201 protein-coding genes, 3 tRNA genes and 2 pseudogenes (1 of these 206 only partly in view) are annotated in these 215,543 nt (G+C 64.5%); 121 read left to right on the plus strand and 85 right to left on the minus strand.

The window, feature by feature from the left end; genetic code table 11:
• The 3 genes from XH84_RS02780 to lptF form a co-directional block, all read right to left on the minus strand.
• A protein-coding gene (locus XH84_RS02780) for an LPS-assembly protein LptD (protein WP_245471588.1) crosses the window boundary here: on the minus strand, positions 1–1,064 show its start. Its footprint begins 1,330 nt before the window's first position; 1,064 of the gene's 2,394 nt are visible here — the first part of the coding sequence; it begins with the start codon at positions 1,062–1,064; the stop codon falls past the left edge of the window.
• A gap of 92 nt (positions 1,065–1,156) precedes the next feature.
• Positions 1,157–2,254 carry an LPS export ABC transporter permease LptG gene (lptG, locus tag XH84_RS02785; RefSeq protein WP_128917537.1) on the minus strand — a complete coding sequence of 366 codons (1,098 nt, stop codon included), beginning with the start codon at positions 2,252–2,254 and terminating at the stop codon, positions 1,157–1,159.
• Complete coding sequence (lptF, locus tag XH84_RS02790; RefSeq protein ID WP_128917536.1) at positions 2,251–3,420, minus strand: LPS export ABC transporter permease LptF; 1,170 nt, start codon at positions 3,418–3,420, stop codon at positions 2,251–2,253. The genes lptG and lptF overlap by 4 nt, the downstream gene beginning before the upstream one ends.
• 340 nt (positions 3,421–3,760) lie before the next feature.
• Between lptF and XH84_RS02795 the strand changes: the two genes are divergently transcribed.
• From XH84_RS02795 to XH84_RS02805, 3 genes are all read left to right on the plus strand, one after another.
• On the plus strand, positions 3,761–5,260 hold the full coding sequence (locus XH84_RS02795; RefSeq protein ID WP_128917535.1) for a leucyl aminopeptidase: 1,500 nt from the start codon (positions 3,761–3,763) through the stop codon (positions 5,258–5,260).
• A 6-nt stretch (positions 5,261–5,266) separates the two neighbouring features.
• Positions 5,267–5,719 (plus strand): DNA polymerase III subunit chi, encoded by a 453-nt coding sequence (locus XH84_RS02800; protein ID WP_128917534.1) that lies wholly within the window; start codon positions 5,267–5,269, stop codon positions 5,717–5,719.
• Between the two features lie 165 nt (positions 5,720–5,884).
• Positions 5,885–6,376, plus strand: a complete 492-nt coding sequence (locus tag XH84_RS02805) for a hypothetical protein (protein WP_181769673.1) — start codon at positions 5,885–5,887, stop codon at positions 6,374–6,376.
• 167 nt (positions 6,377–6,543) lie between these two features.
• On the opposite strand, the gene XH84_RS02810 is transcribed toward XH84_RS02805, so the two are convergent.
• The 3 genes from XH84_RS02810 to XH84_RS02815 all read right to left on the minus strand — a co-directional run bounded on the left by XH84_RS02810 (position 6,544) and on the right by XH84_RS02815 (position 9,118).
• Positions 6,544–8,406 (minus strand): ABC-F family ATP-binding cassette domain-containing protein, encoded by a 1,863-nt coding sequence (locus XH84_RS02810; protein ID WP_128917532.1) that lies wholly within the window; start codon positions 8,404–8,406, stop codon positions 6,544–6,546.
• Between the two features lie 63 nt (positions 8,407–8,469).
• Positions 8,470–8,643: a hypothetical protein gene (locus XH84_RS39515; protein WP_164935992.1), complete on the minus strand. Its 174-nt coding sequence runs from the start codon at positions 8,641–8,643 to the stop codon at positions 8,470–8,472.
• Between the two features lie 223 nt (positions 8,644–8,866).
• On the minus strand, positions 8,867–9,118 hold the full coding sequence (locus XH84_RS02815) for a hypothetical protein (RefSeq protein ID WP_027576269.1): 252 nt from the start codon (positions 9,116–9,118) through the stop codon (positions 8,867–8,869).
• Between the two features lie 310 nt (positions 9,119–9,428).
• On the opposite strand from XH84_RS02815, the gene ndk reads away from it, so the two are divergent.
• Both ndk and XH84_RS02825 read left to right on the plus strand, forming a co-directional pair.
• The gene (gene ndk, locus XH84_RS02820) at positions 9,429–9,851 is read left to right on the plus strand and encodes a nucleoside-diphosphate kinase (RefSeq protein ID WP_128917531.1); all 423 of its coding nucleotides are present in this window, start codon (positions 9,429–9,431) and stop codon (positions 9,849–9,851) included.
• Positions 9,852–9,894: 43 nt separating this feature from the next.
• The gene (locus XH84_RS02825; protein WP_128917530.1) at positions 9,895–10,755 is read left to right on the plus strand and encodes a TerC family protein; all 861 of its coding nucleotides are present in this window, start codon (positions 9,895–9,897) and stop codon (positions 10,753–10,755) included.
• A 6-nt stretch (positions 10,756–10,761) separates the two neighbouring features.
• Here XH84_RS02825 and XH84_RS02830 read toward each other — a convergent pair whose 3' ends face one another.
• From XH84_RS02830 to XH84_RS02850, 5 genes are all read right to left on the minus strand, one after another.
• Positions 10,762–11,073, minus strand: a complete 312-nt coding sequence (locus XH84_RS02830; protein ID WP_128917529.1) for a DUF3240 family protein — start codon at positions 11,071–11,073, stop codon at positions 10,762–10,764.
• Positions 11,070–14,144, minus strand: a complete 3,075-nt coding sequence (locus XH84_RS02835; protein WP_128917528.1) for an efflux RND transporter permease subunit — start codon at positions 14,142–14,144, stop codon at positions 11,070–11,072. The genes XH84_RS02830 and XH84_RS02835 overlap by 4 nt, the downstream gene beginning before the upstream one ends.
• Positions 14,145–15,179, minus strand: coding sequence for an efflux RND transporter periplasmic adaptor subunit (locus tag XH84_RS02840; protein ID WP_245471589.1), 1,035 nt, complete (start codon positions 15,177–15,179; stop codon positions 14,145–14,147).
• Between the two features lie 281 nt (positions 15,180–15,460).
• Complete coding sequence (locus tag XH84_RS02845) at positions 15,461–16,024, minus strand: cytochrome b/b6 domain-containing protein (RefSeq protein WP_128917526.1); 564 nt, start codon at positions 16,022–16,024, stop codon at positions 15,461–15,463.
• 12 nt (positions 16,025–16,036) lie between these two features.
• Positions 16,037–16,312: a PepSY domain-containing protein gene (locus XH84_RS02850; RefSeq protein WP_128917525.1), complete on the minus strand. Its 276-nt coding sequence runs from the start codon at positions 16,310–16,312 to the stop codon at positions 16,037–16,039.
• Between the two features lie 172 nt (positions 16,313–16,484).
• Here XH84_RS02850 and XH84_RS02855 point away from each other — a divergent pair, with 172 nt between their 5' ends.
• The 3 genes from XH84_RS02855 to XH84_RS02865 are packed head-to-tail and all read left to right on the plus strand — an operon-like array spanning position 16,485 to position 18,801.
• Positions 16,485–16,772, plus strand: a complete 288-nt coding sequence (locus tag XH84_RS02855; protein ID WP_430641868.1) for a PepSY domain-containing protein — start codon at positions 16,485–16,487, stop codon at positions 16,770–16,772.
• Positions 16,772–17,437 carry a response regulator transcription factor gene (locus tag XH84_RS02860; protein ID WP_128917523.1) on the plus strand — a complete coding sequence of 222 codons (666 nt, stop codon included), beginning with the start codon at positions 16,772–16,774 and terminating at the stop codon, positions 17,435–17,437. Before XH84_RS02855 ends, XH84_RS02860 begins: the two co-directional genes overlap by 1 nt.
• Positions 17,434–18,801 carry a sensor histidine kinase gene (locus XH84_RS02865; RefSeq protein ID WP_128917522.1) on the plus strand — a complete coding sequence of 456 codons (1,368 nt, stop codon included), beginning with the start codon at positions 17,434–17,436 and terminating at the stop codon, positions 18,799–18,801. Before XH84_RS02860 ends, XH84_RS02865 begins: the two co-directional genes overlap by 4 nt.
• A gap of 16 nt (positions 18,802–18,817) precedes the next feature.
• Here the strand turns inward: XH84_RS02865 and ppx are convergent, their stop codons facing one another.
• The 4 genes from ppx to XH84_RS02885 all read right to left on the minus strand — a co-directional run bounded on the left by ppx (position 18,818) and on the right by XH84_RS02885 (position 24,010).
• A complete protein-coding gene (ppx, locus tag XH84_RS02870) occupies positions 18,818–20,320 on the minus strand; it encodes an exopolyphosphatase (protein ID WP_128917744.1) in 1,503 nt (500 codons plus the stop codon).
• Positions 20,321–20,335: 15 nt separating this feature from the next.
• Positions 20,336–22,528, minus strand: a complete 2,193-nt coding sequence (locus XH84_RS02875) for an RNA degradosome polyphosphate kinase (RefSeq protein WP_164936018.1) — start codon at positions 22,526–22,528, stop codon at positions 20,336–20,338.
• 155 nt (positions 22,529–22,683) lie between these two features.
• Positions 22,684–23,361 carry a P-loop NTPase family protein gene (locus XH84_RS02880; protein WP_128917521.1) on the minus strand — a complete coding sequence of 226 codons (678 nt, stop codon included), beginning with the start codon at positions 23,359–23,361 and terminating at the stop codon, positions 22,684–22,686.
• Between the two features lie 106 nt (positions 23,362–23,467).
• Positions 23,468–24,010, minus strand: coding sequence for a CDP-alcohol phosphatidyltransferase family protein (locus XH84_RS02885; RefSeq protein ID WP_128917520.1), 543 nt, complete (start codon positions 24,008–24,010; stop codon positions 23,468–23,470).
• A gap of 157 nt (positions 24,011–24,167) precedes the next feature.
• Here XH84_RS02885 and purM point away from each other — a divergent pair, with 157 nt between their 5' ends.
• Both purM and purN read left to right on the plus strand, forming a co-directional pair.
• Positions 24,168–25,241, plus strand: a complete 1,074-nt coding sequence (gene purM / locus XH84_RS02890) for a phosphoribosylformylglycinamidine cyclo-ligase (protein ID WP_128917519.1) — start codon at positions 24,168–24,170, stop codon at positions 25,239–25,241.
• Positions 25,241–25,894: a phosphoribosylglycinamide formyltransferase gene (gene purN, locus XH84_RS02895; RefSeq protein ID WP_164935990.1), complete on the plus strand. Its 654-nt coding sequence runs from the start codon at positions 25,241–25,243 to the stop codon at positions 25,892–25,894. Before purM ends, purN begins: the two co-directional genes overlap by 1 nt.
• Before the next feature lie 92 nt (positions 25,895–25,986).
• Here the strand turns inward: purN and XH84_RS02900 are convergent, their stop codons facing one another.
• Positions 25,987–26,193, minus strand: coding sequence for a cold-shock protein (locus XH84_RS02900; protein WP_007591938.1), 207 nt, complete (start codon positions 26,191–26,193; stop codon positions 25,987–25,989).
• A gap of 370 nt (positions 26,194–26,563) precedes the next feature.
• Here XH84_RS02900 and XH84_RS02910 point away from each other — a divergent pair, with 370 nt between their 5' ends.
• Complete coding sequence (locus tag XH84_RS02910) at positions 26,564–27,727, plus strand: autotransporter outer membrane beta-barrel domain-containing protein (RefSeq protein ID WP_128917517.1); 1,164 nt, start codon at positions 26,564–26,566, stop codon at positions 27,725–27,727.
• A 21-nt stretch (positions 27,728–27,748) separates the two neighbouring features.
• Here the strand turns inward: XH84_RS02910 and XH84_RS02915 are convergent, their stop codons facing one another.
• Positions 27,749–28,789: a LysR family transcriptional regulator gene (locus tag XH84_RS02915; protein ID WP_128917516.1), complete on the minus strand. Its 1,041-nt coding sequence runs from the start codon at positions 28,787–28,789 to the stop codon at positions 27,749–27,751.
• 71 nt (positions 28,790–28,860) lie between these two features.
• Between XH84_RS02915 and XH84_RS02920 the strand changes: the two genes are divergently transcribed.
• The 5 genes from XH84_RS02920 to XH84_RS02935 all read left to right on the plus strand — a co-directional run bounded on the left by XH84_RS02920 (position 28,861) and on the right by XH84_RS02935 (position 32,460).
• Positions 28,861–29,478, plus strand: coding sequence for a hypothetical protein (locus XH84_RS02920; protein ID WP_164935989.1), 618 nt, complete (start codon positions 28,861–28,863; stop codon positions 29,476–29,478).
• Positions 29,465–30,085 (plus strand): GNAT family N-acetyltransferase, encoded by a 621-nt coding sequence (locus XH84_RS02925; protein WP_024338084.1) that lies wholly within the window; start codon positions 29,465–29,467, stop codon positions 30,083–30,085. Before XH84_RS02920 ends, XH84_RS02925 begins: the two co-directional genes overlap by 14 nt.
• 24 nt (positions 30,086–30,109) lie before the next feature.
• Positions 30,110–30,673 carry an isochorismatase family protein gene (locus tag XH84_RS02930; RefSeq protein WP_128917515.1) on the plus strand — a complete coding sequence of 188 codons (564 nt, stop codon included), beginning with the start codon at positions 30,110–30,112 and terminating at the stop codon, positions 30,671–30,673.
• 30 nt (positions 30,674–30,703) lie between these two features.
• Entirely contained in the window at positions 30,704–30,874 is a 171-nt protein-coding gene (locus tag XH84_RS39520) for a hypothetical protein (RefSeq protein ID WP_164718707.1), read from the plus strand.
• Between the two features lie 203 nt (positions 30,875–31,077).
• A complete protein-coding gene (locus XH84_RS02935) occupies positions 31,078–32,460 on the plus strand; it encodes an aspartate aminotransferase family protein (protein WP_128917514.1) in 1,383 nt (460 codons plus the stop codon).
• A gap of 285 nt (positions 32,461–32,745) precedes the next feature.
• On the opposite strand, the gene rnd is transcribed toward XH84_RS02935, so the two are convergent.
• The 5 genes from rnd to XH84_RS02960 form a co-directional block, all read right to left on the minus strand.
• Positions 32,746–33,909, minus strand: coding sequence for a ribonuclease D (gene rnd, locus XH84_RS02940; RefSeq protein ID WP_128917513.1), 1,164 nt, complete (start codon positions 33,907–33,909; stop codon positions 32,746–32,748).
• Between the two features lie 453 nt (positions 33,910–34,362).
• Entirely contained in the window at positions 34,363–35,697 is a 1,335-nt protein-coding gene (locus tag XH84_RS02945) for an ABC transporter substrate-binding protein (protein WP_128917512.1), read from the minus strand.
• 11 nt (positions 35,698–35,708) lie between these two features.
• On the minus strand, positions 35,709–36,578 hold the full coding sequence (locus tag XH84_RS02950) for a carbohydrate ABC transporter permease (RefSeq protein WP_128917511.1): 870 nt from the start codon (positions 36,576–36,578) through the stop codon (positions 35,709–35,711).
• A complete protein-coding gene (locus XH84_RS02955; protein ID WP_128917510.1) occupies positions 36,575–37,525 on the minus strand; it encodes a carbohydrate ABC transporter permease in 951 nt (316 codons plus the stop codon). The genes XH84_RS02950 and XH84_RS02955 overlap by 4 nt, the downstream gene beginning before the upstream one ends.
• Positions 37,522–38,373, minus strand: coding sequence for a phosphodiesterase (locus XH84_RS02960; RefSeq protein WP_128917509.1), 852 nt, complete (start codon positions 38,371–38,373; stop codon positions 37,522–37,524). The genes XH84_RS02955 and XH84_RS02960 overlap by 4 nt, the downstream gene beginning before the upstream one ends.
• A 185-nt stretch (positions 38,374–38,558) precedes the next feature.
• Here XH84_RS02960 and XH84_RS02965 point away from each other — a divergent pair.
• Positions 38,559–39,092, plus strand: a pseudogene (locus XH84_RS02965) (REP-associated tyrosine transposase).
• Between the two features lie 129 nt (positions 39,093–39,221).
• On the opposite strand, the gene XH84_RS02970 reads toward XH84_RS02965, so the two are convergent.
• On the minus strand, positions 39,222–40,694 hold the full coding sequence (locus XH84_RS02970) for a protein adenylyltransferase SelO (RefSeq protein WP_128917508.1): 1,473 nt from the start codon (positions 40,692–40,694) through the stop codon (positions 39,222–39,224).
• 198 nt (positions 40,695–40,892) lie between these two features.
• Here XH84_RS02970 and aspS point away from each other — a divergent pair, with 198 nt between their 5' ends.
• On the plus strand, positions 40,893–42,665 hold the full coding sequence (gene aspS / locus XH84_RS02975; protein ID WP_128917507.1) for an aspartate--tRNA ligase: 1,773 nt from the start codon (positions 40,893–40,895) through the stop codon (positions 42,663–42,665).
• 144 nt (positions 42,666–42,809) lie between these two features.
• Here aspS and XH84_RS02980 read toward each other — a convergent pair whose 3' ends face one another.
• The gene (locus tag XH84_RS02980) at positions 42,810–44,783 is read right to left on the minus strand and encodes a hypothetical protein (RefSeq protein WP_128917506.1); all 1,974 of its coding nucleotides are present in this window, start codon (positions 44,781–44,783) and stop codon (positions 42,810–42,812) included.
• 247 nt (positions 44,784–45,030) lie between these two features.
• Here XH84_RS02980 and XH84_RS02985 point away from each other — a divergent pair, with 247 nt between their 5' ends.
• The 3 genes from XH84_RS02985 (at position 45,031) to XH84_RS02995 (ending at position 51,366) form a co-directional block, all read left to right on the plus strand.
• Positions 45,031–47,340 carry an NADP-dependent malic enzyme gene (locus XH84_RS02985; protein ID WP_128917505.1) on the plus strand — a complete coding sequence of 770 codons (2,310 nt, stop codon included), beginning with the start codon at positions 45,031–45,033 and terminating at the stop codon, positions 47,338–47,340.
• 636 nt (positions 47,341–47,976) lie between these two features.
• Positions 47,977–50,571: an autotransporter family protein gene (locus XH84_RS02990; RefSeq protein ID WP_245471590.1), complete on the plus strand. Its 2,595-nt coding sequence runs from the start codon at positions 47,977–47,979 to the stop codon at positions 50,569–50,571.
• Between the two features lie 342 nt (positions 50,572–50,913).
• Entirely contained in the window at positions 50,914–51,366 is a 453-nt protein-coding gene (locus XH84_RS02995) for a DoxX family protein (RefSeq protein ID WP_128917504.1), read from the plus strand.
• Positions 51,367–51,369: 3 nt separating this feature from the next.
• Here the strand turns inward: XH84_RS02995 and XH84_RS03000 are convergent, their stop codons facing one another.
• The 5 genes from XH84_RS03000 to XH84_RS03020 all read right to left on the minus strand — a co-directional run bounded on the left by XH84_RS03000 (position 51,370) and on the right by XH84_RS03020 (position 56,900).
• Positions 51,370–52,485, minus strand: coding sequence for a helix-turn-helix domain-containing protein (locus XH84_RS03000; RefSeq protein WP_128917503.1), 1,116 nt, complete (start codon positions 52,483–52,485; stop codon positions 51,370–51,372).
• Between the two features lie 409 nt (positions 52,486–52,894).
• Complete coding sequence (locus tag XH84_RS03005; protein ID WP_164935988.1) at positions 52,895–53,446, minus strand: dihydrofolate reductase family protein; 552 nt, start codon at positions 53,444–53,446, stop codon at positions 52,895–52,897.
• Positions 53,447–53,453: 7 nt separating this feature from the next.
• Entirely contained in the window at positions 53,454–54,476 is a 1,023-nt protein-coding gene (locus tag XH84_RS03010) for a polysaccharide deacetylase family protein (protein WP_128917740.1), read from the minus strand.
• Between the two features lie 165 nt (positions 54,477–54,641).
• Positions 54,642–55,211 carry a glutathione peroxidase gene (locus XH84_RS03015; RefSeq protein ID WP_128917502.1) on the minus strand — a complete coding sequence of 190 codons (570 nt, stop codon included), beginning with the start codon at positions 55,209–55,211 and terminating at the stop codon, positions 54,642–54,644.
• A 90-nt stretch (positions 55,212–55,301) separates the two neighbouring features.
• Positions 55,302–56,900: a L,D-transpeptidase gene (locus XH84_RS03020; protein WP_164935987.1), complete on the minus strand. Its 1,599-nt coding sequence runs from the start codon at positions 56,898–56,900 to the stop codon at positions 55,302–55,304.
• A gap of 208 nt (positions 56,901–57,108) precedes the next feature.
• Between XH84_RS03020 and XH84_RS03025 the strand changes: the two genes are divergently transcribed.
• Positions 57,109–57,657: a CreA family protein gene (locus XH84_RS03025; RefSeq protein WP_128917500.1), complete on the plus strand. Its 549-nt coding sequence runs from the start codon at positions 57,109–57,111 to the stop codon at positions 57,655–57,657.
• Here the strand turns inward: XH84_RS03025 and XH84_RS03030 are convergent.
• Together XH84_RS03030 and XH84_RS03035 are read right to left on the minus strand one after the other, a co-directional pair.
• A complete protein-coding gene (locus XH84_RS03030; RefSeq protein WP_164935986.1) occupies positions 57,647–57,832 on the minus strand; it encodes a hypothetical protein in 186 nt (61 codons plus the stop codon). The two genes, XH84_RS03025 and XH84_RS03030, sit on opposite strands and share 11 nt — an antisense overlap.
• Complete coding sequence (locus XH84_RS03035; RefSeq protein WP_128917498.1) at positions 57,829–58,272, minus strand: hypothetical protein; 444 nt, start codon at positions 58,270–58,272, stop codon at positions 57,829–57,831. Before XH84_RS03035 ends, XH84_RS03030 begins: the two co-directional genes overlap by 4 nt.
• On the opposite strand from XH84_RS03035, the gene XH84_RS39525 reads away from it, so the two are divergent.
• The gene (locus tag XH84_RS39525; RefSeq protein ID WP_164935985.1) at positions 58,253–58,417 is read left to right on the plus strand and encodes a hypothetical protein; all 165 of its coding nucleotides are present in this window, start codon (positions 58,253–58,255) and stop codon (positions 58,415–58,417) included. The genes XH84_RS03035 and XH84_RS39525 overlap by 20 nt on opposite strands.
• A gap of 34 nt (positions 58,418–58,451) precedes the next feature.
• Positions 58,452–58,817 (plus strand): hypothetical protein, encoded by a 366-nt coding sequence (locus XH84_RS03040; RefSeq protein WP_128917739.1) that lies wholly within the window; start codon positions 58,452–58,454, stop codon positions 58,815–58,817.
• Here XH84_RS03040 and XH84_RS03045 read toward each other — a convergent pair whose 3' ends face one another.
• Both XH84_RS03045 and pdxR read right to left on the minus strand, forming a co-directional pair.
• Complete coding sequence (locus XH84_RS03045; RefSeq protein WP_128917497.1) at positions 58,818–59,063, minus strand: DUF6719 family protein; 246 nt, start codon at positions 59,061–59,063, stop codon at positions 58,818–58,820.
• Positions 59,064–59,130: 67 nt separating this feature from the next.
• The gene (pdxR, locus tag XH84_RS03050) at positions 59,131–60,603 is read right to left on the minus strand and encodes a MocR-like pyridoxine biosynthesis transcription factor PdxR (RefSeq protein ID WP_128917496.1); all 1,473 of its coding nucleotides are present in this window, start codon (positions 60,601–60,603) and stop codon (positions 59,131–59,133) included.
• 74 nt (positions 60,604–60,677) lie between these two features.
• On the opposite strand from pdxR, the gene XH84_RS03055 reads away from it, so the two are divergent.
• The 7 genes from XH84_RS03055 to XH84_RS03085 all read left to right on the plus strand — a co-directional run bounded on the left by XH84_RS03055 (position 60,678) and on the right by XH84_RS03085 (position 67,310).
• Positions 60,678–61,403 (plus strand): pyridoxamine 5'-phosphate oxidase family protein, encoded by a 726-nt coding sequence (locus XH84_RS03055; protein ID WP_128917495.1) that lies wholly within the window; start codon positions 60,678–60,680, stop codon positions 61,401–61,403.
• A gap of 53 nt (positions 61,404–61,456) precedes the next feature.
• The gene (locus XH84_RS03060; protein ID WP_128917494.1) at positions 61,457–62,734 is read left to right on the plus strand and encodes an ArgE/DapE family deacylase; all 1,278 of its coding nucleotides are present in this window, start codon (positions 61,457–61,459) and stop codon (positions 62,732–62,734) included.
• Positions 62,735–63,008: 274 nt separating this feature from the next.
• Positions 63,009–63,818, plus strand: coding sequence for an alpha/beta hydrolase (locus tag XH84_RS03065; protein ID WP_128917738.1), 810 nt, complete (start codon positions 63,009–63,011; stop codon positions 63,816–63,818).
• A 37-nt stretch (positions 63,819–63,855) separates the two neighbouring features.
• Positions 63,856–64,695: a tryptophan 2,3-dioxygenase gene (gene kynA, locus XH84_RS03070; RefSeq protein WP_128917493.1), complete on the plus strand. Its 840-nt coding sequence runs from the start codon at positions 63,856–63,858 to the stop codon at positions 64,693–64,695.
• Positions 64,696–64,703: 8 nt separating this feature from the next.
• On the plus strand, positions 64,704–65,906 hold the full coding sequence (kynU, locus tag XH84_RS03075) for a kynureninase (protein ID WP_128917492.1): 1,203 nt from the start codon (positions 64,704–64,706) through the stop codon (positions 65,904–65,906).
• A gap of 247 nt (positions 65,907–66,153) precedes the next feature.
• The gene (locus tag XH84_RS03080) at positions 66,154–66,552 is read left to right on the plus strand and encodes a PaaI family thioesterase (protein ID WP_128917491.1); all 399 of its coding nucleotides are present in this window, start codon (positions 66,154–66,156) and stop codon (positions 66,550–66,552) included.
• A gap of 152 nt (positions 66,553–66,704) precedes the next feature.
• Complete coding sequence (locus XH84_RS03085) at positions 66,705–67,310, plus strand: GNAT family N-acetyltransferase (protein ID WP_128917490.1); 606 nt, start codon at positions 66,705–66,707, stop codon at positions 67,308–67,310.
• Positions 67,311–67,389: 79 nt separating this feature from the next.
• Here XH84_RS03085 and XH84_RS03090 read toward each other — a convergent pair whose 3' ends face one another.
• Both XH84_RS03090 and XH84_RS03095 read right to left on the minus strand, forming a co-directional pair.
• Positions 67,390–67,695: a hypothetical protein gene (locus XH84_RS03090; RefSeq protein ID WP_128917489.1), complete on the minus strand. Its 306-nt coding sequence runs from the start codon at positions 67,693–67,695 to the stop codon at positions 67,390–67,392.
• Between the two features lie 95 nt (positions 67,696–67,790).
• Positions 67,791–68,477 (minus strand): DUF2161 domain-containing phosphodiesterase, encoded by a 687-nt coding sequence (locus XH84_RS03095; protein WP_128917488.1) that lies wholly within the window; start codon positions 68,475–68,477, stop codon positions 67,791–67,793.
• Positions 68,478–68,604: 127 nt separating this feature from the next.
• Here XH84_RS03095 and XH84_RS03100 point away from each other — a divergent pair, with 127 nt between their 5' ends.
• On the plus strand, positions 68,605–68,952 hold the full coding sequence (locus XH84_RS03100) for a GrlR family regulatory protein (protein WP_128917487.1): 348 nt from the start codon (positions 68,605–68,607) through the stop codon (positions 68,950–68,952).
• Here the strand turns inward: XH84_RS03100 and XH84_RS03105 are convergent, their stop codons facing one another.
• Both XH84_RS03105 and XH84_RS03110 read right to left on the minus strand, forming a co-directional pair.
• Positions 68,953–69,633 (minus strand): SDR family oxidoreductase, encoded by a 681-nt coding sequence (locus XH84_RS03105; RefSeq protein ID WP_128917486.1) that lies wholly within the window; start codon positions 69,631–69,633, stop codon positions 68,953–68,955.
• A 24-nt stretch (positions 69,634–69,657) separates the two neighbouring features.
• Entirely contained in the window at positions 69,658–70,416 is a 759-nt protein-coding gene (locus tag XH84_RS03110; protein WP_430641866.1) for a tyrosine-protein phosphatase, read from the minus strand.
• 72 nt (positions 70,417–70,488) lie between these two features.
• Between XH84_RS03110 and XH84_RS03115 the strand changes: the two genes are divergently transcribed.
• On the plus strand, positions 70,489–70,800 hold the full coding sequence (locus XH84_RS03115; RefSeq protein WP_128917485.1) for an MliC family protein: 312 nt from the start codon (positions 70,489–70,491) through the stop codon (positions 70,798–70,800).
• 114 nt (positions 70,801–70,914) lie between these two features.
• Here XH84_RS03115 and XH84_RS03120 read toward each other — a convergent pair whose 3' ends face one another.
• A complete protein-coding gene (locus XH84_RS03120) occupies positions 70,915–71,118 on the minus strand; it encodes a DUF2735 domain-containing protein (protein WP_128917484.1) in 204 nt (67 codons plus the stop codon).
• A 540-nt stretch (positions 71,119–71,658) separates the two neighbouring features.
• Here XH84_RS03120 and XH84_RS03130 point away from each other — a divergent pair.
• From XH84_RS03130 to XH84_RS03155, 6 genes and pseudogenes are all read left to right on the plus strand, one after another.
• Positions 71,659–72,693: a glutamine synthetase beta-grasp domain-containing protein gene (locus XH84_RS03130; protein ID WP_128917483.1), complete on the plus strand. Its 1,035-nt coding sequence runs from the start codon at positions 71,659–71,661 to the stop codon at positions 72,691–72,693.
• Positions 72,694–72,889: 196 nt separating this feature from the next.
• Positions 72,890–73,591, plus strand: a complete 702-nt coding sequence (locus tag XH84_RS03135; RefSeq protein ID WP_128917482.1) for a GrlR family regulatory protein — start codon at positions 72,890–72,892, stop codon at positions 73,589–73,591.
• An 18-nt stretch (positions 73,592–73,609) separates the two neighbouring features.
• Positions 73,610–74,293, plus strand: a complete 684-nt coding sequence (locus tag XH84_RS03140) for a substrate-binding domain-containing protein (protein WP_128917481.1) — start codon at positions 73,610–73,612, stop codon at positions 74,291–74,293.
• Positions 74,294–74,325: 32 nt separating this feature from the next.
• Positions 74,326–75,146: pseudogene (locus tag XH84_RS03145) on the plus strand (tetratricopeptide repeat protein).
• Positions 75,147–75,219: 73 nt separating this feature from the next.
• A complete protein-coding gene (locus XH84_RS03150; RefSeq protein WP_007609497.1) occupies positions 75,220–75,369 on the plus strand; it encodes a hypothetical protein in 150 nt (49 codons plus the stop codon).
• Between the two features lie 279 nt (positions 75,370–75,648).
• On the plus strand, positions 75,649–76,353 hold the full coding sequence (locus XH84_RS03155) for a hypothetical protein (RefSeq protein WP_128917480.1): 705 nt from the start codon (positions 75,649–75,651) through the stop codon (positions 76,351–76,353).
• An 87-nt stretch (positions 76,354–76,440) separates the two neighbouring features.
• On the opposite strand, the gene XH84_RS03160 is transcribed toward XH84_RS03155, so the two are convergent.
• From XH84_RS03160 to XH84_RS03170, 3 genes are read right to left on the minus strand one after another with little or no spacing between them, the layout of a single operon-like run.
• Positions 76,441–77,058 (minus strand): Isoquinoline 1-oxidoreductase subunit, encoded by a 618-nt coding sequence (locus tag XH84_RS03160; protein ID WP_128917479.1) that lies wholly within the window; start codon positions 77,056–77,058, stop codon positions 76,441–76,443.
• A 6-nt stretch (positions 77,059–77,064) separates the two neighbouring features.
• The gene (locus XH84_RS03165; RefSeq protein ID WP_128917478.1) at positions 77,065–77,589 is read right to left on the minus strand and encodes a (2Fe-2S)-binding protein; all 525 of its coding nucleotides are present in this window, start codon (positions 77,587–77,589) and stop codon (positions 77,065–77,067) included.
• Entirely contained in the window at positions 77,586–80,357 is a 2,772-nt protein-coding gene (locus tag XH84_RS03170; protein ID WP_128917477.1) for a xanthine dehydrogenase family protein molybdopterin-binding subunit, read from the minus strand. The genes XH84_RS03165 and XH84_RS03170 overlap by 4 nt, the downstream gene beginning before the upstream one ends.
• 277 nt (positions 80,358–80,634) lie before the next feature.
• On the opposite strand from XH84_RS03170, the gene XH84_RS03175 reads away from it, so the two are divergent.
• Together XH84_RS03175 and XH84_RS03180 are read left to right on the plus strand one after the other, a co-directional pair.
• On the plus strand, positions 80,635–82,194 hold the full coding sequence (locus XH84_RS03175; RefSeq protein WP_206734082.1) for a multicopper oxidase family protein: 1,560 nt from the start codon (positions 80,635–80,637) through the stop codon (positions 82,192–82,194).
• A 121-nt stretch (positions 82,195–82,315) separates the two neighbouring features.
• A complete protein-coding gene (locus XH84_RS03180) occupies positions 82,316–83,938 on the plus strand; it encodes an ABC-F family ATP-binding cassette domain-containing protein (RefSeq protein WP_128917475.1) in 1,623 nt (540 codons plus the stop codon).
• Between the two features lie 517 nt (positions 83,939–84,455).
• Here the strand turns inward: XH84_RS03180 and XH84_RS03185 are convergent.
• On the minus strand, positions 84,456–85,439 hold the full coding sequence (locus XH84_RS03185; protein ID WP_164935984.1) for a glycerophosphodiester phosphodiesterase family protein: 984 nt from the start codon (positions 85,437–85,439) through the stop codon (positions 84,456–84,458).
• A 147-nt stretch (positions 85,440–85,586) separates the two neighbouring features.
• Here XH84_RS03185 and XH84_RS03190 point away from each other — a divergent pair, with 147 nt between their 5' ends.
• On the plus strand, positions 85,587–86,462 hold the full coding sequence (locus XH84_RS03190) for an MBL fold metallo-hydrolase (protein ID WP_128917473.1): 876 nt from the start codon (positions 85,587–85,589) through the stop codon (positions 86,460–86,462).
• A gap of 143 nt (positions 86,463–86,605) precedes the next feature.
• Here the strand turns inward: XH84_RS03190 and XH84_RS03195 are convergent, their stop codons facing one another.
• Entirely contained in the window at positions 86,606–86,854 is a 249-nt protein-coding gene (locus tag XH84_RS03195) for a hypothetical protein (protein ID WP_128917472.1), read from the minus strand.
• Positions 86,855–87,056: 202 nt separating this feature from the next.
• Here XH84_RS03195 and XH84_RS03200 point away from each other — a divergent pair, with 202 nt between their 5' ends.
• Positions 87,057–87,524, plus strand: a complete 468-nt coding sequence (locus tag XH84_RS03200) for a cupin domain-containing protein (protein WP_164935983.1) — start codon at positions 87,057–87,059, stop codon at positions 87,522–87,524.
• A 126-nt stretch (positions 87,525–87,650) separates the two neighbouring features.
• On the opposite strand, the gene XH84_RS03205 is transcribed toward XH84_RS03200, so the two are convergent.
• On the minus strand, positions 87,651–88,613 hold the full coding sequence (locus XH84_RS03205) for an alpha/beta hydrolase (RefSeq protein ID WP_128917471.1): 963 nt from the start codon (positions 88,611–88,613) through the stop codon (positions 87,651–87,653).
• A 119-nt stretch (positions 88,614–88,732) separates the two neighbouring features.
• Between XH84_RS03205 and XH84_RS03210 the strand changes: the two genes are divergently transcribed.
• From XH84_RS03210 to XH84_RS03220, 3 genes are all read left to right on the plus strand, one after another.
• On the plus strand, positions 88,733–89,410 hold the full coding sequence (locus XH84_RS03210; RefSeq protein ID WP_128917470.1) for a nitroreductase: 678 nt from the start codon (positions 88,733–88,735) through the stop codon (positions 89,408–89,410).
• Positions 89,411–89,681: 271 nt separating this feature from the next.
• The gene (locus XH84_RS03215) at positions 89,682–91,697 is read left to right on the plus strand and encodes an FIST N-terminal domain-containing protein (RefSeq protein WP_128917469.1); all 2,016 of its coding nucleotides are present in this window, start codon (positions 89,682–89,684) and stop codon (positions 91,695–91,697) included.
• A gap of 123 nt (positions 91,698–91,820) precedes the next feature.
• Positions 91,821–92,024 (plus strand): hypothetical protein, encoded by a 204-nt coding sequence (locus XH84_RS03220; RefSeq protein ID WP_128917468.1) that lies wholly within the window; start codon positions 91,821–91,823, stop codon positions 92,022–92,024.
• A 27-nt stretch (positions 92,025–92,051) separates the two neighbouring features.
• Here the strand turns inward: XH84_RS03220 and XH84_RS03225 are convergent, their stop codons facing one another.
• Genes XH84_RS03225 through XH84_RS03235 form a run of 3 tightly spaced genes read right to left on the minus strand, consistent with a single transcriptional unit; the run spans position 92,052 to position 94,662 of the window.
• A complete protein-coding gene (locus XH84_RS03225) occupies positions 92,052–93,173 on the minus strand; it encodes an HD-GYP domain-containing protein (RefSeq protein WP_128917467.1) in 1,122 nt (373 codons plus the stop codon).
• A 50-nt stretch (positions 93,174–93,223) separates the two neighbouring features.
• Positions 93,224–93,553 (minus strand): PilZ domain-containing protein, encoded by a 330-nt coding sequence (locus XH84_RS03230; protein WP_128917466.1) that lies wholly within the window; start codon positions 93,551–93,553, stop codon positions 93,224–93,226.
• On the minus strand, positions 93,550–94,662 hold the full coding sequence (locus tag XH84_RS03235; RefSeq protein WP_128917465.1) for a DUF2336 domain-containing protein: 1,113 nt from the start codon (positions 94,660–94,662) through the stop codon (positions 93,550–93,552). The genes XH84_RS03230 and XH84_RS03235 overlap by 4 nt, the downstream gene beginning before the upstream one ends.
• 302 nt (positions 94,663–94,964) lie before the next feature.
• Here XH84_RS03235 and XH84_RS03240 point away from each other — a divergent pair, with 302 nt between their 5' ends.
• Both XH84_RS03240 and XH84_RS03245 read left to right on the plus strand, forming a co-directional pair.
• Positions 94,965–95,912 carry an AraC family transcriptional regulator gene (locus tag XH84_RS03240; RefSeq protein WP_128917464.1) on the plus strand — a complete coding sequence of 316 codons (948 nt, stop codon included), beginning with the start codon at positions 94,965–94,967 and terminating at the stop codon, positions 95,910–95,912.
• A 50-nt stretch (positions 95,913–95,962) separates the two neighbouring features.
• Complete coding sequence (locus XH84_RS03245) at positions 95,963–96,553, plus strand: NADPH-dependent FMN reductase (RefSeq protein WP_128917463.1); 591 nt, start codon at positions 95,963–95,965, stop codon at positions 96,551–96,553.
• Positions 96,554–96,595: 42 nt separating this feature from the next.
• On the opposite strand, the gene XH84_RS03250 is transcribed toward XH84_RS03245, so the two are convergent.
• Positions 96,596–98,677 (minus strand): methyl-accepting chemotaxis protein, encoded by a 2,082-nt coding sequence (locus XH84_RS03250; protein ID WP_128917462.1) that lies wholly within the window; start codon positions 98,675–98,677, stop codon positions 96,596–96,598.
• 89 nt (positions 98,678–98,766) lie between these two features.
• Positions 98,767–99,210, minus strand: a complete 444-nt coding sequence (locus XH84_RS03255; RefSeq protein ID WP_128917461.1) for a DUF1810 domain-containing protein — start codon at positions 99,208–99,210, stop codon at positions 98,767–98,769.
• 200 nt (positions 99,211–99,410) lie between these two features.
• On the opposite strand from XH84_RS03255, the gene XH84_RS03260 reads away from it, so the two are divergent.
• The 3 genes from XH84_RS03260 (at position 99,411) to XH84_RS03270 (ending at position 101,909) form a co-directional block, all read left to right on the plus strand.
• Positions 99,411–100,379, plus strand: coding sequence for a DUF2778 domain-containing protein (locus XH84_RS03260; RefSeq protein ID WP_128917735.1), 969 nt, complete (start codon positions 99,411–99,413; stop codon positions 100,377–100,379).
• Positions 100,380–100,446: 67 nt separating this feature from the next.
• A complete protein-coding gene (locus XH84_RS03265; RefSeq protein WP_024338019.1) occupies positions 100,447–100,704 on the plus strand; it encodes a hypothetical protein in 258 nt (85 codons plus the stop codon).
• A 113-nt stretch (positions 100,705–100,817) separates the two neighbouring features.
• On the plus strand, positions 100,818–101,909 hold the full coding sequence (locus tag XH84_RS03270; RefSeq protein ID WP_128917460.1) for a TRAP transporter substrate-binding protein: 1,092 nt from the start codon (positions 100,818–100,820) through the stop codon (positions 101,907–101,909).
• Between the two features lie 236 nt (positions 101,910–102,145).
• Here XH84_RS03270 and XH84_RS03275 read toward each other — a convergent pair whose 3' ends face one another.
• A complete protein-coding gene (locus tag XH84_RS03275) occupies positions 102,146–103,327 on the minus strand; it encodes a GNAT family N-acetyltransferase (RefSeq protein WP_128917459.1) in 1,182 nt (393 codons plus the stop codon).
• A 132-nt stretch (positions 103,328–103,459) separates the two neighbouring features.
• Between XH84_RS03275 and XH84_RS03280 the strand changes: the two genes are divergently transcribed.
• Positions 103,460–104,503, plus strand: coding sequence for a polysaccharide deacetylase family protein (locus tag XH84_RS03280; RefSeq protein WP_128917458.1), 1,044 nt, complete (start codon positions 103,460–103,462; stop codon positions 104,501–104,503).
• Positions 104,504–104,508: 5 nt separating this feature from the next.
• Here XH84_RS03280 and XH84_RS03285 read toward each other — a convergent pair whose 3' ends face one another.
• Positions 104,509–104,730 carry a DUF2842 domain-containing protein gene (locus tag XH84_RS03285; protein WP_128917457.1) on the minus strand — a complete coding sequence of 74 codons (222 nt, stop codon included), beginning with the start codon at positions 104,728–104,730 and terminating at the stop codon, positions 104,509–104,511.
• Between the two features lie 112 nt (positions 104,731–104,842).
• Here XH84_RS03285 and XH84_RS03290 point away from each other — a divergent pair, with 112 nt between their 5' ends.
• Positions 104,843–105,925: a COX15/CtaA family protein gene (locus XH84_RS03290; protein WP_128917456.1), complete on the plus strand. Its 1,083-nt coding sequence runs from the start codon at positions 104,843–104,845 to the stop codon at positions 105,923–105,925.
• Between the two features lie 24 nt (positions 105,926–105,949).
• Here XH84_RS03290 and XH84_RS03295 read toward each other — a convergent pair whose 3' ends face one another.
• The 4 genes from XH84_RS03295 to XH84_RS03315 all read right to left on the minus strand — a co-directional run bounded on the left by XH84_RS03295 (position 105,950) and on the right by XH84_RS03315 (position 109,403).
• Complete coding sequence (locus XH84_RS03295) at positions 105,950–106,294, minus strand: hypothetical protein (protein ID WP_128917455.1); 345 nt, start codon at positions 106,292–106,294, stop codon at positions 105,950–105,952.
• A 179-nt stretch (positions 106,295–106,473) separates the two neighbouring features.
• Positions 106,474–107,754: an O-acetylhomoserine aminocarboxypropyltransferase gene (locus XH84_RS03305; protein WP_128917454.1), complete on the minus strand. Its 1,281-nt coding sequence runs from the start codon at positions 107,752–107,754 to the stop codon at positions 106,474–106,476.
• A gap of 138 nt (positions 107,755–107,892) precedes the next feature.
• Positions 107,893–108,477 (minus strand): CoA-binding protein, encoded by a 585-nt coding sequence (locus XH84_RS03310; RefSeq protein ID WP_128917453.1) that lies wholly within the window; start codon positions 108,475–108,477, stop codon positions 107,893–107,895.
• A gap of 101 nt (positions 108,478–108,578) precedes the next feature.
• Positions 108,579–109,403, minus strand: coding sequence for an enoyl-CoA hydratase (locus tag XH84_RS03315; RefSeq protein ID WP_128917452.1), 825 nt, complete (start codon positions 109,401–109,403; stop codon positions 108,579–108,581).
• A gap of 86 nt (positions 109,404–109,489) precedes the next feature.
• Here XH84_RS03315 and XH84_RS03320 point away from each other — a divergent pair, with 86 nt between their 5' ends.
• The 6 genes from XH84_RS03320 (at position 109,490) to XH84_RS03345 (ending at position 113,169) form a co-directional block, all read left to right on the plus strand.
• Entirely contained in the window at positions 109,490–109,918 is a 429-nt protein-coding gene (locus XH84_RS03320; RefSeq protein ID WP_128917451.1) for a PaaI family thioesterase, read from the plus strand.
• 157 nt (positions 109,919–110,075) lie between these two features.
• Entirely contained in the window at positions 110,076–110,540 is a 465-nt protein-coding gene (gene rplM, locus XH84_RS03325; protein ID WP_011087726.1) for a 50S ribosomal protein L13, read from the plus strand.
• Between the two features lies 1 nt (position 110,541).
• A complete protein-coding gene (gene rpsI / locus XH84_RS03330) occupies positions 110,542–111,021 on the plus strand; it encodes a 30S ribosomal protein S9 (protein WP_011087725.1) in 480 nt (159 codons plus the stop codon).
• Between the two features lie 229 nt (positions 111,022–111,250).
• Positions 111,251–112,471: a GGDEF domain-containing protein gene (locus tag XH84_RS03335; RefSeq protein WP_128917450.1), complete on the plus strand. Its 1,221-nt coding sequence runs from the start codon at positions 111,251–111,253 to the stop codon at positions 112,469–112,471.
• A gap of 59 nt (positions 112,472–112,530) precedes the next feature.
• Positions 112,531–112,770 carry a hypothetical protein gene (locus tag XH84_RS03340; protein WP_128917449.1) on the plus strand — a complete coding sequence of 80 codons (240 nt, stop codon included), beginning with the start codon at positions 112,531–112,533 and terminating at the stop codon, positions 112,768–112,770.
• Positions 112,771–112,872: 102 nt separating this feature from the next.
• Positions 112,873–113,169, plus strand: coding sequence for an antibiotic biosynthesis monooxygenase family protein (locus XH84_RS03345; protein ID WP_035673823.1), 297 nt, complete (start codon positions 112,873–112,875; stop codon positions 113,167–113,169).
• A 3-nt stretch (positions 113,170–113,172) separates the two neighbouring features.
• Here the strand turns inward: XH84_RS03345 and XH84_RS03350 are convergent, their stop codons facing one another.
• On the minus strand, positions 113,173–114,306 hold the full coding sequence (locus XH84_RS03350; protein ID WP_128917448.1) for an AI-2E family transporter: 1,134 nt from the start codon (positions 114,304–114,306) through the stop codon (positions 113,173–113,175).
• 131 nt (positions 114,307–114,437) lie between these two features.
• On the opposite strand from XH84_RS03350, the gene XH84_RS03355 reads away from it, so the two are divergent.
• Both XH84_RS03355 and XH84_RS03360 read left to right on the plus strand, forming a co-directional pair.
• Positions 114,438–115,148: a hypothetical protein gene (locus XH84_RS03355; RefSeq protein WP_128917447.1), complete on the plus strand. Its 711-nt coding sequence runs from the start codon at positions 114,438–114,440 to the stop codon at positions 115,146–115,148.
• Positions 115,149–115,239: 91 nt separating this feature from the next.
• The gene (locus XH84_RS03360; RefSeq protein ID WP_164935981.1) at positions 115,240–116,013 is read left to right on the plus strand and encodes a gamma-glutamyl-gamma-aminobutyrate hydrolase family protein; all 774 of its coding nucleotides are present in this window, start codon (positions 115,240–115,242) and stop codon (positions 116,011–116,013) included.
• Positions 116,014–118,022: 2,009 nt separating this feature from the next.
• Here XH84_RS03360 and XH84_RS03375 read toward each other — a convergent pair.
• Positions 118,023–118,214, minus strand: a complete 192-nt coding sequence (locus XH84_RS03375; RefSeq protein WP_128917445.1) for a hypothetical protein — start codon at positions 118,212–118,214, stop codon at positions 118,023–118,025.
• 416 nt (positions 118,215–118,630) lie between these two features.
• A complete protein-coding gene (locus XH84_RS03380; protein WP_128917444.1) occupies positions 118,631–118,849 on the minus strand; it encodes a hypothetical protein in 219 nt (72 codons plus the stop codon).
• A gap of 504 nt (positions 118,850–119,353) precedes the next feature.
• Here XH84_RS03380 and XH84_RS03385 point away from each other — a divergent pair.
• The gene (locus XH84_RS03385) at positions 119,354–120,736 is read left to right on the plus strand and encodes an NfeD family protein (RefSeq protein WP_128917443.1); all 1,383 of its coding nucleotides are present in this window, start codon (positions 119,354–119,356) and stop codon (positions 120,734–120,736) included.
• On the plus strand, positions 120,733–121,494 hold the full coding sequence (locus XH84_RS03390) for a slipin family protein (protein WP_128917734.1): 762 nt from the start codon (positions 120,733–120,735) through the stop codon (positions 121,492–121,494). The genes XH84_RS03385 and XH84_RS03390 overlap by 4 nt, the downstream gene beginning before the upstream one ends.
• A gap of 119 nt (positions 121,495–121,613) precedes the next feature.
• Here XH84_RS03390 and XH84_RS03395 read toward each other — a convergent pair whose 3' ends face one another.
• Positions 121,614–123,128, minus strand: a complete 1,515-nt coding sequence (locus XH84_RS03395) for an outer membrane protein (RefSeq protein ID WP_128948009.1) — start codon at positions 123,126–123,128, stop codon at positions 121,614–121,616.
• 307 nt (positions 123,129–123,435) lie between these two features.
• On the opposite strand from XH84_RS03395, the gene XH84_RS03400 reads away from it, so the two are divergent.
• A complete protein-coding gene (locus XH84_RS03400; RefSeq protein WP_128917441.1) occupies positions 123,436–124,398 on the plus strand; it encodes an AraC family transcriptional regulator in 963 nt (320 codons plus the stop codon).
• A 76-nt stretch (positions 124,399–124,474) separates the two neighbouring features.
• Here XH84_RS03400 and XH84_RS03405 read toward each other — a convergent pair whose 3' ends face one another.
• Positions 124,475–125,452 (minus strand): GlxA family transcriptional regulator, encoded by a 978-nt coding sequence (locus XH84_RS03405; protein ID WP_128917440.1) that lies wholly within the window; start codon positions 125,450–125,452, stop codon positions 124,475–124,477.
• Between the two features lie 151 nt (positions 125,453–125,603).
• On the opposite strand from XH84_RS03405, the gene XH84_RS03410 reads away from it, so the two are divergent.
• Both XH84_RS03410 and XH84_RS03415 read left to right on the plus strand, forming a co-directional pair.
• Positions 125,604–125,867, plus strand: a complete 264-nt coding sequence (locus XH84_RS03410) for a tautomerase family protein (protein WP_128917439.1) — start codon at positions 125,604–125,606, stop codon at positions 125,865–125,867.
• Positions 125,868–126,018: 151 nt separating this feature from the next.
• The gene (locus XH84_RS03415) at positions 126,019–127,158 is read left to right on the plus strand and encodes an asparaginase (protein ID WP_128917438.1); all 1,140 of its coding nucleotides are present in this window, start codon (positions 126,019–126,021) and stop codon (positions 127,156–127,158) included.
• An 80-nt stretch (positions 127,159–127,238) separates the two neighbouring features.
• On the opposite strand, the gene glnA is transcribed toward XH84_RS03415, so the two are convergent.
• Both glnA and XH84_RS03425 read right to left on the minus strand, forming a co-directional pair.
• Positions 127,239–128,648, minus strand: a complete 1,410-nt coding sequence (glnA, locus tag XH84_RS03420; RefSeq protein ID WP_128917437.1) for a type I glutamate--ammonia ligase — start codon at positions 128,646–128,648, stop codon at positions 127,239–127,241.
• A 151-nt stretch (positions 128,649–128,799) separates the two neighbouring features.
• Positions 128,800–129,138 carry a P-II family nitrogen regulator gene (locus XH84_RS03425; protein WP_007603495.1) on the minus strand — a complete coding sequence of 113 codons (339 nt, stop codon included), beginning with the start codon at positions 129,136–129,138 and terminating at the stop codon, positions 128,800–128,802.
• 377 nt (positions 129,139–129,515) lie between these two features.
• Between XH84_RS03425 and XH84_RS03430 the strand changes: the two genes are divergently transcribed.
• The gene (locus tag XH84_RS03430; protein ID WP_128917436.1) at positions 129,516–131,015 is read left to right on the plus strand and encodes an NAD(P)H-hydrate dehydratase; all 1,500 of its coding nucleotides are present in this window, start codon (positions 129,516–129,518) and stop codon (positions 131,013–131,015) included.
• 183 nt (positions 131,016–131,198) lie between these two features.
• On the opposite strand, the gene XH84_RS03440 is transcribed toward XH84_RS03430, so the two are convergent.
• Positions 131,199–132,500, minus strand: a complete 1,302-nt coding sequence (locus XH84_RS03440) for a multicopper oxidase domain-containing protein (RefSeq protein ID WP_128917435.1) — start codon at positions 132,498–132,500, stop codon at positions 131,199–131,201.
• Positions 132,501–132,653: 153 nt separating this feature from the next.
• Here XH84_RS03440 and XH84_RS03445 point away from each other — a divergent pair.
• The 6 genes from XH84_RS03445 (at position 132,654) to XH84_RS03470 (ending at position 140,128) form a co-directional block, all read left to right on the plus strand.
• Positions 132,654–132,738, plus strand: a tRNA-Leu gene (locus XH84_RS03445).
• A gap of 174 nt (positions 132,739–132,912) precedes the next feature.
• Complete coding sequence (gene tig, locus XH84_RS03450) at positions 132,913–134,274, plus strand: trigger factor (RefSeq protein ID WP_128917434.1); 1,362 nt, start codon at positions 132,913–132,915, stop codon at positions 134,272–134,274.
• 280 nt (positions 134,275–134,554) lie between these two features.
• Positions 134,555–135,190: an ATP-dependent Clp protease proteolytic subunit gene (locus XH84_RS03455; RefSeq protein ID WP_128917433.1), complete on the plus strand. Its 636-nt coding sequence runs from the start codon at positions 134,555–134,557 to the stop codon at positions 135,188–135,190.
• A gap of 456 nt (positions 135,191–135,646) precedes the next feature.
• Positions 135,647–136,918, plus strand: a complete 1,272-nt coding sequence (clpX, locus tag XH84_RS03460) for an ATP-dependent Clp protease ATP-binding subunit ClpX (protein ID WP_018320118.1) — start codon at positions 135,647–135,649, stop codon at positions 136,916–136,918.
• Between the two features lie 323 nt (positions 136,919–137,241).
• On the plus strand, positions 137,242–139,665 hold the full coding sequence (lon, locus tag XH84_RS03465; RefSeq protein ID WP_128917432.1) for an endopeptidase La: 2,424 nt from the start codon (positions 137,242–137,244) through the stop codon (positions 139,663–139,665).
• Positions 139,666–139,723: 58 nt separating this feature from the next.
• Positions 139,724–140,128 (plus strand): GFA family protein, encoded by a 405-nt coding sequence (locus XH84_RS03470; protein ID WP_128917431.1) that lies wholly within the window; start codon positions 139,724–139,726, stop codon positions 140,126–140,128.
• 142 nt (positions 140,129–140,270) lie between these two features.
• Here XH84_RS03470 and XH84_RS03475 read toward each other — a convergent pair.
• The 3 genes from XH84_RS03475 to XH84_RS03490 form a co-directional block, all read right to left on the minus strand.
• Positions 140,271–140,347 (minus strand) — tRNA-Val (locus tag XH84_RS03475).
• Positions 140,348–140,514: 167 nt separating this feature from the next.
• A complete protein-coding gene (locus XH84_RS03480; protein WP_092257364.1) occupies positions 140,515–140,877 on the minus strand; it encodes a hypothetical protein in 363 nt (120 codons plus the stop codon).
• A gap of 248 nt (positions 140,878–141,125) precedes the next feature.
• Positions 141,126–142,220 carry an acyltransferase family protein gene (locus XH84_RS03490; RefSeq protein ID WP_164935980.1) on the minus strand — a complete coding sequence of 365 codons (1,095 nt, stop codon included), beginning with the start codon at positions 142,218–142,220 and terminating at the stop codon, positions 141,126–141,128.
• 209 nt (positions 142,221–142,429) lie between these two features.
• Here XH84_RS03490 and XH84_RS03495 point away from each other — a divergent pair, with 209 nt between their 5' ends.
• A complete protein-coding gene (locus tag XH84_RS03495; RefSeq protein ID WP_128917429.1) occupies positions 142,430–143,287 on the plus strand; it encodes a class I SAM-dependent methyltransferase in 858 nt (285 codons plus the stop codon).
• 216 nt (positions 143,288–143,503) lie between these two features.
• On the opposite strand, the gene XH84_RS03500 is transcribed toward XH84_RS03495, so the two are convergent.
• The 6 genes from XH84_RS03500 to XH84_RS03525 all read right to left on the minus strand — a co-directional run bounded on the left by XH84_RS03500 (position 143,504) and on the right by XH84_RS03525 (position 150,706).
• Entirely contained in the window at positions 143,504–144,478 is a 975-nt protein-coding gene (locus XH84_RS03500) for a cation diffusion facilitator family transporter (RefSeq protein WP_128917428.1), read from the minus strand.
• Positions 144,479–144,480: 2 nt separating this feature from the next.
• On the minus strand, positions 144,481–147,690 hold the full coding sequence (locus XH84_RS03505) for an efflux RND transporter permease subunit (protein ID WP_128917427.1): 3,210 nt from the start codon (positions 147,688–147,690) through the stop codon (positions 144,481–144,483).
• Entirely contained in the window at positions 147,683–148,660 is a 978-nt protein-coding gene (gene ihpB / locus XH84_RS03510) for a divalent metal ion exporter adaptor subunit IhpB (protein ID WP_128917426.1), read from the minus strand. Before ihpB ends, XH84_RS03505 begins: the two co-directional genes overlap by 8 nt.
• Positions 148,657–149,931 (minus strand): divalent metal ion exporter subunit IhpA, encoded by a 1,275-nt coding sequence (gene ihpA, locus XH84_RS03515; RefSeq protein ID WP_128917425.1) that lies wholly within the window; start codon positions 149,929–149,931, stop codon positions 148,657–148,659. Before ihpA ends, ihpB begins: the two co-directional genes overlap by 4 nt.
• A gap of 55 nt (positions 149,932–149,986) precedes the next feature.
• Positions 149,987–150,349, minus strand: coding sequence for a hypothetical protein (locus XH84_RS03520; RefSeq protein ID WP_128917424.1), 363 nt, complete (start codon positions 150,347–150,349; stop codon positions 149,987–149,989).
• A 117-nt stretch (positions 150,350–150,466) separates the two neighbouring features.
• The gene (locus tag XH84_RS03525) at positions 150,467–150,706 is read right to left on the minus strand and encodes a hypothetical protein (RefSeq protein WP_128917423.1); all 240 of its coding nucleotides are present in this window, start codon (positions 150,704–150,706) and stop codon (positions 150,467–150,469) included.
• 370 nt (positions 150,707–151,076) lie between these two features.
• On the opposite strand from XH84_RS03525, the gene XH84_RS03530 reads away from it, so the two are divergent.
• A complete protein-coding gene (locus XH84_RS03530; RefSeq protein ID WP_128917422.1) occupies positions 151,077–151,964 on the plus strand; it encodes a hypothetical protein in 888 nt (295 codons plus the stop codon).
• 59 nt (positions 151,965–152,023) lie between these two features.
• Here the strand turns inward: XH84_RS03530 and pepT are convergent, their stop codons facing one another.
• The 4 genes from pepT to XH84_RS03550 all read right to left on the minus strand — a co-directional run bounded on the left by pepT (position 152,024) and on the right by XH84_RS03550 (position 154,328).
• A complete protein-coding gene (gene pepT / locus XH84_RS03535; RefSeq protein WP_128917421.1) occupies positions 152,024–153,274 on the minus strand; it encodes a peptidase T in 1,251 nt (416 codons plus the stop codon).
• A 102-nt stretch (positions 153,275–153,376) separates the two neighbouring features.
• The gene (locus XH84_RS03540) at positions 153,377–153,691 is read right to left on the minus strand and encodes an HU family DNA-binding protein (protein ID WP_128917420.1); all 315 of its coding nucleotides are present in this window, start codon (positions 153,689–153,691) and stop codon (positions 153,377–153,379) included.
• Positions 153,692–153,887: 196 nt separating this feature from the next.
• Positions 153,888–153,964, minus strand: a tRNA-Asp gene (locus tag XH84_RS03545).
• 160 nt (positions 153,965–154,124) lie between these two features.
• Positions 154,125–154,328 carry a hypothetical protein gene (locus XH84_RS03550; protein ID WP_063194782.1) on the minus strand — a complete coding sequence of 68 codons (204 nt, stop codon included), beginning with the start codon at positions 154,326–154,328 and terminating at the stop codon, positions 154,125–154,127.
• Between the two features lie 407 nt (positions 154,329–154,735).
• Here XH84_RS03550 and XH84_RS03555 point away from each other — a divergent pair, with 407 nt between their 5' ends.
• The 23 genes from XH84_RS03555 to mtnK all read left to right on the plus strand — a co-directional run bounded on the left by XH84_RS03555 (position 154,736) and on the right by mtnK (position 178,376).
• Positions 154,736–156,997: a TonB-dependent siderophore receptor gene (locus tag XH84_RS03555; protein WP_164935979.1), complete on the plus strand. Its 2,262-nt coding sequence runs from the start codon at positions 154,736–154,738 to the stop codon at positions 156,995–156,997.
• A gap of 743 nt (positions 156,998–157,740) precedes the next feature.
• Entirely contained in the window at positions 157,741–158,106 is a 366-nt protein-coding gene (locus XH84_RS03560) for an NADH-quinone oxidoreductase subunit A (RefSeq protein ID WP_008136158.1), read from the plus strand.
• Positions 158,097–158,684, plus strand: a complete 588-nt coding sequence (locus XH84_RS03565) for a NuoB/complex I 20 kDa subunit family protein (protein WP_164935978.1) — start codon at positions 158,097–158,099, stop codon at positions 158,682–158,684. Before XH84_RS03560 ends, XH84_RS03565 begins: the two co-directional genes overlap by 10 nt.
• 11 nt (positions 158,685–158,695) lie before the next feature.
• Entirely contained in the window at positions 158,696–159,310 is a 615-nt protein-coding gene (locus XH84_RS03570) for an NADH-quinone oxidoreductase subunit C (RefSeq protein WP_128917417.1), read from the plus strand.
• Positions 159,311–159,312: 2 nt separating this feature from the next.
• A complete protein-coding gene (locus XH84_RS03575; RefSeq protein ID WP_128917416.1) occupies positions 159,313–160,509 on the plus strand; it encodes an NADH-quinone oxidoreductase subunit D in 1,197 nt (398 codons plus the stop codon).
• The gene (locus tag XH84_RS03580; protein WP_164935977.1) at positions 160,509–161,471 is read left to right on the plus strand and encodes an FkbM family methyltransferase; all 963 of its coding nucleotides are present in this window, start codon (positions 160,509–160,511) and stop codon (positions 161,469–161,471) included. Before XH84_RS03575 ends, XH84_RS03580 begins: the two co-directional genes overlap by 1 nt.
• Before the next feature lie 12 nt (positions 161,472–161,483).
• The gene (gene nuoE / locus XH84_RS03585; protein ID WP_128917414.1) at positions 161,484–162,095 is read left to right on the plus strand and encodes an NADH-quinone oxidoreductase subunit NuoE; all 612 of its coding nucleotides are present in this window, start codon (positions 161,484–161,486) and stop codon (positions 162,093–162,095) included.
• A gap of 30 nt (positions 162,096–162,125) precedes the next feature.
• Positions 162,126–162,290: a hypothetical protein gene (locus XH84_RS03590; RefSeq protein ID WP_128917733.1), complete on the plus strand. Its 165-nt coding sequence runs from the start codon at positions 162,126–162,128 to the stop codon at positions 162,288–162,290.
• A 15-nt stretch (positions 162,291–162,305) separates the two neighbouring features.
• A complete protein-coding gene (gene nuoF / locus XH84_RS03595; protein WP_128917413.1) occupies positions 162,306–163,631 on the plus strand; it encodes an NADH-quinone oxidoreductase subunit NuoF in 1,326 nt (441 codons plus the stop codon).
• Between the two features lie 5 nt (positions 163,632–163,636).
• Complete coding sequence (nuoG, locus tag XH84_RS03600) at positions 163,637–165,712, plus strand: NADH-quinone oxidoreductase subunit NuoG (RefSeq protein ID WP_128917412.1); 2,076 nt, start codon at positions 163,637–163,639, stop codon at positions 165,710–165,712.
• Positions 165,713–165,722: 10 nt separating this feature from the next.
• Entirely contained in the window at positions 165,723–166,790 is a 1,068-nt protein-coding gene (gene nuoH, locus XH84_RS03605; protein ID WP_128917411.1) for an NADH-quinone oxidoreductase subunit NuoH, read from the plus strand.
• Positions 166,791–166,798: 8 nt separating this feature from the next.
• Entirely contained in the window at positions 166,799–167,293 is a 495-nt protein-coding gene (gene nuoI / locus XH84_RS03610) for an NADH-quinone oxidoreductase subunit NuoI (RefSeq protein ID WP_014494864.1), read from the plus strand.
• A 9-nt stretch (positions 167,294–167,302) separates the two neighbouring features.
• Positions 167,303–167,941: an NADH-quinone oxidoreductase subunit J gene (locus XH84_RS03615; RefSeq protein ID WP_128917410.1), complete on the plus strand. Its 639-nt coding sequence runs from the start codon at positions 167,303–167,305 to the stop codon at positions 167,939–167,941.
• Positions 167,938–168,246: an NADH-quinone oxidoreductase subunit NuoK gene (nuoK, locus tag XH84_RS03620; protein ID WP_008547737.1), complete on the plus strand. Its 309-nt coding sequence runs from the start codon at positions 167,938–167,940 to the stop codon at positions 168,244–168,246. The genes XH84_RS03615 and nuoK overlap by 4 nt, the downstream gene beginning before the upstream one ends.
• An 8-nt stretch (positions 168,247–168,254) precedes the next feature.
• Positions 168,255–170,354 (plus strand): NADH-quinone oxidoreductase subunit L, encoded by a 2,100-nt coding sequence (gene nuoL / locus XH84_RS03625; RefSeq protein ID WP_128917409.1) that lies wholly within the window; start codon positions 168,255–168,257, stop codon positions 170,352–170,354.
• A complete protein-coding gene (locus XH84_RS03630; protein WP_128917408.1) occupies positions 170,355–171,863 on the plus strand; it encodes an NADH-quinone oxidoreductase subunit M in 1,509 nt (502 codons plus the stop codon).
• Between the two features lie 22 nt (positions 171,864–171,885).
• Complete coding sequence (nuoN, locus tag XH84_RS03635) at positions 171,886–173,322, plus strand: NADH-quinone oxidoreductase subunit NuoN (RefSeq protein ID WP_128917407.1); 1,437 nt, start codon at positions 171,886–171,888, stop codon at positions 173,320–173,322.
• A 1-nt stretch (position 173,323) separates the two neighbouring features.
• The gene (locus XH84_RS03640; protein ID WP_128917406.1) at positions 173,324–174,130 is read left to right on the plus strand and encodes a biotin--[acetyl-CoA-carboxylase] ligase; all 807 of its coding nucleotides are present in this window, start codon (positions 173,324–173,326) and stop codon (positions 174,128–174,130) included.
• On the plus strand, positions 174,130–175,800 hold the full coding sequence (locus XH84_RS03645; RefSeq protein ID WP_164936016.1) for a ribonuclease J: 1,671 nt from the start codon (positions 174,130–174,132) through the stop codon (positions 175,798–175,800). Before XH84_RS03640 ends, XH84_RS03645 begins: the two co-directional genes overlap by 1 nt.
• A gap of 12 nt (positions 175,801–175,812) precedes the next feature.
• Positions 175,813–176,217: a methylmalonyl-CoA epimerase gene (gene mce, locus XH84_RS03650; protein WP_128917404.1), complete on the plus strand. Its 405-nt coding sequence runs from the start codon at positions 175,813–175,815 to the stop codon at positions 176,215–176,217.
• 9 nt (positions 176,218–176,226) lie between these two features.
• Complete coding sequence (locus XH84_RS03655) at positions 176,227–176,502, plus strand: DUF1467 family protein (protein WP_027559474.1); 276 nt, start codon at positions 176,227–176,229, stop codon at positions 176,500–176,502.
• A gap of 210 nt (positions 176,503–176,712) precedes the next feature.
• The gene (locus tag XH84_RS03660; protein WP_128917403.1) at positions 176,713–177,060 is read left to right on the plus strand and encodes a hypothetical protein; all 348 of its coding nucleotides are present in this window, start codon (positions 176,713–176,715) and stop codon (positions 177,058–177,060) included.
• Positions 177,061–177,092: 32 nt separating this feature from the next.
• Positions 177,093–178,376 (plus strand): S-methyl-5-thioribose kinase, encoded by a 1,284-nt coding sequence (gene mtnK / locus XH84_RS03665; RefSeq protein WP_128917402.1) that lies wholly within the window; start codon positions 177,093–177,095, stop codon positions 178,374–178,376.
• Positions 178,377–178,571: 195 nt separating this feature from the next.
• Here mtnK and XH84_RS03670 read toward each other — a convergent pair whose 3' ends face one another.
• A complete protein-coding gene (locus XH84_RS03670; protein ID WP_128917401.1) occupies positions 178,572–179,456 on the minus strand; it encodes a hypothetical protein in 885 nt (294 codons plus the stop codon).
• 268 nt (positions 179,457–179,724) lie between these two features.
• Between XH84_RS03670 and XH84_RS03675 the strand changes: the two genes are divergently transcribed.
• The 5 genes from XH84_RS03675 to XH84_RS03695 are packed head-to-tail and all read left to right on the plus strand — an operon-like array spanning position 179,725 to position 185,129.
• Complete coding sequence (locus XH84_RS03675; RefSeq protein ID WP_128917400.1) at positions 179,725–181,314, plus strand: ABC transporter substrate-binding protein; 1,590 nt, start codon at positions 179,725–179,727, stop codon at positions 181,312–181,314.
• Positions 181,315–181,374: 60 nt separating this feature from the next.
• Positions 181,375–182,298: an ABC transporter permease gene (locus XH84_RS03680; protein WP_128917732.1), complete on the plus strand. Its 924-nt coding sequence runs from the start codon at positions 181,375–181,377 to the stop codon at positions 182,296–182,298.
• Positions 182,295–183,116 carry an ABC transporter permease gene (locus XH84_RS03685; RefSeq protein WP_128917399.1) on the plus strand — a complete coding sequence of 274 codons (822 nt, stop codon included), beginning with the start codon at positions 182,295–182,297 and terminating at the stop codon, positions 183,114–183,116. The genes XH84_RS03680 and XH84_RS03685 overlap by 4 nt, the downstream gene beginning before the upstream one ends.
• The gene (locus XH84_RS03690) at positions 183,113–184,093 is read left to right on the plus strand and encodes an ABC transporter ATP-binding protein (protein WP_128917398.1); all 981 of its coding nucleotides are present in this window, start codon (positions 183,113–183,115) and stop codon (positions 184,091–184,093) included. The genes XH84_RS03685 and XH84_RS03690 overlap by 4 nt, the downstream gene beginning before the upstream one ends.
• Positions 184,086–185,129, plus strand: a complete 1,044-nt coding sequence (locus XH84_RS03695) for an ABC transporter ATP-binding protein (protein WP_128917397.1) — start codon at positions 184,086–184,088, stop codon at positions 185,127–185,129. Before XH84_RS03690 ends, XH84_RS03695 begins: the two co-directional genes overlap by 8 nt.
• A 182-nt stretch (positions 185,130–185,311) precedes the next feature.
• Here the strand turns inward: XH84_RS03695 and XH84_RS03700 are convergent, their stop codons facing one another.
• The 4 genes from XH84_RS03700 to XH84_RS03715 form a co-directional block, all read right to left on the minus strand.
• The gene (locus XH84_RS03700) at positions 185,312–186,337 is read right to left on the minus strand and encodes an ABC transporter permease (protein ID WP_128917396.1); all 1,026 of its coding nucleotides are present in this window, start codon (positions 186,335–186,337) and stop codon (positions 185,312–185,314) included.
• 11 nt (positions 186,338–186,348) lie between these two features.
• A complete protein-coding gene (locus XH84_RS03705) occupies positions 186,349–187,851 on the minus strand; it encodes a sugar ABC transporter ATP-binding protein (RefSeq protein WP_128917395.1) in 1,503 nt (500 codons plus the stop codon).
• A 21-nt stretch (positions 187,852–187,872) separates the two neighbouring features.
• Positions 187,873–188,895 carry a sugar ABC transporter substrate-binding protein gene (locus XH84_RS03710; RefSeq protein ID WP_128917394.1) on the minus strand — a complete coding sequence of 341 codons (1,023 nt, stop codon included), beginning with the start codon at positions 188,893–188,895 and terminating at the stop codon, positions 187,873–187,875.
• A gap of 141 nt (positions 188,896–189,036) precedes the next feature.
• Positions 189,037–189,441, minus strand: coding sequence for a globin (locus XH84_RS03715; RefSeq protein WP_128917731.1), 405 nt, complete (start codon positions 189,439–189,441; stop codon positions 189,037–189,039).
• Positions 189,442–189,920: 479 nt separating this feature from the next.
• Here XH84_RS03715 and XH84_RS03720 point away from each other — a divergent pair, with 479 nt between their 5' ends.
• From XH84_RS03720 to XH84_RS03765, 10 genes are all read left to right on the plus strand, one after another.
• Positions 189,921–190,295, plus strand: coding sequence for a DUF2946 domain-containing protein (locus XH84_RS03720; protein WP_128917393.1), 375 nt, complete (start codon positions 189,921–189,923; stop codon positions 190,293–190,295).
• Positions 190,296–190,390: 95 nt separating this feature from the next.
• Positions 190,391–192,790 carry a TonB-dependent receptor family protein gene (locus tag XH84_RS03725; RefSeq protein ID WP_128917392.1) on the plus strand — a complete coding sequence of 800 codons (2,400 nt, stop codon included), beginning with the start codon at positions 190,391–190,393 and terminating at the stop codon, positions 192,788–192,790.
• A 26-nt stretch (positions 192,791–192,816) separates the two neighbouring features.
• Positions 192,817–194,028: a sialidase family protein gene (locus XH84_RS03730; protein WP_128917391.1), complete on the plus strand. Its 1,212-nt coding sequence runs from the start codon at positions 192,817–192,819 to the stop codon at positions 194,026–194,028.
• Positions 194,025–194,522, plus strand: coding sequence for a TlpA family protein disulfide reductase (locus tag XH84_RS03735; RefSeq protein WP_128917390.1), 498 nt, complete (start codon positions 194,025–194,027; stop codon positions 194,520–194,522). The genes XH84_RS03730 and XH84_RS03735 overlap by 4 nt, the downstream gene beginning before the upstream one ends.
• 27 nt (positions 194,523–194,549) lie before the next feature.
• Positions 194,550–195,086 carry a copper chaperone PCu(A)C gene (locus XH84_RS03740; RefSeq protein WP_128917389.1) on the plus strand — a complete coding sequence of 179 codons (537 nt, stop codon included), beginning with the start codon at positions 194,550–194,552 and terminating at the stop codon, positions 195,084–195,086.
• A gap of 29 nt (positions 195,087–195,115) precedes the next feature.
• On the plus strand, positions 195,116–195,646 hold the full coding sequence (locus tag XH84_RS03745) for a YcnI family copper-binding membrane protein (RefSeq protein WP_128917388.1): 531 nt from the start codon (positions 195,116–195,118) through the stop codon (positions 195,644–195,646).
• On the plus strand, positions 195,646–197,208 hold the full coding sequence (locus XH84_RS03750) for a copper resistance CopC/CopD family protein (protein WP_128917387.1): 1,563 nt from the start codon (positions 195,646–195,648) through the stop codon (positions 197,206–197,208). Before XH84_RS03745 ends, XH84_RS03750 begins: the two co-directional genes overlap by 1 nt.
• A 143-nt stretch (positions 197,209–197,351) precedes the next feature.
• Positions 197,352–198,671 carry a proline--tRNA ligase gene (gene proS, locus XH84_RS03755; RefSeq protein ID WP_128917386.1) on the plus strand — a complete coding sequence of 440 codons (1,320 nt, stop codon included), beginning with the start codon at positions 197,352–197,354 and terminating at the stop codon, positions 198,669–198,671.
• Positions 198,672–198,761: 90 nt separating this feature from the next.
• Positions 198,762–200,042 (plus strand): lipoprotein-releasing ABC transporter permease subunit, encoded by a 1,281-nt coding sequence (locus XH84_RS03760; RefSeq protein ID WP_128917385.1) that lies wholly within the window; start codon positions 198,762–198,764, stop codon positions 200,040–200,042.
• A gap of 7 nt (positions 200,043–200,049) precedes the next feature.
• Positions 200,050–200,751, plus strand: coding sequence for an ABC transporter ATP-binding protein (locus tag XH84_RS03765; protein WP_164935976.1), 702 nt, complete (start codon positions 200,050–200,052; stop codon positions 200,749–200,751).
• A gap of 92 nt (positions 200,752–200,843) precedes the next feature.
• On the opposite strand, the gene XH84_RS03770 is transcribed toward XH84_RS03765, so the two are convergent.
• Positions 200,844–201,923 carry a quinone oxidoreductase family protein gene (locus tag XH84_RS03770; protein ID WP_128917383.1) on the minus strand — a complete coding sequence of 360 codons (1,080 nt, stop codon included), beginning with the start codon at positions 201,921–201,923 and terminating at the stop codon, positions 200,844–200,846.
• Between the two features lie 111 nt (positions 201,924–202,034).
• Between XH84_RS03770 and XH84_RS03775 the strand changes: the two genes are divergently transcribed.
• Entirely contained in the window at positions 202,035–202,808 is a 774-nt protein-coding gene (locus XH84_RS03775) for a helix-turn-helix transcriptional regulator (protein ID WP_128917382.1), read from the plus strand.
• 119 nt (positions 202,809–202,927) lie between these two features.
• Here the strand turns inward: XH84_RS03775 and XH84_RS03780 are convergent, their stop codons facing one another.
• Complete coding sequence (locus XH84_RS03780; RefSeq protein WP_128917381.1) at positions 202,928–203,836, minus strand: LysR substrate-binding domain-containing protein; 909 nt, start codon at positions 203,834–203,836, stop codon at positions 202,928–202,930.
• 107 nt (positions 203,837–203,943) lie between these two features.
• Here XH84_RS03780 and XH84_RS03785 point away from each other — a divergent pair, with 107 nt between their 5' ends.
• The 3 genes from XH84_RS03785 to map all read left to right on the plus strand — a co-directional run bounded on the left by XH84_RS03785 (position 203,944) and on the right by map (position 207,247).
• Complete coding sequence (locus XH84_RS03785; RefSeq protein ID WP_128917380.1) at positions 203,944–205,320, plus strand: FAD-binding oxidoreductase; 1,377 nt, start codon at positions 203,944–203,946, stop codon at positions 205,318–205,320.
• Between the two features lie 115 nt (positions 205,321–205,435).
• Positions 205,436–206,335 (plus strand): GNAT family N-acetyltransferase, encoded by a 900-nt coding sequence (locus XH84_RS03790; protein ID WP_164935975.1) that lies wholly within the window; start codon positions 205,436–205,438, stop codon positions 206,333–206,335.
• 162 nt (positions 206,336–206,497) lie between these two features.
• Positions 206,498–207,247, plus strand: coding sequence for a type I methionyl aminopeptidase (map, locus tag XH84_RS03795; protein WP_128917379.1), 750 nt, complete (start codon positions 206,498–206,500; stop codon positions 207,245–207,247).
• Between the two features lie 61 nt (positions 207,248–207,308).
• Here map and XH84_RS03800 read toward each other — a convergent pair whose 3' ends face one another.
• Together XH84_RS03800 and XH84_RS03805 are read right to left on the minus strand one after the other, a co-directional pair.
• Complete coding sequence (locus XH84_RS03800; protein ID WP_128917378.1) at positions 207,309–207,581, minus strand: DUF3551 domain-containing protein; 273 nt, start codon at positions 207,579–207,581, stop codon at positions 207,309–207,311.
• A gap of 1 nt (position 207,582) precedes the next feature.
• Complete coding sequence (locus XH84_RS03805) at positions 207,583–207,891, minus strand: DUF3551 domain-containing protein (protein ID WP_128917729.1); 309 nt, start codon at positions 207,889–207,891, stop codon at positions 207,583–207,585.
• A 253-nt stretch (positions 207,892–208,144) separates the two neighbouring features.
• On the opposite strand from XH84_RS03805, the gene XH84_RS03810 reads away from it, so the two are divergent.
• The 4 genes from XH84_RS03810 to XH84_RS03825 form a co-directional block, all read left to right on the plus strand.
• Entirely contained in the window at positions 208,145–208,867 is a 723-nt protein-coding gene (locus XH84_RS03810; protein ID WP_128917377.1) for an outer membrane protein, read from the plus strand.
• A gap of 484 nt (positions 208,868–209,351) precedes the next feature.
• Positions 209,352–212,855 carry a DNA polymerase III subunit alpha gene (gene dnaE / locus XH84_RS03815; protein WP_128917376.1) on the plus strand — a complete coding sequence of 1,168 codons (3,504 nt, stop codon included), beginning with the start codon at positions 209,352–209,354 and terminating at the stop codon, positions 212,853–212,855.
• A 111-nt stretch (positions 212,856–212,966) separates the two neighbouring features.
• Positions 212,967–213,710, plus strand: a complete 744-nt coding sequence (locus XH84_RS03820) for a carbonic anhydrase (RefSeq protein WP_128917375.1) — start codon at positions 212,967–212,969, stop codon at positions 213,708–213,710.
• A 313-nt stretch (positions 213,711–214,023) separates the two neighbouring features.
• On the plus strand, positions 214,024–215,543 hold a 1,520-nt coding region (locus XH84_RS03825; RefSeq protein ID WP_208757035.1), incomplete at its 3' end, for a caspase family protein.

Genomic DNA, 215,543 nt, shown 5'->3' on the forward strand with positions numbered 1-215,543 from the left:
AGCGCCTCCGTCGGCAGCAGCAGGAACGAGCCGAGCGGATCGCGGTACTGATAGAGGCGGTAGTCCGAGAAGAAATAATAGTCGGACATCAGGACGCCGTCCCAGCCCCAGACCCATTTGTCGTTCAGCGCGAACTGACCCTTGGTGTCGATGGCGCCGCGGAACTGGCGGTCGCCGGGCTGCCCGGCAAACGCGCCGGGATCGAGCTGGTCGATGCCATAGGCGCGGATCTGGTAGGCGCCGTCGATCAGGCGCTGGCGGAACTCGCCCTGCAGCAGCACGCCTTGCCGCGACAAGAAGCGGGGCGTGATGGTCGCGTCCATGTCGGGCGCGATCGCCCAATAATAGGGAACCTCGACGCCATAGCCCGTGTTGGTCGTGCCGGAAATGTAGCCCGGCATCAGGAAGCCGCTCTTGCGCTTCACGGTCGGGTCGGGCGTCGAGAAATAGGGCATGTAGGCGAGCGGCACGCCGAAGAATTCGAGCTGGGCCGTCTCGAAATACAGCATCTTCTCCTGCTGGTCGTGGATGATGCGCGCACCCTTGACCTGCCACAGCGGCGGCTTCTTCGGATCGTCCCGACAGGGCGCGCAGGCCGTGTAGACGCCGTTCTCGAACACCGTGTAATTGCCGCTGGAGCGGTCGGCGCGGCTCGCGGCCATGCGGGTCTGGTCGGCGGTGTCCACGCGCAGCGAATCGACGAAACCGTCGCGGTAATCGTCGGAGAGATCCATGATCTCGGCATAGGTGATCTTGCCGTCGGCATCCGTCATGCGGATGTTGCCTTCGGCATGCAGCCGCTTGGTCTTCTGGTCGTAGATGACCCTGTCGGCCTCGACGCTGGTGCCGTTGTAGAACAGCTGGACATTACCGACCGCGGAGACGCGCGAATTGTTGTAGTCGTAATCGACCTCGGTCGCCTGAACCAGCATCTGGTTGTCGTTGGCGGCCTTCGCCGGCTTCGGACGCGGCGGCAGCGGATTGTAGGTGTATTGGGCGGAGGCCGGCGCCACGGCGGCAACATCGATCAGCGCGCCGAGCGATGCCACGGCAGCGACAGCCATCACGAGCCTGCGAATGGACCAGCCACACCCGTTCGCGCGCATCACAATGCGGCGCGTCAAACGAGACACGGGTCCTCGACGGACGGCAGTCACTAACCGTCCTCCTGGTACAACAAGGCCAAAAAGCCGGTCAGGCCGCCCACCACCACGGGCAACCACGCCGCAGCGATCGGATGCATCAACTCAGCCTTGCTCAAGTCTTCAGTCACTTTCGACAGAACGTAGAGCAGAAAGCCTGCGCCCACGCCACTCAAAACCATCTTTTGCACGCCGCCCATCCGGAAGAAGCGCAACGACACGGAGGCCGCGAGCATCACCATGGCTGCAAGCAAAAACGGCTGTGCCAGAAGCTTCTGATACTGGAGTCGGTATCCGGCTGTCGCGAAGCCCGAGCTTTCGGACGAGCGGATGTAGCTCGGTAGTTGCCAAAAGGACACAGTCTCGGGGGTGGAAAAGCTGTTGCGGACCTGGGCCTCGGTCAGCGTCGTCGGAATCTCCAAGGTGGCCTGGTCGATCGGCGGGGCATCAAGCGAGAAGCGGCGGACGCCCTTGAACAGCCAGCGGCCGGACTCGAGCGTCGCCTCGCGCGCCTCGACCCGTTCCTTGAAGTGCTGGTCAGGGTCGAACCGGAATAGCGTGAGCCCGGTGAGCCGGACGCCCTGCTGCTCGCTGCGCGCCGCATTGATGATCGTCTGGCCGTCGTTGGTCACCTGATTGAGCCAGAAGCCGGAGGCGTCCTGGATGCCGCCGCCGGGCGCCGAGCCGAACAGCTCGGCCTCCATGCGCTTGGAGGCTTCGCGTAAGTTGGCGGACATCGGATTGTAGGCGGCGGTGGCGATCACCCCGATCAGCAGCGCGCTGCCGAGCGCCGGCGAGATGAACTGCCATGCGGAGACGCCGGCGGCGCGCGCAACCACGAGCTCGAGCCGGCGCGAGAGCGCGAGATAGCAGGTCATGGCGCCGATCAGCATGCAGAACGGCGTCAGCTTCTCCAGAAGCTGCGGCACCCGGAACAGCGAGGTCTCGGCCACCATGAGCGCCGAGGCGGAGGCCAACCCCGAGGTCTTGCGCACCATCTCGATGTAGTCGACCAGCACCAGCAGCAGGAAAATGCCCGCGAACACGCCGAGCGCCGCGATCACGAAGCGGCCGGCGAAATAGCGCCCGAGTGTGTTGGTGAGCATGCTCATGCGGTGGCCGGACGTCCGAACAGCCGCGCGATGCGCGCGTTCGACCTGTTGATGGCTTCCATCAGGCCGGGGGGCGGTTCGACCACGACGCCGCCGACGATCATCCACAGCCCGATGCCGATGGAGCCGAGAACCATCGCGTATTGCACCAGCACCGGGGCCGGCGATTTCACCGCCATCACCGAGCACGCGAAGCCGGCCATGCGCAGGCCGAACACCGCGAGCACCGAGCCGCCGATCGAGAAGTTGCGGCTCTGACGGGTGGTGCGCGGCGCGCCGAGGAAGGCAAAGGTCAGCACGGCAAAGGCGAAGGGATAGATCGGCGCGAGCAGGCTGTCATGCAGGGCCGAGCGGAACTGCCCGGGGATCTGCTTGTAGACGGGGTCGTCCTCGGACGGCGAGAACAGCTCCCAGAGATAACGTTCGCGGATGCCCAGGGTGACGTCGCGGCCCTGGTTGGAGAATTTCGACATGTCGAAGCCGTAGCGGCCGAAGGCCACCAGCGCCGGATCGCGCTTGCCCGCCTCGAAGCGCTGGAGATTGCCTGTCTCCAGCACCAGGAACGAGCCGGTGTCGTTCTTCACGACCTCGCCGTGTTCGGCGACGATCGAGACGCGCTCGTTCGGATCGCGGCGGTCGTCGATGAAGATGCCGGCAAGAATGCCGCCGGGCTGGCGTTCGCGAATCCGGATCGTGAGGTTCTTGTCGAGCTGGGCGAAGCGGCCGGGCTGCAGGATGTTGGTGAGCACGTCCGCGGTGATCTCCGCGTCCCATTGCTTGATCCGCCGCATGCCGTCAGGGGCGAGATAGGCCGCGATGAAGGCAACCAGCAGCGCCACCACGCAGGTGGCGTAGAAGAACGGATAGAACAGCCGGAACGGCGAGAAGCCGGCGGCATTCATCACGATGATCTCGGAATCGGTCGCGAGCTTGTTCAGTGTGTGCGAGATCGCGATCATCAGCGCGATCGGCGAGATGATCAGGACCAGGGCGGGGATGACGAGGCTGGTGATGCCGAGGAAGGTGAGGATGGTCTGACCCTGGCTCGTCATCAGGTCGATGCCGCGCAACGCCTGCGTAATCCAGATCACGCCGGTGAGGCTGACCAGGACCAGCGCAAACGACGCCAGCGTCGTGCGGAAGATATACCTATCGATCGACCCCATGCGCTACCGCACGAATCCCACCAAGTCCCCAATGTCGGCCGGAATTCCGCTTGTCCAACCAATCCCCGATCAGGGGATCCCCAAGGTTGGCCAGCAGGCTCTTCCGCCAGCGTACTCTCTCACTACCATCCCTTTGATCCGTCAACAAAATGGCTGCCCCGTGGCACCCTCAATATATGGTTAATATTTCGCTGGTTGTGGCCGTGAGGCCACGGGGGTGCTTGGCATCTGCCGGGCCGCTGGCCCATAGTGCACAACGTTCAGTGAATCGTCGTTCAGCCCGGCCCGTGGCCGGGGTCGTCCCACCGGAAAGAAGCCCCACGTTTTGAAGGAGTTACCCATGTCCGATGCCATCAAGGTCGGCTTCGTCCCCCTGTCTGCCGCCGCCCGTGGTATCTTGGTCGTGTTCTGTGACGACAGCCTGAAAGTCGGTCCCGCAACGGCCAAGGCGCTGGGCGGCGCCATCGACCTCGTGAAGCGCGCGGCCGCCGCTGCCGCCTTCAAAGGTAAGAGCGGGGCCGCGCTGGACATCCTGGCGCCGGAAGGGGTGAAGGCCACCCGCCTGCTCGTGATCGGCGCCGGCAAGGCAACCGGCCTGAAGGCGAACGATTTCCTCAAATTCGGCGGTGTGGCGGCGAGCAAGCTTCCCGCCGGGACTGCCGCCATGACCATCATGGCGGAGCTGCCCGATGGCGCGATGGGAAGCGAGCAGGCGGTTGCGATCGCCTCCGGCCTGCGCCTGCGCGCCTACAAGTTCGACCGTTACAAGACGAAGAAGAAGGACGGCGAGGAGGGCGGCTCGCGGGCCGACATCTCGCTTGCGGTCGGCGATGCCGCTGCCGCGAAGAAGGCGTTTGTCGCGGCCGACCATGTCGTCGACGGCGTGATCATCGCGCGCGACCTCGTCAACGAGCCGCCGAACGTGCTCTTCCCGGAGGAGTTCGCGCGCCGAGCCAGTCAGCTCCGCAAGCTCGGCGTCAAGGTCGAGGTGCTCGACGTCAAGGCGATGCAGAAGCTCGGCATGGGCGCGCTGCTCGGTGTCGGTCAGGGCTCGGCGCGGCCGAGCCGCATGGTGGTCATGCGCTGGGACGGCGGCAAGAAGGGCGAGGCGCCGGTCGGCTTCATCGGCAAGGGCGTCTGCTTCGACACCGGCGGCATCTCGATCAAGCCGGCCGGCAGCATGGAGGACATGAAGGGCGACATGGGCGGCGCGGCCTGCGTCGTCGGCCTGATGCACGCGCTGGCGGCGCGGAAAGCCAAGGCCAATGTGGTCGGCGCCATCGGCCTCGTCGAGAACATGCCCGACGGCAATGCGCAGCGGCCGGGCGACATCGTCACCTCGATGTCGGGCCAGACCATCGAGATCATCAACACCGACGCGGAAGGCCGCCTCGTGCTGGCCGACGTGCTCTGGTATGTCGCCAAGAAGGTGAAGCCGAAATTCATGGTGGATCTGGCGACGCTGACCGGCGCGATCGTGGTCGCGCTCGGTACCGAGCATGCCGGCATGTTCTCCAACAATGACGAGCTGGCCGAACGCCTGCTGACGGCCGGCATCGAGTGCGGGGAAAAGGTCTGGCGCATGCCGCTCGGTCCCGAATACGACAAGCTGATCGATTCCCAGTTCGCCGACATGAAGAACACCGGCGGCCGTCATGGCGGCTCGATCACCGCCGCGCAGTTCCTGCAGCGCTTCATCGACGGGGTGCCCTGGGCCCATCTCGACATCGCCGGCACCGCCATGGGCGCGCCGAAGACCGACGTCAACCAGAGCTGGGGCAGCGGCTATGGTGTCCGTCTGCTCGACCGTCTGGTCGCCGATCATTACGAGCGCAAATGACCCGAAATGACTGAAGTCCTGTTCTATCATCTGCAAAACATGACGGTGGAGAACGTGTTGCCGCCGCTTCTCGAGAAATCGCTCGAGCGCGGCTGGCGCGTCGTGGTGCAGTCAACCTCGGAAGAGCGCGCCGATGCGCTCGACGCGCATTTGTGGACCTATCGCGACGATTCCTTCCTGCCGCACGCGACATGGCACGTGAACGACGCCGCCGATCAGCCGATCGTACTGGCGATCGAGGAGGGCAATCCCAACGGCGCCCATGTCCGCTTCCTGGTCGACAATGCCGCCCTCCCAGAGGACGCGCAGGGCTATGCGCGCATGGTGCTGCTGTTCAACGGCGACGATCCGGATGCGCTCGCGCTCGCCCGCAGCGCCTGGACCGATTGCAAGGCGCGGGGATTTGATGTCACCTATTGGCAGGCCGACGAGCGGGGCCGGTGGCAGCGTCGGAACTAGCGTCCTTCGCAATTAATGATAATTTGCACTTTTCGGGCGATGCTGGCTTTGGTCACCTTCGTGCCGCAAAGTGATGTTGGGACAATCGCTTAGGGCTGGTCCTTCACGCGGGGAATTTGGTTTATCGTGCGACATCAAAAGCTTCCCAGGTCGCTCATCGTTGCGTTGGCTGCAATAGCACCGCTGGTCGCGGGCTGTTCGAGCGGGGCCGATCTGTTGTCGAAGGACGCGGAATGGTTCCAGAAGCCGGGCCGTCTCTTCATCAAGAACATCTCGATCGAGTCGCCGCCGCTGACCCCCGACAAGCCGGTGGGAGCTGAGGATCTCGTCAGCGCCGATGGCGCCTGTCCCGGCATGGCGCCGCCGCCCGGTCCGGCCGATGCCAACGCCTCGACGACGGCGCCGGCCCCGGTGGGCGGCACGGTCGCGCTCGGCCATACCGAATGCGATGTGGTGCGCGGCATCGGCGCGCCGTCGAATGTCAATCTCTCCAACGATGCCGCCGGCCGCCGCGTCGCTGTCGTGACCTGGACGACCGGCCCGCGCGCGGGCATCTATACGTTCACGTCGGGCCGCCTGTCTTCGATCGAAGGCAATCCGGAGCCGCAACCGGTGCCGAAGGCGGTGAAGCCGAAGCCGAAGAAGAAGCAGGCGTAAGGCATACCCGCCGCTATCGGCGTAGACGTGCCCCGGACGCTGCGCCGCGCGTGAGCGATGCGCAGTCGAGCTGGGTCCCAGGAGGCGCGTGCACGCTGAAGCGTGGGTCCCGGCTCAGCGTCGCGTCATTTCATGCCGCGCGGCGTCCGGGACACGAGCGAGATCATTTACCCCGCCGCCTCGTCAAACTGCGTGCTCGCCTCGAGCCACTGCTCCTCCGCCCGCGCCAGCGCATCGGCCGCATTGGCGCGTGCCTTCGACAGCTGTGCGGCCTGCTTGGGATCGCGCGTAAAGATGTCGGGCAAGGCCAGCGCCGTGTCGATCTTGGTGATGATCTCGCTGACGCGGGCGATCTCGGCTTCGGCCTCCGCGATGCGCTTCTTCAGCGAGCCGCGATTGTCCGACCTTGCGCGCTGCGGCTTTTCAGCTGGCGCACTGCGCTCGCGCGGGGGGCCTTCCGCGTTGCGCGTGGATAGGACCAGGCGGCGATATTCGTCGAGATCGCCGTCGTAATTGGTCACGGTGCGGTCGGCGACGATCCAGAGCCGATCGGCGCAGGCCTCGATCAGATAGCGGTCGTGCGAGACCATGATCACCGCGCCGGGGAATTCGTTGATGGCTTCGGCCAAAGCGCCGCGGCTGTCGATGTCGAGATGGTTGGTCGGCTCGTCCAGGATGATCATGTTGGGGCCGAAGAAGGTTGCAAGGCCCAACAGCAGCCGTGCCTTCTCGCCGCCGGACAATTTGCCGGCCTTGGTGTCGGCCGCCTTGCCGGAGAAGCCGATCGCGCCGGCGCGGGCGCGCACTTTCGCTTCCGGCGCGTCGCCCATCAGTTTGCGGACGTGGTCGTAGGCGGAGGCGTCCTCGTTGAGCTCGTCGAGCTGATGCTGCGCGAAATAGGCGATCGACAGCTTGTCGGCGCGCGTCACCTTGCCGGAGAACGGCGCGAGTCGTCCGGCGAGCAGCTTGACGAGTGTCGACTTGCCGTTGCCGTTCGCACCCAGCAGCGCAATGCGGTCGTCATTGTCGATGCGTAAGGTGACGCGATTGAGCACGGGCGCCGCGGGATCGTAGCCGACCGAGGCGTTGTCGACCGCGATGATCGGCGGCGACAGGATTTTTTCCGGGGCAGGAAAGCTGATCTCGCGCACGTCCTCGGTGACCAGCGCCGTGATTGGCTTCAGCCGCTCCAGCATCTTGACGCGAGACTGTGCCTGGCGGGCCTTGGAGGCCTTGGCCTTGAAGCGGTCGACGAAGGCCTGCAGGCGCGCGCGTTCGGCTTCCTGGCGCTTGACAGCCTTGGCATCGAGCAGCTCGCGCGCGGCGCGCTGCTCCTCGAACGAGGAATAGGTCCCCTTGTAGAGCGTGAGCCTGCCGCGCTCCAGATGCAGGATCTGGTCGACCGAACTCTCCAGCAAGTCGCGGTCGTGGCTGATCACGATCACCGTGCGCGGATAATGCGCAAGGTGATCCTCCAGCCACAGCGTGCCCTCGAGGTCGAGATAGTTGGTGGGCTCGTCGAGCAGCAACAGGTCGGGCGCCGCGAACAGGGTGGCCGCGAGCGCGACGCGCATGCGCCAGCCGCCGGAGAATTCGGCGCAGGGGCGGAGTTGATCGGCGGCGGAGAAGCCGAGGCCGGAGAGAATCGCGGCGGCACGGCTCGGCGCCGAATGCGCGTCGATGTCGACGAGCCGGGTCTGGATCTCCGCGATCCGGTGCGGATCGGTTGCGCTCTCGGCTTCAGTGAGCAGCGCGTCGCGTTCGAGATCGGCCTTGAGCACGACGGAGATCAGGCTTTCGGGTCCGTTCGGGGCTTCCTGGGCCAGGCTGCCGATGCGCCAGCGCGGCGGCAGGGTCACCGAGCCGTGCTCGGCGGCGAGTTCCCCGCGGATCACCTTGAACAGCGTCGACTTGCCGGTGCCGTTGCGTCCGACCAGACCGACGCGCGATCCGGGCGTGATCTGCACGGAACTCTGGTCAATCAAAAGGCGTCCGGCAAGGCGGATGGAGAGGTCGGTAATGGACAGCATGCGGCCTTGTCACCGCAGGCGGGGGCAAACGCAACTCGTTTCTGCAACTGCTTGGCCCGCGCCCTAGTGCGGTTCGCGGTCGCGCCGCTCCAGCTCGTTGAGCAGCTGCTCGAGATGTGTCGGGAGCCGGGTCTCGGGACGCAGGCTCTGCCGCAGCCGCTCGCCCACGGCATCGCAAATCGATCGGCTGGTGCGCCGGTCGATCTGCTCGCTGTCATTGGCAAAAGGCCCAGCCATCACATGGTTCCGTGTTCTCAAAGTAAAGACATGGTATCAAGTCATTGACCCCCAAAATGGTTTCGCCGCTCCCTGGGGATCACTGCCATTCTCGTTGAAATTGCATGAACCGCGCCATATCCGTCAAAAATGAAGCCCCGGCGGGGGGATCGCCGGGGCTCCTCTTGGAGGGTACCTGTGGGGGGCGCAGATACCCTTAGGTGTTGGAAAGGTGCTGACGGGCTCAGTAGCAGCGGTTGATCAGCCGCCAGCGGGGTCCCCAGGGGGTCGGGACCAGCCGGCGCACATAGCAGCCGCCATAGCCATAAGAGACGGGGGCATAGAAGCGCGGGCCACCCCAGCCATAGCCGTGGTGCCAGCCGCCGCCGTGCCAGCCCCAGCCGCCGCCATGCCAGTGCGCGGAGGCCGAGGTCGGCGCCAGCGCGGCACCGAGCGCAACCGCGGCGACAGCGGCAAGCGAAAGTTTCCTCAACATGGTGATCTCCTCAAAACTGCCGGCGCGGGCTGATCCGCGTCGATGGAAGGGCCGCCGAAACGGTCCGCCTGATGATCAGGCTTTGGTTTCGATGGAAGGAGCTTAAGCCGCGAGGCCGAACCAAAGCCTGAATGACGCCTTCAGATTGGGTTCATCTGGGTGAAATTGTCGTAACCATGGTGACATCGTCGGGCCCGGTCCTGCGGCGAAGCGCCTGTGGCGTCATCCCGGCGTCGCTTGCCGTCCGGCAAAGGCGCCGATATAAGCCCCGCAACTCCCAACCACCGCTTTTCTTCCCAAGGACAAGATCATGGCCATCGAACGCACTTTCTCGATCATCAAGCCCGACGCGACCGCGCGTAACCTGACCGGCGCCGTCAACGCCGTGATCGAAAAGGCGGGCCTGCGCATCGTCGCGCAGAAGCGCATCCGCATGACCAAGGAGCAGGCCGAGACCTTCTATGCCGTCCACAAGGCGCGGCCGTTCTTCGGCGAGCTCGTCGAGTTCATGACCTCGGGTCCGGTCGTTGTCCAGGTGCTGGAAGCCGAGAACGCCGTCGCCCAATATCGTGACGTGATGGGCGCGACCGATCCGTCCAAGGCCGCCGACGGCACCATCCGCAAGCTCTACGCGAAGTCGATCGGCGAGAATTCCGCCCACGGCTCGGATGCCCCGGAGACCGCCGCGATCGAGATCGCGCAATTCTTCTCGGGCAACGAGATCGTCGGCTGATAATCAGCCGTTAAGTTAAGACGACGGGGCGAAAGGACGTATTGTGAACTGGCTCGGGCAGATCTTCGATCCCGCCACGATCGGGGCATTCTTCACCCAGTTTCGCAACGAGATGGCCGAACCGACCTTCTGGATCGCAGTCGGCAAGATCATCTGGATCAACATCCTTTTGTCCGGCGACAACGCGCTGGTGATCGCGCTCGCTTGCCGCGGCCTCAAGCCGCGGCATCGGCTGTGGGGCATGATTTTCGGCGCCGGCGCCGCAGTGGTGCTACGGATCATCTTCACCGGCATCGTCGCCAGCCTGATGGCACTGCCGTATCTCAAGCTGGTCGGCGGTCTTGCGCTGATCGTGATCGCGGCCAAGCTCCTGGTGCCGGAAAACGAGGACGAGGACGACGTCGAGTCCGCCTCGCATCTGTGGCAGGCCGTGCAGATCGTCGTGGTCGCCGACATCGTCATGAGTCTCGACAACGTCATTGCGGTGGCCGCCGCGGCCAATGGCAGCGTGCCGCTCTTGATCCTCGGCCTTGCCATCAGCGTGCCGCTGATCGTCGCCGGCGCGGCGCTGATCATGGCGCTGCTCGAAAAGCTGCCGGTGCTGGTCTGGGCCGGTGCGGCGCTGCTCGGCTGGATCGCGGGCGAGGTGATCGCGACCGATCCCGGCGTCGCGCCTAAGCTGCACACGCTGTTCAACGGTCCCCTCGGTACCTCGCTCGACACCATGCTCGGTGCCCTGCACATCCCGCCGCAATTCGGCCATGGCGGCGCCGGCGCCGAATATTTCTGCGCCGCGCTCGGCGTCGTCGTCGTGCTGGTGGCCGGCACCATCTGGCGCCGGCGCAGCCTGACCGCCGCTGCACTGGAATCGTCCGAGCGGCACGCCCGGGCGTCGGCAGAGTAGGCCGGCTCAGTCGATCGCGCCGCGTTCCGTCACGGGTATCGTCCAGTAGACGAGCTTGGTTCCAGCGAACGAAACCCGCAGACGGTCGAGCAGCCGGCTGGCATCGGTCCCTGATAGCACCACTTGAACGATGGTCTGATCGGCATGGCCCTTCACGCGTTCGGCGGCCGTCAGCAATCGGACTTCGGTGCCGTGACCTGAGCCCTGTGCGGCCGTGAATCCTGAAACCAGGTCGCTCTGCTCAGTGAGATAGTCGAACACCTCGTCGCGGAGCCGATGCGGCACGATCAGCGTGAGACAGACGGGCTGGTCGATCATTTCGCCACCTTCGACGTCCCGCCATAGCGGCGATACAGGATCGGCAGGAGAATCAGGGTGAGCAGGGTGGAGGACAGCAATCCTCCGATCACGACGATAGCGAGCGGCCGCTGCACTTCGGATCCGGGGCCGGATGCGAACAGCAGCGGGATCAGGCCCAGCGCCGTGATGCTCGCGGTCATCAGCACCGGCCGAAGCCTGCGCATGGCGCCTTCGATGACGATGCGATCCTCGGCAAGGCCGTGGGCGCGGAGCTGGTTGAAGTAGGAGACCAGGACGACGCCGTTGAGGACGGCGATGCCGAGCAGCGCGATGAATCCGACCGAGGCCGGCACCGACAGATACTCACCCGTCACCACCAGGGCGAAGACGCCGCCGATCAGGGCAAACGGAATGTTGACGAGCACCAGCAAGGCCTGGCGGATGGCCCCGAACGTTGTGAACAGCAGCACGAAGATCAGGCCGATCGCGACGGGGACCACGACGGACAGGCGCGCGGCGGCGCGTTGCTGGTTCTCGAACTGTCCGCCCCAGGTCAGCCGGTAGCCGTTCGGAAGCGGGAGTTCGCTCGCCACCTTCTGGCGCGCCGCTTCGACGAAGCCGACCATGTCGCGGCCGCGGATGTTGGCGCGCACCACGCTCATACGGGCGCCGTCCTCGCGGTCGATCTTCACCGGGCCGTCGACGCGCTGGATGCGGGCGACCTGCGACAGTGCGACATGCTGTCCGGACGCCAGCGTCAGCGGCAGGCTCGCCAGCAGCGTCGGCGCTTCCCGCGTCGTCTCGCTACCCCGGACCAGGATCGGCGTGCGGCGTCCTTCCTCGAGCGCGGTGCCGATGGTCCGGCCCTCGATCTGGGTCCGCAGCGAATTGACGATGGAATCCACGGTCAGGCCGAGGCGGCCGGCCTCCATGCGATTGACCGCGACCGTGTAATATTGAGCGCCTTCGTTCAGCGTGGTGTAGACGTCCTCGGCGCCGTCGATGCCGGAGAGGATCGCCGACAGCTTCGCCGCGGTCTCATTGAGCTTCGCGATGTCGGGGCCGAAGATCTTGACGGCGACGTCGCCGCGCACGCCGCTGATCATCTCCTGCACGCGCATGTCGATGGGCTGGGTGAAGCTGAGCGAGATGCCGGGAAAGCCGGTCAGGACCTCGCGGAGCTTCTGCAGCAAGGCCTCGCGATTGTCGGTCGCGCGCTCGGCGGCCGGCTTGAGCACGAGGAACGTGTCGGTCTGGTTGGGCCCCATGGGGTCGAGGCCGAGCTCGTCCGACCCGGTTCGGGCGACGATGCCGGCAATATCAGGCACGGCCAGCAGCGCGGTCTGGAGCCTGGCATTGATGGCAAGCGACTCGTCGAGGTTGACCGACGGCAGCGTCTCCACGCTGACGATGACGTCGCCTTCGTCCATCGTCGGCATGAAGGTCTTGCCGAGCTTGGTGTAGGCGAAGCCCGCCGCGACAAGGCCGATCAGCGCCGCGGCCATCACCTTGCGTTCGTTGTTCAAGGCCCAATCCAATGCCGGCGCGTAGACCCGTTGGGCCGCACGCACCAGCACGGGATCGCGATGCGAGGCGGACTTGAGCACGAAGGACGTCGCGACCGGAATCACCGTGAGCGCCAGCAGCAGCGAACCGGCCAGTGCGAAGATGATGGCCAGCGCGACGGGGATGAACAGCTTGCCCTCCAACCCCTGCAGCGTCAGCAGGGGGACGAACACGATGATGATGATGAGCACGCCCGAGGCGACAGGCTCCAGCACTTCGCAAACCGAACGGTAAACCAAGTGGATCAGCGGGAGACCCTTGCCCGGCTCGTGCTTGCCGAGGTTGCCGACGATGTTCTCGACCACGACCACCAGGGCGTCGATCAGCATGCCGATTGCGATCGCAAGGCCGCCGAGGCTCATCAGGTTGGCCGACATTCCCACCAGGCGCATGACGATCAATGCGATCACGATGGCGAGCGGCAGGCTGAGCGCGATCACCAGCGAGGCCCGCCAATTGCCGAGGAAAAGCAGCAGAAGAACGATGACGAGGATCGTGGCCTCGGCGAGCGCCCGCACCACGGTGCCGACGGCGCGGTTGACCAGGCGGCTGCGGTCATAGAACACGTTGATCGAAACGCTCTTGGGCAGTGAGCTCTGTAGCTCGACCAGCCGGGCTCGCACGTCGCGAATGAGCTGGCCCGCATTGGCGCCGCGCAAGCCGAGGACTAACCCCTCGACGGTTTCGCCGCGGCCGTCCGCCGTGACGGCGCCATAGCGCGTGAGCGTCCCGACTTTGACGGTTGCGACGTCGTTGACCAGGATCGGCACGCCATCGCGGGTGTCGACGACGATGGCTTTGATGTCCTCGATCGAACGAATGCTGCCTTCGATCCGAACCAGAGCGCTGTCCTCGCCCTGGTTGACCCGCCCGGCGCCGTCGTTGCGGCTGTTGGCTTCGATGGCCCGGCGAAACAGGTCGTAGGAAATGCCGCGCGCGGCAAGCGCATCGTTGCGCGGCACGATCTCGAAGGCGCGGACATAGCCGCCGAGCGCATTGACGTCCGCAACGCCGGGAACCGTCCGCAGCGCGGGGCGGATCACCCAATCGAGCAGGGTCCGGCGCTCGGCGAGCGAAAGCTCGGGACTGTCGATCGTGAACATGAACATCTCGCCGAGGGGGCTTGTGATCGGCGCCAGGCCGCCGCTCACACCTTCCGGGAAATCGCGCGAGATGTTCGACAGGCGCTCCGAGACCTGGTTGCGCGCCCAGTAGATGTCGGTGCCGTCCTCGAAATCGACGGTGATGTCGGCCAGCGCATATTTCGTGGCCGAACGAAGAACCTTCTTGTTCGGCAATCCGAGCAGCTCGAGCTCGACCGGGACGGTAATGCGCTGCTCGACCTCTTCGGGGGTGAGGCCCGGCGCCTTCATAATGATCTTCACCTGAACCGGCGAAACGTCGGGAAAGGCGTCGATCGGCAGGCCGGGCAGGAGGACGGCGCCGGCGCCGATCACCAGCAGCACGCCCAGCATGACGAACAGTCGCTGCGACAATGCGAACGCAACCAGCCGGCGAAGCATCTACTGCCCCAGTCCCGAGAGAATGCCGCGAAGCGCCGAGATGCCGCCGATCGCGATCGCGTCCTGGTCCGTGATCGGGCCTGACACGACGACATGATCCTGATCTTCCGCAAGCAGCTTCACCGGAACCAGGCGGAAGCCGCCGTCGAAGGCGACGAAGACCGAGGTCTGCTCGCCCCGTCGGATCAGCCCGCTATAGGGAATCTCAAAGGCGCTTTCGCCGGCGGAGAGAAAGCCGATGCGGGCAGCTGTGGTCTGACCGGGATGCAGCTCGCCGTCGTTGGGGACTTCCGCGCGAACCAGAATGGTCTGGGTGGCGGGGTCGATGGTCTCTGAGACCAGCACGACCTTGCCGGGGGTGGCATAACCCTCGACCTCGACTTTCGCGCCGGTGCGGATTGCTCGAATGTTGGCGGCAGGCACCGCGATTTCGGCCCAAAGCGGCGAGAGCCGCGCCAGCTTGACGAGCGGCGCGGATTGTTCGAGCCGCTGCCCCGGCGACACCGCGACCTCGACCACGGACGCGGTTTGCGGCGCATTGACCGTGAGCGTGCCGCTGATCGCCGCTTCCTGGGTCAGCCGGGAAATGGCCTCGTCGGACATCCCGCTCAGACGCAGCATCTGACGTCGTTCGGCGACGACGAGCGCGGCCTGGCGCGCTTCAGCCTGGCTGGCCTCCAGCACGCGCTGCGGCACGGCCTTACCCTCGAACAGGTCGACGTTGCGATTGAGCTGCTGGTTGGCGAGGCGCTCCTGTGCGATCGCGTGCAAATAATCGCGCTGCTGGGAAACGAAGCTCGGACTCTCCAGGGTGACCAGCGGCTGGCCGGCCGTGACGCGATCACCGCGCCCGACCAGCAGATTGGCGACCATGCCGGCCACCGGTGCGCTGACGACCCACAATTGCTGCGTGGGGATCACGATCTGGACGGGGTAGGGCAACGTCAGATCGGTCCGGCTCGCGACCGGATGGGTCACGCGGACGCCGAGATTGCGCGCCTGCGCATCGCTCAGCTTCACTTCGTCTTGCGCCATCGATACCGAAGGCAGCAAGCTCAATGCAATGACGAAGAGTGTACGAACGAGCACGCCTCCAGAAGAGGTGAGAAGGAGAGTTCCGCGACGGACTCGCATGAGGAATGATCCACGCCCACGGGTGAGCGAAGTGCCGCTCGATTGCAGGTTTCGATTACTCCACCGGCGCATTGGTGGGTTGATTTGCCTCAAGCGGGCCAGCCCTTGGGGAAGGCTGCTCGCCGTTCGTGGGGCGTATCGGCAGCTCTCGGCGAGGCGCCGGTCAGGCGAACCAAGCTCGCTCACGACGGACGCTTCCTTCCCGTGATCATCGCCTTCACCAGGTTCTCGCGGTGCTCGAAGCTCGCCACCAGGACGCCAAGCACATGGACGACCACGAGGCCGATCGTGAGGTTGGCGAACGCCTCGTGCACCTCCTCGACCCATTTTGCTCCCCAGAAGCTGCCGGTCGTCATCATGTAACCGGTGATGCAGGTGCCGATCAGCATGACGATCAGCGCCACGATCATCGCGCCGCCGGCTGGATTGTGGCCGAGATAACGAGGCGCCCTGAGCAGCGCGACGTCGCGCATATAGGCGAGCACCGCGCGCGGCGCGCGCACGAAGTCGCTGAAGCGCACATGGCGCGGTCCCACGAAGCCCCACACGATCCGTAGCGCAAGCAACCCGGCAATGGTGTAGCCGGCGACGATATGGACTTTTTCGATCTCGTCCCCGGTCGCATAAGCGAGCAGAAACAGCCCGGCCAGCGACCAATGGAACACGCGCACGAAGGGATCCCAGACCTTGACCGTGGCCGGCGGCTTGTCGCCGCCGGCCACGATCGCGTCGTGAATGGCGCTCATGGTTGCGGCCCCTTACAGCTGACCGACGATCTGACCGCTGGTCGGATCGACGAACAATTCGACCCGGCTGCCGGACTTGTCGATGGTGTAGAGTTCGCCACAGGCATTCTTGAGCTTGGCCTTCTGGACCTTGTAGCCTTGGGCTTCGACCTTGGCCTGCAGTTGTTCGAGCGACAGCCAGTTCGTCTGTGGCGCTGTGGTGCAGGGGCGCCCGAAGCTGCCGGCATGGGCCGTCGCGGCGGCTGCAAGCAAGGCGGCGGTAGCGGCGATGATGGTGATCTTGCGCATGGTTCTCTCCGGCTTGTGGCGCCCGGCCACGTCATGCGGCGAGGCGATGAGCGGACATTGGCAGAAGAGCCCTGACCGGCGCCTGTTGATCCACGTCAGCAATTTGTCAGGTTGATTGGAGCATGCTCTGTCAATGCGATCCTCAGGTCTTCTGAAATTCGCCGCGGTGCCGCTGCTGGCAGGCGTCCTGCTGGCGCCGATGCCTGTGGCCGCCGGCGATCACGATAAAGGCGCGCCCGACGCGGTTCGCCGCGCAGTCGAGGCGGGCGAGATCAAGTCGCTCGCCGACATTCTCGCGTCGCTTCGTGGCAAGCTGCCGGGCGAGGTTGCCGGGGTCGAGATAGAGCGTGAGCGCGGCCGCTGGATCTATGAGTTTCGCCTGGTCGACGACAAGGGCCGGCTCTACGAAGCGCACGTGGACGCTCGCAGCGGCGAGATCGAACGCATCAAGGAGAAGTGATGCGCCTGCTGCTTGTTGAGGACGACCGACGGATCGCGGCCGATGTGGAGAGGGCGCTGCGCGCGGCCGGTTATGTGGTCGAGACCGTCCGCAACGGCGAGGAAGCCTGGTTCCGCGGCGACACCGAGGATTACGGCGCGATCGTGCTCGATCTCGGCTTGCCCGGCATGGACGGCCTGGCGGTCCTCAAGCGCTGGCGCGCGAATGGGCGGTCTATGCCGGTGCTGATCCTGACGGCGCGCGGCAGCTGGGCCGAGCGCGTCGATGGCATCGACGCGGGCGCGGACGACTACCTGCCGAAGCCGTTCCGAATGGAGGAATTGCTGGCGCGGCTGCGCTCGATCGTGCGCCGCTCGGCGGGGCATGCCTCCCCACGGATTGTCGCGGGCGAGGTCGAGCTCGATGAGCGTCAGATGAAGGTGACGCTGCGCGGCGTACCCGTCGCGTTGTCACCGCTGGAATACCGTCTGATCGCCTTTCTCTTGCACCATCGCGGCCGCGTGGTGTCGCAGCAAGAGCTCGAGGAAAACGTCTATGGCCACGGCGAGGACCACGAGTCGAACGCGCTCGAAGTGCTGGTTGGCCGCGTGCGCAAGAAGCTGGGCGCCGACCTGATCGAGACCCGGCGCGGCTTCGGCTATCTGGTACCGGAGACGACGCCATGAGCTGGGGCTCGCTGCGGCTGCGGCTGGTCGCTGGCGGACTCCTAGCCATCCTGATCGCGCTGACGATCGCCGGCGCCGGGCTGACGTTGCTGTTCGAACGCCACGTCACGCGCACCATCGGCGACGACCTCGACGTCTATCTGAAGCAACTCGTCGCGGGTATCGACGCCGATGCGCAGGGCAAGCTGGTGGTTGGCCGGCCGCCGGCCGATCCTCGTTTTGCTGACCCTCTTTCGGGCTTGTACTGGCAGGTATCGGACGACGGCGGTCAGGTGCTGCGTTCACGTTCGCTATGGGACACGGCGTTGGACCTGCCGCGGGATGAGCCGTCGCCTCGCGAACTACACCGCCACGTCATTCCTGGGCCCGCAAATGCACGGCTCCTGGTCAGTGAACGCCGCGTGCTGCTCACCCTGGGCGACCGCCGCGCGCCGGTGCGCGTCGCGGTGGCGGCCGATCTCGCCCGCGTATCGTCCGCCACCTCGCATTTCGCCAGGGATCTGGCGCTGGCGCTCGGCGTACTGGGGCTGGTGCTGGCGGCGGCCACTTCGATCCAGGTCGGGCTGGGCCTGCGTCCGCTGGATGCGCTTCGCCGCGGCGTCGCGGACGTCCGTTCCGGGCAATTCAAGCATCTCCCCATCGATGTCCCAGCCGAGGTCAAGCCTCTGGTGGAAGAGGTGAACAGCCTGATCGACGCCCAGGAATGCGAGATCGAGCGGTCGCGCAGCCGCGCCGCTGACTTGGCGCACGGGCTGAAGACGCCGCTCGCCGCACTCGCGGCCGATGTCGCACTCTTGCGTCAGCGCGGTGAGGAGGAGGTCGCGCAGGCGATCGAAGCCGTCGGCGAGACAATGAGCCGTCACGTCGATCGCGAGCTGGCACGTGCGCGGGCGAGGGGGACGGCTCGACTGCGCGCCGGTATTTCCACGCCGCTCAGACCGCTTGTCCAGTCCCTGATGCTGACGCTGGCGCGAACGCCAGCTGCGCAGCGCGTTGAATTCAAGACCTGCATGACGGGCGAGCCGAGCGTGCCGATTGATCGCACTGATCTGGCGGAAGTGCTGGGCAATCTCTTGGAAAACGCCGCCCGTCACGCCAAGAGCCAGGTGCGCGTTGGTGCGGATGCGGTGAAACCGGCGATCACGGTCGAGGATGATGGCCTGGGCATCGCGCCCGCGCAACGCTCACGCGTCCTCGAACGCGGGGTAAGGCTGGATGAGCGTGGCGAAGGGGCCGGCCTTGGCCTCGCCATCGTGCAGGACGTGCTCAGTGCCTACGGATGGCAGCTTATTCTTGCCGATTCCGAACTCGGCGGACTGAAAGCCATCGTCGCGCCAGAGGGCAGCTCCCAATCCCTCGCTTGACGCGCTGTTCGGTTAGTCAACGCCGCACGATCGAGCCGGCGCGGCCAATCAGGCGGGCGAGCTGGCGGAAGCGGCTGCCGACGCGATCGGCGACGAGGTCGACGAGGCGGTGCTCGAACACCAGCATCAATTTGCGGCCCTGGCTTCGGAAATGCGTGGCAGGCAAGACGCCCGGACGTGCCGCCGAGATCAAATGCGCGACGCGGAACGCAGCGCCCAAGAGGCGCGCGCGTTCGAGCTGCGCCGGCGTCAGCAGTTCCTGCATGTTGGTCGGCGGCTGGTTTTCCTCGCTCAGGCCCGCATAGCGATAGAACACCGACAGGCCGACGAAAGCGCGCTCAGTGTGGGTGATCGCGCCGAAATTGCCGTTGACGACGAGGCTCAGCGTCTGCTCGCCGCGGTGATCCGGATGCACGCGCCAGCCGATGTCGGACAGGAGGCACGCGGTGTGGCGCAGCCGCCGGTCCTCCTGGGTTTCGCGCAGCTTCACCACGCGCGCGAGGCGATCGGTCCAGGCGATCAGCTCGTGGGCGTGCTTCGCCGAGCGTGACAGCAACTGGTTCAGCTCTTCCGCGGCGCAGATCAGGCCGTCCTTGTTGCGTTCCGCCTCCGACAGCTTCTCGTGCAGCAGACCCTCGCGCACGCCGAAGGTCGAGAACACGATGGTCTTCGGCTTCGCCACCCGGATGATGTGCTCGAGAACCAGTGCCGCATAGGTGAGGAGCGGGCGGCGCGCGTCGGCAACGCTCTCGATGTCGGCGAGCATATTTGCGGCCGCCAGGCGCCGCAGCCTGCGGGAGAAGTCGAGCGCTTCAGCCGCGGACAGCGAATAGCCGTGCATCACCTGGAGCGGATAGCCGCTCTGGATGATGTGAATGCGCGCGAGGGCGCGCCAGGTGCCGCCGACCGCGTAAAAGGTGCGGCTACGGCCCGCGGTGAGCTGCGGCACCTCGTCGAGCTCCTCGCGCACGATGCGATCTGCGCGCTTGAGCGATTTGTGGGCGAGATCCTGCAGCGCGAGCCCGCCCAGCGGCAGCGTCACGCCGCTGCGCACGCTGTTCTTGCGCACGTCGATCAATTCGAGCGAGCCGCCGCCGAGGTCGCCGACGATGCCGTCGGGATGATGGATGCCGGAGATCACGCCGAGCGCCGATAGCCGCGCCTCGCGCGGGCCCGACAGGATCTCGATCTTCACGGCGCAGATGCGCTCGGCCTTGGTGATGAAATCGGGACCGTTGGAGGCGTCGCGGCAGGCCGCGGTCGCGATCGCGAAGACGCGACCGACCTGCATCACACGGCACAATGCGCGAAAGCGCTTGAGCGAGGTCAGCGCCTTGTCGACGGCGTCGGGGGCGAGCAGGCCGGTGCTCTGCACCTCGCGCCCGAGGCCGCACAGCGTCTTCTCGTTGAAGATCGGAATGAGGCTCCGCGCCAGCGCCTCGTAGACGACGAGACGGACGGAGTTGGAGCCGATGTCGATGACCGCGACGCTCGAGCCGCGCTTGCGCGGCCGTTTCACGTCGGACATCTCCGATCAGGATTGATGGCGTTCGTTCCGGCGCGTGAGACGACGCGGCGAGGATTCCTTGAGCGACTTTCCACGGCCAGACAGACTCGGATTTGTCATGAAGTAGTTGTGGACGTTGAAAGGCTCCTCGCCTTTCGCGGCCTTCATACGCGTTGAGGACCCGTCCGGCAACAATTGCCAGCTCTGCTCATTGTCTTTCAGGTTGGCAACCATGATCTGTTCGAGAACCTGCTGATGCACCGTCGGATTTTGCAGCGGACACAGCACCTCGACGCGGCGGTCGAGGTTGCGCGGCATCATGTCGGCGGACGAGATATACACAGCCGCTTTGGCGCTCGGCAGACCCTGACCCATGCCGAAGCAGTAGATTCGGCCGTGTTCCAGGAAGCGTCCGATGATCGACTTGACGCGGATGTTCTCGGACAGGCCGGGAATGCCGGGGCGCAGGCAGCAGATACCGCGCACCACGAGCTCGACCTGCACGCCGGCCTGGGAGGCCTCATAGAGCGCGTCGATGATGTCGGGGTCGACCAGCGCATTCATCTTCATCCAGACCGCGCCGTGCCGGCCGTGCCGGGCATGCGCGGTCTCGCCCTGGATGTGCTCGATGATGCGCTTGCGCAAGGTGAGCGGCGACACCGCCATCTTTTCCAGATCGCTCGGCGCGGCGTAGCCGGTGATGAAATTGAATACGCGCGCGGCATCGCGGCCGATGGTCGGATCGGAGGTGAAGTAGGAGAGGTCGGTGTAGATGCGCGCGGTGACCGGGTGATAATTGCCGGTGCCGGTATGAACATAGGTGGTGAGGCTGCCGCCCTCGCGGCGCACCACCATCGAGAGTTTCGCGTGCGTCTTCAGTTCGAGGAAGCCGTAGACGACCTGCACGCCGGCGCGTTCGAGGTCGCGCGCCCAGCGGATGTTGGCTTCCTCGTCGAAGCGCGCCTTCAGCTCGATCAGCGCCGTGACGGATTTGCCGGCCTCGGCGGCTTCGGCCAGCGTGCGCACGATCGGCGAGTTATTGGAGGTGCGGTAGAGCGTCTGCTTGATCGCGACGACATCGGGGTCGCGCGCGGCCTGCTGCAGGAACTGCACCACGACGTCGAAGGATTCGTAGGGGTGATGGACGACGAGGTCCTTCTGCCGGATCGCGGCAAAGATGTCGCCGCCGTGTTCGCGCACGCGCTCGGGGTGACGCGGCACGTAAGGGGTGAATTCGAGATCGGGGCGGTCGAGGCGGGTGAGCTGTGAGAGCTCGTTCATCGCCTGGACGCCGTCGACCAGGAAGACCTCGTCGTCGGCGGCCGAGAGGGCGTGCTGAACGAAGCTGCGCAACTGCTCCGGCATCTTGGCGTCGATCTCGAGCCGGATCACCGAGCCGCGGCGCCGGCGCTTCAGCGCCGTCTCGAACAGGCGGACGAGGTCTTCCGCCTCTTCCTCGATCTCAAGCTCGGAGTCGCGGATGATCCGGAAGGCGCCCTGGCCGTGCAGATTGTAGCCGGGGAACAGGCGGTTGATGAACAGGGCGGTTGCCTGTTCCAGCGAGATCAGCCGAACGGTCTTGCCGTCGGCCGGCAGGCGGATGAAGCGGTCGATCTTGCCGGGCATGCGGATCAGCGCATTCATCTGCTTGCCGTCGGCGGCGCGCGTGAGCTGGAGCGCGATGGTGAAGCCGAGGCTCGGGATGAACGGGAAGGGGTGCGCCGGGTCGATCGCCAGCGGCGTCAGCAGCGGGAACACGTTGTTGAGGAAGTAGTCCTCGATCCAGGTCCGTTCCGCCTTGGTGACGTCCTTGCCGTCGACCAGCACGATGCCGACATCGGCCAGCGTGCCGCGCAGGTCGCGCCAGATCGCCTGCTGGTCGGAGGCAAGTTCGGAGACGGTGCGGTTGATCAGCGCGAGCTGCTCGGATGGCGTCAGGCCGTCGGGGCTGCGTTCGGCAATGCCCTCGCGCACCTGGGCCTTGATGCCGGCGACGCGGACCATGAAAAATTCGTCGAGGTTATTCGCCGAAATCGACAGGAATCGCACCCGCTCCAGCATGGGGTGGCTGGAATTGACCGATTCCTCCAGGACGCGGCGGTTGAAATGCAGCCAGGAGAGCTCGCGGTTGATGAATCGTTCGGGGCTGGATGCGATCGCCGGCAGACCCTCGGTTTCCGGGACTTTTTCTTTGGTTTCAATAGCTTGCGCAGAGTCCATCAGAAGTCGGTCCATCCTGTCTCGCCTCACTTTGCGATCTATGCGCAAAACCCGCGGGAGCATGTGTTAGAGCGATGACGTTTCGATGACATTGATGTTCCGCCGCTTCGCGGCGTCAAGCGGGCTTCGCGCGGCCGCCGGGCGGGCCAGCGGGGTCAGACGTCCCGGAGCAGCTCGGCGGCCAGCGCCCTTGTGACGGGTCGGCCGAGCCGCAAGGCTTCACTATCGAGCAGTTCCACGGCCTGGCGGGCGGCAGCCGAGGACCGCTCAAGGCGGGTGGCGAGGTACCCGACCACGCTCTCGTCCACATTGAGCTGGCGATCGGCGCAGAATTTGACGATCAGGCCGCGGAAGAGCTGGTCGTCGGGGGGCAGCAGCGTGACAACAGGCACGGCGCGCAGGCGCGAGCGCAGGTCGCGAAGCTCGATCTCCAGCGCGGCCGGCACCTCGCGTCCGGTGAACAGCACATAGGCGCCGTCCTCGCGGGCGAGGTTCATCAGGTGGAAGAGGGCGCGTTCGTCGAAGTCCTTGGCCCTGATATCCTCGACCACCAGCGCCCCGGTGGCGAGCGCGCCCGGAACGCCGCCGGCCGTCAAGACGTTGGCAACGGTCGAGCGGGCGCCTGATATTTCAGCCCAGATCGCGGCGAGGTGGCTCTTGCCGCTGCCTTCCGGGCCGGCCAGCCACATGATCCGGTTCGGCCATTCCGGCCAGCTGTCGATCAGGGCCAGACCCGCCGCGTTGGCGGGGCCTTCAAGGAAGTTGTCCCGGCTGAGGCTCTCCGCATGCGGAAGCGCAAAGGCCAATTGTCGGGGATGGACGCGGCTTGCCACGCTTGCTTTGCTCCATGCCGGCGCGCCGGCCCGTTTGAAGAGAATTCGACCTGATCGAGCGGATTGGCCTTTTGCGGGGCCGCTTCCGCTCTCACCTGGTCCGCTCTCACTTGGCTTCGATCGTGCTCATGTGCCGCAGCCACCCGACGAGATAGAGCGACACCGAGGAGAGCGTGAAGATCGTGACGAGGCCCATCAGGATGATATCATAAGGGGCCGGCTTGAAGCCGAAGGCAAGCGCCGCCAGCACCAGCGCTGCGAACGCCACTTGCGCAACCGTGTTGAGCTTGGACACTTTCGAGGGCTTCATCTCGACCGGCCGGTCGAACAGCCAGGATACGATCACGGCGGCGACGATCATGATGTCGCGCGACACCACCAGGATCACGATCCAGCGCGGAATTGCGCCCCAGATCCCCAGCGCCATGTAGATCGAGACCAGCAGGGCCTTGTCCGCGAGCGGATCGAGCAGGGCGCCAAGCTCGCTCGTCATGTTGAAGCGCTTGGCCAGGAAGCCGTCCACGGCATCACTGATGCCGGCGATCAGGAAGACGGCGAACGCGACCTCCATTTGGCTCGACACGATGGCCCAGACGATGATCGGGACCAGCATGATGCGGCCCAGGGTAATGATATTCGGAATACTCACGAAAGCGCTTCCCGGCACCCGGTCTGACCTCGAATCCGGCCTCTCGGGAGGCTGAACCGGTTGATATCTCTACATAGTATATGGCGGTGCGCCATGCGAGCCATTGCGCGTCCCCGGAATTCGACGTAACCAGCCGCAAACCCACTGGAAATCGGGCATGACCGACCGCAAAAACGGCCTCACTTACGCCGATTCAGGCGTCGATATCGACGCGGGCAACCGCCTGGTCGATTTGATCAAGCCGATGGTGCGCGCCACCGCCCGGCCGGGCGCCGACGCCGAGATCGGCGGCTTCGGCGGCCTGTTCGACCTCAAGGCGGCCGGTTTCAAGGACCCGGTCCTGGTGGCCGCGACCGACGGCGTCGGCACCAAGGTCAAGATCGCGATCGAGACCGGGCTGCACGGCGGGATCGGCATCGACCTCGTCGCCATGAGTGTCAACGACCTCGTGGTGCAGGGCGCCGAGCCGCTGTTCTTCCTCGACTATTTCGCCTGCGGCAAGCTCGACCCCGAGGCCACCGCCTCGATCGTCGCCGGCGTCGCGGAAGGCTGCCGCGAATCCGGCTGCGCCTTGATCGGCGGTGAGACCGCCGAGATGCCCGGCCTGTACAAGGACGGCGATTACGATCTCGGCGGCTTTGCCGTCGGTGCCGCGGAGCGCGGTACGCTGCTGCCGCGCAAGGACATCGCGGCGGGCGATGCCGTGATCGGTCTCGCCTCCTCGGGCGTGCATTCCAACGGCTTCTCGCTGGTCCGCAAGATCGTGGAACAATCAGGCCTTGGCTTCGGGACGCCGGCGCCGTTCGCCCCGGTCATGACGCTCGGCGGCGCGCTGCTGACGCCGACCAGGCTCTACGTCAAATCCTGCCTGCGTGCGATCCGCGAGACCGGTGCGGTGAAGGGTCTTGCCCACATCACCGGCGGCGGCTTCACCGACAACATTCCGCGCGTGCTGCCGCAGAACCTGGGCGTCGGCATCGATCTGGCGCGCCTGCCGGTGCTGCCGGTGTTCAAATGGCTGGCGGCGCAGGCCGGCATCGCCGAGCTGGAAATGTTGCGCACGTTCAATTGCGGCATCGGCATGATCGCGATCGTCGAGCCCGACAAGGTCGAGCAGGTCATGCAGGTCTTCACCGATGCCGGCGAGACGGTGGCGCAGCTCGGCACGGTGATCCCGGCCGACGGCGAGCACCGCGTCGTCTATAACGGCCATCTCGACCTGGCATTGTGATGAAGCGTCGCGTCGCCATCCTGATCTCCGGCCGCGGCTCCAACATGGCCGCGCTGATTAAGGCCGCAAGCTCGGCGGATTTCCCGGCCGAGATCTCGCTCGTCATCTCGAACAAGGCCGATGCGCTCGGGCTTGAACGGGCCAAAGCGGCCGGCGTGAACACGCTGGTGATCGAGAGCAAGCCGTTCGGCAAGGACCGCGCCGGTTTTGAGAAAGTGCTGCAGGCGGCGCTCGATCAGCACGGTATCGAGCTGATCTGTCTCGGCGGCTTCATGCGCCTGTTCACGCCCGAGTTCACCAGGGCTTGGTACGGGCGGATGCTCAACATCCATCCCTCGCTGCTGCCGTCCTTCCCCGGCCTCGATCCGCACGGCCAGGCTTTGCGCGCCGGAGTGAAACTGTCCGGTGCGACGGTGCACTTCGTGATCCCCGAGACCGATGCCGGCCCGATCGTGATGCAGGGCGCGGTCCCCGTCAGCGATCACGACACGGCGGATACGCTGTCGGAGCGCATCCTCGAGGTCGAGCACCGCATCTATCCCGAAGCGCTGCGGCTGCTTGCGACCGGCAAGGTCCGGATCGAGGGCGATGTCTGCAAGACGGATGGAAGCGGACCCTCTGAGAACTTTTTGGTTGCGCCGGTGGTGCGCTGAAGCGCCGTCCTCGCGGCGGTCTTCACAAACAAAATCCCCCGGCAGAGCCGGGGGGCCACGTCATGATCTCTCGCGCTTCACGTCGAGAGACATCAGGAGACCTTGAGGTTCTCCGCGGATGCTTTGCCGCGGTTCTCCACGAGGTCATATTCAACCACCTGGTTCTCGTTCAGGGTGGAGAGTCCGGCACGCTCGACGGCCGAGATATGGACGAACACGTCCTTGTCGCTGCCGTTCGGCTTGATGAACCCATAGCCCTTGGTCGGGTTGAACCATTTGACGGTGCCCTTTTGCGGCATCGCTAGTCTCCTCCACTAGATATAAAAAAGACGCGGCCGCTGTTTCGCGTGCCACGCCACAAACGGGCTTCCGAAGTCTGTTTGAGTCTCAACGTCGCGAAACGCACAGCGAGCGGCCAATTCCGATTGTGTCCAATATTGCAACATGAAAATCGCCCGTTAGCAAGCCGTGCACGAATTTCAAGGGCAGGCAGGCTGTGCCGATTTGCAATTTCCGACCTGTGGCCGCGGAACCACAATCGAGGGCAATAGCCTCGGTGACAGGGCCAGGCGGTTGACGCTCCGTGGCAGTTCGGCACAAATCGCGGCATGCGTGCGCCGCGCGTGTTGCATTTTTGCGCGCCGCCATTTGCTTTCGGGATTTGTCGTCATGTGCTGCACGTCGCAGCCCTCCGGGACACGGCAGACGATCGGGCTGGACCGCGTCCGCAGGGTTGCAGCGGCGATCGCGATGGCGTTTGCGATCGTCGTGATGATGTCGGCCGCATCGCCAGTCTTCGCGCAAAGCCCGACGCCTACGCCGACGCCCACGCCCACGCCGTCACCGACCCCGATACCGATCCCGTCGCCGACATCGACCAATTACGATCAGTCGGTCGGAAACAGCGCGCTCAATCTCGGCTCCGGCTTCCTGGAGCGGCTCGGCAACCAGGCATCGGGTGGTTTCAACCGGGCGTTCCGCACCAATCCCGGCGGCGGCGGCGCATCGGCGAGCACGGAAGATCCGCGCTACCGCACCTGGTTCGAGGGCTACGGCATCTCGGTCCGCACCGACGCGCAAGGCGACTTCGTCGGCGACAGGCGCAAGACGGTCGGGGGCGTCGCCGGCTTCGGCGCGCGCGTGGCGCCGGGTGTCGATCTCGGCTTCTCCGTCGACCAGAGCCACACCGACGTCGACGTGCCGCTGGCGCTGCAATCGGCGACGCTCGACCTGACGCAAATCGGCGTCAACGGCTCGGTCGACAAGGGCCCGTGGACCTGGGCCTTTGCCGTGGTGCACGGCTTCGGCAAGGTCCGTTCCAGCCGTGACACGGGCCTCGGTCTTGCGACCGCGGGCTACCGCGCCGCGATCGACGGCGCGCTGACCGAGATCAGCTATTACTGGACCAAGGACCAGATGCGCATCGTGCCCAAGGGGGCGCTGGAATATGTGCGTGCCACCAGCGCGGCGTTCCAGGAGACCGGCGGCCTCGATCCGCTCAACGTCGGCTCGACGGCGCTTTCACGCGCGCGCGTCATGATCGGGGCCGAGATCGGCCGCTACTTCGTCATCGATCAGAAGATCCTCGACCTGTCCGCCTACGGCAAGTTCGTCGACAATTTCCACCAGGATCTCGGGTCGATCCAGGTTAGCCTGGGAGCCCAGAGCATCGTCGTTCCCGGCATCGGCGAGAGCCGCTACGGCGCGGATGCCGGCGCCTCGGCTTCGCTCAGCCTGACCAACGTGGCTCGGCTCTACCTCAATTACGACGGCAAGTTTCGCAGCCAGCTGACCTCGCACCAGGGCACGGTCGGCTTCGAATACAAATGGTGAGCGGGTAGCCCGCTTAGGTGTTTAGGCCGGCGTTGCCGCGACATATCCCGTCAGCCCAAAACCCTCGCGCGCGGCCGTCATCATCGGCACCAGCGCGTTCGGATGGATGAACTCGTCGCGGAAGCAGGGATAGGTCTTGGGATCGAAGATCTTCTTCAGCCAGTCGACCACGATCTTGTGGCGCTCGGAGGCGCGGAACTCCTTGTGATAGGTGAGCCAGAGATCGGCGTGGTGGCTGACGCCGAGATCGACGGCGATCAGCGGCGCGCCGAGGGCGATCGAGACCGTCGGCAGGAAGCCGATGCCGGCGCCGCGTTCGATGGCATAGAGCACGCCGACCGAGGAATTGGTCTTGATCCCGACGATGCCCTCCAGCGACTTCAGTCCGAGCACGCGGGCGTAGGCGCCGTCGTCGACCTGCGGTGCGCTCTGCTTGATGATGCGGTGGTCCTTCAGCTCCGCAAGGGTCGCCGGCACACCGTAGAGGTTTTCATACTCCTTGGAGACGAAGGGATAGATGTGCAGACGGCCGAGCTTGGCGACGATCAGGTCGGGATTGGTCGGCGGCTCGAGCTGGATCGCGATGTCCGATTCAAGCCGTGCGACGTCGGCCTGCTCCATCGCACAGCGCAGATCGACTGTGATCCTGCGGTAGGTTTTCTGGAAGTCGATCAGGCGCGGCAGGATCCAGAAATTGCCAGGACCCTCCGTCACCGCGACGCGTACGGTGCCCGAAGTGTTGTTCGACGATCGCGAAGCGCGCCGGAAGACGTTGAAGGCATGACGCTCCATATGCGCAACGTCGGCGATCATCGCGGTGCCTTCATCGCTGAGCGTGAGCCCGCTCTGGTCGCGCAGGAACAGCTTGCAGCCGATGCTCTCTTCGAGCCGGTCGATCCGGCGCATCAGCGTGGTCGAGGTGAGCCCGAGCTCCTCAGCGGCATTGCGAAAACTTTTATATTTTGCGCACGCTAAAAACAGCTTCAAATCGTCCCAGGACGCATCCAGGGACTCTTCACGGTGCTGCATCATCGCAGCACCCCGGTGCAATAACTGCTGCATATTCCTGATCTCCAGCCGCTAAAGTCGTCGGCGTAGCGGGGCACGAAAACCTCAAACGATAGAGGCGTGATATGGGTATGGAAAGGGGCTCGTTTGCCGCAAGGCATGATTTCGATGCCTTGCCGCTGAGCCCGGACATCGATGTCCGCTGCGCGCAATTGTCCGAAATTGCCGCGCTTGCGCAAATGGCGCACCGGTTGGTGCCGGGCGTGCGGATCGGGGCAGAAGAGCTTACGCGATACGCCACGCTCGATCCCCAGAGCATCCTGACGTTCAGCCGTAAGGGCCATCTCGTCGGCGGCATGGCCTTCCTGTTTCTCAATGACCGCGGGCACGATGCGCTGCTGCTCGACGAGATCTGCCTCACTGCGCCCGAGACCCACTATCTCGCTTCCGCAAGGGAAGACGTCGCCGCCATCTATATCTGGGCGATCGCGGCGACGGGGCGCGGCATCGCCGGTCTCGGCAAGGCGGCGGCACATCTGCGACAGCTAAGGTTTCGCGGCGCGAATTGCTATGCGCAGCCGTCAACGGTGGCCGGAGCCGACATCATGAAGGCGACCGGCTTTGCGCCGGTCCCGAGCTTCCAGCCCGACCTTTGGTGCTACGAGCGGCCTTGGCACCGGCTACCGATGCGCATGCCGGGCGCGATTATCCAAGCAAGGAGTATTGCAGATGCACGGTACTAGAATTCCCGTCGCCAAGCCCTGTTCACGCGCCATCACCATCCGCCTTGCGCGCGATCCGAACGATCTCATGCTGGTCACCGCCATTCGCTCCGCGGTCTATCTCGCCGAGCAGGATTGTCCGTTCGAGGAGGAGTTCGACGGTAACGACATGGTCGCGGCGCACTTCATCGGCTTCGTCGGCAACGAACCTGCGGGCTGCCTGCGGGTGCGCTTCTTCGGCGATTTCGCCAAGGTGGAGCGGCTCGCGGTGCGTCACCAATACCGGCGCTCGCGCGTCTCGTTCAAGCTGGTGCAGGCCAGCGTCGACTACGTGAAGCGGAAGGGATTTCGCAAGATCTACGGTCAGGCGCAGGACAGGCTGGTCGATTTCTGGGCGCATTTCGGCGCCAAGCCGCTCGGCCATAATCGCAAGATCACGTTCTCGGATTTTTCCTACACGGAGATGCTGTTGGAGATCGAGCCGGGCCCGGACGCGATCACGCTGGACAGCGATCCCTATGTGATCATCCGTCCCGAGGGCGATTGGGACCGGCCGGGTGTGCTCGACGCCTCGGCGGGGCGGGCGGTGACTTCACCGCTGCGGGACCTCGCGCTCGCCGACCGCTGAAATTGGTGCAGTCTGGCGCAGACAATGCTGGCTTCCATCCACGATGATCCGCCGATTCTGATCTGCGCGGATCTCCAGATCGAATATCTGACCCCCGGACGCCGTCACGTCATCCTCGATGGTGATGCTGCCACGGCGCGCTGCCTGGAACTGCTGACGCTGTGGCGCGGCAATCTGTGGCCGGTGATGCACCTGAAGCGCATCGCGCAGGCCGCCTGGTTCAATCCGGCATCCAGGCTGACCGATTGGATCGCGGAGATGAAGCCGCGGCCGGGGGAGCTGACGTTCGAGCATCCGCTGCCGTCGGCCTACAGCTCGTCGCGGTTTGTGGACTACATGTCCAATATCCGCAATGTGCGCTGTATTGTGGTCGGTTTTTCCCTGGACGAGACCATCCTCGCCACTGCCGCCGACGGGTTTCACCGCAGCCATCGCTACCAGGTCGTCGCCGACGCCGTGGCTTGCCGGCAGCCGGGCACCGGTGATGCCGCCGCCTATAAGCATGCGGTAGTGAATGTCATCGGGAATTTTGCTACAATCCAAACGAGCGCCGAACTGATCAGAACCAGTGGCGCCGTTGCTGTGTAGGCGGCCGCGACCCGCGGATGGGGTGAGAGATTGTCACGGGGAGACGAGCTCAAGGAGCTGGCGAGCGACCTGTCGCATGCCGCCGAGAAGGCGCGCAGGCTTGGTCTGCCGACGACGGTCTATCTGCTTTCGATGGCGCTGGTGGAAGTGAGGGAAGCCGCCGCCGGTGCCGACGACGGGCATGACGACGACGCGGCGTGAGAGGCGCCTCAGCTGTGGTTCTGCGATGTGCCGTTCCGTGATGCGCGGCTTTGTCATCTGCGGCTTTGTGCAATGCTGCTGAGCGCTTGCTGCCGATGAATTGGCGTTGCAAGTTCTGTGCTGTCGCAATAGCCAAGGTACTTGATCATCGGGTGATGACGCCGGCTATGCCTGCGACGTGACGCTTTCAAGGATCTCTAGCAATGTCCATGCTGCCCAATTCGCAAGAGGCCCGGGATGTGGCCTATCAGCTCCATCCCTACACCAACGCGCGCACGCACCAGCAGGCCGGTCCCCTGGTGATCGAGCGCGGTGATGGTCCTTACGTCTTCGATGCGTCGGGCAAGCGCTATTTCGAGGCGATGGCCGGCCTGTGGAGTGTCGGGCTCGGCTTCAACGAGAAGCGGCTGGTCGAGGCCGCACACAAGCAGATGCAGGCGCTGCCGTTCTATCACACGTTCTCCGCCAAGTCGCACGGGCCCTCGATCGACCTTGCCGAGAAGCTGGTTGCGCTTGCGCCTGTTCCGATGAGCAAGGTGTTCTTCACCAATTCGGGCTCGGAAGCCAACGACACCGTGTTGAAGCTGATCGCCTATCGCTCCAACGCGCTCGGCCAGCCGCAGCGCAAGAAAGTGATCAGCCGGATGCGGGCCTATCACGGCGTCACCATCGCCTCCGCCAGCCTCACGGGCCTGCCGAACAATCACCGCTCGTTCGACCTGCCGCTGCCGAACATTCTGCACACGGGCTCGCCGCACTTCTACAAGGACGGCGCCGCCGGCGAGAGCGAGGAGGCGTTTGCGACGCGCCGGGCCGAGGAGCTCGATGCCCTGATCCAGAAGGAAGGGCCCGATACGATCGCGGCGTTCTTCGGCGAGCCGGTGATGGGTGCGGGCGGCGTCATCGTGCCGCCGGCAACCTATTGGGACAAGATCCAGGCGGTCCTGAAGAAGTATGACATCCTCTTGGTCGCTGACGAGGTGATCTGCGGCTTCGGCCGCACCGGCAAGATGTTCGGCTGCGAAACCTACGGCATCAAGCCGGATGCGATGGTGGTCTCCAAGCAGATCACGTCGAGCTATTTCCCGCTGTCGGCGATCATGCTGAACGAGCGCATGTTCGAGCCGATCGCGGACGAGAGCAACAAGATCGGCGTGCTTGGCCACGGCTTCACGGCGGGTGGGCATCCGGTCGGCTCGGCGATCGCGCTGGAAAACCTCAAGATCATCGAAGAGCGCGGCCTGGTCGCGCATGCCGCCGAGCTCGGTGCCTATATGCAGGGTCGCTTACGCGAGCTCACCAGTCATCCGCTGGTCGGCGAGGTCCGCGGCGTCGGCATGATCGCAGCGCTCGAGCTGGTGCTCGACAAGGGCCGCAAGACGGCAGCGGCAACGCCGGGCGCGGTCGGCGGCATCGCCAGCCGCATGCTCCAGGAGCGCGGCGTGATCTCGCGCAACATGCTGGATGCCATCGCCATCTGCCCGCCGCTGATCGTCAACAGGTCCCACATCGACGATCTGGTCGCCGCGATCTCGGGCGTGCTGGACGACATGAAGGCGGAAGTAGCCAAGCTGACGCCGGCGTAGGCCACACTGTCGCGTCGAATTCCGTCATTGCGAGCGTAGCGAAGCATCCAGACTGCCTCCGCGAAAAGACTCTGGACGCTTCGTCGCAAGAGCTCCTCGCAATGACGGTGTAGGAGGCAGCACTATATCTAACACCGTCACCCTGAGGTGGCCGCTTTCTTCAGCGGCCCTCGAAGGGCGCCGGCCCGGCTGCATCTCGGCCGTTCATCCTTCGAGGCTCGCCATGCGGTGCTTTGCACCGCACGCCTCGCGCCTCAGGATGACGGCGTTATTCCGCGTTGGCAGTTAGCGGCTAACCGCCTCCGCTCGCTGCACCCCGATCACGCGACCTTTCTCGATCGCCAGCGCCAGCTCGCCGCGCTTCAGCTTCAGCGCGGCATCGCCGAACAGTTCGCGGCGCCAGCCGCGCAAGGCGGGCACGTCGGCCTCGTCGTCGGCCGCGATCTCCTCGAGATCGTCGACCGTCGCGATCACCTTGCTGGCGACGGCGTGGCGCTCGGCGGTCATGCGCAGCAGCACCTTCAACAGCTCGACGATGGCCGCGCCATTGGAATTGTTGCGCGGCTTTTCCAGCTTCGGCAGTGTGGCAAAATCCCGTTTAAGCCCGCGCTCGACCGCGGCGACGATGTCCGCGCCCCATCTGGATTTCTCGAACCCCTTCGGCACCGAGCGCAGATGGGCGAGCTTTTCCAGGCTCGTCGGCGCGTGGGTCGCGATGTCGGTGATCGCCTCGTCGCGTAGCACGCGGCCGCGCGGCACGTCGCGGCTCTGCGCTTCCTGCTCGCGCCAGGCCGCGACCTCCATCAGCACCGCGAGATCCTTCGGCTTGCGCACGCGCGTCTTCAGCCGCTCCCAGGCGCGTTCGGGATGGAAGTCGTAGGTTCTGGGGGAGGTGAGGACCTCCATCTCGATTGAGACCCATTCGCTGCGGCGGCGCTTCTTGAGGTCGGCGTCGAGCGCCGCGAACACGTCGCGCAGGTGGGTGACGTCGGACACCGCGTAATGCATCTGCTCCTTGGTCAGCGGCCGGCGCGACCAGTCGGTGAAGCGATGGGTCTTGTCCGGGCGGTGGCCGGTGACCTTCTCGACCAGCGCGTCGTAGGCGATGCTGTCGCCGTAACCGAGCACCATCGCGGCGACCTGGGTGTCGAACACCGGGTGCGGGATGATATTGGCCTGGTGCCAGATGATCTCGATGTCCTGACGGGCGGCGTGGAAGACCTTCAGCACGCGTTCATTGGCCATCAGCTCGAAGAACGGCTTGAGGTCGATGCCGGCGGCCAGGGTGTCGATGACGACGGCTTCCTCGGCGCTGGCCATCTGCACCACGCACAGCAGCGGGTAGTAGGTGGTCTCGCGCAGGAACTCGGTATCGACGGTAATGACGGGGTACTTGGCCAGCCGGCTGCAGGCAGCCGCGAGGTCAGCGGTGGTGGTAATCAAATCCATGAACGGCCCATGACACTTGACATCAGCCGTTCTGCCGAAAGTGCTGTGATGTCAAGGGGCTCGATGCGAATTCGAGCCTTGCATTTGGGCTGGAATCGCTTCTTCCGACGAAATTCCTATTCGTAGCGGACCCGGTGCGAGGATTTGCGGGCGCAGGGCAGCGCCACCACGACCACGCACATGGCGACCAGCGCCAGCCCCAGGAACTCGAAAACCAACAGATCCACGGCGAAATCTCCAGAAACATCGATAGATTTGTCGGGGGTGCGTTGAGGGTCTGTTAATTGCAATGGTTACCGGCGGCGGGGGCGGCCGGATGGTGCACGGGGAGTTAATGGGGGCGATTTCGCTCAGTCGTCATGGCCGGGCTTGTCCCGGCCATCCACGTTCTTTTCACGCGCGAGCAAGCTCGTGGATGCCCGGGACAAGCCCGGGCATGACGAGGTTGCGGCTTCAGGGCAGCTTCAGTGACGTCTCCGCATTGTACGGCTTCAGCGTCTCGTCGGCGGCCTTCTGGGCGGCGGCGAGGGCTTCCTTCGGCTGCTTCTTGCCGTTGAGGACCAGCATCACCTCGTCTTCGAGATTCTTGCGAACGGGCACGGTCTTGTAGGTCGCGAACCAGGGCTTTGCGATGTCGAGTTGCTCGACGGCGGTCTTGGCGTCCGGGTTCTTGTTCAGGAAGTCGATCATGTCAGGCGTCTTGTAGGCGGCCATGTTGGGCGCGAAATAGCCGGTGGCGCGGCTCCACCAGCCGCTCTTCTCGGGCGAGGTCATCCACTTGATCAGCGTCCAGGCGGCCTTCTGCTTGTCGGCTTCAAGCCCTGCCGGAACGATCAGCGAGGCGCCGCCGATCGGCACGGCGTTGCGGACGTTGCGCGGGATGAAGGCGACCTTGTAGGCGAACTTGGCGTTGTCGCGCACGTAAGTGAGCGAGCCCGTCGACAGCATCATCATCGCGGCGTTGCCGGAGATGAAGGCGGTGCTGACGGCCGGTCCAGGCGTTGCGCCGGGCGGGTGGACCTTGTGCTTTGTGACGAGGTCGTTCCACCAGGTCAGCGCGCCGAGCATCGAGGGCGTGTCGTAATAGACCTCGCCGCCGAACTCCTCGTTGTAATAGCGCCCGCCATTGCTCATGGTGAGCGTTTCCATCATCCAGCCGCAATAGTCGTAGGCGCAGGGAATCTCGAGGCCCCATTGGGTCACCTTGTCGCCCTCGCGCTTGGTCAGCTTCTTGGCCCAGTCGGTGAGATCGGCCCAGGTCTGCGGCGGCTTGTTGGGATCAAGGCCGGCTTCCTTGGCCTTGTCGGCATTGATGTAGAGCAGCGGCGTCGAGTTGTGGAACGGCACGCCATAGACCGAGCGGTTGATCACCGCGTTGCCTTGCAGGGCCGGGAAGAACTGGCCGAGGAACTGCTCCTTGGTGGTGCCATCGGCCTTGATCAGGGCATCGAGATTGGTGAGTTCGTTCTCGATCTGCATGTCGAGCAGGAAGTTCGCCGACATGATCACGGCGGACGGCGGCTTGCCGGCCTTGATGGCGGCGCGCGTCTTGATCAGCGTGTCGTCATAGGAGCCGGTGTAGACCGCGGTCGCCTTGATATCGGGGTGGCCGTCGTTGAACTCCTTGATCAAGGTGCCCATGTCGCGGGCGAGCTTGCCGTCGACGGGAACAGGAAAGAACAAATCGATCTCGGTCGGGCCTTCGCCGGCAAGGGCCGGGAAGGCGAGGGCGCCTGCCATTGTGCCTGCCATAGCAAGGCCGAGCATGAGCCTGCGGGAGAACAGCATCGAAAAATCTCCTATTTGATGCCTGAGGTGACGAAAGAGCTGATGAAGCGCTTCTGGAAGATCAGGAAGGTGACGAGCAGCGGGGCGATCACCATCAGCGTGCCGGCCGCGATGGTGCCCCAGGCCTGTGTGCCTTCGGCGGTCTTGGTGAAGACGGACAGGCCCACTGTGAGCGGCCGCTTGTCCGGCGAATTGATCACCATCAGCGGCCACAGGAAGTCGTTCCAGTGGCTGGTCACGGAGATGATGGCGAAGGCCGAGAAGCTCGGCATCGACAGCGGCACGTAGATGTGGCGGATGCGCTGGAGCAGGCTGGCGCCGTCGATCAGCGCGGCGTCCTCCAGCTCGGTCGGGATGGCCTCGAACGCCTGGCGCATCAGGAAGGTGCCGAAGGCGGAGGCGAAGAACGGCATCATCACGCCGGTGAGCGTGTCGTAGAGCCCGAGCTGTGCCACCAGCGACAGGTTCGGCACGATCAGCAGTACCGGCACCAGCATCAGCTGCATCAGGAACAGGTAGAAGATCAGCGTCTTGCCGGCGAAGGCGAGGCGCGCGAAGGCAAAGCCCGCCAGCGTGATGGTGACGAACTGCACCAGCAAGATGCCGGCGCAGATGATCGTGGTGTTGAGCGTGTAGCGCGGGAAATCGCCGATCTCCCAGGCGTCCCTGATGTTGTCGAGCGTCGGCTTCACGCTCGGCATCAACTCGGCCATGGTGTTGATGCCGTCGGAGGCCGGGCGCAGCGTCGCCACGCCCATCCACAGGAACGGAATCAGCCAGACGATCGCCAGCAGCACGGTCAGCAGGAAGCCGAGCTTTGGTGTGATCTCGCCCCGGGTGGCGAGCGGGGCGTCCTTGTAGAGCCGGTCGATCAGCTTCATGGCCCGCCCTCGCGGGTCGCCATGGTGCGGAAGGAGAGTGCGGTCAGCCCCATCAGCGCGGCGAGCGTCAGCAGTGTCGCCGCCGAGGCCTTGCCGACGTCGTAATGCTCGACCGCCTGCTGGTAGATGTAGAACAGCACGAGATTGGTCGAATTCGACGGTCCGCCTTGGGTCATGACGAAGACGTGGTCGACCTGCGTCACCGCGTTGAGGATCGCGATGACGGTGACGAACAGGAAGGTGGGCTTGAGCTCCGGCAGGATGATGTGGCGCAGGCGCATGTAAGGCCCGGCGCCGTCGAGATGTGCGGCCTCCATCACGTCTTCGGGCACGGCCTGGAGACCGGCCAGGAAGAACAGCATGTAATAGCCGGCGTTCTTCCAGATCGTGATGATCATGATCGCGTAAAGCGCGATATCAGGATCGCCGAGCCAGTTCGGCAGCACCGGAAGCAGGCGGCCGATATAATAGTCGAGCAGGCCGACATTGGGCAGGAAGATGAACATGAACAGCGCGGAGGCCGCGACCATCGGGATCAGCACCGGCAGGAACAGCGCGGCGCGCAGCGCGCTGCTCACGGCGTTGGTGCGCGACAGCGCCAGTGCGAACAATAGCGCCAGTCCGATGCTCGGGATCGCGGTGCCGACCGCGTAGATCAGATTGTTGACGACCGCCCCGGTGAAGGCGGAGTCCGCCAGCACCGCGCTGATATTGTCGAGGCCGACGAAATGGAGCGGCGCCTTCGGCGTGGCGCGCTGATAGAGCGCGTCGACGAACACGCGTCCCATCGCGCCGTAGGTGAACAGCGCGAGGAAGACCAGCGAGGGCAGCAGCAGGAGGTAGGCCGGCAGCGAGGCTTTGAAGCGGGTGGTGAGGCGCTTCAAGACATCGAGGCGCGGCGCCGCCGAGGTCGCGACCGGGAGAGCCGCGGGTTCAGCGAGGCTCATCTCACCGCCGCGAACTTGAGCGCGTAGTCGCGCCCGTCCATTCCCGCGGGCGGCTCGAACGGGAAGCGCAGACTGTCGTCGAGGAAGTCGTGGCTGTGCACGACGAGATTTTCGTCGTCGATCAGCACCACGCCATAGGCCGGCGGCTCGTGGCTTGCGAGGTGCGGCGTGTTCGCATCGAGCTCGAACCAGACCTGGTGGTTGGTGCCGCGCAGCGTCGAGAACGGGATCTTGCCAAAGCTGCCGAAGATCGGCCGGTGCACATGGCCGAAGAAGAGGTGGCGGATGCGCGTGCGATAGGGTGCGATCACTTCCGCGAATTCCGCGCTCTGCTTCAGCCCGATCTCGTCCATCGCGTGGACGCCGACCGGGAAGGGCGGATGATGCATGAACACGACGAACTCGCGGTCGGCGGGCGCGGCCGCCAGCGTGCTCGCAAGCCAGTCGAAACGCTTGGCGCACATCTCGCCGGCATGGCTTGTCTCGTCCAGCGTGTCGAGAAAGACGAACAGGCCGTGTTCGGTGGTGCGGGTGCCCTGCACGAAGCCGTTGGCATCGCGCGGGGCGGCTTTGAGCGCGTCGAGGCAGGTGACGCGCTTGTCGTGATTGCCGACCATGGCGATGTAGGGGATCTTCAGCGCGGCCATCGCGTCGGCGAAATTGGCGTAGGATTCAGCCTCGCCCCAATGGGTGAGATCGCCGGTCACCACCGCGAAGGCGGCATCGGACTGATGCTGGTTGATATCGGCAATCGCGGCGTCCAGCCGGGCGCGCGGATCGAGGCCATAGAGCTTCAGTCCCGGATTGGCGAGATGCGTGTCGGTGATGTGGATGAACTTAAAGGGCATGGCGCTTGTCAGGACTGTTGGAGGGCGGGCGCCTCCGGCAAGACGACCCTGACAGGCGGTTAGAGCGCGTGTGTTTCAGTTTGATGACAGCGGTTCCTGTCTCCACAACGCGGACGTCGTAGGGTGGATTAGCCAAGCGTAATCCACCGCTGTGAGCCAACTTCAAGTTGTGTTACTGATACCTCATGTCCGACTATCGCCGCGCATTCGTTCCCGGAGGATGCTGGTTCTTCACCGTGAATCTGCTCAATCGGAGGAAGGCTCTTTTGACCGACCAGATCGAAATCCTGCGTGACGCGGTGGCCGCAACGCGCCGAAGCCATCCGTTCGAGATCGATGCGTTTGTGGTTCTGCCGGATCATCTCCACGCGATTTGGCAATTGCCGCCAGGCGACGCCAATTTCTCGGTGCGATGGCGCTTGATCAAGACACGTTTTGCCAAGGCACTCCCTGCGAATGAGCCGCTGAGCGCTGTTCGTGCTGCCCGCAATGAGTGCGGCATCTGGTAACGTCGGTTCTGGGAGCATCTCATCCGTGACGAGACCGACTACGCACGCCATGTCGAGTATTGCTACTACAACCCCGTGAAGCACGGGCACGTTTCGAAGGTGAGCGACTGGCCGTACTCATCGTTTCACCGCGACGTCCGTGCGGGACTGTTTCCGGAGGATTGGGGCGGAGACACGAAGGTCGTCGGCGAGTTCGGAGAGCGGGGATGATGATTGCGGCAGCAACAGCCTGTAGGGTGGATTAGCGAAGCGTAATCCACCTCTTTACTTACCCCCTTTGTCGAGAGAAGCGGTGGATTACGCCTCCGGCTAATCCACCCTACGCACCGAGTTTGGGTCTCAGGTCCCGCAGAACGTCCGCAGCACCCGCTGATCCGGCAGCGGGGGATCGGCGTAGGCGGCAAACTCCGGCTGGTCCTCGAACGGCTTCGCCAGCACCTGCACCAGCTCCTCGAACGGCGCGTAGTCGTCGTCGTGCACCGCGGCCTGGATCACGGCCTCGACGCGGTGGTTGCGCGGGATGAACATGGGATTGACGGCATGCATGGCGGACTGCCGCTCGGCTGCGGTCTGCGGCTCCAGCGCGATGCGTGCGCGCCAGCGGCCGGCCCATTCGTCGAAGGCTGCGGGCTCCATGAATTGCGCGCGCACGTCTGCGCCGTCGTCGCCCGCGGCGTCACTGAGCTTGCGGAAGGTGAGAGTGAAGTCGGCCTGGTTCTTCGCCATGGCGTCGAGCAGGTCCTGGATCAGCGCCTCGTCGCCGTCGCGTTCCGTGAACAGGCCGACTTTCCTGCGCAGACCCGCCTGGTAGGCGGCGCTGAACTGGTCTGAGAAGGCGCCAAGAATGTCCTGGGCCTCCGCGACCGCCTTCTCTTGCTCATCGGAAAACAGCGGCAGCAGGCACTCGGCGAGGCGCGTCAGATTCCACAATGCGATGCGCGGCTGGTTGGCATAAGCGTAGCGGCCCATCTCGTCGATCGACGAAAACACCTGGGCGGGATTGTAGGCGTCCATGAAGGCGCAGGGGCCGTAATCGATGGTCTCGCCGGAGATCGAGCTGTTGTCGGTGTTCATCACGCCGTGGATGAAGCCGACCAGCAGCCAGCGTGCGACGAGCTCTGCCTGCCGTGCGACGACGGCGGCGAGCAGCGCGTGATAGGGCCGCTCCGCCTCGCGCAGCTCCGGATAGTGGCGGGCGATGACGTGATCGGCGAGGGCGCGGATCGCCTCGGTGTCGCGGCGGACGGCGAAGAACTGGAAGGTGCCGACGCGGATGTGGCTCGCGGCGATGCGCGTCAGCACCGCGCCGGGCAGCGCGGTCTCGCGGATCACGTGCTCACCGGTGACGACGGCGGCGAGCGAGCGCGTCGTCGGGATGCCGAGCGCAAACATCGCTTCGCTGACGATGTATTCACGCAACACCGGCCCGAGCGCGGCGCGGCCGTCGCCGCGGCGGGAGAACGGAGTGGGGCCAGATCCCTTGAGCTGGATGTCGCGGCGGACGCCGTCTCTGTCGATGACCTCGCCGAGCAGGATGGCGCGGCCGTCGCCGAGCTGGGGCACGAATTGCCCGAACTGGTGGCCGGCATAGGCCATGGCGATGGGGTCGGCCCCGTCGGGAACCGTCTTGCCGGCCAGGATCGCCGCGCCTTCCGGGCTCTCCAGCACATCAGGGTCGAGCCCGAGCTGGACTGCCAGCGGCCGGTTCAGCTTGATCAGCCGGGGCGCCGCGACCGGGGTCGGCGCCACGCGGGCAAAGAAGCTGTCGGGCAGCGCCGAATAGGAGTTCTGGAAGGGGAAATGGACCGTCATGGGCTCAAGATAGGGCTGGAACGCCTGATGGCAAAGGCTTGGCCTCCGATAAGCCAAAAATGGGCCCTTCGGGTCCAAAACAGGCCGTTCCCTTGGTTGCCGCCTTGGGTCTCGTCGGGTAAACCCTGCCGCAATCTCGGACCGGCCATGACAGGCGGTTCGATTCGTTATCCTTCCGACATTGATTTTGGGACGACCATGCATCGCTACCGGTCACATACATGCGGCGCGCTCCGCGAGAGCAACATCGGCGAGACGGTCCGCCTGTCAGGCTGGGTCCATCGCGTTCGCGACCATGGCGGTGTGCTGTTCATCGACCTGCGCGACCATTACGGCCTGACCCAGTGCGTGGTCGACCCGGACTCGCCGGCGTTCTCGCTGGCCGAAAAGCTGCGCTCGGAATTCGTGGTGCGGATGGACGGCAAGGCCCGCCGCCGCCCCGAAGGCACCGACAATGACGATCTGCCGACCGGCAAGATCGAGATCTATGTCACCGAGATCGAGGTGCTGGGCCCGGCCGGCGACCTGCCGCTGCCGGTGTTCGGCGACCAGGAATATCCCGAGGACATCCGCCTGAAATATCGCTTCCTCGACCTGCGTCGTGAGAAGCTGCACCAGAACATCATGACGCGCATCGAGATCATCAAGTCGATGCGCCGGCGGATGGAGGGGCAGGGCTTCTTCGAGTTCAACACCCCAATCCTGACTGCGTCCTCGCCGGAAGGCGCGCGCGACTTCCTCGTCCCCTCGCGCATCCATCCCGGCAAGTTCTACGCGCTGCCGCAGGCGCCGCAGCAGTACAAGCAGCTGCTGATGATGTCGGGCTTCGACCGCTACTTCCAGATCGCGCCCTGCTTCCGCGACGAGGATCCGCGCGCCGACCGTTTGCCCGGCGAGTTCTATCAGCTCGACGTCGAGATGAGCTTTGTCACGCAGGAAGACGTGTTCGCGGCGATGGAGCCGGTGATCACCGGCGTGTTCGAGGAGTTCGCCAAGGGCAAGCCGGTGACGAAGGGCTGGCGGCGGATTCCGTTCGCCGAGGCCTTGCGCAAATACGGCAGCGACAAGCCGGACCTGCGCAACCCCATCGAGATGCAGGACGTCTCGGAGCACTTCCGCGGCTCCGGCTTCAAGGTGTTCGCGCGCATGCTCGAAGACCCCAAGAACCAGGTCTGGGCGATCCCGGCGCCGGGCGGCGGCAGCCGCGCGTTCTGCGACCGCATGAACTCGTGGGCGCAGGGCGAGGGCCAGCCCGGTCTCGGCTACATCATGTGGCGCGAGGGCGGCGAGGGTGCTGGTCCCCTTGCCAACAACATTGGTCCGGAGCGCACCGCCGCGATCCGCGCGCAGCTTGGCACCAAGGAGGGCGATGCCGCCTTCTTCGTCGCCGGCGATCCCGACAAGTTCTGGAAGTTCTCAGGCCTTGCCCGCAACAAGGTCGGCGAGGAATTGAACCTCACCGACAAGGAGCGGTTCGAGCTCGCCTGGATCGTCGACTTCCCGATGTACGAGTACAACGAGGACGACAAGAAGGTCGACTTCTCGCACAACCCGTTCTCGATGCCGCAGGGCGGCCTCGAGGCGCTGAAGGGCCAGGACCCGCTGACCATCAAGGCGTTCCAGTACGACATCACCTGCAACGGCTACGAGATCGCCTCGGGCGGCATCCGTAACCACGTGCCGGAAGCGATGGTGAAGGCGTTCGAGATCGCAGGTTACGGCGAGCAGGAAGTGGTCGACCGCTTCGGCGGCATGTACCGCGCCTTCCAGTACGGCGCGCCGCCGCATGGCGGCATGGCCGCGGGCGTCGACCGCATCGTGATGCTGCTGTGCGGCACCACGAATTTGCGCGAGATCTCGCTGTTCCCGATGAACCAGCAGGCCATGGACCTCTTGATGGGCGCCCCGTCGGAGGCCACCACCAAGCAGCTCCGCGAGCTGCATGTGCGGGTGAACCTGCCGCAGAAGTGAGTGGTGCGTGCCCCGGACGCAGCGCGCCACGCAGTGATGCGCTGCTGAGCCGGGGCCCATGTCGCGGTGAACCGCAAGCTTTCTGGGTCCCGGCTCTGCGTCGCGTCATTTCGTGCCGCGCCGCGTCCGGGACACGAGATCAAACTACAACCCCGTCGACGCCTCGATCTTGAACTGCGCCAGCGCGCTCTCGGGGTCGCTTCGCGAGAGCTGCATCAATTGCATCAGCGGCACCTTGGCGCGCGGTGTGAGCTTTACGGTCAGGGTCTGCCCTGACGTCTCGACGAAGCCGGCGAGCGCATCGACCGCGCCCCCGGCATCGACGCTGGACCCCGCGATCTTCTCGCCCTGTGCTCGGATCATCTCGACGATGGCGCTGCGCGCGGCGTCGCGGCTGACATTCTGCGTGCGCGCGAACTGCGCCACGACGAGATCGACCACGCCGCTGTCGCGCAGTGACAGCTCGAACGTACCGGTCTCGACCTGGGCCGCCTGACCCATCGCCTGCGCCGGGTCTGTTGTGAACAGGCCGCGCGGCACGTTGGCGAACGCGAGGCGAGCCTGCGCCTTGGCGAGGTTGCCGAGATCGATCGTGGCCGGCGCGAGCGCGAACGCGCCTGACGATTCCGTCCAGGCCGCGCCGAGATCGAGGTCGATCGCGAGCTTGTCCACGCCCGCCATGATCAGTGGCTGCAGCGCCGGATTGGCCGGATCGGTCGGCGTGACCATCTTCACGACCAGATTGGCCTTGCTCGGAATTGATCCGACCAACTGGCCCCAGCTCAGGCTGATCGTGTCGACGGTGAAGTGCTGCCGCGTGGTCTTGTAGGGCGCAACCACGCCCTTGATCTCGGCGCCCTCGAGCACTCCGAACAGTCCGAGCACCTGGTCGGGCGATGGCGGCTGTCCTGGCGTTCGGAGGCGGAGGTTTGCCGCCCAGCGCATCAGTTTCGCCGCGCTGAAGGATTTTAGCGCGAAGCGCTCCATCTTGAGCTGGCCCTGTGGCATTGGCATCTCAAGGCCTTCCAGCGCTATCTTGTCTTGATCGTATTTGAGGGCGCTGAGCCGCCCCGTTCCTTGCGGCGTCTCGACCGTTTGCTTGCCGATTTCGGCATTGCCGATCTGAAAGCCCTCGAAGAAGTCCGCCACCTTCTCCATCATGTCGTGCGATTGCGCCGGCGTCAGGATCGAGCCGTCAGCTGGCACCAGTGCGATGATCTCGGCCGGCCGAAATTTCGACGGCCGGATGGCAATGTCGTCGAAGGTGAATCCGTCGATCTGCACGCGCACGCCAGGGGCCGTCGTGATCACGTATGAATTGGCCGAGATGCGTCGATAGATCCGGTGGAAATTGTCGTCGCTCGACACTTGCTGATCGAGCGCGGCCCTCACTGGGGTTGCGTCGACATCGTAGATGGCCAGACCGGACAGTTCGCCGGTCATTTTCGTAGGCTTGCCGGGCTTGCCCAGCTCGAGCGCAAAGGTGACGCGGTCCGTCTTCGCCGTCTCGATCTGGCCGCGGTTGACGTTCTGGATCGACAGGCCCGAATAGACATATTCGCCGCTGCCGGGGTTGCCGGTGCCCGCATCGACGTTGACCCCTAAGGTCGGCACTGCGATCGAGGACGCCGAGACGGTCGCGTATTTCGCCAGCATGAAGCGGTACATGTCGATGATCGAGCCGGACAGCGGCGGGCCGTCTGCACGGGTCGGACCGGAAAAGTCGCGAGCGCTGATCTGCGGGATCTTGTAATTCGCTTTGAGCTTCGCCCGCTCGGTGGACGTGAAGGCGACCTCGACCCCGGATACGTCAATGCTGTCGGCCGAGAAATGGGCCTCATCCGGCTGGCGTATACCGACCGCCGTGACCTTTGCGACCTTGACGTTGGCGAGCTGCGGCTGGGCGGGCTCGACATTGATGTCCTCGATCGTCAGCGTCCGGGTCGCGAGCTCGAACCCGATCTTGCCATGGCTCGCCTTGCCGCCGCCTGCTCGGAGCTGCTCGAAGGCCGCCTCGACCTCGCTGGTCGCCCGATGCTGGGCATAGAGGTTGAAGCCGAACCAGCCGCCCGCTGCGAGCCCGGCTGCCACGATCAGGCCGATCAGGATTCGCTTCATTCCCAGCTCCAGTTGCTCGTCTTGCACCGCGCAACCTGCCATATTCGCGAAACGCCGCGCGGTCCAGGGAAAGCTATGGTTTTCATATATTTGACGGCACGCCCTGTTGATGGGCGCGCAATCGGATGTTGCCACCGGGGCACCCGGCGTGCTTCATCCCGTTTCCATGACCCGGAAATTCGGTTCGCTTGGACAGCGGCTCCGGATCGTGCATTTTGAGGCCGGTAACGCGAGGCGAGACAACCGCATGTCGTCCTATTCTGATGATCTCCACCAGGCGGCGCTCGCCTACCATCGTCTGCCGCGCCCCGGCAAGCTCGAGATCCAGGCGACCAAGCCGCTCGCCAACCAGCGCGACCTCGCACTGGCCTATTCTCCGGGCGTTGCCGCCGCCTGCACCGAGATCGCCAAGAACCCGGCCGAAGCCGCGACCCTGACGACCCGCGCCAATCTGGTCGCCGTGGTCTCGAACGGAACTGCGGTGCTTGGTCTCGGCAATATCGGCCCGCTGGCCTCCAAGCCCGTCATGGAAGGCAAGGCGGTCCTGTTCAAGAAGTTCGCTGGCATCGACGTGTTCGACATCGAGATTGCCGCCGATACCATCGACCGCGTGGTCGAGACCGTGGCGGCGCTCGAGCCGACCTTCGGCGGCATCAATCTGGAAGACATCCGCGGACCTGAGTGCTTCGAGATCGAGACGCGCTTGAAGGAGCGCATGAAGATCCCGGTCTTCCATGACGACCAGCACGGCACCGCCATCATCGTCGCCGCTGCCATCACCAACGGCCTCAGGCTGAACGGCAAGAAGCTGTCCGACGTCAAGATCGTGGCGTCGGGGGCAGGAGCGGCTGCGATCGCAACCCTGAATCTCCTGGTGTCGATGGGAGCGCAGCGCAAGAACATCTGGGTCTGCGATATCGACGGCCTGGTGCATGAGGGTCGCAACACCACGATGGACCGCTGGAAGGCGGTCTATGCGCAGAAGACCGACAAGCGTACGCTCGGCGACGTCATCGGCGGCGCCGACATCTTCATCGGCCTCTCGGCACCGGGGGTGCTCAAGCCTGAGATGGCGAAGGCGATGGGCGACAAGCCCTTGATCATGGCGCTCGCCAACCCGACCCCGGAGATCATGCCGGAGGAGGCGCGGAAAGCGCGTCCCGACGCCATGATCTGCACCGGCCGCTCCGACTTTCCGAACCAGGTCAACAACGTCCTGTGCTTTCCCTTCATCTTCCGCGGCGCGCTCGACGTCGGCGCCACTGCGATCAACGAGGAGATGAAGCACGCCGCGGTCGAGGCCATCGCGCAGCTCGCGCGCGAGGCGCCGTCTGATGCGGTGGCGCTAGGGGTCGAAACCAACGAGGCGGGCGGTTTCGGTCCGGGCTCGCTGATCCCGAGCCCGTTCGATCCGCGGCTGATCCTGCGCGTGGCGCCGGCGGTTGCGAAGGCTGCGATGGAGTCGGGCGTCGCGACGCGCCCCATCACCAATTTCGACGAATATGCCGCGCAGCTCATGCGCTTTGCGTTCCGCTCCGGCCTCGTCATGAAGCCGATGTTCGCCAAGGCCAAGACCCAGCCTGTGCGCGTGATCTACGCCGAAGGCGAGGACGAGCGCGTGCTGCGCGCTACTCAGGTGGTGCTGGAGGAGAACCTGGCGCGGCCGATCCTGGTCGGCCGTCCCTCGGTCGTGGAGACGCGCATCAAGCGCTTCGGCCTTTCGATCCGCGCCGGCAAGGATTTCGACCTAGTCAATCCCGAGGACGATCCGCGCTACCGCTCCTACGTGCAATCCTATGTCGAGGTCGCCGGCCGCCGCGGCGTGACGCCGGATGCGGCCCGCACCGTGGTGCGCACCAACAACACGGTGATCGCCGCGCTCGCGGTCACGCGCGGCGAGGCGGACGCCATGCTCTGCGGCGTCGAGGGCCGCTATATGAGCCATCTGCGCCATGTCCGCGAGATCGTCGGCTTCTGTCCCGGCATCAGCGACTACGCGGCGCTGGCGCTGCTGATCACGACCAAGGGCGCCTTCTTCATCGCCGACACGCAAGTTCGCCCCAATCCGAGCGCGGAGGAGCTGGCCGAGATCGCATCGCTCGCCGCGGTCCACGTCCAGCGCTTCAACATCAAGCCGAAGATCGCCTTCGTCTCGCATTCGGATTTCGGCAGCTACGACACCGATTCCTCGCGCAAGATGCGTCTGGCGACCCAGCTGTTGAAGGACAAGCATCCGGAGATCGAGGCCGACGGCGAAATGCAGGGTGATACCGCGCTCTCCGCTGCCGCGCGAAAAATGGTGTTGCCGCATTCCAAGCTGGAGGGCGAGGCCAACATCCTGATCATGCCGACGCTGGACACCGCCAATGTCGCCTATCAGATGATCAAGTCGCTGGCCGACGCGCTGCCCGTCGGCCCGATCCTGATCGGCCCGGCGCGCCCGGCACACATCCTCACCCCCTCGGTGACGGCGCGCGGTATCCTCAACATGACGGCCGTGGCCGTGGTGGAAGCGCAGGAGCGCGCGGCACGGCAGCAGCCGACATTGTTCACGTAGTTGCTTGGCACTCCCTCAACGTCTTCGGGAGGCGTTCGCACCGCAAGACTCGTCATGCCCGGACTTGTCCCGCCTGCGCGGCCGTAACCGCTTCGGCGTGGCGAAGGCCCGGGCATCCACGTTCTTTGTCCCGCGAGGCAAGTCGTGGATGGCCGGGTCAAGCCTGGTCAAGCCCGGCCATGACGCCGAGAGGGTTGCGGCCAATCACACTGCTCTTGGTTCGATTCCGCTAGGGAGCGCCATTCTGCGATTTCTCGCTAAATTTTGCGGAGCCCCGTTCGGGTCGTGCGCCGCGTCGAAGCGAGCGCCAGGCGTATATCCGTTGCACGCGGTGTAGTGGCCTCATCGTTAATTCCCTCGCGCTAACGTTGCTTCGACAACACATGTCGCCTTTTCTGTCGTGGAGACGACGAATGTTCGTTGTCGGATGCGTGCGAGTGACTTAGCGTGACTTGTGACGGTATCCCGTGCGGCGCGAACTGTGTCAGATGTACACGCGTTCGGCCGCTGGGCAAATGGGAAGGGGCACCCATGCGCAAATGCATCGGGGCGACAATGTTTCGGCGATGGGCAGATGACACGCTGCGTATGAGTCCGGACCGGGCTCGGCCATGGTCCGTTCGCCAACGAGCTGGCTTGCCGCGCTTGTTGCTGATGGGCGTCCTGGCGGCGGTGCTTATAACCCTGTCCGCAGGATTGGCGGCGGCGCAAAACTGGATCGGCGCCACCAGCAGCGACTGGACCGTCGGAAGCAACTGGCAGGCGGGTGTGGTCCCGACCAATGGCACCGTCACCATCAACAATGTATCGCCAGGGGCTGTACTCGGCGTGAACGGCGCAGCGACCGGCTCGTCGGGTAACCTCATCGTCGGCAACGGAGCAGTCGGCAGCCTGACGATCCAAAACGGCAGCACGCTCACAAGTAGCGGCGCCACCATCCGAATTGCAGCCGCCAATGGAGGCATCGGCACGCTGACCGTCACCGGTGCCGGATCGCACTGGACCGCGACCGTTGCCATTGTGTCAGTGGGGTTCGCCGGCATCGGTACGCTCAACATCCTGAACGGCGCCACGGTCGCTGCTCAAAACGGGATGCAGCTTGGAGTGAACGCGACCGGCTCCGGCACGCTCAACATCAGCGGTGGCGGCATCCTGCAGACCACATCCCTGATCAGGAGCCTTGGAAATGCGCAGGTCAATATCGATGACGGCATTCTGCGAGCCACGGCCGGCTCGGCCAATTTCTTCAACAATTTTACGGTCTCGCAGCTCAATCTCGCCGCCGGTGGGCTGACATTCGATACGAACGGCTTTGCGATCGGCGCGCTTGGATTTAGCGGCGTGGGCGGCTTGACCAAGATCGGCGCCGGCACTTTCACCCTATCCGGCACCAGCACCTACACTGGCGCAACGGTGATCCAGGTCGGCACGCTCGCGCTGACGGGCACCGGCTCGATCGCCAGCTCCAGCCGCGTCGTGGCGAACGCGACCTTCGACATTTCCGGCGTGACGGGCGCCGGGACCAGCATTCAAAGCCTGGCCGGCACCGGCGCCGTCAATCTCGGTGCCGAGACCCTGACGATCACGAATGCGAGCGATACGTTCGCCGGCGTTATCGGCGGCTCCGGCGGACTGACAGTCACCGGCGGCACGCAGACGCTGTCGGGCGTCAACACCTACAATGGCACGACCACGGTGGCCGGCGGCACGTTGCGCGCCGGCGCTGCGGGCGCGTTCAGCGCCGCTTCCGCCTATGTCGCCAACGCCGGCGGAACGCTCGACCTGAACGGCTTCGATCAGACTATGGCATCGCTCAGCAATGCCGGCATCGTCCGAACCGGCGGCGCGGGAGCGACCACGCTGACGGTCGCCGGTAACTATATCGGCAATGGCGGCACGCTTGTCCTCAACACCGTGCTCGGCGGCGACAGCTCGGCCACCGACCGCATGGTCGTGCAGGGAACTACATCAGGCGCATCGACCCTGCGGATCACCAATGTCGGCGGCTCCGGCGCGCAGACGGCCAGCGGCATCAAGGTGATCGACGTCGCCGGCGCCTCAAACGGCAGCTTCACCCTGCAGGGCGACTATGTGCTCAACGGCCAGCAGGCCGTCGTCGGCGGCGCCTACGCCTACACGCTGCAGAAGAACGGCATCAGCACGCCGACCGACGGCGACTGGTATCTGCGCTCCAGTCTCATCAATCCGCCGGCCTCGGCGCCAGCCGGGCCGCTGTACCAGCCCGGCGTTCCCCTCTACGAGAATTACGCGGCGGTGCTGCTCGGCATGAACGCACTGCCGACGTTGCAGCAGCGCGCCGGCAACCGCTATTGGGGCGGCAGCGACGCCACCGAGCGCGCGGGCCTTGCCTATGCGTCAATGGGCGGCGTGCCGGCGCAGCCGACCCCGGTCTGGGGCCGGATCGAGGGGCAGCACGGCGCGTTCAGCCCGAGCAACACCACCGGCTCGACCTACAATACCGATCAGTGGAAGGCGCAGGCCGGCATCGACGGACTGCTGCTGGAGAACGGCTGGGGCAAGCTGATCGTCGGCATCAACGCGCAATATGGCACGGCCAACGCGAATGTGAGTTCGTTCTACGGCAACGGCACAATTCACGCCGCGGGTTCGGGCGTGGGCGCCTCGCTCACCTGGTATGGCGACAACGGCTTCTATGTCGATGGCCAGGCGCAGGGCATGTTCTATCGCAGCGACCTCAGCTCGGTGCTGACCGGCAGCATGACCCACGGCAACGAGGGCATGGGCTATGCGTTCGGCATCGAAAGCGGCAAGCGCATCGGCATCGGCAATGGATTTGCACTGACGCCGCAGGCGCAGCTCACCTATTCGAAGGTCGATTTCGATCCGTTCGCGGATCGCTTTGCGGCCGCGGTCTCGCTCCTGAATGCCGACAGCCTGGTCGGGCGCGCCGGGCTCGCTTTCGAACATATCAAAAGCTGGCGGGATCAGTCCGGTCAAGTGGTTCGCTCCGACGTCTATGGCATTGCCAATGTCCACTACGAATTCCTGGACGGAACGAATGTGCTGGTCTCCGGAACCGGCTTCGGCAATGCCAATGACCGGCTGTGGGGCAGCATCGGCGGCGGCGGCACCTATAGCTGGGCCAGCGGCCGCTATGCGGTCTTCGGCGAAGTCTCCTACAATGCGAGTCTCGCCCATGGTGATGATCACAGCTACAAGGGCACGGCCGGCTTCCGCGTCGTCTGGTGATGATCGGGCCTCTTTGCTTGCCTCGCGGTTTTAGCCGTAACGCGTAAGTCGGAAATGGCCTTTTCGGGCCTGGCGTGACGTCCGACTTGAGCGTTCGAAAGCGGCCGTTCACCAGGCGCTGCCGGACGAGCCCGTTCATGTGTCAGAATCGATTTTACGTTGCAAAGCAATTTCAACTACACAAGAGTTCGCAATGTTGTTCTGAATGGCGCCAACCGAACAACGCGGACGCCACCATTGAATTCCTCGCAGTTCTCCATTTCCCCGTTTGTAAACCGGCGCACGACTCTTCATAATCCACGTACGCGTTCCGTGCGGTAGCGCTTTGCCAAGAGGCCGATCATGCCAGCGTTCGTGACTTTCGGGCGGATTCTGTTCGCCGTGTTGTTCATCTACTCGGGCGCGACCAAGCTCTTTGCCATCCAGGCGACGGCCGACTTCATCGCCACCAAGGTCGTGGTGCCCGACATCGTCGCGCCCTACGCCAAGCAGGTCGAGACGGCGACCGCCATGACCACGCCGCAGCTGCTGGCGATCACGGTTGGCGGGCTCGAGATCATCGCGGGGCTGATGATCGCGCTGAATTTCGGCGCGCGGTTCTTCGCGATGCTGATGATCATCTACGTCGCGGTTGCGACGGTGCTGTTCGACGACTTCTGGAACCAGGCTGCCCCCGACAATGCGAAGGTGGTGGTCGACGCGTTGAAGAACCTCTCGATCATCGGCGCATTGTTCATGCTGATGGGCTACGGCCGCACCACGCGTCCGGCCGAAGCCGCTTACGGCGACGTGTAGCGATCAATCTGCACGCGGGGGTGCGATCTCACGCATCCATCGGGAGATCGTCGCGCCGTTCGTTGTATCGGTGCCGCGCTGCATACCGAGCAATGCGGCCTCGCGCGCGGCGCGCGGCGTGATGCCATAGGCTGCCTTGAAGGAGCGCGCGAAGTGCGCGTCGGTGCCGAGCTGCCACCGCCGCGCGACCTCGCTGATCCGCGGGCCGCGCGCGCCCGAATTGGCGAGATCGAAGAAGGCGCGATGCAGCCGCCGGCTGCGGATGTAATCGGCGATACCGCCGACCGGCGCGAACAGCCGGTACAGCGAAGCCCGGGACAGGCCGAAATGGGCCGCGATCGAGCTGGCCGACAGATCGTCGCGGGCAAGGCCGGCCTCGATGTATTGGCGAATCCGCATCAAGGACGGACCAGCCGTGACGGCATGGTCGGCGTCAGGATCGCTACGCTCGAGCTCGTTGCGCAGGCACGCCGCCAGCAGCGAGACCGTGCCCTCGACCACCGATTGGCACTCGTCGAGGCTCATGCGCGGCGCAAATTCGAACAGGGCGGTGAGATGCCCGGCAAGGAGCCTCGCGATCACGCTGCTGCCCGGCAAGACGAGGCCGTGCAAATCGTCGACCCGCAGCAGATGGGTGCCGAACATCGGGCGCGGCACGACCAGCGTGACATTCTCGAAGGCCGTCGCCTTGGTCTCCAGGGTCTGGGCGAGGTCGAACAGGCAGATGTCGCCGGCGCGCACACGGATCGGACGATCGCCTGCGATGCCGTCATAGCCGCCCCTGAGATAAAGCTGGAGGATGATGTGGTCGACGCCGCTGCGCGCGATCGTTTCGGCCGTCCGGCGGAAGCGCTGGCCGCTGGCCCGGCTCAGTCCGATCAGCACCGGTCCCATGGCGTAGGAGCTGATGTCGGCGCGGAACGGGCCCGGTTCGTCGGCGGCGAGCTCGTCGACGTCGAATAGCGTGGCGACGGCCTCTCGCCAGGCTGCGACGTTTGCATGGGCCTCCATCTGGTCGGCGCGGAAGCCGAATGCGGGGAGCAGGGATGAAATCGGGGCTGCATCGGCAGTCGGTCCGGAGGCGTCCGTCGAACCCGTTGTCGTAGCGTCGTCGCTCATGATGGTCGTGGTCGCGTCTTGATCGTCAGTGAAGGGGCGGGAGGGGCGGAGCCGGGCCAATCATACCCGGCGGGAGGTTGATATCCGGCGAAGGGAAAGGTTCGTTGCGTAGCGGTCCTGCCGCCGTGCGGCGGCGGCGGCGAGCCAAAGCCGTCCAGTCTTGCGCTTTTGTCTCAGTCTATTGATGCGGTGTTTCGGAATGGACGGCTCGTCTTGACGCAGCGCCACAGAGGTTGGCTATAGCGCCATCACCGCCGTCGGGGCCGATTATTGGTTCTCGGCAAATATGCTAGCCGGCTTTGTGCGGGCCGACGGCGGGACTAATTTTAGCGTGGTTTTGGCAAGATACAGATTGGTATCATAATGCAGGTACTTTGCATGGGGTTGTTCTTCCGATTTTGACGAGGAGCTAGCCTGGCCGCCACGGGGTCACGGTCACCTCGTGCGCCGCGTCGAGCACATACGGCGCGCCCGGCTTCATTCCGTGCGAAGCCAGCACTTCGTGCGGCGTCCGCGCCGGTACGCCGACGAAACAGCCTTCGCCGCCGGGCAGGCGCACGTGCGGGGCTTCCGACAGCCAGAATGTGTCGTAGCGGTCCATGAATAGGTCGAACACGACCGGGCCGCCGATGATGGCGATCATGCCGGAGGCGACGTCGGCAAAAGCGCAGGCCTCCTCGAAGCTCGCGTGTGCCGGATTCCACAACGTCGCATTCGGCAGTTCCGGATCGACGGTGAGCGCCTTGATCTTGCGGGTCAGGATCAGCCGCTTGCGCTTCGGCGAGTTCGGCTGCTGCTCATGCGAGTTGCGGCCATGCACGATCAGCGCGGCGCGATCGAGTGCCTGCTCGAAGAACAGCTTGTCGCCGTCGAACTTCAGGCTGTCGGGCATGACATGACCGGCGTCGGCGAGCATGCCGTCCGCCGAGACGATGACATAGCCTTCGATGCGGAAAGACAAGAGCCGTCTATTCGGAAACGGTCGTCACCACCGAATTGACCGGGCGCTGGCTCACCGTCGGCAACTTGGCGTCCTTGAGCAGCTCCTGGTCGTATTCCGGCAACGAGGACGCCGGGAATTTGGCGCGCATCGCCACCACCTTGTAGCCGCCGGCCTTGAGGCGCTTGAGCAGCTCGGGCAGAGCCTCGGCGGTGTGCTTCTGGAAGTCGTGCATCAGGATGATGCCCTTGCCCTTGGCATCGAGCTTCTTCATCACGGTCTCGATCACCTTCTCGGGCTTGGAGGCTTTGAAGTCGAACGAGTCGATGTCGCAGGAGAAGATCGCGGTGTTGCGGTTGCCGAGATAGGTGACCATCTCCGGCGGATGCTGGAGTGCCGGGAAACGGAAGAACGGCGAGGGCGAGATGCCGCCGAGCGCCCACTTCACCGCGGATAGGCCCTTCTCGATCTCTTCCTTGCGCTGTGCCTCGGTGAGCTTCTTGTTGTTGAGGTTGGCGTGCGACCAGGTGTGCGTGCCGACGGTGTGGCCCGCGTTGTAGACCTGCTTCAGGATCTCCGGCTCGTAGGTCGCGTGCTTGCCGATCGAGAAGAAGATGCCGGTGGTGCATTCATCGGCGAGCGCCTTCAGCACTGCAGGCGTGTTGCGCGGCCACGGGCCGTCGTCGAAGGTCAGCACCACCTCCTTGTCGCGCAGGAAGTCGAGCTCCTTGAAGTGCTCGAAGCCGAAGCCGGGACCGCCCGTGGTGTCGATCTCGACGGTGCGGGCGACACCGAGCGCGCCCGGATTGTTGCAGGCCGCGCGCGCCGGCTGCGGCGCCTGTTTGGGCGGGGGCGGATTGACGAAACCCGCCGGTGCGGCGGCTGCCGCGGGAGCTGCGGGCGGAGTAGCAGCCGGCGTCGCCGCGGCCGGCGTTGCCGCTGGTGCGGCTTGCGTCGCGGCTGCGGGCTTTGCCGGAGTCTGCGACCACGCCGCGCCGGTCATGGCCAGAGATATCGCGCTTGCCAAAATCAGTCCTGCCGCCACGCGCATGGTGTTGTCCTCGAGATTGATCCCGTTGTTCCGCCGCGGCTTTTCGCCGCCGGCAAAACCATCCTGCCCCAAACGATCCTAGCCTAGATGGTGGGCCATCGCCACTGCAACGGCTGTTTGGCATCCCGCCATAATTGTGCCCAACCCGATTGGGCGCGCCTCGCGTCAAACGTCGGCCAGCGCCTTGGCAATTGCTGTTTTGATCCGCGTGTCGGCCGGTTCGACCGCCGACGGAAACACCGCGGCAATATAGCCGTCGCGACCGATCAGGTATTTGTGGAAGTTCCAGCGCGGAACTTCCCTCGGTCGCGCCTCGGCGGCCCATTTGTAGAAGGGATGCGCCTTGGCGCCGACCACCGCAGCCTTGGCCGTGATCGGAAAGGTAACACCATATTGGTGGTGCGCGGTCTCCGCGATCTCGCTGGTACCGCCCGGCTCCTGGCCGCCGAAATCGTTGGAGGGCACGCCGATCACGGTGAGTCCGCGCGCGCGAAACTCATTCCAGAGCTCCTGCAGGCCGGCATATTGCGGCGTGTAGCCACAGAGCGAGGCAGTGTTGACCACCAGCAGCGGCTTACCGGTGAAAGCGGCGAGGCGGATGTCGTCGCCGGACAAAGCGGAGAAAGAAAAGGCATAGGCCGAGATTCGGCTCATGCCGCCATCGGCGAAAGCACGCGTCGCCGGCGCGAACGCGCCGGCCAGCGCCATGATGAGCATGGTCCTACGGTTCATCATGACGGCGCCCCCGAAATGATCCGAGGGGATGTTACTCCGCGGCTGCGACATGCCTCGTCAACACCGCGTTATCGGGGGCAGTGAAACAAGTCAGTACAGGCGAACGATGAAGTCGGTGCCTTCGCCGGTCTCGCCCTGGTTGATGCCCTGGTCGGAGACGATGATGGAGCCGCCCGATGTCAGCATCTCGTTGATCTTCGCCATGGTGTCGGCGGGGATGGAGATGCGGTCGAGCGCCTCGGCCGGGCTGTCCGGCGTGACCACCGGCTTGGCAGTGACGGGCTTGGCGGCGACGGGGATCACGTCAGCGCCACGTTGGCGGCGGGTGAGGCGACCGTCGTCCTCGCGTGCGGCGGAACGGGCGGACACGGGCAGCGATACCACCGACCAATGCAGCGCATTGGAATCGGTCTTGTCGAGCTCGGCGGTGAAGATATGCGTGCCGAGCGGACGGTCGCTCGTAGCGATCGTGACCGGGACCTCGAACAGCGGCGCAAGATTCTGCCGCACGTAAAGCTTGGAATCCTTGCGGCTGATGAAGACGGCGATCTGGCCGGTCCGCTTGGGTGCTTCCGGCTTTGCGGCCGGCGCCGGTTCGGCAAGGCGGCCCTCGTCCTTCTTGGCGTCGGGCGAGGCGGCGATCGCAGGTGCAGGTGCATCGGTTGTCTTCGCGGCGTCCGTCTTGGCCGGTTCAGATTTGGCTGGCTCGTCCTTGACGGCCTCGACCTTGTCGGTGGGCTTGTCCTCGTTGGCCGACTTGGCGGCTTCTTCCGACTGAGGCTTGGCCGCATCGGATGCCTCGGCTGTCATGGCCTTGTCGGCGGGAGCGGCGGCTTCCTCATGGGCTGGCGCGTTGCCCGTGGTCGCATCCGACATCACGGTGTGGCCGACGGAGGCGCGCAGCTCGAGCACGGCGTCGGCGCTGGCGGTCCTGGTCTCAATCGGTTTGGCTTCGGCCGCCTTGGTTTGCGCCGCGCCCTTGTCGGCCTTGTCGCCGACATTGGTCTGCGGCTCCAGGCTGGCGGCGGGCTGCGGCGGCACACGCACGGAGGCGAGCAGGGGATGGGAGAAGCTGTGCGGTGTCATCTCGCCAGGCGCGACGATGACGCGCGCGCCCATCCTGGTCCAATTCCACATCTTCACCGCGAACGCCATCGGCATCCGGATACATCCATGCGAAGCCGGATAGCCCGGCAGCACGCCGGCATGCATGGCGACACCGGACCAGGTGATCCGCTGCATGTACGGCATCGGCGCGCCGCTATAGATGTTGGAATGGTGGAACTTGTGCTTCTGGATGACGCTGAACACACCCATCGGCGTCGAATGGCCCTTCATGCCCGTCGACACCGGAGATTCCGCGAACACGCCATTGCTGTCGTAGATCGTGACCTTCTGCCGGTCGATCGAGACGACGATGACCAGCGGCCCCTGTGGCTTGGTGCCGGCTTCCTTTTCGGCGACAACCTCTTTCTTGCCGGTCGCGCTACGCTTCTGCGGCTTCTGGCGCGGTATCTCGGGATGCCGGTCCTGCCGGGCGTAATAGGACCCGTCGGAATAATCCGTCCAATAATAAAATGCTGCGTCTGCTTGGCTGGTCGCGCCGATCGCACTCGCCGCCGTCAAAATGGCGACCTGCCAGAGCCGCCCCGGCTTGGCAGAAAGACCCGACCCATTCACGCTGTTCATCCTCGAATCCATAATCCAAATCAGACGTTAGTCTCGCAAAGGGAATACGCGTTCACCAGCAGGGTGGTTCTGCCGTCAGCGACTTTTGTTCAAGACGTAACAAAAAAGCCTCACAGAGCGGTAAACGGCGGCCGCGTCGAGCTGCCTGTCGACTTCCTGTCGGGCTGAGGCGTTCCTACATTGCGGGGACTTGTTAGCGGAGAACTTCATGTCATCTCGTTTCCCTGGTCTTTCCGGCATCCGCTTGAAAGGACTCGCCTTATTCCTCCTGGCCTTGGCTGTGCCGGCGGCGTCCGTTCAAGCTGCCGACGAGCCCGATCTGATCTTCCGTCGCTCCACCGTGTTCAAATTGATGAGCCCGAACGACAAGCTCGCGACCTATGGTCTCGACGATCCCGAAGTCGAGGGCGTCGCCTGCCATTTCACGGTGCCGGAGAAGGGCGGCTTCAAGGGCTGGCTGGGCCTTGCCGAAGAGGTCTCGGACATCTCGCTGGCCTGCCGCCAGGTCGGCCCGATCAAGTTCAAGACCAAGATGGAGCAGGGCGATGACATGTTCCGCCGGCGCCGCTCGCTGTTCTTCAAGAAGATGCAGATCGTGCGCGGCTGCGACGCCAAGCGCAACGTGCTGGTCTACATGGTCTATTCGGACAGGCTGATCGAGGGTTCGCCGAAGAACTCGACCTCGACCGTGCCGATCATGCCGTGGGGGCCGGCAGACGCAAACGTCCAGAAGTGCGGTGAGTTCTTCACGCAGTGACGTGCTTGGCAAGGTGCGAGCCGGTCAACCGCACGAATGCTTGCGGCGCGGCCTCGAAGCCGCGGCCGGATTGTAGCGACATCGCGCCGGCCGAGGCGACGCGCCTAGGGTGTTGATCGCCGCGGTCGGTTCGTTGGTCCGCCTCGCGCGGCGTTGCGCGATCTTGCACCATCATGATGGCCATCCCTCAAACTGAACGCGCCCGGTGATCCCGGCGTCTCGATTTCGATGGCTTGGGTCGCGGCCGAAGCGCCCCCGGTTCGACAGGACCCAGCCTTCGTTCGTTCCTCTCTTCAGCAGAAAAACGTAAAATGCGTGTGAACCGCGCAAGGCGGGACCGTGACGACGGCGGCGCAGGGTGCGCTTGCGCAGCGGATCCGGAACTTGGCGGGCCGCTTTGAGCTGCGGCGCGACCCCGCTGAAATGATTGGCCGTTTCCGAGAATTGTGTCGTCGTCCCGGACCGGACGAAACAATTCTTACGCAAGATGAAACCATTTTGCGCTTTTGGCGCATCACGCGCGAAACCGCCCATGGTTATCAGCTTCACAACGACGAACGGCGCACCGCCGGCCACGGCACTCGGAGACAAGATCATGCGCGCGCTCAGCTTCATCCTTGCTTTCGCTTTCGTGGTTGCCGGCTCCTCGTTCTCGGGCTCGCCGGATGGCAATCTGCCCGGTATCGGCACCTTCCAGTACAGTGGCTCGCCGATCACCACTGCGACGTCGCAGCCCATGGTGGTTGCCGCGCGCTTCTGATCGACAACAAGAAAATCAGCCGGTAAAGGCCGTCATGATCGTTCGATTTTGCGCCGCTGCGTTCCTGTCTGTTCTGACGATCGGCGCCGCTCAGGCGCAGGTGCGCGCGCCCTCCAGACTACCGGATCCCCGCACTGAGTTCGTGCATCAGTGCGCGCCGCGGATGCTCGGGCGGTGGGAACATCCCGAGGAAGTCTGCGGCTGCCTGCACGATCACGCCGCCGCGGCCGTCGAGGACCGCGACCTGCGCGAAGCGCTGTTGCGCGGCATCAGCGAAACCGGCGTGCCCACCATCGAGACCGACTGGGTGCCGGCTTCCAAGCAAAGCGAGATCGGCCCGACCTTCACCAAGATCGCCAAGCCGACCTTGCAGTGCATGTTCGATCCGGCGAAGCAGTAGCTATTTCGTCTTCGGACCGTACCGCGGCACACAGGTGGCGGTACGCACGACGCCCTTATCGGACATCTTCGCCCCGCGAACTTCCTTGACCTGCCCGGCAGGACAGGTTCCGTCATCCACCTGCACGCGCTGACCCAGCTTGAGATCGCCGATGTCCTGCTCGCGTCCAACCGAGCCGGCATGTGCCGTCGCGGCAAGTGCGATGGAGATCAGGAACGAGAGGCAGATCGTGCGGCGTGACAGCATGGCGAAAGGTCTCGGAATCGATGTCGCAATGTAGGGACTGGCCGACGATTCTCATAGTGAACGTTCGTCACGCGCCCCTAGCCGCGCTGGCCTTCGTGCGCAGGGCCGCGCGCGATTCCCGCGCGAGCCGTTCGGCGGAGGCTTTGAGCTGTGGAACCGCATGGCCGGAAAATCCCAGCACGAAGCCGGGCAGAGGGCGCGCGCGCGAATAGGTGTCGGCCAATAGCCAGCCCTCGGCGCCGCCCGCCTGCTTGGCCCGTGCGGCGACCGACAGGTCGACCGACGGATCGAACCGGGCGACCAGATGCAGGCCTTGCGACGGCACCGGCACCGAGAGCGCGCCATCGGAAGCGGCTTCCAGCGTTTCGGCCAGCACATCGCGTGCCTCGCGATAGAGTTTTCGCACGCGCTTGAGGTTTGCGGCGAACGCGCCCGAGTTGAGCATGTCGGCCACCGCGCCTTCCATCAGCGTGCCGGGGAAGCGGTCGAGCGCCGCGCGCGCAGCCGTCACGGCCGCAATGAGGCGTTCGGGCAGGGCGCAATAGCCGATGCGCAGGCCTGGAAACAGCGTCTTGGCAAACGTGCCGAGGTAGATCACGCGCTGGAGACGATCGATGCCGGCGAGCGACATCAGCGGTGCGCCGTCATAGCGAAACTCGCTGTCGTAGTCGTCCTCCAGCACGAAGGCGCCGGCCTGCTTGGCCCAGTCCAGAAGCTCGAGCCGCCGCGGCATCGACATCTGCACGCCCAGCGGAAACTGGTGCGACGGCGTGACATAGGCCGCGCGCGCTGTCGGCGCCCCAGAGCGGCCCTTGGCGATCCGCATGCCGTCCTCGTCGACGGGAACGGCTACGGCGCGATAGCCGCAATGCGCGAAGGTCTTTCGCGCGGCGGGATAGCCGGGGTCTTCGCACCAGACCTGATCGCCTGGCTTGAGGATCGCGCTCAGCACGACGCGCAGCGCGTGCAACGTGCCCGACGTCAGCATGATCTGATCGGGATCGCAGCGCAGGCCGCGCGCCGACAGCAGGTGATCGGCGATGGCCGCGCGCAGCTCGCGGCTGCCGCGCGGATCGCCATAATGCAAATGCTCGGCCCCGAAGGCGCGCATGCGCCGGCCGACGAAGGCGCGGAAGCGCTGCACGGCGCGCTCATCGACGTGGGTGCAGCCGAGCGCGAACGCGCCTTGCTGGGGCGTTTCGACGACCGCCTTGGGCTTGTTCGGCGCGGCCGCGCGCGCAGGAATGCGCGCGGCGACAAACGTTCCGGAGCCGACTTTGGCCTCGGCAAAGCCATCGGCGATCAGGCGCTCATAAGCGGTGACGACGGCGTTGCGCCGAAAGCCGGTCTGCTTGGCCAGCGTGCGTGACGGCGGCAGCGGCTCGCCAGGCTTGACGAGGCCGGAGACGATCATCTCGCACAAGGCCTGATAGAGCCGGTGCGCGGCGGAGGCGCCCGCCGTGACGTGCGGGCCGGCGAGATCGAGCGGCAGCTCGGTCTTGGCCGGTGAGGGATTCGAATTGGTCGGAATTTTTTGCATGGAATTGGAACTATCGCAGACCAAATGCGCCGCTACAACTGCTCCAGATCTTTCCAATCCGATCAGGAGCGGCCGTGAGCCAGACCGAGACTTCGAATTCCTATCCGACATCGGCGCGCAACCAGGTGAAGCGCCGGCATGATCGCGGCTTCTACGATCACGACACGGTTCATCGCATCCTGGATTCCTCGATGCTCTGCCACGTCTCCTACGTGATCGACGGCCAGCCCTATTGCACGCCGACCTTCTTCTGGCGCGAGGGGACGAAGCTGTACTGGCACGGCTCGAGCGCAAGCCGGATGCTGCGCAACCAGGCCAGGGGCGAGCGCGTGTGTCTCACAGTCGCCCATCTCGATAGCCTTGTGCTGGCGCGCTGCGGCTTCAACCATTCCGCCGACTATCGCGCGGTGATGGCGTTCGGCACCGCCTATCTCGTCACCGATCCGAGCGAAAAGGAGCGCGCTGTGATCGCGATGGTCGACCGCTTCTTCCCGGATCGCACCGCGAGCCTTCGGGCCAGCAACACCCAGGAGATCAAGGCGACCTCCTTCATCGCGATGGAAATCGAGGAAGCCTCGGCCAAGATACGCGCCAAGGGTGTCGCTGACGATGACGAGGACTATGCGTTGCCGATTTATGCCGAGCGTATTCCCGTTCGCACGGTGCTCGGCGCTCCGGAGCCGTGTCCACGCCTGCTCGACGGGGTGACGCGCCCTGTTACGTTGAACGGCTATTCGGAAGGCCGACTGCTCGAAGATGCATTGCGGGATGCATATTTTGTGGAGTACCCGAACGGCTGAAATCGGCTAGCTTGCGCATTCCTTGGGACCATTGGAATGCCTGGAGTTGCCTGATGAATGCCGAAACGCAGCAGAGGATTCTCGACGCCGTCGATGCCGGCTTCGAAGCCCAGCTCGCCACCACACGCGATTTCGTCGCGATCCCTTCGACCCGCGGGGCGGAGGGGCCGTGCCAGGACATGATCGGCGACCTCTTGCGCGAGCGTGGCTACGAGGTCGACGACTGGCACATCGACGTCGACGATCTCAAGGATCTGCGCGGCTTCGGCCCGATCGAGCATGATTTCTCCAAGGCGCGTTCGGTGGTGGGGACCTACCGTCCGCAAACGAACGGCGGCAAATCGCTGATCCTCCAGGGCCACTGCGACGTGGTGCCCGCCGGCCCCCTGGAATTGTGGGACACACCGCCGTTCTCGCCGGTCATCAAGGACGGCAAGATGTTCGGCCGCGGCGCCTGCGACATGAAGTCGGGCACGATCGGTGCGCTCTATGCGCTGGACGCGATCAAGGCTGCGGGATTCAAGCCGACGGCGCGGATTCATTTCCAATCCGTCATCGAAGAGGAGAGCACCGGTGTCGGCGCGCTCTCGACGCTCCAGCGCGGCTACCGCGCGGATGCCTGCTTCATCCCGGAGCCGACCGGCGGCAAGATGGTGCGCTCGCAGGTCGGCGTGATCTGGTTTCGCCTGCGCGTGAAGGGACATCCGACACACGTGGCGTTCGCCGGCTCCGGCGCCAACGCGATCATGGCGGCCTATCATTTGATCCAGGCGCTGCAGAAGCTCGAGGTCGAGTGGAACGAGCGCGCCAAGGCCGATCGACACTTCAAGACGCTCAACCATCCCATCAACTTCAATCCGGGCCTCATCAAGGGCGGCGACTGGGCCTCCAGCGTGCCGGCCTGGTGTGATGTCGATTGCCGGATCGCAGTGTTGCCGGGCTGGTCGATCGCCGATCACCAGAAGGAGATCGTGGCCTGCGTCGCGGCTGCGGCGCGGAACCACCGCTTCCTCGCCAACAATCCACCGGAGATCGAATGGTCGGGCTTCCTGTCGGAAGGCTATGAGCTGACCGACGCCGCCGCGCCGGAGGCCGCGTTCGGCAAAGCGTTCGGCAAGGTCTATGGCGGCATGCCGGAGGATCTCGTCTTCACCGCGCTCACCGACACCCGCTTCTACGGCCTCAACCACGGCATCCCGAGCCTCTGCTTCGGCGCCAGCGGCGGCGAGATGCACGGCTTCAACGAATATGTCGAGCTGGAATCGCTGAAGAAGACCACCAAGGCGATGGCGCTGTTCATCGCGGAATGGTGCGGGGTGGAGAAGGCTTAGTTTTGGTGTCCCGGACGCGGTGCAGCGCGCGGGCGATGCGAAGCATCGTTCCGCGTGGTGCTCCGCAGAGCCGGGACCCATCTTGCCCACGCGCTGGACCCCGGTTCAGCAGCGCATCGTTGCACGCTGCGCTGCGCCCGGGGAACGTGCCGGACCGATTGCCTATCCGATTCACTGGCGGTCAGATCCTTTAAGCTTAAAATAAAGACTAGGATGCCGGCCGCGACGGTGGCAGACTGGCGGCTGTTCGCCGGACGAGTCCTCGGGAGTCATGATGCGCGATTGGGATGATGCTTATGCCAATTCGGCCCATATCCCGGGTTCGGACAAGATGCCGGCGCAATGGGCGGAGCGGGCGGCGGTCTACCGGGCCGGGCTGAAGGATTTTCGCGCCGACATCGCCTATGGCGCCGGCGAGCGCCAGCGCCTCGACCTGATCCTGCCCGACGGCGACAGCAAGGGTCTCGTCGTCTTCGTGCATGGCGGCTACTGGATGCGCTTCGACAAGTCGGCCTGGACTGATCTCGCCGAAGGTGCGCGCCATCACGGCTGGACCGTGGCACTGCCGAGCTACACGCTGACGCCGGTCGCGCGCATCTCCGACATCACTGCCGAAATCACCGCCGCGATCGCGAAGGCGGCTTCGCTCGTCGCCGGACCGATCCGGCTTGCTGGGCACTCCGCCGGTGGTCATCTCGTGACGCGCATGCTGTGCGACGACAGCCGGCTGGAGCCCGCCGTCTTTAACCGTATTAGCGGCACGCTCTCGATCAGCGGCCTGCACGATCTGCGTCCGCTGCTCAAGACCCGGATGAACGAGACGCTGCGCATGACCGTGGAAGAAGCGGCGCTCGAAAGCGCGGCGCTGCACCTGCCGCGCGGGCATTCGCCTGTGACCGCCTGGGTCGGTGGCGGCGAGCGGCCCGAATTCATCCGTCAGTCCGATCTGATGGCCAATATCTGGACCGGTTTCGACGTGCCGACCCGTCTCGTCGTCGATCCCGGGCTGAACCATTTTACCGTGATCGACGGACTGAAGGATCCCGCCTCGCCGATCACCGCGCGCCTGATCGGCCTCGACTGAGCAAAGCCGGGGTAAGATCGATCGAAAGGGCCTGCCCATGTCGTCCAGCGATTATGATCCCACGAGCGAAGGGGCCGAGACCGATTTCACCCGTCGCATGTCATATGGCAACTACCTGGCGCTGGATGCGATCCTGAGCGCGCAACATCCGCTCTCGGAAGCGCATGACGAGATGCTGTTCATCATCCAGCATCAGACCACGGAGCTGTGGATGCGCCTCGCCATCCACGAGCTCAGTGCCGCGCGCCGCGCCATCGCCAGGGACGAAGTGTCGCCCGCCATGAAGATGCTGGCGCGGATGTCGCGCATCTTCGAGCAGCTCAACAACGCCTGGGACGTGCTGCGCACGATGACGCCGAGCGAGTACACCCGCTTCCGCTCGCAGCTCGGACAGTCCTCCGGCTTCCAGTCGCGCCAGTACCGGCTGATCGAATTCCTGCTGGGCAACCGCAACCACGCCATGCTCAAGCCGCACGCGCATGATCCTGAGACGACGAAGCTGCTCGAGGCCGAACTCGCAACGCCAAGCCTTTATGATGAGGTCCTGCGGCTCGCCGACCGCAACGGCCTCAAGATGCCGGCCGCGGTGCTGGCGCGCGATGTCCGCGAGACCCACAGCTTCAACGAAGGCGTGCTGCAGGCCTGGCGCGTCGTCTACGAGGCTCCGGAGACGCATTGGATGCTGTACGAGCTCGCGGAAAAACTGGTCGACTTCGAAGATTATTTCCGCCGCTGGCGCTTCAACCACGTCACCACGGTCGAGCGCGTGATCGGCTTCAAGCGCGGCACCGGCGGCACCGGTGGCGTCAGCTATCTCAAACGCATGCTGGAGGTGGAGCTGTTTCCCGAGCTCTGGCGCGTCCGCACCATTCTGTAGAAATGCCCATGACCAAATATCGCGTCTATGACGATACCAAAGCTCTGTTCCACCTGCCTGACGGCGTGATCTATCTCGACGGCAACTCGCTCGGTGCGCTGCCGTCAGGCGTTGCCGAGCGGGTCAACCGCGTCATCACCACGGAGTGGGGCGTTGAGCTGATCCGCGCCTGGAACACCGCAGGCTGGTACGTCCAGCCGCGCCATCTCGGCGATCGCATCGCACGGCTGATCGGTGCGGAAGCCGGCTCGGTGATGGTCGGAGACACGCTGTCGCTCAAGGTCTATCAGGCGCTCGCCGCCGCGCTCGACATGACGGTGTCCCGCAAGATCGTCCTGTCGGACACCGGTAACTTCCCGACCGACCTTTACATGGCCGAAGGCCTGATCGCGACGCTCGGGCGCGGCCATCAATTGCGTCTGGTGGCACCGGAGGAGATCGAGTCCGCCCTGTCGGAGGAGATCGCGGTGCTCTACATCACCGAGGTCGATTATCGCACCGGCCGCCGCCACGACATGGCGCATCTGACTGCGAAAGCCCACGCCCTCGGCATCGTCACGGTCTGGGATCTCGCGCATTCCGCCGGCGCACTGCCGGTCGATCTCGCCGGCAGCGGCGCGGATTTCGCCGCAGGGTGCACCTACAAATACATCAACGCCGGCCCCGGCGCACCGGCCTTCCTCTACGTTGCGCCGCGCCACGCCGACAACGCGCGCGCCGCGCTGTCGGGGTGGATGGGGCACGCCAAGCCGTTTGCGTTCGAGCTTGCCTATGCGGCCGCCGGCGGTGTCGAGCGCATGCGCGTCGGCACGCCGCCGGTGCTGGCGATGGCGGCGCTGGAAGCCTCGCTCGACATCTGGGACCGCGTCGATATCGCGGAGGTCCGTGCGCGCTCGCTGGCGCTCGGCGATCTCCTCGTTGCGAAGGTCGAACGCCGTTGCCCGCAGCTCAAGCTTGTCACCCCGCGCGCGCATGATCACCGCGGCTCGCAGGTGTCGTTTGCCTTCGACGGCGGTTATGCCGCGATGCAGGCATTGATCGCCCGCGGCGTCATCGGCGATTTTCGCGCGCCCGACATCATGCGGTTCGGGATCACGCCGCTGTATATTGGTGAGAGTGAAATCATCCGTGCCGCCGAGATCATCGAGGAGGTGATCGTCGGCGAGGTGTGGCGACGGCCGGAATATCAGGTCGTGAATGCGGTGACGTGAGGCAAGCTGTGCCCCGGACGCAGCGCAGCGCGCCGCACCTGCGACGTGAGCACTGCAGAGCCGGGGCCCACGCCGCACCGAAATCGCCGCGAGATGGGTCCCGGCTCAGCGCAGCAATGCTGGGCGTCCGGGACACGAGAATGTTGGCGCTGCCCGCCGATGTCGGCACGGCGATTACCTCGGACGTCATTGCTTTGCCGCATGAAGCAATTCACCCTGCGACAACAACGTGTTGGGAGGAGATCTGATGACGCCGCTCGAGAGACTCAAAGCGATGAAGATGCCGTTCGCCGAGCTCAAGGGCGTCGAGTTCGTCGAGGCCGGGAAGGACCGCGTGGTGGCGCGGATGACGGTCCGGCCCGATCTCTGCACGCTGCATCACACCATCCATGGCGGGGCGGTGATGGCGCTGGCCGATTCCGTTGGCGCGGCCGCGACGGTGATCAACCTGCCTGACGACGCCAAGGGTACGACCACGCTGGAGAGCAAGACCAATTTCATTGGTGGGGCCAAGGAGGGAACCACAATCGTTGCCACCGCGACCCCGGTCCATCGTGGCCGGCGGACCCAGGTCTGGACCACCCGGCTGGAGACCGAGGACGGCAAGCTAGTGGCCGTGGTGACCCAGACGCAGCTGGTCCTGTAAGACTACGAGGCTTTGATTTCATTAACGAATTAGTCGTCCTCTATGCCTCTAAGTTAGGCAGGTTCCCGTCTTGCAAAAGATGCTGCGATGCACAATATAGGGGCTCTAGGGATTCGAACGCCTCCTCGAGGGACACCAAGAGGAGTTTTGACGTGGTACTTGAAGAGACCGTCCGCACGGCTCCGGGCTATGTGCGGACCTTGATCCAGCAGGAAGAATTGCCGCTCCTGCGTGATCACCTGCTGAGGCTCGATGCCGCAAGCCGGCACGACCGTTTCAACGGTTATCTCGACGACAGCTTTATCGAGCGTTACGCCGCCCGCTGTGCCGAGGACGGCACCGTGATCGTTGCCTATATCGTCGACGGCGTTGTCCGCGGTGCGGCCGAGCTGCATCCGTCGGAAGATGAGGCCTTGCCCGAAGTCGCCTTCAGCGTCGAAGCCTCGGCGCGGCGCCAGGGTGTCGGCACCGTGCTGTTCCGTCGCCTGATCGAGGAGGCGCGCTGGAAAGGCTACAAGCGTCTGCGCATCACAACGGGCGCCGAGAATCATGCGATGCGGGCACTTGCCAGGAAGTTCGGGGCGCATCTGGCTTTCCGCCAGGGCGAATCGACCGGCACGATCGATCTTGCCAAGACGCCCGAAGCTGAGCTCGCCGATCTCGCGGCTTCGCCCTTCAGGGCCGGGCGCGCGCTTCTCAGCCTCAACTCGACCTGCTGGAAGATCATCTCCAGCATGTACGACAATCGCGCCGCCTGATCTCAATCGCGGGCTGAATCAAAAAGCGGACCGGCATGGCCGGTCCGCTTTCGTATTCGGAAAGTTTGAAACGAACGCCTTAGGTGCCGGTGCGCGTGCCGGTGCCGAAGCGCCGGACGATGCGGCGTTCGACCACCACGGAGCGCTGTGCGCCCTGTTCGCCGGCGATCACACGCGTCGCCGTGATGCGACTGTTGGTGCGCGCTTGCTTCTTTACCTCGGCCTGCACGACATCGAGCGGCATCCCCATCAAGGCTGCGGCGATCTCGGCCTGCTGCTCCTGATCGTCGGTGATGCCGATGGCGGCGAAGATCGCCTCGTCCAGGGTGGGCGGATCATGGCGGACGCGCCGCGTGCCATATTTGGTATTCCAGTCTGCGCTCATAACGGCCTCGTTTTGATGCCGGGATACCTAGTGCCGCTAATGTTGCATTGCAATATGAAATTGGTGTGGCATCTCAGCTATGCACCGGTCGGGTGTCATGGGAGTGACGCAACGCCGGCATCGACCTCAAGGCGCTGCTGTGGCCAGCGTTTCAGGGCGGCGTGCCCGGCCTCGGTGAGCCCGTAGATTCCCCGGTCGGCCCGTTCGAACCAGCCATACACATTGTTAAGCAAGATCTTGCCGGCATCAGGACAGCGGTCGCGCAGGTCGCGCACCCGCCGCGGCCCGTCGGCGAGCGCCGAGGCGCAGGCCAGCGCCTGCTGCCGATAGGCCGTCATGATCGGCGCGCGGGTGCTGCCGCCGAGTACGGGATCGCCCTGGCGGCGCTGATGCTCCGCGACGAGGCGCGAGCGCACCTTCGGCTCGCGGCGCGGCGCCGCCGTCGGCGGCTTCACCAGCACCTCGACCTGGCCGCGGTCGGTGACGCCGAGCATGCCGAAGCCGAGGCGGCGGCAGAGATTGCGATAGCGCGCATCGCTCTCGCGCCCCTTGCCCCGGATCGACATCTTCGCCGCGATCCAGACCTCGTCGCCGGCCGGCGCGCGGTCGACCGCCTGTAGGATCAGCTCGAGGTTGAAGGCAAGCTTGAGCTCGCCGATCACCACCACCGGCGGATCGCCGGCGCTGAGGCCGACGAGATCGCAGCCGCCGATCTCGCCCTTCACGGTGAAGCCGAGCTCTTCGAGGAAGCGTTTGACGGGCAGGTAGAGCGCGGTTTCCAAGGGGTATCCGATCGGAGAATCAGTTGCGGCAGTCTAGCCTGGATCGGACCTCGGCCTCCGCGCCATTTGATCGGGAACGGGCAGTGCGATTATCCTGCGACCGGGACAGCGGGGCGCTTTCACGAAGATGACGATCAAGAACGGGCTCTATCATATCCGCATCGAGATGCTGGACGCCGTGCAGGGTGGCAATCAGGGCGTGATGGTGCTGCGCGACGGCACCATGCGCGGCGGTGATTCATTCTTCTTTGCCTACGGCACCTACACCTCGGCCAACGGCAAGTGGAAGGGGGAGCTGACCAACCAGGAGCACTCGCCCTCATTCGACGAGCGCCCGGTGTGGGGTCGCAAAGTGGTGACGATCGGCTTCAGCGGCACTTACACCGACGACACCGCGTATGGCGAGGGCATCGCGCTCGCCGGCAAGCAGAGCATCCGTTTCAAGGGCAATCTGAGGCTGCTGGTTCCGGATTGATCACACCCGCCCGCCCACCGGGATCAGCGCGCCGGTAATGCCGCTGGCGGCGTCGCTGGCGAGGAACAGAATGACCTCGGCGAGTTCCTGCGGCGTCACCCATTTGGAGAAGTCCGCCTTCGGCATGTCGGCGCGGTTGGCGGCGGTGTCGATGATCGACGGCAGCACTGCGTTCACCGTGACCTTGCCCTTCCACTCGTGGGCGAGCGCTTCGGTGAGCCGATGCACGCCGGCTTTCGATGCCGCATAGGGCCCCATGCCTGAACCTGCCTGGAGCGCGCCCATGGCGCCGATATTGACGATGCGACCGGCCCTGGACGCGGCGAGATGAGGCAGTGCGGCGCGCGAGGCGTTCAGCGCGGTCAGGACATTCAGCGCGTGCATGCGCTGCCATGTCTTGATGTCGCCATCGCCGACGGTTTCGAACGCGAAGCCGCCGGCGATGTTGATCAGCGCATCGAGCTGGCCGAAATGCTTTGCCGCCGCATCGACTGCCGTCTTCGCCTGGGCCGCGTCCGACAAGTCGACGCCGCCGATCTCGATACGGTCGGGCGTCGCGGGCACTTGCGAAGGCGCGTGGTCGATGCCGGCCACGCGAGCGCCGCGTGACCGCGCGATCTCCGCAACCACCTTGCCGAGCGCGCCGCGCGCGCCGGTCACGACCAGAACCTTGTCTTGCATCATCGCTCTCCCCGACATAGCGGCCTATGCTTCCAGATAGCGCGCCTTCAGCGCGGCCCGCTCGGCTGCGCCGAGCTTGAGCCCGTCCCGCAGATAGGTTTCGAGATCGCCGTATTCGGTACCCACGGCCTCGAAGGCAGCCGCGAGGTATGAGGCCTCGACGCTACCGATGGCGTCGAGCACATCGGCGGGAAGGTCCGAGGCGTTGGTTGCGTCACGCTTGTAGTGCCGGTTGGTCAGGAGGTAGTCCTCGGCGATGATTTCATCGGGCACGCCGAGCGCATGCAGGATCAGCGCGCTGGCAAAGCCGGTGCGGTCCTTGCCCGCGGTGCAGTGAATCACCAGCGGCGCGCGGTCTTCCAGCAGATGGCCGAACAGGTTACGAAAGCTATGCGTGTTGTGGCGGACATAGTTGCGGTAGGATTCTCGCATCAGTTCGAGTGCAACCGGCGCGGTCAATGTCCCCCTGGCGAGTTCGGCGCGTAGCGCTGCGACCACGGTCGGCTCGATCGGCAGCGAATGCACCGCGATCTCGTTCACGACGCAGACGCCGGCCGCGCGCTCCTCCAGCCCGCGGAAATCGAACGCGCTTCGCACGCCCAGCGCGCGGACGATCTCGACATCGGCAGCGGTGAGCTGGCCGAGATGGTTGGAGCGGAAGATGTGCCGCCAGCGTGTGGTGCGGCCATCGCTTGTCGGATAACCGCCGAGATCGCGAAAATTACTGGCGCCTTGCAGGGCGAGGTGGCGGACAGGGGAGTCTTTCAGAGAGGAGTCTTGCATGGGAGCGGCTTCGGTTATGGTTCCATGGGACGCACGAGGGGGCGTCCTTGAAGTCTATTACAGGGGGCGATCATGAGCCGGCACAAGGCCATTCTTTTGGGGATCACCATGCTGGCGGCCGGAATTTTCAGCGCGCGGCAGGCTGATGCGCAGACGTTCCAGACCTATCGCTGCATCGACGGGACGCAGTTCATCGTTGGGTTCTATGATCACGACAAGCGCGCCTTTCTCCAGATCGACGGCGAACCGGTCACGCTGGCCAAGCGGCTGACGGTGTCCGGCATACGCTATTCGGGGGCTGGCATCACGCTGACCATCAGCAAAGCCGGCGCCACCGCGGTCAAGCATCTGAAGCGGCCTGCGACGGCCTGCGCGGTGATCTGAACGGCGTCGTTTCATGGATGAGTCAAAAAGGGCCGAAACATCGCTGTTTCGGCCCTTTTTCAACTGCCGCCAGGCGCTTGCGCGAACGCGGCGGTTTCAAACCAATCACAGGCATCAGCGATCCCATTTCGGTTTGGCGTCGTCGACCGCGTCCTGGTGGTACCAGCTGTCGCTGCAGATCGAGGCGTTCGCGGGATGCGAGGCATGATCGGCAGGAAGACGGGTCTCGTCATAGCGGCGTCCGGCGAGAGCTGCGCGGCCCCCGACCGGGAATTGGTAGATCGTTGCCGATCCGTGACTCAGACCATTGTTCATCATTGCGATTCTCCTTGGTCGAAGCGCCTTGGCCTCCATGGTGCGCCCGACTCGTTCGATTGTGGTTACCGGAATCTCCATATCGGCCGCGTCCCCTGGATTGGAAAGTGCTGAAAAGGAAATCAGTCGCCGCCCAATTTGTAGGCAGCTAGAGGTCTGCATCCCCCAAGGCAGCCAGCTGGAGGCCAACGCGGAGGCCATTCCAAAGGTTGCTGCGTAGGGTTGGGAGACTTTGCGAAAATTGCCGGCGGTTGATGCGCGTTTGATCGGCAGCGTCCGGCACCGCATCGCCTGCTTCAGAAACGGGCGATTTCCGCGGGATTTTTGCGGTGCAGCTTCACGCGAAGGTGCGCGGCTATGACGCATAGCGTCGGAGGCGGTCTGCTCATGGCAGGTTGAGCCCGACCGCGGTGGAAAACCTCCCGCACTGCGGCCTTTTGGCACGTAAAATGCTTGTAAAGCGCCGGCCGATGATGGCCGGGTACAAAACGTTCAGGGGCCTCCGGGCCCCCAAACCTTTCGCATCATCTACAGAGAGGCTCAATGACCAAGTATAAGCTCGAGTACATCTGGCTCGACGGATATACGCCGACTCCGAATTTGCGCGGCAAAACTCAGATCAAGGAATTCGCGTCGTTCCCGACGCTCGAGCAGCTTCCGCTCTGGGGCTTCGATGGCTCTTCCACCCAGCAGGCCGAAGGCCACAGCTCCGATTGCGTGCTGAAGCCGGTCGCGGTGTTCCCGGACGGCGCCCGCACCAACGGCGTGCTGGTGATGTGCGAAGTCATGATGCCCGATGGCAAGACCCCGCATCCGTCCAACAAGCGCGCCACCATCCTCGACGACGCCGGCGCCTGGTTCGGCTTCGAGCAGGAATACTTCTTCTACAAGGACGGCCGTCCGCTCGGCTTCCCGGAATACGGCTATCCCGCTCCGCAGGGCCCGTACTACACCGGCGTCGGTTACAAGTTCGTCGGCGACGTCGCCCGCAAGATCGTCGAAGAGCATCTCGACCTCTGCCTGGCGGCCGGCATCAACCATGAAGGCATCAACGCCGAAGTCGCGAAGGGCCAGTGGGAATTCCAGATCTTCGGCAAGGGCTCCAAGAAGGCCGCTGACGAAATGTGGATGGCCCGCTATCTGATGCTGCGCCTCACCGAGAAGTACGGCATCGACATCGAATTCCACTGCAAGCCGCTCGGCGACACCGACTGGAACGGCTCCGGCATGCACGCCAACTTCTCGACCGAGTACATGCGCAATGTCGGTGGCAAGGAGTATTTCGAGGCGCTGATGGCCGCCTTCGACAAGAACCTGATGGACCACATCGCCGTCTACGGCCCGGACAACGACAAGCGTCTGACCGGCAAGCACGAGACCGCGCCGTGGAACAGGTTCAGCTACGGCGTTGCCGACCGCGGCGCCTCGATCCGCGTTCCGCACTCTTTCGTCAACAACGGCTATAAGGGTTATCTGGAAGACCGCCGTCCGAACTCGCAGGGCGACCCATACCAGATCGCTTCGCAGATCCTGAAGACGATCGCGTCCGTGCCGACCGACAAGAAGGCTGCGGCCTAACATCCTCCCGGCCCGGGCTGGGGGCTGGCCCGGGTTGGTGCTCAATCCGCCGGAGCTGCAAGGCTCCGGCGGATTTTTGCATTTGGATGACGGTCATTCCCGTACCGGCCTCGCTCGGCCGCGCGAAACTTGTCCAATGCCGCTGAAAGCGCGATAGATTGTCTCGGGATGCGCGCGAGAGCCGGGGACACGGCTGGTGTTTGAAGGCTTCTACAAGGTGAAATTTCAGCTCGGCGACGCCGTCGGCCGGAGCGTGATGCATGCGGGCAATGGCAAGATGCTTGGCGGCAATTCGGCCTTCGCCCATATCGGCACCTACGAGAAGACCGACGAGGGCGTCGACGTTGTGATCAGCACAGTCCGCCATAATCCCGACCCGACCTACCGCGCCATGGCGGGGACCGACGATGCCACCTTGCTCGCCAAGGGCTGGGCCGACGGCGACCTCTATCGCTTCAAGGGCGAGCTGAAGGAGCTGCCGGGCATTCCCTTCCAGTCGGTGATGACGCCGATCGCCGACGATGAGGTGCCGATCGCCGGTGGCATCGGGGAAGCCGGCATCGCCGACGGTCTCTACTCCATCCATCTGCGCATGCTCGACGGCCTCGACGGCGGCCTCACCGGCGTGATGCTGCTCAACCGGGGCCGCATCCTCGGCGGCGATGCCTCGTTCTACTATCTCGGCAGCTACGCCGCCGCGAACGGCCGCTGGAAAGGCCAGATCCTCAACCAGGAGCACACGCCGGCCAAGGACGATCCGATCTTCGGCGGCCACGAGGTCGGCATCGGCTTCTCCGGCCGCTACGATGCGGAGGAGGCGGTGCTGGAGGCGACCGCGCTTGCCGGCAAGCGCAGCCTGCGTCTGACCGCCGCGCTCAAGCTGATGCATCGCGCCTGATCGCTACGGGAAGCGCACATGGAAAAAGTTCGCATGCTTTCGACGCTCGGCCTGATGGGCGCGATGCGGAGCCTGTCCTCCGCCTTCGAGGCTGAAACAGGCATCCTTGTCGACGCCGACTTCGCGCCGACCCTGGCGCTGCTGAAGCGCTTGCGCGACGGCGAGGCCGCCGATCTCGTGATCCTCACGCGCGAGGGGCTGGACGAGGTGATCGCGGAGGGCCGCGTGATCGCAAGCAGCGCAGCCGATCTTGCGCGCTCCTATGCCGGCATCGCCGTGCGGGCAGGGCAGGCGCACCCCGACATTGGAAGCGAAGCGGCGCTGCGCAAGGCGCTGCTCGCAGCGCGGTCCGTTGCCTATTCGCGGCTCGGCGCGAGCGGTGTCTATTTCGCGCAGTTGATCGTCCGGATGGGGATCGCAGCCGAGATCAACGCCAGGGCCACCATCGTCGAGCAGGGGTTCACGGCGCAGCGCCTCGTCACCGGCGAGGCCGATCTCGCCGTGCAGCAGATCAGCGAACTGAAGCAGGTCGAAGGCATCGAGGTGGTGGGACCGATCCCGTACGACTTGCAGACGCCAGCGGTGTTCTCGGCTGGCCGTATCGCCAGCGCAAAACAGGCCGACGCCGCCGACCGGCTGCTGCGCTATCTGGCGTCGCCGGAGGTCGTGCCCGTGCTGCGCCAATCGGGACTCGAGCCATGAATTTGCCGGAGCGGGGACGCAGCGTATTGTCCATGCGGAGTTATCTCCTTGCCATCGTGCTCGCGCTCGCCGCCCCCATGACTGCGTATGCGCAATCGGCCGATCTCGTGCTGTGCGACCGCGTCGCCGCCGATCCCAGCGATCCAGACAAGCCGGCCGACGTGAGGGGTGTCGCCGAGATCGCGACCTCCGACGTCGCGACCGCGATCAAGTTCTGCAAGCAGGCGGCAGCGTCCTCGCGGCGTGCGATGTTCGCGCTCGGCCGCGCCTATGCGGCCAACCGGCAGGCCGGCGAGGCGATCGCCGCCTGGCGCAAGGCGGCCGGCAAAGGATCGAGCGCGGCGATGGTCGAGCTCGGCGTCGCCTACGGCACCGGCTCGGGTGTTGCGAAGGACGAAGCCCAGGCGCGAAAGCTGTTCGAGAAGGCGGCGCAATCAGGCAATCCCCGCGGCGTCAGCAACCTCGCTGCGCTCGGCGGCGCGGGTGGCGCCGCACCGGCGATCCCGCGCAGGCGCGCGCGCTGCTCGGCAAGGCCGCCGAGACCAACGCGGAAGCGCAGTACCAGCTCGGCCTGATGCTCTCCGAAGGCACGGGCGGCGCGCGGGACGACGTCGCGGCGCGTGCGCTGTTCGAGAAGGCGGCCGCACAAAACCATCCCGGCGCGCTGGAGCGGATGGGGGCCTTCGCGGAAGGTGGCCGCGGCGGCGCAAAGGACAAGGACGCCGCAAAGGCCTATTACGAGCGCGCCGCCGCGCTCGGCGACGAGGACGCCAAGAAGGCGCTGGAGCGGCTGCGCTGCCCCTATGCGATCAAGGACAAGCAGGGCAAGCTCGTCACCACGCTGTGCTTCTGAGCAGAGCCCGAAACGCCACGGAACCTCTATTGCGCAAACGCCGTTGATATCCGGACAAGACGGAGGCGCAACCATGATCCGCAAATTGGCATCCGGCGAATACCGCCTCTATTCACGCAAGGTCAATCCGAAGACCGGCAAGCGCCGAAACCTCGGGACCTTCAAGAGCCGTGCGGCCGCCGAGAAGCACGAGCGCGAGGTGCAGTATTTCAAGCGTCACTGACGCGCGCGAGCCTCGCAGCAGACAATAAACGCGAAAACAACCCCATGCACAGTAGCCAAGTGGTTGAAATCACTCGGTCGCTGAAATCACTTGTCGGTCGCCGTCGCTCATTGCGGTTTTGGCGAAAGTGTCTTGTCCCGTCGGACAAAACAGGGGCGATGGTGGCATCGCGGCAGCGGGGGATACGCAATGCCTCTGCGCGCAAAAGCCGGGTGGCCGAGCTGCGGCGGCAATGCTAGGTAGCCCGTGGTTCTTTTCCGATTTTGTGGGCTCATTGCGTTGCTGGACGGACTTTACAAGGTTGAATACGGCGTCAACGATGCGTTCGGGCGCAGCATCATGTGCCTGCATGACGGCAAGATGCTGGGCGGCAATTCGGGCTTTGCGCATCTCGGCACCTATGCCGAGCAGGGCGGCGAGATCGTCGCCGAGGTGATTACCGAGCGGCATAATCTCGATCCCAACTACAAGCCGCTGATGGGCGCCGACGTCGCCAGGATCGGCGCGCGAGGGCGACTTCACGGCAACCAGATCCGCCTGCAGGGCGGCGCCGACACGATGCCTGGCGCCAATTTCTGGGCCAATCTCACCCGGCTCGATGACGGCGCGCTGCCGCCGCGCGGCACGATCGGGCAGGGCGGCATCGCCAACGGGCTGTACGGGATGAGCCTGCGCGCACTCGACGGCGTCGATGCCGGCCTGTCCGGCGTGATGCTGCTGATCGACGGCCGCATCCTCGGCGGCGATGCGAACTTCTACTATCTCGGCTCCTATTCCTCCGCGGGCGGCCGTTGGAAGGGCGAGATGCTGAACCAGGAACATACGCCGGCGAAGGGCGAGAATCCCGTGTTCGGCGGCTTCGAGGTCGGGATCGGCTTCTCCGGGACGTGCACGGCCGATAGCGGCGAGCTCGAAGGCATCGCGCTGGCGGGGAAGCGCAGCCTGCGGCTGGCGGCGTCGCTCAAGCTCATGCGAAGGGCGTAGGCTCACAAACTCGATTGGCCCGCGCGCACATGGGCCGTGTCCGGTCAGCATTCAAGCCGACGATTATGAGGACTTGCGCCAGCCTCATCACGGTGCCGGACAGGCCGCCCCCGCCTTCACCCAGGCCTCGACCAGCGCGCCGGCCTGTTGTTGCGTGCCCGGTACGGGCGAGCGGCCGAAGCCGGGTTGCCAGGCCCAGCCGACCAGCGTGTCTTTGCCGATGTGGTCGATCAGCTCTTCCACCTTGCGCCCGCCATTGCGCTTGGGGTCCCTGATCTGCTCGCAGATCTCGCCGGCGGTCTTGCCCTCCCAGGCCATCTCGCGCGGGGCGAGATGCCATTCGGGATGCCCGGGCATGCGGCCGGGCTCGAAATTGGCCTTCTGGTGGCAGGTGTGGCAGCGCATCGGCTCGAGCCCGTGGCCGTCAGCGCCGCGCGTGACTGGCGGCTGATGCAGGCGGGGATTGTCGCCCTGCCGCGGGCTGTCGCCGGCCGGATGGCAGTTGGTGCAGCGCGGGTGCGTCAGAACCTTTCCGAGCTCGGTGAAGATCGCCGCCGAGCGTTTTTCGGCATCGGTGATGTTGGCAAAGCTGTCGGGCGAGGCCAGAGCATGGCTCGCTGTCTCGGAGGCCGCGTAGCCCGCGCAAAGGCTGCTGGCGAGCGCCGCGATCACGGCCGCCGTCTTGAAGCGCGCGTCAGAGAACATGGCTCGTCACTTGGTGGCGATGAGGTAGCGGTTTGAATCGGCGAGGATCACGTCGCGCACCGCCTCGTGATATTTGATGTAGCCGGTGCAGCGGCAGAGATGGCCATCAAGGGCGTCCGCGATCGTCTGCTCCAGAGCCTCGCGCGGCACCGGCGCGCGTGCGAGATGTTCGAGCAGGACCTGTCCTTCGTTGAGGAAGCCCGCCGTGCAGTAGCCGCACTGAAACGCGAAATGATCGACGAAGGCCTTTTGCAGCGCCGAGAGCTGGCCGTCCTTGGCGTGACCCTCGACGGTGCGGATCGACTTGCCGTCGAAGTTCACGGCCGGCGCGACGCAGGTCGGGCTGGTGTAGCTGGTGCCATCGGGCGCGTCGACGATGACGGCGCAGCTCAGGCATTGTGCGGCGCCGCAGCCGAACTTGGTCCCGGTCATGCCGAGCATCTCGCGCAGAAAATCGTTCATCGAGAGATCGTCGCGGACGTCCATCGGGCCGTGCTTCTGGCCGTTGATGGTGAGGCTGAGGGTCGTCACGCGAGCACTCCCTTCAAAAGGCTTGAGCTGACCGGCAGCGAACGGAAGCGATGGCCGGTGGCGTCGTGGATGGCGTTGATGAGCGCCGGCACGATCGGGATCATCACGACCTCCGCCATGCCCTTCGGTGCTTCGTCTGGCGTCTGCGGCTTTAGCATCTCGATCTCGAGATCGCGGAGCGGCAGGTCGGAGCCGCGCGCGACCAGATAGCGGCCGAGATTCCAATCGCCGCCGCCCGGTCCGCCCTCGAACGGCGGTAAATGTTCCAGGAGCGCGTAGCCGACGCCCATGGCGAAGCCGCCCTGGGCCTGGCCCATCACCACCTCGGGTACGAGTGCGGTGCCGCATTCGAGCACGCTGTAGGCCTTGGCGATACGCAAGGCGCCCGTCGTGCGCTCGATCTCGACGCGGACGACCGTGCCGCACATCGAGGTGTAGGCGGTGCCGATCCGGTTGTTGTCGGTCGGCGGAAACTTCACGCTGGTGCGGTTGATCCGCTCGAACTTGCCGTTGCCGCGGCGGATCGCAAGCGCGTCGATGTCGGCGCGGTATTGCTCGCCGAACAGCGGAAAGCGTGCCCGCGACCACGCCCAGCGCGAGAAGCTGTGCGCAACCGCACCGGTAACGAAGCCGCGCGCATGAGCTGTTGCGGCCAGTACCGGCAGCGACAGCGGTTCGAGACCGGGCATGGTCAGCTGCCCATTCTGCCAGCTTGCGGCGTCCCGTTGGCGCGCGCGCGGATCAGTCCTTGCGATGCGCCACAGCTCAAGCGCTGCCGGCCACAGGCCGAAGCGGAAAATGACGCGGGCGGCTTCCGCGGAGGAATGCGTGCCGACATGCGCGCCGATCGAGGAGCTCGTCGGCGAACTGATCGCGGGCACCCAGCGCGGATTTTTCTCCGCGGCATCCTGGGTCTTCTGGTCCATGGTGGAGGGATCGCCGGACGTGACCAGCCCGAGTACGTCATAGCTATCGACGCGGGCGACCGAGACCTCGTCGGCGATGACGCCGAGATGGCTTGCGACCCGGTTGGCTAGCGCCGTCCCGATGCCGTTGCCCATCTCGACATGATCGCAATAGATTGCGATTTTGCCGTCGGGGGTAAGCTCCACGCGTCCGAGCGAACCGTCCGCGCCGGAGCCATAGTCTTTCGTCACGCAGGCGACGCCGGTGCCGACCAGCCGACCCGACGACGTCTGCTTGAATTGTGCCCGCTGCTGCCAGATCGGATGCTTCTCGAGCTTGTCGAGGATTTCGGGCGTGCGCACCGAGACGATGTAGGGATTGCCGGTCATGGTCCGACCGTTCTGGGGCAGCGCATTGCGCCGCCGGAATTCGATCGGATCGCGTTTGAGCTCGGACGCCGCCTCGTCGATCAGGACCTCCAGCGCCGTCATGGCTTGCAGGATGCCGTAGCCACGCATCGAGCCCGCGCTCACGCCGCGCGAGTGCACCGCGACGGTCCTGACGTCGACCTTCGGAATGTCGTAGATGCCGATCGCGCCGGTGCCCGCGACGACGGCGACGCTGGCCGAGAAATGGGCGAGCCCGCCGCCGTCGAGCACGTGGTCGGCGGCGAACGCCTTGATCTTGCCGGTCGCGCGATCGATGCCGATGCGCGAGCGCATCTTGATCGAGTGGCGCTTGATGCCGCCCTGAAACTGCTGGTAGCGGTCATGCGCCAGCCGCACGGGCCTACCGGCAAAGCAGACCGCCGCGAGCGCAACATAGAGAATGAAAGGCGTGTGATCGCGGCCACCAAAACCGCCGCCAACATGGGCGAACTGCGCGTTGATGTGCGCCGGCTTGTAGGGCGCGCGGGCCTTGCCAAACAGATGCGCGATCGACTCCGCCGCCTCGTAGGGCGACTGGACGCCAAGCAGCAGTTCGAGATTGCCACCCTTGCCGTCGTACCAGGCGAGCCCGCATTCCGGCTCCAGGAACATCGGGTCGACCGATTGCGTCTCGAACTCGCGGTCGAGCACGAGCAGCGAGGCGTCGTCTGCGGCGAGCTCAGCGCGGATCTGCTCGCCATGTTTCGCCGCCTTGGCGTAATCCGCCGGCATTTCCTTCGCGAGGGGCGACCACACCGGCAGCGCCGCGCTCTGCACCTTCTTGGGCGAGACCCAGCCCGCCTGGAGCGGGGAATAGACATCCGGCTTGTCGGGCGAAGGACCTGCCACGCGGGTGAAGCGGAAGGCCCCATAATCGGGCACGACGACGGGCCCGGTCTCCTCGCCGAATTGGACGAACGTGCCCTCCCGCAGCGCGAGACGCGCCTGGTCGAAGGCGTCGAACTTTTCGAAGATCAAAAGCGCGACCGGCTGGCCGAGATAGAGCGGCGTCTTGCCGACCGGACAAAACAGATCGCCCGCATAGAATTCCGGCACCTGCGTCCCGATCCGGTCGAGATCAGCGGCAGTCACCACCACCGACGGCTTGAGTGCGCCGCCAAGGCGCGCGAGATCCATGCCGGTATAGACGTGCGTGGCGTCGTTGGCGCGGACCAGGATAGCGTGCGAGGTGGCCTGCGGCCAGCCAGCGAGATCGTTGGCCCGGAAGTCGGAGGCGTAAAGCTTTGCGCCGGTGACCTTGGCGACGGCGTCGACACGGCCGGCGCCCTTTGTCGCGGGATTGAACTTGCCGCGTCCGGGCAGCGTCTCGTGGGCCGCGAAGGGAGCTGTCGTCGCCGAAGCAAGATGCGTCAGGCTGACCGAGATGCCTCCCGCCGACAACCACTTCACGAACTCGCGTCGCGAAGGCTCCATGATCAGATCCTTGTACAGAGTTTCGAGGACATCACGATGCCGACGGCATCGATGCCCGGAAAGGTCCGCGCCAATGCTAGCTCGAATCCGTCGTGATTCGTCATGCGACGATAAAGAGGGACATGGCGTTTACAACCGGTGAATGCAACGCGATTCCCGGACGGAATGGTCCTTTCGCGCTTGCTTTAGGATCGAATCAAACTGAAGACGGATCGGTAACGGGAGCGAAACTCAAATGCAGCACGATCCGAACGACGTCTCTCCAGTCAGAGCGGATATGACGAAGCTCTCGCGGCGCCAATTGCTCGATTACGGTCTCAAGGCGGGCGCGATGTCGCTGTTTGCAGGTGCCGCGAATGCCCAGCACGCCGTGCACGACCATGCGGGCACGTCCCACACTGCGGACATGTCGCCGACCATGGGGATGGTCGCTGAAACGCCCGTGCCTGCCATGGACCAGCCGCTGGTCGAGCCCGAGGTGCGGCGGTCCGTCAACGGCCTGCTGAGCACGACCCTGCGTGTTGGCTACGCCTATCGCCAGATCGGCGGCGTCAGGCTCTATGTCAGGTCCTATGAAGGCGGCAGCCCCGGGCCGACCCTGCGCATGAAGCCCGGCGAGACCCTGCGCATCAAGATGATCAACGACCTGCCGCCGAACCGCGATGGAATGCCGGCCGACATTAGCCATCCGCACCAGTTCAACAACACCAATTTCCATTTCCACGGCGCGCATACCAGCCCGAGCGGGATTGCCGACAACGTCATGCGCTCGATGGCACCGGGCCGCAGCTACAACATCGAGATCACCCTGCCGGCCGACCACACTAGGGGCACCTACTGGTATCACCCGCATCACCACGGCAGCGCCGACATCCAGATGTCCTCCGGCATGGTCGGTGCCGTCGTCATCGAGGGCGATTTCGCCGACGTTCCCGAGATCGCGACAGCCCGCGAACGCCTCATGGTGCTCACCCAGGTGGTCTATGACGCCAACGGCATGGTCGAGAATTTCGAAACGCTGTTTCCCGAGACCGCGACGCGCTTTCTCGCTATCAACGGCCAGCGCCGGCCAATGATCGACATGCGACCCGGCGAGGTACAGCGGTGGCGCATCCTCAATGCCGCTTATCAGGACGACATGCTGCTCGACCTGGAAAAGCACGATCTGCATGCGATCGCCTATGACGGCATCCAGCTCGGCGCCATGCAGCCGCTCAAGCAGGTCCTGATCGCGCCCGGCCAGCGCGCGGACATTCTGGTGAAGGCAGGCGGCCCCGGCACCTACGCCTTTAACGCCGCGCCCTACGACCAGGGGCATCCTTCGCCCGTCGGGCCGCTAGCGCGGGTCGTGGTGTCAGGTGCGCCGATCGACATGAAGCTGCCGCGCGCCCTGCCGCCGGCGCCGCTTGCCACCATCAAGGATTCCGAAATCACCAACCGTCGCAAGGTGACTTTGTCGGCAACCGCGCCGGAGGCCGATGCCGCCGGCCATTGGCAGGAGTTCGAGTTCTTCGTCGACGGCAAGAAGTTCGATCCCGGCCGCATCGATCAGCGGGTCAAGTTGGGCGCGGTCGAAGAGTGGACCATCGTCAATACGCATGAGCATGACGACCACGTCTTCCACATCCACACCAATCCATTCCAGGTCGTCTCGATCAACGGCAAGGCGCTGGCCGTGCCGGAATGGCGGGATTCCGTGATCGTGGAGCGCAAGGGCGGCCAGGTCGTGTTCCGCTCGCGCTTCATCGATTTCACCGGTGTCTACATGCTCCACTGCCACATGATGAACCATGAGGAGATGGGCATGATGCAGACGGTGGAGGTCTACAAGCCCTAAGTTGCGGGTCGAATTGCGCGAATTTGGCTGCGGAACAGGGCTGATCCGTGCCCGCCGGACTTCCCCTGGCGGCCCGCATGGCCTATGACGCTGCGACGCAACAATCCCCCCAAAAGACCTCATGATCCGCCTCGACAACGTCAGCAAGCAAGCCGGCCACCAGATCCTGTTCATTGAAGCCTCCGCCGCCCTCAACAAGGGCGAGAAGATCGGGCTCGTCGGCCCCAACGGCGCCGGCAAGAGCACGCTGTTCCGGATGATCGCCGGCCAGGACCTGCCCGACGAGGGCCAGGTCTCGATCGATCGCGGCATCTCCATCGGCTATTTCAACCAGGATGTCGGTGAGATGTCGGGTCGCAGCGCCGTGGCCGAGGTGATGGACGGCGCCGGCCCCGTCAGCGAGGTCGCGGCCGAGCTGCGCGAGCTCGAGGCCGCGATGGCCGATCCTGACAAGGCCGACCAGATGGACGAGATCATCGCCCGCTACGGCGAGGTGCAGCACCGTTTCGAGGAGCTCGACGGCTATGCGCTCGACGGCCGCGCGCGAGAGGCGCTGGCGGGTCTCGGCTTCAGCCAGGAGATGATGGACGGCGACGTCGGAAATCTCTCCGGCGGCTGGAAGATGCGCGTGGCGCTGGCGCGCATCCTCCTGATGCGTCCCGACGTCATGCTGCTCGACGAGCCGAGCAACCATCTCGACCTCGAAAGCCTGATCTGGCTGGAAAAATTCCTGCACGATTACGAAGGCGCGCTGCTGATGACCTCGCACGACCGCGAGTTCATCAACCGCGTGATCTCCAAGGTGATCGAGATCGATTCAGGCTCGCTCACCACCTACACCGGCGACTACGAATTCTACGAGCAGCAGCGCGCGCAGAACGAGAAGCAGCAGCAGGCGCAGTTCGAGCGCCAGCAGGCGATGCTCGCCAAGGAGATCAAGTTCATCGAGCGCTTCAAGGCGCGCGCCTCGCATGCGGCACAGGTGCAGAGCCGGGTGAAGAAGCTCGACAAGATCGAACGGGTCGAGCCGCCGCGGCGCCGCCAGAGCGTGGCGTTCGACTTCCCGCCGGCGCCGCGCTCGGGCGAGGACGTCGTCGCGCTCAAGAGCGTGCACAAGGGATACGGCTCAAAGCGCATCTATGACGGACTGGATTTCATGATCCGCCGCAGGGAGCGCTGGTGCGTGATGGGCGTCAACGGCGCCGGCAAGTCGACGCTGCTCAAGCTGGTCGCGGGCGCGAGCGAGCCGGATCAGGGCACGGTGGCGCTGGGTGGCAGCGTCAAGATGGGCTATTTCGCCCAGCACGCGATGGATCTGCTCGACGGTGAGCAGACGGTGTTTCAGTCGCTCGAATATGCGTTTCCGACTGCAGGGCAGGGTAGCTTGCGCGCGCTCGCCGGCTGCTTCGGCTTCTCCGGCGACGACGTCGAGAAGCGCTGCCGCGTGCTGTCAGGCGGTGAGAAGGCGCGCCTGGTGATGGCCAAGATGCTGTTCGATCCGCCGAACTTCCTGGTGCTGGACGAGCCGACCAACCATCTCGACCTCGCCACCAAGGAGATGCTGATCAACGCGCTGTCCGACTTCGAGGGCACCATGCTGTTCGTCTCGCATGACCGGCATTTTCTCAGCGTCCTCTCCAACCGCGTGCTGGAGCTGACGCCGGAGGGCATCCACCAGTTCGGCGGCGGCTATACGGAATACGTTGCGCGGACCGGGCAGGAGGCGCCGGGGCTGCGGTCGTAGTTGGCTACGTCAGGTTTTGCCGGAACCACTCCAGGCGTTCTTGCTCGTCTTTGGGAGATCGCCTCTGGACGAGCACGAACCCCACAAGTCTATCGGCTTGGTCCGAGCAAAAGCTGCCGAACCATCCGTCCGTGGCGAACACCGTCACCGCAAGAGGATCCGTCGGCTGCAAGTTCTCCAGGACGGATAGCAGAGACGAAAGGCCGTATGTGACCGTGCCGGCCTCTGTCGTGGTTGCCTGCCTTATCCGATAAACTCGCAAAAACTCTCCTGCGGGCGAGAAGATCGACTCTTCTCCTGACGGAACGATTCTGATGAGGTCCGATCGTTTTAGAAGGCGAGTGCCGCTTGGTTGTCTTCGCATGCGGCAACAGAGCGACCATCTGCGCTAGCAATTCGGCTGGGATAGCCACTGCGTCTCTCCGATGGTGCACTGTGCCATGGTAGCTTTCGTGCGGAGCTTGCCAAGAGGCATCATGTCGTCCGGTTCTCACCAGAAAACGCCGGGGCTGCGCAGCTAATCTTTGCTCTTGCCGGCGATCTTGGCGATGGCCTCGATCTCGTTGGTCCAAATGCCGCCGGAATAGCCTTGCGGGAGCCGGGCGAACGCTTCGGGCGTATCGATGCCGCTGGAGAATTTGCCGCCGCTGTAGGGGCCGAGCACGAAGACCGCGCTGTTGACGTTGGCCATCCGGTTGAGGAAGCGGTCCGGCCAGCCCCATAGCCAGGGCGCAACGTTGATCGGCACAAGCAGCATCGCGTTGCGGCAGGCGGTGGGGACCAGACCGGTCCAGCCATAACCCATATAGCGGATCAGGCAGCTTTGGATCGCCGCGCGCGAAATGGTGCGCACACCAAGGGTGAGGCGACGGATCATGTCGATCGGCTCGTCGCCGCCATAGACCATGATCATCCCGCGCCGCGCGGCCGGCAGTGCGTTCAGCACGGCGGCAAGCTTCTCGCCTTCGCCGGGGTCGCGGCTTTTCACGTTGATGAGGAGTTGCTTGTCAGGAAAGGTGGCAAGCACCTCCGACAGCGTCGGCATCATTCCGATCCCCTTGCCGCGAAACGGAAAGGTCTTGCTGCCGTCGGCGGTGTAGCCGTAGCCGATGTCGAGCATTCTCAGCTTCGCCATGCTCTGCTCGCGCGTGACGCCCTGGCCGTCGGTGCGGCAGTCGACCGTCCAGTCGTGGAAGACGGCGAATTCGCCGTCGGTGGTCGGGTGCACGTCGAGCTCGACCACGTCGGCGCCGGCCTCGAAGCTGGCGCGCATCGAGCGCAGGGTGTTCTCCAGATAATCGTGCGTCGGCGGCAGCATCCGCGTGGCGGTGCAGGTGTCGTTCTTCAGGTCGCGCTCGTCAAAGCGTTGCGCCATGCCGCGATGCGCGAGCAGCACCGGCTTGCCTTCCCGATGCGGCGCCAGAAGACTGGTGTTGTTGAGATAGACGCCAGCCGCGACGGCCATCAGCGCCAGCGTAGCGAATCTGAGTTTCCTTCCCACTCGATGCTTCCCATTTCCAAGATCACCGTCGGCGGTGTTTGAGGTTGATTTGCGGCGAACGTCACGCATGGGCGCGGTGCGCGTTGCATGGCTTGAACGCTACCATGCCGGCCGCTAGGCTTCCCGAAAAAGGGGAGCGAAACAGCGATGCGGCAGCTCAGGATCGGGGACATCACCATCGATGCGGTGATCGAGCGGGAGGGGCCGTGGCGGCGGCCTCAGGATTTCTTTCCGGCCTACGACGAGGGCGTTTTCACACGCCATCTGCCGACGATGGAGCCGGAGGTGTTCGACGCCGCGCGCGGCATGATGGTGATCACCTACCAGACCTTCTTGGTGCGCACACAGCGCTACACGATTTTGGTCGACACCTGCACCGGCGAGGACAAGGGCCATCCGCCGCCCTTCGACTTTCCCGGCAAGGAGCGCTGGCGCAACGAATTGTTCGCGCTCGGCATCTCTTTCGAGCAGATCGACTACGTGTTCTGCACGCACCTTCACATCGACCACACCGGCTGGAATACGACCTTGCGCGACGGCCGCTGGGTGCCGACGTTTCCGAACGCGAAATACGTGTTTCATAAGGGCGAGTACGCAGCCTGGGAGGCCGAGCATGCCAAGGGTAGCAATCCGCCAGGCACGGTGTTTCGCGATAATTGCCTGCCGATCGTCGAGGCGGGGCAGGCGCTTTTGGTCGACGACGACTACGCGCTCGACGACACCGTCACGCTGACGCCGACGCCAGGGCATTCGCCCTGCCATTGCTGCGTGAACATTGTCTCGAAGGGCCAGCGCGCGGTGGTCGCGGGCGACCTCATGCATCACCAGATCCAGTGTCGCGAGCCGGACTGGTCGGCGCGGCCGGACTGGGATCCGAGGCAGTCGGCGGTGTCGCGGCGAAAATTCTTTGCGTCGGTTGCGGATACCGACACGCTGATCCTGCCGGTTCATTTTCCGGCGCCGACGGTGGGGTGGATCAGGCCGCGGGAGGGCGCGTTCGATTATCGGTTCAGGCGGGAGTGAGGCTCTCCGTCATGGCCGGGCTTGACCCGGCCATCCACGACTTATTTGCCGCACAAGGAGCGTGGATGCCCGGGACAAGCCCGGGCATGACGAGTTCGTGGAGCGATGGTTCGACAAAGAGGCAGCGAGATCGCGGCAGCGCCTTACGCGCTGACCTCGCACTTCTTCATAAAGCTGTTCTTGGCGGCGCCGGCGAGCGGCTTGCCGTCGGAGCCGACGGCCTTGGGCGCGCAGGCCTCCTGCTTGCACTTCTTCAGGAACGAGCTCTTGGCGGCGCCGGCGAGCGCCTTGCCGTCCTTGCCGACCGCCTTGCTCTCGCATGTTTCTTGCGCGAGGGCCGAGCCCGCTGCAAAGGTGGCAACGATCGCAACCAGGAAAATCCGCTTCATCATGGGTGTCTCCGTCAGCCAGAAATGGCGGAGAGATTGGAGCCGGGAATCGTGGCGCAATCAAGCTTGATGACGGCCTGTCGTCCTGTCTGCTCGACGATTTTGGCGCGCGAGGTCGGGCCAGGCGGCGGCCTGCTGCACTGCTCGCTGACGGCGCTGGGCGATCCTGCTAGGCTTGGTCAGCTGAGCTGGATGGAGCATCGTGATGGACGCAATGATCCCCAAACACCAGGAAGCCGCCGATCAGCATTCCCACCTGGTTCGGCCTCAAGACATGGAATGGCAGAGAACCCGCTTTCCGGGATGCGAGGCCAAGACGCTGCTGTTCGATCGGCGCACGGGCCTGATGACCGCCTTGATGAGGTTTGCGCCGGGATCGGTGCTGCCTGACCACGAGCATGTCGGCATCGAGCAGAGCTGGGTGATCGAGGGCGCGCTCGTCGACAAGGAGGGACCTGCTCAGGGCATCGCCTGCAAGGCCGGTGAGTTCATCTGGCGCGAGGCGGGTAGCCGGCACGCCGCCTGGTGTCCGGACGGGGCCCTGATCCTGGCGATCTTCCAGGTGCCGAACAAGTTCTTCGAAGCCGACGGCCGCGTCGTCGATGCCGCCGGCCAGGATTGGGATGAAACCTGGGGGCACGCCGCCGCGCAGAAGGCGCGGAGAATTGAGTGAGTCCCTGTAGCCCGGATGAAGCACAGCATAATCCCGGGCCCGGCCAACCGCATCGCTCGACCGCTCGCGTAGCGGGAATCCCGGATTGCGCTGCGCTTCCTCCGGGCTACGGACTTCGTGGCAAGCCTATGCGCCGCGCGTGAGCAGGGCCTTGAAGTCGGCCCGCGCGCGTTGCGCCTCGGCGCGCGCGACGTCCGAGGCGTCGCCCATGCCGAAATAGCCATGGATCAGGCCGGGGCCCTCATGGTGCTTGACCCGCACGCCGGCGGCCTCCAACGCGCGCGCATAGGCCGCGCCCTCGTCGCGGAGGGGATCGAACCAGGCGGTGGTCACGATCGCAGGCGCGACGCCGGCAAGGGATGCCGCGCGCAGCGGCGAGACGCGCCAATCGGCGGCGTGGCCGGGCTCGGCGAGATAATGGCCGCAAAACCATTCCATCGTGGCTCGGGTCAGGAAGTAACCCTCGGCATTCTCCGCACGCGAGGGATAGCGCGCGTTCTCGCGCGCATCGGCGTAGCCGCCGAGGACGTCGGTCACGGGATAGACCAGCAATTGCGCGGCGAGCTTGATGCCGGCATCCCGGCAGGCAATCGCGGTGGTCGCCGCGAGATTGCCGCCGGCACTGTCGCCGGCAACGCCGAGGCGTCTGACCTCGCCGCCAAATTCCGCGACGCGGTCAAACACGTCGCTCATTGCGGCGAAGGCATCCTCGAAGGCGCCGGGAAACCGCGTTTCCGGCGGGCGCCGATAGTCGATGGAGACGACGACGGCACCGGTCTCGATCGCAAGGTTGCGCGCCTGCCGGTCGTGGGTTTCGAGGTCGCCCGCAACCCAGCCGCCGCCGTGGAAGAACACCACTGTCGGCGCGGATGTGGTGCCAACCCGGTAGACGCGCGCAGCAAGCGGGCCGGCGCCGCCTTTCACCGTGATATCCCGCACGTGATCGACGGGCGGTGGCGGGATGGCGGCGCGCGAGGCAGCCAGTGCGCGCAAGGAATCGCGGGCGCTCTGTGGCGTCATGACCGTGGGATCGCGCATCGGCATGAGCGGAATGATCTGGGCGATGACGGGGTCGAGCGGCGCGGCCATGGCGAGTCCTCCAGGGTTCTTGGTCTTGCTTGCGGGTTAGCATAGATTTTGCGCGCCGCATCGGCAACCGGCCACGTGTCGTCACGCCGGGGGATGAACGGGTAGGGAGGTTCTCAGAGGTGGAATTCGAAACGCTGGTCCAGTCGCGCCGCAGCGTGCGTGGCTTCAAGACGGAGCCGGTGCCGCGCACTGTGATCGAGGCGATCATCGAGAGCGCCAAGCGCGCGCCGTCGTCGATGAACACTCAGCCGTGGCATGTCCACGTGCTCACAGGCAGCCCGCTCGAAGAGGTGCGCCGCCGCAACATGGAGGAGATGGTCGGCGGCGCCAAGGTCAAGCGCGACATCATCAGTCACGGCGAGTACCAGGGCGTGCACCGCTCGCGGCAGGTCGACATCGCCAAGAAGCTGTTCGGCGCGATGGGGATCGCGCGCGACGACAAGCCGATGCGGCAGGACTGGGTGCTGCGCGGCTTCCGTCAGTTCGACGCGCCGGTGTCGCTGGTCTTGACCTACGACCGCGTGCTCGATCCCGGTGCGGTCTGCCATTTCGATCTCGGCGCGCTCTGCTACGGCATCGTGCTCGCAGCTTGGGACCGCGGCCTCGGCTCCGTCATCAACGGGCAGGGCATCATGCGCTCCGACATCGTGCGCGAGGTGGCGAAGATTCCGGAGGACGAGGTCATCATGACTTGCGTCGCGCTGGGCTATCCGGACGACGGCTTTGCCGCAAACGCGGTGCGCTCGGATCGCGAGGCGAACGACGACTTCGTGCGCTTCATCGGCTTCGCCGATTGATGCACGCAAACATGCGCACATCGATCGAACTTGGCCTTTGAAGCGCGCTTCGGCATCGCCTTGAGTCCTTGCGGTGCACGAATTTGATTCAGATCAAACGTGCCGGCGCGATCGGTATCATGAGCCCGCGTTACCGGTGCGGTGCCGTAGTCCTACGGGGCCGATCCGTTGCGCAAACGCAACCGCGCGGCGCGCTTCATAACCGAATGGCAATTTCGAATCCGTAATTGATTCCTTTGAGACGCTGCTCGCGTCGAACAAGGATATTGCCATGCTCTCGTTCTTTTCCCAGGCAAGTCGTAAGCAAGTCGCGCCGTCGATCGTGCCGGACGCTCCCGATGAAGCGCCGGCCTCCCGTGAGCCTTGCGCAATCCGGGTGCTCGAGTGTGACGACCGGCTGCAGAATATTTCCGAGAGCGACTTCGTTGTCGCGGGCACGCGCGCGCCGCTCGCCCTCGCGTTCATCTCACCGCACTGCGACTTCGCACGCGTGGTGTCGTCGTTGCAGAGGCTGGCGGGCTCGACGCCGGTGATCGCGATGTCGACCGCCGGCGAATTGTGCTCGGCGGGTCAGTCGCTCTACAAGGCGACGGGGGCGAACTGGTCCTCGGTCGTCGTGCAGATCTTCCCCGCTGACCTCTTTCAGTCGGTCAGCATCCACAGCGTTCGCCTCCACAACGAGGACATCCGCCAGGGCGCGCCGTCCAAGGCGCATGACGTGCGGATCGAGGCGATCGCCCGGGAGCTCGGAACGATCCGCATGCCCTTCGTGATCGACGTGCGCGACACCATCGCCTTCGCGCTCGTGGACGGCGTCTCCGCGTCGGAGAACTATTTCATGGAGGCGGTGTACAGGAGCGGCAAGTTTCCGTGCGCTTTCGTCGGAGGCTCCGCCGGCGGCAAGCTCGATTTCAAGAACACCTATCTCTACGACGGCAGGCAGATCCTCGAAAACCATGCCCTCATCGCCTTCATGAAGCTGGCGCCGGGCCGGGCCTACAGCATCTTCAAGACCCAGAACTTCAAGAAAACCGGCAAGTCCTTTGTCGTCATGGGGGCCGATCCGGATCGGCGCACCGCCTCGGGCGTCCTGGAGGGGAGCGAGATCAAGCCGTTCGCGTCTGTCGTGGCGAAGGCACTGAACACGGCGCCGGCGAAGCTGATGTCGATGATGACGAAGCATTCCTTCGGCGTCGAGGTCGGCGGCGACCTGTTCGTGCGCTCGGTCGCCGGCATCGATGCGGAGACCGGAATCATCTCGTTCTTCTGCGACGTCAATTCGGGCGACAGGCTCGAACTCTTGGAAGCGACCGATTTCGTCGACCAGACGCGGCGCGACCTCGCTGCCTTCCTGCGCGACAAGCCACCGGCGATCGGCGCGATCCTGAACGACTGCATCCTGCGCCGCCTCAACAACGAGAGCCAGCTCCGCAACATGAGCGGGATGTGGCCGATGCCGGTTGCGGGATTTTCGACCTTCGGCGAGCTGTTCGGAATCAACATCAACCAGACGCTGACGGCGATCGTGTTCTTCGACGTCACGGAAAAGTCGTTGAGCGATCCGTTCATCGACCTGTTCCCGATCCACTATGCGCATTTCGTCGAGTATTTCACGCGGACCCATCTCAACCGCATGGTCCTCTTGAACCGGATCAAGGACGGCATCGTCCAGCGTCTGATGGAGTATCTGAGCGCCAGTGCCACGCTGAGCGGCAAAGTGGAGGGCGCGCTGCAGCAGACGGCATCGATCAACGCGATCGTGGAGGAGATCCGTTCGGTCATCATGGCGAGCGCGCAATCCGCGGCGAAGGCGACCGACACCACGGCACTGTCGCAGGAGTTCGCCGGCCTCACTCAGGCCATGAACGGGCTGCGCGACATCCTCAAGATCATCGACACGATCGCGGGCCAGACCAACCTGCTCGCGCTCAACGCGACGATCGAGTCGGCCCGCGCCGGCGAGGCGGGGCGGGGCTTTTCGGTGGTTGCGACCGAGGTGAAGAAGCTCGCGCAGGACACCAAGAGCAGCCTCACGCACACCCATGCGTCGATCGGAGGCATGGAAACCTCGCTCGCGTCGCTGGGAGCCAATATCGACAACACCCGGAGTCAGCTGATCCAGACCCAGGAGGGTTACAACAGCATCGTGACCCAGATCGAGGACATGTTCAAGAATCTTCAGATGATCAACACGGTGCTGTCGGATCTCGAAAGCTTCGTGCGCGACCGCAACGGGGCATTGACGAGCGCGATGCACGACATCGAGACGTTGAAACGGATCGGCTAGGACGCAGAGTCCGCCCCGCCGCAGATTTTGGTGACGACCATTCACTTGGCTCTTGCAATCTCGTCGCGCTAGCAGGAACAATACGCCTCGTGAGAGGTTTGTTGCTGGCGCGAGGGAATTGACATGCGGCGGCTGGCTAGCCTGGTTCGGCGGTTCTTCGGCCCGCGAATGCGGCGCCCGATCGATGGGGATCCAAATCTTCCTTTCACACCCGAAGAGTTCGGCCGGCTGATTAGCAGCGGCCGGCGCGAGGACATGAAGCTGCTGGCCGATGGGCTGGCCTGCCGGTCCATCCCGCGCCGCGCCAGCTACCGCGCGACGCATTAGGCCGCGTTCGAGGCTGCTCCCCCGAGCTCACCGCGTGAGCGCGACCTGCTTGAACGAGCGGACCAGCGCCTTCTCGAGCTTGCCTGTCATCCCGCACAGAACGTCGTAGGCCTCCGCGCGAGGCATGGTCGGCTTGTAATGCCGGTGCTCGATCAGCGCTGCGAAGATGTCCGAGATGGTGAGAATCCGCACGATGTCGCCAATGCTCTCGCCGCAGAGCGCATCGGGATAGCCACTCCCGTCGAGGTATTCGTGATGGTGGCGAACGGCATCGAGGATCTCCGGCGAGATCCCGTCATGATCCTTGAGGAACGCGTAGCCGGCGGTGGGATGCGTCTCGATCAGCGCGCGTTCCGCGGCATCGAGGCGGCCCGCCTTGTCGAGGATGGCGAGCGGAATCTGCGCCTTGCCGATGTCGTGGAACATGGCCGCGGTGTAGAGACGTTCCAGGTCGGCCCTGCCGACGCCGAGGCTCAGTCCGAAGTCGATGGTAACGCCGGTGACGAGCAGGCAATGCTGATAGGTTCCTTCGTGATGGCGCCGCACAGTCATGAGCCACTCCGTCAGGCCATGCCGGGTAATGCGATCGGCGATCTGGCGACCGGCCTCCTTGGTGCCGTCGATGTCGAGCGGTTGACCCAAGGTGACAGCCGTGAACATCGATGCGGTCGCGGTCGCCGCGGTCTCGACGGCGTTGTCGGATTGCAGCGTATCGCCTGACGAAGCGGACGGCCCGTCGGCCGGATCGGCCAGTGCCGCCAGCAGCTTGGTCCGGCCGACCGTGCTGGGAAGGACCAGCGTCGCCCCGAGTGCATAGGCCTGCGAAATGCAGACGTGGGAGGTGTGCTCGAGCAGGAAGATGCGCTTCCTGACCTTCGCCAGCTTGCCCGCCCGCCGTTTGATGGCGGCGATATTGTCGACGTCGCGCAGCTCCGCGCGGATGACGATGGCGGCCGGTGTCTGCGACAGCCTGGAATCGGCATCGAGCCGCTCGCCCGCAACGGTGAATCTCTCCTGGAGGATCGAGCAGATGCCTGAGAGCTTGTCGGACGTGTCGGCCAGCACATGCAGGAAGGGGCGGGCCGTTGCTGTCCTTGGGATGCCGACCTCACCATTGACGGAGCCGGATGTGGTTCGCGCGTGTTGCACGGTCTCACCTGGATTGCCACTGTGACGATGTCAGGGGCGGACTGTTGACGCTATTTGGTCTGAGCTGCGTTTTGCGCAGGCGCAGCTGAGCTTGCAGGTTTCTTCCTGCCGTCAGCGGTAATGAAATGGATGCCGGCCGTTGTGCCGTCGATCCAGACCAATTCGCAACGCCGGTAGGCGAGGCCGGTCGACGACAGCAGCATGAAGAACTCCTTGGCCTGGAGCACGTCCAGCGTGCCCTCGACCTCGACCTTCGCGCCCGTCTGCGATACGTCGAGCAGGACGCAGCTGCGCCGCCAGGTGCCGTCCGAACCCATGAGATTGACCGACTGCCTGTGGTCCATTTTCACGCGAACGGCTTTGCGACCGTCGAATCTCATCGGCTAACCCCCATCTTTTTTGCGCCGCGATGTCCCCGACTGCTCTCCTTGGCGTTTGCGGCAATTTCTCCCCAACGCACCGTCCACTGACTGGTCGACAGAAGCAGCGTCTCGAAAATGTGCTGCGCGCGTTCGCGCTCGGCGAACGAAAGCCTTGTGCCGCGGCGGTTGCTCAGGATGGCGAGCGTGGTCTGCCAGTTCAGCCGCGAGGCGCGGCAGGCCATGACGAGACCCTCGCAATCCTCGTCGGTCATGACATGCTCGACGATTTCGATGGGAGCCCCTGACAGCACCGACAGCGCCGTGACGAGGTTGGCGGTCTCGCTGCGAATGGCGAAGCGGTTCACCGTGGAATCGTTGAGCTTGCCGATGCGGTTGAGCGCGACGATCTCCGGCCGCGCGCTTGCGTAGGCGGCGGCGTAAGGCAGCTTGGCGGCGATTGGCGCGGCCGTTGCGGTTTGATGCGAGACGGTGGCCTCCGACCCCGGGCCGGATTTCGGCGCTGGCGAGGCCGACAGCAACTTCCGCATGATCGTATCGGGCGTGTCCGGCCTGAGCGCCAATGCCTTCGTCAGTTCGTCATCCGACAGGCACTTCTCAATCAGCGCAGCGTAAGCGGCATCAGAGAACCTTGCCTCCGTGTTGCCGATCAGCGCAAGACAAACGCTACGAGCGCCACCCTTGATTAGCGTCTCGATCACCAGTGAATCGATCGGCTCGCGGCCTGCGATCGCACATTGCTGCCGTTCGCCGCTCGCGACCGTGATCGATTTGAGATCGGCCGCGGACAGTGACTGCGATCGGAGCAAGACAGGGCAGGCGACTTCCGGATTGTGGTGCGAGGCGAGACGTTGCACAGTCTTCGGCGGAGCCGCTTTGAGCTCTGCGAGCGCCGTGCTGACGTTGACCAGCGTGCTGGCGTCAACCCGCTCGATCAAACGCAGCAGGACGCCGTCGGCCACGCCTGCGAGCAATTCCTGAGATCGGTCGCGGCTGCCGGTGAGCAGTTGCAATATGCCGGAGATGATGCGAGCGCACCGGTCCAGCGGACATGTCGCAACCGCGTTCTCCAACTCGACCAGACTATCAGCAGGCGAATTTGCCATCATGGCAGGAGCCTGAAATTAAATGAAACAAATCCACAATCAAACAGCGATTATTCCGCCGCAGAGACGTTAATTTGATTTTAAATATCGAGGGCGGCAGGTATTGTCGCACCGCGCCGATTGCGGAAAACGCTATCGAAATTCGGCGAGACAGGGTTGTCCCGGATTGTTCTTTCAATCAGACGGTTTCAATTGTCAGAATAAGTTAGGGATTGATTCTTTCGGGTCAACGAAGAAACCGGAGGAGGCGAGTCCGGAACCGCGGCCGGACACACGTGTAACTCGACGCGGCGTTTCCTATTTCCATGAACAGCATTGATGATGTGCCGAGGTCGGCACTCAAGACATTTCGCTTTTCAGACGTCGACGAATTTCGAAATGCTATACGCGGGCTGAATTTCGAATTCACGCCTTTCGTACGGAAGATTTCGGCTGAGCAGACGATCCTGTCGTTGCCCGGTTGCGATGTGAATTTGACGCACGCCTTTCCTCGAGTGGTTGATGCACAACTCGTTGAGAATTGCACTGCGATCGGCTTCACCATGGACGATCTCAACGTGCCAATTCGTTTCAACGGCTCGCAACGTGCGCGACCCGTCGTGGTCATTGGCAACGGCGGCGCGGCCTACACCACCATCGAGGAGGTGCAGCGGCAAATCGCCTCAGTTATTTTCAGGCCGGAGGTGAAGGATCGTGGCTGGCCGCTCACGCTCTCGAGCTTCAAGATCTTTGAGGTTTCCGCGGCCGGCTTGCAGCGGCTGCGCAGCGTGGTTCGCGGGGTGTTGGCCGAGGCGTCCCGGCCGGTCCCGGCACCGGAGCTCTTGTCGAAGGGCGCTGCGATGAAGGAGTCCCTGCTCGGAGCCGTCGACGAGGCCTTTGAATCGATCGTTCCGGCCCGCTGGACCCTGGGCCCCAACGACGCACGGAATTTCAGGATATTCCAGGACATCCGCGCGCTGCTGTCCGACGACCTGTCGCAGCCGATTTATAGCGACGAGATTGCGCGCAAGCTCGGGCTGTCCGTTCGCACCATGCACGACGTCGTCCGCCGCTATCGCGGCATGAGCCTGCACCGCTACTTGCGTCTGCGCCGGCTGTGGCTGGTGCGCCGGCGCCTTCTTGCCGGGGCCGATAGCGTCAAGGCGGTCGCGCTGGCGTATGGCTTCTGGCATCTCAGCGATTTCTCCAGAAGCTACCGCGACCAGTTCGGCGAGACGCCGTCGCAAACGCTGGACCGCGGTCGCGGACGGTAATGCGACAAATCGAGTAGGGTCGCTTGCCGGTTTCGTGTTACCGTCCGACCATGAGCAACCGCATTCTCGTCCTCTACGGTTCCTACCGGTCCGACCGCATGGGCATCCGCCTTGCGAATTTCGTCATCAATCGTCTGCGTAGCCGCGGCGAGGACGTCGAATTCATCGACGCCAAGGCGATCGGCCTGCCGATGCTCGACCGCATGTACAAGGAATATCCGCCAGGCTCGGCGCCCGAGCCGCTGGAAAGGCTGGCCGGGCAGATTCGCGGCGCCGACGGCTTCGTGTTCGTCACCGGCGAATACAATTGGGGCATCCAGCCCGGCCTGAAGAATCTCACCGACCACTTCCTCGAAGAATGGTTCTGGCGCCCGGCCGCGATCGTGAGCTATTCGGCCGGCCGCCTGTCCGGCGCGCGCGCCGCAACCGCCTGGCACGGCACGCTGTCGGAGATGGGCATGGTGGTGGTGTCGAGCACCATCGGCGTCGGCCCGATCGCGCAGACCTTGTCGGCCGAGGGTGAGCCGATCGGCGAGGGCGGCAAGATATTGGAGCGCGCGTTCCCGCGCTTTGCCGACGATCTCGCCTGGTGGATGGAGGCCGCCAAAGCGCAGCGGGCACGCAAGGCGCCGCCTTATTAAGCCTTAAGCCGGGCTACGGGACCGTCTTTGAGACAACGGATCTCAAGCCGCCCTGACCTCGCCGAGGAAGCGGTCGAACTGTCCGGCGAGATCGCGTGACTGGGTCGAGAGCTGTTCGGCGGCGACCAGCACTTCCCGCGCGGCAGCGCCGCTGTCGTCGGCGGCACGCTGCACGCCGGAGATGTTGGTGTTGACCTCCTGGGTGCCGCGGGCGGCCTCCTGGACGCTGCGGGCGATCTCCTTGGTGGCCGAGCCCTGTTCCTCGATCGCCGCGGCAATCGCGGTGCCGATCTGGTCGATCTCGCCGATGACGTCGGCGACGTTGCGGATCGCGGCCACGGTCTCGTCGCTCGCGGCCTGGATCGCCGTGATCTGCTCGGAAATTTCGGTCGTCGCCTTGGCGGTCTGACCCGCCAGCGACTTCACCTCGGAGGCGACCACGGCAAAGCCGCGGCCGGCATCGCCGGCGCGGGCGGCCTCGATCGTGGCGTTGAGAGCGAGAAGATTGGTCTGCTCGGCGATGCTCTGGATCAGCGTGACGACGTCGCCGATCTTCTGGGCGCCCTCGGCGAGCGTGCGTGCGGTGTCGCCGGTGCGACGGGCGTTGTCGACGGCGCGGGCGGCGATCTCGGTGCTTTGTGCGACCTGACGGCCGATCTCGGAGATCGAGGAGGTCAGCTCCTCGGTGGCGCTGGCGACGGTCTGCACATTGGTCGAGGTCTGCTCGGAGGCGGCGGCGACGATGGCGGCCTGGCTGTTGGTCTGGGCCGCCGTCGAGGTCATCGACTGCGCGGTGCTTTCCATGGTCGAGGAGGCCCGGGACAGGCCGCCGACCAGCTCGGTGACCTTGGCCTCGAATGCACGGGTGAGCTCGTCGAGCGCCTGCGCGCGGCGCATCTTGCCGTCGTTCTCGGCCTGCTTCTCGGCCGCGAGCCGGTCGGCCCGGATCATGTTGTCCTTGAAGACCTGGACGGCCGCAGCCATCGCCCCGATCTCGTCGGAGCGCTCGGCGCCGGGGATGCTGTCCGCAACCTCGCCCTCGGCAAGTCGCGACATCCGGCTCGTCAGGTTGACGATCGGAGCGCAGACGCGGCGGCGGACCATCACGATGAGGCCGATGCTGGCGATCAACACGGCGGCAAGGCCTGCAAGCGCGATGGTGAAGCTGGTGCGCGCGGCGGAGGAAGCGCCGGCAAGGATCTGCTCGGCATTGTCGTAGAATGCGTCGCGGACCTCGATGATGGTGCCGAGGCCGCGCTGCGTGGCGGCGTAATAAGTCTCCATGTCGTGTTCGTACTTGCCGCTGACCGCCCCGTCCTTGACCAGCTTGAGCTCGCGGCCGAACTCCTCGACGTAAATCGCATTGAACTTCTCGAGCGCGGCGGCGACGTTCGCCGGCGTCGTCGGATTGCCGCGCAGTTCCTGCAGCGCCATCACGAGCTGGTCGTTGCGGCCCTGCGAGCGGGCGATGTCGGCCTTCTCGGCGTCGGTCGCCGGTTTCTTGCCGCCGACGAGATTCTTGTGCAGGCTGGAGTTGAAGCCGCCGACGTCGCGCAGCGTCATCGCGATGTTGGCGTAGCTGGCCTGGCGATAGGCGTCGCCGTTGAGGATCGCCATGCGGCGGACCTGCTCGTTGAGCAGCGCAGTCACGCTGCCGTTGAGTACGGCGTTATCGGCGACGATCTTCTTGGCGGCGTCCTTGCGCGTCTCCGCCGGTCCGGTGAGCGCCTTGTCGATGGCCTCGCGCAGCGCGCTGAATTTCGCATTGATGCCGTCGATATTGCTGCCGATGGTCACGCCGTCGTCGAACGAGCCGGACAGCTCCTTGCGCACCGCATTCATCTTGTCGCGGGCGCCGTTGGTCTGTTTGCGCAGCTTGTCCTGTTCAGTGAGCAGCGCCGGGTCGATGCTGGCGGGCCCATAGAGGATGTTGGTCGAAAAGCCGCGCTCGGGATTGAGGTAGCGCGGGATGTCGCTGACGGCGCGGACGATCGCCAGCCGCCCCTGGGCCTCGGTGATCCGCTCCATCGTCTGGTATTTCGTCACGGCGACGTAGACGGCGAGGCCGCCGCCCACGGTCGAGAGCGAGACGATGGCGGTGGTCAGGAGCGTACCGATTTTCATGATCTGTCCGGCAAATAACGGAGAATTATTTTGCTCGGACGATAGTTTGTGCGTGTTAATCGCGGGTTTACGCTACCGATCCCGTCAACTCAGCCGGAGGCCTGCCGATCCAGCTTCGACAGGATCTCCAGCGTCGCGGCGTCGTGCTCGCCTGCGAAATAGCGGGCGAGCGCCTCGCCGAAAATGGCCTGATCGGACACCGCGCCGAACAGCGTCATCGACGAGCGGAATTTGGTGTCATCCGGCGCGCCGAGGATCGCGTTGATGCTGCGTCCCTGGACGGCGAGCACGAGCCCGGTGCATTCGATCAGGCGCGCTCCGAGCACGGGATGGGCGAGATAGGCCTTCGCCTCGGCACGCGAGCCGATGGCGTAGCGCTGCGACATGGCGCTGAAGCCGAGACCGGTGATTTGCGGAAAGACGAACCACATCCAGTGAGTCTGCTTCCGGCCACGGGCCAGCTCACCCTCGACGGCGCGAAAAACCGGATTCTGGGCCTTGACGAAGCGCTCTAGATCGAAAGGATCGGTCATTGGATACCCTGGGATGCCCTTTCGGGCCCTTGCCGGCCGCGATTATGCCTAACTTTTGGCTCCCAATGTGGTAGCTGGTATAGAGTCTCCGGGCGGGGGTTGGGCCCCCCGGGGGTCGATTTGGGGATCTGATGGTTTCCGACCGCGCACGCGCCGAGAGGCTGTTGCCGCGCCGCCGTATTGGGCGGGCCGAGCGCGTTCTGCTGTCTCTGGCGGCCGTCGCGCTGGCGCTGGGCGCCGCCGCCTGGGTCGCGGACATCGGAGCTTCGAACCTGAGCGATTCGAGCGCGCTGGTCTCCGCCGCGTTGCCGCCGGCCAATACCCCTTCTTTTGAGGACCGCTTCGCTTCGGCGTCCGGCAATCCGCCGGCCCGCGACCTCGGCCTGCGGACGCTGGAGCGTTCTGCCCTGAACGCGGTCCAGCTCAAGCTCCGCGACGCCAAGGCGATGCTGGCGCAGAAGCTTCAGGGCGATGATTGGCGTTCGACCCTGACCGACGACGACCGGTCCGTGACCGAGGAGGCGAGGCCTTCGCAGCGCGCCGACGCCGTCCCGATGCCGCGCTCGCGCCCGGTTCAGGCGGATCTCTCCGCCCAGATTGCCTCGAGCCAGGCCTATGCCGACACCAGCAATCCCAGGGTCGACAACCGCAACTTCTTCGAAAAGTTCACCGACAAGATCAGGCTGGCGTCGCTGACGCCCGGCGACGGCCTGTTCGGCAAGGCACCGGATCTCGCCGCCCTCGGCTACGATTCGCGCACCGCGGTCTATGACATCAAGGCCAAGGCGCTTTACCTGCCGAGCGGCGTGGCGCTGGAAGCCCATTCGGGCATGGGCGCGCTGATGGACGACCCCGATCATGTCGATCAGCGCATGGTGGGAGCGACCCCGCCCGCGATCTACGATTTGAAGCCGCGCGAAAAACTGTTCCACGGCATCCGCGCGCTGCGCTTGACGCCGACCGAAGGCACCAGCGCGCTCGGCCGCGTCGGCCTTCTCACCCATAGCTTCATGCTCGGACCGCGCGGCGATTCCAACGGCTGCGTCTCGATCAAGGACTATGATCGTTTCCTCAAGGCTTACGACAATGGCGAGTTCAACCGCCTGGTCGTGGTGCCGAGCCTGAGCGGATCAGCGACCGCCTCGCAGCGCGCGAGCACCGACTCCTGATATTTGCCTGCTACGGCGGGGCTGCCGTTTCCCCTTCGTTAAGCCGTCATCGTCCAGAAGCAGCCCCATGAGTGATCCATCAAGTTCAGAGACCCCGCTGCGTACGACGTTCAAGATCAAGCTGAACGGTGACACGCTGGCGATCGCGACTGTCGGCCAGGCCTATCAATTCCTCACCAACTTCAAGTCGGTCGAGTGGATGGAATTCCGCTCCCTGCACGAGGACGCCGTCGCGGCCCTGGAAGGCGCGGCCGGTAACGCGATGCTGGCGGTGCAGGCCACCAACGCCGTGCGCGCGCTGTTCGTCAGCGCGAAGCTGCTCTGACGGCCTACAGGCCTTCTCCGCGCATCTTGAACTCCGCTACAGGAACGGGCAAACGGTGCGCGAAGATCGTCGCCGCAAGTCCATATGCTTGAAACTTATTAGGAGAGCCCATCATGAAACGCCGTACATTCCTTACGGGCGGTGCCGTCGCCGGCGCGACGACGCTGGTTGCTGCACCTGCGATCGCGCAGAGCGCGCCCGAGATCAAATGGCGCTTGACCTCGAGCTTTCCGAAGTCGCTCGACACCATCTACGGCACGGCGCAGACCTTCGCGAAATATGTTGCGGAGGCCACCGACAACAAATTCCAGATCCAGACCTTTGGCGCTGGCGAGATCGTTCCGGGCTTGCAGGCGCTCGACGCCGTCAGCACCGGCTCGGTGGAGATGGCGCAGACCCCCCTCTATTTCTACATCGGCAAGGAGCCGGCGCTGGCCTATGCCACCGGCGCGCCCTTCGGCATGAACCATCGCCATCAGGAATCGTGGTGGCACTTCGGCGGCGGCGCCGACCTCACCAACGAGGCGCTCAAGCCTTTCAAGGCGCATGCGATCCTCTGCGGCAATTCCGGCACCCAGATGGGCGGCTGGTTCCGCAAGGAGATCAAGACCGTCGACGACCTCAAGGGCCTCAAATTCCGCATCGCCGGCATGGGCGGCCACGTGCTGGCAAGGCTCGGCGTCGTCCCGCAGCAGATTGCGGGCGGCGACATCTATCCGGCGCTGGAGAAGGGCACGATCGACGCGGTCGAGTTCGTCGGTCCCTATGACGACGAGAAGCTCGGCTTCCAGAAGGTCGCCAAGTACTATTACTTCCCCGGCTGGTGGGAAGGCGGCGCCATGCTGCACATGATCGTCAACGACGAGAAATGGGCCTCGCTCCCCAAGCAGTATCAGGCGATCGTCAACCAGGCGGGCGCGGCGGCCGGCGCCTGGATGCTCGAGAAATACGACAGCGTGAATCCGGCGGCGCTGAAGCGGCTGATCGCCAACGGCGCGGAGCTGAAGGCGTTCCCGCAACCGGTGCTGGAGGCCTGCTACAACGCGACCCAGGACCATCTGAACGAGCTCGCCGCCAAGAGCGAGCTGTTCAAGCGGACCAAGGAGAGCCACGACGCGTATATGAAGGAGCTGCTGTTCTATACGCAGATCGCCGAAAACTTCTACGACAACTACCTGCTCAGCAAGATGCGCAACAAGAGCTGAGCGGGAGGGCGCGGTGACAACGCCGCGCCCCGCTCTCGTAGGGTGGGCAAAGGCGCATTTGCGCCGTGCCCACGTTCTTTCGCTTCATTGGCAATGGTGGGCACGCGTCGCTTTGCCCAGCCTGCGATATCCGTGTTGGCGGAGAGAATTCCTCATCCGGCGCTTTCGCGCCACCTTTTCCCGCATCCGCCTTCGCCAAGGCTTCGGCGGACAGGAGGGGAGAAGGGAAGAGAGAGCTACCCGAACGCCTGCCGCAGCCGGCGTGCCAGATCGAACAGCATCTGGTTCTGTTTCACCAGCCGCTTGCCGCGGCTCAGCGATGACATCGCCATCGCCGCGAGTTTTCCGCGCGAGGTCAGCGGGACAAAACTGTCGAAGATCTCTTCGTCGTCCTTGCAGAACATCCGCTTGTACTCGTCCGAGCCGATGCCGAGATCGAGCGAGCGGTAGCCGCGCTCGCCGTAGCGATCGATGATGTAGCGCATCAGGATCAGGCCGGGGCTGTAGCGGGCGTGCTCGGACATCGTGTAGGTGTTGAACATCATCGAGAAGCGCTGGCCGTCGGCGACCCCGGCGTAGATCGCGATGACCTCCTCGTCGCATTCGAGCGCATGGATGTCGATGACGCGGCCTTCGCCGCGCGGCGCAAGGCAGGCGCTGCGGACGAACTGTTCGACGCCGGGCTCGGCGAAGACGTTCGGGAGCTTCTGCTCCGCCATCCGCGCCGGCTTGACGCGGAAGAACCAGTCGAGCAGGCGGGTGATGTCGGCGTCGGTGGTGGCGAGGTGGTAGCGATAGCCGGCGAGCGGCTGGAGCTTCTTTTCCTTGCTCTTGAGACGGCGGCGAAGGGAATTGCTGATCCGCGATGCCGACGGCCCGCCCGGCTCCATCACCAGCTGCGGGCAGCCGTTGATCGCGCTCTGCCGCGGCAGCAGCGCAAACGGGTTCTGCTGGTCGTGCCAGCGCAGCGGCTGCTGCGTCAGCGCGAGCACGTCGGCATGCTCGCGCAGCGGCGCCAGCAGCGCCTCGAGATCGGCGATGGCGGTCTGCGCAGCGCACGCGACGTTCCACAGGCCCATGTTGAAGGTCGTATGCTTGCCGCCCATGAAGCACGCCGTGCGCACGCCGTGGCTTTGGCGCAGCGAGAGCGGCAGCAACAGCAGCGGCCTGTGATCGGCGTCGCGGCCGATCACGATGAAGGGGCGGGCGCCCTCGCGCTCGCCGACCAGGCGCTGCCAGGGGCTCAGCAGATCAAACCGCTGATAGGGTGTGAAGAGGTGGCCGGGCTCCTCGAAGGCGCGCCAGACCGTCTCGGCGGCGTCGAGATCGGTGACGATGTCGACCTGCGCGATACGGCTCGCTTTCGACCGCGCTGGCGCTTCTGCCGTCCGGCTTTGCATCGCCGCAGCCATGGTCATTCGCGAAACCTGTCGAGAAATCAGAAATAGACGTCAATCGGCCTGTGGCCGACCTTTGCAAAGAAATGTCAACAAAGGGTAAGGACAATGGAGCGGGAATGGGCGCCTTGAGGGCGCGAAGGGGTTAGGATTTTGGCCTCCGACGACAGATGGCTGGAACGGCTGCGCCTCGAGTTCGCCTGGTTCACCGGCCAAGCGGCGCTGCGCAGTCGCGGTGCCGGCGCCATCCTGCGCTTCGAACGGGTGCGCCCGCGGCGGCGCGGCGGGTTTCAGCCGCTGCGTGCGCACGAGATCACGCCGCAATTCCTCGACCGCGCCATTCGCGCGCTGAAGCGCTGGGAGCACGATTTTCTCGGGATGGACGAGGTGTGCCGTCGCGCGGTGACGTTGCCGGAGCAGCGGCGGTTCGTGGCGCTCACCTTCGACGGCGCGCTTAAGGATATGATCGACTTTGCCTATCCGGTGCTGGCGCGGCACGCCGTGCCTTTCACGATTTACGTCCCCACGGCGTTTCCCGACGGCGTCGGGCAGGCCTGGTGGCTCGGTCTCGAGCAGGTAATCGCGCGCGAGAGCCGCATCAGCCTGATGATGGGCGAGAAGGAGCAGCGCTTTGTCGTCACTGATCGTGCCGAGAAGCAGGCGCTGTTTTCGCATCTCGAGAGCTGGTTGCGCTCGCTGTCGCCGGCGGATCTGTCGGCGGCGATCGCCGATCTCTGCACGCGCTACCGGATCGACCTCGGCGCGCTCTCGCGCGAAGCGTCGATGGATTGGAAGGATCTGGCGGAGCTCGCTGCCGATCCGCTCGTCACGATCGGCAGCGCGACCGTGAACTATCCTGTCCTCGCCAACATGAAGGACAGTGCGGCGCTGCGCGAGATGACGATGGGCAAGGCCGTTGCGGAAGCGGCCTTCCGCCGCGATGTCGGGCATTTCGCCTTTCCGTTCGGCGATCGCACCTCGTTCCGGCGCAGCCATGTCGTCATGGCGGAGGAGGCCGGCTTTGCCAGCGCCGTGTCGACCATCCCCGGCATCGTGGATGCGGAGGGACGGACCAATTTGCATGCGCTGCCGCGGATCTCCTGGGACGGCCGTGTGCGCTCGCTGCGCATGTTGCGCGTCTTGGTGTCGGGCGCTGCCTTTGCGCCGGTGAAACCGACCGGCAGCGCTACGAACTAGGGGCGCTACGAATTGGATTTGACGCGGTCGGGACGCTGCATCCAGCTCACGATCGGCATCGCCGGCAGCACCCAGCCCATCCCAACCACCACGTAGTAGATCGCCTGCCGCCAGCCGGACTCGGCAATCCACGGCATCTGCGCCGCGGCCATGCCGAGCAGGGCCCAGACCGTGGCCAGCACCAGGAGCAGGATGGCGCCGAGGAACTTGCGGGTGCGGATCGTCATGGCGTGAGCTTGCTGTTTTTTGCGTAACTTGCGCTGCGGGAGCGGGGGACTATAAGGGGCACGCAGTCCGGTTCAAGTCTCTTAAGTTCAAGGCTTGGTTTTTGTCCCTGAAATGACGACGAATTCCGTTCCAACCAACCCGCATCGCGCCGTGCGCTGGTGGCTGATCTCCGTCGCTGCGCTGATTGCGTTGATGGTGCTGGTGGGGGGCGCGACGCGGCTGACGGAATCCGGCCTTTCGATCGTCGAATGGAAGCCGGTTACCGGCAGCGTGCCGCCGCTGTCGGAGGCGCAGTGGACCGAGGCGTTCGAGGCCTACAAGAAGATCCCGCAATATCGCGAGCTCAATGCGGGCATGAGCCTGTCCGAGTTCAAGGAGATCTTCTGGTGGGAATGGAGCCACCGCTTGCTCGGCCGCTTCATCGGTGTCGCCTATCTCTTGCCGTTCCTGTTCTTCCTGTGGCGTGGCGGTCTCTCCCGTGACTTGAAGCGCCGGCTGTGGCTGCTGTTCGCGCTCGGCGGGCTCCAGGGGGCGGTGGGCTGGTGGATGGTCGCCTCGGGCCTCACCGAGCGGGTCGAGGTGTCGCAATATCGGCTGGCGACGCATCTGCTGCTCGCGCTGCTGATCTTTGCCGGCATCGTCTGGACGGTGCGACGGCTCAAGGAGCGGCCGCAGATCGCGGCATCGGCGCGGCTGCGCTTCACGAGCGCGCTGCTGCTCGTCGTGACCTTCGTGCAGATCTATTTCGGTGCGCTGGTTGCGGGCCTGCGCGCCGGCCGCGCCTACAACACCTGGCCGCAGATCGACGGCGCGTTCATTCCCTCCGCCGAGCGGCTGTGGTTCGAGACGCCGTGGTGGCGCAACATGTTCGACAATGTCCTGACGGTGCAGTTCGAGCACCGCATGACCGCCTATGCGCTGTTCGTGCTGGCGCTGCTGCACGCAATCGACGCGGTGCGCTTGCGCGCAGGCTCGGCCGCGGGCGGTGCGCTCTGGCTGCTCGCCGCGGTGAGCGTGCAGGCGGTGCTCGGCATCCTCACGCTGCTCAACCAGGTGCCGATCGATCTTGCGCTGTCGCACCAGACGGTCGCGATCGCAGTGTTGACGCTTGCGGTGACGCAGGTGGAACGGCTCGCCTCGCGCCGGCAGACGCACGCGCAGCGGCGCGCGGTTCCGGTCGGTCAGGCCGGCTGACCTCCGTCAGCCCGGCTGGTCAGGTCAGCAATAGCCGTAGATGCCGCACGAATAGGGCAGCCGCCAGAAATAATCGACCTGCTTCCCGCCGTAATACGCGCCCTGATAATCGTAATCCCAGGGACGGCCGTAATAGCCGGGCAGCGTGTGGGAGCCGGGGAGGAGCGGCGTGCCCGGCAGGTTGCGGATGTAGCTGCCTACGCCATAGGCCGGCGAGATCAGCGCATCCGGATCGGTCTCGACATAGACCTGCGGCGGCTCCTGCGGAGGCGCTGCGGCCCGCCGCTTCGGTGTCGCCGGCAAGTCGGCGGCAATTGCGGCCGAGACCGTCAGCATCACTGCCAGGGCAGGCACCATCCAGCGCAGCATCGTCGGCTCCGAATCAAAGGGGCGATCCAAAGACGATGTATGCGGCAGATGTGGTTAATGACTGTTAACTGACGGTCGCCGAAAGCGACCGTCATTCCGGGGCGGTGCGAAGCACCGAACCCGGAATCTCGAGATTCCGGGACTGGTCCTTCGGACCATCCCGGAATGACCGCGAACAACTACGCTCCCAGCGCCTGTTCCAGATCCGCGATCAGGTCTTCCTTGTCCTCGATGCCGATCGAGAGCCGCACCACGTCGGGGCCGGCGCCGGACTTCACCTTGGCGGCGTCGTCGAGCTGGCTGTGCGTGGTCGAGGCCGGGTGGATCACCAGCGAGCGGGTGTCGCCGACATTGGCGAGGTGCGAGAACAGCTGCAGCTTCGACACCAGGTTGACGCCGGCGTCATAGCCGCCCTTCAGGCTGAAGGTGAACACGGCGCCCGCGCCCTTCGGCGCATATTTGCGGGCGAGCCGGTTGTATTTGTCGCTCGGCAGGCCCGCATAGCTGACCGAGGCCACCGCCGGATGTCCCGCGAGGAATTCGGCGACCGCTTTCGCATTGTCGCAATGCTTCTGCATGCGCAGCGGCAAGGTCTCGATGCCGGTCAGGATCATGAAGGCGTTGAACGGCGACAGCGCGGGGCCGAGATCGCGCAGGCCGAGCACGCGGCAGGCAATCGCGAAGGCAAAATTGCCAAAAGTCTCCTGCAGGCGGATGCCGTGATATTCGGGCCGCGGCTCCGACAGCATCGGATATTTGCCGCCGGTGGACCAGTCGAAGGTGCCGGCATCGACGATGATGCCGCCAAGCGAATTGCCGTGGCCGCCCAAAAACTTCGTCAGCGAGTGCACGACGATGTCGGCGCCGTGGTCGATCGGACGGATCAGATAGGGCGAGGCCAGCGTGTTGTCGACGATCAGCGGCACACCCGCCTTGCGCGCGACCGTCGAGATCGCCTCGATGTCGGTGATGCTGCCGGCGGGATTGGCGATGGACTCGATGAAGATGGCTTTCGTGCGCGGCGTCACCGCGCGCTCGAAGCTTGCGATGTCATCGGGATCGGCCCAGATCACGTTCCAGCCAAAGCTCTTGAAGGCGTGCGTGAACTGGTTGATCGAGCCGCCGTAGAGCTTTCGCGCGGCGATGAACTCGTCGCCGGGCTGCATCAATTGCTGCAATACCACGACCTGCGCGGCATGGCCCGAGGCCACCGCGAGCGCGGCCGTGCCGCCTTCGAGCGCGGCGACGCGCTCTTCCAGCACCGCGTTGGTGGGATTGCCGATGCGGGTATAGATGTTGCCGAATGCCTGCAGGCCGAACAGCGAGGCGGCATGGTCGGCGTCGTTGAAGACGAACGAGGTCGTTTGATAAATCGGAGTTGCGCGCGCGCCGGTGGTGGGGTCGGGCTGTGCACCGGCATGCACTGCGAGGGTTGAAAATCCCGGAAGGCGATCGCTCATTGAGGGCGTCCTGTTCTTGTGGCCTGAAATCGCGCGGCATGCTGATGGGCGCCGCGCTCGCCGTCAAGGCGCCACGTCAGTTCGGAATGATCTTGCTGCGCATTGCGGCGCTCGCGAAACGAATCCTTCTCGACTGCGTCAGCTCTGCTCGGTCTTGTTCTTGGCCGCGCGATCAGAGGCCGCGGTCTCGCCGCCGCCGACACTCATCCGATTGAGGGATAACCGCATGCCTTGCGTCGGTGCCGGCGCGCGCTTGGAACTGAGCGTGCGCGAATTCACGCCCATCCAGGAGATCTCGGACGACAAGCGGCCATATTCGATCTTGGGGCAGCGGTTCATCACCACCTTGATGCCGACCGCTTCCGCTTTCGCCGCCGCGGCGTCGTCACGCGCGCCGAGCTGCATCCAGATCACCTTGGGCAGCGGATCGAGCGTGAGGGCTTCTTCGACCACGGGCATGATGTGGCTGGAATTGCGGAAGATGTCGATCATGTCGACGGGACGGCCGACGTCGGCGAGCGAGGCGACGAAGGGCTTTCCGAGCAGCTCCTTGCCGACATGGCCCGGATTGATCGGGATCATGTCGTATCCGCGCTGCGCCAGATATTTGAACGCGAAATAGCTCGGCCGTACGTTGACCGGCGAGGCGCCGACCATCGCTATCGACTTCACGCTGTTGAGGATGCTGCGGATGTAATTGTCGGGATAGGCGTCGTGGTTCATCTGTCGTCTTTATCTTTTTGTCATTGCGAGCGTCGCGAAGCAATCCAGACTGCCGCTGCGGAAAGATTCTGGATTGCTTCGCTGCGCTCGCAATGACGGGGTCACTCATCCCGCCATGTCGGCGTGCGCTTCTCGATGAACGCGCCGATGCCTTCCTCGGCGTCGCGCGCCATCATGTTCTCGGTCATCACCTCTGCCGCATAGCGATAGGCGTCCGCAAGACTCATCTCGGCCTGGCGGTAGAACGCCTCCTTGCCGAGCTTGATGGTGTAGGCGGATTTCAGCGCGACCTGTTGCGCGAGCTCGATCGCGGCACCGAGTTCGGTACCGGCGGGCACCACGCGGTTGATGAGGCCGATTTCGCGAGCGCGCTCGGCGGAAATCGGCTCTCCCGTCAGCAGCATCTCCATGGCCTGCTTGCGCGCCACGTTCCGCGACAGCGCCACCATCGGCGTCGAGCAGAACAGGCCGATGTCGACGCCGGGTGTGGCGAACTTAGCCTCCTCCGATGCGATCGCAAGATCGCAGCTGGCAACGAGCTGGCAGCCGGCCGCGGTCGCGATGCCCTGGACGGACGCGACCACGGGTTTTGGCAGATGCACGATCGCCTGCATCATCGCGCTGCAGGCATTCATCATCTCGGCGAAGAAGGCGCGGCCGCGATCGGGATCGGTGCGGCGCGCGGTCAGCTCCTTCATGTCGTGGCCGGCGGAGAAGGCGGGGCCATTGGCGGCGATCACGACGCCGCGGACCGCCTTGTCGCTGCTGATATCATTGAGCTCGGCATGCAGGCTCGCGATCATCTCGGCCGACAGGCTGTTGCGGGCGGCGGGCCGGTTCAGCGTCAGGACCGCGATGGGACCTATGGTCTCGCGCAGCAGGATCGGCGGTTGCGGGGAGGGGGCACGGGCGGCCGTGACGGTCATTGACGCGATTTCCGCTAAATGATTGCAATTGGATGACGCAGATAACTTAATGTAACAGGGCAAGCGAAGCGAGGGTGGGGAACAGCATGGCGTTGGCGAAAATGAGCGTGGCAGAGGTCGAGCAGTTCCTCCGTCACGAGTTTCCCCAGGCTTTTAGCGGCGACGACATTACGATCGAAAGCGCCGACGGCCAGACTTGCCTTTTGCGGCAGCGTTACAGCGCAAAGATGCTGCGGCCGGGCGGCACCGTGTCCGGCCCGACGCTGATGGCGCTGGCCGATTTCGCGATGTACGTGGTGCTCCTGTCCGCCATCGGGCCGATCGGGCTCGCCGTGACCACCAATCTCAACATCAATTTCCTGCGCAAAGGCCAGCCCGGCCAGGACGTGCTGGCCGAGGCGCGGCTGTTCAAGCTCGGCAAGCGGCTGGCGGTCGGGGAGGTGAAACTGTTGTCCGGCACCTCGCCCGATCCGATCGCCCATGTCACCTCGACCTATTCCATTCCAAATGTTTGAGCTTTTCGCAGGTAATATAGCACCATAATTTTAATGCATTGATATTGCTATGATAATTCTTGTGTCCGGGCATTGACCGTTGCGTGTCACTTCTCTAGAACCCGCGCAGTCCGGTGCGGTGTTCGCGCCGATGCTCCCCGTCCACGGAAACTCTGACATGAAAACCTTTTCGGCAAAGCCGGCTGAGGTGACGAAGAAGTGGGTGCTGATCGACGCCAAGGGTCTGGTCGTCGGCCGTCTCGCCACCATTGTCGCCATGCGCCTGCGCGGCAAGCACCTCCCGACCTATACCCCGCACGTTGATTGCGGCGACAACGTCATCATCATCAACGCGCAGCATGCGGTCCTCACCGGTCGCAAGCGCGAGCAGAAGACCTACTACAAGCACACCGGCTATGTCGGCCACGTCAAGGAGCGCACCGCGCGCCAGATCCTCGAGGGCAAACATCCCGAGCGCGTGCTTGAGAAGGCCGTCGAGCGCATGATTCCGCGTGGCCCGCTCGGTCGCGTGCAGATGGGCAACCTCCGCGTTTACGGCGGCGCCGATCATCCGCACGAGGCGCAGCAGCCCGAGAAGATCGACATCGCCAAGTTGAACCGCAAGAACACGAGGGCCGCATAACATGGCCGAATCCATCCAGTCGCTCGACCAGCTCTCGCAGCTCAAGACGGCGGCGGCGCCCGACGCGCCCAAGCACGAGAAGAAGGTCGACAAGTTCAACCGCGCCTATGCCACCGGCAAGCGCAAGGACGCGGTCGCCCGCGTCTGGATCAAGCCGGGCGCCGGCAAGGTCACCGTCAACTCGCGCGAGGTCGAGGTCTATTTCGCCCGTCCCGTGCTGCGCATGATGATCGAGCAGCCGTTCTCCGTGGCCCAGCGTTCGGGCCAGTACGACGTGATCTGCACCGTCGCCGGCGGCGGCCTGTCCGGCCAGGCCGGCGCGGTCCGTCACGGCATCTCCAAGGCGCTCACCTATTTCGAGCCGGAGCTGCGCACCGTGCTCAAGAAGGGCGGCTTCCTGACCCGCGACTCGCGCGTGGTCGAGCGCAAGAAGTACGGCAAGGCCAAGGCCCGCCGGTCCTTCCAGTTCTCGAAGCGTTAATCGCTTCTGTCGCATTCGCCGCGAAAGCGGCTTCAATGAGATGCAAAAGGGCGCTGATTTCAGCGCCCTTTTTGCTGTTCGTTTGTACGCAAATTGATGGCGTGTTTCAGGAAAACTTGGCATCCCGCGAAAACCTGAATGGAACCTGCCCGACCTAGCGTCGCCTTCGGAAGGGCGCGCAAATCGGATGTGCCGATCGCGTAACTGCTATGTTCTAGAGGGGGCCGACATGATGTCGCTCGATAGCATCACGCTCTATTTGGTCGCCACCATGGTTGCCGCACTGCTCGGCGCCATGATGGTGTTTTTCGGCAGGCAGGAGAACAGCCCTGCACTGAAATGGTGGGGCACTGCCTATCTGCTCGGTGCCGCCTCCGTTGCGCTATGGACCGCGGCCGGCGACAGGCTGGGCCCGCATCTTTATCTCGCGCTGAACGCGGTCGGCTTCGTCGCCTGCGGCATGGTGTGGAACGCGGCGCGCGTCTTCCATGGCCGCAAGCCGAACTGGCCCGGCCTCGTGCTCGGCGCGCTCGCCTGGGTCGCCGCCGTGACATTGCTGGATCCCGCGGCATCCACGCTGCGCATGATCGTCGGTGCCGGCATCGTCTCGGTCTATGCGGCACTGACTGCGAGCGAGCTCTGGACCGAACGGCGCAAGAGCCTGCAACGACGCTGGCCGGCCTTCGTTATGCCGGTGATGCACGGCTGCGTGTTGATGCTGCCGATCGTGCTCGGCAGCTTTCTGCGTCCGCACGATGCCGGCTTCTCGTCGAGCATCTGGGTCACGGTGTTTGCGGTCGAGCTCATCCTCTATGCGGTCGGCACCGTGTTCGTGATCTTCATGCTGGTGTCGGAGCGCACGGTCACCGCCCACCGGACTGCCGCCTCGACCGACCCCCTGACCGGCATACTCAACCGGCGCGGCTTCTCGGAAGCCTGCAGCCGGGTGATCGAGCGCGAGGCCAAGGCCGGGCGTCCCGTCACCGTGATGATCTTCGACATCGATCACTTCAAGTCGATCAACGACCGCTTCGGCCATCCCGCCGGCGACGAGATGCTGAGACTGTTCTCGACTGTCGTCGTCAACAATTTGCGCATCTCCGACCTCTCGGGCCGCATCGGCGGCGAGGAATTCGCCGCGCTGTTGCCGTGCTCGCTTGAGGAAGGCGTGCTGGTGGCCGAGCGCGTGCGCGAGGCGTTCGAGACCTCCGGCGTCGTGGTCGATGAAGGTCCGGTCGACACCACCGTCAGCATCGGCGTCTCCGGTGGGCCCGCCGGCACCGAGCTCGAGGTGCTGCTGGCCTCGGCCGACACCGCGCTCTACCAGGCCAAGCGCGGCGGGCGTAACCGCGTCGAGGCGGCGGAGGAGCTGCCGCTGTCGCTGGAGAACTGGCGCCGCCAGAGCGCCGCGCGGCTGGGTGCAGCGCAGGCGCGGCCGGCCACCGCCTGAGGCGCGAGGCAGCGTTGCGGTAATGCTCTGTTTACCATTCGATCCCTACCATTGCGGTCATGGAATCGATCCGCCCACAGAACCCGCAAGCTGCCCTGATGTCGCTCGAAGCCGCTGCGGCCTCGGCGCGCAGCGGTTTTGCCTGTCTGTTCTCGACCGCGGATGAATACGAGAGCGCGCTGATCACCGAGCGCCGCGCGCAAGGGCGCTACACGCAAAGCCGCCGCAGCACCTGGCCGCTCGCGCTGTTCGCCGGTTGCGCCCTCATCGTGGCGGGCACGGTTCTGCTGCTGGTCTGAGAGATCTGCATTTTTGGGCCGACCAGGGCGCCGTTTCGGCGCCTTTTTCTTTTTCGTCGGCTGCGGTAGACACGCCCATCGAACAAAAATGGGTGGAAACCGATGATCACCGAGATCGCGCAAATCGACGTCAAGCCGGGCAGTGAGAAGGATTTCGAAGCGGCGGTCGCCAAGGCCAAGGCCGCCTTCGGCCGCTCCAAGGGCTTTCACGGCTTCGAGCTGCACAAGTCGATCGAGAAGCCGCAGCGCTACCGGCTGATGGTGAAATGGGCGACGCTGGAGAACCACACCGTCGATTTCCGTGGCTCGGAGAATTTCACCGAATGGCGCGGCCTCGTCGGCCAGTATTTCGCTTCGCCCCCGGAGGTCGAGCACACCGAAACCGTGCTGACGACGTGAGGATTACGCCGCCTCCGCCAGAGGCGGCGTCTCATACGTCTTGAAATGGTCGATCATGACCTTGGCGATGGCGACCAGCGGTAGCGCCAGGGCCAGGCCCCAGATGCCGAACACGACGCCGAGCACGATCTGGAACGCGAACAGCGTGGCCGGCGGGATGTCTAGCGCCTGCCGCTGCAGGATCGGCGTCAGCACGTAGCTCTCCATGGCGTGCACGCCCATGAAGAGCAGAAAGGCCGACAGCGCCGGGATCCAGCCCGAGGCGAGGCTTGCCAGCACCACGATGACGCCGGCGATGATCGCCCCGACGGTCGGGATGAAGGCGAGCAGGCCGGCCTGAATCCCCAGGATGAACGAGCCGGGAATGCCAATGAGGGCGAGGCCAATCCAGGTCACCACGCCGACCGCGAGCATCACGATGATCTGCGCGATCAGCCAGCGCTCGAGGGTCTCAGCGATGCGGTCGATGATGAGGGCGACGCGGGTGCGATGCCTGGCCGGCGCCAGGAACACGAGGCCGTCGTGATAGACCGCGGGCTGGGCTGCGAAGGCGAAGCCCAGGAACAGCACGATGAAGATGTTGCCGACACCGTGGATGGTGCCGAGCAGCAGCTTGAAGGTCTGGCTCACGATCGCGCCGCCGCTGGAGGCCAGCGCGCCCGCGCCGGGCAAGGCACCGCGCGAGGGCGTCGCCGGCGCGGACGTCGTCTCCGACGGCGCGGTGCCGGAGGCGTCGGGCGCACCGTTGCCGAGATCGAAGAAGCTGGTGTCGATGCCGTGGTTGTCGAGGAAGGACCTGACGTTGGTGAGCTGCGATTTGAGGGTCTTGCTCAGCAGCGAAGCCTGCTCGGCAATGGTGGCGCCGCCGAGATAGGCGATGCCGGCGAGCATCAAGGCGAGCGCGGTGCAGACGATCGCGAGCCGCACGGCATGCGGCAGGGGCACACGGCGGCCGAGCGCGTTCGTCACCGCGTTGAGGCCGAGACCAAGCAGCATGCCGGTGAAGATCAGCAGCAAGGTGGCCGCGAAATACCAGGTGAAGGCGAGCAGTGCGGTGAACAGCACGACGCCGATGCCCCCGACCGAGATCGCCCAGGCGAGGTCGCCGCGGGTCCGGGAGCGTTCATCTTTGGACATGATCACATCGGGTCCTTTTCAGCGCAATGCGCTGCACTCTCTCGATAAACGCGCTTCCGATCAAGAGTGCGTCAACGCGCTGGTTTGACGCCGACGGTGCAGAGCGGTGAGGACAGGACAATGGGGGCGGATTGAGCTTTATCAGCAAATGGGCCGGTCTGCTCGGGCTTCTGGCCGTGCTCGTGGTCGGCGACCAGATCCGGATCAACCGGCCCGGCCACAAATATCGCCTCACGGTCGAGGTGACGACGCCTGACGGGATCAAGACCGGGTCCAGCATTCTGGCCGTTGTGCCCGACCGCAACTATAACCGCGGCGGCCGCACCACGACGCGCGGGGAGGCGGTGTTCGTCGATCTCGGTGAAGAGCGCAGCAGAAGCAAGAATCTGGTGGCCTTGCTGGCGCATCGGCAGGACGCCAAGCTCGACCTCGACGACATCAACTATGTCGCGCTCCGCGCCTATGGCGCCGCGCATGACAACCGCATCTCGTTTAGCGATATCCACCGGCAGACCGGCGTCGTCCCGGTGCAGGGAGACCTCGTGCCGGTACTCGTGAGCTTTGGCGATCCCAACGATCCCGGGACCGCGCGTCTCGTTGCCGGCGACCATGCGGAGGCGGTTCTGGGGGAGGGCTATGCGATCCGTGGCCTTAACGCCGAAGTCATGCCGAACGGGTTTTGGCCGATTGATTTCGGCGGGGCGCTCGGGGAGCCCGTAACGCGTGGCATCGAGGCGAAACTGCCCTGGCTGGCCGCGCCCGGCGATGGCGCGGCAACCGCGCTGAAGGCCGCCGGCCTGCCTGCCGGGGGCGAGGCCCGGGAGGCATTTGCGCGAAAATAGCATTGCCGTCCCGCGATCCCTTCTGTTGAATTTGTTCCATCGGAGGGGCATGTTTGGAGAATCGTCTTCACGGAGAGGCGCGGAACGACAGATGAGAAAGCCGGTCGTCGGCGTGATCGGGAATGCCCATCGCGTCGAAAATCGATTTCAGGTCCAGATGGTGGGCGAGCGAAACTTGCGCGCCGTGGCCGAGGTCTCCGGCGGCTTGCCGGTGATGTTCGCGGGCTCGCCTGACATCACCGATATCGCAGCGCTGCTCGACACCGTCGACGGCATCATCCTCACCGGCGCACGGGCCAACGTGCATCCGACCCGATTCAACGTCGATCCCTGCGAGAAGCACGAGCCTTACGACATCCATCGCGACGAGGTGGCGCTCGCGCTCTCGGTCGCCTGCGTATCCCGCGGCATCCCGTTGTTCGGCATCTGCCGCGGCCTGCAGGAGATGAACGTCGCCTTCGGCGGCTCGCTGCATCCCGAGATCCGTGAAATTCCCGGCCGCATGAACCATCGCATGCCCCGGCTCGAGAACGGCGAGATCCATCCCGATCCGACCGTCGTGTTTGCCGACCGTCACGACGTCGACCTGACGCCGGGCGGGGCGTTCGCAAGAATTCTCGGCTGCGAGAAAATCAGGGTCAATTCGCTGCACGGCCAGGGCATCCTCGATCCCGGCAAGCGCGTGCTGATCGAGGGCGTCGCCGAGGACGGCACCATCGAGGCGATCCGCATCGCGGAAGCCCCGACCTTTGCGCTCGGCGTGCAATGGCACGCCGAATACGATCCCCAGCACAATCCGGTCAACCGCAAGCTGTTCGAGGCCTTTGGCGAAGCGCTGCTCGCGCGGCAGAAGGCGGCTGCGTAGGGCTGCTGGCGCCCTGGGAGAAGGCGGGCACGCCCGCGCCACACCGTCATTGCGAGCGCAGCGAAGCAATCCAGAATCTCTCCGCTGTGGAATCCAGTACACTGCGCCTTCTCGGTACGATCATTGCCGTCTCTGGAATACTGGATCGCCCGGTCCCGGCTCCGCCAAGGCTTCGCCGCGGCCCACACCTGCGCTCGGCGCGCCGAAGCTTCAGCGAAGGCGGCAAGCCGGGCGATGACAGCGAGTGGGTGGCAGCAGACACGCCTTCTCCTTCTCGCGGCGCGTTCCGCCCGAGCTTTGCAGCTTCGTTTGCGCCCGATGAAGCCAAAGGGCGCAGGGAAGGCCGGGTGCCGGCGGCACCCGCAAGTCCGTGCGCGACAAGAGTTGCACACGGGGTGGACCACAGGTGATGCCGGCTCCCGGCCTTCCCTGCGCGGATGGTTTTAACGGTGTCCTTCGTGCTCTCCTCGGGGAGCGATGCACTATTGCCCCCGTCGCCTTTGCGGATGATCGATGTGCGCACCCGGTCGGACCGCCGCATCACCGCTGAGACTTGACGCACAGACCCCGGGCGTCAGGACCACACGACTTCTCCGTCCGCGGACGATCCCGCCGAAACACCTGAAGGCTTGCGTGTGCTCGCTTCCAGGCATCAACGAAACCGCTGTGACCGCGCCGGGTCGTATCGCGCCGCCTGAAGACTCACGGTTGCCCGCCCTGTCGTCACGCATGCCGCGCCGGCGCTACCGCGTCCACCGCAACCCGGCCCGCATCTCGTGACGATCGCGAAGCGCCCCTTTGGTAGGGGCCGGGATAGGCGGCTGTATGCCACAAATCCGAAATTCGGGAAAGCGGAATATTTTTGAGGAGGTGACTTGACCAGCGTGTTTTGCCCGACGCCTCGCGAACGGCCGCCTCGACCTCCGCTCGTCAATCCGGGGCGTCCTGAAAGCGCGAGCCCGGAATCCAACGTACGGCAGAGCATGCGGATGGATGGATTCAGGCCCTGCGTCCTCGCGCATGCATCCCGGAATGACGGAGGTTGTGGCGACGGTGACTCAGTCAACAGCTACGTCACTGCCGACGTGATCAGGGGCGCGCGAAGAGTCGTATCGCTTGTCGTCAAGTCGTCGCTTGCATGTTGGCTCACTTTAAATAGCCAATGCGGTCCAGGGGTTGGGAATGTCAGACGTTCGACCCGATCGAAGTATCGCCGCGGCAAACCAGAACAATGGGTGCTGTAGGATGGGTTGAGCCTTGCGAAACCCATCATCGTCGCGTGACGGAAACGATGGGTATCGCTTCGCTCTACCCATCCTACGAGCTGTCGGCTACGGGCTCTGGCTAAATGGCTCAAAGCGAGATCAGCACAGACAAGTGCAGCTCGACGGCTGCGTCGGGTTCAAACCTCTAGTTTCTTAGCGAAGTCGACGAAACTTGTCCCCAATTTCCGCTGCGCTTGGTCTGCGGCTATTTCTTCAACAGTATTCCCATCGTTCGCGCCATTCGCCTTACTGATCCGGCGTAGCGGCCAAGTTCGGCGGCTATCTTCGATGCGCCAACTCCCTGCCGGGCGAGCCTGACCAATCGTCGGACCTCCTGCTCGGCCCATTGCTTTGGCTTCGGTGTTTTCATGGTGCGGCGCTCGACCCGCACCAGTTAATCAGTGCGCCTGGTTGTCAGCACTTGGGAAATTTACGGGTGGCGCGCTTGGCGTAAACCCCGCGGAGCCGGGTGTCGTCCCGACGCGCCCGCTTGGGAGTTGCCCGCAAAATTCAACATGCTGCGCATGGCTGGAAGATACCGACGTCAGCTATGAGCTTCGGTTATATGCCCATCCTCGTGCGCCGCGCTGGGCCTAGTGGGCTGTCTGATCGCTTGATCGATTTGGGCTTTACGTGTGGCGGGTTTCACCAAACAGCGTAAGAGTACCTTGTTGTGGGCTCGGCAGATGCATTCTGCTTCCTTGTCGCTCGGACAAGAGGCGGCGGGTCCTGCCAGTTACCTTTCTAGCTGATGATCTCCTTGACCTTGATGCCGCGCAAGGCTTCGATGCAATCGGCCACCAAATGCAAGAGTTCTTGCCGCTTTATGCTTTTCACTTGGCGGCCTTCCATATTGGTGAGAATGAATCTCGCCATCTCATAGGCGACTTCAAACTGCGATTTGCCGGTAACCGCGACATCGATTTTTTCTGCCATTTCGCTCCCCGCTAGTTGTAATTGGAAAGCCGCAGTCCATGGGTAAACCTATCGGAAAGCGGGCGGCCCAGTCGAGTCCGACGTAAGGAGTGCGGATACCATCGACCGCCTTTGAATGTCGTCGACGAACGGCCGCGAAAGAGCGCGTATGAGCGCTGCTTCGCAAGGGGATCGACCATGCGGGTCGCGTTGCCCTATTCCGGAATTGCCGTCTGCCTCTCTATCGCCGCTTGGCTCCTGCTGGCGCACCTTGGCTGAGAACGTCCTTCCCCGGAGCGCAGCGGTGGTGCGCTTCACCGGACCAGCGTCCTTTCGCCGCGCGCCCACGCGGCATATGTCCGCGCCGTCCCATCCCGCTCTTGCCGCTTTTGACCCAACTGAGGCATTGGCGCCGGCTTCTGTCCCGCATTCTGCGTTTAGGACCACGGCGGCTCTTCGCTTGCCCCGGCTGCCTCGTGGTGGGGCATGACACCCGCCGAACGTAACCCGGTCAGCAATACAGTTCTTACAGAAGCAGGATCAAATCCAATATCTTTGGCATTTGGTGGATGTGCCTCGCTGTCCTTCAATCGGAGCGCCAAGTGCAATTGCTCGCAAAGGTGCTGAACGACGAGATTGACCTGATCGTCAGTCATGATCGGCTTCTCCTGCGACCATCTTGCCACCCAACTAGATAGTACATCAAGAATCGGACGTACGCGATTGGACCGCCCAAAGGATCAATCCTATGCGATGCCCATGGACGGCGCCCAATCGTCCGTCAATCGGAGTAGATCGGAGGCGACCAGAGGCGACTAAAACGAGCTATGGTCTCCAAGCTGGTCCACTTCGATAGAACTCGGGCACCGGCCAAGGTGAAGGCGCAGGGCAGGACCACGCTTCCGGCGTCACGCCATCGCTCGACATCGATCATTGGTGTTCAACTCGATGAGCCATCACGATTGGCACGTCGCATAGAATCGGGCGGAGATCACGGCGCGAACGGGGCCGCGGCATCGTCGCGGCAGCGGGCGCGGGTCGCCCGCGACATCGGCACCTCCAAGGCGTCCACCGCATCGCACAATCACAATTGCGGCCGACAGCCACCGCATTGAGGTTCGCGAACCCGCTACCATATTCATGGCAAGGGAGCCCTTGCCGTGCAGATCATCAAGGCGGCCCTCGTCGCGGCGATTGCCTTCGTCGCCCTGCTTCTCTGCTTCCTGCCCGGCTTGGCGGAGGAGAGCGGGCGTCGTGCCCTGACTGTCACGATCGACGGAGCCATCGGGCCGGCGTCGGCCAGCTACGTCAAGGACGCCTTGGCTAGGGCAGCCGAGCGACGCGCCGAGATCGTGATTCTGAAAATGAATACGCCGGGCGGCCTCAATTCCAGCATGCGCGAGATCATCGCCGATGTGCTCGGCTCGCCCGTTCCTGTCGTGGGATACGTCGCGCCCTCGGGCGCCCATGCGGCGAGCGCGGGGACCTACATTCTTTATGCCACCCATATCGCGGCGATGGCGCCGGGCACCAATATCGGTGCCGCGACGCCGGTGCAGATCGGCGGTTCGTTCCCGGGCCTGCCGAGCGGCACGCCCGACAAGGACAGCAAGGACAAGAAGGATGAGCCGAAGGATGCGATGACGGCAAAGGTGACGAACGATGCCGTCGCCTTCATCCGCAGCCTCGCCGAGCTGCGCAATCGCAATGCGGACTGGGCCGAGAAGGCGGTCCGCGAAGCCGCCACCCTTTCCGCCAATGGCGCGTTGCAGGCGCAGGTCATCGACCTCGTCGCGCGCGATCCGGCCGATTTGCTCCGGCAGATCGACGGTCGCGTGGTCGAGATCGCGGGCGGCGGGTCACGACGCCTCGCGACGAAGGACGCGGTGGTCGAGGTCGTCGACCCCGGATGGATCTCGCGATTCCTCGCGGTCATCACCGATCCCAACGTCGCCTTCATTCTCCTGATGGTCGGCATCTACGGCCTGATCTTCGAGTTCATGTCCCCCGGTGCGGTTGCCCCGGGGGTCGTCGGGACGATCTGCCTCCTGATCGGCCTCTATGCCCTCAACCTGCTGCCGATCAACTATGCCGGCCTCGGCCTGATGCTGATCGGGATCGCGCTCCTCGCCGTCGAGGCCTTCAATCCGACCGTGGTGGTCGGTCTTGGCGGCGTCGTCGCCTTCGTGCTGGGAGCGATCATGTTGATCCGGGTCGAAGCGCCGGGCTACCGGCTGTCCTGGACGGTGATCGCCATCGTCGCGGCGACGTTCACCGGCTTCATTCTCGTCGTGCTCGGCGCGCTTCGGCGCGCCGGCAAAGGTCCGGCCCGGGTCGGCGCACAAGCCATGCAAGGCCTGTCCGCCGAGGTTCTCGACTGGAACGAGACCGAGGGCCACGTCTTTACGCATGGCGAACGCTGGCAAGCGCGCGGTGCCGACGCCTTCAGGCCCGGCGAGCGGGTCGAGGTCGCGAGCATCGTCGATTTGACGCTGGTGGTCCGGCGTCCGGGTCCGGCCGGCGGCGAGGGAGGTCAACTCTGATGATTGAATATTCGATCTATGCGGTGCTTGCGCTGCTCGTCGTCGTGTTTCTCACCCAGGCCGTTCGCATCCTCAGGGAATACGAGCGCGGCGTCGTTTTCACGCTCGGCCGCTTCGCCGGGGTGAAGGGCCCGGGCCTCGTCATCCTCATTCCGGTCGTGCAGCAGCTCGTCAAGGTCGATCTCAGGGTGATGGTGCAGGTGGTGCCGCCCCAGGACGTGATCTCGCGCGACAACGTTTCGGTCAAGGTCAACGCCGTGCTGTACTTCCGCATCGTCGATCCCGAGCGCGCCATCATCAAGGTCGGCGATTACATGGCCGCGACCAGCCAGCTCGCGCAGACGACGCTGCGCTCTGTGCTCGGCAAGCACGATCTCGACGAGATGCTGGCCGAACGCGACAAGCTGAACGCCGACATCCAGGAGATCCTCGACAAGCAAACTGACGTCTGGGGCATCAAGGTCACGGGCATCGAGATCAAGGACATCGACATCAATGAAACCATGGTGCGTGCGATCGCCAAGCAGGCCGAGGCGGAACGCTTGCGGCGCGCCAAGGTGATCAACGCCATGGGTGAGCAGCAGGCCGCCGAAAAGCTCGTCGAGGCTGGCCGCATCCTGGCCCAGGAGCCGCAGGCGATGCAGCTGCGCTATTTCGCGGCTTTGCACGACATCGCCGGCGAGCGGTCGTCGACCATCGTCTTCCCGCTGCCGACGGGCCTGCTCGACCATTTGATGCCGCGGCGTGACAACCCGTAGCCTGTAGGATGGGTTGAGCCCCTTGCACCCACCGCTTCCTCTATTTGCCGAGACGCCGGCGCGGCTCTACAGAGATCGGGTCGAATTTTCCCGACAAGTGAAGCGGCAGGCTGACCGCGTCAGTAGCGTGCGGCGACGGCTCCCGGCAGCGGATTGAAATGGTAGTTCACGCCCAGCTTGAACAGATGCAGGGTCTGACCGACCTTGTCGACGCCCGGGGCAATGTTGCCCTGATCCGTCGCCAGGCCTGCATTGATCGTCAGAAGACCGGTATCGGTATGTTGCTGCGCCATCATCTTGATGTAATCGTACTCGCCCTTGATCGACCAATTGCCTCCCAGTGCATACTCGGCGCCGGCGCCAACGGCGATTCCGGAATGCGTGGCCCTTCCGCTGATCGATGATGTAACGAGGCCGCCGATAGCGGGGAGGGGCTCGACGGTACTGGCCGAGTGTCTTTCGCTGGCGACCGCAATGCCGCCCTTGCCATAGATCAACAGCCGGTCGCCGGCGACAAATCCGGCCCTGGCGCTGGCGATCGCCAGCCAGTCGATCGAGCTGTCGAGCTTAGTGACCGCGGTGCCGCCGAAGAACGGATCGGGCCCCGTGAGAGTCTGGCCACCCCGCATGCCAGTCCACATCCACTCGCCCTCGATGCCGAAGACGAGCACACCGGACTGGACGTTGACGCCTCCGTTGATCCCGCCGAGCCAGCCCTTCATGTCGTAAGTGCCACGTCCGGGATTGGCCGGGTCAACGAGCGTCGAACGTCCCATGTGGCCGAGTCCGTAACCTCCCTGCGCACCCAGAAAAGCGCCGGTCCAGTCGGCGCCCGACGCCGGTTTGACTCGCGGATAGATCGGATCGACTGCCACAGTGCCGAGCCGGTAGTTCGCTCCGACCTTGAGCAGATGGATTGCATCCTGCGCGATCGGCTCGTTTACCCTGAAGGAGGGCAGGGTCCCGCCATTGAACGTGGCCGGGCCGGTAAGGGGCGCAGTCCGGGTGCCCAAGGCCACGTAGTCGTACTCCGCCTTGACCGACCAACGGCCATCAAGGGCGTATTCGGCGCCAAAGCCGATCGTGGGAGCCAAGCGAAATTCGCGAGCCTCCAAAGTCTCGACAATCGCTCCGCCGAAGGCATCGTTGAGGGCCAGGTTGTAAGAATGCTTCTCCCAGGCGCCGGTCAGCCCGCCCTTGGCAAAGACAAACCAGCGGTCAGCGGCGAGGCCGGCGCGCCCGGTGACGCTGGCCATCGCCTCGATCCTGGAAGTCCCGGAAGCCGTGACCGTGCCCAGGAAGAAGGGCCCCATGCTGCCGGTCGTAACAGTTTGTGAGCCGCTGATGCCGGTCCAGGCTCCTTCCAGCTCGACGCCGAACACGAGGCTGGCGATCTGCTTGTTGATGCCGATTTGCGCGCCGCTCAAGAGGCCCTGCGCGGGAAAGTTGAGTTGCTGGTTGGTCCAATCCTTCATGCCGCCGCCATAGCCGGCATGCACGCCGACATAGACGCCGCTCCAGTCGACGAGGGGGGCCGGAAACGCGGCCGCCTTGACTGGCAGGTCCGCGGCGGACGCCGCCTGCGTCAATGCCAGAAGGACAGTAACCGAAATGATCTTTCCCGTGATTGCCATGAGCCCCTCTGCAACCGGTGCGCGCAACGTCAAGCGACGTCGAAGAGCTATACCGGGAGTGCGGCTGGTTCGGCTTGGGGTACGCGCTACATCGACTTGGACTGATCACCACAAGCCCGACGATTGCCATCCACTGTGATCACCTTGCCACATCGGCAGGCGCATCGGTCCGGAGCCGGCGTCGCATCAGACAGCGCTTCAACGCGCACGATCCGAATTGGAGGCGGCAAGGAAAGGCCTTTGAACGCTGCAGGATTTCCTGCGACAAAAGGAGCGCCGGGCGATCTCACTCTTATGGAGCGGTGCGTTGGATAGTGGCGACGAATTGATCGCATTGGAGCTGTCCAGCTCCGCGTTTGCCGGGCGCGACAGGACGGAAGCCTTTCAGGAAATCTACGGCCGCGAAATCCTCAAGCTCGAGATCGAGCCGTTGCCCGACACGGCGCTTCAGATCGATATGAAGTTGCGGGCGTTGCCCGGAATGTCGGTCGCGGTCGCGGCCGTCTCTCCGATTTTCTGTCGCCATACCGAAGCGATGATCGATAACGACGATCCGGTGATCGTGCTCAACCGCGACGGTGCGGCGACCCACAATCAAAACGGTCACGAGACGCATCTCGGTCCCGGCGACGCGATCTTGACTACGAATGGATTGCCGGGGACTGCGACCAATTGCACGCCGAGGCGCGTGGTCACTTGGCGGATCAGCCGCGCACTGATTGCGCCCCTGGTCAGCAATTTCGACGACGCCATCGGCAGGCCGCTCGACGGGCGGAATCCGGCGTTGTCGCTCTTTCTGGATTACCTCGGCATCGTCAATGAAAGGCAGACGCTCGCGAACGCAGCGATGCGGCGGGCCGTCGTGAACCACATGCTCGATCTCGGCGCCCTGTTGCTCGGCGCCACGCCGGATGCCGCCGAGATGGCGAACATGCGCGGCGTTGCCGCCGCCAGAATGCGGAGCATCAAGGCCAACATTCGCGCGCAGTCCGGCAGTCCCGGGCTGAGCCTGGACTCCGTGGCTGCCAAGCAGGGCATTTCAAAGTCCTATGTCCGAAAGCTGTTCGAACTCGAAGGCACGAGCTTTACCGAGTTCGTTCTCAATCAGAGGCTGGCCTCGGCCTACAAGATGTTGACGGACGTGAGGCTCGCAGGCCGTTCGATCAGCGAGATCGCCCACCAGTCCGGATTCAACGACATCTCGTATTTCAATCGAACCTTTCGTCGTGTCTACGGCGCCTCTCCATCGGAAATCCGGGTTCGCAAATGACGGCGGCCGGCAGCGACGGAGATCGGGAGAAATATTTCGGGACGAGTGAGATCGTAGAGCGGCACGCGCGGCCGCCTCACGCCGTTCGCTCCATCCGCCGCGCGCGATAGGCCTGCGGCGACATCAGAGTGAGCTTGCGGAACGCCTTGCGGAAGCTGCTTTCGTCCTCATAGCCGGTCGTGCGTGCAATGGCCTTGATCGGCTGCCTCGTCGTCTCCAGCAGCGTGCGCGCGTGCTCGACGCGGCGGCGCATGATGAAGGCCTGCGGCGGCTCGCGCGTGAGCTCCTGAAACTTCCGGTTCAGCGTGCGCTCGCTGACACCGAGCGCGCCGGCAAGGCGCTTGACGGTCATCGGAGCCTTGCCGGTGCGGCGCACCAGCAGGTCCGCCCTGGTCAGCAGCGGGTCCTGCGAGAGCAGATAGCCGACCGGCATGAAGATCGACTGGCTGCGCTGCGCCGTGTCGATGACGACGTAGTCCGCGCATAGTCTTGCGATCTCCTTGCCTTCGACCATCTCGATCAGCCTGAGCAGAAGATCGACCCACGACATCGGGCCGGCGGCGCAAACGATGCGGTCGGCGACGGTGACGACGGCGTCGGCGGCGAGGTCGACCGTGGGATGACGCTGCCGCAACTCGCCTTGCAGCCACCAGGTGATGGTGGCGCGGCGATTGTCGAGCAGGCCGGCGCCGGCCAGCAGGAACACGCCGCTGCAGAAGGCGCCGATCAGCCGGCCGTTCGCGTGCTGCTGCCGGAGCCAGGCGCCGGCCCGGGCGTATTGCGGTTGCAGTCGCTCCGCCGTGACGTGATCGACGAGATTGCCGGGGACGAGGATCGCATCAAAGCGCCCGCGTTGTCCGATCGCGCCATCGACCGCGATCATCTGGCCGCCGCCTGCACGCACCGGCCTGCCGTCGAGCGAGAGCGTCTGCCAGCTGAAGCGGGGTTTTGCGCCGCTCTGCTGCATGACGTGATTGGCGAGCGCCAGGATGTCGGCGACACCGGCGATCGCCGAGTGCATGCAGCCTTCCAGGGCCAGAATTGCAAGCTTCATGAGACCTCCAGGCGGACGCGGCGATCCTATCCGATCGGGTCCGCGGGCGCGTGGCGGAAATTGCCCGATCTCTGTCTTATCCGCCACTGCCGCGCCGGTCACGTTGGGGGCAATCTGCCGCCGTCGTCACATCACATGATTGGAGAGAGACATGCCTTACGTCACCATTTCCACCGTCCGCGGCATCCTGGACGCCGCACAGAAGAAGCTACTGCTGGAACGCGTCACCGACCTCCTGGTCGAGGTCGAGGGGCAGGGCAATGCGGACTTCCGCCGCAACGTCTGGGTCAGGATCGAAGAGCAGGAGCCCTCGCACTGGTCGCTCGGCGGCATGGAGCCGACAGCTGAGATCATCGCGAGCACGTTCGGCGCGATCGGCGCCGACGGGCTGCGGATCGCGCCGCCGAAGCCGTAACTGCCTGGGCGGGTAGGGCGGAGCGGGGCATCTCGATACGGCCGGCGAGATGATGTTTTGCAAGGACTCTACCCGCCCTGCGTGTGCCGCCCATCTTCGGCCCCATTGCGCGGTTTCGAATAGCCTGCCCGGGACAGCAGGAGGACATTCGATGATCAGCGACGCCGTCACATCAGCACTTCACTGGCCTTGCCGAATATCGCGACTTGCCATTCCGCTGATGGCTTTCGTGCTCTGGTCTGGCTGCATCGGCGCGACAGCGCAGGCGGCGGAGCCGGGCAAGGATGCTTCAGCTGGCGGCCTGCCGCGCATTCTCGTTCTTGCGACGGGCGGCACCATCGCGGGCCAGGCCGACGCGCGCGCGACCGGCGCGTACAAGTCGGGCCAGATCACGGGCGAGCAGCTGATGCAATCCGTCCCGGGCCTCGACAAGCTGGCGAAGCTGAATGCCGAGCAGATCTCGTCCATCGGGTCCCAGGACATGAACGACAAGGTCTGGTTTGCGCTGGCCCGCCGCATCCAGGACGCTTTCGACAAGAACGAAGCGGATGGCGTCGTCATCACCCATGGCACCGACACGCTCGAGGAGACCGCGTTCTTTCTCGACAATGTGGTGCGCGGCGACAAGCCGGTGGTGATCGTCGGTTCGATGCGGCCGGCCACGGCGGTCAGCGCCGACGGCCCCGGCAATCTCTATGAAGCCGTGCAGGTCGCCGCCGATCCGCGCTCGCGCGGGCGCGGCGTGATGGCGGTGCTGAACGACAAGATTCAAGGCGCGCGCTCGGTCACCAAGACCAACACCACCAGCATCGAGACGTTCAGCTCACCCAATGACGGACCGATCGGCTATGTCGACGCCGCCGGCGGCATTCGCTTCATGACCCAAGGCGCCGCCTTCAGGCGCGGGACCTATCAGCTGCCGGCGGGCGAGCAATTGCCGCGCGTCGAGATCGTGTACTCGCACGCCAACATGGACGCCGTTCCGGTCGAGGACGCCATTGCGCACGGCGCCAAAGGCATCGTGCTGGCCGGGGTGGGCGACGGAAACACCTCGAAGCCGGCGCTCGATGCGCTCGAAGCGGCGGCGAAGAAGGGCATCACGGTGGTGCGCTCGACGCGGGTCCGGTCCGGCTTCGTCACGCGCAACGTCGAGGTCGACGACGACAAGAACGGCTTCGTCGTGTCCGAGGACCTCAATCCGCAGAAAGCCCGCGTGCTCACCCAGTTGCTGATCGCGGGCGGCGTGACCGCGCCGGCCGAGCTGCAGAAGGCGTTCACGGCGACGTGGTGATTGCCGGCCCTACGAGTCCCCAAACGAAAAGGCGCTTCCATCGGAAGCGCCTTTTGCTTGTCGCATAAAGTCCGAGCCGCTTAGCCCGAATAGTACATCTCGAACTCGACCGGGTGCGGGGTCATTTCGAAGCGGGCGACTTCGGTCATCTTCAGCTCGATGTAGGCGTCGATGAAGTCGTCGTCGAACACGCCGCCGGCCTTGAGGAAGCCGCGGTCCTTGTCGAGGTTTTCCAGCGCCTCGCGGAGCGAGCCGCACACGGTCGGGATCTGCTTCAGCTCTTCCTTCGGCAGGTCGTAGAGGTCCTTGTCCATCGCCGGACCCGGATCGATCTTGTTCTTGATGCCGTCGAGGCCGGCCATCAGCATCGCGGCGAAGCCGAGATAGGGATTGGCGAGCGGATCGGGGAAGCGCACCTCGACGCGCTTGGCCTTCGGCGAAGCGGTGTAGGGGATACGGCACGAGGCCGAGCGGTTGCGCGCGGAGTAGGCGAGCAGCACGGGGGCCTCATAGCCCGGGACCAGACGCTTGTAGGAGTTGGTCGACGGGTTGGTGAAGGCGTTGATCGCCTTGGCGTGCTTGATGATGCCGCCGATGTAGTGCAGGCAGGTTTCCGACAGGTCGGCGTATTTGTTGCCGGCGAACACCGGCTTGCCGTCCTTCCAGATCGACTGATGCACGTGCATGCCCGAGCCGTTGTCGCCGAAGACCGGCTTCGGCATGAAGGTGGCGGTCTTGCCGTAGATGTGGGCGACCTGGTGGATGCAGTATTTGTAGATCTGCAGATGGTCGGCCATCAGCGTCAGCGTGTCGAACTTCATGCCGAGCTCGTGCTGGGCGGACGCGACCTCGTGGTGGTGCTTCTCGACCTTGACGCCCATCTTGGCCATGGCCCCTAACATCTCCGAGCGCATGTCCTGCACCGAATCCTGCGGCGGAACCGGGAAATAGCCGCTCTTGGTGCGGACGCGGTGGCCGAGATTGCCGCCTTCATATTCGGTGTCGGAATTGGTCGGCAGCTCCGAGGAGTCGAGGCGGAAGCCGGTCTTGTAAGGCTCGGCCGAATAGCGCACGTCGTCGAACACGAAGAACTCGGCTTCGGGGCCGACGAACACGCTGTCGCCCACGCCCATCGACTTCACCATGGCTTCGGCCTTCTTGGCGATGCCGCGGGGGTCGCGGTTGTAGGGCTCGCCGGTGGTCGGCTCGAGCACGTCGCAGGTGATGACCATGGTGGTCTCGGCGAAGAACGGGTCGATCGTCGCGGTGACCGGATCGGGCATCAGGCACATGTCGGACTCGTTGATCGCCTTCCAGCCGGCGATCGAGGAGCCGTCGAACATCGTCCCTTCGGCGAAGATGTCTTCATCGATCATGCTGACATCGAACGTCACATGCTGCCACTTGCCGCGCGGATCGGTGAAGCGCAGGTCGACGTACTTGACGTCGTTGTCCTTGATCGATTTCAGGACGTCTTTGGCGGTCTTCATGCATACCCCTTTTGGCTCTGCGGGTCGGTTTCCAGTTGAGCAAAATTATTCTCGCTCGGGCGAGTTTTGCGCGACCGCACAAACGAAATCAGGCCGCCGAAGCAGCCTTATTTCCAGTCGGAGTGTCGCAAAATTCGGGATAGCACCCGGCTCAGATAGCGTCCAGCCCGGATTCGCCGGTTCGGATGCGGATCGCCTCTTCGATGTTGGAGACGAAGATCTTACCGTCGCCGATGCGCCCGGTTTGCGCGGCGCGGCGGATCGCGTCGATGGCGCGCTCGACCAGATCGTCGCCGATCACGATCTCGATCTTCACCTTGGGCAGAAAGTCGACGATGTATTCTGCGCCACGGTAGAGCTCGGCGTGACCCTTCTGCCGGCCAAAGCCCTTGGCCTCGGTCACGGTGATGCCCTGAAGGCCGACTTCCTGAAGCGCTTCCTTCACCTCGTCGAGCTTGAATGGCTTGATGATGGCTTCGATTTTCTTCACTGCGCGCCTCCGGCCTTTCGATCAATAGCAACGTCTTCGTCAGGATGCGCCTTATACGCATGATCTTGTCTTCGCTATGCCGGAAATCCTGACCTGACCGGCACCAACGGCCGGCGACACCCTGATAAATGCCAGTGAGCACGACGAACCGAAGCGGCTTCCTCGAAAGCAGGGTCTATGCCAAGTTGCAAATGCCCTGATTATTGGAGCGTTATCAGCCTTTTAACGAGCATCTCTGAGTGGTGGCGCCAACTTGCACAAAATACCGAAGACTACGAAATAGGCAAACGGTTCAATATGTGTGCAGATCGTTGTTCCCCGCGTCGGATCGGCGCGGAAGATGCCTGTTGAAAAGGCGATTGTACTAGGGAAGTGGCATGGAAGTTCTGACCAACGCGGAAATGCAGCGGGCGGACCAGCTCACCATCGCGGGCGGCACACCCGGTTTCAAGCTGATGCTGAGCGCGGGCCAGGCGGTCGCTGATGCCGCCCAGGCGCTGGTGGAGGAGGGGCCGATCCTGATCGTGGCCGGTCCCGGCAACAATGGCGGTGACGGTTTTGTCGCAGCCGCCGAGCTCGCGGCCCAGGGGCGGGAGGTCTCGGTGATCGCCATGTGCGAGCGCGACCAGCTCCAGGGCGATGCGGCCTCCGCCGCGCGCGGCTGGAAGCACCCGGTGCTGCCGTTCAATCCGCAGGCGATCGGAAAGCCCACGCTGATCATCGATGCGCTGTTCGGCGCCGGTCTCAGCCGCCCCGTGGATGGCGAGGCGCGCGCGATGATCGAGGCGATCAACGCCAACGGCGCCCCGGTGCTCGCGGTCGACCTGCCGAGCGGCATCAACGGCACCAGCGCGGCATTGATGGGCGCGGCGGTGAACGCCACCGAGACCGTCACCTTCTTTCGCAAGAAGCCGGCGCATTTGCTGCTGCCGGGCCGGATGCATTGCGGCCGCGTGCGCGTCGCCGACATCGGCATCGACGCGCGGGTGCTGGACGAGATCGCGCCACAGACCTTCGAGAACGATCCGGATGTCTGGGGCGCCGCCTTTCCGGTGCCGCGCATCGACGGTCACAAATACGCGCGCGGGCACGTGCTGGCGGTCTCGGGCGATGCCGCGGCAACCGGGGCGGCGCGGCTCGCCGCGCGCGGCGCGCTGCGGGCAGGGGCGGGCCTGGTGACGCTGGCGACCCCGCGCGATGCGCTCGCGATCAATGCGGCTGCGCTGACGGCGGTGATGGTTCGCCCCGTCGACACGGCGATCGAGTTCGGCGAGCTGCTCGGCGACAAGCGCTACGGCACCTGCATCATCGGCCCCGGCGCGGGCATCGGTGAGCGCACCTGCGATCTCGTCCACACCGCGCTCGCCGCGCAGCGTCGTCTGGTGCTCGATGCCGATGCGCTGACGAGCTTTGCCGCAACCCCCGAGCGGCTGTTCGAATCGATCAAGGCCGCACAGGACAATGCGGTGGTGCTGACGCCGCATGAAGGCGAGTTTCCGCGCCTGTTCTCCGACCTCAGCAACAAATTTCCGGGCCGTTCCAAGCTGGAGCGCGTTCGCGCCGCCGCCGAGCGTTCCGGCGCCGTCGTGCTGCTGAAGGGGCCGGACACCACGATCGCCGCCCCCGACGGCCGTGCCACCATCGCCGCCAACGCGCCGCCCTGGCTCGCCACCGCCGGCGCTGGTGACGTCCTCTCCGGCATCATTGCAGGCCTGCTGGCGCAGGGCGTGCCGGCATTCGAAGCCGCCAGCATCGGCGTCTGGATGCATGGCGAGGCGGCGCGCGAAGCCGGGCCCGGACTGATTGCGGAGGATCTCACCGAAACGCTGCCCGCCGTGCACCGGAGGATCTATGATGCGCTGGGGGTGGAGTATTGAACACAGGCGCACTGACGCGGGAGTAACGTCACGTCCGAAGAGTTGACAGCGTATGACCCTGCGGACGGATCAGGCTATCGACGTCTTTATGGAAGAGGCCAAGAAGACAGGTGACGAAGCCTACATCGCCCACGCACGCAAATGTCGTCGCCCGTGCGCGGCTCGCGCAGCGGAAACGGTAATTCACTCCACCGCGTACCAGCGCACCAGCCGCGGCGCGGCCCAGTCGGTCGCGACGGATTCGAGCAGCCATCGTCCGGGCGCGGTCGCCGCGAAGGCGATGCGGTGGGTCTGGCCGGGCTCGATCGCGAGCGTGTCGAGCCAATAGGGCTTCCAGCCATCATCGAGCTTGTCGAGCAGGCGGAAGGGGTGGCCGTGCAGGTGGAACACGGCGGTGACAGAGCCGGGGTTGTTGAGGGCCAGCATGACGGTGCGGCCGGTCTTGGCCCGGAAGGCGGGCGCGGACGCCGTGGAGAAGTACACGGGCCGCGTCCAGCCGGCGTCGGGGAAGCCGAGCGCGACATCGAACCGCAGGGCGCCTCTTAAGTCGAGCTTCTCGGGAAGGTCGTTCGAAGGGAGCGGCGGCGGCGCCAGCGGAACGCGCCGCTCCAATTGGTCTGAGATCTTGAGGCTGCCGACCTGGTGCGCCGCCTTGCCGTCATGCAGCAAGAATGGGGCTGATGCGGCCGCATCCACAAAGGCGTCGACCCGTGCGCCGGGCGCCAGAACCAGGGCGCCGTTGCGCGCCGAAAACGGCTCGGCCGGCTGTCCATCCAAAGCCAGCACGCGGACGTCGTGGCCTTCCAATTTGATAGCCAGAACAGTGCGTTGGGAGCCGTTGATAAAGCGCAGCCGCAGCCGTTGATGGCCCAAGGCTGAGAGTTCGAATGAAGTCTGCCCGTTGATCGTATAGAGCGGCGTCGCGTCCTTTGGGTTCTCGCCCGGCGGGACAGCCGTGCCATCGGGGCGCAGGCGCCATTCCTCGATCAACAGCACCTCGTCACGATCGACGACGGCCGGGCTGGTCTCGGCCGCGATGATCGGAAGTGGGCGTGCGGGCTGCTTCAGGCCATCCTCGAACAGGCGGAAGTCGGCCAGCAAGGTTCCTGCATTGGGTATTGAAATAATTGATGTTTCGACTGCGTTCGGCGGCGCGGGAGCGCGCCCTCGCAGCGGGTCGGTCGTAACAGGGCCATTGAGGCCGTACCAGACTGGCGCAAGTGGCACAGGAAGGTCGTTCCGAAACACCACTTCGCAACGGTCGCCGCGCTTGAGCCGGACGTCCCGGAGATGGCTTACGGCGGCCAGCTCCCAAATTGGTGTAGCCGGTTGCCCCGCTCCCAGAGCCAGGGTTGACGCCCTTGCCTGAAGGGCGAGCTGGGCGGTCACAGGCGGGGTTGCTCCGCCCGCCAGCACGCCGGCCGCGCAAGCTCCAAGCCCGGCCAGAACCTCGCGCCGATTAGGGTCGAAGATCCGCGGTTTCATCGGCAATCCGGACCACGCCGCGCTGGATAAGTCCAGCCGTCGTGCCTACTTGAAGGCTGCCTCCATCAGGCCATTTTTTTGCTGCGAACAGTCAGGCACATGCTATAAGCCCGGCCGCCCGCGGCATCGCGGCCGGTCTTGATGCAAATTCACGCGGGCGTGGCGGAACTGGTAGACGCGCTGGATTTAGGTTCCAGTGACGAAAGTTGTGGGGGTTCGAGTCCCTCCGCCCGCACCAAGCGCTTATCGCGTTTGCACGGATTACAAGGGTCTGATTCTGCGCGGATGCCCGTCCGCTGGGAGCCGATCCGATGAACCACCGGCGTCGAGGCGTTCGCCTTGCGCCGGATCGATTAATGACAGCGTCCCGACGCATGCGCGCCGGGACCGAACGAGAAGAAGATTGGACGCCATGCAGGTCACAGAGACCCTCTCGGAAGGTTTGAAGCACGAGTTCAAGATCAGCGTTGCCGCGTCCGATCTCGACGCCAAGGCCGGCGCCAAGCTCGTTGACCTCAAGGACAAGGTCCGCATCAACGGCTTCCGTCCCGGCAAGGTGCCGGTCTCGCATCTGAAGAAGGTCTACGGCCGCTCGGTGATGGCCGAGACCATCGACCAGACCATCCGCGACACCAACACGCAGCTGTTCTCCGAGCGCGGCTTTCGGCTCGCGACCGAGCCGAAGATCACCATGCCGAGCGAGCAGGCCGAGGTCGACGAGCTGTTGAGCGGCAAGACCGATCTGACCTACACGGTCGCGATCGAGGTGGTGCCGGTGATCGCGCTCGCCGACTTCAAGACCTTCGAGGTCGAGAAGCCGGTCGCCGACGTCACCGACGCCGACGTTGATGAGGCGATCAAGCGCATCGCCGATACCAACCGCACCTTTGCCGACAAGGGCGAGGGTGCCAAGGCCGCCTCGGGCGATCGCGTCACCATCAACTTCAAAGGCAGCATCAACGGCGAAGTCTTCGAAGGCGGCACCGGCGAAGGCATCCAGGTCGCCATCGGCTCCAACACCTTCATTCCCGGCTTCGAAGAGCAGCTGATCGGCATCGGCGCGGGCGAGACGCGCACGCTGAAAGTGTCGTTCCCGAAGAACTACATGAACGAGAAGCTCGCCGGCCAGCCGGCCGAGTTCGAGACCACCGCGACGCTGATCGAGGCGCCGCAGGATCTCGCGATCGACGACGAGTTCGCCAAGACGCTCGGCCTGGAATCGCTGGACAAGCTGAAGGAAGCCGCGCGCGAGCGTCTGGTTGCCGAGTTCGCGACCGCGACGCGCCAGCGCGTCAAGCGCGCGCTGCTTGACCGCCTCGACGAAGCGCATCGCTTCGAGGCGCCGCCCTCTCTGGTCGATGAAGAGTTCAATCTGATGTGGAACTCGGTCAAGGCCGAGATGGCCTCCGCCGGCAAGACCTTCGCCGACGAGGACACCACCGAGGACAAGGCCCAGGAAGAGTACCGCAAGATCGCCGACCGCCGCGTGCGGCTTGGCCTCGTGCTCTCGGAGATCGGCGAGAAGAACAAGATCACCGTGACCGACGACGAGGTCGGCCGCGCCGTGATCGAGCGCGCGCGCTCGATGCCGGGCCGCGAGAAGGAGGTCTGGGACTATTACCGCAGCAACGCCCAGGCATTGGCCCAGCTCCGTGCACCGATCTATGAGGACAAGGTCGTCGACTTCATCCTCGAGCTTGCGCACGTGACCGAGAAGAAGGTCTCGCGCGAGGACCTCTACAAGGACGACGAGGCGGAAAAGACCGCAGCCTAAAGGCTTTGAGAGAGCCATCTATTAAGGATGATCGGCGAAGAGGCCCAGCTAGCCAGATGGCCGGCTGGGCCTCTTCGTACGAATCAGCTTCAACTGCCCGACGGATTAAGCCTTAATGCGCTCCGCACTTGTCAGAAGCGAATTGGGCTATATCTGTCGGTACGCCTTCTACCTCTGCCAAGTTCCTGCATCACAGGACGTCCATTCGCCCCTCCGGCAAATCCAGCCAAACTGGCCAGCCTGCCCGGCGATGTCCGTCTCCGAAAACCCTAGGTGACTCATGCGCGATCCGGTTGAAACCTACATGAACCTCGTGCCCATGGTGGTCGAGCAGACCAACCGTGGCGAGCGCGCCTACGACATCTTCTCGCGCCTCCTGAAGGAGCGCATCATCTTCGTGACCGGCCCGGTCGAGGACGGCATGTCGACGCTGATCGTCGCGCAGCTGTTGTTCCTCGAGGCGGAAAATCCGAAGAAAGAAATCTCGATGTACATCAACTCGCCGGGCGGCGTGGTGACGTCGGGCCTTGCGATCTACGACACCATGCAGTTCATCCGCCCGCCGGTTTCGACGCTGTGCACGGGCCAGGCCGCCTCGATGGGCTCGCTGCTGCTCTGCGCCGGCGAGAAGGACATGCGGTTCTCGCTGCCGAACGCGCGCATCATGGTGCACCAGCCCTCCGGCGGCTTCCAGGGCCAGGCGACCGACATCATGCTGCACGCCCAGGAAATCCTGAACCTGAAGAAGCGGCTCAACGAGATCTACGTGAAGCATACCGGCCAGACCTACAAGTCGATCGAGGATGCGCTGGAACGCGACAAGTTCCTGACCGCGAACGACGCCAAGGAGTTCGGGCTGGTTGACAAAGTCATCGACAAGCGCGCTGAGGAAGCCGCACCGGCGAAGACCCAGTAACACTACCGGGGTGGGCGGCGATCCCTCGGCGCCCTATGGGGATCGCCTGTCGCCATCAGGTGGCGTTCACGCTATGGACGCGTATGCGCGTTGCAAAACGCAGTTTTCCGCCCTGCGACAGGCAGAAAGTTCCGCTTTCGTGCTTGTTTTTCGTGGCAATCCAGCAACGCCGTAGTGATTTCGGTCACTGCAGCCGTGCCAAGACCGGAAATCACGGTATTGTCACGGGTAGCCGGCGACCCCCGATTAGCGAATTCTTGATAGTCGGGTGACAGCATGGTTGGCTACGATTGATCGGCTATGATCGCGGAGAATCGAGCGACCGTGATTCGCACGGGATATAACGCGTAGGGTCTTTTTTGGTACGGAATTTGCTCTACTTAAGCTTCATACCGACCATCGTGTCGGAATGGAGCGATCGAGCGGAACGGGATCGAACCGCGGACGGAGACATGAATGAGTAAGGTCGGCACGAGCGACTCCAAGAACACGCTGTATTGCTCGTTCTGCGGCAAGAGCCAGCACGAAGTCCGCAAACTGATCGCGGGTCCCACGGTCTTCATCTGCGACGAGTGCGTCGAGCTCTGCATGGACATCATCCGCGAGGAGAACAAATCCTCGTTGGTCAAGTCGCGCGACGGGATTCCGACGCCGAAGGAAATCTGCAAGGTCCTGGACGACTACGTGATCGGCCAGAGCCATGCGAAGAAGGTCCTCTCGGTCGCGGTGCACAATCACTACAAGCGCCTCAACCACCAGACCAAGCACAACGACGTCGAGCTCGCGAAGTCGAACATCCTGCTGATCGGTCCGACCGGTTCGGGCAAGACGCTGCTTGCGCAGACGCTCGCCCGCATCCTGGACGTGCCGTTCACCATGGCGGATGCGACGACGCTGACCGAGGCCGGCTATGTCGGTGAGGACGTCGAGAACATCATCCTCAAGCTGCTCCAGGCCGCCGACTACAATGTCGAGCGGGCCCAGCGCGGCATCGTCTACATCGACGAAATCGACAAGATCAGCCGCAAGTCCGACAATCCCTCGATCACGCGCGATGTGTCGGGCGAGGGCGTGCAGCAGGCGCTGCTCAAGATCATGGAGGGCACGGTGGCTTCGGTCCCGCCGCAGGGCGGCCGCAAGCATCCCCAGCAGGAGTTCCTGCAGGTGGATACCACCAACATCCTGTTCATCTGCGGCGGCGCGTTCGCCGGCCTGGAGAAGATCATCTCCGCGCGCGGGCGGTCGACCTCGATCGGTTTCGCCGCCCAGGTGATGGCGCCGGAAGACCGCCGGACCGGCGAGATCTTCCGCCACGTCGAGCCTGAGGACCTCCTGAAGTACGGTCTCATCCCCGAGTTCGTCGGCCGTCTGCCGGTCGTGGCGACGCTCGAGGACCTCGACGAGACCTCGCTGAAGAAGATCCTCACCGAGCCGAAGAACGCGCTGGTGAAACAGTACCAGCGGCTGTTCGAAATGGAGAACATCGAGCTGACGTTCGCCGACGAGGCGCTTGGCGCGGTCGCCCGCAAGGCGATCGAGCGCAAGACCGGCGCGCGCGGCCTGCGTTCGATCCTCGAAGCGATCCTGCTCGAGACCATGTTCGACCTGCCGGGCCTGGAAGGTGTGGAAGAAGTCGTGATTTCCCGCGAAGTCGTGGAAGGCACGGCGCGTCCGCTCTACATCTATGCCGATCGGTCCGATCGTGCCGTCGAGAATGCCAGCGCCTGACCGACGGCGCTGGAAGGCTCCGATTGTACCTTCAAGTTGGGCTGCGGAAGTGTATCTCCGCAGCCGGTGTTGCGTCGCTTACCGCTGTGCGTAAGCGCCTGATGGCGCGCGTTTTTCAATGACTTGACACCCCCCGGGTCGATAGCCACCTAATGTCGGCGGCGAGCAAAAATTCTCTTCCAGATTCGCCTCAGTTCCGATCCGGCGAGCCGGTCCAACTCGTAGAGGACCGACCGGCCTTGCGGATCACCTCGGCACCTTGTGGCGGTTGCGCATAAGCATGGCGGGCTGCGTGCAAGGGGGCAAAGCAAAAGGAAAAGGCCATGACTAATACAAAACCCCGGCCAACCATCGTCCATGGCGAAACGCACGCCTATCCTGTGCTGCCGCTGCGCGACATCGTCGTCTTCCCGCACATGATCGTTCCGCTCTTTGTCGGCCGCGAGAAGTCGATCCGCGCGCTCGAAGAGGTGATGAAGAACGATGCGCTGATCATGCTCGCGACGCAGAAGAACGCGTCCGACGATGATCCGGCGGCCGATGCCATTTACGAGACCGGTACGCTCGCGAGCGTGCTGCAGCTCTTGAAGCTTCCCGACGGCACGGTGAAGGTGCTGGTCGAAGGGCTCGAGCGTGCGCGCGTGTCGAAATACACCGATCGCGCCGACTATTACGAGGCCACCGCCGTCGCGCTCGCCGACACCGATGCGAAGTCGGTCGAGGCGGAAGCGCTGGCGCGCTCGGTCGTGTCCGACTTCGAGAGCTATGTGAAGCTCAACAAGAAGATCTCGGCCGAGGTCGTCGGCGTCGTGCAGGCGATCACCGATTTCGCCAAACTCGCCGACACCGTCGCCTCGCATCTCGCGGTCAAGATCGCCGATCGCCAGGGCATCCTGGAGACGCTGTCGGTCACCACGCGCCTTGAGAAGGTGCTGGGCCTGATGGAGAGCGAGATCTCGGTGCTGCAGGTCGAGAAGCGGATTCGTTCTCGCGTCAAACGGCAGATGGAGAAGACCCAGCGCGAGTATTATCTCAACGAGCAGATGAAGGCGATCCAGAAGGAACTCGGCGACGACGACGGTCGCGACGAGCTCGCCGATCTCGAAGAGAAGATCTCCAAGACCAAGCTCTCCAAGGAAGCGCGCGAGAAGGCGCAGCATGAATTGAAGAAGCTGCGCCAGATGTCGCCGATGTCCGCGGAAGCGACCGTCGTGCGCAACTATCTGGATTGGCTGCTGTCGATTCCGTGGAACAAGAAGTCCAAGGTGAAGAAGGACCTGGAGCAGGCGCAAGCCATCCTGGATTCCGATCACTACGGGCTCGAGAAGGTCAAGGAACGCATCGTCGAGTATCTCGCGGTGCAGTCGCGCGCCAACAAGCTGACGGGCCCGATCCTGTGCCTCGTCGGTCCCCCCGGCGTCGGCAAGACCTCGCTCGGCAAGTCGATCGCGAAGGCGACGGGGCGCGAATTCGTGCGCGTCTCGCTCGGCGGCGTACGCGACGAGGCCGAGATCCGCGGTCACCGCCGCACCTATATCGGCTCGATGCCGGGCAAGATCATCCAGTCGATGCGGAAGGCGAAGTCGTCCAACCCGCTGTTCCTCTTGGACGAGATCGACAAGATGGGCGCCGATTTCCGCGGCGATCCGTCCTCCGCCTTGCTCGAGGTTCTCGACCCCGAGCAGAACGGGACGTTCAACGACCACTATCTCGAGGTCGACTACGATCTGTCCAACGTGATGTTCATCACGACCGCGAATACGCTCAATATTCCCGGCCCGCTGATGGACCGCATGGAGATCATCCGGATCGCGGGCTACACCGAGAACGAGAAGGTCGAGATCGCGCGCAAGCACCTGATCCCGAACGCGGTGTCCAAGCATGGCCTGGACTCCAAGGAGTTCTCGATCGACGACGACGCGCTGCTGCTGTTGATCCGCCGCTACACCCGCGAAGCGGGCGTGCGTAACTTGGAGCGTGAGCTCTCCACACTCGCCCGCAAGGCGGTGAAGGAGCTGATGATCTCCAAGAAGAAGTCGGTCAAGGTCACCGAGAAGACTCTGGAAGAGTTGCTCGGCGTGCCGAAGTACCGCTTCGGCGAGATCGAGAGCGAGCCGCAGGTCGGTATCGTCACCGGCCTTGCCTGGACCGATGTCGGCGGCGAGTTGCTGACGATCGAAGGCGTCATGATGCCCGGCAAGGGCAAGATGACGGTCACGGGCAATCTGCGCGACGTGATGAAGGAGTCGATCTCGGCAGCGGCGTCCTACGTCCGCTCGCGCGCGATCAACTACGGCATCGAGCCGCCGATGTTCGACCGCCGCGACATCCACGTGCACGTGCCGGAAGGCGCGACGCCGAAGGATGGCCCGTCGGCGGGCGTCGCCATGGCCACCGCGATCATCTCGGTCATGACCGGCATCCCGGTCCGCCACGATGTCGCGATGACCGGCGAGATCACGCTGCGCGGCCGCGTGCTGCCGATCGGCGGCCTGAAGGAGAAGCTGCTGGCTGCGGCCCGCGGCGGTATCAAGATGGTGCTGATCCCCGAGGACAACGCCAAGGATCTCACGGAGATTTCCGATGCGATCAAGGGGGGCATGGAGATCATCCCGGTCTCCCGCCTCGACGACGTTGTCGCCAAGGCATTGGTGAAGAAGCCGACGCCGATCGTCTGGGAAGAGGACACCAAGGTGACGGTGAAGCCTGACGGCGACGAGGCCGCCGGCGGCCTGACCGCTCACTAGGCCATCGCGAAAGATGATAAAACGGCGCCTTCGGGCGCCGTTTTTGTTGGGGAGAGCGATGCGGATCGACGGGCAATGCCATTGCGGGCGGATCACCTATGAGGCCGAGATCGATCCTGAGGCGGTGTCGGTCTGCCACTGCACCGATTGCCAGACCCTGACCGGCTCGCCATTCCGGGTGACCGCGATCTGCACCAAGGCCGACGTCCGCTTGACCGCCGGCACGCCAAAAATCTACGGCAAGCGCGGCGATAACGGCCGGATGCGCTTCCAGCACTTCTGTGCCGATTGTGGTTCCCCGCTATTCACCAGCGGCGAGGGCGATCAGGCCGACGATTGGGGCATCCGCTGGGGTTCGATCCGCCAGCGCGACAAGCTGCGGCCCATCAGGCAGATCTGGTGCCAGTCGGCCGCGGTGTGGATCGACGCGGTGCCGCTGCTGCCGGGGCGGCCGCAGGATTGAGGGCTGAGATTGCGGGGCCGTAGCGCGCGTCAGAAAGCCTGCCTTCGCCCGTTGGGCTTCGGCGCGGCAGCCTTCGCTCGCTTCGCGCTGATGATCTGCTGTGCTGGCCTGCCGAGCCGTAGCTCGCGAAGCGAGCGAAGGCTGGTGGGCGGTCACGGATTCGAACCGCGGACCCTCTCGGTGTAAACGAGATGCTCTAACCAGCTGAGCTAACCGCCCAAGTGCGCCTCTTTAGCGCCCCGGTGGGTGCCGAAGCAAGAGCCCAGCGCGCCGCGCCTTGGCTCCAATTCGCGGCCAGGCCGGGGCTTTTAACGCCGAACGCGAGCGGCCCTGCAGCAGGCGCGCTGCAGGGCAACCGTGTTTCGCCTCGAAACGCCCGCCTGGTGTTAGGCTGTCTTGGTGAACATCGTCAGGACACCGTCGGCGATGTTGATCGCGACGACTTGCGACGAGCTCAAGCCCTTGGCCTTGAGCACGGAGGCTGCCTGCGGTGTGGCGTCGATCGACTGCCGAAGCGATTGGATGTCCTTGTCGCTTGTGTGCGCCACGAGTTCATCGACTTTCGCGCGCACCGCCGGCTGCAATTCCTTGACGTCGACGACCTGGATGCTCCGGATCTCCGTGCTGGACTGCGTGGACGGCTGTTCCGCGCCGGGTTGTGACGATGCGCCCTGTGCCTGCACGAGAGCCGGTGTTCCGAGGGAGAGAGCCGCAACGATGACGGATGCGGTGAATCTGCGCATGGGCATGCCTTTTCCAGTTTGAGGAACGGCGAAACCTATCGCCGAAATCTGGTTGGCATCTGATTCCGATGTGGCCGTTCGGTGAAACCAATGCGGCCGCAATGCGCACACGCGCGACACGCTGCGCCAGGCGCGCGAGAGGTCGGCTCAGCTGGTTGGCACATCTCGTTTACACCGAGAGGGTCCGCGGTTCGAAGCCGTGACCGCCCACCAGCCTGCCGGTCAGTGCGCTTGCGATTCAGCGCGGATCGGATCTACCCGACCGGCTCCTGGCGCGCGACGTCTCCGCTGGGCGCGGCGGCTTGATACCGGCTTCCCGCCGCTGACGGCTGCGATCGACGAACCCAGGCGAGCGGGTTGGCCAGCAATGCTGTCAACGGTTTGATCGCGGGTCTCTCGACAAGTGCAAAGACCAGCCAGGCCATGGCGGCGAGGAAACCCGGCAGCACGACGGCTCGAACGAACAGGGCCGAATTATAGTCGCGGCCAATGTGAGCCCAGTGCAGGATCATATTCCCGATGTCCTGATGAAGCAGGTAGAGCGGATAGCTGATGACGCCAATGAAGGCCAAGGGGACGGCCGCGGCGCGAAGCGATCGAAGCAGGACGTGGTCGTACCGCGCGGCAAGATAGACGGCCGCCGTGCCGGACCATAGCAGCAGCGAGCGGTACATCTCGATCGCGACCGACGGCTGCTTGACGTTGAAATTCAGATGATAGAGTTCGACCGAAAACGCCACGGCGATCCCAATGATCGCCTCCCTGCTGCGCCCCCTGACGAGAGCTGCGACGCTCATGCCGGCAATGAAGAACGGAAAGAAATCGTTTGAGGTGTAGAAGTCCGTGCTGGTGGTCAGGGTCCGGAAGATGGTCACCACGCAGAGCAGCGCCAAGAGACGTTGCTTGAGGCCCAGCGCCATCATCAGGAAGCAGAAGAGGTAGAACTGAAATTCAATCTGCAATGACCAATAGGCGCCGTCGGGCAAATGATGATCGACGCGGAGGACATTGAGAGTCGGAAGAGATATCAACGTGTAGACGTAGTCGAACCAAGTCACTCCACGGCCGGGCTCGACCAGATCGGGCATCACATTCTTGAACAGCGTGGTCAGCAGTCCGCAGACGATCAGCGCCGGCAGCAGGCGGCCGAGCCTCTTGGCGTAGAAGTGCCAGGCCGATTGCGAGGTCTCAACGCTGAATGCGATGCAATAGCCGCTGATGATGAAGAACAGCAGCACGCCGAACGTGCCCCGATTGAAGATCTGAAGCGGGACAAAGTGGTAGAGCAGCACCCAGATGATCGAGATGGCGCGCAGGCAATCGATGCCGACTGATCGTTCGGATTTCAAAGGGTTTCCCCATGTTTCCCGAGTTAGAACAGTGGGTCCCGATTGTGTCAACTCTGGACCCCGTCGCTCACGTCGCTCCCGTACCTTTCCGCTCGCCACTGTGGCTGCCGTCAGATACCTCGCCGGAATCGGTCTTGCGTCCGGGAACTGCATGCGGATAAGCGTCTGTCGGCGGGGCGGACAGCCGGCGCGATCCGAAGGAGAATGCGATGCAACAGCCTGGCCACGAGCAGAACGCCGACCAGATCGCCTATTGGAACGGCCCGAGCGGCCAGCGCTGGGCCGATCGCCACGCGGCCCAGGAGAGCCTGCTCGGACCCATTGCGGACGTGCTGATCGACCGCGCCCGCCCGATGCCCGGTGAGCGTGTCCTCGACGTCGGCTGCGGCTCCGGTGCGACGACGTTCGCGTTCGCCAAGGCGGTAGCGCCTGACGGATTTGCGCTCGGCCTCGACGTGTCCGAGCCGATGCTGGCGCAGGCGCGCGCGTTTGCGCCAAAGGGCCTGCCGCTCGATTTCGTGTTGGCGGATGCAACGGTCCATTCGTTCGAGCCGGCCAGCTTCGATCTGCTCGTCTCGCGCTTCGGCGTGATGTTCTTCGCCGACCCCGTCGCGTCCTTCACCAATCTGCGGCGCGCGCTGAAGCCGACCGGCCGGCTCGCCTTCGCCTGCTGGCGCGAGCCGAAGGAGAATCCGTGGATGATGGCGCCCCTGATGGCGGTCTACAAACATGTGCCGAAGATGCCGCCGGTCGGGCCGGAGGAGCCGGGTCCATTCGCCTTCGCCTCGGAAGAGCGCGTGATGCGCATCCTGAAGGGGGCGGGCTTCGTCGACCCGGCGATGGAGCCGAACAATCTGCCGATGGACGTCGCCATCGGCGGCGGCCTCGATGCGGCCGTCGAAGGCGCGCTCCAGATCGGCCCGGCCAGCCGCGCCCTGCAGGGCCATCCGCCGGAGACCTATGAGGCCGCCAAGGCGTCGATCCGCGAGATGCTCGCGCCATTCCAGAAGGGCCAGCGCGTTGAGTTGCAGGGCGCGATCTGGATCGTGACGGCGAAGGCGGGGTGAGCGCGAGCTGTCGTTGCGGCTTGCGTCTCTGTCAGACCCGTCATCCTGAGGTGCGAGTGGCGCGATGCTTAGCATCGCGCCGGGAGCCTCGAAGGATGAACGGCCTCGATGCAGCCGGGCCGTCGCCCTTCGAGGGCCGCTGAAGAAGCGGCCCCCTCAGGGTGACGGTGAGAGACGCGCATCGCCCCAATCGGTGCGCACCACCGCAGCAACCCCTCACACCACATCATCCGGCGCCAGCGCGCAGCCGTTGTCGGGATGGGTCTCGACCTGAAGCGTGGTGTGGCCGATGCGGAATGATGTCTTCAGGAGCTGGGTCGTCTCCATCAGGAATGCATCGCCCGTGCCCGCGGGCATGACGAGGTGGCAGGTCAACGCCGTCTCGGTCGTCGAGATCGGCCAGACATGGAGGTCGTGAATCCCGGAGACGCCCGGCCGCGCCAGCAGGAACGCCCGGATCGCAGCGAGGTCGGTGCCCTTGGGCGCTGCGGCCATCGACATGTCGATCGAGCCGCGCAAGAGGCTGGTGGTGCTCCAGAGGATCGTCGCGCAGATGACGAGGCTGGTGACGGGATCGAGCCAGAGCCAGCCGGTCCAGATGATCAGCGCCGCCGAGATCATGACGCCGAGCGAGACCGCGGCGTCCGCTGCCATGTGCAGGTACGCGCCCTCGATGTTGATGTCGTCCTTACGTCCGCTGGCGAACAGCATCGCGGTAAATCCGTTGATGAGGATGCCGATGCCGGCGACCACCATCACGGTGAGGCCCGCGACCGGCTCCGGCTCGCGCAGGCGCAGGATTGCCTCCCAGCCGATCGCGCCTGTCGCAACCAGCAGGAACATTGCATTGGCCAGCGCAGCCAGGATGGTGGAGGCGCGCAGGCCATAGGTGAAGCGGCCGCTCGGCGCACGCCGCGCCGCGACCGAAGCGCCCCAGGCCACGACCAGGCCGAGCACGTCGGACAGGTTATGGCCGGCATCGGCGAGCAGGGCGGTGGAGTTGCCGACATAGCCGTAAGTTGCCTCGGCCACGACCAGCGCGGTGTTGAGCGTAATGCCGACTGCGAACGCCTTGCCGAAATTGGCGGGCGCATGGACATGGCCGTGTCCAGGGCCATGATCGTGGCCATGATCATGCGAATGACCTGCATCATCATGGTGGTGATGACCGTGGTGGTCGTGGCTGCCCAATTCTAGCGCTCCCCGGACGTCGCCAAATCAGGCGCCATTGTAGGCGTTTCGACTGCCACGTCACGGCGGAACAGCACGTAGAGCGCCGGCAGCACCAGCAGCGTCAGGATGGTCGAGGAGATAATGCCACCGATGACCACGGTTGCCAGCGGCCGCTGCACCTCCGCGCCGGCGCCGGTGGCGAGCGCCATCGGCACGAAGCCGAGCGAGGCGACGAGGGCCGTCATCAGCACAGGGCGCAGTCGCGTCAGCGCGCCCTCGCGCACGGCCTCGGCGATGGGGCGCCCCTCGCCGCGAAGCCGTTCGATGAAGGCGATGATGACGAGGCCGTTGAGCACGGCGACGCCCGACAGCGCGATGAAGCCGACACCGGCGCTGATGGAGAGTGGAATGCCGCGTAGCAACAGCGCCGCAACGCCGCCGGTCAGCGCCAGCGGCACGCCGGAGAACACCAGCGCCGCATCCGCCGCCGATCCCATGCCCATGAACAGCAGCAGGAACACCAGCAGCAGCGCCACCGGCACCACGATCGTCAGCCGCTTGGTGGCGGAGACGAGCTGCTCGAACTGGCCGCCCCAGCCGATCCAGTAGCCCGGCGGCAGCTTGACCTTCTCGGCGATCACCGCCTGCGCCTCGGCCACGAAGGAGCGCAGGTCGCGCCCCCTGACATTGGCCGTCACCACCACGCGCCGCTTGCCGTTCTCGCGGCTGATCTGGTTGGGCCCGGGCGCGATCTCGATGGCCGCAACGGAGGACAAAGGTACGTAGCGCGGCGGAGGGCTCGATGCGCTTGCGAAGGCCGTTCTGGTCGCGGCGGCATCCTGGACCTGCGGCAGTGGGATCGGCAGCGACTTGATGGTCGCGGGATTGGCCCGCAGGCTTTCCGGCAGCCGCACTACGATGTCGAAGCGGCGATCCCCCTCGAACAGTTTTCCGACCGGCTTGCCGCCGATCGCGATCTCAACCAGGTTCTGCACCTCGCTGAGACTGAGGCCGTAGCGCGACAGTGCCTGGCGGTCGAGCTTGACAGTGAGGATGGGCAGGCCCGCGATCTGCTCGGTCTTGACGTCGGCGGCGCCGTCGATGCCGCGGATCGCGGCGTTGACCTGCGCGGCAACGCCGGCGAGCAGGTCGAGATCGTCGCCGAAGATCTTGACACCGACATCGCTGCGGATCCCGGCGATCAGTTCGTTGAACCGCATCTGGATCGGTTGGGTCATGCCGTAGGCCGAACCGGGCAGGGTGTCCGCGGCGCGCTCGATGTCTTCGACCACCTCCTGTTTGGACTTGTCGGGATCGGGCCATTGCTCGCGCGGTTTCAGGGTCACGAAGGTGTCGGCGGCGTTCGGCGGCATCGGATCGTTGGCGATCTCGGCGGTACCCATCTTGGAGAAGACCAACGCCACTTCCGGGACCTGCTTGATCGTCGTCTCGAGCCGGACCTGCATGTCGGCACTTTGCGTCAGGCTGGTGCCGGGAATTCGGATCGTCTCGATGGTGAGGTCGCCTTCATCGAGGCTCGGGATGAACTCGCCACCCATGCGCGTTGCAGCGAACAGGCTAGCCGCGACGATCACGACGGCGGCCGAGGCGACGCTGCCGCGGTAGCGAATGGCACGGTCGAGCAGCGGCACATAGAACCGCGTCGCCGCGCGCATGAAGATGTTCTCCTTCTCCGAGATCTTGCCGGAGACGAAGATCGCCACCGCAGCCGGAACGAAAGTGACCGACAGCAGCGCCGCGCCGGTGAGCGCCATCAGCACGGTGAGCGCCATGGGGGTGAACATCTTGCCCTCCGTCCCCGTCAGGGTCAGGATCGGCAGGTAGACGACGGCGATGATCAGCATGCCGAACAGGCTCGGCTTGATCACCTCGCTGCTTGCCGTAAGGATGGTTCGGAGCCGTTCCTCCCGAGTCAGCAGCCGGCTGCGGCGGTGCTGCTCGGCGGCGAGCAGCCGCAGGCAGTTCTCGACGATGATGACCGCACCATCGATGATGATGCCGAAGTCGATCGCGCCGAGGCTCATCAAGTTGGCGCTGACCTTGCTCTCGACCATGGCCGTTATGGTGAACAGCATCGAGAGGGGTATGATACAGGCGGTGATCAGCGCGGCGCGAATGTTGCCGAGGATCAGGAACAGCACCGCGATCACGAGCGCCGCGCCCTCGATGAGGTTGTTCTCGACGGTCTGAATGGTGGCTTCGACCAGATTGGTGCGATCGTAGACCGCGCGCGCGATCACGCCCTCGGGGAGCGACTTCGCGATCTCGCCGAGGCGCGCCGCCACGCGCTGGGCCACGGCGCGGCTGTTCTCGCCGATCAGCAGCATGGTGGTGCCGAGCACGGTTTCCTTGCCGTTGACCGATGCGGCGCCCGTGCGCAGCTCGTGGCCTTCCTGTACATCGGCCACGTCGTGAATGCGCACCGGCACGCCGCCGCGCGAGCCGATCACGATGTCCTTGATGTCGTCGACGTTGCCGACCTGACCGGGTGCGCGAACGAGGTATTGCTCGCCGTTACGTTCGATGTAGCCCGCGCCGACATTGGCGTTGTTGGCGGCCAGCGCCGTCATGATGTCGCGAAAGCCCAGCCCGTAGGCCATCAACCGTCCGGGGATCGGCAGCACGTGGAACTGGCGCTCATATCCGCCGATCGAGTTGACCTCGACCACGCCGGGAACAGTGCGCAGTTGAGGCTTGATGATCCAGTCCTGGATGGTACGCAGCTCCGTGGGGCTGAACTCGACGCCGGCCGGCGATTTTGCGCCGGGCTTTGCTTCCACGGAGTAGACGTAGATCTCGCCGAGCCCGGTCGAGATCGGTCCCATCAGGGCCTCGACGCCGGCCGGCAACTGATCACGCACCTGCTGAATGCGCTCGTTGACGAGCTGACGGGCGAAGTAAATATCCGTGCCATCCTGGAAAACGACCGTGACCTGACTTAGGCCGTAGCGGGAGATCGAGCGCGTGTGGTCGAGCCTGGGCAGGCCGCCCATCGCGGTCTCGATCGGAAAAGTGATGCGTTGCTCAGCTTCGAGCGGCGACAGTCCGGGCGCGCGGGTGTTGATCTGGACCTGAACGTTGGTCACATCAGGGAGCGCATCGATCGGCAAGCGCGTGAAGTTCCAGGCTCCGAAGGCGCCGGCCGCGAGCGCAACGAGGATGACCAGCCAGCGCTGGCGGATGGAGAAGGCAAGGAGCGTCTCAATCATGATCGGCGTCTCCCTTGCCCATTTCGGCCTTCACCACGAAACTGTTTTCGGCGACGTAGTGCTCGCCAGCCGACAGGCCCGCGCGGATCTCCACGTATTTCGAATCGGATTCACCGAGCTCGACCGGACGGGCCTCGATCTTGTCGCCGTCCTCGCGGACGAACACGACCGTCTTGCTCTCCAACCGCTGGATCGCTCCTGCGCGTACGGCAACTGCAACGTTGCGATGGGCCAGCACAAGCCGCGCCGTGACGAACAGGCCGGGACGTAGGCGCCCATCCGGGTTTTGCAGCACCACGCGGGCCAATGCGGTCTGGGTCTCGCTCGAGCCGATCGGCGCCATGTAGGAGATCGTGCCCTTGATCTCGCCGCGGCCGTCGTCGGGATCGATCAGCACCTCGTCGTTGAGGTGGATGTGGCGGAGGTCCTGCCGATAGATCGACAGATCGACCCAGATGGTGGAGAGGTCGGCGACCACGAAGGCCGGCTTCTGCTCGGAGGCGTATTCGCCGAGCGAGATCTGCCGCTCGATGACGGTGCCGGCAAGGGGCGCCTTCAGCTCGTAGACGGTGAGGCTCTGGTTGCTCTCGATCGCGGCGAGCAGGTCGTCCTTGGCGACCTTGTCGCCGATGCGCCTGACGATCGATTTGGCGAGGCCCGGAAAGCGCGGCGTCACCTGCACCACGGCTTCCTGGTTGGCGCGCAGAATGCCGTTGAAGGCGAGCGTGTCGGTCAGTGTCGCGCTCGCAGCCTCGGCCAGCGTGACGCCTGCGGCGGCCAGCTTGACGTCGGAGATGCGGATGCGGTCGGCGCCGTGCTCGTCCTGCTCGACATGGTCGTTCGGCTTCTTCGGTTCGGAATGCTCGGCGTGCTCGGCGGGTGCGACCTTGGCCGGGGCGAGCAGGGAGTAGAAGTAAGCGCCGAGCGCTGCAGCAACGATGGCCACGAGAATGGTAGAGGAGGTCTTCATCGTACGCTCTCCCGCGCCAGCGTGAAGGGATTGCCGACGAGGCCTTCGATGGTCGCAACGCCGGCATGGAAGTTCTGCAGCGCCTCCTGCTCGCGCAGCCGCGCCTGGGTGACGCTGGCCTGGGCGTCGAGCACCTCGAGCAGGGTGAAGCGGCCCTGGCCGTAGCCTTGCGAGATCGCCTCGGACGCCTCAACGGCTTTGGGAATGGCGATCTCGCGCAGCACCGCGAGCTCGCGCAGCGAGCCCTGGAGCGAGTCGTAGGCGCGCCCGGCAATCACGATCAGCGTGTTGCGGTTGGCCTCGCGCTCGACTTTGGTCTTGGCGAGGCTTTCCTGCGCCGAGAGGATATTGCCCTGGTTCTGGTCGAACACGGGGATAGGGACCGACAGGGAGAGCCGCACCGCGTCGTCATTGGTCTCGTTGAAGTGGCGCCAGCCGGCGGCGATCCGCACGTCCGGATAGGGCTTGAGCCGCGCCAGCAGCAGCTCGGCATTGCGCAGGGCAAAGACCGCGGTCCAGCGCACCAGCTGCGGATTGGCGTCGATGGCGGCGACGACGGACTGAAACGTCGGCGGCTTGCCCATGGTGTCGAGCCGGCCGGAGACCTCGCCGAATTTCGCGGCAGGATCGCCCATCAGCACCGCAAGCTCCCGCCGGGCGCTTGCCAGCGTGGCCTTGAAGCGTTCGCGGTCGGCCTTCACCAGGGCGGAAGCGACCTCGGCGCGGCCGGTCTCGGCCGGTGAGGAGGCACCGGCCTCGACGCGGCGGCGCAGGAGCGGCGTCAGGCGGTCGATGGCGGCGATCTGCTCGTCGAGGATCTGGATCCGGTGCTGCGCGCCCAGCACGCTGAGGAAGGCGATCGCGGTCTCCGACAGTACCTCGAGCCTGACGGCCTTGCGCTGGATCGAGGCGACTTCGACACCGGCCGCTCCGGCCGCGATCCGCGCGTCGCGCTTGCCGAACAGCTCGAAGGCCTGGCTGATCTGGAGGGTGGTCTCGGCCGATCGGGTCCCACGATATTTGCCGGAGCCGAATGAATCGTCCTGTTCGTAGGACAATTCCGGATTGAGCAGTGCGCCGGCCTGGATGCGCTGGCCCGTGGCAATGCCGACATCGCGCTCGGCTGCCGTCAGGCGCGGGCTCGCGGCCAGCGCGCGCGACAGTGCACTGCGCATGGTCAAGGTCTGGGCCTGCGACGGTGCAAGCGCCATTCCGGTAATCAGACAAGCTGCCGCACACGCCAGGCGCGCGGCCATTCCCCTGCGAAACATGAAGCCGACCTGTGAAGGATGAACCTAATGGGCGCGGAACGCCCGACCAATCCATTCAGGCAATATGTTTGGGAGGGGGAGAGTCGGTATCGGGGATGATTCCGGCCAGCCGCGGGGCATGGTGCGGGCATGTTGCCGGCACCGGCGCAACCGACACGGCCGATGGCGCCGGCTGGGTGACCGTCAGCGAGAAGCAGCCATGGCAATGATGTCCGCCGATGGCCTTGTGGTCGCCATGGCCCGCGGGTCCGTCCAGGACCGCGGCAATCTCCGAGCCACCGCTCGGCGTGGTGACGTCGATATCGTGCGAGCCGTGCAGCGCGCCCGCGAGCAGATAGACAACCGCGATCAGCACGGACAGCAGCCCGCGCCAATTGCGCGGACGGCAAGTTCGTGAGGGCTGGCGGTTCGCGAGCACGACGTCACTCTGGTTACGGTCGGTGCCCGGCCTAGCATGGCGGCGGGAACAGTGTCGACCCGCAACATTGTTACGTCCCTGGAACAATTGCCGCAGCGGTGCGTCCGCGCCGGCCACTCACTGGCGGACGATGACGCGTCGATGCGGGGCAGTGGTTTCAATGATGGCCGTTCGGGCCGACTCCGGAACGTGGCTGTCATCGTCGGCCTCGACGGCAATGGCACGACAACTCGCCTCCATCGCCCGCTCCAGCCATTTGATGGCTTCGTCGATCCACTGGTCGTGATGCTCGGGATCGGCGAGGGCCTTTTCCCGGAAAGCATCCGCCTGACGCAGGCACGCCGTTCTGCGATCCACGCGCCTCTCCCGATCTGGAGGTTCCGCCCCGATCGCATCTTTGATGATCCCGCGGTCGGCGTCGTTAACATAAGACAGGCGAGGGGAGAGATTGGCCCATCGCAAACGCGGAAAGGCCCCAGCCGGCGGCTGACCGGCTGAGGCCCTTGTGCTCACAATCTCATCCTTGGGACTCGACCAACTAACGCGCATCCGGCCGGTTCGTTCCGCAATGGATGCCGAATTTAGGAACGTTCCTCCTCCCTTCTGATTAGCGAGCAGAAACATCTTGAGGAGGATGGGACCATGGACGGACTGATTTACCTGATCGGCTTGATCGTCGTGATCATGGCGATCCTGTCGTTCTTCGGCCTGCGCTGAGAGGACGACAATGGAAACGCTCGTACGGGAAGAAGTGATGGAGGGCGGCGTGACGGCGGCCGACGACCGCCGGACCATCCAGTGGAGCTCGGTGTTCGCCGGCGCTCTCGCCGCTGGCGCAATGTCGTTCATCCTGATCGGCTTTGGGGTCGCCGTCGGTCTGGGTGTCAGTTCGGCCTCGCCGACCTGGCGCGATGCCTCGGCGGCACTGGCGCTGCTCTCCGGGCTATACTTGATCATCCAGGCGATCGTCAGCTTCGGCTTCGGCGGCTACATCGCCGGCCGGACGACCCGACCGGCGCCTGCGCTTGCAACGATCGAGGATGATGGCGAGCGGCGGGACGGCCTGCACGGGCTGACCTCCTGGGCTCTGGCCGTGCTGGCCGGCGCGGCTCTGCTGGCGCTGCTCGGCGCTGCCGCGATCGACCGTTCGCCGATGCGCAGCTCGGCAAGCAATATGTCCGCAGCCGAGCCTCTGTTGAGCTACGAGCTCGACAAGCTGTTCCGCGCACCGCGGCGCGCGCCCAACATCGACCTGAGGGAAGCGCGTGCCGAAGCGGGACGCATTCTGATGACCTCGTCCAGTCATAGCGGCGTCAGCACCGATGACCGGGCCTACTTGGTACAACAGGTTGCTGGTCTCACGGGACTGCAGGCCCCCGACGCCGAACGACGCGTCGATGCGCTGATCGCAGACTCCAAGACGGCGATCAACCGTGCGCGGCGCAACTCCATCATTGTGGCGTTCTCGGTCGCAGCCGCGACCCTGATCGGCGCCGCGGTGGCCTGGGCTGCGGCCGTGGCCGGCGGGCGGCATCGCGATGGTGAGCCATTGCCGAACTGGATGGCGAGCTCGAACCGCTTCCATCGCAATCCGCGCGCGATGCCGGTGCCGTAGTCTCTCGGTCTCTCGGCGATGGCCGGGCGCAAGCCCGGCCGATGCGTTTGCGAGAAGCGTCAGGCCTTCTCCTCCCAGATCATCGCGAGATGCACGATGGTCTGCACGGCTTTCTCCATGTCCTGCCGGCTCACCCATTCGAGCCGCGAATGAAACGCGTGCTCGCCGGCAAAGATGTTGGGGCAGGGCAGGCCCATGAAGGACAGGCGCGAGCCGTCGGTGCCGCCACGGATCGCCGTGCGCATCGGCCGCAGGCCGGCCCGGCGGATCGCCTCGATGGCGTATTCGAGCACGTGCGGGTGACGGTCGATCACCTGCTTCATGTTGCGGTACTGCTCCCGCACCTCGAATTTGTAGGTCGAGCGCGGATAGTCCTTCATCACGTCCTTGACGATGGTCTCGAGCAGGACCTCCTTCTCCTTCAGGCCTTCCTCGGTGAAGTCGCGCACGATGAAGGAGAGTGTCGCCTGCTCCAGCGCGCCCTCGATGCCGATCGGATGCAGAAAGCCCTGCTTGCCCGAGGTCGTCTCCGGCGAGCAGCCTTCCCTCGGCAGCCGCTCGACGATGGCGGCCGCGATCTTGATGGCGTGCTCCATTTTGCCCTTGGCATAGCCGGGATGAGCGCTGACGCCGTTGATGGTGATGGTGGCGCCGTCGGCCGAGAAGGTCTCGTCCTCGACGCAGCCGGCGCTTTCGCCGTCTATGGTGTAGCCGAAATCGGCGCCCAGCTTCTTCAGGTCGACATTGTCGACGCCGCGGCCGATCTCTTCGTCCGGCGTGAACAGGATCTTGATGGTGCCGTGCTTCACGTCGGGATTGTTGATGAAGAAGTGCGCGGCGTCCATGATCTCGGCAACGCCGGCCTTGTTGTCGGCACCCAATAGCGTCGTGCCGTCGGTGGTGATGATGTCGTTTCCGATCTGGTTCTTCAGCGCCGGATGCTCGTTGAAACGGATCACCTGGCTGGTGTCGCCCGGCAGGGTGATGTCGCCGCCGCGATAGTTCTTCCAGATCTGCGGCTTGACGTCCTTGCCGGTCACGTCGGGCGAGGTGTCCATGTGCGAGCAGAAGCAGATCACCGGCACCTTCTTGTCGGTGTTCGCCGGGATCGTGCCGTAGACATAGCCGTGATCGTCGAGATGCGCGTCCGCGACGCCCATGGCCTTCAGCTCGGCGGCGAGGACGCGGCCGAGATCCTTCTGTTTCTCGGTCGAGGGCGAGCGAGGGGAGTCCGGATCGGACTGGGTGTCGATGGTGACGTAGCGCAGGAAGCGCTCGGTCACGGTGTGCGAAAAGGTGAGGGAGGACATGTCTGGTCAAACCGCCGGGTCAGGGGAAGAGAGGCGGTATACCAGAAAGCGGGCCGCGTTGCGGCCGCAACGCGATGAGATCAGGCCTAATGAAACGTTGCCTCAGATCGCCTCTTTCAGTTCCTTGACCGGACGGAAGGTGACCTTCTTGCTGGCCTTGATATGGATCGGCTCGCCGGTGGCGGGATTGCGGCCGGTGCGGGCGGCGCGCTTGCGGACCTGGAGGATGCCGAGCCCGACGATGCGGACGCGGTCGCCCTTCTTCAGGTGCTTGGCGATCAAATCGACCATGTCGGTCAGGACCGCCTCGGCGTGCTTTTTCGACAGGTCCTGGCTCTCGGCGATATCGGCGGCGAGGTGCTTGAGCGTGATGGTGGCGGGTGCGACTGCCTTCTTCGCCGAATCCTTCTTAGCCACGACGGGTCTCCTCAATGACAGGGAAGCCCCGGAAAAGCCGGAAACGCGTGGGGATCCCTCTAAGCCTTGGAAGGCGTAGACGATTCGGGCGCGGGCTGACTATGCCGAGAGTTCCCGCCGTCCGCAGGCAAAGCCTGGCGCAGATGCGCTGGGCGTTGAAAATGTCGGGCTAAGGCTATGAAGGGATTGCCAAAAATGGCGCGAGAGACGGGGCTCGAACCCGCGACCTCCGGCGTGACAGGCCGGCGCTCTAACCAACTGAGCTACTCCCGCGTGGTTCGCTGATAGCGCGCGGAACGAGGGGGGACTTAAAGGTGGGGCTGGGTGAAGTCAAGGACGTTGCGCTTGCGCGGTGCATCTCGGCTAAGCATTGCTCTGGAAAACGAAAAAGGCCGCTCCGAGGCGGCCTCTGGTCAGCCCGGACAAGGACGTGTCAGCGGATCTCCGAGGTCCCGGCGCTCGTCACCACCACCGGCTTGCCGGCCTTGATCACGTGGGTGGATTGGGCGGTCTGGCTGTAATCGGCATTGGTGCGGGCTGCAATGCCGAAGCCGGCCACCATGATGCCAGCCACCAGCGCCACCACCACGATCTTCAGGTGGGTCGCACGATCAGCAGAGTGAATGGAGTGGTTCATCTGAGCCTCCCGACGGGCTTTGCCGCCGTCTATGGCTCCTGTCTTAAGGACCATCTGTTTCCGGATGGTTTCGCGGGTTCCGCAAAATGGTTTCATCTCGCCGCCGGTTTTCGTCCCTCGGCGGCCGGAAGGCGAGGGCCGGTTGGTCGCGTCCGGTGCCAGGCCATGCGCCCGGGCTTTGCGCAAGCTGATCTACTAGTCGGTTAATCCGAAGAAGAGTTGCGCGCCGATCTCGCAGCAATCCTTGGAAATGTTGGATCACTTCTAAGACCCCTTCTAAGAAGCTTTCAATTAGGGAATTTTCGCGCGCTCCCCTAAGCGTCGGCTTCAGGCGCATGCCGTCCGGGGACAGGCGGCATGACGCATCGAACATGCAGCTTTGGGGTGGCGCGTTGAACAGTCTTGGAATGCTGCGGTCGGCAATATTGGCGACCGCGTCCGCTTTGGTTTTGATGCCGCAGGCATCGCTTGCTCAATCTTCCGCGCACAGCGGCGCACAGAATCTACCGTCGGTGACCGTCACCGCGCCGGACGCCCGCCGCCGCGCGGCCACGATTCCTCAACGTCGTGCGCCGCGTGCATCGGTGCAGGCTGCCAACAGAACCAAGCCCCAACCGCTGCGCAATGCCGGTTTCGTCGAGACGCCGCGCGGTCCGGTGAACGGATACGTCGCTGGCCGCAGCTCGTCCGGCACCAAGACCGACACGCCGATCATGCAGACGCCGCAGGCGGTGTCGGTCATCGGCGCCGAGCAGATCCGCGACCAGAAGCCGAACAAGCTCGATGAGGTGCTGCGCTACACGGCCGGCGTGCGGGCAGGCACTTTCGGCACGGACACCCGCAACGATTGGTGGCTGATCCGCGGCTTCAAGTCCGAGGATATCGGCCTGTTCCTCGACGGCATGCAGCTGTTCTACACGTCCTATGCCAGCTGGAAGCTGCAGACTCCCAACATGGAGCGGGTCGAGGTGTTGCGCGGTCCGTCGGCGGTGCTTTACGGCGGATCAAGCCCGAGCGGCATCGTCAACGTGATCAGCAAGATCCCGCCGGCCGAGCCGATCCGCTACATCGAGGCCGGCGTCAACAATTTCGGCAATGCCTATGTCAGTTTCGACATGGGCGGCCCGGTCGCGACCGGCCCCGACAACGGCAAGCTGTTCGCGCGCGTGGTCGGCCAGGTCCAGAACGGCGGCACGCAGGTCAACTTCACGCCGGACAACAACTACTTCATCGCGCCGTCGTTTACGTGGAAGCCGGATGCCGACACGAGCTTCACGGTGCTGGCCTCGGCCTCGAAGCAGGATACCCGCGGCATCAACTTCCTGCCGTACCAGGGAACGGTGACCGCCGCGCCATTCGGCAAGATCCCCACCAGCTTCTTCGTCGGCGATCCCAGCGTCGACAAATTCACGCGCGAGCAGGAGATGCTGGGCTATCAGTTCGAGCGCAATCTTACTGACGACCTGACGTTCCGCCAGAACGCCCGCTTTGCGCATGTCGACATCAGCTATCGCGGCTATGTTGGAAGCGGCTACACGAACGCGACGACCGGCGACATCTTCCGCTACAATTGGTATGCGAAGGATACGGCCAATCAGGCCAATCTCGACAACCAGCTGGAATACCGCTTCAACACCGGGCCGGTGAAGCACACGATGCTGTTCGGCATCGACCTGAAGGGCTACCAGATCGATGACTATCAGGCCTTCAATTTCCTCGGCGTGCCGTCGATCAACGCCCTGAATCCGGTCTACGGCCTGGGCGATATTCCGATCACGGGCGCTCCGTTCAGGAATTTCCTCATCACGCAGAAGCAGGCCGGCACCTATCTGCAGGACCAGATGAAGCTCGGCAATTTCACGCTGGTGCTGAGCGGCCGCAACGACTGGGTCGAGACGACGCAGGAGGCGCGTGACACCGGCGCGACCGTCGGCAGCCGCGACGACAGCAGGTTCAGCGGCCGCGCCGGACTGATCTACAATTTCGACAACGGCATCGCGCCCTACGTGTCCTATTCGACCAGCTACAATCCGATCATCGGCCTCAATGCCCAAAACCAGCTGTTCTTGCCTGAGACCGGCAAGCAGGCCGAAATCGGCGTGAAGGTCGCGCCGGCGGGGTTCGATGGCTATTTCACCGTTTCGGCTTTCGACCTGGTCCGCCAGAACGTGACGACGACCACAGGAGCGGGCATCGTTCCGGTGCTGCAGAACCAGACCGGCGAGGTGACGTCGCGCGGCATCGAGCTGGAAGCGGTGGCCAATGTCACGCGTGAGCTGAAGCTGATCGGCGCCTTCACGTCCTATCATCTCTTCACCAGCAAGGACCTCGACCCGACCCTCGTCGGCAAGACGCCGACCAACACGCCCCAGCTTCTGGCGTCGGGGTGGGCCGACTACACCTTCAAGGAGGGACCGCTTGAGGGCTTCGGCTTCGGCGGCGGCGTGCGCTACATCGGCTCGTCCTGGGCGGATGCGGCAAACACCCTTGAGGTTCCCTCAGTCGTGCTCGGCGATCTCGCGCTCCACTACGAATGGCAGAACTGGCGTACCGCGCTGAACGTGATCAACCTGACCGACAAGGTCTACGTCGCGAGCTGCGCCTCGGCCACGTCATGCTTCTACGGCGACCGCCGGCGCGTCACCGCCAGCGTCTCCCACAAATGGTGAGGGATGGGCGAGGGGTAACATCGGTCGGGCCGGCCTGATCTCGGCCATCGTCCTGTCGCTGTCTGGACCGTCGCCGATCTTCGATCACGAGATAGATGAGCTCCCGGGCTATGCCCCCAAGCCTGAAGCTCATCCGGGCGCGGTGCGCGCGACGGCCCTTCACGTCGCCGCCGCCGCACTCGCGACCGATCGAACTGCACTATATCGCAAGACGAGGCCGTTCTCGCCGGAGGCAGGCCCGGTTCCGACGCGATGCATGGCTCGTCTCATGGCTCGTCTGACGACTTGCGCCTGTGGATAGGTGTCTTTGCTGCAACTTGTCTTGGCTCGTGGCCGCGACAGCGACTGGCCCTGGGCGTCGCTGCTCCCGGACACGGCCAGCCAATATGTCGCCGGGGTGACAGTCGGGGTTCCTGAGGTCGGCCTTATCCGGGTTTGCGTGCGCTGCCGCCCCCGAAAACCCGGCGTTTTTCTCGGGCGATGCATGGCAAAGCGCTGCCCTGGCCCGCTGCCGTAATCTCCGAACTGTTGCCCCTGCAAAACCGGCCGCCGCCCTTGCTGGCCTTGCCGATCTGCTCCATACCAGCGCGGGGTGATTCCGGGGTTTTCACCGTTCTGGGAGCGGCAAAAGGGCCTGAAACGAGCGTGTCTTGCGCCCATTGGTGCACTGCGCTAAGGCTCAGAACAATTCCAAATCGGACGAATCCGTGGCTGTCCCGAGGCTGCGGGAAAAAGGGCTCGCCATGAGCGGCATTCTGCAGAACTATCTTCCACTCGTCGTCTTTATAGGAGTAGCGGGCCTGATCGGCCTGGTGCTGCTGATCGCGCCCTTCATCGTGGCGTTCCAGCAGCCGGATCCGGAAAAGCTGTCGGCGTATGAGTGCGGTTTCAACGCCTTCGACGACGCGCGCATGAAGTTCGACGTCCGCTTCTATCTGGTCGCCATCCTCTTCATCATCTTCGACCTCGAGGTGGCGTTCCTGTTTCCCTGGGCGGTGGCGTTCGGCAAGCTTGGCGCGACCGGCTTCTGGTCCATGGTGGTGTTCCTCGCCGTGCTGACGGTCGGGTTCGCCTATGAATGGAAGAAGGGAGCACTCGAATGGGATTGAACCCTGCAGCGTCCACGGGTCCGGCCCTCGCGCCGGCCCCCAAGGGCATCCTGGACCCGTCGACCGGCAAGCCGGTCGGGGCTAATGATCCGTTCTTCCTCGAGGTCAATTCCGAGCTGTCCGACAAGGGCTTCTTCGTGGCCGCGACCGACGACCTCATCACCTGGGCGCGCACCGGCTCCCTGATGTGGATGACCTTCGGTCTCGCCTGCTGCGCGGTCGAGATGATGCAGGTGTCGATGCCGCGCTACGACGTCGAGCGCTTCGGCTTCGCGCCGCGTGCCTCGCCGCGCCAGTCCGACGTGATGATCGTCGCAGGGACCTTGACCAACAAGATGGCGCCCGCGCTGCGCAAGGTCTACGACCAGATGCCCGAGCCGCGCTACGTCATTTCGATGGGCTCCTGCGCCAATGGCGGCGGCTATTATCACTATTCCTATTCGGTCGTGCGCGGCTGCGACCGCATCGTGCCGATCGACATCTACGTGCCGGGCTGCCCGCCCACGGCGGAAGCGCTGCTCTACGGCGTGCTGCTGCTGCAGAAGAAGATCCGGCGCACCGGCACCATCGAACGCTAAGGTTTTACGTCATGGACGACGCCAAGCTCGACGCCCTGGGGCAGACGATCGTTAGCGCGCTTCCGGGCGCCGCCACCGGTCATTCGGTCGCCTTCAACCAGCTGACGGTTGATGTCGAGGCCAGCAAGATCGTCGAGGTGGTCAAGTACCTCCGCGACGACCCGAACTGCCGCTTCGTCAACTTCACCGACATCACGGCCGCCGACTATCCGTCGCGCGAGAAGCGCTTCGACGTGATCTATCACTTCCTGTCACCGACGCTGAACGCGCGGATCCGGCTCAAGGCCCAGGCCGATGAGACGACGCAGGTGCCCTCGCTGATTGAATTGTTCCCCGGCGCCGACTGGTTCGAGCGCGAGGCCTACGATCTCTACGGCGTGTTCTTCGTCGGCCATCCCGACATGCGCCGCATCCTCACCGATTACGGGTTCGAGGGGCATCCGCTGCGCAAGGATTTCCCGACCACCGGTTTCGTCGAGGTCCGCTACGACGACCAGGAGAAGCGGGTGGTGTACGAGCCGGTCCGGCTCAACCAGGAATTCCGCAAGTTCGACTTTTTGTCGCCGTGGGAAGGGGCGGACTATCCGGTCCTCCCGGGGGATGAAAAAGCGGGGCCGAAGGTCTGACCATGAACGAGCAACCCGAGCAGCTTCGCAATTTTACCATCAACTTCGGGCCGCAACATCCGGCGGCGCATGGCGTTCTACGTCTTGTGCTCGAATTGGATGGTGAGGTCGTCGCGCGCGTCGATCCGCATATCGGCCTGCTTCATCGCGGCACCGAAAAACTGATCGAGCAGAAGACCTACCTGCAGGCGATCCCGTATTTCGACCGGCTCGACTACGTCGCGCCGATGAACCAGGAGCACGCCTTCTGCCTAGCCGCCGAGAAGCTGCTCGGCATCGAGGTGCCGCGCCGCGGCCAGCTGATCCGCGTGCTCTATTGCGAGATCGGCCGCATCCTGTCGCACCTGCTCAACGTCACCACGCAGGCGATGGACGTCGGTGCGCTGACCCCGCCGCTGTGGGGCTTCGAAGAGCGCGAAAAGCTGATGGTGTTCTACGAGCGCGCCTCGGGCAGCCGTATGCACGCGGCCTATTTCCGCGTCGGCGGCGTGCATCAGGATCTGCCGCAGAAGCTGGTCGACGACATCGAGGCCTGGTGCGATCCGTTCCTGAAAGTCGTGGACGATCTCGACCGCCTGCTCACCGCCAACCGCATCTTCAAGCAGCGCAACGTCGACATCGGCGTGGTGCCGCTGAAGGAAGCCTGGGAGTGGGGCTTCTCGGGCGTGATGGTGCGCGGCTCGGGCGCGGCCTGGGACCTGCGCAAGGCGCAGCCCTATGAGTGCTACGCCGAGATGGACTTCGACATTCCGATCGGCAAGAACGGCGACTGCTACGACCGCTACCTGATCCGCATGGAAGAGATGCGCCAGTCTGTGCGCATCATGAAGCAGTGCATCCAGAAGCTGAACGCGCCTGAGGGCAAGGGCCCCGTCGTCGTCGCCGACAACAAGGTGGCGCCGCCGCGCCGTGGCGAGATGAAGCGCTCGATGGAAGCGCTGATCCACCACTTCAAGCTCTACACCGAGGGCGTCCACGTGCCGGCCGGCGAAATCTACGCCGCGGTCGAGGCGCCCAAGGGCGAGTTCGGCGTCTATCTGATCTCCGACGGCACCAACAAGCCCTACAAGTGCAAGATCCGCGCGCCGGGCTTTGCCCATCTGCAGGCCATGGACCACATCTGCCGCGGCCATCTGCTCGCGGACGTCTCGGCGATCCTGGGCTCACTCGACATCGTGTTCGGAGAGGTCGATCGGTGATGGCGCAGGCGCCAATCCAGTTTGACCGTGCCTCGGGCGCCCTGGAAGGGGCCAACCTGTGGGAGCGGACGGCTGCCTTGGCGCTGGTGACGGGGTCAAAGATCTCCTCGCACTTCTCGCATATGGGCTACATCGCCTGCGCGAATTTGCTGCGGAAGACGCTGCCCGAGCGCAACATCGCGATCAGGCTCAATCCCGACGCCGTGTTCGAATTCCCATATGGCGACGGCTATTGGAGCAAGCTGCTCAACCGTTCCTACAATTACGAGGACGAGCTCGAGCTGTTGTTCGCCGACTCCATCGACGTCGACTACACGCTGCTCGATTGCGGCGCCAATTACGGCTACTGGTCGGTGCTGGTGTCGAGCAAGCCGTTCGGCTCGCACAAGGCGATCGCGATCGAGCCGTCGGGGCAGAACTATCCGAAGCTCGCCAACAACGCCCGCGTCAACGGCGATCGTTTCGAGACCATGAAATGCGCGATCGGCGCCGCCCGCGGCACCGCGCGGCTGTCCGGCACCAAGCACGAAGCCTTCAGCATCGCCGGCGATCCTTCGGCGGGCGGTGAGGAAGTGCCGGTCATCTCGCTCGACAATCTGATCGAGGGCGGCACGATCGCGGCCACCGGCAAGTATCTGATCAAGCTCGACGTCGAGGGCGTCGAGATCGAGGCGATCAAGGGCGGCGTGCGGCTGCTCCAGGCCGACAGCGTCATCATGTGCGAGGAGCACGGCAGCGACCGCTCCCATGCGGTGTCGCGCTTCATCCTCGAACAGACCCCGCTGAAGCTGATCGTGTTCGATCCGCGCAGCAAACGGATGGAGACCGTGACCGAGCTGTCGATCCTCGACCGCATCAAGGTCTCAACCCACGTCGGCTACAACGTTTTCGGCACCGCAAGCGCATTCTGGCAGGACAGGATCGAAGCCCTGAATGCCAAAACCGCGCGCCGCATGCAGTGAGAGATTGAAGAGATGTCCGTTCGTCGATTAGCACCGAAGGAAGTCCAGCCCGCGAGCTTCGCGTTCACGGAGGAGAACCTCGCGTTCGCCAAGCAGCAGATCGCGAAATATCCGGCCGGCCGGCAAGCTTCCGCCGTCATCGCCATTCTTTGGCGCGCGCAGGAGCAGCACGACGGCTGGGTCTCGGAAGCCGCGATCCGCGTCATCGCCGACATGCTCGACATGCCCTATATCCGCGTGCTCGAGGTTGCGACCTTCTACACGATGTTCCAGCTCGCCCCCGTCGGCAAGAAGGCCCACGTCCAGGTCTGCGGCACCACGCCGTGCCGGTTGCGCGGCGCCGAGGATCTGATCCACGTCTGCGAGCACCGCATCCATCACGAGCCCTTCCAGCTGTCCAAGGACGGCAATTTCAGCTGGGAAGAGGTGGAGTGCCTGGGCGCCTGCGTGAACGCGCCGATGGTGCTGATCGGCAAGGACACCTATGAGGACCTGACCAAGGAGAGCTTCGGCAAGGTGCTCGACGGCTTCGCCTCGGGCAATCCGCCCAAGCCCGGTCCGCAGAACGGCCGCCAGTTCTCGGCGCCGATCACCGGGCCGACCACGCTCAAGGAGATCACCTGATGCGTGATCTCTCGTCAGGGGAGCGGTGCCATGAAGAACTGGGGCTTCATCGCGATGCACGCCAGCGTCGCGGCTGCTTTCATCTTCCTGCTGCAGCGTTTCGGCCTGAACGCGTCGCTGGAATCCAGTCTGCTCTGGGCGCTGACCTTCGCCGTCTGCGCCGCCGGACTTGCCTACAAGCAGTCGAATCGTTGATCGGAAAGCACTGATATGCTCGAGGACAAGGACCGCATCTTCAAGAACCTCTACGGCCTCCATGATTGGGGGCTCGAGGGTGCGCGCCGTCGCGGCGCCTGGGATGGCACCAAGAACATCATCGACAAGGGCCGCGACTGGATCATCAACGAGATGAAGGCGTCGGGCCTGCGCGGCCGCGGCGGCGCCGGCTTCCCGACCGGCCTGAAATGGTCCTTCATGCCGAAGGAATCGACCGACGGCCGGCCGAGCTATCTCGTCGTCAACGCCGACGAATCCGAGCCCGGCACCTGCAAGGATCGCGAGATCATGCGGCACGATCCGCATCTCCTGATCGAGGGCTGCCTGATCGCGAGCTGCGCGATGAACGCGCACGCCTGCTACATCTACGTCCGTGGCGAGTTCATCCGCGAGCGCGAGCATCTCCAGGCCGCGATCGACCAGGCCTATGAGGCCAAGCTGGTCGGCAAGGACAACGTCAACGGCTGGCCGTTCGACATCTACGTCGCGCACGGCGCCGGCGCCTATATCTGCGGCGAGGAAACCGCGCTGCTCGAAAGTCTCGAAGGCAAGAAGGGCCAGCCGCGGCTGAAGCCGCCGTTCCCGGCCAATGTCGGCCTGTTCGGCTGCCCGACCACCGTCAACAACGTCGAGTCCATTGCGGTGGCGCCCGACATCCTGCGCCGCGGCGCGGCCTGGTTCGCCGGCATCGGCCGGCCGAACAATGTCGGCACCAAGTTGTTCTGCATCTCCGGCCATGTCGAGCGGCCCTGCAACGTCGAAGAAGCCATGGGCATTCCGTTCCGTGAGCTGATCGACAAGCATTGCGGCGGTATCCGCGGCGGCTGGAACAACCTCAAGGCCGTGATCCCCGGCGGCTCGTCGGTGCGCATGGTGCCGGCCGAGCAGATCATCGACACGCCGATGGACTTCGACTCCTTGAGCAAGCTGCGCTCGGGCCTCGGCACCGCGGCCGTGATCGTGATGGACAAGTCCACCGACCTGATCCGTGCGATTGCCCGCATCTCCTATTTCTACAAGCACGAGAGCTGCGGCCAGTGCACGCCGTGCCGCGAGGGCACCGGGTGGATGTGGCGCGTCTTGACCCGCATGGCCGAGGGCCGCGCCCACAAGCGCGAGATCGACATGCTGCTCGAGGTGACCAAGCAGGTCGAAGGCCACACCATCTGCGCGCTCGGCGACGCGGCGGCATGGCCGATCCAGGGTCTGATCGCGCATTTCCGTCACGAGATCGAAGCGCGCATCGACCAATATTCGCATAGGGCTGACATTGACGATATCGGCGTCCGCGATCCCGTGAACATGGTCGCGGCGGAGTAAGAGACATGACCAAGCTCATCATCGACGGCAAAGAGATCGATGTGCCCGCCGAGTACACGCTGCTTCAGGCGTGCGAGGCGGCCGGCGCCGAGATTCCGCGCTTCTGTTATCACGAGCGGCTGTCGATCGCCGGCAATTGCCGGATGTGCCTCGTCGAAGTGAAGGGCGGTCCGAAGCCGGTCGCAAGCTGCGCCTGGAGCGTGCGCGACTGCCGTCCGGGCCCCAAGGGCGAGCCGCCGGAAATCTCGACGCGTTCGCCGATGGTGAAGAAGGCGCGCGAAGGCGTGATGGAATTCCTTCTGATCAACCATCCGCTGGACTGCCCGATCTGCGACCAGGGCGGCGAGTGCGATCTGCAGGACCAGGCGATGGGCTATGGTGTCGATACCAGCCGCTTCGCCGAGAACAAGCGCGCCGTCGAGGACAAATATCTCGGTGCGCTGGTCAAGACCTCGATGAACCGCTGCATCCAGTGCACGCGCTGCGTCCGCTTCTCGGCAGAAGTCGCCGGCGCCCCTGAAATGGGCGCGACGGGGCGCGGCGAGGACATGGAGATCACGACCTATCTCGAGCACGCGCTGACCTCGGAATTGCAGGGCAATCTCGTCGACATCTGCCCGGTCGGCGCCCTGACCTCGAAGCCCTATGCCTTCGCGGCGCGTCCGTGGGAGCTCGGCAAGACCCAGTCGATCGACGTGATGGATGGCGTGGGCTCGGCGATCCGCGTCGACACCCGCGGCCGCGAGGTGATGCGCATCCTGCCGCGCATCAACGAAGCCGTGAACGAGGAGTGGATCTCCGACAAGACCCGCCACGTCGTCGACGGCCTGCGTACCCAGCGGCTCGACCGGCCCTATATCCGCGAAGCCGGCAAGCTGCGCGCTGCGAGCTGGCAGGAGGCCTTTGCCGCGATCGCCTCGAAGGCGGCCCGCACCGACGGCAAGCGCATCGGCGCGATCGCCGGCGATCTCGCCGGTGTCGAGGAAATGTTCGCGCTGAAGGATCTGCTCGCCAAGTTCGGCTCCGGCAATCTGGCGGTGCAGGGCGGCGACGCCTTCGACCCCGCGCTTGGCCGCGGCTCCTACATCTTCAACCCGACGCTGGCGGGCGTCGAGCAGGCCGATGCGCTGCTCATCATCGGCGCCAATCCGCGCAAGGAGGCGGCCGTGTTCAACGCCCGCATCCGCAAGCGCTGGCGCGCCGGTGGCTTCAAGATCGGCGTGATCGGGGCCAAGGCCGATCTGACCTACGATTACGATCACCTCGGCGCGGGCACCGAGACGCTCAGTGAGCTCGCGGCCGGCAAGCACTCCTTCATGGACGTGCTGAAGAACGCCAAGAATCCGATCATCCTGGTCGGCGCGGGCGCAGCCTCGCGCCACGACGGCGCGGCCATCCTCGCAGCGAGCGCCAAGCTCGCGCTCGACGTCGGCGCAGTCAAGGACGGCTGGACCGGCTTCGGCGTGCTGCACGAGACGGCCTCGCGGGTCGGTGCGCTCGATATCGGCTTCTCCGCAACGGGCGGGGGACTGAACGGCGCGCAGATGACGACGTTCGGTACGCTCGACCTGCTGTTCCTGCTGGGGGCCGACGAGATCAACGCGCCGGATGGCACCTTCGTCGTCTATATCGGCACCCATGGAGACCGTGGCGCGCATCGCGCCGACGTGATCCTGCCGGCGGCGGCCTATACCGAGAAGTCCGCGATCTACGTCAACACCGAAGGCCGCGTGCAGATGACGGGCCGCGCCGCGTTCCCGCCGGGCGAAGCCCGCGAGGACTGGGCGATCGTCCGCGCGCTGTCGGAGGCGCTCGGCAAGAAGCTCGGCTACGACTCGCTGGCGCAGCTGCGCCAGGCGATCTTCAAGGCCGTGCCGCATCTGATCCGTCTCGACCAGATCGAGGCCGGCTCTGCCGACCAGATCAAGAAGCTGGCGGGGAAGGGCGGCTCGCCGGAAAAGGCGCCGTTCAAGCCGCTGGTCGAGGACTTCTACCTGACCAACCCAATCGCGCGTGCGTCCGCCGTGATGGCGGAATGCTCGCGCCTCGCCTCCGGGCACATGCTGACCGCAGCGGAGTGAGCGTGATCTGATGGAATTCTTCGAAAGCGCATTCTGGACCGGTTTCCTCTGGCCGCTGATCATCATGATCGCGGAGAGCGTCTTGGTGCTCGTCGTCCTCCTGGTGGCGATCGCCTACATCCTGCTTGCCGACCGCAAGATCTGGGCGGCAGTGCAAATCCGGCGCGGCCCGAACGTGGTCGGCCCCTGGGGCCTGTTCCAGTCCTTCGCCGACCTTCTGAAGTTCGTGCTGAAGGAGCCGATCATTCCGGCCGGCGCCAACAAGGGCGTCTTCCTGCTGGCGCCGCTGGTGTCCTGTGTGCTCGCGCTCGCGGCCTGGGCGGTGATCCCGACCAATCTCGGCTGGGTGATCTCCGACATCAATGTCGGCATCCTCTTCATCTTCGCGATCTCGTCGCTGTCGATCTACGGCATCATCATGGCCGGCTGGTCGTCGAACTCGAAATACCCGTTCCTCGCCGCGCTGCGCTCGGCGGCGCAGATGGTGTCTTATGAAGTCTCGATCGGCTTCGTCATCATCACGGTCCTGCTCTGCGCCGGCACGCTGAACCTCTCGGCCGTGGTCGAGGCCCAGCATGCGCGCGGTCTCGCCAGCCTGATCGGGCTGCCGCAGCTCACCATCCTGAACTGGTACGTCTGGCCGCTGTTCCCGATGTTCGTGGTGTTCTACGTCTCGGCGCTGGCAGAGACCAACCGCCCGCCGTTCGACCTCGTCGAAGCGGAATCCGAGCTCGTCGCGGGCTTCATGGTCGAATACGGCTCGACCCCGTACCTGCTGTTCATGCTCGGCGAGTATGTCGCGATCGTCACGATGTGCGCGATGGCCACGATCCTGTTCCTCGGGGGCTGGCTGCCGCCGGTCGACCTGCCGCCCTTCAACTGGGTGCCTGGCATCATCTGGTTCTCGCTGAAACTGTTCTTCATGTTCTTCCTGTTCGCGATGGCAAAGGCGATCGTGCCGCGCTACCGCTACGACCAACTGATGCGCCTGGGCTGGAAGGTGTTCCTGCCGCTGTCGCTGGCGATGGTGGTCGTGGTGGCTGGTGTGCTGCATTTCGCCGGCATCGCGCCGAAGTGAGGGCCGTCATGGGTATCAACGTCAACGCCACTGCACGCTCGCTTCTGCTGTCGGAATTCGTCTCGGCGTTCTTCCTCGCCATGCGCTATTTCTTCCAGCCGAAACCGACGCTGAACTATCCGTTCGAGAAGGGCCCGATCTCGCCGCGCTTCCGCGGCGAGCACGCGCTGCGCCGCTATCCGAACGGCGAAGAGCGCTGCATCGCCTGCAAGCTGTGCGAGGCGATCTGCCCGGCGCAGGCCATCACCATCGAGGCCGGCCCGCGCCGCAACGACGGTACCCGCCGCACCGTGCGCTACGACATCGACATGGTGAAGTGCATCTATTGCGGCCTCTGCCAGGAGGCCTGTCCGGTCGACGCCATCGTCGAAGGTCCGAACTTCGAGTTCGCGACCGAGACCCGCGAGGAACTGTTCTATGACAAGGCCAAGCTGCTCGCCAATGGCGACCGCTGGGAACGCGAGATCGCGAAAGCGATCGAGCTCGACGCGCCGTACCGGTGAGGTGAGGGCATGATCCTTCCCGCGCTGTTCTTCTATCTGTTCGCCGGCATCTGCGTCGCCTCGGCCGTGATGGTGATTGTCTCGCGCAATCCCGTGCACTCCGTGCTGTACCTGATCCTGGCCTTCGTCAACGCCTCCGGCCTGTTCGTGCTGATGGGCGCCGAGTTCCTCGGCATGATGCTGATCGTCGTCTATGTCGGCGCGGTCGCGGTGCTGTTCCTGTTCGTGATCATGATGCTCGACGTCGACTTCCTCGAGCTGCGCGAGGGCTTCATCGAATATCTGCCGGTCGGCCTCGTGATCGGCGGCATTTTCCTGTTCGAGCTGCTGCTCACCGTCGGCTTCTGGGTGATCAATCCCGGCGTCTCCAAGACGATCACGGCGGCGATCCCGACCAACGTCTCGAACACCGAGGCGCTCGGCCTCGTGCTCTATACGAAGTACATCCACTACTTCCAGCTCGCGGGCATGGTGCTGCTGGTCGCCATGATCGGCGCCATCGTGCTGACGCTGCGCCACAAGGCGAGCGTGAAGCGGCAGGACATCAACGTTCAGAACGCGCGCACGCCCGACATGGCGATGGCGATGCGCAAGGTGGCGCCGGGGCAGGGCCTCTCGGATGCCGACGCGGCGGAGTGGGTGAAATGACGATCGGGCTCGGACATTATCTGGCGGTCGGCGCGATCCTGTTCACACTCGGGATCCTCGGCATCTTCCTGAACCGCAAGAACATCATCGTCATCCTGATGTCGATCGAGCTGATCCTGCTCTCGGTCAACATCAACCTCGTGGCATTCTCGACCTTCCTCGGCGATATCGTCGGCCAGGTCTTCGCGCTGCTGGTGCTCACCGTCGCGGCGGCCGAAGCCGCGATCGGTCTTGCCATCCTGGTGGTCTATTTCCGCAACCGCGGCTCGATCGCGGTTGAGGACGTCAATCTGATGAAGGGCTGAGCTCTCAAATGGTTCAGGCAATCGTTTTCCTGCCTCTGCTGGGCGCCATTCTGGCCGGCCTGATCGCGCTGTTCGGCGCGCATGCCCGCAACCCCTCGGGCGATACGGTCGAGCACCACGGCGACCACGGCCATGGCGCGCACGCCCATGCGTCCGATACGATCAACGAGGACGCCTCGGTCATCCACGAGAGCCACCACGAGCCCGGCGACGGGCATGATGGCCATGGTCCGGCCGAGCCGCCGGCGGCGGGCTCGCGCGGTGCCGAGCTGATCACGACGGGGCTGCTGTTCGTCTCGGCCGCGCTGTCCTGGATGACGCTGGTCGATGTCGGCTTCATGCACCATGACGCCCGCATTCAGCTCTTGCCCTGGATCTTCTCCGGCGACCTCCAGGTCTGGTGGACGCTCCGGGTCGACACGCTCACCGCCGTGATGCTGGTGGTGGTGACGACCGTGTCCTCGCTCGTGCACCTCTATTCCATCGGCTACATGGACGAGGATCCGAACCGGCCGCGTTTCTTCGGTTATCTCTCGCTGTTCACCTTCGCCATGCTGATGCTGGTGACGGCGGACAACCTGGTGCAGCTGTTCTTCGGCTGGGAAGGCGTGGGTCTGGCGAGCTATCTCTTGATCGGCTTTTGGTACCAGAAGCCCTCGGCGAATGCGGCGGCGATCAAGGCTTTCGTGGTCAACCGCGTCGGCGACTTTGGTTTTGCGCTCGGCATCTTCGCGATCTTCATGCTGGTCGGCTCGACCGATTTCGAGACGATCTTCCATGCCGCGCCCGGCCTCACCGGCAAGACCATCAACTTCCTCGGCTGGCACGTTGACGCGCTGACCCTGACCTGCCTCCTGCTGTTCATGGGCGCCATGGGCAAGTCGGCGCAGTTCCTGCTGCACACCTGGTTGCCGGACGCGATGGAAGGCCCGACGCCTGTGTCGGCGCTGATCCACGCCGCGACCATGGTCACCGCCGGCGTCTTCATGGTGGCGCGCCTGTCGCCGCTGTTCGAGCTTGCCCCGACCGCTCAGGCCGTCGTGATGTTCTTCGGCGCGACCACGGCGTTCTTCGCGGCGACCATCGGCCTCGTCCAGAACGACATCAAGCGCATCGTCGCGTATTCGACCTGTTCGCAGCTCGGCTACATGTTCGTGGCGATGGGAGCAGGGGCCTATTCCGTCGGCATGTTCCATCTGTTCACGCACGCCTTCTTCAAGGCGCTGCTGTTCCTGGGCTCCGGCTCGGTGATCTACGCGATGCACCACGAGCAGGACGTCCGCAACATGGGCGGCCTCTGGAGGAAGATCCCCTACACCTATGCGGTGATGGTGGTCGGCACGCTGGCGCTGACCGGCTTCCCGCTCACCGCCGGCTACTTCTCCAAGGACGCGATCATCGAGTCCGCCTATGCCTCGCATATTCCATTTGCGATGTACGGCTTCCTGATGACGGTCATCGCCGCCGGCCTGACCTCGTTCTACTCCTGGCGCCTGATCTTCAAGACCTTCCATGGCGAGCCGCATGACGAGCATCATTACGAGGCCGCGCATGAGGCTCCGCTCTGGATCCTGATCCCGATCGGCGTGCTCGCGGTCGGGTCCATCGTTGCCGGCTTCCCGTTCAAGGAGCTGTTCGCCGGCCACGGCGTCGAAGAGTTCTTCCGCGAGTCCGTGAAGATGAACCCGCACATCATCGAGGAGATGCACCACATCCCCGAGACCATCGCCTTCCTGCCGACGGTGATGATGGTGCTGGGCTTCCTCGTCTCGTACCTGTTCTATATCCGCCGGCCTTACATCCCCGTGCAGCTCGCAAAAGAGCAGCCGATGCTGTACCAGTTCCTGCTCAACAAATGGTACTTCGACGAGCTCTACGACCTCATCTTCGTCCGTCCGGCGAAGTGGATCGGCTACCAGCTCTGGAAGAAGGGCGACGGCTTCATCATCGACGGCTTCGGCCCCGACGGCGTCTCGGCTCGCGTGCTGGACGTCACCCGCAACGTCGTGAAGATCCAAACCGGCTATCTCTACCACTACGCGTTCGCCATGCTGATCGGTGTCGCCGGCCTGATCACCTGGTTCATGTTCGGCTTTGGAGGCCAGTAAATGACAACCTGGCCCATCCTTTCGGTTACGACGTTCCTGCCGGTCGTCGGCGCGCTGATCGTCTATCTCAGCCGCGGCGATGACGAGGCGGCCAAGCGCAACTCGCGCTGGATCGCGCTCTGGACCACGCTGATCACCTTCGCGGTGTCGGTGATCCTGGTCATGCGTTTCGACCCTGCCAATCCCGACTTCCAGTTCGTCGAGAAGGCGAACTGGCTCGCGACCGGCATCACCTACCACATGGGCGTCGACGGCATCTCGCTGCCGCTCGTGATCCTGACCACCGCCGTAATGCCGTTCTGCATTATCGCAAGCTGGAAGGCGATCACCAGCCGCGTCCGCGAATACATGATGGCGTTCCTGATCCTGGAAACGCTGATGATCGGCACCTTCTCGGCGCTCGATCTCGTGCTGTTCTATCTGTTCTTCGAAGGCGGCCTGATCCCGATGTTCCTGATCATCGGCGTCTGGGGCGGACCGCGCAGGGTCTATGCGTCGTTCAAGTTCTTCCTCTACACGCTGCTCGGCTCGGTGCTGATGCTGCTCGCCATCATGGCGTTGTACTGGAACGGCGGCACCACGGACATTCCGACCCTGATGCACACTGCCGTGCCGCGGTCGTTGCAGACCTGGGCCTGGCTCGCTTTCTTCGCCTCCTTCGCGGTGAAGATGCCGATGTGGCCAGTGCACACCTGGCTCCCCGACGCCCACGTCGAGGCGCCGACGGCGGGCTCGGTGGTCCTGGCCGCGATCCTTCTGAAGATGGGCGGCTACGGCTTCCTGCGCTTCTCGCTGCCGATGTTCCCATTGGCCTCGCATGACTTCGCGCCGCTGATCTTCACGCTCTCCGCCATTGCCATCATCTACACCTCGCTGGTGGCGCTGATGCAAGATGACATGAAGAAGCTGATCGCGTACTCCTCGGTCGCTCACATGGGCTTCGTCACCATGGGCATCTTCGCCGGCACCATGCAGGGCGTCGCCGGCGGCGTGTTCCAGATGATCTCGCACGGCATCGTCTCCGGCGCGCTGTTCCTCTGCGTCGGCATCGTCTACGACCGCCTGCACACCCGCGAGATCGCGGCCTATGGCGGCCTCGTCAACCGGATGCCGCTCTACGCGATGACCTTCATGGTCTTCACCATGGCCAATGTCGGTCTGCCCGGCACCAGCGGCTTCGTCGGCGAGTTCATGACGCTGATCGGCACCTTCAAGGTCTCGATCCCGACGGCGTTCTTCGCCAGCTTCGGCGTGATCCTGTCGGCGGCCTATGCGCTGTGGCTCTACCGCAAGGTCGTGTTCGGCGCGCTGGTCAAGCCGTCGCTGGCGAGCATGAAGGATCTCACCTTGCGGGAGTGTGTGATTCTGTTCCCAATGATCGCGCTGACGATCCTGTTCGGCGTCTATCCGAAGCCGGTGCTCGACATGTCGGCCGCCTCGGTCCAGCAACTCGTCAACAATTACAACACCGCTGTGACGGCCGTGAAGGCCGCCGCACTGCTCCATTGATCGGGCAGGTCAGGATATCGCCATGAGCTTTGAGACTGCAGGTTATCAACTGGCGCCGGTGCTGCCCGAGATCGTGCTCGCGATCGGCGCCATGGCTCTGCTGATGTTGGGAGCCTATCGCGGGCAGGGGACGACCGGTGCGGTCACCTCGCTGGCGGTGGTGCTCCTGGTCGTGGTCGGCGTGCTCGAATATATGCTGCCCGCGGGCAAGCAGGTGACCTTCGGCGGCAGCTTCATCGTCGACGATTTTGCCCGCTTCATGAAGATCCTGGCCCTGATCGGCTCGGCGGTGACGCTGATCCTGTCGACCGAGTTCCTGTCCGACCCGTCGCGCCGCATCTTCGAATATGCCATCCTGGTGCTGCTCTCGACGCTCGGCATGATGGTGTTGATCTCGGCCGGCGACTTGATCTCGCTCTATCTCGGCCTCGAACTGATGTCGCTCGCGCTCTATGTCGTCGCGGCCTCGAACCGTGACAACGCCAAGTCGACCGAAGCCGGACTGAAGTACTTCGTGCTCGGCGCGCTGTCCTCGGGCATGCTGCTCTACGGCGCCTCGCTGATCTACGGCTTCACCGGCACGGTCAGCTTCACCGGCATCGCCTCGGCCGTAACGGTCTCGAATATCGGCCTCGTGTTCGGCTTGGTCTTCCTGCTCGCCGGCCTCTGCTTCAAGATCTCGGTGGTGCCGTTCCACATGTGGACGCCGGACGTGTATGAAGGTGCCCCGACCCCGGTCACCGCCTTCTTCGCCTCGGCGCCGAAGGTGGCAGCGCTCGCCGTCTTCACCCGCGTCACGCTGACGGCATTCCCGGGCATCGTCTCGCAGTGGCAGCAGATCCTGGTGTTCGTGGCGATCGCCTCGATGGCGCTCGGCGCATTCGCGGCGATCGGCCAGAGCAACATCAAGCGCCTGATGGCGTACTCCTCGATCGGCCATATGGGCTTCGCGCTGGTCGGTCTTGCCTCCGGCACCGTCGAGGGCGCGCAGGGCGTCTTGATGTACATCGTGATCTATGTCGCGATGACGCTGGGCTCGTTCTCGATCATCCTCGCCATGCGCCGCAACGGCCAGGCCGTCGAGCAGATCAGCGATTTCGCCGGCCTGTCGCGGACCAATCCGCTGCTCGCCTTCATGTTCGCGATGCTGCTGTTCTCGCTCGCCGGCGTCCCGCCGCTCGCCGGCTTCTTCGCCAAATGGTACGTCTTCGTCGCCGCGATCAAGGCGAACCTGTTCACGCTCGCCGTCATCGGTGTGCTGACCAGCGTGGTCGGCGCCTACTACTACCTCGCCATCGTCAAGACGATGTATTTCGACGAGCCGGCCGGTCAGGTCGATCCAGTGCGCGTCGAGGTGAAGACGGTGCTGGCGGTCGCGGGCCTGTTCAACATCCTGTTCGCGCTGTTCGCAGGTCCCGTGGTGAGCGTCGCCTCCGCCGCCGCAAAGTCGCTGTTTTAGGATGGCTTTCGCGCTCGGTCCTCGCGCATCGTCGGCGGGCTACAAGCTCGCAGCTTTCGAGCGGACCGGCTCGACCAATACCGAGGCGATCAAGCGCGCCAGGGCCGGGGAACGCGGCCCGATGTGGTTCGTCACATCCGAGCAGACCGCCGGCCGCGGCCGCCGCCAGCGCGCCTGGATCGCGCCGCGCGGCAATCTCGCCGCCAGCGTCCTCGAAGTCCTGGACGTGGCGCCTGCGGTTGCCGCCACCATCGGATTTGCCGCCGGGCTAGCCGAGGAGGCCGCCCTGGAGAAGGTCAGCCTGGAGGCCGCCATGCGGCTCGGCGAGGGCCGTCCTCGCTACGCGTTGAAATGGCCGAATGACGTGCTGGCGAACGGCAAGAAGCTGGTCGGCATCGGCCTGGAGGCGGAAGCCGTCGACGACCGTCTCGCCATCGTCGTCGGCATCGGTACCAATGTCGTCGCGGCGCCCGAGGGCACTCCGACGCCAGCGGTGTCGCTGGCCGCGCTTGGCGTCCAGATCAGTGCCGAGGAGCTGTTTGCGGCCCTATCCGACGCCTGGGTGGAGTTCCGCGGGATCTGGGACAACGGCCGCGGCTTTGCCGAGATCCGAAAGCTCTGGCTGGAGCGCGCCGCCGGCCTCGGCGAGAAGGTCGCAATCCATACGGGGACGATGACGCTGGAAGGCATTTTTGACACCATCGACGACACCGGCTGCCTGATCGTCCGCAACCCGGAGGGCCGCCGCGTGCCGGTGGCCGCAGGCGAGGTGTTCTTCGGACCGGTCCGCTCGGTGGGAGCTGCATGATGGCGAAGCCCGAGGAACTGGTATTTGCGCCGCTCGGCGGCGTCGGCGAGATCGGCATGAACCTGTCGATCTACGGCCTCGGCAACCGCCAGCAGCGCGCCTGGCTCGCGGTTGATCTCGGAGTCTCCTTCGGCGACGAGGAGCATCTGCCGGGCATCGACCTGATCATGCCGGACATCTCCTTCCTGGAGAAGGAACGCAAGAACCTGATGGGCCTGGTGCTGACCCACGCCCACGAGGATCATTTCGGCGCCATCATCGATCTCTGGCCGAAGCTGAAATGCCCGATCTATGCGACGCAGTTCAGCGCCGCTTTGTTCGAGGCCAAATGTGCCGCCGAGCGCAACGCGCCGAAGATCCCGGTGACAGTGGTGCCGTCTGGCGGCCGCATCGACGTCGGCCCGTTCAATGTCGAGTTCATCCCCGTCGCGCATTCGATTCCCGAGGCGCACGCGCTGGCGATCCACACCTCGGCCGGCACGGTGCTGCACACCGGCGACTGGAAGATCGACCCGACGCCGACCCTGGGGCGCCCGACCGACGAGAAGCGGCTGCGCGAGCTCGGCGAGGAGGGCCTGCTGGCCTTGATCGGCGATTCCACCAACGCGGTACGCGACGGCCGCTCGCCCTCGGAAGCCGAGGTCGCCCGCACCATCATCGACCTCGTGAAATCAGCCAAGGGCCGCGTCGCGGTGACGACCTTCGCCTCCAATGTCGCGCGCATCAAGGCGGTGGCCGCCGCCGCGAAAGCCGCCGACCGCGAGGTCGTCGTGGTCGGCCGCGCCATGGAGCGCGTGGTGCAGGTCGCGCGCGAGACCGGCTATCTCGACGGCGTGCAGAGTTTCCGCTCGCCCGAGGTCTACGGCCATCTGCCGCAGGACAAGGTGCTGGCGCTGTGCACCGGCAGCCAGGGCGAGCCGCGCGCCGCACTGGCGCGCGTCGCCAATGACGACCACCCTGAGATCACGCTCAACCGCGGCGACAGCGTGATCTTCTCCTCGCGCACCATTCCCGGCAACGAGAAGGCCGTCGGCTCGATCATCAACAACCTGGTGCTCCAGGGCGTGGAGATCATCACCGACCGCGACGCGCTGGTTCACGTCTCCGGCCATCCGCGCCGCGACGAATTGCGCGACCTGATCGCCTGGACCAGGCCGCAGCTCCTGATCCCCGTCCATGGCGAGGCGCTGCATCTGCACGAGCATGCCAAGCTGGCGCGCGCTGCCGGCGTGCCGCGCGTGCTGGTCTGCCGCAACGGCGATCTCGTCAAGCTGGGCCCCGGCGATCCCGGCATCGTCGGCGAGGTGCCCTCGGGCCGTCTCTACAAGGACGGCACGATCCTGGAGGATTCCAAGTCCCGCGCCGTGGTCGAGCGGCGGCGCATGGCCTTCTCCGGCTGCGCCTTTGTCGCCATTGCCATGACCGCGCAGGGGGAACTCGCCGACGATCCCGAGGTCGACCTGGTCGGCATCCCCGACAAGAACAGGGCAGGCGAGCCCTTCGACGACATCGTCTTCGATGCCGTGATGTCGACGATCGAGGGACTGCCGAAGGCGCGCCGCCGCGATCCGGACGCTCTCGCCGAGTCGGTGCGACGCGCCGTCCGGGCCGTCATCAACGAACATTGGGGCAAGAAGCCCCCCTGTCTGGTACACGTGCTGACAGTCTAACGGGAGAAAACCATGCTGGGCCGGCTCAACCATGTCGCGATCGCGACCAAGGATGCCGTCAAGGCTGCCAAGATCTATGGAGCGGCATTCGGCGCGCAGATTTCGGACGCCGTCCCGCTGCCCGAGCACGGCGTCACCACCGTGTTCGCGACACTGCCCAACACCAAGATCGAATTCATCGAGCCGCTCGGCGAGGCCTCACCGATCACGAAATTCCTCGAGCGCAATGCCGACGGCGGCATCCACCACGTCTGCTACGAGGTCGTCGACATCATCGCCTCGCGCGACACGCTGGTGAAGGAGGGCGCCCGCGTGCTCGGCGACGGCACGCCGAAGATCGGCGCCCACGGCAAGCCGGTGCTGTTCCTGCACCCGAAGGATTTTTCCGGCGCACTGGTCGAGATCGAGCAGGCATAAGGCCGGACCATGGCCATCCAGATCTCAACCGCGATCGCGATCTACTTCGTCATCTGGTGGATCGCGCTGTTCCTGACGCTGCCGTTCGGCGTGCGCAGCCAGCACGAGGATGGCGTCGGTGCACCCGGCACCGACCCGGGCGCGCCGATCCTGACGCGGATGGGGCGCAAGCTGATCTGGACCACGATCATCTCGGCCATCATCTACGGGCTCGGGATGGCCGCCTATCACGCCGGCTATCTCTCGATCGAGCGCCTGTCGAAATTGATGGGAATGCCGTTTTAGGTCTATCTGCGTGCGGCCTATCCTTCGAGATGCCCGCCTTTGGGCGGGCTCCTCAGGATGAGGACAGAGTGCGCGGCAGCAGTTTCAACGGGCGGCGATGTCCGTTAGCCTCATCCAGAGGAGACCGCGAAGCGGTCGTCTCGAAGGACGAGGCGTGCGCGCTTCGTCTCGCCTGGATTTTTTGCGCTTGTTTTGTTCGGGGGGAAACAAATGACTTTTCAGAGGATCGTCATCGCGCTTCTGGTGCTGATCGTCGCAGGGCTCGGTGCCATCGGCTATTTCGAGTGGAAGACGGCGGTGCAGGTGCGGACCCTGAAGGCGTTCGTCGAGGGCTACGTCTTCAACGAAGCCGTCGCGGCCTGCGAGCAAGCCAAGAGCTCCACTCCATTCAAATGGAACGGCGGCAAGAGCACCTCGGTGATCGGCCTGAACTCCGTCAAGCTGGACAAATACAATGTCAGCGCCAGCTACACGCTGGTGGCGGATCTCGTTTATTGTGATTACGATCCCATCAAAAGAAAGGCCGAGATCGGCTCGAGCTTCCTGGAGCGGGAGTAACGATCCGGCCCTGCAAATGGGATGGGATCGTCATGGCGCAGGGGCAGGGGGATTATCGGATTCTGCATGAGGCCGACTTGCGGGACTATCTCGCAGGCCTGCCGGACCTGAAAGCGCTCCTCGGTGATCCCGCCGGCTGGACGATCACCGAAGTCGGCGACGGCAATCTCAACCTCGTCTTCATCGTCAAGGGCGCGCGCGGCGGCGTCGCCGTCAAGCAGGCGCTTCCTTATGTCCGCCTGGTCGGCGAGAGCTGGCCGTTGCCGCTGTCGCGGGCCCATTACGAATTCTTGGCCTTGTCTCGGCAGGCCCAACTCGCGCCCGGCCTCGTGCCGGCCTTGCTGCATCACGATGAGAATCTGGCGCTGACGGTGATGGAGCTGCTTGAGCCCCATATCATCATGCGCAGGGGGCTGGTTGCGGGAACGCGCTATCCGCGCTTCGTTGACGACATCACCACCTTCATGGCGCGGACGTTGATCTTCACCTCCGACCTCGCACTGTCCGCGGCCGAGAAGAAGGAGGGCATCGCGGCTTTCGCCGGCAATCATGCGCTCTGCAAGATCACCGAGGATCTGATCTTCACCGATCCCTACCGCATCGCCGAACAAAACCGCTGGACCGCCCCGTATCTCGATGGCCTCGCCACCGAGCTGCGTGACGACATGGACCTGCACGTCACGATCTCCCGGCTGAAGCTGAAGTTCATGGCGAGCCCCGAGGCGCTGCTCCACGGCGACCTCCACACCGGATCGATCATGGTGACGGACAGCCAGACACGGGTGATCGACCCCGAATTCGCATTCTATGGCCCGATGGGGTTCGACGTCGGCGCCGTGCTGGCCAATCTCTTGATGGCCTATTTTGCCTCCCCCGGCCACGAGCGCGCGCCCAGCGAGCGGGCCGCATTCGAGGCCTGGGTCCTGGAGACGGTCGAGCAGGTCTGGAGCGAATTTGCCCGAAAGTTCCTCGACCTCTGGCGAGCCGGCGCGGCAGGCGACGCCTATCCGGCCTCGCTCTTTGCCGGCGCTAAGGGCGCGGCGCGCCTGGAGGCCGAGCGCCAAGCCTATATGCAGCGCCTGTTCACGGACACCGTCGGCTTTGCCGCCGCAAAAACCATCCGCCGCATCTTTGGTCTCGCCCACAACATCGACTTCGAGCTGATTGAGCCCCCGAAGACACGCGCGATCTGCGAAGCCCGCGCGGTGCGGCTCGCACGAGCGATGATGGTGGAGACGCCGGTGTTTCGGACGATCGCTGACGTCACCGGCGCCGCGCGAAAATTGCGGGATTGGCAGCCGGAATTGTCAGGTTGAAGACGTCGCGAAAAGTAGACCTGCATACTCCCTCATTGCGAGCGTAGCGAAGCAATCCAGACTGCCACCGCGGAAAGAGTCTGGATTGCTTCGTCGCATCAGCGACAAAATTGCTTCGCAACTTTGTCGCGAGCTCCTCGCAATGACGTGGTGCGAGCTTCGCTCGCAATGACGGGGAGGGATCGTCGCGGAACGCTAGTACAGCCTTATCGGCAGCGGGGCACCCGCGGGACCGACCAGCAGGCCCCAGGTCTCATTGGCCGCGACCTCGAACTCGCGCTGCTGCGCCGCGCTGCCTTCGAGCTGGAGGGTGATCCTGTACTTGCCAGGCAGCAGATCAATTTTCTGGCTATCAGGCAATTTGTCCGCGGCGTCGTCGGAGTCGACCAGTTTCTCTCCGGCGTGAGCCGCCAGTCTGATGGTCCGCTCGTTGACGGTGATGTCGGCCGCTTCATCCATCTTGTTGCCGAGCAACAACCTCACTTGTCCCGGCGCCGGCCGGATGAGGGCTGTGGCGGCCAAGGGCTTGCGCAGCGCAAGGTCGGCGATTGTCGTGTGGTCCTGACGGACGAGCCGGAGCAGCGCTGGCCCATCTGACGTCGTGAAGGCGACAACGGCCCTATCAGCCTCGACGACCGCACCGTCGTTTTCAGTCCAGCCGCGCTTTTCGAGTGCAGCGCGATAGAAGCCGAGCACGGCCTCGAGACCGAGCGGCGTCTCGACGTGAGCCGACCTGATGAAGGGTGAATTCTTCGCGGTCATCAGGCCCCAACGGTCGGCGAGCGGCAAACCCATGTCTTGGGACATTTTGACCTCGAACGTCCGGCTGGTGGTCCGTGCCAGAAGCCCGACGGCGTCGCAGAGCAGGCGCTCGCCGAGATAATCCGGTGCGCACCGGTCCCTGGTCGCCCACCATGTATCGTCGACATACCCGTTTGACCGCGTGGTGTGGGACCAGCTGATCTGGATGGTGTTCGTCGGACTGTCCCGGGCAGGGTCCGGTGTGACAGGGATCGCCATCGCTGCCGTTGCGGCGAACAGACCGCCGGCGAGCAAGGCACCTAACGTTCGGCGTTTCATTTTGGGCGATCCTTGGGGCTCAGACGACGATCCTGAGCTTGGTCGCGTTGACCACGAAAAATGTTCACCGTTCCTGGTTTGCTCGACGACGCACCGCGTCAATCGGCCGCTTGCATCGCTGGCGGATGCAACCTGACGCCCGGGGGACTCATCGAAGAGCTGCCTTTCGGAACTGACATTGGCCTCCCTCAAAAACGAAGCTTGCATTCGACAGCCTGCGGATGATCAAATCTCTGATCGGAATACACCTGCGTTGTTTGGGGGACTCATGATGTTCAGGATGATTGCGATCGTCGCGGGGGTGGGGCTGGCGCTCGCCGGCACGGCGGAGGCCCAGACGCCGCGCAAGGGCGGAACCATCCGCATGACGGCGCCCTATGGCTCGAGCTTCACGAGCCTTGACATTCACACCACGCAGCGCGCTCAGGACGAGATCTACGCCAAGGCGCTGCATCGCTCGCTCTACATCTGGAATTCCGCCGAAGGCAAACCGGTTCTGGAACTCGCCAAGGAGGACGTGGTCTCGGGCGGCGGCCTAGTTCACACCTTCAAGCTGCGCGACGACGCCTATTTTCACAATGGCCGCAAGATGACGGCCGACGATATCATCTGGTCCTATAACCGCATCATGGACGGCGCCAAGGCCTATCCCGGCGCGCGGTATGTTCGAGTCATCGAGGGCGCGGCCGCGGTCGAGAAGGGCCAGGCCAAGGAAATCTCCGGCCTGAGGAAGATCGACGATCTCACCATTGAGATGAAGCTGACCGAGAAGGTCGATCCGGGCTTCTACTTCTTCACCGCGCTGACCTCGATCTACCCGGCCGACGAAGGCGCCAAGGAGAGCTACATCCAGCATCCGATCGGTCTCGGGCCGTTCAAATTCGTCGAGCACGTGCCGGGATCGCGCATCGTGCTGGAGCGGTGGGACCGGTTCTACAAGCCCGGCAAGCCCTACGCCGACAAGGTCATCGTGTCGATCATGGCCGAAGCCGCGGCGCGCGATGTCGCCTTCCGGAACAAGGAAATCGACACCTCGGTGCTGGGACCCGCGCAATACGTCGCCTACCAGTCCGACGCCGCCCTCAAGGGCACCATCGTCGAAGTCGCCGAGGTCTTCACGCGCTACATGGGCATGAATCCGTCGTTCAAGCCGTTCTCCGACAAGCGCGTGAGGCAGGCGATCAACTACGCGATCGACACCGATCTGATCATCAACAAGCTGGTCAAGGGCAAGGCCTATCGCGCCACCAGCTGGCTGCCGCTGACCTCGCCGGCCTACGACAAGGCCATGAAGCCCTACCCCTACGATCCCGCCAAGGCCAAGCAGCTGCTGACCGAAGCCGGCTATCCCTCCGGCTTCGAATTCGAATGGACCACCAGCCCGAATGAAAGCTGGGGCCTGCCGATCGTCTCGGCCGTCATCCCGATGCTGGACAAGGTCGGCATCAAGGCCAAGGTCAAGCAGGTCGAGACCGCGGTGCTGGCGGAGGTGGTTCGCACTGGCGACTATCAGGCCTTCATCTATTCCCAGGCGAGCGGCCCGGATCCGCTGTCTGCCCTCAAATGCTTCCACTCGTCGACGCCGCAACCGGCCTGCAATTACATGAACTTCAGGAATGCCGATTTCGACAAGATCGTCGATCAGGCAGGGCAGGTCGACGACGGCGCAAAGCGCGCCGAATTGCTGCAAAAGGCCAATGCGCTGCTCTATGAGGAGGCGCCGGTCTGGTTCTTCAACTACAACAAGGCGGTCATGGCCGTGCAGCCGTGGCTCAAGGGGATTCAGCTGAACGCGACGGAGCTGACCCACCAGAACGTCGAAGACCTCTGGGTCGACGAGACCTCGCCCGCGAAGTGACCTGCGCTCTCGCGCTCCCTGCATCGCCACAAACGATGCAGGGAGAGAGGAACGGTGCCGATGCTCTCCTTCCTGATCCGTCGATTGCTGCAAACCGTCCCGACCGTGCTCGCCGTCGTGCTGCTGGTCTTCGTGCTGTTCAGCGTCGTTCCCGGCAGCATCGTCTCCTCCATGAGCGACGACAGCGATCCGCAGGTCGAGCTGCGCATGAAGAAGCAGCTCGGTCTCGATGAGCCCCTCTATGTGCGTTTCGGCGCCTACATTGCCAAGCTGGCGACCGGTGATTTCGGCACCTCGTTCCGGACGCGCGAGCCTGTCACGACCATGATCGCCAAGCGGGCATGGCCGACGCTGCAATTGATCTTCGCGGCCATGGCGTTTGCGATTCTGATCGGCGTGCCGCTCGGCTTCATCGCGGCCCTGCGACCCGGCGGCATCGTCGACACGATTGCAATGGTCGTGGCGGTGTCGGGCCTGTCCATCGCTAAGTTCTGGCTCGGACTCGTTCTAATGCATCTGTTTGCCTTGAAACTGGGCTGGCTGCCGAGTTTCGGCTATGGCGACGGCGGATTGAAATACCTGCTGCTGCCGGCGGTCACGCTCGGCGTCTCGCCGATGGCGCTGTTTGCCCGGACGACGCGCGCCGCGGTCCTGGAGATCATGACGGCTGATTTCGTCCGTACTGCGCGCTCCAAGGGCATGAGCGAGACCCGTGTCGTGAAGTGGCATGTGATGCGTAACGCGCTCGTCATCATCCTCACGACCATCGGCCTGCAATTCGGTGGGCTGATGGGGCAGGCGGTCGTGGTCGAGAAACTGTTCTCATGGCCGGGCATCGGCTCGCTGCTGGTCGACAGCGTCCTGCAGCGCGACATTCCAGCCGTCCAGGGCTCCATTCTCGTGGTTGTACTCGCCTTTCTCGCGATCAATCTACTGGTCGACGTGCTCTACGGCGTGATCGATCCCAGGATCAGATACGCATGAAACTCCGCCCCAATCTCGTCATCGGTGGAGTGTTGTTCGCGCTGGCGATCCTGGTCGGCCTGCTCGCGCCCTGGCTGGCGCACTCCGATCCCGTCATGGACGCCAACCTCATGAACGCGGAAGAGCCTCCGAGCTGGACCTGGTGGTTCGGCACCGACGACCAGGGCCGCGACATCTATTCCCGCGTCATGTACGGCGCGCGGGTCTCGCTGACGGTCGGTATCATCTCGCAGCTCATCAACAGCGTCATCGGCGTGGCCTTAGGGCTCAGCGCCGGCTATTTTGGCGGCTGGTGGGACGATTTCGTCAACGCCCTGACCAATCTCATGCTCGCTATCCCTTCGCTGATCTTCGCGCTGGCCATCATGGCGGTCCTCGGCCCCGGCCTGACCAGCCTGTTGATCGCACTCGGGCTGACCAACTGGTCCTTCACGTGCCGGATCGCGCGGGCCTCGGCGCTGTCGCTGAGGAGCCAGGGCTATGTGCAGGCGGCGACCGTGCTCGGCTACGGCGATCTGCGCATCATGATCACGCAGCTGCTGCCGAACATGCTGGGGCCACTCATCGTCATCGGCACGCTCGGCATGGGCAGCGCGGTCTTGTCTGAAGCCGCATTGTCGTTCCTCGGCCTCGGCGTCCGTCCGCCCTTTCCAAGCTGGGGCAGCATGCTGTCGGACGCCCGCGAGCAGATCACGACGGCGCCGTGGCTCTCGGTTTTTCCGGGCCTTGCCATCTTCCTGACGGTGCTCGGCCTCAATCTGCTCGGCGACGGCCTGCGCGACATTCTCGATCCCCACTCGCGGAGCCGGCGCACATGACGGGCACGCCGCTGATCGAAGTCAGGGATTTGCGCATCGATCTCGATGACGGATCGAGCCGCATCGCAGCCGCCGAGGGCATTTCATTCCGCATCGACCGCGGCGAGACATTCGGCCTCGTCGGCGAATCCGGCTGCGGCAAGAGCATCACGGCGCTAGCCTTGATCGGCCTGTTGCGGCCGCCCTTGTCGATCGGCGGCGGCGTCATCCGGTTCGAGGGGCGGGAAATCCAGCGTCTTTCGGCAGCCAGACAGCGGGAGCTGCGCGGCAATCGGATCGCCATGATCTTCCAGGAGCCGATGACGGCGCTGAACCCGGTCTCGCCGGTGGGCCGGCAGATCGCCGAGATGTTCGTGCTGCACAAGGGCAAGAGCTGGCGGGACGCCAACCGGCTGGCGGTCGAGGCGCTGGCAAGCGTCCGCGTTCCCGCGCCGGAGCGACGCGTGAAGGATTACCCGCACCAGCTGTCCGGCGGCATGCGTCAACGCGTGATGATCGCCATCGCGCTCGCGTGTGGTCCGGATCTGCTGATCGCCGACGAGCCGACCACTGCGCTCGACGTGACCGTGCAAGCTGAGATCATCGAGCTGATGCGGAATTTGTGCGCCGAGCGCGGCACGGCCATCCTCATGATCAGCCACGATCTCGGCCTCGTCGCCAATGTGTGCCGCCGCGTTGCCGTGATGTATGCCGGTCGGATTGTCGAGGAACGCGGTTCGGCCGATATCTTCCGCGCGCCCTCGCACCCCTACACGCAAGGCCTGGTCGACTCGCTGCCGCGACTCGGCAGCCGCGCCGCGCTCGGCCGCGCCAGGCTCAAGGAGATCGCAGGCGTCGTCCCGGCCATCACCAGCTTTCCTGATGGCTGCCGGTTCAATCCGCGGTGCGCGCAAGCGACCGAGATTTGCCGGACGGTCGTACCGAAGACGGACTTGCTGGAGGGGGGCGGTCTGGTGAGGTGTCATCACCATGCATGAGCCGCGAAACAGGCTGGGTGAGCGGAGGCCGGACGACGATCTCATTCTCAGCGTTAGGGATCTCGCGGTGCATTTTCCCCTTGGAGGCGGCCTGCTGGGCCGCGGCCGGCGGCTGCTCCGAGCGGTGGACGGGGTCGACCTCGAACTGAAACGCGGCGAATGCCTCGGCCTCGTTGGCGAATCCGGCTCGGGCAAGTCGACGGTCGCATTGTCGATCCTTGGCCTGCTGACGCCGACGCGCGGCCGCATCGTGCTGGACGGGCAGGTCGTCACGAGCAGGCAATCCGGCGATCGTAAATCATTGGCCCGCACCGTGCAGATGGTGTTTCAGGACCCTTACGCCTCGCTCAATCCACGCCAGACCGTGCGCCGCACGCTGGAGGATCCTCTGCGCGTGCACGGCGTGACCGCGAAAAGCGAGATCGAGGACCGCGTCGCCACCATGCTGCGGCATGTCGGCCTGCGGCCCGAACAGGCCGGCCGCTACCCGCACGAGTTCTCGGGCGGCCAGCGCCAGCGTATCGGCATCGCCCGCGCCCTGATCCTCAATCCCAAGATCGTCATCTGTGACGAGCCGGTCTCGGCGCTCGACGTCTCGATCCGCGCCCAGATCATCAATCTGCTGCTGGAACTGAAGGAGACGCTCGGTCTGTCCTACATCATGATCAGCCACGATCTCGGCGTCGTCGAGCACATGAGCGACCGCGTCGCCGTGATGTATCTCGGCCGCATCGTCGAGAACGGCGACTGGCGGGAGATCTTCGAGCGCCCCGCACACCCCTATACGCAGGCCCTGATCGCCGCCATCCCGGATCCCCTGCATCACGCGCCGCTGGCGACCACAGGCGGCGACCTTCCCAACCCGCTCAATCCGCCCAACGGCTGCGCCTTCAGCCCGCGCTGCCGTCATGCGGAAGCGGCGTGTCGGCACGAGCCGGGGCCGTCGCTGGAGACGCGGCCCGATGGACATGCGGTGCGGTGCTGGCGGGCGGATGAGATCGGTGCAGCGAGCGCCAGTCTATCCCCGTCACCCTGAGGTGGCCGCTCCTTCAGCGGCCCTCGAAGGGCGACGGCCCGGCTGGCAGCTCGGCCGTTCATCCTTCGAGGCTGCGCATGCGATGCTTGTCGCATCGCATGCTCTGCACCTCAGGATGGCGGGTCATTACCCTCCTGCTCACTGTACATGGGCTGTTTTCGCAGTTTTGTTCTGAAGGTCATCTACTCTGCCGCCTTTTCCCTTAAGCGCTGCGCATAGACGTTGATGACGAGTGCCGCCAGCAGGATCAGCCCGCGGATCAGGATCTTCAGAAAACTGTCGATGTTGACGTGGTCGAGGCCGTTATTGAGGACACCGAGAACGAAAAGCCCGACGATGGTATTGCCGATGCCGCCGCGGCCGCCGAACAGGCTGGTGCCGCCGACCACGACGGCGGCGATGGAGTCGAGCAGGTAAGTGTCGAACTCGTTCTGCTGCGCGCTGCCGAAATGGGCGACGCCGAGCATGCCGCCGATGCCGGAGCAGACGGCGGAGATCACCATCACCGCACCTAAGATGAGCTTGACGTTGAGGCCGGAATATTCGGCCGCCTCGCGGTTGCCCCCGACCATGTAGACATAGCGGCCGAAGCGCGTGTAGGTCAGCACGAGGTGCCCGCCGAGCAGCATGATGGCGGCGACGATGACGATCCAGGGAATGCCGCCAATCGATCCCGAGCCGAGTGTCGTGATGAGGCTCGGCACCTTGTAGGCGATCTGGCCGCGCACCAGCAGCGCGGAGATGCCGGCGGCGATCTGCATCATCGCCAAGGTCATGATGAAGGAGGGGATGCCGATCAATGTCAGCCCCAGCGCATTGACGAGGCCGAGCAGGGCGCAGAGCAGGATCGACAGCAGAATCGCGACCGCGCCGGGCAGGGGGATGTTGGCGATGTTGACGTAGGATTCCTGCAGCGTGAAATAGGCGACCGCAATGCCGGTGACGTTGGCGATGCTGGCGATGGAGAGATCGATCTCGGCGCAGAGGATCACGAAAGTGAGCCCGACCGCGATGATGCCCGTGACCGACACCTGCGTCAGGATGTTGCCGAGATTGTCGAGCGTCGCGAAGGAGGGGCTGGCAAAGGCGAAGAAGGCGGACAGGAAGATCAGGGTGAGGAACGGCGCGATGTTGCGCATCTGCGAGCGCAGGAAGGGCGTGAGCCCGCGTGCCCGCTGCTCCGCCGCCAAGGCCGTCTCGCTGCTCATGTGCTTCTCCGTCACGCCGCTTCCAGCAGGCGGTCCTTGCTGATCGGCTCGTTCTTGAATTCCCGCACCAATGCGCCGCGCTTGAGGACGAGGATGCGGTCGGCCAGCGACAGCACCGTTTCCGGCTCGGTCGACAGCACGATGATCGCGAGCCCTCTTGTGCGGAGATCGCGGACGATGTTGATGACGTCGTTCTTGGCGCCGACATCCATGCCGCGGGTCGGCTCGCACAGCACCAGCAGTTTTGGCGGATAGGTCAGCCACTTTGCCAGCGCAACCTTCTGCTGGTTGCCGCCCGAGAGCATGCCGAGGTCGAGACCGACCACCGGCGGCCGGATCTGGAGCTGCTCGACCTGACGCTTGGCGATGTCGCGCTCCTGCGCCGGCTTGAGCAGCAGGGACGAGATGCGATCGAGAATGCTGATCGAGATGTTCTTGTAGACCGGCTCCTGGTGAAACAGCATGTCGCGCCGGCTCTCCGGCACCAGCGCCACGCCGGCGCGCCGCGCTGCCGCCGTGCTGGCGAAGGTCTTTGGCGTGCCCTCGACGACAAGCGCGCCGGTGTCCGGCTTCAGCTTGCCGAACAGGATGCGCGACAGTTCCTGCTGGCCGCAGCCCATGAAGCCATAGATGCCGAGCACCTCGCCGGCGCGCGCCTCGAAGGAGATGTCCTTCAGACTGCGGGACAGCGAGAGCTGATCGACCTTGAGAACGATTTGGCTGTCGCTTGGCCGCGGCAGCATCAAATCGTCGGTATAGCTGTGCTCGAGCGCCTCGCCGCCGCGGCCGATCATGGCCTCGATCAGTGCGCCCTTGCTGGTTGCCGCGCTCGCGGTCTCCGCGACTTTCCGTCCGTTGCGGAACACGGTCACCGTGTCCGACACGCGCAGGATGTCCTCGATGAAATGCGAGATGAAGACGATGCTGGTGCCTTGCTCGCGCAGGCGACGGAGTGTCGCGAACAGCCGCTCGACTTCGGGCGGGGAGAGGGCGGAGGTCGGCTCGTCCAGGATGACGATGCGGGCGCCGGAGAACAGCACGCGCGCGATCTCGATCAGCTGCTGCAGCCCGATGGGGAGGTCGCCCAGCCGGGTCATCGGATCGACGTCGATGCCGAAGCGGGAGAGCTGCTCGCCGGCCTCGCGAGCCATGCGCCGCCATTGTACGAGGCCGAGGCGGTTGGTCGGCTGGTTGCCGAGGAAGACATTCTCGGCGACCGTGAGGTCGGGCGCGACGGAGAGCTCCTGGTGCACCATGGCGATGCCGGCTGCATGCGCATCGCGGGTGGAGCGGAAACGCGTCTCCGCCCCGTCGATCAGGAAGTGGCCGGAGAATTCGGTGTGCACGCCGGCGATGATCTTCATCAGCGTGCTTTTTCCGGCGCCGTTCTCGCCGACGAGACCGTGGATCTCGCCGGGATGAAGCGCGAAGTCGACACCACGAAGTGCTTCGACGCCGCCGAAGCTCTTCGTGATGCCCTGCAGTTCAAGGATGGGCGAACGACCCTCTGACATGAACGTTCAGATCTTGGAGGCTCAGATCAGAAAGTGATCCTGCATCCACTGCATCCCGGCGGCGTTGGCCTTGGTCACGACCGGGCCGTCGGTGACGACGTTCTTGGGAATGCCCTGTCCGCTCTTCTCGCCGCCGACCACGGCGGAAACGCCCGCGATGATCGCGCCGCCGTGGATGCGGCAGGAGGGATTACGCACGGTCGCGAACATGCGGCCTTCGCTCACCGCCTGGATCGCCGGCGGCATGGCATCGACGCCGCCGATCAGGATGTTGGTGCGGCCGCGCGCCTTCATGATGTTGGCGGCGGCAAGCGCCATGTCGTCATTGTGGAAGAATGCAGCATCGATCTGGGGATACTTCGTGAGGTACGTTTCCCAGAGTCGGGCGGTTTTCGACACGTCCCAGTCGGCGGGCTGGGTATCGAGCACCTCGATGCCGGGAAATTGCTTCACTACGTTGTTGAAGCCCTTGGCGCGCCCTTGCGCCCCGGTATGGCCGAGCGCGCCCTGCGTCATGATGATCTTGCCCTTGCCGTCCATCGCGTTGCAGAGCGCCTGGGTTACGGAGGCCCCCATGAACTCGTTGTCGGGGGCGAGGAAGGAATGGACGTTGATTTGATCGAGCGGCGCGATCAGCGTGTCCATGTCGATCACGGGCGTGCCGGCATCGATCATCTTCTGCACGGGCTGGGTGAGGGTGCCGATGCCGAAAGCCTGGATCGCGACGAAATCCCATTTCTGCGAGGCCATGTTGTCGATCGCCGCGCGCTGCTTCACCGCATCGAGCTGGCCGTCGAACCAGGTGACGTCGACATTGAACAGCTTGCCCCAGAATTCAGCCGCCTGCTTACCCTGCGCGCACCAGGTGGCCTGGAGGCCCGCATTGGAGAACGCTGCCTTCAGCGGCTTCTCGCTGCGCCCGACCTCGGCGGCCAATGCGGGGTTTATGCCCATGCTGCCGAGAAGGGCAGCTCCGGCGCCGGCGGTCGCTGCCGCCTGAAGAAGATCGCGCCTCGTCGTCGAGAAATCTTTCGTCCCGGACATCGCTCGCTCCCATATATCTTATCGTCGGCGCGTCATTGATTGCGCGACCGATGTCCGAAAGTGTCTCACAAGAGTAGGCGCCACTCAATCTGCAATCACTCGCTGCGATTGCGGCAACCCGAGTTGGTGCAGCGCAAAGCGTCAGGCCGTCGCGCCGGTGAATGCGTCGATGTCGGCGAGCAATCTGTCCCAGGCTTGCGCGATCTCGATGGACCATTCATCGCCGAGCAGATCGCGCAAGGCATCCCTGATGATGGCGAAGAACGCGACGAACAGCTCGCGCGGCGTGCCATAGCCATCGTGCGAGGCGACTTCGCAAGCGATCAGCCGGAAATGTCCGCGACGCTGACAGGCGAAATCGAGAATGGCCTCGATCGTCAGCGCGAGCATCGACCCCTTCACGAGATCGCGGCCGTCCGAGCGGAACATCGCCTCCGTTTCGGGATGTTCGTCAAACAGGCGCCGGTAGACGAGGGGCGTCAGATCCGGGCAGCGCAAGGCCGCCAGCTCGAAGCTGATTTCGATCGGATTGGGCAAGGCATTCATCGGCGCTTCAGCCTTGCGGACAAAAAAAAGCGGGGCCCTGGCCCCGCTCAAAAATTGTGTCGACCCTATTATCCCCGATTCTAAGATTTGCTCTTGATTGACGGGGCGACGCTGCATTTTGCGCGTCAGGGGCTCCTCCCGAGACTTGGACCACCAGACTTCGACCTCGCGGCCAGCCTGAGCAAGGGGATGCTAGATCAACTTTTCTCACTTGTCATCATTTTCGGCAACGAATGTTCAAAATTCGATCAGCAGACGAAATGATCGAGCGTCGATGCTCGCAAGTATATGACAAATAAAAGAAATCTGTGGGTGGACGGGGCGTTTGACCCTGCCTCAAATGCCCAAAGCCGATGCCGTGCTGGGCTACCGTGGCCCCGGTTCTGCCAAATTTGCGCTGGGTCAAGAAGGCGGCGGAACTGATCTCGACTTGGGCTTGGTGCGGTGTTTAGTTAGTCGACGAACGAACGGTTCGGCGGATGCGCTCACGGCTACAAAGATTCCTGCCTCTGGTCCTGCTCGCCCTGGCGATGCAGGTGCTGGCGCCGATTGCCGCCTGCTGGGCGACCGGCCTCGCCATTGCCGATCCCCTGTCTGCCGGTGTCATCTGCCACAGTGCGAGCGAGCAGGGCGGCCTGAACGATCAGAGCGGCGCGCCAACCGCGCATGCGGGCGCCTGCGCCCTGTGCTGCCTGGTCCAGGCCAATGCGTCGCTCGATTCGCCGACGCCCGCGGCATTCTCGATTCCCATCCGCCATGCCGAGCGGGTGGTGTGGCATCCGGCGGATGGATTCGCCATCGCCGCTCCCAAGGGCTCGAGCGCCCAGGCGCGCGCCCCGCCTCAATTTTCCTGACGTAGCGACAAACCGAACCATTGGCGCGCGCCGTTGCTGTGCCGATGGCGTGCTCAATGGACCGGCCGACGTGCCGGCTGTCAGGAATCTAGGAAATGTTACGCATTCGTGCAATCGGAAGCGCGGGCTTGCCCGTGCTTGCCGGACTGCTGTCCCCGATCGGTTCAGACGCGCTGGCCCAGGCTGCCTCGGAAGCGCTTCCCGCAGTGACGGTCGAGGCGCCGCAGACGTCCCGTCCCAAACCAATCATCCGGCCATCGCGACTGCGCTCCGCTTCGACTCCTCGCATGGCGAAGCCCGTCGCGCAGAACGCGATCGATGGCGCCGGGGGGCAAAACAACACGAGAAGCGCCGGCGAAGTGAGGGCCGGCCTCATTCAGTCGCCGGCCGGACAGACCGCGACCACCATCGATCGCAGCCAGTTCGACAACCGTCCGGCGTTCTCGGTCAGCGACGTCCTGCGGGACAGTCCGGGCATTTCGATCAAGCAGGGCAACGGTCCCCGCGACTTCGGCATCTCGATTCGGGGCTCCAACGCCCGCAACGGTTTCGCCATCCGCAATCTCGTGATCTTCGAGGACGGCTTCCCGGTAACGCAGCCGGACGGCCTGTCGCGCAGCGACCTGATCGATCCCCATGCCTATGGCGCGATCGATGTGATCCGGGGGCCTTCCTCGGCGCTCTACGGCAATTATGCGACTGGCGGCGCGCTCAATTTCCGGACGCGGCCGGGCGGCACGATCGACGGCGTCGAATATGGCGTGGATGGCGGCAGCTACGGCTACCTCAACAACTACCTGGCGGCCGGCAAGAAGGTCGGGAATTTCGAGGGCTCGCTGTTCGCCAGCGACACAAGGGGCGACGGCTATATCGGCAATAGCTGGTTCAACACCCAGACCGTCAACTTCCTCGGCACGCTCAAGGCGACGCCGGACGATCGCTTCACGGTCAAGATCATCAACAACGACCTCAGCGCGCGGCTGCCGCTGCGCCAGTCGCTGAATCAGTTCTACACCAATCCCTTCCAGCAGGGATGTACGACCGGTGCGACGGCGGTCGCCGGCTGTCCCACCGTGTCTCTTTTCAACAACGGCTTCAACGGTGGCAAGGATACCGAGACGGCGACGCAAGCAGGTCTCGGGCGCAACGACCGGCGAACCATCGTCGGCGGACGCTGGGAGCATGATTTCGACAATACGATGACTTGGCGAAACCAGTTCGTGTTCGACGACAGGAACATCAGCCAGCCCACCGGCACGACCAGCGCGATCGGCGATTTCCCTTCGTACAATTATATGAGTGATCTCACTAAGCGCGGCGAGATTCTTGGCCTGGAGTCCACCGCGTTCTTTGGTGCCTTCTACAATACCCTGACGGCGTCGAGCGATACGCGAAACGTGATGCCGGGAGGTCACGCGACGCTCGGCAGGCTGTCGAGCAACCTCTACAGCGAAACGACTAATTTTGGTGTTCGTGCCAGGGAAGAGCTCAAGCTTACGTCGGCACTAACGGCCGTTGCAGGCATCGGTTGGGAGACAACCTTACTCAGGGGCATCAATACGGCCTATTCGTACGCCGGCCCCGCCGGCATCACGACGACGACGCCGACGACCGCGGACCGGCAATTTCAAAATACTGCACCAGAGTTGGCGCTGCTCTACAATCTCAACAACGAATGGCTGTTCCGCGGACGCGTTGCCACGGGCTATGGCACGCCGCAGGTCTCGAACCTCTTTGTCGCTCAGACGGGATTGTCGGGCAATAATACCCAGCTCCAAGCCCAGAAGAATCTGGGTTACGATCTTGGTTTTGATTGGACACCGAACAGCGCGCTCAAACTCAGCGCGACTGGCTTTTACGAATTTTTCCGCGACGAACTCGTATCGCAGGCAACACCTGCGGGGTCACCCAACGCGACCTATATGTTCAACGCGCCGCGGTCGGAACATCGCGGCATCGAGCTTGCCGCCGATTGGAAGTTCTATCCGGGCTGGCGGTTCATGGCGGCGTACACCTATCTTGACGAGGTCTACACCGAGTACGTCGAGAACATCACCAATGGCGCCGTGTTCAGCTTCAACCGTGCCGGCAACAAGATCCCCGGCATCTCGCCCAACGAGTTGACGGCCCGAATTGGCTACGACGAGTTCACCGGGCCGCTGACAGGCCTCGGAGGTTTCGTCGAGGTCCAATGGAAGGACTCCTTCTACATGGACAATGCAAATCTGCTGAAGGCGCCGGGCTATGAACTGGTCAACGTGAATGTTCACTACAAGACCGACCTGGTCTCCGACACCTTCAGATCCCTGAACTTGTTTCTCGAAGTCAGGAACGTGTTCGACCGGACCTATGTCGCCTCGGCCAACAACATCGCCAATACGGTCACCGGGGCCGGCCTTCAAAATCCTGCGAGCCTGCTCGCAAACACAACGGGATCGATCTATGCGGGCTCGCCGCGCACATTTGTTGCGGGTATGAAGGTGGCATTCAAATGATCCGGGCTCTCGAAGGGAGGCGGGCCGTGATCCGAACTGGCCTGCTCGCGATCGTCGCTCTCGCAGCCGCGCAAGGCGCGGCGCTCGCGCAGATGCGTGCCCCGCCTGCCTCTGAAGCCGCGTGCGAGGAGCCGACGCTGCGCTGTGCGACCAAGGCGACGCCCGCCTTCGGTCCGGACGGGACGCTGTGGCTGGTCTGGATGGCGGGAGGGCAGGTCTCGGTCGCAAGTTCGCAGGACGCGGGCCGCAGTTTTTCGGCGCCCACCCAGGTCACGACGAAGCGACTGAACCTCGATTGGGGGCCGGATGCGCGGCCGAAGATCGTGGTCGACCGCAAGGGCGGCATCGCGCTGGCATTCTCGACGTTCAGGGACGAGGCTTTCAACGGAGAGGTGCTCTACACGCGCTCGTCCGACGGCGGGAAGAGCTTTGCCGAGCTGAAGCCCATCACCGCCAACAACGAGAGCCAGCGGTTCGAGGCGCTGGCGCTCGATCAGGATGGAACGGTCTTTGCGGCCTGGCTCGACAAGCGCAATCGCGTCCCTGCGAAAGAGGCGGGGCGGAAATACGAGGGCGCAGCGCTGTTCTTTGCCGCCTCGCGCGATGGCGGCGCCACCTACGCGGAGGCCGCAATCGCGCGTGATGGCACCTGCGAGTGCTGCCGATTGGGATTGACGTTCGCGGCGCCCGGGCGGCCGGCCGTGATCTTCAGGAACATTTTTGACGGCGGCGTGCGCGATCATGCAGTGATAACCTTCACTGATATTGCAACGCCGGGTGAAATCCACCGGGTCGGCACCGACGATTGGCAGATCAACGCCTGCCCGCATCACGGGCCGAGCCTCACAATTGCGCCGAACGGGACCTATCATGTGGTCTGGTACACGAACGGAAAGGCGCGAAAGGGATTGTTCTACGCGCACTCCCGCGACGAAGGCCGCACCTTCTCTGCACCTCTGCCGCTGGGGCAACCGGGCCGCAGCCCGACGCGGCCCTTCGTGCTTGCAGGTCCTGCGGGAACGGTCATGGTCTGGAAGGAGTTCGACGGCGAGAAGACCTCGGTCCAGATGACGATCTCCCGCGATGATGGCGAAACGTGGTCACCGCCGAAGACGATATCGAGCACGAGCGACACCTCCGATCACCCCTTGCTGGTCTCCAACGGCAAGCGGACCTACCTGTCGTGGATGACGAAGGCGGACGGCTATCGGTTGACAGCCATCGAGGACCAGCCATGAGATTTCGATTTGCATCCATTGCCGGTCTTGTCGCTCTGATCGCATCGGCGGACGCGCTCGGCGCATCTCCCGCGCTGAAGCCGTTCGAACGCGGCACCTGGCAAGCCGTCATCAAGGGGCATGCCGGCCGCCCCGTGCTCGTGCATTTCTGGGGCGTGACCTGCGGCCCCTGCAAGGTTGAGCTGCCGCTGCTCGGGCAGTTTGCCAAAGATCATCCTGACGTCGACGTCGTCACGGTCAGCGCCGATCTCGTGCCGAACCTGCCGGGGGCAACGCAAGCGATGCTCGACAAGGCGGGTCTGTCGTCGACCGAGAACTTCATCTTCAACGACGGCTTCGTCGAGCGCTTGCGGTTCGAGATTGATCCGGCCTGGCAGGGCGACATTCCCAGGACCATGCTCATCTCCCGGGAAGGGACCATCACGACGATCGAAGGCTCGGCCGAAATTACCGATCTCGAAAAGTGGTCGGCGCAACAACTCTCCAAACGCTGAACTTCAGTCTGCAAAGGGAATACCGATATGAAGACAATCTCGAAAAACGTGTTGTTCGCTGCGTTCGCTCTCGCGATCTCGGCGGCACCGGCGGTCGCCGACGACGTCAAGGCCGGCGATCTCGTCATCTCGCAGGCGTGGAGCCGTGCGACCCCGGGCGGCGCAAAGGTCGCCGGCGGCTATCTCGTCATCGAGAACAAGGGGACGGCGCCGGACAGGCTCGTCGGCGTGTCCGCCGATATCGCCGGCAAGGCCGAGATCCACGAAATGGCAATGGATAACGGCGTGATGAAGATGCGCCCGCTCGACAAGGGGCTGGTGGTCGATCCCGGCAAGACGGTGAAGCTCGCGCCAGGCGGCAATCATTTGATGCTCCAGGAGCTGAAAGGCCCGTTCAAGCAGGGCGACAAGGTGCCGGTGACGCTGCAATTCGAGAAGGCCGGCAAGGTCGCCGTCTCCCTCGACGTTCAGGGCGTCGGCGCCCAGGCCCCCGGCGATGCCGGGCATTCCGGTCACATGGACATGAAGAAGATGCCGGATCATTCGGGAATGAAAATGCAATGAGGCTGATCTGGACTCTCGAAAGGCCTGATATGTCGAAGCGATCCTGCCTGTTCCTAATTGCCGCGCTCGCCGCCTCGCCAGCGGCGGCGCACGTGTCCCTCGAGACCAAGCAAGCCACGGTCGGCACGTCCTACAAGGCCGTGTTCACCGTTCCGCACGGTTGCGCGGGCTCGCCAACGGTGAAGATCCGCGTGCAGATCCCGGAAGGGGTGATTGCGGTGAAGCCGATGCCGAAGGCGGGCTGGAATGTCGATGTCGTCGAGGGCAAATATGCCGGAGAATACGACTATCATGGCAACAAGCTCTCCTCCGGCGTCAAGGAGGTGGCCTGGTCGGGCGGCAAGCTGCCGGACAAAAACTATGACGAGTTCGTCATGCACACGGTCCTGACCGATACGCTCAAGCCGAACACGATCTTGTACTTCCCGGTCGTCCAGGAATGCGAGACCGGCATCAGCCGCTGGATCGAAATCCCGGCCGAAGGGGCAGGGCATTCGCATGAGGGCAAGTCCGAGGGCAAGTCGACGGCGCCGGGTGTGAAGCTGTTGCCAAAACCCTGATGCGCCTCCTCGCCGCGCTCGCGACGCTCCTCCTCGCTGCCGGCTTTGCGGGCGCGGCGTGGGCGCATGCGGCCCTTGTCTCGGTCGAGCCGGGGAGCGGGAGCATGCTGGCGACCGCACCCAAGGCGGTGGAGCTGCGCTTCAACGAGCCGGTGACGCCGGGCGCGATCCTGCTGATCGACGGTGCGGGCAGGGCGCGGGACGATGCGCGTGTCAGTGCATCGGGCGAGACGATTTCGGTCGCGATGCCGGCGGATCTGCCTGAGGGGACCGCGGTTGTCAGCTATCGCGTGATCTCGCAGGACGGCCATCCCGTCACCGGATCGGTGATCTTCTCGATCGGCATGCCGACGGCAACGAAGGCTCCGGCCGCCGCGGACGGCGGGTTGAGCGCGTTGATCTGGCTGGCGCGAGTCGGCCTCTATATCGGGCTGTTCGTTGGCGTTGGCGGCGTGCTCTTCGCGCGCTGGATTGCGTGGTCGACGACCGGCATGGCCGTCCCGCGTACGGCGCTCGCCCTCGGTCTTCTGAGCGCGACGGTGTCCGTCGGCGCCTTGGGCCTCGATCTGCTCGGGCTGCCCCTGGCCGCTCTCGCGACGGCTGGTCCCTGGAAGGTCGCATTTGCGACCAGTGCAGGCCCTGCCTTGCTGGTTGCCTTCGCGGCGATGCTGTTCGCGTTGATGGCGCTGGGTAGCGCATGGTACGCGCGCGCTCTTGCGATGATCGCATTCATCGGTGTCGGTTTGTCGCTCGCCATGACCGGGCACGCCGCGACGGCACCGCCCGAGGTGTTGATGCGGCCGGCGATCTTTCTCCATGGCCTCGGTGTTGCCTTCTGGATCGGCGCGCTGGCCCCGCTCGTCGCCCTGGTGTCGAAGCCGACGGCTGCAACGATACCCATCGTGAGCCGCTTTTCCCGCATCGCCATGCCGGCGGTCGGAGTTCTGGCATTGACTGGCCTTGGACTCGCGATCGTTCAACTCGAAAAGCCGGCCGCGCTGATCGAGACCCGCTACGGCCTCATTCTCCTGGTCAAGCTCGTGCTGGTCCTTGTGCTGCTGGCGCTTGCGGCGCTCAATCGCTTTCGACTGACCCCGGCGTTTGCCGAAACGCGCAAGGCTGCGCCCGCCTTCACGCGCTCGATCCTGCTCGAAAGTATTGTTGCGCTCGCCGTTCTGGCCGTGGTCGCCGGCTGGCGCTTCACGCCGCCGCCGCGGACATTGGTTCCCGAGACGCCTTTGGCGATCCACATCCACAGCGACAAGGCGATATTCCAGGTCCTGGTGTCGCCCGGCAAGCCCGGGGCCAATGATTTCGTGCTCCAGCTCATGACCGGTGAGGGGACGTTCCTGGCAGCCAAGGAGGCGACGTTGACGCTGAGCCTGCCCGAGCGCGGGATCGAGCCGATGGAGTGGAAGGCCTCGCTCGGGCCGGACGGCTATTGGCATGTGCGCAAGGTCGAACTTCCCTTTGCCGGCCGCTGGCACGTGCGGATCGATGCGCTGGTGACCGACTTCGAGCAAATCACACTCGAGGATGAACTCGACGTCGCGGTGCCGTAAGGTGCAGCTCGCGCTGAACCTGAAGTCCGACGGAAAAATGACAGGAATTCCGCTGCTTAGCGGCTTTTCCTCATTCCCGGTCTTGTATTTTCGCTCTCAATCCGGTTTCACTGCAGGCGATCACTGATTCCCAGAGTGTTGCCATGCGGTTGTCGCGGTTCTTTCTGCCCATCCTGAAGGAAAATCCGAAAGAGGCGGAGATCGTCTCGCATCGGCTGATGCTGCGAGCCGGCATGATCCGGCAGGAGGCGGCCGGCATCTATGCCTGGCTGCCGCTCGGCTTCCGCGTGCTGAAGAAGATCGAGCAGATCGTGCGCGAGGAGCAGGATCGCTCCGGCGCGATCGAGGTCTTGATGCCGACGCTGCAGCTGGCTGACCTCTGGCGCGAGAGCGGCCGTTACGACGCCTATGGCCCGGAGATGCTGCGCATCGCCGACCGCCACAAGCGTGAGCTGTTGTACGGGCCGACCAACGAGGAAATGATCACCGAGATCTTCCGCGCCTATGTGAAGTCCTACAAGAACCTCCCGCTGAATCTCTATCATATCCAATGGAAATTCCGCGATGAGCAGCGTCCGCGTTTCGGCGTGATGCGCGGCCGCGAGTTCCTGATGAAGGACGCCTATTCGTTCGACCTCAACGAGGCCGCTGCGCGCGTCGCCTACAACAAGATGTTCGTGGCTTACCTGCGCACGTTTGCGCGGATGGGGCTGAAGGCGATCCCGATGCGCGCCGAGACCGGCCCGATCGGCGGTGACCTCAGCCACGAATTCATCGTGCTGGCTGAGACCGGGGAATCCGGCGTCTTCATCAATCGCGACGTGCTGGACCTGCCGGTGCCCGGCGAGGACGTGGATTATCGGAGCGACCTGACGCCGATCATCAAGCAGTGGACCTCGCTGTACGCTGCGACCGAGGACGTCCACGATTCCGCGCGCTTCGAGCAGGAAGTGCCCGCGGACAAGCGGGTGAACACCCGCGGCATCGAGGTCGGGCAGATCTTCTATTTCGGCACCAAATATTCCGAGCCGATGAAGGCGCTGGTGGCTGGCCCCGATGGCGTCGACGTGCCGATCCATGGCGGCTCCTATGGCGTCGGCGTCTCGCGCCTGCTGGGTGCCATCATCGAGGCCTGCCATGACGATGCCGGCATCAAATGGCCGGAAGCAGTGGCGCCCTTCCGCGTGTCGATTCTCAACCTCAAGCAGGGCGATGCGGCCGTCGATGCGGCCTGCGAGAAGCTCTATGCCGAGCTCACGGCCAAGGGCGTCGACGTGCTCTATGACGACACCGACCAGCGCGCCGGCGCCAAATTCGCCGCCGCCGACCTGATCGGTATCCCCTGGCAGATCATGATCGGACCGAAGGGGCTCGCCGACGGCAAGGTCGAGATCAAGCGGCGAAGTGACGGCTCCCGCGAGACCATGTCGCCTGCGGACGCGGTCGCAAGACTTGTGGGCTGATAAGGCTGGTCGGCTGAATATTGTTCATCGCGCGATATCGCGGCCGCCAATCCGGCCACAATTGACCCCGAATCATGGGATTATCGAGCGATGGATGAGACCATGACCGAAACCGTGCAAACCGCGCCTTTTGCGCCATTCGAATGGATGCTGTCGGCGCGCTATTTGCGGGCGCGCCGCAAGGAGGGATTCATCTCGGTCATCGCCGGGTTCTCCTTTCTCGGCATCATGCTGGGCGTGGCGACGCTGATCATCGTCATGGCCGTGATGAACGGCTTCCGCAAAGAGCTGCTCGACAAGATCCTCGGGCTCAACGGCCACATCCTGGTGCAGCCGCTGGAATCGCCACTGACCGACTGGAAGGATGTCGCTGACCGCCTCAGCCAGGTCGACGGCATCCGGCTGGCCGCGCCGGTGGTGGACGGCCAGGCGCTGGCGTCCTCGCCCTGGAATGCCTCCGGCGTGCTGGTGCGCGGCATCCGCTCCGACGACCTCAACAACCTCACCTCGATCGCCAAGAACATCAAGCAGGGCTCGCTCGAAGGCTTCGACGAAGGGCAGGGCGTGGCGATCGGCCGGCGCCTCGCCGACCAGCTCTCGCTGCATGCCGGCGACAGCATCACGCTGGTGGCGCCGAAGGGCGCGGTCACCCCGATGGGCACGACGCCGCGCATCAAGCCGTACAAGATCGTCGCGGTGTTCGAGATCGGCATGTCCGAATACGATCTCGGCTTCGTGTTCATGCCGCTTGCCGAAGCGCAGGCCTATTTCAACCGCAGCAACGACGTCACCTCGATCGAGGTGTTCACCACCGATCCCGACAGGATCGACGCCTTCCGCAAGGCGGTGACGGAGGCCGCGGGACGTCCGGTCTTCCTGGTCGATTGGCGGCAGCGCAACTCGACCTTCTTCAACGCGCTCCAGGTCGAGCGTAACGTGATGTTCCTGATCCTGACCATGATCGTGCTGGTCGCGGCGCTGAACATCGTGTCCGGCCTGATCATGCTGGTGAAGGACAAGGGCAGCGATATCGCGATCCTGCGCACGATGGGCGCCTCGCAGGGATCGATCATGCGGGTCTTCCTGATCACGGGCGCCTCGATCGGCGTGGTCGGGACGCTGGTCGGCTTCTTCGTCGGCCTCGTGATCTGCCTCAACATCGAATCGATCAGGCAATTCCTGTCCTGGCTGACCTCTACCGAGTTGTTCTCGCCGGAGCTCTATTTCCTGTCGAAGCTGCCCGCCGAGATCGACATCGGCGAGACCACTGCCGTCGTCGTCATGGCGCTGACGCTGTCGTTCCTGGCGACGCTGTATCCGTCGTGGCGCGCCGCGCGCCTCGATCCCGTCGAAGCGCTCCGGTACGAGTGAGGGGCTGATGGAGCAGCAGGGGGCCGACGATGTACCGGTCATTTATCTCCACGAGATAAAGCGGCAGTATTTGCAGGGTGAGGTGCCGCTGACGATCTTGGACGGCGCCAAGCTGGCGCTATGGGCCGGCCAATCGGTCGCGCTGGTCGCGCCGTCCGGCTCGGGCAAGTCGACGCTGCTGCACATTGCGGGGCTGCTCGAGGCGCCGGATTCCGGTGAGGTCTATGTCAACGGCGCGCCGACCTCGCAGCTGCCCGACATCGAGCGCACCCAGCTGCGCCGCACCGATATCGGCTTCGTCTACCAGTCGCACCGGCTATTGCCGGAGTTCTCCGCGCTCGAGAACGTCATGCTGCCGCAGATGATCCGCGGCCTGAAGAAGTCCGAGAGCGTTACGCGCGCCAAGGAGATCCTCGGCTATCTCGGCCTCAGCGATCGCATCACGCATCGCCCCGCCGAGCTGTCAGGCGGCGAGCAGCAGCGCGTGGCGATCGCCCGCGCGGTGGCCAATGCGCCGCGGGTGCTGTTCGCGGACGAGCCGACCGGCAACCTCGATCCGCACACGGCCGATCACGTGTTCCAGGCCCTGATGCAGCTGGTCAAGGCGACCAAGGTGTCGATGCTGATCGCGACCCACAACATGGAGCTCGCCGGCCGCATGGACCGGCGGGTGTCGCTGTCGAACGGCCAGGTGGTCGAGCTCGACTAAGATTCGCGAAAACAACCCCATGCACAGTAGCCAAGTGCTTGGCGGATTTGCGAAAAAAATCGCGCGGTGGCGCTCCGCCGCGCCCTTCGGCCTCAAGGCCGAATCACCGTCAATTTGAACGGCCCGCCATTGGCGACGGCGTGCTCGACGGCCTCGTTGGCGTGGTCGAGGTCGAAGGCCGTCGCCTCGTACTCCTCGAGCCTCAGCAGCCCCGCGCGCACCAGCGCGATCAGACGGCTCGCGGCATCCGGCGGGTACATCCAGACCCCGTGGATGCTGATGCAATTGCGCATGATCCAGGGGTAGGGCAGCTCGAGGCCCGCGCCGCCGGCCATGCCGACGCCGCCCATCAGCGCGACGCGGCCATAGGGACGCACCGTCATGACCGCCGCGCGCACGACGGTGGGGCTCACCGAGGGCGGCATGATGTCGAGCACGCAATCGATCGGCGAGGGCGCCGCGCGCTTCATCGCCTCGCGGTCGTCGTCCTCATGGCCGGTGAGCTTGACCGGTTTGACCCGCGGGCCGAAGCGGCGGACGAGGTCAGCCAGGATCGTCTCGTTGCGGCCGGGCGTGACCACGCAGGCCGCGCCCATCGCCAGCGCGACCGAGACGGCTGCGCTGCCGAAATTGCCGGTGGCCCCGCTCACCAGCACGGTCTCGCCTGGTCGCAGGTTCGCGGCCAGGAAGCCGCCGTAGGGCACCAGCAGCGTGCCCAGCGCGCACCATTGCGTCGCGTCTTCCGACGTGATCGCGCCGAGAGGTTTCACATTCTCGGTCGGCAGTCGCATCTGCTCGGCAAACGAGCCGTGGCGGAAATGCCGTTGCAGGCGCATGCCGCCGGGGCCGGCAGCGGTCAGCCCTTGCAGTGCGATGTCGGGCGCGACGGCGTCGTCACGCGAACGCACAGTCGGATCGCAAAACACCCAGTCCCCAACGCCGAGCTTGGTCGCATCCGGGCCGATCGCGCGCACCCGGCCGATGCCGCCGGGACCCGGGATAATCGGCAGGTCGAGCGCGTAATTGCGCGTCCCATCGAAGACCTCGTTCATGTAGGACAAGACGCGTGTGGCGACGACATCGACGATGACCTCGCCGGTGCCGAGCACCGGTTCGGGAGCATTTTCGATTACCAGCGGCGAACCGAAGGATTTGAGCACGGCAGCTTTCATGATGTTTCACCTCAAAATCGGGTGAGGCCCATATGCGCCGCCTTGGAGGAGACAAGAAGGCCTGGTATTATCCTAGTATTATGGAGCCCCTCCATCGCGGGAGCGACAGCATTGGCCGACCCACGCCGCATCGAGTTCGGCGATTTTCTCAGGTCCCGCCGCGAAAAGCTGTCGCCGAAGGCTGTCGGGCTTCCGATCGGCCGGCGCCGGCGCACCGCGGGGCTGCGGCGTGAGGAAATCGCGCAGCTCGCCGGCATCGGCGTCGACTGGTACATCCGCCTCGAGCAGGGCCGCACCGTCAGCCCGTCCGTCACCACCATTGACGCGCTGGCCCGTGCGCTGCGTCTCAGCAAGACCGAGCACGCCCACCTGAAGGCCTTAGCGCGCGACGGCACCAGAAGCGCGTTCACGCGCGAGGTCGTGCCACCACCCATTCGGCGGATGATCGCGAGCCTGCACCAGCCGGCCTACATCACCGGGCGGCGCTGGGACGTGCTGACCTGGAACGAGGCGGCCGAGGACATCTTCGCCTTTGGGCAATTGCCGGAGCAGGATCGCAACACGCTGCTGCTGGTGCTGACGAACAAGCAGACGCGAAAGGTCTATGGCGCGGGCTGGACGGAGGTTGCCAAGAGCATGGTCGCGATGTTTCGCGCCACCCACGACGTCTGGGCCGGCGATCCCGCCTTCGCGGAGCTGCTGACGCGGCTGCGCCAGGGTAGTCCGGAATTCGTCAAATGGTGGGAAGCCCACGACATCCGCAGCACGATGTCCGGCCTCAAGACCATGAACCATCCGACCAGGGGCGTGCTCCGGTTCGAGCACACCAGTTTCCAGGCCAACGACGATCCCGCGTTGAAGCTGGTGATTTACACGCCGGTCTGAGGTGTGGAGCGGTGAAGGCCAGCGCGTCTGCCGTCGGGAGGCAGGCGGGAGCTGTTGCGGTCAGTCCGTCCTGCACCGCTTGAGCTGCATTGGACATTTCGGGCGCACCGAGCAGCGGATCAAGGACTTGACCGTAACCACTCCGAGAAGGCGCGGATGGTCCGCGCGCGAGGATGGTTCGGCTTGCTGACCACATGGAAGCTGTAGCCAGGCAAACTCAACTTGAACACTTTCACGAGCGTTCCAGCTGCGAGGTCGTTAGCGACGAGCACATCACTGAAAACCCCCACGCCCTGTCCGGCGATCACCGCTTCGATGGCGTGCAGTTCCTCCCGGAAACTCAAGTGTTGCATGTCCTTGAATTGGGGCACTTCGCGCCACCTGCGCTGAGCCGTGGCGAGCCATCTCTGCCATGTCGGTGGTTCGCGATCGGCAGGAGACCAATAGGAGTGGATCAGAACGTGGCTCGCAAGGTCGAGCGGTCGTTTCAGCCGCCCCGTTGCAAGTAGACGCGGACTGCAGACCGGCCAGAATGTATCGCTGAAGAGATCATCGACGATTCCGTCCGTCGGCCGGACTCGGCTGGTCGCATAGCGAATGGCGACGTCGCCATCTCCGGCCTGCAGATCGAGCACACTGTCCGTGCCGATGACGTCGAGCCGGACGTCGGGATGCAGCTTCCGCCAGAGGGGCAGGCGAGGCACGAGCCAGCGGCTCGCGAAAGCGTTGGTCGTCGTCACCCGAAGAGGCTGTTGGTCGCCTTCCTGCCTGACGGCCATAATTGCAGCCGCAAACACCTCAAGGCCGTCGCGGATGGCGGGAAAAAGCCGCGCGCCGGCATCGGTCAGAGAAAGAGGCCGCGGCCTGCGGCGGAATAGAGCGCGACCGCAATACTGCTCAAGCAGCCCGATCTGGTGGCTGATCGCCGTTGGCGTTACGCCGAGTTCGGCCGCGGCCTTCTTGAAGCTCAGGTGGCGAGCGGCAGCTTCAAAGGCGCGAAGCTCGATCAGGGGTGGCAACTTGTGCATGAGGTCAGTGTAGGTGAAATCAATTCACCGTCACCTGAATTCTTCGGATTTGCTCCGAGACAGCTCGCGATCGAGGATATCGCCAGTCAGGCTGAGGAGACCATGTCATGTCGTCGATCGCATCTGTCGCCAGCGCTGCCGCCGATCTTGGCGCTTCCTTCGGAGGACAACTCCTCAAGCCAGCCGACGAGGGTTATGAGGAGGCGCGAAGGGTCCACAATGGGCTGGTCGACAAACGGCCGGCATTGATTGCCAGGTGCCGCAGCGTGGCCGATGTCGTTGATGCCGTCGCGCTTGCGACCAAGCTCGGCCTCGAGGTCGCGGTTCGCGGCGGCGGCCATAACGTGGCAGGGCGCGCAACCATCGACGGCGGAATCATGATCGACCTCTCGCCCATGAAGGGCGTTCGGGTCGACCCCGTCGGCAAGACCGTATGGGCGCAGGGCGGCGTCACCTGGGGCGAGGTTAATCGCGAAACTCAACTTCACGGGCTTGCGGTCACCGGCGGCGTGGTCTCGACCACCGGGATCGCCGGCCTGACCCTCGGCGGAGGCCTGGGCTGGCTGATGGGCAAGTACGGCCTTGCACTGGATAACGTGCGGGCGGTCGAACTCGTCACCGCCGAGGGCAGGGTTCTACGGGCCAGCAAGCAAGAGGAGCCCGATCTGTTCTGGGCCATCCGCGGAGGCGGCGGAAACTTCGGGATCGCCACCGGCCTCGAATACGATCTTCATACGGTCGGGCCGATCATCACCGGCGGTCCGATCATCCACCCGATCGAGCGCTCCCGTGATGTGCTCGAATTCTTCAGGGCCAGCACGCGATCGCTGCCTGACGAGCACATGCTGTTTGCATCCCTGACCCACGCGCCCGACGGGTCCGGCACGGAAGTCGCCGCCCTGGTCACCAGCCATTGCGGTCCGGTCGCGGATGCAGAAGACGCGATGCGGCCGCTCAAACAGTTCGGGGCTCCGATCCTGGATGCGGTCGGACCGATGCCCTATTGCGAACTCAACCGCATGCTCGACGCCAACTATCCGAAAGGCGCCTTCAATTATTGGAAATCGAACTTCCTCTCGGAGCTGAGCGATGCTGCGATTGCGACCATGATCGATTGTTTCGCGCGTTGCCCGACGTCCATGGGGCAGTTCCTCCTCGAGCACATCCATGGTGCGGCGGCCCGCGTCGATACAGCGGATACGGCATTTCCGCACCGGCAGGAGGGCTATAATTTTCTGATCCTTGCGCAATGGATGCAGCCCAGCGATACGAGCCGCTGCATCTCCTGGGCACGAGACACCTACGAAAGGATGCGCCCCTTCTTTGCCTCAGGCCGCTATGTCAATTATCTCGATGATGACGAGACCGGCGATCCTGTCGCTGCCGCCTATGGACCGAATTACCGGCGTCTGCAGCGGATCAAAGCGAAATACGACCCGACTAACTTCTTCCGCATGAACCAGAACATCCGGCCGCTGGCCTGATTTCCAGACAAGGATTTCGTCGCTCTCATCCTGTTAAGACGTCGGTCAAAGATGACGATGCTGCGGCCCGTTTCGTTAGTCGGCGGGGCGTGGCGATTCCGGGGGAGGACTCGAAATGGCTATCGTGTGCCGGCCCGCTCGCATGGAGGACTTGAAGCAAGCCGACGAAATGGTGGTCGCCAGCATCAATGAACTCACCGAACGGCGGGGCTTCGGAAGGATGGCGTCCTCCCGTCCGCAGGATTTCCAAGCTTTCTCGCTAGCGGACGATCCCGAAGGTCTTTGGGTAGCCGATGACGACGGAGAAATTGTCGGTTTCGCGTGGAGCTGGGTTTGTGGCGAGCTTTGGTTTCTGGCGCAGCTGTTCGTGGCCCCTGATCGCCAGAGCGATGGCATCGGCAATCAACTCATCAGTAAAACGTTCGCCCAGGCAGATATGCGCGGAGCATCGATCAAGGCGCTCATCACCTTCACATTCAACAACGTTTCTCAAGGATTATACATCCGTCACGGACTGTTCCCGCGCTTTCCGATCTACATGGTCAGCGTACCTCGTGACCGTTTGGCGTCGCGCTTGGCTGAGCCGCGGCTCCGTCTTGAATCTCTCGCGGACAGGACCGCCGGGCTCGATGAGCTGGGACTCATCGATGTCGTTGCTCTCGGTGTCTCCAGAGCAAAGCATCATCGCTATCTCCTGAGCGATGGCACGACGGGCGGGTACACCATTCACTCGGACAGCGAGTGCGTAGGGTACGTCTATATTTCGGACGGACACATTGGCCCGCTTGCAGTCCGCCGACCGGATCTCGTGGGCTCTGCGCTTGCTGCTGCGTTGTCGCGCGCGGCAAAGAGTGATTTTCCGACCATTTCGGCCTTCATATCGGGCGCGAGCGAGCCAGCGCTCAAGGCAGCGATCGACCACGGGGTGCATTTGACATTCCCGATGTTGCTGATGTCGAATCGACCATTCGGAGATTGGGCCAGCTACCTCCCGCGCAACCCGGGTTTCATGTAGTTCAATCCAGGCTCGTACTTGGGCCATTCGCCGACGTCCGGGCCGCGAGCATGCGCCCCGCGGAATTAGCGGCGCCGCCGCGGCAAGATTCTCCGGTGCGCGCTCCGGTTTGCAAGCCGCCCACACAAGCGCTATGCCCCGGCTTTCGTAGAGAGCCCCAACATGACGATCTCTGATGACGACGACCTGACGCGCCTGAAAGAGATCGGGCGCATCGTCGCCAATACGCTGGAAGCGATGGGGAAGGCGATCGAGCCGGGCATGACCACCTCCGAACTCGACCAGATCGGGCGAAAGCTGCTGGAGGCCGCCGGGGCCCGTTCGGCGCCGGAGCTGGCTTACGATTTTCCCGGCGCGACCTGCATCAGCGTGAACGAGGAGATCGCTCACGGCATCCCGGGCGAGCGGCGGATCGCGCGCGGCGATCTCGTGAACATCGACGTGTCAGCCGAGAAGAACGGCTTCTTTGCCGATACCGGTGCCTCCTTCGCCGTTCCGCCCGTCGCCCGTGCGATTGAGCGTCTTTGCCGGAACGGCCGGCGGGCGATGTGGACAGGCCTGCAGCAGGTTGGCGCCGGCAGGCCGATTGCCGGGATCGGGCAGGCGATCGGGAGCTTTGCGCGGAAAAACGGCTACAGCCTGGTCAGGAATCTTGCCAGTCACGGTGTCGGTTTGTCGCTCCATGAGGAGCCGACGGAGATCGCAACGTGGCCCGATCGTTCGGAACGCCGCATCATGACCGATGGCTTGGTGTTCACCGTCGAGCCGTTCCTCTCCATGGGGGCCGAGTGGGCGGAGAATGGCGATGACCCATGGACACTCTACAGCAGCCCCGAGGCGCCGACCGTGCAGTACGAACACACCGTGATCGCCACAAGGCACGGTCCTTTGATCGTGACAATGGCTGGATAAGGTTGCCGAGCACGGGGACGGATCACGTCAGACGGTCGATGATCTGAAGGGCCGGTCTCGATCAGGGCGATCGCGGCGTCGGCGTCTGGGTGGCCGGCCTCGCGCGGCGAGCAGGTTTCTTCGGTGGAAAATACGGGTTCACCACGCAACTCGCCGAACGTCCGACGGCGAGATATTTGCACTGCTCGAGCGAGCCGTAGCGGCAGTCAAAATAGCCGACGGGGCCGTAGATCTGCATGCAGACGGGATAGCTCGGGTCATAGGTCTGCGCGTGAGCAGCCGCGGTCGCGAGCAGCACGCCCGCCGAGAGGAGCGCGACAGGGACGCGGCGCATCTCAGCGTGGCAGGTAGTACCCGGGCGCCAGATTGCGCGGACGATTTTGATAGGCGTACGGATCATCGCTCTGTCCCGCAAAATATGGATTTGCGATGCAGGTCAGCGCGCGGCCCGATGCGCTTGCCTGACACTGCGCGTAGGTGTCGAACCTGCAATTGCTGAGCCCCGGCCATTCATCGCCGGTGAGGCAGAACGGATGATGCGTGCCAAACGCGCGCGCGGGTGTGCTTGCGCTCGACGCCAGTGCAAATGTGGCGAGAGCGAGCGAAAATGTGGCGACAATGGGGGAGGCAATTCCTCTACGCATCTTCAATTCTCCATCACGCGAATGTGCGCGCGACGTTGTTACGCGTGCATGCAATTTATCTCGTCTCGTCGACAATGGAACTACAGAAAACACTTGTTTCAAAGGGTTTCGGACACGCGCTGATAAATCTTCATTAATGAAACGCGGGCCTTTGGCGCGAACTGTGGCGTCGAGGTTACAGCAATTCCGTTGATCGCTGTTATGACCAACGCACGGCCGGGGGGCCCATCGACGAAACTGGAACGGGAATCAAATGAAGAAGAATTTGTTGCTTGCTGCTGTGAGCCTTGTCGCGCTGAGCGCGGCCGCGCCGGCGCTGGCTGCTGACCTCGCAGCACGGCCCTACACCAAGGCGCCCGCGATGGTCGCCGCGATCTACGACTGGAGCGGCTTCTACATCGGTATCAACGGCGGCGGCGGTTCGTCGCACTCCACCTGGGATCTCGTCGGCGGCGGCCGTGAGGGTTCGCACGATGCGACCGGCGGCACGGTCGGTGGCCAGATCGGCTATCGCTGGCAGTCCGGCCAGTGGGTGTTCGGCGTGGAAGGTCAGGGCAACTGGGCCGACTTCTCGGGTGACAACGTCAGCGCGCTGTTCGCCACTCGCAATCGCTCGAAGATCGATTCGTTCGGTCTGATCACCGGTCAGGTCGGCTACGCCTGGAACAACGTCCTGCTCTACGTCAAGGGCGGTGCGGCTGTGGTCGGCGTCAAGTACGACGTGTTCAGCACGGCCTCGGGCGCGCTGCTGTCCTCGAACGACCAGACCCGTTGGGGCGGTACGGTCGGCGCCGGCCTCGAGTACGGTTTTGCGCCGAACTGGTCGGTTGGCGTCGAGTACAACCACATCTTCCTGTCGGACAAGGATGTCGCGTTCGCAGGCTTGGCGGGTACCGACCGCATCAAGCAGGACGTCGACATGGGGCTCGTCCGCCTCAACTACAAGTTCGGCGGGCCGGTGCTCGGCCGTTACTGATCCTGATCGCTCGCCTTCGAGCGTTCGTCGAAAAGCCCCGGCCTTCGCCGGGGCTTTTTTATTGCGTGAATTCAGCGAGTTAACCATTGCCCCTGGAGGTCGTCCGCCACGCTTGACTCTGCAGAACAAAATGAGAACAATGTTCTTCATACGTTCTAGCAAGGGAGCGAGACATGTTCAGGGTTTTCGTCGAAGAGGCCGCCGCACTGGCGTCGATCACGCTGTTCGTCGGGATGATCGCGATCTGGGCTCAAGTCATACCGCAGCTCTAGGGCAGCGGTTTTGTAGTCCGGCGTTCCTTCTCGGCCGTGCCCTTGGGGAAAAGCAGGACGACGCGGCCAATTGGCCGCTCCGACGTGGACTCTGAAGCTGCGACACCTCACCATTGCGCGGCGAGTCGGCGGAAGAGGGCAGATGCGGGTGCATGATGCCTTGAAGAGCCGGCGACCGCTCCATTCCATCTGCAAGAGGCCGTCACGCGACCATGCCGAGCGCCGGATTTGTCCACCTTCACGTTCACTCGGCCTATTCGCTGCTCAAGGGCTCGATCAAGATCGCCAAGCTCGCCGAGCTTGCCAAGAAGGACCACCAGCCGGCCCTGGCGCTGACCGACACCGACAACATGTTCGGCGCGCTGGAATTCTCCGACAAGATGGCGGGTTCCGGCATCCAGCCGATCGTCGGCTGCGAGCTGGCGATCGATTTCGGCGATCAGGATCCGAATGCGCGCAGCGCGATGGCGCCGTCGCGCGTGGTGCTGCTGGCAGCGCAGGAGCGCGGCTATCGCAGCCTGATGCGGCTGAACTCGCGCGCGTTCCTGGAGACGCCTGACACCCATGCGCCGTTCATCAAGTTCGACTGGCTCGAGGGCGAGACCGAGGGCCTGATCGCGCTGACGGGCGGACCGGACGGGCCGATCTCGCTGGCACTGGCCGGCGGTCATGCCGAGCTTGCGGCCTTACGCTGCGAGCGTCTGACCGGCCTGTTCGGCGATCGCCTCTATATCGAATTGCAGCGCCACAACACCGAGAAGGAGCGGCGCGTCGAAAGCAGCTTGATCGACATCGCCTACGCCCAGGGTCTGCCGCTGGTCGCGACCAACGAGCCTTATTTCGCGACGACCGATGATTACGAGGCGCATGACGCGCTGCTCTGCATCGCCGGCGGGCGGCTGATCGCCGAGACCGAGCGCGAGCAGCTCACGCCCGATCATCGTTTCAAGACGCGTGCCGAGATGGCGGTGCTGTTCGCCGACATTCCCGAGGCGCTGGCCTCGACGGTGGAGATCGCCGAGCGTTGCTCGTTCCGCCCGATGACGCGCAAGCCGATCCTGCCGTTCTTCACCGTCGGCGCCGCGCAGAGCTCGGACGCCGCCGCAGTCGAGGCGGCCGAATTGAAGCGCCAGGCGGAGGAAGGGCTCGCCAAGCGCCTCAGCGTCCACGGCCTGTCGCAAGGCACCACCGAAGAGGATTACGACAAGCGCCTGGCGTTCGAGCTCGACGTCATCATGCGCATGAAATACGCGGGCTACTTCCTGATCGTGTCCGACTTCATCAAATGGGCGAAGAGCCAAGGCATTCCGGTCGGGCCGGGCCGCGGCTCCGGCGCGGGCTCGCTGGTGGCATGGGCGCTGACCATCACCGACCTCGATCCCATCAAGTTCGGCCTGCTGTTCGAGCGCTTCCTCAATCCCGAACGCGTCTCGATGCCGGACTTCGACATCGACTTCTGCCAGGACCGCCGCGGCGAGGTGATCAAGTACGTCCAGCAGCGCTACGGCCGCGACCAGGTCGCGCAGATCATCACCTTCGGAACGCTGCAGGCGCGCGGCGTGCTGCGCGACGTCGGTCGCGTGCTGCAAATGCCCTATGGCCAGGTCGACAAGCTGACCAAGCTGGTGCCGCAGAATCCGGCCGCGCCCGTCACGCTCGCGGCGGCGATCGAGAGTGAGCCGAAGCTCCAGGCATTCCGCGACGAAGATCCGATCGTGGCGCGCGCCTTCGACATCGCCCAGCGCCTCGAAGGCCTGACGCGGCACGCCTCGACCCATGCCGCCGGCATCGTGATTGGCGATCGCCCCTTGAGCGAACTCGTGCCGATGTACCGCGATCCGAAGTCGGACATGCCGGTGACCCAGTTCAACATGAAATGGGTCGAGCCGGCCGGCCTCGTCAAATTCGACTTCCTCGGGTTGAAGACGCTGACCGTGCTCGACGTCGCGGTGAAGCTGCTGAAGCCGCGCAACATCCACATCGATCTCGCCACGCTGCCGATCGACGATGCCGAGAGCTACCAGATGCTGGCCCGCGGCGAGGTGGTCGGCGTGTTCCAGGTTGAAAGCCAGGGCATGCGGCGCGCGCTCGTCGATATGCGCCCGGACCGTTTCGAGGACATCATCGCGCTGGTCGCGCTGTATCGGCCGGGCCCGATGGCGAACATCCCGACCTATTGCGCGCGCAAGCATGGCGACGAGGAGCCGGAATATCTGCATCCCGTGCTGGAGCCGATCCTGAAGGAGACCTTCGGCGTCATCATCTACCAGGAACAGGTGATGCAGATCGCGCAGGTGATGTCGGGCTATTCGCTCGGCGACGCCGACCTCTTGCGCCGCGCCATGGGCAAGAAGATCCGCGCCGAGATGGACAAGCAGCGCGACATCTTCGTCGCGGGCGCGGTGAAGAACGGCGTGCCGAAGGGGCAGGCCGAGACCATCTTCGAGCTGCTGGCCAAGTTCGCCGACTACGGCTTCAACAAGAGCCATGCGGCAGCCTATGCGCTGGTGTCCTACCACACCGCCTACATGAAGGCGCATTATCCGGTGGAGTTCATCGCCGCGTCGATGACGCTCGATCTCAACAACACCGACAAGCTCTCCGAATTCCGCTCGGAGGCGCAGCGCCTCGGCATCAAGGTCGAGCCGCCGAACATCAACCGGTCGGGCGCGACCTTCGAGGTCGGCGAGAAGACGATCTACTACGCGCTCGCGGCGCTGAAGGGCGTCGGCATCCAGGCGATCGAGCAGATCATCGAAGAACGCACCAAGCGGGGATTGTTCACCTCGCTCGCCGACTTCGCCGCGCGGGTCAATCCGCGCGCGATCAACAAGCGCATCATCGAAAGTCTCGCCGCCGCCGGCGCCTTCGACACGCTGGAGCCGAACCGTGCCCGCGTCTTCGCCGGCGCGGACTCGATCCTGGCCGCCTGCCAGCGCGCGCATCAGGCCGAGACCATCGGCCAGAACGACATGTTCGGGATGTCGGCGGATGCACCCACCATCATGCTGCCGCAGATCGAGCCGTGGCTGCCGGCCGAAAAACTCCGCCGCGAATACGACGCCGTCGGCTTCTTCCTTTCGGGCCATCCGCTCGACGATTACGCCACCGTGCTGAAGCGGCTTCGGGTGCAGAGCTGGGCGGAATTCTCGCGCGCGGTGAAGACCGGCGCCACCGCCGGCAAGGTCGCGGCCACCGTGGTCTCGCGCATGGAGCGGCGCACCAAGACCGGCAACAAGATGGGCATCATGGGGCTCTCCGATCCCACGGGCCACTTCGAGGCGGTGCTGTTCTCCGAAGGCCTCGCGCAATATCGCGACGTGCTGGAGCCGGGCGCCGCCGTGCTGCTGCAACTGGGCGCCGAGCTGCAGGGCGAGGACGTCCGCGCCCGCGTGCTGCACGCCGAGCCGCTCGACGATGCCGCCGCCAAGACGCAGAAGGGCCTGCGCATCTTCGTGCGCGACACCAAGCCGCTGGATTCGATCGCCAAGCGTTTGGCCGGCCCCGACATGGCCGCATCGAACGGCGCCGCGCCGAAGGTCGGCAGTCCGGGCATCGCGCCGCGCGGAAATGGCGACGGCGAGGTCTCGCTGGTGATGATGCTCGACCTCGAGACCGAGGTCGAGATGAAGCTGCCCGGCCGCTTCAAGGTCTCGCCGCAGATCGCCGGCGCGATCAAGGCGGTCGCGGGCGTGGTGGACGTGCAACAGATCTGACACTGTCAGCGCCGCAAACCAAAGCTTAACTATCAAGCTCACGCATGGTTTCGAAGTCTGCCGGGCACAGCTATCAGTTGTCGCCCGGCGCGCAACCAAGGAAGAACAACCATGTGTGACAAATGCTCTGAAAATCTGCATCAATCGCTCGCTCCCTCCCGCCGCTCGATGATGCTTTTCGCCGCCTCCGCGCTCGGGATGGCGGCCTTTGGCGGGCCTGCGTCGGCCAAGAACGCGAAGGCGCCGCCGAAACCTCAGAACGTGCTGTCGCCCGATGCGGCGCTGAAGCGGCTGATGGAGGGCAATTCGCGCTACGTGTCAGGCGTTTCGCGCCGCCACGACTTCACGCATGAGCGCGAGGCACTGGTCGGCGGTCAAAATCCCTACGCGGCCGTTCTGAGCTGCGCCGATTCACGGATCGCGCCCGAATATGCCTTCGACAGTGGACGCGGCGACCTGTTCGTGTGTCGCGTCGCCGGAAATTTTGCCGGCGATGAGACGGTTGCGAGCATGGAATACACCGTCGCCGTGCTCGGCACGCCCCTGATCCTGGTGCTCGGCCACGACAATTGCGGTGCCGTCGACGCGACGATCAAGTCGCTGAAGGACGACAAGCCGCTGCCCGGGCACATCCCCACGCTGGTCTCCGCGATCGCGCCGGCGGTGAAGACGGCGGCGCAGCAGAGCGGGAATGCGCTCGACAACGCCATCCGCCAGAACGTCATCGACAACGTTGCCAAGCTCAAATCGGCCGCCCCGATCCTCAATGCCGCGGTCGAGCAGGGCAAGCTCAAGGTGGTCGGCGGTATCTATCGGTTGAGCACGGGGACCGTCGAGTTGCTTGCCCAGGGCTAAAGCCCACCTTCCGGAGTACCGGGGCCAGGCGGTCGTGCCTCTGCCCAACAGAGGCCGGCCGCCGTACATTCGGCCGGCGCGATGCTCGACGCCCGATCTGATCGCACCGTTGGGGACTTGAACGAGTCTCGCGCAGTTTCTAGGCTGCGCCGCGGCTGATTTGAGGCTGACTTCAAGCTGACTTGGAGCTGACGCCGGCCGTGACGAAGGCCACGCCATCGCCTCAATCCGAGCTTTTCGTTCAACGGCCGTTCAGCCGGCCGCGCGCTTGATGCGTGGTGGCACCTCAACAACAATCACGGGCAAGCAAGCCATGCGTGGGACGTTCAGAGTTTTCATTTGCCTTCTCCTGCCGATCGTGGCTCTTGCCGCCGGCGCGCCGGACGCAGCCCGGGCCCAGCAGCAGGAGAAGCGCATCGCGCTCGTGGTCGGCAATGGCGCCTATGCCAAGTCACCGCTGGCAACGACCGCCAACGACGCCGGCCTGATCGCACAGACGCTGCAGGCGGCCGGCTTCGACGTCGTCGGAGCGCGCGATCTCGACGGCGACACGCTGCGCAAGAGTTTCCGCGACTTCATCCAGAAGGCCCAGGCCTCGGGGCCGGGAACGGTCGCGATGATCTATCTCGCCGGCTATGGCGTGCAGCTTGCCGGCGAGAACTACTTCGTCCCGGTCGATTCCAACATCGCCCGCGACACCGACATTCCGACCGAGGCCCTGCGCGTCAGCGACTATGTGCGCCAGCTCGCGTCCATTCCGCTCAAGGCCAACATCGTCGTGCTCGACGCGGCCCGCGCGCAGCCTTTCATCGAGGGCGGTCAGCAGATCGCGAGCGGTCTGGCGCTGGTCGAGCCGGAAGCGAACATGCTGATCGCCTTCAACGCTGCGCCCGGCACTGTGGCCCCGCAGGAGCCGGGGCCATATGGCATCTATGCGCAGTCACTGGCCGAGATGATCCGCACCGGCGGCCTGCCGCTGCCCGAGGTGTTCGACCGCGTCCGCCTGCGCGTCAACGAGGCCTCCAAGGGTGCGCAGGTGCCCTGGAACGAGCAGAAGATCTCGGCGCCGTTCTCGTTCTTCGAGCGCGGGCCCGATGCGCCGCCGCCGGAGGCCGCGCCGGACCAGGTCGCCGCGATCCGGAGCAAGCCGATCCGCGATCTCGGCGTGCAGGACGCCTATGCCGCCGCGCTCGAACGCGACACGCTGCCGGCCTATGAGGAATTTCTCGCCGCCTATCCCGGTGATCCACTCGCAAAGCGCGTGATGGCGATCGTCGCGGCGCGCCGCGAGGCGATCACCTGGCGGCGGACCTACCGGACCGACACGCCGGAGGCCTATTGGTCGTATCTACGCCGCTATCCGCGCGGGCCGCATGCGGCGGATGCACGCCGGCGCCTCGCGATCCTCACCGCGCCGGCCGAGCCGCCGCCGAGCTTTGCGATGATCGACTACGACGTGCCGCCACCGCCGCCGGAGGAGGTGGTCTATGTCGACCGTCCGGTGCTGTATTTCAGCGACCCCGATTTCGGCTTCGCGCCGCCACCGCCGCCGCCGGTCTACTATCTACCGCCGCCGCCGCCGGATTTCGTCGTGCTGCCGCCGCCGCTGCCGGTGGTCGGCCTGTTCGTGCTGCCGCAGCCGGTGTTCGTGCCGATCCCGGCGTTCGTCAGTCCCCCGGTCTACGTCGCGCCGCCGCCGAACAACATCATCTACCAGAACATCCACAATACGACGGTCATCAACAACGTGATCAACCAGCCGCCGGCGCCGGCCGCGGGGCCGGCGCCCGGTCCGGGCAGTCTGGCGCCGGCGGTTGCCGGCCGCGCCAGCCC

It is taken from the genome of Bradyrhizobium nanningense, from assembly GCF_004114535.1.
Classification (GTDB): Bacteria; Pseudomonadota; Alphaproteobacteria; order Rhizobiales; family Xanthobacteraceae; genus Bradyrhizobium; species Bradyrhizobium nanningense.

Coding starts and splice junctions, on each gene's coding strand:
- lptG (WP_128917537.1), bottom strand. CDS start 2,254: ATGAGCATGCTCACCAACACACTCGGGCGCTATTTCGCCGGCCGCTTC.
- lptF (WP_128917536.1), bottom strand. CDS start 3,420: ATGGGGTCGATCGATAGGTATATCTTCCGCACGACGCTGGCGTCGTTT.
- XH84_RS02795 (WP_128917535.1), top strand. CDS start 3,761: ATGTCCGATGCCATCAAGGTCGGCTTCGTCCCCCTGTCTGCCGCCGCC.
- XH84_RS02800 (WP_128917534.1), top strand. CDS start 5,267: ATGACTGAAGTCCTGTTCTATCATCTGCAAAACATGACGGTGGAGAAC.
- XH84_RS02810 (WP_128917532.1), bottom strand. CDS start 8,406: ATGCTGTCCATTACCGACCTCTCCATCCGCCTTGCCGGACGCCTTTTG.
- XH84_RS39515 (WP_164935992.1), bottom strand. CDS start 8,643: ATGGCTGGGCCTTTTGCCAATGACAGCGAGCAGATCGACCGGCGCACC.
- XH84_RS02815 (WP_027576269.1), bottom strand. CDS start 9,118: ATGTTGAGGAAACTTTCGCTTGCCGCTGTCGCCGCGGTTGCGCTCGGT.
- ndk (WP_128917531.1), top strand. CDS start 9,429: ATGGCCATCGAACGCACTTTCTCGATCATCAAGCCCGACGCGACCGCG.
- XH84_RS02830 (WP_128917529.1), bottom strand. CDS start 11,073: ATGATCGACCAGCCCGTCTGTCTCACGCTGATCGTGCCGCATCGGCTC.
- XH84_RS02835 (WP_128917528.1), bottom strand. CDS start 14,144: ATGCTTCGCCGGCTGGTTGCGTTCGCATTGTCGCAGCGACTGTTCGTC.
- XH84_RS02840 (WP_245471589.1), bottom strand. CDS start 15,179: ATGGCGCAAGACGAAGTGAAGCTGAGCGATGCGCAGGCGCGCAATCTC.
- XH84_RS02845 (WP_128917526.1), bottom strand. CDS start 16,024: ATGAGCGCCATTCACGACGCGATCGTGGCCGGCGGCGACAAGCCGCCG.
- XH84_RS02850 (WP_128917525.1), bottom strand. CDS start 16,312: ATGCGCAAGATCACCATCATCGCCGCTACCGCCGCCTTGCTTGCAGCC.
- XH84_RS02860 (WP_128917523.1), top strand. CDS start 16,772: ATGCGCCTGCTGCTTGTTGAGGACGACCGACGGATCGCGGCCGATGTG.
- XH84_RS02865 (WP_128917522.1), top strand. CDS start 17,434: ATGAGCTGGGGCTCGCTGCGGCTGCGGCTGGTCGCTGGCGGACTCCTA.
- XH84_RS02875 (WP_164936018.1), bottom strand. CDS start 22,528: ATGGACTCTGCGCAAGCTATTGAAACCAAAGAAAAAGTCCCGGAAACC.
- purM (WP_128917519.1), top strand. CDS start 24,168: ATGACCGACCGCAAAAACGGCCTCACTTACGCCGATTCAGGCGTCGAT.
- purN (WP_164935990.1), top strand. CDS start 25,241: ATGAAGCGTCGCGTCGCCATCCTGATCTCCGGCCGCGGCTCCAACATG.
- XH84_RS02900 (WP_007591938.1), bottom strand. CDS start 26,193: ATGCCGCAAAAGGGCACCGTCAAATGGTTCAACCCGACCAAGGGCTAT.
- XH84_RS02910 (WP_128917517.1), top strand. CDS start 26,564: ATGTGCTGCACGTCGCAGCCCTCCGGGACACGGCAGACGATCGGGCTG.
- XH84_RS02915 (WP_128917516.1), bottom strand. CDS start 28,789: ATGCAGCAGTTATTGCACCGGGGTGCTGCGATGATGCAGCACCGTGAA.
- XH84_RS02920 (WP_164935989.1), top strand. CDS start 28,861: ATGGGTATGGAAAGGGGCTCGTTTGCCGCAAGGCATGATTTCGATGCC.
- XH84_RS02925 (WP_024338084.1), top strand. CDS start 29,465: ATGCACGGTACTAGAATTCCCGTCGCCAAGCCCTGTTCACGCGCCATC.
- XH84_RS02930 (WP_128917515.1), top strand. CDS start 30,110: ATGCTGGCTTCCATCCACGATGATCCGCCGATTCTGATCTGCGCGGAT.
- XH84_RS02935 (WP_128917514.1), top strand. CDS start 31,078: ATGTCCATGCTGCCCAATTCGCAAGAGGCCCGGGATGTGGCCTATCAG.
- rnd (WP_128917513.1), bottom strand. CDS start 33,909: ATGGATTTGATTACCACCACCGCTGACCTCGCGGCTGCCTGCAGCCGG.
- XH84_RS02945 (WP_128917512.1), bottom strand. CDS start 35,697: ATGCTGTTCTCCCGCAGGCTCATGCTCGGCCTTGCTATGGCAGGCACA.
- XH84_RS02950 (WP_128917511.1), bottom strand. CDS start 36,578: ATGAAGCTGATCGACCGGCTCTACAAGGACGCCCCGCTCGCCACCCGG.
- XH84_RS02955 (WP_128917510.1), bottom strand. CDS start 37,525: ATGAGCCTCGCTGAACCCGCGGCTCTCCCGGTCGCGACCTCGGCGGCG.
- XH84_RS02960 (WP_128917509.1), bottom strand. CDS start 38,373: ATGCCCTTTAAGTTCATCCACATCACCGACACGCATCTCGCCAATCCG.
- XH84_RS02970 (WP_128917508.1), bottom strand. CDS start 40,694: ATGACGGTCCATTTCCCCTTCCAGAACTCCTATTCGGCGCTGCCCGAC.
- aspS (WP_128917507.1), top strand. CDS start 40,893: ATGCATCGCTACCGGTCACATACATGCGGCGCGCTCCGCGAGAGCAAC.
- XH84_RS02980 (WP_128917506.1), bottom strand. CDS start 44,783: ATGAAGCGAATCCTGATCGGCCTGATCGTGGCAGCCGGGCTCGCAGCG.
- XH84_RS02985 (WP_128917505.1), top strand. CDS start 45,031: ATGTCGTCCTATTCTGATGATCTCCACCAGGCGGCGCTCGCCTACCAT.
- XH84_RS02995 (WP_128917504.1), top strand. CDS start 50,914: ATGCCAGCGTTCGTGACTTTCGGGCGGATTCTGTTCGCCGTGTTGTTC.
- XH84_RS03000 (WP_128917503.1), bottom strand. CDS start 52,485: ATGAGCGACGACGCTACGACAACGGGTTCGACGGACGCCTCCGGACCG.
- XH84_RS03010 (WP_128917740.1), bottom strand. CDS start 54,476: ATGCGCGTGGCGGCAGGACTGATTTTGGCAAGCGCGATATCTCTGGCC.
- XH84_RS03015 (WP_128917502.1), bottom strand. CDS start 55,211: ATGATGAACCGTAGGACCATGCTCATCATGGCGCTGGCCGGCGCGTTC.
- XH84_RS03020 (WP_164935987.1), bottom strand. CDS start 56,900: ATGAACAGCGTGAATGGGTCGGGTCTTTCTGCCAAGCCGGGGCGGCTC.
- XH84_RS03025 (WP_128917500.1), top strand. CDS start 57,109: ATGTCATCTCGTTTCCCTGGTCTTTCCGGCATCCGCTTGAAAGGACTC.
- XH84_RS03030 (WP_164935986.1), bottom strand. CDS start 57,832: ATGATGGTGCAAGATCGCGCAACGCCGCGCGAGGCGGACCAACGAACC.
- XH84_RS39525 (WP_164935985.1), top strand. CDS start 58,253: ATGCGCGCGCTCAGCTTCATCCTTGCTTTCGCTTTCGTGGTTGCCGGC.
- XH84_RS03035 (WP_128917498.1), bottom strand. CDS start 58,272: ATGAAGCTGAGCGCGCGCATGATCTTGTCTCCGAGTGCCGTGGCCGGC.
- XH84_RS03040 (WP_128917739.1), top strand. CDS start 58,452: ATGATCGTTCGATTTTGCGCCGCTGCGTTCCTGTCTGTTCTGACGATC.
- XH84_RS03045 (WP_128917497.1), bottom strand. CDS start 59,063: ATGCTGTCACGCCGCACGATCTGCCTCTCGTTCCTGATCTCCATCGCA.
- pdxR (WP_128917496.1), bottom strand. CDS start 60,603: ATGCAAAAAATTCCGACCAATTCGAATCCCTCACCGGCCAAGACCGAG.
- XH84_RS03060 (WP_128917494.1), top strand. CDS start 61,457: ATGAATGCCGAAACGCAGCAGAGGATTCTCGACGCCGTCGATGCCGGC.
- XH84_RS03065 (WP_128917738.1), top strand. CDS start 63,009: ATGCGCGATTGGGATGATGCTTATGCCAATTCGGCCCATATCCCGGGT.
- kynA (WP_128917493.1), top strand. CDS start 63,856: ATGTCGTCCAGCGATTATGATCCCACGAGCGAAGGGGCCGAGACCGAT.
- kynU (WP_128917492.1), top strand. CDS start 64,704: ATGACCAAATATCGCGTCTATGACGATACCAAAGCTCTGTTCCACCTG.
- XH84_RS03080 (WP_128917491.1), top strand. CDS start 66,154: ATGACGCCGCTCGAGAGACTCAAAGCGATGAAGATGCCGTTCGCCGAG.
- XH84_RS03090 (WP_128917489.1), bottom strand. CDS start 67,695: ATGAGCGCAGACTGGAATACCAAATATGGCACGCGGCGCGTCCGCCAT.
- XH84_RS03100 (WP_128917487.1), top strand. CDS start 68,605: ATGACGATCAAGAACGGGCTCTATCATATCCGCATCGAGATGCTGGAC.
- XH84_RS03105 (WP_128917486.1), bottom strand. CDS start 69,633: ATGCAAGACAAGGTTCTGGTCGTGACCGGCGCGCGCGGCGCGCTCGGC.
- XH84_RS03110 (WP_430641866.1), bottom strand. CDS start 70,416: ATGCAAGACTCCTCTCTGAAAGACTCCCCTGTCCGCCACCTCGCCCTG.
- XH84_RS03115 (WP_128917485.1), top strand. CDS start 70,489: ATGAGCCGGCACAAGGCCATTCTTTTGGGGATCACCATGCTGGCGGCC.
- XH84_RS03120 (WP_128917484.1), bottom strand. CDS start 71,118: ATGATGAACAATGGTCTGAGTCACGGATCGGCAACGATCTACCAATTC.
- XH84_RS03130 (WP_128917483.1), top strand. CDS start 71,659: ATGACCAAGTATAAGCTCGAGTACATCTGGCTCGACGGATATACGCCG.
- XH84_RS03140 (WP_128917481.1), top strand. CDS start 73,610: ATGGAAAAAGTTCGCATGCTTTCGACGCTCGGCCTGATGGGCGCGATG.
- XH84_RS03150 (WP_007609497.1), top strand. CDS start 75,220: ATGATCCGCAAATTGGCATCCGGCGAATACCGCCTCTATTCACGCAAG.
- XH84_RS03160 (WP_128917479.1), bottom strand. CDS start 77,058: ATGTTCTCTGACGCGCGCTTCAAGACGGCGGCCGTGATCGCGGCGCTC.
- XH84_RS03170 (WP_128917477.1), bottom strand. CDS start 80,357: ATGGAGCCTTCGCGACGCGAGTTCGTGAAGTGGTTGTCGGCGGGAGGC.
- XH84_RS03175 (WP_206734082.1), top strand. CDS start 80,635: ATGACGAAGCTCTCGCGGCGCCAATTGCTCGATTACGGTCTCAAGGCG.
- XH84_RS03180 (WP_128917475.1), top strand. CDS start 82,316: ATGATCCGCCTCGACAACGTCAGCAAGCAAGCCGGCCACCAGATCCTG.
- XH84_RS03190 (WP_128917473.1), top strand. CDS start 85,587: ATGCGGCAGCTCAGGATCGGGGACATCACCATCGATGCGGTGATCGAG.
- XH84_RS03195 (WP_128917472.1), bottom strand. CDS start 86,854: ATGATGAAGCGGATTTTCCTGGTTGCGATCGTTGCCACCTTTGCAGCG.
- XH84_RS03200 (WP_164935983.1), top strand. CDS start 87,057: ATGGACGCAATGATCCCCAAACACCAGGAAGCCGCCGATCAGCATTCC.
- XH84_RS03205 (WP_128917471.1), bottom strand. CDS start 88,613: ATGGCCGCGCCGCTCGACCCCGTCATCGCCCAGATCATTCCGCTCATG.
- XH84_RS03215 (WP_128917469.1), top strand. CDS start 89,682: ATGCTCTCGTTCTTTTCCCAGGCAAGTCGTAAGCAAGTCGCGCCGTCG.
- XH84_RS03220 (WP_128917468.1), top strand. CDS start 91,821: ATGCGGCGGCTGGCTAGCCTGGTTCGGCGGTTCTTCGGCCCGCGAATG.
- XH84_RS03230 (WP_128917466.1), bottom strand. CDS start 93,553: ATGAGATTCGACGGTCGCAAAGCCGTTCGCGTGAAAATGGACCACAGG.
- XH84_RS03235 (WP_128917465.1), bottom strand. CDS start 94,662: ATGATGGCAAATTCGCCTGCTGATAGTCTGGTCGAGTTGGAGAACGCG.
- XH84_RS03240 (WP_128917464.1), top strand. CDS start 94,965: ATGAACAGCATTGATGATGTGCCGAGGTCGGCACTCAAGACATTTCGC.
- XH84_RS03245 (WP_128917463.1), top strand. CDS start 95,963: ATGAGCAACCGCATTCTCGTCCTCTACGGTTCCTACCGGTCCGACCGC.
- XH84_RS03250 (WP_128917462.1), bottom strand. CDS start 98,677: ATGAAAATCGGTACGCTCCTGACCACCGCCATCGTCTCGCTCTCGACC.
- XH84_RS03255 (WP_128917461.1), bottom strand. CDS start 99,210: ATGACCGATCCTTTCGATCTAGAGCGCTTCGTCAAGGCCCAGAATCCG.
- XH84_RS03265 (WP_024338019.1), top strand. CDS start 100,447: ATGAGTGATCCATCAAGTTCAGAGACCCCGCTGCGTACGACGTTCAAG.
- XH84_RS03270 (WP_128917460.1), top strand. CDS start 100,818: ATGAAACGCCGTACATTCCTTACGGGCGGTGCCGTCGCCGGCGCGACG.
- XH84_RS03275 (WP_128917459.1), bottom strand. CDS start 103,327: ATGACCATGGCTGCGGCGATGCAAAGCCGGACGGCAGAAGCGCCAGCG.
- XH84_RS03285 (WP_128917457.1), bottom strand. CDS start 104,730: ATGACGATCCGCACCCGCAAGTTCCTCGGCGCCATCCTGCTCCTGGTG.
- XH84_RS03290 (WP_128917456.1), top strand. CDS start 104,843: ATGACGACGAATTCCGTTCCAACCAACCCGCATCGCGCCGTGCGCTGG.
- XH84_RS03295 (WP_128917455.1), bottom strand. CDS start 106,294: ATGCTGCGCTGGATGGTGCCTGCCCTGGCAGTGATGCTGACGGTCTCG.
- XH84_RS03305 (WP_128917454.1), bottom strand. CDS start 107,754: ATGAGCGATCGCCTTCCGGGATTTTCAACCCTCGCAGTGCATGCCGGT.
- XH84_RS03310 (WP_128917453.1), bottom strand. CDS start 108,477: ATGAACCACGACGCCTATCCCGACAATTACATCCGCAGCATCCTCAAC.
- XH84_RS03315 (WP_128917452.1), bottom strand. CDS start 109,403: ATGACCGTCACGGCCGCCCGTGCCCCCTCCCCGCAACCGCCGATCCTG.
- XH84_RS03320 (WP_128917451.1), top strand. CDS start 109,490: ATGGCGTTGGCGAAAATGAGCGTGGCAGAGGTCGAGCAGTTCCTCCGT.
- rplM (WP_011087726.1), top strand. CDS start 110,076: ATGAAAACCTTTTCGGCAAAGCCGGCTGAGGTGACGAAGAAGTGGGTG.
- rpsI (WP_011087725.1), top strand. CDS start 110,542: ATGGCCGAATCCATCCAGTCGCTCGACCAGCTCTCGCAGCTCAAGACG.
- XH84_RS03335 (WP_128917450.1), top strand. CDS start 111,251: ATGATGTCGCTCGATAGCATCACGCTCTATTTGGTCGCCACCATGGTT.
- XH84_RS03340 (WP_128917449.1), top strand. CDS start 112,531: ATGGAATCGATCCGCCCACAGAACCCGCAAGCTGCCCTGATGTCGCTC.
- XH84_RS03345 (WP_035673823.1), top strand. CDS start 112,873: ATGATCACCGAGATCGCGCAAATCGACGTCAAGCCGGGCAGTGAGAAG.
- XH84_RS03350 (WP_128917448.1), bottom strand. CDS start 114,306: ATGTCCAAAGATGAACGCTCCCGGACCCGCGGCGACCTCGCCTGGGCG.
- XH84_RS03360 (WP_164935981.1), top strand. CDS start 115,240: ATGAGAAAGCCGGTCGTCGGCGTGATCGGGAATGCCCATCGCGTCGAA.
- XH84_RS03375 (WP_128917445.1), bottom strand. CDS start 118,214: ATGGCAGAAAAAATCGATGTCGCGGTTACCGGCAAATCGCAGTTTGAA.
- XH84_RS03380 (WP_128917444.1), bottom strand. CDS start 118,849: ATGACTGACGATCAGGTCAATCTCGTCGTTCAGCACCTTTGCGAGCAA.
- XH84_RS03395 (WP_128948009.1), bottom strand. CDS start 123,128: ATGGCAATCACGGGAAAGATCATTTCGGTTACTGTCCTTCTGGCATTG.
- XH84_RS03405 (WP_128917440.1), bottom strand. CDS start 125,452: ATGAAGCTTGCAATTCTGGCCCTGGAAGGCTGCATGCACTCGGCGATC.
- XH84_RS03410 (WP_128917439.1), top strand. CDS start 125,604: ATGCCTTACGTCACCATTTCCACCGTCCGCGGCATCCTGGACGCCGCA.
- XH84_RS03415 (WP_128917438.1), top strand. CDS start 126,019: ATGATCAGCGACGCCGTCACATCAGCACTTCACTGGCCTTGCCGAATA.
- glnA (WP_128917437.1), bottom strand. CDS start 128,648: ATGAAGACCGCCAAAGACGTCCTGAAATCGATCAAGGACAACGACGTC.
- XH84_RS03430 (WP_128917436.1), top strand. CDS start 129,516: ATGGAAGTTCTGACCAACGCGGAAATGCAGCGGGCGGACCAGCTCACC.
- XH84_RS03440 (WP_128917435.1), bottom strand. CDS start 132,500: ATGAAACCGCGGATCTTCGACCCTAATCGGCGCGAGGTTCTGGCCGGG.
- tig (WP_128917434.1), top strand. CDS start 132,913: ATGCAGGTCACAGAGACCCTCTCGGAAGGTTTGAAGCACGAGTTCAAG.
- XH84_RS03455 (WP_128917433.1), top strand. CDS start 134,555: ATGCGCGATCCGGTTGAAACCTACATGAACCTCGTGCCCATGGTGGTC.
- clpX (WP_018320118.1), top strand. CDS start 135,647: ATGAGTAAGGTCGGCACGAGCGACTCCAAGAACACGCTGTATTGCTCG.
- lon (WP_128917432.1), top strand. CDS start 137,242: ATGACTAATACAAAACCCCGGCCAACCATCGTCCATGGCGAAACGCAC.
- XH84_RS03470 (WP_128917431.1), top strand. CDS start 139,724: ATGCGGATCGACGGGCAATGCCATTGCGGGCGGATCACCTATGAGGCC.
- XH84_RS03480 (WP_092257364.1), bottom strand. CDS start 140,877: ATGCCCATGCGCAGATTCACCGCATCCGTCATCGTTGCGGCTCTCTCC.
- XH84_RS03495 (WP_128917429.1), top strand. CDS start 142,430: ATGCAACAGCCTGGCCACGAGCAGAACGCCGACCAGATCGCCTATTGG.
- XH84_RS03505 (WP_128917427.1), bottom strand. CDS start 147,690: ATGATTGAGACGCTCCTTGCCTTCTCCATCCGCCAGCGCTGGCTGGTC.
- ihpB (WP_128917426.1), bottom strand. CDS start 148,660: ATGAAGACCTCCTCTACCATTCTCGTGGCCATCGTTGCTGCAGCGCTC.
- ihpA (WP_128917425.1), bottom strand. CDS start 149,931: ATGTTTCGCAGGGGAATGGCCGCGCGCCTGGCGTGTGCGGCAGCTTGT.
- XH84_RS03530 (WP_128917422.1), top strand. CDS start 151,077: ATGGAAACGCTCGTACGGGAAGAAGTGATGGAGGGCGGCGTGACGGCG.
- pepT (WP_128917421.1), bottom strand. CDS start 153,274: ATGTCCTCCCTCACCTTTTCGCACACCGTGACCGAGCGCTTCCTGCGC.
- XH84_RS03550 (WP_063194782.1), bottom strand. CDS start 154,328: ATGAACCACTCCATTCACTCTGCTGATCGTGCGACCCACCTGAAGATC.
- XH84_RS03555 (WP_164935979.1), top strand. CDS start 154,736: ATGCTGCGGTCGGCAATATTGGCGACCGCGTCCGCTTTGGTTTTGATG.
- XH84_RS03560 (WP_008136158.1), top strand. CDS start 157,741: ATGAGCGGCATTCTGCAGAACTATCTTCCACTCGTCGTCTTTATAGGA.
- XH84_RS03565 (WP_164935978.1), top strand. CDS start 158,097: ATGGGATTGAACCCTGCAGCGTCCACGGGTCCGGCCCTCGCGCCGGCC.
- XH84_RS03570 (WP_128917417.1), top strand. CDS start 158,696: ATGGACGACGCCAAGCTCGACGCCCTGGGGCAGACGATCGTTAGCGCG.
- XH84_RS03575 (WP_128917416.1), top strand. CDS start 159,313: ATGAACGAGCAACCCGAGCAGCTTCGCAATTTTACCATCAACTTCGGG.
- XH84_RS03580 (WP_164935977.1), top strand. CDS start 160,509: ATGGCGCAGGCGCCAATCCAGTTTGACCGTGCCTCGGGCGCCCTGGAA.
- nuoE (WP_128917414.1), top strand. CDS start 161,484: ATGTCCGTTCGTCGATTAGCACCGAAGGAAGTCCAGCCCGCGAGCTTC.
- XH84_RS03590 (WP_128917733.1), top strand. CDS start 162,126: ATGAAGAACTGGGGCTTCATCGCGATGCACGCCAGCGTCGCGGCTGCT.
- nuoF (WP_128917413.1), top strand. CDS start 162,306: ATGCTCGAGGACAAGGACCGCATCTTCAAGAACCTCTACGGCCTCCAT.
- nuoG (WP_128917412.1), top strand. CDS start 163,637: ATGACCAAGCTCATCATCGACGGCAAAGAGATCGATGTGCCCGCCGAG.
- nuoH (WP_128917411.1), top strand. CDS start 165,723: ATGGAATTCTTCGAAAGCGCATTCTGGACCGGTTTCCTCTGGCCGCTG.
- nuoI (WP_014494864.1), top strand. CDS start 166,799: ATGGGTATCAACGTCAACGCCACTGCACGCTCGCTTCTGCTGTCGGAA.
- XH84_RS03615 (WP_128917410.1), top strand. CDS start 167,303: ATGATCCTTCCCGCGCTGTTCTTCTATCTGTTCGCCGGCATCTGCGTC.
- nuoK (WP_008547737.1), top strand. CDS start 167,938: ATGACGATCGGGCTCGGACATTATCTGGCGGTCGGCGCGATCCTGTTC.
- nuoL (WP_128917409.1), top strand. CDS start 168,255: ATGGTTCAGGCAATCGTTTTCCTGCCTCTGCTGGGCGCCATTCTGGCC.
- XH84_RS03630 (WP_128917408.1), top strand. CDS start 170,355: ATGACAACCTGGCCCATCCTTTCGGTTACGACGTTCCTGCCGGTCGTC.
- nuoN (WP_128917407.1), top strand. CDS start 171,886: ATGAGCTTTGAGACTGCAGGTTATCAACTGGCGCCGGTGCTGCCCGAG.
- XH84_RS03640 (WP_128917406.1), top strand. CDS start 173,324: ATGGCTTTCGCGCTCGGTCCTCGCGCATCGTCGGCGGGCTACAAGCTC.
- XH84_RS03645 (WP_164936016.1), top strand. CDS start 174,130: ATGGCGAAGCCCGAGGAACTGGTATTTGCGCCGCTCGGCGGCGTCGGC.
- mce (WP_128917404.1), top strand. CDS start 175,813: ATGCTGGGCCGGCTCAACCATGTCGCGATCGCGACCAAGGATGCCGTC.
- XH84_RS03655 (WP_027559474.1), top strand. CDS start 176,227: ATGGCCATCCAGATCTCAACCGCGATCGCGATCTACTTCGTCATCTGG.
- XH84_RS03660 (WP_128917403.1), top strand. CDS start 176,713: ATGACTTTTCAGAGGATCGTCATCGCGCTTCTGGTGCTGATCGTCGCA.
- mtnK (WP_128917402.1), top strand. CDS start 177,093: ATGGCGCAGGGGCAGGGGGATTATCGGATTCTGCATGAGGCCGACTTG.
- XH84_RS03670 (WP_128917401.1), bottom strand. CDS start 179,456: ATGAAACGCCGAACGTTAGGTGCCTTGCTCGCCGGCGGTCTGTTCGCC.
- XH84_RS03675 (WP_128917400.1), top strand. CDS start 179,725: ATGATGTTCAGGATGATTGCGATCGTCGCGGGGGTGGGGCTGGCGCTC.
- XH84_RS03680 (WP_128917732.1), top strand. CDS start 181,375: ATGCTCTCCTTCCTGATCCGTCGATTGCTGCAAACCGTCCCGACCGTG.
- XH84_RS03685 (WP_128917399.1), top strand. CDS start 182,295: ATGAAACTCCGCCCCAATCTCGTCATCGGTGGAGTGTTGTTCGCGCTG.
- XH84_RS03690 (WP_128917398.1), top strand. CDS start 183,113: ATGACGGGCACGCCGCTGATCGAAGTCAGGGATTTGCGCATCGATCTC.
- XH84_RS03695 (WP_128917397.1), top strand. CDS start 184,086: ATGCATGAGCCGCGAAACAGGCTGGGTGAGCGGAGGCCGGACGACGAT.
- XH84_RS03700 (WP_128917396.1), bottom strand. CDS start 186,337: ATGAGCAGCGAGACGGCCTTGGCGGCGGAGCAGCGGGCACGCGGGCTC.
- XH84_RS03705 (WP_128917395.1), bottom strand. CDS start 187,851: ATGTCAGAGGGTCGTTCGCCCATCCTTGAACTGCAGGGCATCACGAAG.
- XH84_RS03710 (WP_128917394.1), bottom strand. CDS start 188,895: ATGTCCGGGACGAAAGATTTCTCGACGACGAGGCGCGATCTTCTTCAG.
- XH84_RS03715 (WP_128917731.1), bottom strand. CDS start 189,441: ATGAATGCCTTGCCCAATCCGATCGAAATCAGCTTCGAGCTGGCGGCC.
- XH84_RS03720 (WP_128917393.1), top strand. CDS start 189,921: ATGCGCTCACGGCTACAAAGATTCCTGCCTCTGGTCCTGCTCGCCCTG.
- XH84_RS03725 (WP_128917392.1), top strand. CDS start 190,391: ATGTTACGCATTCGTGCAATCGGAAGCGCGGGCTTGCCCGTGCTTGCC.
- XH84_RS03735 (WP_128917390.1), top strand. CDS start 194,025: ATGAGATTTCGATTTGCATCCATTGCCGGTCTTGTCGCTCTGATCGCA.
- XH84_RS03740 (WP_128917389.1), top strand. CDS start 194,550: ATGAAGACAATCTCGAAAAACGTGTTGTTCGCTGCGTTCGCTCTCGCG.
- XH84_RS03745 (WP_128917388.1), top strand. CDS start 195,116: ATGTCGAAGCGATCCTGCCTGTTCCTAATTGCCGCGCTCGCCGCCTCG.
- XH84_RS03750 (WP_128917387.1), top strand. CDS start 195,646: ATGCGCCTCCTCGCCGCGCTCGCGACGCTCCTCCTCGCTGCCGGCTTT.
- proS (WP_128917386.1), top strand. CDS start 197,352: ATGCGGTTGTCGCGGTTCTTTCTGCCCATCCTGAAGGAAAATCCGAAA.
- XH84_RS03760 (WP_128917385.1), top strand. CDS start 198,762: ATGGATGAGACCATGACCGAAACCGTGCAAACCGCGCCTTTTGCGCCA.
- XH84_RS03765 (WP_164935976.1), top strand. CDS start 200,050: ATGGAGCAGCAGGGGGCCGACGATGTACCGGTCATTTATCTCCACGAG.
- XH84_RS03770 (WP_128917383.1), bottom strand. CDS start 201,923: ATGAAAGCTGCCGTGCTCAAATCCTTCGGTTCGCCGCTGGTAATCGAA.
- XH84_RS03780 (WP_128917381.1), bottom strand. CDS start 203,836: ATGCACAAGTTGCCACCCCTGATCGAGCTTCGCGCCTTTGAAGCTGCC.
- XH84_RS03785 (WP_128917380.1), top strand. CDS start 203,944: ATGTCGTCGATCGCATCTGTCGCCAGCGCTGCCGCCGATCTTGGCGCT.
- XH84_RS03790 (WP_164935975.1), top strand. CDS start 205,436: ATGGCTATCGTGTGCCGGCCCGCTCGCATGGAGGACTTGAAGCAAGCC.
- map (WP_128917379.1), top strand. CDS start 206,498: ATGACGATCTCTGATGACGACGACCTGACGCGCCTGAAAGAGATCGGG.
- XH84_RS03800 (WP_128917378.1), bottom strand. CDS start 207,581: ATGCGCCGCGTCCCTGTCGCGCTCCTCTCGGCGGGCGTGCTGCTCGCG.
- XH84_RS03805 (WP_128917729.1), bottom strand. CDS start 207,891: ATGCGTAGAGGAATTGCCTCCCCCATTGTCGCCACATTTTCGCTCGCT.
- XH84_RS03810 (WP_128917377.1), top strand. CDS start 208,145: ATGAAGAAGAATTTGTTGCTTGCTGCTGTGAGCCTTGTCGCGCTGAGC.
- dnaE (WP_128917376.1), top strand. CDS start 209,352: ATGCCGAGCGCCGGATTTGTCCACCTTCACGTTCACTCGGCCTATTCG.
- XH84_RS03820 (WP_128917375.1), top strand. CDS start 212,967: ATGTGTGACAAATGCTCTGAAAATCTGCATCAATCGCTCGCTCCCTCC.